The following is a 203,167-nucleotide window of genomic DNA, read 5'->3' as shown; positions in this document are numbered from 1 at the left end:
GTCGTAGCGTGAAACGAGATCAAGAGCCTGTCCAATATGCATAAAAAAATCCGGAAACGGGTGAGCATTTCCGGATTCTTACACAGCCACAGGATCGGTCAACCGATCCTTAACTGATCGGCATTACTCCCGCAGGAGCCATTTTTATATCGACAGCAATTATGCTACGTCTTCGTTGTACTGCGGCACCGGGTTACGGAAGCTACGAGTGACGCAGGCCAGGTAAATCAGGCCCACTGCACCCCACACCAGCCCAAGGATCATCGAGCTCTCTTCCAGGTTTATCCACAGCGCGCCAACGGTCAGAGCGCCGCACACCGGCAGAACCAGATAGTTGAAGTGGTCTTTCAGGGTCTTGTTGCGTTTTTCACGGATCCAGAACTGGGAGATAACTGACAGGTTCACAAAGGTGAATGCCACCAGGGCGCCAAAGTTAATCAGCGCAGTCGCAGTAACCAGGTCAAAGCGGATCGCCAGAAGCGCAATTGCCCCTACCAGCAGCACGTTCCATGCCGGAGTACGCCATTTCGGATGGATATAACCGAAGAAACGGGTCGGGAAGACGCCGTCACGGCCCATCACGTACATCAGACGAGAAACGCCCGCATGCGCCGCCATACCGGAAGCCAGAACGGTCACGCTGGAGAAAATCAGCACGCCCCACTGGAAGGTTTTGCCCGCTACATAGAGCATGATTTCCGGCTGGGATGCATCCGGCTCCTTAAAGCGAGAGATGTCCGGGAAGTACAGTTGCAGGAAATAAGATGCAACGATAAATACCATCCCGCCAATCAGCGCGGTCAGGAAGATGGCTTTTGGGATCACGCGCTCAGCGTCTTTGGTCTCTTCAGACAAGGAAGAGATACCGTCAAAACCGAGGAACGAGAAGCACAGGATTGTCGCGCCGGTAATCATCGGTACTACGTGCGCATCACCGGACCAGAATGGACGGCTGCTGGTCAGCGTACCTGCGCCTTCACCGTGGGAAACTCCATAAACAATCAGGCCAACAATTACCGCAACGATGCCCATCTGCAGCACCACAATCAGGGTGTTGAAGTTGGCCACGGTTTTAATGCTGCGCAGGTTAGAGATGGTCATAAAGGCCACCAGCGCAACAACGAACAGCCACGACGGCACGCCTGGCACCAGCGCTTCAAAGTAAATTTTTGCCAGCAGAATGTTGATCATCGGCATGAACAGGTAGTCCAGCAGCGATGACCAGCCAACCATAAACCCAACGGTAGGGTTGATTGCTTTCTGGGCGTAGGTATAGGCGGAACCCGCAGACGGGAAACGACGCACCAGCTTGCCATAGCTCAGCGCGGTGAACAGAATCGCCACCAGAGCAAAGGCATAAGCCGTCGGCACATGGCCATCGGTCATCCCGGAAACAATACCGAAAGTATCAAACAAGGTCATCGGCTGCATGTAGGCAAGGCCCATCATAACTACCGGAACCAGCGTCAGGGTCTTACGCAGACCTGGGCGGGTGTTTGCACCTGCGGTGACGTTAAGCGACATGGTCATTCCCCCAAACGGCGGATACATGCGCAAAAGCAAAAAACTGCCCCATCTTGTTTTCCTCGGCGACACGACTGTCGTTTTTTAAAAGCTAATATCTATCCGGTACGAAGCCCGGCCTCTTGGTTTTTTTGGCGGATGCCTGTTTAACTGCTTAGACTCAATGCAAAAAAATAACCGACGCGTTTAACGTCGGTTTTTTAATCTCATTTTGTGAGGCGCGTATTTTGCACCAATTCGAGGCAGGATGACAAGATGTTGAGGCCTTGATTAACAATTTCTTTTTCGGCGGTTAGCGGCACCAGGAATCTGATGACGTTTGCGCGTACTCCACAGGATAAAAGGACAAGCCCCTGACGGCCCGCCTCCTGCACCAGCGCGGCGGTAAGTTCCTTATCCGGGCGGTGGCTGTCGCGCCCTTCGACCAGTTCCATAGCAATCATCGCGCCGTATCCGCGCACATCGCCAATGCAGTCAAATCGCTCAGCCAGTTGATGCAATTTTGTGGTGATTTGCTCCCCTATCGCCTGAGCACGCAGGTTTAGCTGTTCTTTCTCAATGATATCGGTCACGGCCAGCGCCGCGGCGATGGCGACAGGCGACCCTGCGTAAGTGCCGCCAAGTCCGCCCGGCAGCGCTTTATCAAACAGTGATTTTTTTCCTACCAGCGCCGAAAGCGGGAAGCCGCCCGCCAGGCTTTTCGCCATGGTAATCAAATCCGGTTCGACTTCGCTGTGCTCAATAGCGAACGTTTTGCCCGTGCGGCAGAAGCCGCTCTGGATTTCATCAACTATCAGCACGATGCCGTGTTTGTCGCAAATGGAACGAAGCTGCTTCATAAACTGCGGCGAGGCGGCGTAAAAACCGCCTTCTCCCTGCACCGGCTCGATAATAATTGCGGCGACCTCGTCAGGCGAAACGTCGGCGGCGAAAATACCCGCCAGCGAGGCAAGCGCCTGGGTGTCCGTAACGCCAAGATAGGCGGCAGGATAAGGTGCGTGATAAATACCCGCCGGGAACGGGCCGTAACCTTTTTTATAAGGCTGCACTTTGCCGGTTAACGCCATGCCTAATAAAGTGCGCCCGTGAAATGCGCCGCGAAAAGCAATCACCGCCGAACGGCCGGTAGCTATTCGCGCGACTTTGATTGCGTTCTCAACCGCTTCTGCGCCGGTTGTAAGAAATAAAGTCTGGCAAGGTTCACTAATCGGGGCCAGTTTATTCAGGCGTTCAGCAAGCTCGATATAGTTGCCATAAGGCGTAACCTGGAAACAGGGATGGGTGAAATGGTCCAACTGTTGACGAACCGCTTCTATCACTGCCGGATGGTTATGTCCCGTATTCAGGACGGCGATACCTGACGCAAAATCAATGTAACGATTGCCTTCCACATCCCATAATTCAGCGTTCTTTGCTTTATCTATATAGACAGGCAGCAAATTACCCACTCCGTGAGGAACCGCCTGCTCACGCCGCGACTGCCATTGTTGATTGGTTTGCTTCATACGGACTCCTTGCGCACAAAAAACCTCTGCAAATTAAAGCAGGGGGGAAAATTTCAACGCGAAGACATATTCAGAAGAAATATCGATCCATTTTTAACAATAGATGTGGGGCCGGGGGTCTGCCACTCACCCGGAAGCATTATTTTTCGTCGTGCCGTAAACGGTGGCGATTTCTGGGCTGGCGACGATTTGTTCCCGCCACCACTCGCTGGCAAGCCCGGCGGTTTGCTCATTCCAGCCGATCCAGACAGGCACAAAAGGCACATGAGAAACGACCTGCTTCTCAACCAATACGCCGCTTTCGATGAAACGCTGGGCCATATAGCGCGGCATATAACCGCAGCCGATGCCGCTGATTTGCAGTTCAAGCTTGGTTTTGAAGTCAAATACGGTGATCGCTTCCTGATCTTCAAGAAGGTGCATCGCACGCGAGGGTTCAAGACGAGAGGTGTCACCGACAACGACCGCCCTGCTGCGTTTGATCATGCGTCGGGTTAGCGGTTCTTCCGCTTCTGCCAGCGGATGGTGAGGGGCGACAACAAAGACGATCTCCAGTTGCCCGAGCAACGTAAATCCAAATCCGCTCAGCGACGGGGGATCGCTCATCGCGCCGACAATAATATCCGCCCTCCCCTCGGTGAGCGCCTCCCACGATCCGCCCAGCACGCCGTTAATAAACTTCAGGCGCGTTACGCTGTAGCTTTTATAAAAGGCCTCGATAAGCGGCGTGAGCAATGAAAACGGGAAGGAATCATCCACGCCAATCACCAGCTCGTTTTCCCAGCCCTGATGAAGCTTAATCGCCTGCTGTTCCAGTTCGCGTACCGTATGCAGAACTTCGCGGCCTTTTTCCAGCAGAAGCTGGCCGGTTCGCGTAAAACGCGCCCGATGACCGGAGCGGTCGAGAATTTGGATATTGAGGTCGTTTTCGAGTTTTTGAACGGTGTAACTGAGCGCGGAGGGGGTTTTAAAGAGCTTTGTCGCTGCCGCAGCAAAGCTCCCTTCTTTATCGAGGGTATCAAGTATGATCAATACGTCCAGCAATGGTTTCAAACTCGCCCCCTGCGGTAACGAGCAATGCCACCCGCTGCGCTACTGCATGGGCATCACTAACGGATTTGGATACTGATATTCAAACCCCAGTTCATTGCAAATACGGCTGCCGTCCACAAGCTTGCCGTGCCCCGATTTTTCCTGCGCGCGAAACGTCGGCGCCGCCAGATTGAGCTGGCGCGCCATCTGGGAATAAAACTCTTCACGCGATGGATGAGCGGGCGCACATAAATTATAGATGTGTCCACCCTTAGGAGCCTGCAGCAGAAGCGTAATTGCGGAAATAACATCTTCAAGGTGAACCAGATTAACGCCATGACTGCCGTTGGCGACATCCGCTTTGCCGGCAAGAAAACGTCCCGGGTGGCGTTCCGGCCCCACCAGCCCCGCCAGACGCAGGATATCGACTGACGTGCCCGGCAAATCATGCAGCCACTGCTCCAGCTCTTTTAACACGCGTCCGCTGGCGGTAGCCGGGGCAAGCATTGAGCTCTCTTTCACCGTTCCCTCAACGTCCCCGTAAACGGAAGTCGAACTGGTAAAAATGATACGCGGAATTTGATGCGCCAGAGCGCTATCGACAATTTCCTGCACCGCCTGCAGATAAAAATCATCACCTTCGCCTGTCCGGCGAGCGGGAAGCGTAATGACAAGCGCGTCAACGTTTAATAGCGCATCCAGATCGTCGCTATCGCAAACCAGTTCCGGCGTCAGTTGCAGTTGATAACTATCGATACCGCACATGCGCGCCGCTTCAACGCCGTCGAGCGTAGTTTTGCTTCCTGTAACCTGCCAGCCTCGCGCTGATAATGACAGCGCAAGCGGCATGCCCAACCATCCTAACCCGACAATCGCAACCTTTTTCATGCCTTCTCTCCTGAGACGCAGCATTTTATGCTGCGCTGGTTTGACTCGCCTGTAATAAGGCTACGCCACGTTAAGCGAACTGACAATTAGCGTGCTCAAACAGAATATTAAACATGAGGGTAAAAAGCCCTTGCGCTCAACGCTGAATCTGGTTTACGTTAAAAGCACATCATGAATAAACATTCATACGAGAATTTTATGACACGCGTTCAAACTGCAAGCCACCATCATCACCATCATCCTGACTAGTCTTTCAGGCGATGTGTGCTGGAAGACGAAAAGATCTTCCAGAGGTGCATGAACGAGTGATGAAGCCCCCGGAAGATTTCTTTCGGGGGCTTTTTTTTGGACGACAGACAGGCATGACTAAGGGGCAACGACCAATGTTAGACAATAACCGTTTACGCATAGCTATTCAGAAATCCGGGCGACTTAGCGATGATTCACGCGAATTACTGGCCCGCTGCGGCATAAAAATCAATCTGCACACCCAGCGTTTAATTGCGCTGGCAGAAAATATGCCCATCGACATTCTGCGCGTGCGTGACGACGACATTCCCGGCCTGGTAATGGACGGCGTGGTAGATCTGGGCATCATTGGTGAAAACGTGCTGGAAGAAGAGTTGCTGACCCGCCGCGCGCAGGGCGAAGACCCGCGTTATTTCACCCTGCGTCGTCTGGATTTCGGCGGTTGTCGCTTCTCGCTGGCTGTTTCCGTAGACGATCCCTGGGATGGTCCTGCTTGCCTGAACAACAAGCGTATCGCAACGTCTTATCCTCACCTGCTAAAGCGCTATCTTGATGGTAAAGGCGTGCAGTTTAAATCCTGCCTGTTAAACGGTTCCGTTGAAGTTGCCCCACGCGCCGGTCTGGCTGACGCCATTTGCGACCTGGTTTCCACCGGCGCCACCCTTGAAGCAAACGGCCTGCGCGAAGTGGAAGTGATTTACCGCTCCAAAGCCTGCCTGATCCAGCGCGACGGCGAAATGCCGGAAGCCAAGCAGCAACTGATCGACAAATTAATGACCCGTATTCAGGGCGTGATTCAGGCGCGCGAATCTAAATACATTATGCTGCACGCGCCAAGCGAGCGCCTGGACGAGATAGTCGCTCTGCTGCCTGGCGCCGAACGCCCAACCATTCTGCCGCTGGCAGGCGATCAGCAGCGCGTGGCGATGCACATGGTGAGCAGCGAAACCCTGTTCTGGGAAACCATGGAAAAACTCAAAGCGCTGGGTGCAAGCTCCATTCTGGTGCTGCCAATTGAGAAGATGATGGAGTAAACCCATGTCGAACTTCAATACGCCAATTTTCTGGAATGACTGCGATAAAGCCGCGCAGGAACAGCTTCTGATGCGCCCGGCTATTTCCGCTTCAGAAAGCATCACGCGCACCGTGGCGGACATTCTGAATAACGTGAAAGCCAACGGCGATGCGGCTTTACGCGAGTACAGCGCCAAATTTGATAAAACTGAAGTGCAGCAGTTGAAGGTAACAGATCAAGAAATTGCCGCGGCGGTTGCCCGTCTTGGCACGGAAATTAAAGAGGCGATGGCGGTTGCCGTCGCCAATATCGAAAAATTCCATGTTGCGCAGCAGCTCGCACCGGTTGACGTAGAAACTATGCCGGGCGTGCGTTGCCAGCAGGTGACGCGTCCGGTTGCGTCAGTTGGTCTGTATATTCCCGGCGGCACTGCGCCGCTGTTTTCTACCGTGTTGATGCTTGCCACCCCGGCACGTATCGCTGGCTGTAAGAAAGTCGTGCTGTGCTCGCCGCCGCCGATTGCCGACGAAATCCTGTATGCAGCGCAGCTTTGTGGCGTGCAACAGGTGTTTCAGGTTGGCGGCGCGCAGGCCATTGCCGCGCTGGCGCTGGGCACCGAAAGCATTCCAAAAGTGGATAAAATTTTCGGTCCGGGCAACGCTTTTGTGACTGAAGCAAAACGGCAGGTCAGCCAGCGTCTTGACGGCGCGGCAATCGACATGCCGGCCGGCCCTTCCGAAGTGCTGGTGATTGCCGACAGCGGCGCTACGCCCGATTTCGTAGCATCCGATCTGCTTTCCCAGGCCGAACATGGCCCGGATTCGCAGGTGATCTTGCTCACGCCCGACGCCGAAATGGCACGGGCGGTAGCAGAAGCCGTCGAACGCCAGCTAGCCGCGCTGCCTCGCGCAGAAACAGCCCGCAAAGCGCTGGAAAGCAGCCGGCTGATTTTGGCGCGCGATCTGGCGCAATGCATTGAAATCTCCAACCAGTACGGCCCGGAGCACCTGATTATTCAGACCCGAAACGCCCGCGATCTGGTCGATAGCATTACCAGCGCTGGTTCAGTATTCCTCGGCGACTGGTCTCCGGAATCCGCTGGGGATTACGCATCCGGCACAAACCATGTCCTGCCGACTTACGGCTATACCTCAACGTGCTCAAGCCTTGGCCTGGCAGATTTCCAGAAGCGTATGACCGTGCAGGAGCTCTCACCGCAGGGCTTTGCAAGCCTTGCGAAAACCATTGAAACGCTGGCCGCCGCCGAGCTGCTGGATGCCCATAAAAACGCAGTTACCCTGCGCGTTGCGGCTCTCAACAGCAATAAAAAGGAGAAGATGCAATGAGCATTGAAGAGTTAGCCCGCGAAAACGTTCGCGCCCTGACCCCTTATCAGTCGGCCCGACGGCTGGGCGGCAGCGGCGATGTGTGGCTGAACGCCAACGAATATCCGACAGCCGTTGAGTATGAACTGACCCAGCAGTCGCTGAACCGTTATCCGGAATGCCAGCCTAAATTAGTTATCGAGCGCTACGCCGCCTATGCGGGTGTGAAACCGGAACAGGTGCTGGTGAGCCGCGGCGCCGACGAAGGCATCGAACTGCTCATTCGTGCCTTCTGCGAACCAGGCAAAGACGCCGTACTTTACTGCCCGCCAACCTATGGCATGTACACCGTCAGCGCGGAGTCTTTCGGCGTGGAATGCCGCACGGTGCAAACCCTGCAAAACTGGCAGCTCGATTTATCTGCTATCGCAGAAAAGCTTGACGGCGTAAAAGTGATTTACGTTTGCAGCCCGAACAATCCAACCGGGCAGATAATCAATCCTCAGGATTTCCGTGTTCTGCTGGAAATGGCGCGCGGCAAGGCTCTGGTTGTGGCAGACGAAGCTTATATCGAATTTTGTCCGCAGGCGACGCTTGTCGGCTGGCTTGAAGAGTATCCTCACCTTGTCGTGCTGCGTACGCTGTCTAAAGCGTTTGCCCTGGCTGGCCTGCGCTGTGGATTTACGCTGGCTAACGAAGAAGTTATCAACCTGCTGATGAAAGTGATCGCGCCTTATCCGCTGTCTACACCCGTCGCCGACATCGCCGCCCAGGCGTTAAGCACGCAGGGAATAAATGCAATGCGTGAGCGCGTGGCGGAAGTACTGGTTAACAGACAATATTTGATTAACGCCCTGAAAGATGTTGCCTGCGTTGAACAGGTTTTCGAATCGGAAACCAACTATGTGCTGGCAAGAATAACCGCCTCAAGCGCGGTGTTTAAATCTCTGTGGGATCAGGGCATTATCTTACGCGATCAGAATAAACAACCATCGTTAAGCGGCTGCCTGCGGATTACCGTTGGCACCCTTGAAGAATGCGAGCGCACCATTGCTGCGCTGCGCCAACAACCCGGCCTGACGGCCACGGAGGGCGTGTGAGCCAGAAAATCCTTTTTATCGACCGTGACGGCACCTTAATTTCCGAACCACCATCTGATTTTCAGGTGGATCGTATGGACAAACTCGCCTTTGAACCAGCGGTGATCCCCGCCCTGCTGCAATTACAAAAAGCAGGCTACAAATTAGTGATGATCACTAATCAGGATGGGCTGGGCACAGCAAGCTTCCCGCAGGCCGATTTTGACGGGCCGCACAACATGATGATGCAGATATTCACCTCACAGGGCGTGAATTTTGACGATGTGCTGATTTGCCCGCATTTACCGGCGGATGAATGCGACTGCCGCAAACCCAAACTTGCGATGGTAAAAGGCTATCTGGAAGAAGGCGTGCTGGATAAACCAAACAGCTACGTGATTGGCGACCGCGCCACCGATATCGAACTTGCGCAAAACATGGGTATTCAGGGGCTGCGCTACCACGGCGAATCCCTGAACTGGCCGATGATAAGCGACCGGCTCACCAAACGTGACCGTTATGCTCACGTTGAGCGCGCCACGAAAGAGACGCAGATTGACGTGCAGGTCTGGCTCGATCGCGAAGGCGGCAGCAAGATCAACACCGGCGTCGGTTTCTTTGACCACATGTTGGATCAGATAGCGACTCACGGCGGCTTCCGCATGGAAATCAGCGTGAAAGGCGATCTGTACATCGACGATCACCATACCGTTGAAGATACAGGCCTTGCGCTGGGCGAAGCGCTGAAAATCGCGCTGGGCGATAAACGCGGTATTACCCGCTTTGGTTTCACGCTGCCGATGGACGAATGTCTGGCGCGCTGCGCGCTGGATATCTCCGGCCGTCCGCATCTTGAATATAAAGCCGAATATAACTTCCAGCGCGTGGGCGATCTCAGCACTGAGATGGTTGAGCATTTCTTCCGTTCCCTGTCTTACACCATGGGCGTCACGCTGCACCTGAAAACCAAAGGCAAAAACGACCATCACCGCGTCGAGAGCCTTTTCAAGGTGTTTGGCCGCACGCTGCGCCAGGCGATTCGCGTTGAAGGCGACACGCTGCCCTCCTCAAAAGGAGTGTTGTGATGAACGTGGTGATTCTTGATACCGGCTGCGCCAATCTGCTATCGGTAAAATCATCGATTAAGCGCCTGGGTTATGACCCGGTAGTAAGTCGCGATGCGGATGTAGTGCTGCGCGCAGACAAACTCTTTTTGCCCGGCGTCGGCACAGCGCAGGCGGCGATGGACCAGATCCGCGAACGCAATTTGATCGAACTGATTCAGGCTTGTACGCAGCCGGTGCTGGGTATTTGTCTCGGCATGCAGATTCTTGGCAGCCACAGCGACGAAAACCAGGGCGTCAAAACGCTCGGCATTATTGACGAACCTGTCCTGAAAATGACCGACCATGGCCTGCCGTTGCCGCATATGGGCTGGAACCGCGTTTATCCAAAGGCGGGCGATCGCCTGTTCCGTGATATCGAAGACGGCTCATATTTCTACTTCGTGCATAGCTACGCAATGCCGGTATGCGCCAGCACAATCGCGCAGGCAAGTTACGGCGAACCGTTCACTGCGGCCGTGCAAAAAGACAACTTCTATGGCGTGCAATTTCACCCTGAACGTTCAGGTAGCGCCGGAGCAAAACTGCTTAAGAATTTCCTGGAGATGTAAGCACGATGATTATTCCCGCTCTCGATTTAATTGACGGCAAAGTGGTGCGTCTCCATCAGGGAGATTACAGCCAGCAGCGTGATTACGGTAGCGATCCGCTGCCTCGCCTGCAGGATTATCAGGCGCAAGGCGCAGAGGTGCTGCATCTGGTTGACCTAACCGGTGCAAAAGATCCGGCAAAACGTCAGATACCTCTGATCAAAGCATTGGTCGCTGGTGTGACGATACCGGTTCAGGTTGGCGGCGGGGTTCGCACTGAAGAGGACGTTGCGGCCTTGCTGGAAGCAGGCGTTGCACGCGTGGTGGTTGGCTCAACGGCGGTAAAATCTCCTGAAGTTGTGAAAGGCTGGTTTACCCGGTTCGGTGCGGACGCTTTGGTGCTGGCGCTGGACGTGCGAATTGATGAGCAAGGCAACAAACAGGTTGCTGTAAGCGGCTGGCAGGAGAATTCCGGCGTTTCACTCGAAGAACTGGTGGAAACTTATCTGCCGGTGGGGCTAAAACACGTGCTCTGCACGGATATTTCCCGGGATGGAACGCTCGCAGGCTCTAACGTATCTCTTTATGAAGAGGTCTGCGCGCGCTATCCGCAGATCGCGTTTCAGTCCTCCGGCGGAATTGGCGACATTAATGATATTGCAGCCCTGCGGGGCACGGGGGTGCGCGGCGTGATCGTCGGACGTGCTTTACTGGAAGGAAAATTCAACGTAGCGGAGGCGATCTCATGCTGGCAAAACGGATAATTCCCTGCCTGGACGTACGTGACGGACAGGTTGTAAAAGGCGTGCAGTTTCGCAACCACGAAATTATCGGCGACATCGTTCCTCTCGCCCAGCGCTACGCGCAGGAAGGCGCAGACGAGCTGGTATTTTACGATATCACCGCCTCGAGCGATGGCCGTGTTGTGGATAAAAGCTGGGTTTCACGCGTGGCGGAAGTTATCGACATTCCTTTCTGCGTTGCGGGTGGGATCAAATCTGCTGACGATGCGGCAAAAATTTTGTCGTTTGGCGCGGACAAAATTTCCATCAACTCCCCTGCTCTGGCCGATCCCGAACTCATTACCCGCCTGGCGGATCGCTTTGGCGTGCAGTGCATTGTGGTGGGGATTGATACCTGGTTTGACAGCGAAACAGGCAAATATCACGTTAATCAGTATACCGGCGATGAAAACCGTACGCGGGTAACACAATGGGAAACTCTGGACTGGGTGCAGGAAGTGCAAAAACGCGGCGCCGGGGAAATCGTACTTAATATGATGAACCAGGACGGCGTGCGTAACGGTTATGACCTGGAACAATTGCGCAAAGTGCGTGAGGTTTGTCATGTACCGCTGATTGCTTCTGGTGGCGCGGGGACTATGGAGCATTTCCTGGAGGCCTTCCGTGTCGCAGACGTTGATGGTGCGCTGGCAGCTTCCGTGTTCCATAAACAGATTATTAATATTGGTGAGCTGAAAAATTATCTGGCTCGGCAAGGTGTGGAGATAAGAGTGTGTTAACACAACAGCAACGAGCCCAACTGGACTGGGTAAAAACCAATGACCTGATACCGGTCATCGTACAACATGCCGTATCAGGCGAAGTGTTGATGCTGGGATATATGAATCCCGAAGCTTTGGCGCAGACAGAACAGAGCGGCAAGGTTACCTTCTACTCGCGTACCAAACAGCGCCTGTGGACGAAGGGCGAAACCTCCGGCAATTTCCTGAATGTAGTCAGCATCACGCCTGATTGCGACAACGACACCCTGCTGGTGCTGGCAAATCCGATTGGCCCGACCTGCCACCTCGGTAACTCAAGCTGCTTCGCTCCAGCCAAACATAGCTGGCATTTCTTATTTGAGCTGGAAGAGCTGCTGGCATCGCGCAAAACTGCCGATCCGGAAAGTTCGTACACCGCAAAATTGTACGCCAGCGGCACCAAGCGCATCGCGCAGAAAGTGGGTGAAGAAGGCGTTGAAACCGCGCTGGCAGCGACGGTAAACGATCGCCATGAGTTGACTAATGAGGCATCGGATTTGATGTATCACCTGCTGGTGCTACTGCAGGATCAGGATTTAGATTTGAGCGCAGTGATCGAGAATTTGCGTAAGCGGCATAAGTGATTTTGTCCGGATGTGAAAAAGGCCGCTGATGCGGCCTTTTTGTTTCATTTGAAAAACTAAGCAACGGTTTTGTAATTGCGAATCGCGTTACGTCCTAACACCACGCCAGCGCCAATCATTCCACCCAGCAACGTCGCCAGTATCAGGGTAATACCCTTTTTCGGGCTATCGCGGCGAAGAGGAAGGGTTGGCTTCATCACATAGCGATACGCATGGATAGTTTTAGGATCGATTTTCAGGTTCTGGATATCGAACAGGTTTTGTTTGGTCTGGTAATAAGCCGGAGAAAATACCAATGGACGAGTCGCCTCATTTTTAATCATTGAGGACAACGCTTCGCTGCCTAACAAAAACATCGTATCCTGAGTCACATCTGATGTCTGCTGTAACTGAGGTGAAGCAACTTTTGCTTCTGTAGCAAATTTCAGCGCCTCGCTGATCTGCTTAATACGCAGATCTTTTTGTTCCTGAGCCACTTTTTCCTGAGTTTTTAGAGAATCTTCAAGCGTGGTAATTTGCATTTTAATGCTGTCGTTAAGGTCAACCCCTAACTCTGCGCCAACTTGCTCATCAACCTGTTGAAGATACTGAGCAACCTTAGCCTGGGCATTCTCCGGAGTATCGCTAACATAGGAAATTTTCAGCGGTAACTGCTGGCCTTTCACTGAAGGTTCAATCGTCAATGTTTCAGGTGCCTCCAGATTCGCCAGAGTTTCGGACAAGGCCGACATTGAGGAACTTAAGCGCCCAACCACACGATTCTGTACATCCGTAATGTTGGGTGCCGAATTGCCGTAAATAGCGTTTAACGCGTTGTTGTATGTTGCAATTTGCGCAGCATCTGGCTGAGTGATAACCGCTGTGGAAGTCCATTTCTCTTTAGAAACAAGTAAATACGCGCCTGCAAGCACAATAGCAACAATGACAAACGCGATAATCGTCCACTTACCGCGCCAAAGCTGCATTATAAGATCAATGAAATCAATTTGCTCAGGGTCACTACTACGACTGACCACGTTATTGTCGTTCTGAGACATACAATCCTTTAGCGGTAAAAGCGTAAAAAAATATTATTCACTTAGTGTACCGCTTGTTGAATAATTTACTATAGGAATCAGATGAATTATATCGAAAAAAGGTTTAGTAAGCCGAGCATATCGCACTATCATGAACCCCATTTTGGTGCAGTTAAGCAGTCATGGCGTAGATGCTTGGTGAGGAACCATATGAAATTTCTGATTACATGTGTAGCGGGCCTTGTTGGTAAGCGCGTTTTTGAAAGTAGGACATCAAATTGTTGAACTTGAAAACGTGTATGATTAATACGACGTCAGTCGTATACAGCGCACTTAGATTTTTTTATCAGGAAATTTCACGCTTTTTAAACTGTATCTGGCCAACCGTGATAACATAAATGGCCAAAAAATTTTGAATCAGCCTAGGCGTACAGATTTTCGATCAAATAACACACACCGGTCTGAACTGCAAAGTGAATCACGCGATCAAACTTCTCATCGGCAAATAGTTTTGCCATGTGTGCTGAAGTCTGTTGTCATAACAAGGTTCCCCATCTCCTGTACGCTTCTTCCTGTTCCATACATGGTCTGAACTGCAAAATGCCGTTTTCTACCGATGACTCGGTTGACTACCCGGCATCACTCCAGCGTCCATCAAAAAAGTCAACGAACTGATGTCGCATACTTACTACTATCTTTATAACCTGCCAACCAACGGCCTGCATTTCATTACGGTGTATGCCCCAAGAGGCAGTCCGGACATAGTACTCTTTAAGCGCACTAAGATTATGACCGAAGGGAAAAGTATTGACATTTATAACAATTGTAAGATACAGCGTGACCTCACCTGTATCAATTATATTGCTGAAGCGATTGTCCGGATACCTCGGGTAGACATAAACGGGACTGTGGAAACTAACTCCCGGGCAATCAATTCCGCACCATATCCCCCGTTAACAATATGAACAATAGTTTACCTGTCAAGCTGAGGGATGTTGAAAAGGCATCAGAGGTTGAAGCAGAAAAAATATGATGCCGATGTTACCAGGCGATGTTATAGAAACCGGTGCCAACATTAAATCACTGTATCAGGTAATTGATTTCAAAACTCAAACCTCTCTAAAAAGGGAAGTGAGTAATTTTGTAATTTTGTAAAGTCATACTCTATCAATGAAAATCAATCACCTTAATATTAACTTGCAGTTAATAACCCTTAAAATAATCATTATGATTTTTTATTTAATGAGAGCAGACAGGAAAACTAAACGGTATCCTATTCCCACACAATATTAATATTAACTAAAAACATAAAACAACCAAACCCAATCCCATCACCACAATATGTTGTTCACATTCTAAAAAATGAAGGCAAGAGTTACTATCAACAAAGACTAAAAATCACAAGCTAAATATTTATTATTGACGCAACCAAGCGACTACTATTCATTGAAAACTTTGCACACTCCTAATTGGTTATATTAATTTTTTGTTTAACCTCCAGTAAAAATATGAATAAGAAAATGCAAACATTGCTCTCGCTAGCACCAACATAAATATGGCGCCATAGACATCAAAGAAATGAATAAGAGGATAGCCAATAAACGCAGGAATAACAGACGAAAAAATGGAAATCCTTTTAAAAATTTTATCATGCCTGTTAGGGAGAAAGAAACCATAAGCAAAAGAACATAGTATTGAATAAAGAATAATACTAGGAGTACATATCAACAAGTAAATATAAGACTGCTCATATCCATTACCCAACAATAATAATACCAAATCCCTACCAAAAAAAATAATTATAACAACTGGAACAATCGACATTATTAAATTAATACAAAATAATATTCTAAAAGTTGCAGTACCCTTTACAATAAGTGGGTACAATGCTCTTGCCGCAATTGATTGAAAGCTACCAGCAATATTAATCATTCTTATAGCTAAGGAGTAACATGCAAAAATTACCGGGTTAACTAAAGCTCCGATAATTAAAGGTGGAATATTACTATAAAGATTTGGGGAGAAATCGCCAAGAAAAGTATCCCATCCTTCTTTTAAATCTTTTAGGGGAAAGGAAATCTTATATGATTCCTTTATCCTCATCCTCTTCAATCGATATAAATACATAATAAAACCGGAAATTAAGAAAAAATAAGCATTGAGTCTCATAGCAATAAATGCAGAATTTTCGTCATGTACAAAATAAAAGATAGCAACCGTTTGCAGAAGACGGGTAAATATAGAAATTACAGAGAAAAAAGCAAGGGTTGAAGTACCCTGATGAAACCATGGAGCAGATAAATAATAACCAAGCACGCTTACTAAAATGACCTCAATGTACTGCCAAGTGTCGAATAGACTAAGGTAAAGCAAACAATATATTAACGATAAAGGAATAAATGCTAACGCAAAAAAAAGCCTAATCCCTTGATATTTATCATAAATATCTTGAAGAAGACTTTTGTCATTCATGTTAACAGCGGCATCTCTCACGCCATTAATATTAGTACTATAGTCAATAATAATGACCATGAATATTAAGAGACTTGAAAAAAGCAACACCACGCCATAGCTTTCTGAGCCAAGACTTCTTGACAGAAAAGGCATTGTTAATAATGGTAGCAGAATACCAAGCACATTTATAGATGACAAACCAGCAAAATTTGTCAAAAACTCTTTCGATACAAATTTCTTCATATAAATCTCTTCAAATAAAACACTTCCATATTTATAATATATAGCACCCCAAACACACTCCAAAAAAAATAGAGCAAATAAAAACACGATAAAAAAACCAATGTATTTCATCTAAAGGAAAAATTAATCTTTGAGAAAATAGAATTTAATTTTAGCAATCAAGTTTGATGTTAGAGGGCTATAGTAGAACTTATTACTTAGTATAGTTACAATAAATAGTGCTCATAGTAAACATTAGCACTATTTACATACGGCCATTAGACTTAGAGAAGAAATTTAATCGTTACCAAATAAATCACGAGTATAAACCTTTTCGGAAATATCAGCCAACTCTTCTGCCATTCGGTTCGTAATAATCACATCCGCCTCTTCCTTGAACGTACTCAATTCACGCACCACACGTGAATGAAAAAATTCATCCTCTTTCATCGCTGGCTCGTAAATAATAACCTGAACACCTTTCGCCTTGATACGCTTCATGATCCCCTGAATAGACGATGCGCGGAAATTATCCGAACCGCTCTTCATGATCAAACGGTACACGCCCACTACTTTCGGCTGACGCGCCAAAATAGAATCAGAAATAAAGTCCTTACGCGTACGGTTAGCATCCACAATCGCTGAGATCAGATTGTTGGGTACAGACTGATAGTTAGCTAACAGTTGCTTAGTATCTTTTGGCAGACAGTAGCCACCGTAGCCAAAGGATGGATTATTGTAGTGGTTACCGATGCGCGGGTCGAGGCAAACACCTTCAATGATCTGACGCGTGTTCAGCCCTAGACTTTCGGCGTAGCTGTCCAGCTCATTGAAATAGGCTACACGCATGGCCAGATAGGTATTGGCGAAAAGTTTAATTGCTTCTGCTTCCGTGGCATCGGTAAACAATACTGGGACATCTTTTTTGATAGCCCCCTCCTGTAACAATTCGGCAAAACGTTCTGCACGCTCAGAGCGCTCACCGATGACAATACGTGACGGATACAGGTTGTCATAAAGTGCCCTACCCTCACGCAGGAATTCTGGTGAGAAAATCACGTTGTCAATACCCAGCGCTTCTTTAATCGACTGAGTAAAACCGACTGGAATCGTGGATTTAATAATCATAACTGCATTTGGATTAATCGCGATAACATCCTTAATAACGGCTTCAACGCTTGAGGTATCGAAGTAATTGCTCTTCGGATCGTAGTCCGTCGGCGTGGCGATAATTACATAATCGGCGCCGCTATAGGCATCTTTTTTATCCGTGGTAGCACGAAAGTTAAGCGGCTTGCTTGTTAAATATTCCTGAATCTCTTTGTCAACAATAGGAGAAATATTTTGGTTAAGCATATCCACTTTGGCTTGCACGATATCCAGCGCGACTATTTCATGGTTTTGTGCTATCAGGATACCGTTTGAGAGACCAACATAGCCTGTTCCTGAAATTGTTATTTTCATTCGTTCTATTTTTTCACATTTGTATATAAGGAAGCATAAACAGCATCGCCACAATAAACAACCTTTGTGGTTTTTCACTGTTAAAGCGAGGACCATTCTGCAAAGAAGAACTAAAGCAGCAACTTATTCTGCAATATATTTTTGATATCAAGGAGAACTTGGTGACATGAGTGGCTAGGGATTTGTATCAATAAAAAAGCCCGGTCATTATCACCGGGCCTTGCTATCGAATTGAGTTAAACCAGATTAATCCAGCCATTCGGTGTGAAACACACCTTCTTTGTCAATACGCTTATAGGTATGCGCACCGAAGTAGTCACGCTGTGCCTGAATTAGGTTCGCAGGTAACACAGCGGCACGGTAGCTATCGTAGTAAGCAATAGCTGCAGAGAACGTCGGCACTGAAATACCGTTCTGAACAGCATAGGCCACCACATCACGCAGTGACTGCTGATAGTCATCAGCAATTTGCTTAAAGTATGGAGCCAGCAACAGATTTGCGATGCCAGCATTTTCAGCATAAGCGTCGGTAATTTTCTGCAGGAACTGGGCGCGGATAATGCAACCAGCACGAAAGATCTTCGCGATTTCACCGTAGTTCAGGTTCCAACTGTTCTCATCAGACGCAGCGCGTAACTGAGAGAAGCCCTGAGCGTAAGAAACGATTTTGCCCAAGTACAGCGCGCGACGGACTTTCTCGATGAATTCCGCTTTGTCACCGGCTGGCTCAGCCTGTGGGCCGGATAGCACTTTAGATGCAGCAACACGCTGCTCTTTTAGAGAAGAGATGTAACGTGCGAACACGGATTCGGTGATCAGTGACAATGGCTCACCCAGATCCAAGGAGCTCTGGCTGGTCCATTTACCGGTGCCTTTGTTTGCGGCTTCATCTAGAATCACATCAACAAGGTATTTACCCTCTTCGTCTTTCTTAGTGAAGATATCTTTAGTGATATCGATCAAATAGCTGCTCAGTTCACCTTCATTCCACTCGGTGAAAGTCTGCGCCAGCTCTTCGTTGGATAGATTCAGGCCACCTTTCAACAGTGCGTAGGCTTCTGCAATTAGTTGCATATCGCCGTATTCGATGCCGTTATGTACCATTTTAACGTAATGACCAGCGCCGTCTGGACCAATATAGGCCACGCAAGGCTCGCCGTCTTCTGCTACCGCAGCAATTTTAGTCAAAATCGGTGCAACCAATTCGTAAGCTTCTTTCTGGCCGCCTGGCATGATGGATGGGCCTTTCAGCGCCCCCTCTTCACCGCCGGAAACACCGGTCCCGATGAAGTTGAAGCCTTCTGCAGACAGTTCACGATTACGACGGATGGTGTCATGGAAGAATGTGTTACCGCCATCAATAATAATGTCGCCTTTATCAAGGTACGGTTTTAGAGAATCGATGGCTGCATCAGTGCCTGCGCCAGCCTTCACCATTAACAGGATACGACGAGGCTTTTCCAGCGATTCAACAAACTCCTGCACCGCATAAAAAGGAACCAGTTTCTTGCCTGGGTTCTCAGCAATTACTTCTTCGGTCTTTTCGCGGGAGCGGTTGAAAACGGAGACGGTGTAGCCACGGCTTTCGATGTTCAGCGCCAGGTTGCGCCCCATCACTGCCATACCGACAACGCCGATCTGTTGTTTGGACATCATATACTCCTGTCAGGTGTGGTCACTGCGCGTTATATGCGCAGCTTAGAATGTGGCTTAGATGTTAACTTAAGATTAGATGATAGCAATAGAAAAAAGTGCTGTGCTGAATAATAAATTGATGATTAATAGTATATGTAAAACTATTTTGCTTCGTGGACATCACGCAAATATTATATAAGAAAATTTAACTATACAGGGATTAAAGCATTAACAAAGGCATTATAACTGACAAAAATAAATCAAATAACTTTTGGCAAAGTTAATTTGCTTCCATATTTGAAGTCATAATAGTTGGGTGAAAAACGGCCAAAGCCTGAAGTTGGATGAAACGTAAGCTCCCCGAAATATATGTTTTCACCTACAAAATAGAAATCAACACGCACAAAAGGGAAAGGTTTAGCAAGTATTTCTGCTAGTTGCCTGGCTTCAGGGAAAACTTTGGACTTAGGAAAATAGACATTACGATCATACTCTGCTGGCCAGTTCATGGCGAGCGGTTCGAACTCACGAGTATAATTATTTCGTAAATGCTTAACTTCTTTATTTGAATCAACATGAACAATTTCAGCGCGGCCATTTATGCAACTAAATTTTATATCATTTGGTATATGACCATTCTCGTCCATTAGTAATTTTTCAATAATAATCTTAGGCTTAATATTTTTATATTGCCATTCTTTTGTTTTATAGAAATGATTATTTTTAATCCATCCGCTTGCATCAGTAACTAATTTATTTCGATCAACGTTATTATCTCTGATGATCTGATAACCGCCACTATCATGATTAGATTTTACAATACAAGGGTAATCAGGGAACTCAAAAGTAAGTAAATCATTTGGTTCATCAGTCACATGGATCAAAGGTATTAAATATTGTTCACCAATAACCGTTGCAATGTATTCTCGTACAGCATATTTATCAGCACACTGCGTTAATAGTGGCTTACGATAATTAATTTTCAACCATTGCAACTTCTCATTGAAGGTTTGGGGATTCTTTAGGTTCAGTTTGTAGCCTACTTGCTTTACGAAGACATGTTCTAAATATAAAGCATCGGGGAATAAACGGGCTCTTAGCTCTCTTAATATTTTTTTTACTTGTAACATAAATATCCCATGCCAAATTGAACTTTAACTGAAATAGTTGGAAAAAATATTGCCAATATGAATTTCTGTTAAACGTCGAGGATTTTATCATATTTGAATTTTAAACTCGGAGACCAAGTCTTTAATATTTGAGATTAAAATAAATCACTTTTCGGAATTTTACAGAAAGCTTATGATGCATCCTTGATACATGCCGTTTACTTGCAACCTCATTATGCATATGATACTTAAAGAAACCCTTACCAGCTCTAGATGACTCATCCATATAAAGAAATTGAGATTTATTTTTCCAAAGTATATATCCAAAGCTTAATTGATCTCGAGACGATTCCGTATTCATCTCACGCCACCACTCGCCCATAATTTTTTTAACTTTAATATCATTATGATTTCTGAAAATAATATTATTCTCACCCAGCCCAAAATTTTCTGGCATGCCTTCTGCTTTATATTTTTTCATTTGCTTTCGAATTCGGCTAGCTTTATCTTTACCAACTATAATGCACTCGGTAGCTTCGGAAAAAATACAGTTCCGGGAGAAATGTTTTGGTACAGCTATATCTGCATTCTTAAGATATTTATCAAATAGAAAAGATGGGTCTTTGATGATTTCGATATTTGCATCAACATAAAGGCTGCTATCATAATCACTAAAAAATAGATGTGGATTGATTTTATAATATCGGTTTAACATTGCCTTTGAAAAATTCGAGGCTTCTGAATCCACTTGAATTATGCGCCAACCCTTTGAGTCTTTTATTTTTTGATCAGTAAAACAAATATAACAAATTTCTTCTGAGCTAATCGGTGCAGATATCAATTGATCATAATTACCAAAAAGAGCAGTATAAACAACTTTCATATGATTCATAAAAAACCTCAAACTTGATATTCTTGCAAACGCGGTTTCAACTCAGGAAATAAGACTGACATATATCTTAATGACAACAGCTAAAACTCACAAACATACCGCTGGTCACTACTAATTAAATAAAAAAGTTTCATAGGGATTCATAATCTTTACGGTTGAAGTAAACAGAATTACTGCTAATATAACCACTAATAGTTTATATATCCAAACACTATTATTTTTGACATACAAGACAGGAAGTATAAACATAGCTAAGTCAAACATTCCCAATAATTCAACGATTCTTAATGATATTACACTACTCCATGAAAACGCCGCATTACTGAATAAACTGACAGCAGAAAAATAAACAATAGCTTTTTTTGAAGGTTCTAGATAATCATAAACCCTAATTAAAATAAAATAATAAACTGCAAATCGCACAATATAATAAAAAGATAATAATGAAACGCCTTGTAATTGGTCTGCATCCGCATAAATTAATAAACGGTGCATTTCAATATTTCTTAAAATTAATATAGATACACCAGCAGAACAAAATCCTAGCAAAGGTAGTAATAATAAAAAATATCTTTTCCGAACGAATGGGAAAATTTTATATGCCATCAATAACGCCGGTATTAAAATTGTCGAAAGATGCATTAAAATAGCCATCAAAAAATAAATATGACTATGTTTATTTTTATTGTTTAGGTTTATAACAACCGCATATGAACTTAAAGCTATTGCTAAACCAGCACGAATTTGAGTAAATTCATGTAGCAAATAAAATCTTGCAATTATAAGCAAGAATAGCATCCCGACAAAACGACCATTAAATATGGTCACCGCAAATTTTCTCTTAAACTGCAAAGCAAGCAAGCTTATTACAAAGAAGAAAAGCCAAGGTTCAGGAGTTAAAAAGGATATTATTTTGTACAAGTAAACAAAACCCAAATCTTTATTTTCTGCAATTGCGTCAGTAAAACTTGAGTTTATTAAACCAAACCAGCTTAAATAATTATAATAGTCACGATCCACACCTGGTGCCCTAATAGCTGCAATCACAGCTAAAGAGCAAAGAAGAAACAGCCAAGCGAGATCACTTAACGCTTTTGACTGTTTTTTCATCACACTACTTAGGGTAACCAAAAATAGGGTTAAAAAAAGGAAGGTGTAGTATGGTGTCATTTAAAATAACCTTTCCCCATTTTATTGCGAAGCCCATCCATAACTGCTCTAAGAAGTAACCTGAAAGAGTAAATTTTCTTTTTAGAAAGTAAAGAGAAAAGCGTGATGTAATAAGGTGTTTTTAGAAACATAGAACACCTCAATTTCCATCGAATCGATGGATCTTTTGACAGATAGACAGCATTTCGAACTATGAAATAATTTCTGAAATCAGAGTGCAAATATATTATTTTCCCTAAAATATTAATATGCTCATCTCCAATGCTATGCTGCATGATAACATTTCTGGATATAAATGAAAAATATCCCGCATTGTGGCATCGTTCCCCCCATTCAATATCTACCCAATCAATGAATAACTCTTCTCTCATACCCCCCAAGGTATCTAAAGTACTTATGCGGATCAATGAGCCAGAGGCAATTATATAATCACTTTTTACCGGGAGGGTATTTTCGCTGGAAACAGTTTTCTTTTTGGTTCTTAAAAATCCTGTTTCTACAGCGGATGTCGTTTCGTTAGTTTTCTGGTCAATGAAAGAAGGACCTATAGCAGCAACTTTGTAGCCAATCCTTACTAACTTATTCTCATCAGACAATAATTCAGAAACCATATTTGGAGGCAAAAGACTGTCTTGATCTAAAAGCAATACATGTGTAAATCCATTATCCTTCGCCCACTTAATTCCTTTATTCTGTGCAGTTGCGATGCCTAAGTTGTCATGAAAAGGGAGATAAATGCTTTTATGGATATGTTCCTTTAATAATTGGTTAACTGAATATTCAGCAGGGGATGGACTATTATCAACCACACAGAGATATTCAACTTGATCAATTATACTTTTGATTAAGGCATCGAGAATAATGATGTTAGGATTATACAGTACAATTACTGCCAGCACATTTGCATTCATATTTAATTAAATTCTTCAATGTATTGCGCCAATGTCATTCCTAAATTATCTTTATCAGATAACTTTATTTCTCCGATAACTGGCCAATTTATATTTAATTGTTTGTCATTCCATACAATGCAACCTTCACTTTCCGGATGATAATAATTTGTAGTTTTATATACAAATTCAGTATTATCCTCTAATGTCAAAAATCCATGAGCAAAACCCGCAGGTATCCACAATTGTTTCTTATTCTCTGCAGACAGAACTACGCTCACATACTTACCATAACTTGGCGAATCTATTCTAATATCCACTGCAACATCAAAAACCGATCCTGCAATGCATCGAACTAGTTTTCCTTGAGCATAGGGGTTTCGTTGAAAATGTAGGCCTCGTAAAACCCCTCGTGAAGATTTTGAATGGTTATCTTGACAGAAAATTATATTTTGTTTAGTTTCGTCTATAAACTTTTTTTCATTAAAACTTTCATAAAAAAAGCCTCTCGAATCACCGAACACTTTTGGTTCAATAATTTTCACATCTTTTATTTCTGTTTCGACAAAATTCATAAACACTCTCTACTAAAAAGGCACATTAATTGATTTTAATTGGGTTTTTATATCGCATCGCAAGAAATAATAAAGCACTCTTAAGATGCCAGAAGAAATGTTTTGATAAAAAGGATCTGTTAGCGTGTTTCGCATAGTGAACAGCCGTAACATCTGGATAATATATTGGCTTATGCTTTAATAAACTAGAACGATAACAAATATCTATGTCTTCACAATACATAAAATATTTCTCATCAAATCCACCAAGTTGCTGATAATGATCCGCTTGAAACATCAGGAAAGAACCTGCAGCCCAATCAACTTCCGTAGGTTTTTCAATCAGCGTCTTATTATATTTAGAACGATTTTTCTTTAATACTAATGATAGAAAAAAATCCCCCATTTTAGGGTACTTTCTTATTGCGTCATCTGAGACTGTTTTTTCCTCATTTTTATATAAATTTATAGTCGATAATTTTGATGCGTTTTCTAATACATAGCAATTTAATTTTTTAAGTTCATATGTATCTATTTCTAAGTCAGGGTTCATTACAATGAAATAGTCTTCAGCTTTCAATCCGAGATTTTTTCTACAATAGTTAAATACTAAGTTATTATTCGCACCGAAACCTAAGCCATAGTTATCAGTAATAAGATGAATATTATTTTTTTTACAATACCCTTCTAACGCAACGACATCGCTTTCTTTATTACATTTAATAATCACTGTGTTGCTTATGGCTAATTTAGACAATACATTTAGTTCTTTTATCAACGCAGCGTGACCATGTGATATTACGCTTATAAAATTTCCCATACCCATTATTTCTTCTGTATATAACATTAAATTATCTGATGATTACTTAATCATATTTAACAAATACTTCCCATAAGCATTTTTTGACAATGGCTGTGCTAATTTATTTACTTGCTCGGCATCAATAAACCCTTTTCGAAACGCTATCTCTTCAGGGCAAGCGACTTTTAGCCCCTGGCGCAGCTCAATGGTCTGAATGAAGTTGCTCGCTTCGATAAGGCTCTGATGCGTGCCGGTATCTAACCATGCATAACCGCGGCCCATCATGGCTACTGACATGCGGCCCTGTTCCATATAGATACGGTTAATATCTGTAATTTCCAATTCACCACGATCTGAAGGCTTCAGACCTTTAGCCATTTCTACAACGCTATTGTCATAGAAATAAAGTCCTGTAACCGCATAATTACTTTTTGGCTCAAGTGGTTTCTCTTCAAGGGAGATGGCCTTGCCATCTTTATCAAACTCAACAACGCCATAACGTTCAGGATCGTGAACATGATAAGCAAAGACCGTAGCTCCTGACTCTTTTGCCACGGCATTTTCAAGCTGCTTTTGCAAATCATGGCCGTAGAAAATATTGTCGCCAAGAACTAATGCACAATCATCGTTACCAATGAATTCTTCGCCAATGATAAACGCCTGTGCCAAACCATCCGGATTATCCTGCACTTTATACTGAAGATTTAAACCCCACTGGCTACCGTCTCCCAGCAATTGTTCGAAGCGCGGTGTATCTTGTGGAGTACTGATGATGAGGATGTCTCGAATGCCCGCCAGCATTAATGTGCTGAGTGGGTAATAGATCATCGGCTTGTCATAAATAGGCAAAAGTTGTTTGCTGACGGCCATTGTTACCGGGTACAGGCGAGTACCAGAACCACCAGCGAGGATAATTCCTTTACGTGAAGTCATTATTTGATATCCCAATGTATTGAAAGCGCTCTTTAGCTTGAGCACTGTTAATATTATTTATTATGCATTCGAAGCCGCAAAAAGCTCGGCCAGCATACGCTTCACGCCAACATCCCAACAAGGCAATGTTAAGTTAAATGTTTGCTGGAACTTCGAAGTATCTAGCCGGGAGTTATGAGGCCGTTTCGCTGGTGTAGGGTATGCAGATGTAGGTACTGGATTAGTTTTATTAACGGCAAGTACCAGACCAGCGTTTTTCGCTTCAGCGAATACCAGGTTAGCGTAATCAAACCAGGTTGTGGTACCAGAAGCAACAAGATGATAAAGCCCTGCTACCTCTGGTTTGCGCAATGCGGTGGAAATTGCATGCGCTGTGCAATCAGCTAATAGCTCTGCCCCGGTTGGTGCTCCAAACTGATCGTTAATAATAGCTAGCTCTGCACGATCTTTAGCCAGGCGCAGCATGGTTTTTGCAAAATTATTTCCTTTCCCGGCATATACCCAACTGGTACGAAAAATCAGATGCCTGGTACAGTATTGTTGCACAGCAATTTCACCAGCTAATTTTGTTTCGCCATACACATTAAGGGGCGCTGTAGCATCTGTCTCCTGCCATGGTTTTTCACCATCGCCAGGGAAAACATAATCCGTAGAATAATGAACCAGCCATGCGTTGATTTTTTCTGCTTCTTTAGCAATAGCTTCTACGCTCGTCGCATTAAGCAATTGCGCAAAATCACGCTCGCTTTCGGCTTTATCTACGGCAGTATGTGCTGCTGCATTTACAATTACATCAGGCTTCACTCGGCGTACGGTTTCCGCAACGCCTTCTGGATTACTGAAATCACCGCAATATTCAGTCGAATGCACATCAACTGCAATTATATTGCCTAACGGGGCCAGAGAGCGCTGTAGTTCCCAGCCGACCTGGCCTGTTTTGCCAAACAGAAGGATATTCATTACTTGCGATCCCCATAATTTTGCTCAATCCAATTTTTATAGGCCCCGCTCTTAATATTTTCGACCCATTGCTGGTTTGACAGATACCATTGTACGGTTTTACGAATACCGCTCTCGAAGGTTTCCTGTGGTTTCCAGTTCAGTTCATGGCTGATTTTACTGGCATCAATAGCATAGCGACGATCATGTCCCGGACGGTCTGCAACGTAGGTGATTTGTTCACGGTATGAAGTGGTTTTAGGGACCAGTTCATCCAATAAGCCACAAATCGTCATTACAACATCGAGATTCTTCTTCTCGTTATGGCCACCAATATTGTATGTCTCACCAATCTGGCCCTGAGTTACTACGGTATAAAGCGCACGTGCATGGTCTTCCACATAGAGCCAGTCGCGAATCTGATCGCCTTTGCCATATACCGGCAGGTTTTTGCCTTCAAGAGCATTGAGGATTACTAATGGGATCAGTTTTTCAGGGAAGTGGAACGGGCCGTAATTGTTTGAACAATTGGTCACGATACACGGCAAGCCATAGGTACGTTGCCACGCACGAACCAGGTGGTCACTGGATGCTTTAGAAGCAGAATATGGGCTGCTCGGCGCATAAGAAGTTGTTTCTGTAAACAGAGGTAATTCTTCACCTGCCGGACGTTCGTCCGGATGCGGTAAATCGCCGTAAACTTCATCCGTAGAGATATGGTGGAAACGAAAGCCTGCTTTACAGCTATCATTTAATTGAGACCAGTAGGCCCGAGCAGCTTCCAGAAGGGTATAAGTCCCGACAATATTGGTTTCGATAAATTCAGCAGGCCCGGTAATAGAACGATCAACATGGCTTTCCGCCGCCAGGTGCATTACCGCGTCTGGTTGATGTTCTGCAAAAATCTTATCTAAAGCATTTCTGTCGCAAATATCTGCCTGAACAAACGCATAGCGCTCACTATCGGAGACTTCTGCCAGGGATTCCAGGTTACCCGCATAGGTCAATTTATCGACGTTAACGACGCTGTCTTGAGTATTATTTATGATGTGACGAACGACCGCAGAACCGATAAAACCGGCACCACCAGTAACAAGAATTTTCACGAAAATATTCTCTCTCTAATATGTAATGATTATCTTCAAGACTTATACTGAAGATGATAATCCTGAGTAAGATGAAAACACGGGAATGAGTCTAACAAAGCCTTTAACCACGCTACCGCCCCTGGCTTAACAGCTACCAGAATACTGATATTTGCTACTCGCTTTATGTCTCGTACAAATATTGTCGAGGCGGAACACATTGGAATAAACAACAGCCAAATCTTATTTATGCCAATAGGCTCGCTAACCAGCAGATTCCCCTTCCTTTTGCCTTACATAAAAAAACGGCAGTCAGCCCCAACAAAGCTGCCCAATCGCAACCCCATTGCCACTTTAACTGCCGTTCTTCTCATAAGAGATTTTTTTTCATCGGCTTAAAATCAACGAGCCAGCATCTTCTGGATGCTATCCCGGAACTTCTGCCCTTCCTTATGGTTACGCAGGCCGTACTCCACAAACGCTTTCATGTAACCCATTTTCTTGCCGCAGTCGTAGCTCTCACCTGTCATCAGAGCAGCTTCTACCGGCTGTTTTTTGTTTAGCGCGGCGATGGCATCCGTTAACTGAATACGGCCCCATGCGCCCGGTTCGGTTTTTTCCAGTTCCGCCCAGATATCCGCAGACAACACATAGCGGCCAACGGCTGCCAGGTCTGAATCCAGGGTTTGCGGCTGGTCTGGTTTCTCGACGAAATCGACGATGCGGCTCACCTGCCCGTCGTTATCCAGCGATTCTTGTGTTGTGATAACGGAATAAGCGGAGAGGTCTTCATTCGGCATATGTTTCGCCAGAACCTGGCTGCGGCCAGTGTCATTGAAGCGCGCTACCATTGCAGCCAAATTATAGCGCAGTGGGTCAGCGCTTGCGTTGTCCAGCACCACATCCGGAAGCACAACGACAAATGGGTTATCGCCAACGACAGGGCGCGCGCACAAAATGGAATGGCCAAGCCCAAGTGGCTGTGCCTGACGGACGTTCATAATGGTCACGCCCGGCGGGCAAATTGACTGCACTTCAGCCAGCAACTGGCGCTTCACGCGCTGTTCCAGCAGTGCTTCAAGCTCATAAGACGTGTCGAAATGGTTTTCAACCGCGTTCTTGGAAGAGTGGGTTACCAGCACGATTTCTTTGATACCCGCGGCCACGATTTCATCGACGATGTATTGGATCATCGGCTTATCGACAATCGGCAGCATCTCTTTCGGGATGGCTTTTGTCGCAGGCAACATATGCATGCCAAGACCGGCTACCGGGATAACTGCTTTCAAATTAATCATATTCAGCCCACCTCTAAAATGGTTGAGGGATTATAGTCTTTTCGTGCTCTGATGCCAGCATGAATTGATCCCCAAAGTTTGTACTTCATCTTATCCCCCGGCTCGTGGGATACAAAACTAAAAAGCCCTTATTAAAGTCAATAAGGGCTCAGAAAAATCGTAAAGTCGCTTGATTGTTTATTTACGCAACGGTGGTAGAGCAAAATTAAGGTTACTGGTGTTCACATGCTTATGATCTACGCGGTCGATATCCACTGAACTCTGTCCTTTCTCATTGACCGCATGAATGTTGGTCAGCGAAAGCAGCGTGTCTTCTTTCGCCATAAAGCGGCCCCGCACGTCCTTGCGTAAATCAAAGCGCAGCTTCAGCGCAGGCCCTACGGCTGCACGCTGCATCACATTGACATTTCTCAGGAAAAGGTGCTGAGGCTTGTTGTTCAGCTCAAGCGTCGCCCCCTTCACTGTCATGTTAGTAATAGCGACAAACGAAGTGGCGTTACCGGAAGAGATTTGAATGCCCCGGGCCTTATACGACATGTTGCTGTTATCAAGCGTGATGTCGTTAAGCCGGAAGTTTTGCGGAATAGACAAATAGTTGCCTTTAATAACACCATAGCCAATAAGGAACCCTGCGCTATTCACCATATCTATATTATCAATCACGAAATTATCACAGCCATAAATGGCTACCGTGGCATTATCAATTCCGGCCTTCCTGCTGAAAGTATGATTAATATTGCGCGCCTTCACATTGCGAATAATGAAATGTTTACCGTTTTCAACGTGAACAAGCTGGCGACAATTGCTGCCGGTGATGTTAGCCACCACAAAATTCTTCACCGCCTGGTCTTCCGGATACTCATTATTGTAAGTGCTTCCCGCAAGGCCGATGCCAATCCCCCAGTTAATCTTGCCGTTGGTGCAATCAATGTTATCAATCACATGATCGGAGATAAGCAGATCGTGGTCGTTAATCGCCACGTTCCACTCGATGGCATCGCCCTGTAAATGACTGAAGTGACCGTTGGTTATCTTCACGTTCTCCATGCGGTTGTGAAAACCCTGGCGAAGTATGCCGTAGTTGGCGTCATGGATAGTGATGTCATCAATGACGAGGTTACGCATGGTGCGCTTATCCCTGCCGCCGATATAAATTTGCATCACCGGCACGAAGCCGCTCATATCAATGCCCTGAATGGTGCAGTCAGACCCGCGAACGTCCAGGATAATGTTATTAAAACGTCCGCCTTTCTCGCCGAGGATTTTACACCCATCCTGCAAGACAAAACGTCCTTTGCCGTTGCCCTTAAGGCCGCCAGCTACCCGCAGCGTCTTATTCTCCGGCATAAAAATCGCGGTGTTGATATTGTCGCAGACCAAATCATTGGGCACGACAACGGCATCGGCAGCGGCAAAGGCCTGTTTGAACGCTGCAGGCCAGTCGCCATTGTAGAATTTCTGAATGTTTACCTCGCTTTTGCCGCCGGCAGCCAGAACCGTGCGAGATAAAACTAAGGGCGCTGCGGCCAGTACTGAACTGGCCCATAACAGCCTGCGGCGGGAGGAGGAAAATGAAGGGACTGTGGATTCAAATCTTTTGCGCATACGTCCTCGTGAAGCTTCACTCGGTGGGTTTACAGCGTATGGAGCTGACGGGCTAGCTTTTGATATATAACTTTCTGATTAAATTCGGTTTCGACTTTCTTGCGGGCCTGGGTCAGCATCGGTTCCAGCTCGTTTTCTTCGACATCGGCAAAGGCCTGCAGCCTGTCGGCAAGCGCAACGGCGTCGTATTCCGGCACCAGCCAGCCTGAACGGCCGGCATCAATAAGCTCAGGGATGCCGCTGTGAACGGTCGATACCACAGGAATGCCTACCGCCATCGCTTCCATTAACGCGACAGGAATACCTTCCATATCCCCGTCCTCGCCGGTAACGGACGGCAATAAAAACAGGTCTGCTTCATCCAGCATCGCCTTTACTTCGTGGTTCGGTTTAAAGCCCGGCATAAACACCACGTCGTCCAGTTGATTCTGTTCGATAAGCGTGCGCAGACGGGTTTCCCACGGGCCGATGCCAAGTATGTTGTAACGAAAATCCACGCCGCGCTCTTTGAGCAGGCGGCAGGCTTCAATCGCCACGTGCAGCCCTTTTTTCTCGGTCAGACGCGCGACGGAAATTATCTCAAGCGTTTTGGCGGGAGCTTTAACCGGGCGCAGCGAGAAACGGTCCATGTCCACGCCCATGCGTGAAACGGCAATTTTCGCTGGCGGGCAGCCCATTTTCTCCAGCCGCCCGGCCCACAAATTGCTTATAGGCAGCATCAGATCGCCGCGCGCAAACAGCTTTTGATATTCGGGCGTGTAGTGCGCCAGCGCCTCACGCCCTGAGATATCAATGCCGTGGAAAACAGTCGCGATTTTTCCTTGCAGCAGCCCCAGCTCGCGCAGCTTGGCAGCGGTTACGCCAGCCGGGCCAAAGTGGGCGATAAAGACATCCGCCTGCAGCGTTTGCGGGTTACGCCCGCAAATTGAAGACAGAATTAAATTCCGGGCCTCTTCGCCGTAGCGCGAAGCGTTCAGCGCCCGCCATGTACGGGGGCGCAGCGAACCGCGCAGCGTATTCAACGCGCGGGACTGCAGTTTCGCCACCTTTCCTTCCGGCTCATCCATCAGCCACGTTGTTTTTTCAGCGAGGTTGTACTCTTTGAACGCCGCGTGAGTGTTGGTCAAATCTCCTTTCTGGATGGCGACGATTTCAACCTCATAGCCCATCTCGATAAACGCAACGATCTGATTGAGCACAAAGGTTTCGGAAGCTACGGGGAATTTAAGCAGGAAGAAGCCAACCTTCATTTGGCCTCCTTCACGCGGGCTAACACGGACTCAACCATACGCAGGCCAGTTTCACGTTCAGCACGCACCGCCTGAACAAGGCGCTCATTAATAGCTGGCAACTGGCCCAGCACATCTGCAACAACGCCCTGCAACGAACCGTCAAGAAGCTGACGGATATCAATGGCCATTTCCGGCATGCCCAGTTGCTGCATAATGCCCGCGGATTTGTGTTCGTAATTGATGGCAATGGCCGGGGTGCCAAAGTTCATCGAAATAATAGCGGAGTGCAGACGCGTGCCAACGGTCAGCTCGCACTCGCCAAGGATTTTGCCCATCTCAAGGTCGTTAAGCTCGTCCATCACCACGTGATACTGGTCAGGATCGTTCACATACTGACGCAGATTCAGCGCCACCATGCGGTCATCTTTGTTATAGCTGTCGATGCCCGTACAGGTTGAAAGCGCCAGCACCTGATAACCCTGTTCAATCACGCGGTTGACCACGGCGGCAAACGCCTGCTCGTAGGCTTTCTGCGTGGTGCCGAGGCGTTTATCAAACGGCGCCAGCTCTCGCAAAGTGATGGCGACGGTTTTCTTACGCCTGATGATTTCCAGCCAGTGCTGCACCGCGTAGCTCGGCACAAAACTTTCGCTGTGATGCTCAACAAGCCAGGCGGTATCCACGCCCTGCTCAACCTTGCGGGTATCGATGTTGCTCTGCTTCATCAAATCAAGGCTGACGGATTCACGCAGGATCAGCGCCTTCGCGTTGCCAAACGCGTAGCTCGCCAGTTGGTTGAACTGCGGGTCCTGGAACGGGCCTACGCTGTGGCCAATCATGTACACCGGCTTTTTCGCCATAAAACTGCACAGCGCGTGTTCGAACTGAGAAACGCCGTACAAATCGACGAAGAAAGATCCGCCAACCTGAATAATCGCGTCATATTTTTGCAGCGATTTCACAAAGTCGATAAAGCCCTGCGGAATAGAGATATTGCGCAGTCGTCCGCGGTCGGTGGCTTTCGCCATTAAAACCTGATGCTGATATTTACGGCGCAGCACTTTTTTAACGCGCCCCATCAGCCCTACGGCATTATTGTGCTGTTTCATCTGCTTATACAGACCGTCGCCCAGCACCGGGCGGCCCAGCAGCCAGGCAGAGCTCACCGGATAGCGGCTCATCACATCAACCTGCACGCTTTCATCAATGGTGGTAATGGCATCAATTAACCCGCGCAGAATAGCGCTGTCGCCGCGGTTACCGCAGGTGTGATTGCCAAGAATCAATAATTTCATAATGTCAGGACCTCTTTGGGGTTCTTAGCTCGCGCGAAGCAGCGCTTTTAAACGATCGTTGCGACAAAACTGGCGTTTCATTTCCACCACCAGAGCGTTACGGGAAAGCGCCAGCATGACGATAAAGGAAGCCGCACCGGCGGCAATCTGCACGCCAAGCAAAGCTGCAAGGGATAAATGTCCCGCAAGCAGCACGCCCAACGCATAACTCACCACAAGCGTTGGAATGGAAAGATAGAACGGCAGCCACAGACTTAAGATGTACTCCCGGTAGCTTGAGCCCAGCACCGGTTTAATCATGATGAAGTAGCTCAGCACCGTGTTCACCACCTGTACGAACAGGAAGCCAAGCGTCACGCCGAGCGCACCGCCGAGATGCCCGCCAACGATAATCGCCGGGATAAACAGGCAGGTTTTAAAGACGTTGAATTTGAAGCTGATGTCCACGCGCGCTTTCGCCATCAGCAGCGAACCAATCGGATTCCCGATGGAGCGCAGCAGGCCCACCACGCACAGCAGTTGCAGAATCGGCGTAATAAACTGCCACTTCTCGCCAAACACCAGCGGCACGAAGTTATTCGACACCACCAGCAGGCCGAGCAACGCCGGAAAGTTAATGATCCCGACAATCGACAGCAGCTTGTAGAAGTTAACGCGTAGCTTGTCGGTATCATCCTGGATTTTGGCAAAGGCCGGGAACAGCACGCGGGTAATAATCGGGTTGAGCTTCATCGGCGGCACCACCGCGACGTTATAAGCGAGGTTATAGCCCCCGGCTACGCTTGCGCCGAGGATGCGCGCCAGCACCAGCGTCGAAAGATTGGTATTCACATAGTTGATGATGCTGTCCGCAGTCAGCCAGGCGCCAAACTTCAGGTTGGAACCGACTGATTTAAGCGAAAAATGAAAGCCCGGGCGGTAAATTTTGCGGCCAAAAAAACCAAACAAAGCGGTACGCACCAGGGTATTGACCAGGTAGCCGACAATGGCGGTCATGGCGAACGGATAATACATCGCAGCGCTCACCGTCACGCTAAAGCCCGCCAGCACGGAAATCGTCTCAATCGAACCAATCTTTGAGAACTCCAGCTCCTTTTGCATCAAAGCACGGAACTGCTGGCCATGGGGAATAATGACAAACGCAAAAGACAGCGTTTTAATTAGCGGCGCAAGCGCCGGGGTGTTCAGCACGCTGGCGATAAAATCGCTCAGCAAAAACACCGCTGCGAAGACGACTAAGCCCAGGCCCACGTTCAGCCAGTAAAGCGTTGTCAGTTCAAGATGGCTTATCTCTTTACGCTGAATAATGGAGTTGGCGATACCAAAATCCGACAGCGTATCCGCCAGGGCGATAATCACCAGCGACACCGTCAGCAGGCCGAACTGGTGATTATCCACCACTCGCGCCAGCACGGTCATCTGCGCCAGCCCCAGGCCGATAATAATGACCGTCGCAAGGGCGGACCATTTGGCGCCGCTGATGGTTTTTTCTCTCAGGCTCATTGGTGGCTCACTTAATACGCGGCTTTGTTAACAAAGCCTTTGAAAATCGTCAGGAAGACGATTTTTATGTCGAACCACAGGCTCCATTCGCGGATATATTCCAGGTCAAACTCAACGCGTTTTTCCATTTTCTCCAGCGTATCCGTTTCGCCACGCCAGCCGTTAATCTGCGCCCAGCCCGTAATGCCAGGCTTCACCTTATGACGCAGCATGTAGCCTTCAATCAGCGAACGATACTGCTCGTTATGCGCCACGGCGTGAGGACGCGGGCCGACAATCGACATCCCGCCCAGCAGCACGTTGATGAACTGCGGCAGCTCGTCAAGAGAGGTGCGACGCAGGAAGTTACCGACCGGCGTAATACGCTTATCCCCTTTCGTAGCCTGTACCACCACCGCGTCGTTCTCCATCACCTTCATGGAGCGGAATTTCCACACCTTAATCGGCTTGCCGTCCATTCCGTAACGGGTCTGACGGAAAATAACCGGTCCCGGCGAAGTCACCTTCACCGCCACGCTGATGCACAGCAGCACCGGGGAAATCAGCAGCAGAATCATTAGAGCGAGCACAATATCTTCCAGGCGCTTGAGTATGCGGTTGATGCCGTTAAGCGGCGTATCAAACAGCGGCACAACCGGCACGCCATTCACCTCTTCGGTACGGGCGTTGAGAATATTGAAGGTGAAAACGTCAGGAATAAGCAGCACCGAACAGGTGGTGTCGGTCAGCTCGCGCACCAGCTTTTTAATGCGCGCTTCTTCGCTCATCGCCATAGCGATATAAACGTTATCGATTCGCCCGGAGCGCGCTTCTTCCAGCAGGTCCGCGAAGCTGCCGGCATAGTCGCCAAGATCGGTGGCAGGCTGCATATCGTCATAAACCCCGGTGACCTCAAAACCTAACCAGGGTTCATTGCGGAAACTGCTGGCGAGCGCGCGGCCCACCGGCAGGGAGCCGGCAATAGCGATACGGCGAGTGTTATAGCCCATGTTGCGCAGCCAGCCCGCGCCAAAGCGGATAAACGAGCGGCACACGACCATGCCGAAGCTGGTCAACACATACCAGGCAAAGTAGACCCAGAACGAGCCGTCAAAATCAGGATTAAAGGCCAGCAGACCGGCGCTAAAAATCAGGCTCAGGGTCCAGTTTTGCAACAGCAAAAGCAGTTCGCTGGAAATCTTCACGCCGCGCCAGGAGCGGTAAAAATCGGTAATGCCGCCAATCATCTGGAATACAACGAGGGTAAGCAGGGCCATCAGCAGATGCATGTACAAAAACGGCAACGCGTTGACCTTACACACCACCCATAACCCAACAAACATAATGGTTATGTCTGAGAAACGTTGCACCATAGAGATTAACGATGCGTTCGTTTTTGGCAGCTCGCGCTTTTTTAGATTTGTCATCGTTTTACCTTTATTAAAAGGGTGACGGATTCCCTCTTCCCTGAACGTGTAGGGCGGATAAGCCTGCGCCATCCGCCGTGCTTTTAAGCAGCCACGCGGTGGATGGCGCTGCGTTTATCCACCCTACAAATGTCCGGAGATCCATACCCACAAATTACTGATTCAGCAGCGCCATAATTTCCTGCGTTCGGGACTGCATCAGTTGTTCGTTACTGCGCGACTCCACGTTCAGACGCACCACCGGCTCGGTGTTTGAGGAGCGCAGGTTAAAGCGCCAGTCGCCGAACGCCATGCTCACCCCGTCGGTGTGGTCGATATCCGTGGCATGCGGCGCAAAGTGCTGATGCACGCGCTCAATCGCCACCTTCGGGTCCGCCAGCTTGCTGTTGATTTCGCCGCTTGCCGGCCACGCCGCCATGCGATCATGCACCAGCTCGCCAAGCGTTTTGCCCTTCAGGCACAGCAGCTCGGTCACCAGCAGCCACGGGATCATCCCGCTGTCGCAGTAGGCAAAATCACGGAAATAGTGGTGGGCGCTCATCTCGCCGCCGTAGATGGCGTCTTCCTGGCGCATACGCTCCTTGATAAACGCATGCCCGGTTTTCGACATCACCGGCGTGCCGCCCGCGCGCTCAACGATATCCACCGTGTTCCAGCTCAGACGCGGGTCGTGAATGATTTTCGCGCCGGGCTGTTTTTCGAGGAACGCCGCCGCCAGCAGGCCGACGATGTAATAACCCTCGATAAACTGCCCCTTCTCATCGAACAGGAAGCAGCGGTCGAAATCGCCGTCAAACGCGATACCCATGTCCGCACCGTGCTCAGTCACCGCATTGCGCGTATCGTCGCGGCACTCCGGCAGCAGCGGATTAGGAATGCCGTTCGGGAAGTTGCCGTCCGGGGTGTTGTGCACTTTCACAAAAGTCAGCGGCACGTTCAGGGCTGTAAAGCGCGCTTCGATGGCATCGATAACCGGGCCCGCAGCGCCGTTACCGGAGTTAATCACCAGCTTCAGCGGTTTGATGTTCTTCACGTTGATGTAGGAGAACAGGTGGTCGATGTACGCCTCAACCACGGAAATCTGTTTGTAGCTGCCGCGTTTCGCCTCATCGACCGGCGGAAAGTCGTTGGCTTCCGCCAGACGCTGCACGTCGCGCAGGCCGGTATCGCCGCTGATGGGACGCGCGCCCTCGCGCACCAGCTTCATGCCGTTGTAGTCCATCGGGTTGTGGCTGGCGGTGACTTCAATGCCGCCGTCCACCTTCAGATGCCAGGTGGCAAAGTAGATTTCTTCGGTGCCGGACAGGCCGATATCCAGCACATCCACGCCCGCATCCTGCAGACCGCGCGCCAGCGCAAGCTTCAGGGCTTCGCTTGTCAGACGCACGTCGCCGCCCAGCACGATAGTTTTCGGCTTCAGGTATTCGCCGTAGGCGCGGCCAATGCGCCACGCGATGTCTTCGTTCAGCTCTTCACCCAGCCTGCCGCGAATGTCATAGGCTTTAAAACAGGTCAATTTTTGCATCGTTTTCGCTCCTTCGGGCAACAGTTACCCAACCCGCAGAGTCAGGCTGCGGGGAATGATGAATGTTTACGCGTTAAATGCGCCCGTAACGGTCTTTAAAACGGACGATGTCGTCTTCTTCGAGGTAAGTGCCGGAACGCACTTCAATCAGGTCGAGCGGAATTTTGCCGGGGTTTTCCAGGCAGTGCGTCACGCCCAGCGGAATATAGATGGACTCGTTTTCGCCCAGCAGCTTCACGTCATCGCCAAGGGTGACTTTCGCCGTGCCCGCCACCACAATCCAGTGTTCAGCCCGATGATGGTGCATCTGCAAAGACAAACCTTCGCCCGGCTTCACGGTGATGCGCTTCACCTGATAACGGTCGCCGGAATCGATGGAGTCGTATTTACCCCACGGGCGGTAGACTTCGCGGTGATTGTGGTGTTCATGACGGCCGTCGTGCTTAATCTGCTCAACAACCTTCTTCACGCTCTGAACGTGATCGCGGTCGGCGATAAGCACGGCGTCTTTGGTCTGCACCACAACTAAATCTTTAACGCCAACCGTCGTCACGAGGCCGGATTCCGCATAGATATAGCTGTTTTCCGTTTCATGGCTTATCACGTCGCCGTGATGCACGTTCCCTTCCGGGCTTTTGGCGCTGATTTCCCACAGGGAAGACCAGGAGCCCACGTCGCTCCAGCCCGCGTCCATCGGCACCACTACCGCATCGGCGGTTTTTTCCATTACCGCGTAGTCGATTGACTCGTCCGGGCAGGCCAGGAAGGCCGCTTCATCCACGCGCACAAAATCCAGATCCGGGTCAACGTTCGCCATAGCGTTTTCGCACGCGGCCAGAATATCCGGACGGAATTTTTTCAACTCTTCGAGGTAACGCCCGGCGCGGAACAGGAACATGCCGCTGTTCCAGTAGTATTCGCCGCTGGAAACGTAGCCCTGCGCGGTTTCAGCATCCGGCTTCTCGACAAACTGCGCCACGCTAAACGCCACAGCGTCCACGCCGGCCGTTTCTGGCTGTCCACGGCGAATGTAGCCGTAGCCCGTTTCCGGCAAATTCGGCACGATGCCGAACGTCACCAGCTTGCCCGCTTCGGCATACGGCAGCGCGTTACGCACCGCTTCGCGGAAAGCATCTTCATTCTGAATCACGTGGTCGGCGGCAAGGATAAGCATCAGCGGATCGGACTGCGGCTGATTGCGAATGGCAGCCAAAGCCGCCAGCGCGATGGCCGGAGCGGTGTTGCGTCCGGCAGGCTCCAGCACGATATTTTCCGTCAGCTTGTTGAGCTGGCGAAGCTGCTCAGCGACGATAAAACGGTGTTCTTCGTTGCAGATAACCACCGGGCTTTCGCACTGTACGCCGTTTAAGCGGCAGATGGTGGTTTGCAACATAGTCAGTTCCCCTTTCAGGCACAGGAACTGTTTCGGGTAAAGCACGCGGGACAGAGGCCACAAACGGCTGCCGTTCCCGCCAGCCATAATGACCGGATAAAGCTGCGAATGACTCATGATTTAACCCCGACATCTTGTGGAGAGATAGCTGCAATAAATTGACTCAGCACGTTCTCTTTTTCGAGCGTGCGTTCGGCATACTCACGTGCCACCGTATTGTGCGCGGGTAATTGCAGGCAGCGTTCAATCCCGACGGCCAGCGCGTCGGCAGACTCTGGCTCCACGCACACGGCAATGCCGGGATACAGTTCGCAAAGCTGACCGAGCTCGGTTTCCGGCTCAGCGGTAATCACCGCATTGCCGCCAACGGCCAAAATGTTGGTCAGCTTGGACGGCAGCACGGCGTCTGCTGCGCCGCGGCGCTGAATAACCAGATGGCAATCGGCAACACGCAATAGCGCAGGCAAAGCGTCGTAAGGCTGCAACGGATGGAACGCCACGTTATGCAGGCCACGATCCGCTACCCCTTTTTCGAGGCGTTTTTTCCCGCCGCCCTGACCGACAATCACAAACAGATACGGCTGCTCCGCAAAGCGCTCAGCAACATCAATAACCGTTTCCAGGCCCTGTTTTTCCCCGATGTTGCCGGAGTACAGAATTATCTTTTTGTCTGCTGGCAGCCGCAGGCTTTCGCGCACAATTTGCACTTCCTGCGCCGAAACATCGCGAAAACGCTCTACTTCCGACCAGTTCGGGAAGAAGATCACGCGTTTCGGATCAACGCCCTTCTCGATGGCCTTGTTCATCATCGAGCGCGAAATCGTCGACACATTGTCGACGTTATGCAGGCAGCTCTGTTCGAAGCGCTGAGCAAGCTTCGCAACTTTGCCTTTGCCGCCGCCCGCCATGCCCAGACCGAGCATAGCGTCCACTTCGTAATCCTGAATATGCAGCAGCGTTTGCGCCCCGCTCAGTTTTGCAAGCCACCGCATGCCCGGTACGCAAAAGAGAGTCGGCACCACGCCGATAATGCGATCCGGCTTCCAGCGACGTTGCGCCAGCAGCGGGAAGAAAGAACTCACCGCAAAGCTGCCTAAATGAATCAGGCGCTTTAAGGTGGAAGGCTGTTTCGGCACGTACAACGGGCAGCGCCAGACGGTCGCAGCACCCTGCTCTTTTTTATACTTCCATGCCGAATAATCCGGATGAACTTCCCAGACCGGATAATAAGGAGGTGCGGTGATAACGCGCACCTCATGGCCCTGGCTGGTCATCCACTCCACCATTTCACCGGTGTATTTCCCGATACCGGTCAGCTCCGGTGAGTAGTTAATGCCGTAGACCAGAATTTTCATAAACCGGGTACCTTGCCTTTGCCTTGTCTGATGAAATAGGCGCGGCTATTGTCGTGCACATCATCGCGCTTCAGTAACGCTTCCGGCGTCAGCCAGCAGTAGTCCCTGTGCTGCTCGACAGGCAGCGTCAGCCTGCTGTCATCCACCCGCAGGCGGTAGCCGAGCACGATGTAGTGGGTGGAAAAATCCTGCCCTGAAAAATTGTCGTCGTAAAAGTGCTGCCACACGCCGTAAAACTCCCCGTCCTCAAGCGTGAAGCGCTGGCCCAGCTCCGCCTCGGTTAAACGGACGAAAGCGTCGGCCAGGGTTTCATCTTTCTGCACCCGTCCGCCCGGCACGAACCAAAAGCCCTGGGCAGGGCGATTGGTGCGCAACCCCAGCAGGTATTCACCCGCCAGGTTTTCCACAACGAGATCGATGGAGATTAGCGGCGTAGCACGGACTACGGTGGCGAAATCTTCCTGACTCAGAAACATGCTTACCCCCGGAACCGGGACTGGTTTTCGAGGAACCACTGGTAGGTGCTGGCAAGGCCAGGCTCCAGGGCGATCTCGTGATACCAGCCAAGACGGCGCAGACGGGTCACATCCAGCAGTTTGCGCGGCGTACCGTCCGGTTTTGACGCATCGAACACCACGCGGCCACGGTAGCCCGTCACCTTCGCGATGGTCTGCGCCAGCTCGCGGATGGTGCAGTCCACGCCGGTGCCGACGTTGATGTGCGACAGCATCGGTTCGGTGTTTTCCGCCCACACTTCCGGGTCCAGCTCCATCACATGAATGCTGGCGGCCGCCATGTCATCCACGTGCAGGAACTCGCGCATCGGCGTGCCGCTGCCCCACACCACCACATCCGGCGTGCTCTGCTCGGTCGCTTCATGGAAGCGGCGCAGCAGGGCCGGGATAACGTGAGAATTGCTCGGGTGGAAGTTATCGTTCGGCCCGTACAGATTCGTCGGCATCACCGAGCGGTAATCGCGGCCAAACTGGCGGTTATAGGATTCGCACAGCTTGATCCCGGCGATTTTGGCAATCGCATACGGCTCGTTGGTGGCTTCAAGCGTGCCCTGCAGCAGCTCGCTTTCCGCAATCGGCTGGCTGGCCATCTTCGGATAAATGCACGATGAGCCGAGGAACAGCAGCTTGTTCACGTTGTGCGTATGCGCGGCGTGAATGATGTTGCTCTCAATCATCATGTTTTCGTAGATGAAGTCCGCCGGGTAGGTATTGTTCGCCACAATCCCGCCCACTTTCGCGGCGGCCAGGTACACCTGGTCGATACGCGCCTCGGCAAAGAAGGCGTTCACCGCGGCGGCGTCCAGCAGATTCAGTTCATCACGGCCACGCAGCACGAGTTCGACGTCATCACGTTGCTCAAGCTGGCGGACGATGGCCGAACCGACCATCCCACGGTGGCCGGCAACAAAGATACGTTTTTTATTCATGCTCAGGACTCCAGCGCGATGGCAACCTCGTAACCGTGGGACTTCAGCAGGGAGTGTTTCTTCGCTGCTTCCAGGTCTTTCGCCACCATCTCACCGACCATCTCCTGCAGGGTGATTTCCGGTTTCCAGCCCAGTTTTTCGTGTGCCTTGGTCGGGTCGCCCAGCAGGGTTTCCACTTCAGCAGGACGGAAGTAACGCGGGTCGACGGAGACAATCACGTCGCCCGGCTTCACGCCCGGCGCGTCGTGTCCGGTTACGGAAACCACGATGCCCTTCTCTTCCACGCCGGTGCCTTCAAAGCGCAGTTTGATGCCCAGTTGCGCCGCGGCCATTTCCACGAACTGACGCACGGAATACTGCACGCCGGTGGCAATCACGAAGTCATCCGGGGTTTCCTGCTGCAGCATCATCCACTGCATTTTCACGTAGTCTTTGGCATGGCCCCAGTCACGCAGGGAATCCATGTTGCCGAGGTACAGGCACTTTTCCAGGCCCTGGGCGATGTTGGCGATCGCACGGGTGATTTTACGGGTCACGAAGGTTTCGCCGCGGCGCGGGGATTCGTGGTTGAACAGGATGCCGTTACAGGCATACATGCCGTAGGATTCGCGGTAGTTAACGGTTATCCAGTAAGCGTACAGTTTCGCCACCGCATACGGGGAACGCGGATAGAAAGGCGTGGTCTCTTTCTGCGGGATTTCCTGCACCAGGCCGTAGAGCTCAGAAGTAGAAGCCTGATAGAAACGGGTTTTCTTCTCAAGGCCCAGGAAGCGGATGGCCTCCAGCAGGCGCAGCGTGCCCATCGCATCCACATCGGCGGTGTATTCCGGGGATTCGAAAGAAACCGCCACGTGGCTCATCGCGCCCAGGTTATACACTTCGTCCGGCTGCACTTCGGAAAGAATACGGGTCAGGTTGGAGCTGTCTGTCAGATCGCCGTAGTGCAGATGGAATTTCGGGTTGCTGGCGTGCGGGTCCTGATAGATATGGTCCACGCGTTCGGTGTTGAAAGAGGAGGCGCGGCGTTTGATGCCATGCACTTCGTAACCTTTTTCCAGCAGCAGTTCCGCCAGATAGGAGCCGTCTTGTCCGGTTACACCCGTGATGAGAGCTACTTTAGTCATAATAATTCCTATGATTGAAGATAAAATTAAGCGCCTTATTGCTAAATAAAGGCCCTACGCTCGATCGCGTATTTTTACTGCTGGGTTACCCCGGCAAACGGCATTCGCCGGTAATGATTTATAAACGCTGCTGCGGGCGCCAACGACGGTGCCATCACCAATCGTGACGCTGGGTGAAACAAAAACGTCCGTTGCCAGCCAGCATTTTTCGCCAATCACAATGGGCGTGGCGGTAATATCAAAATGCTTGCTCATATAATCGTGACTGCCGGTACATAAATAACACTTTTGTGACACCACGGAATTTGCGCCGATGGAGATCTCGCCCAGGGTATATAAAACGGCGTCGTCGCCAACCCAGGCGTAATCACCGAGCGTTAATTTCCACGGGTAAGTAATTTTTACCGACGGGCGAATCACAACACCTTTACCAATTTTCGCGCCAAACAAACGTAATAAAAAGGCGCGCCAGCGGTATAACACCTGCGGAGACCAGGCAAATAATGTCGCCTGTACCGCCCACCACATCTGGACTTTAATGCCGTTGCTGCCCCGAAAACCTTTTGGTACCGAGAAGCCGCTTAATTCCTGCATAATATTTCCTTATTTTCGTCGGATGACGCTAACGCTTATCCGACCTACGAATTAAGTTGCAGTTGTCGTGGATAAGCGGCAGCGCCATCCACCTCAGGCTTTGTTATATAAAGCCTTAGCTTTACCGGTAGTTCGCATACGAAGCTTGAATGACAGCTCGGCGATAAATCCAGGCACGCCTAAAATTTTGCGCTGAACATTTTTCGCATCACGGCACAATTCAATATTATTGGACGTTGAAACGCCGCCCATTGAAAATTCAGAGACCATGCCCTTAACGCGTTTAAACGCATAGCCGCTTTTGTACATTTTGGCCGCAAGTGCATAATCAGAAGAGACTTTATATTGCAGATCGTAAGGATATTTTCTAAGGCCATCTAGCGGAAAAAATATTGCCTGATGGCTGGCGGGCAGGCTGTGGTAAATATACCAACCCTGCTTGGCGCGACGCTGGATTTTTGTTCCATCACCAAAATCCAGCAGGGCATCGCCGATAATCATGGCGTTATTTTGGGCGGGCATAGCAGCGAGCTGACGCACGACCTGTGCGATGTCCTGGTGAAAAATATCACCGGAATTGAGGAACAACGCATAACGGCCCTGCGCCATATCAATGCCTTTATTCATCGCATCGTAAATGCCGTTATCTTTCTCGCTAACGAAACGTAAGTTGTACTGTCCGTTGAGGTTTTCCAGAAAGTCCGCCGTGCCGTCCTGCGAGTTACCGTCAACCACAATCCATTCAAAGGTGATGTCGGATGCCTGCGCCAGGTGAGCCAGCGACTGCCAGGTTTTTTCCACCCCGGCTAAATTTTTCCAGGCAACGGTGATTACACTTAATAACATGATTGTGGGCCTCATCAGCAATTCGTTATCTTGAGTGCCTTACGTAAAATAAACGGACAAACAATCAAGAAAGCATATTCCGGGCTAAAAATTGAACCGGTAAAAAACAGTGATACGGGTGTAAAAAGCCAGAGCTGTACGCGGAAATTTTCATTATTCCCAAATGCCGTACGCATCATTTTAATGACTTTCCACATGTACCAGACAGTCAATAGCACTGCGAACCAGGAAAAATAAATAATTAGCAGATACAGACCATTGTCTACTGTTTTACCGACGTCCGCACCGTTAAAGATTCCGAATGATGCGACATATTCATATAAAGAACCAAACCGTACTACGCCATCAATATGCGTCAGGGAATATCCCACCATTGCCAGCGGGCCAATAATACGATAATACGATGATGACCCTTCGGTGCCTAAATCGCCCAGACGCGTGGCGATATAAGGGAAGGCGAATATTAACCCTACTAAAAATACTGCCAAAGAAATAATCGCTAACGGCAACTTCTTCTTTATGGCACTTTTATTAAGGTACTGGAATGCCCATTCAAGAAGGTAAAACAGGATGAAGGTCATCACCCCTGAGAACGATCCTGAAAGGATAATCCCTAAAAGAATCATACCATCAGTTTTCGGCGTTTTGATACCAAACTGTTTGATGCTGAGCCAAATTGAGATTAACGCCAGAGCGAAGAACGCTGGTTCAAAATAAAGCGCGGTAGTTCTTCGCCCGCCAAAGCTAATAAAGTTCAGTACATAGCTATTACTGTAAATAAGAAACTTCGAAATTTTCTCAATCAGGCTGCTGCCGCCGGTGAGTATAATTTGCGCCATTTCCGCAGCCGCCAGCGTCACAATAATTCCGACAACCGCGTAAAATAACCGCAATATTTTTCGGTGATTGCGTTGCGAAATAGTCTTAAAGCGGCAGCTCCAGGTCATGGCCAGAATCAGCACGATATACACAAATAATAATGTCGAGGTGACATATTTGCTGGCATCCAGCGACTGGCCAAAGATGTAGTTAAAAGCGGTTAACCCGGCGCCGATGCCCAGCGCAATCATCAATTTTTTAACGCTAATGCGTTCGATGTACAAAAAGAGGATGGCGGGTAAGAAGGTCACTATTGTTACCGGGAAGCTTTCACCCAGCGAGGCAAGCTTAACGTTGACCACCAGATAGATGAACGGTAACAGCAGGTAACTACAGATTCTGATAGAACGAGACATATTCCTCCAGCATCTGTTGTCCACTGTAAGATCTGCGGCTGGTGGTTTTGAACGCCTGCAAATCCATGCCGAAGACCTGCTGCGCGAGCTCGGCTTTCGGTAGTTTCACAAGCTCCAGCACCTGTGTTTCGCTGAACGTTTTGCCGCCAACTTTGCGCAGCACTTCATCTGCGGCTTCGCTTTGCGTGGCAATGACCGGCACGCCGATGGACAACGCTTCGCACAGAATCAGCGGGTAGTTATCCACTTTTGAGCTGAACACCAGCGAATCCATTTCGTTAAGCTCGCTCATCAGCGCTTTTTTATCGGTCATATAGCCGTGGTTCACCACGTTCGGCCCGTTGAAAGGCGAGAACTTGCCGAAGGTGTGCAGTTCGATATTGTCGCCCAGCGCCATCATGGCCTGAACTAGCTTCTGATTCGTTTTGCCGTCATAACGCAAATCGTGAGCAACAACGGCTACTTTTGGTTTTTCGCGGCTTGCTTCGGTTAACGGCAGCTCGGCGAGAATAGCTTCGGTTGCCACATCAATACCGTTATTGATGATTTTGCAGCGCCCTGCCCCGTAAATCTGATTAAACGCGTCGGCGACATGCTGGCTGGGTGAAATAAACCGGCAGCCGAGCGCGAGCATTTCGCGAAATAGCTGGCGCTTGGAGTCCACCAGCAGATGCGCCCGGTCAACCTTGACCGGCGGATAGTTATTCAGCGACGGGCATTTTTCGCAGCCGGTTTTCCAGCCTTCGCAGCCATCAAGAAATGCGCAACGTCCGGTAATGCTCCAGTGGTCGTGCAGCGTCCAGACAAAAGTGACGTCATCTTTATGCGCCTTAACGCGCTGGCAAAACGACACCATCTCTTCAAGGTTCAGCCAGTAGCTGTGCACCACGTGAAAATGCAGCACGACCGGCCCGCTTGTGCGGGTGACTTTGCGATAAAGTTTATTCAGGTTGCCGAACGGGTCGCGGTTGAAGAAGCGGAATAGAATGATGTTGGCAATCGACGTCAGGCGCGGCGTATGTTTTTCAACATCGGCGAACTTATCGTGGCTTGCGCTTTTCTTGCCGCCTTTTCCGTAACCGTAAATAAAGCGCGAAGATAAACCCGCTTCGCGCGCGCGCTGGTGCAGGTCGAGCGCCACACCCGCAGCGCCCCCTTCGGCCAGGCGCACATTAAATTGCATGATATTCATTTAATTACCTTTACTCGCGCTTTCTCACCTACCACCAGCGCGTTATCCGGCACGTTGTCCAGCACTACGCTGCCCGCGCCCACGGTGACATTATTGCCAAGCGTGATATCGCCAATGATGATGACATTCGCCCCCAGCTCAACGCCGTTACCGATTTTCGGGCACGCGAGACTTTGCCCGCGGTTACCGATGGTCACGCCGTGACGGATAGTGAAATCATCTCCGGCGACCACGAATTTATTGATAACAACGGCGTAACCGTGGTGAATGGTAAAACGTCTGCCAATGGTGGCCGCAGCCTGGATTTCATAGCCAAACAGGCACTCGGTCACAAAGCGGTAAAGCAGCAAAACAGGGGCAGCCCAAAGATTGTTGATGACGTTTTTTTTGCGCCACACCGAGCAAAAATGCGCAATGCGGTAGGCCATCACCATGCAGCACGGACGAAGGCTCCAGGAGTTTGCGCGGAGATCTTCAAGCACGATTATTTCCCCCGTAGCCCATCGGCCAGGCGCTTGGTATTGCGCACGGACAACAGCGCCATCAGCGTACGTAAAGACATGCGCTTATTGCGGATCTGGTAGAGCGTAAAGAGCTGATATTTCTTGCTGGCGCGGTCAAATTTATCTTTATGCTTCTGATAGAAGTGAAAATAGCCCGCAAACTTTTTGGTCGATTTCGTTATCTGCATTTCGCCATGGTTGATGTGCAGAATTTGCGTGGCCTCTTCCACTTTCCACGGCTGGCCGTACTCCACCACCATGCGCAGGAAAATATCGTAGTCCTGCGCCGCCGCCAGTTGCGTGTCGAACAGGCAGGTTTTAAAGCGATCGGCATAGGTGAAGACCTGGTTGCCGATGATATTGCGCTTAAAAAATAGCTTCAGGGAATACGGCGACTTTGGATAGAGCGGCAGGCTGGTCGGCTGCGAATAAACCTGACCTTCGCAAACGTAGTCGTTCGCATACAGGAAAGCGTGCGTCACCAGTTGGTGCTTGTGTTCAAGAAACACGGACAGGCGGTTCGGCGTCCATTCATCGTCGTCATCAATACCGGTAATAAATTCTCCCGTCGCCTGGCCAATGGCCTGATTGCGCACCGCGCAGGCGCCGGAGTTAAAGTCATTACGGGTGTAGCGCACGCGCTCATCGTTAAGCTCTTCGACAAAAAGCTGAAGCTGTTCAAAAGAGGATGAGCAGTCATCAACGATGATCATTTCCCAGTTTTCAAAATCCTGGCGCAGCACGGATTTGATGGCGCGAATGGCCAACTGCTGACGATTCCAGGTAGGCATATAAATAGAAATCAGCGGGCGCGATGCAGTGGTATTCATAACACTCCCCAAAAAAGTCTCGTTGATGAGAAAAGTGCAACTTTCGCGGTGGATGGCGCTATCGCTTACCCGCCCTGCGCATGCGAAACGCAGGAAGGATAAGCAATGCGCCACCCGCCATTTAGCGCAGGGTTATTTAGAATCAGATTTATATTCGTATTCGTAGTAACCGTAATCCTCATACCCCGCCGCACGGCGGAAGATGGAGTTCAGGATCACGCCACGCACCTGGATGCCGTTCTGTTCAAAGCGGCTGAGGCTGGTTTCCACCTCTTTGAGCGTGTTCACCGCATAACGCGCAACCATAAGCGTGGTGCCGGCGTGGCGGCCAACAACGGCGGCGTCGGTAACGGCAAGGATTGGCGGGGTATCGATAAGCACCAGGTCGTAATGCTCACTTGCCCATTTAACCAGTTCGCCAAAGCGGTCGCTCATCAGCAGTTCGGAAGGGTTCGGCGGCACCTGCCCACGCGGGACGAGGTCGAAATTAGGCACCGAGGTTTTCTGCGCGCAGCGCGCGATATCGCCCTGGCCTGCCAGCACATCGGAAAGCCCGTTCACGTTGGTGGTTCCCAGCAGTTCGTGGGTATAGCCTTTACGCATGTCACAGTCGATAAGCAGCACGCGCTTGTTAGTCTGGCTAATGACCGCAGCGAGGTTGGCGCAGACAAAGGTTTTACCGATTGACGGGCTCACGCCGGTCAACATCAGAACATTGTTGGTCGCCTGCATCATGGCAAAGTGCAGGCTGGTGCGCAGGCTGCGGATGGCTTCAATCGCCAGATCCGTAGGATTCCCCACCGCCAGAAGCTGGCTTTGTTTATTGCGCCTGGCCCCTTTGACGTTACGCACGGTGGCGTTGTCGCGGGATTTTTGCCATTCGGACAGCGGAATGCTGGCATAAACGCTAAGCCCCGCCTCTTCCAGAACCGCCGGGCTTTCGATGCCACGGTTAAACAGGGAACGCAGCAGCACGCCGACAATCGACAGCATCAGGCCAAGGATAATGGCACCCAGCACAATTAACGCTTTTTGCGGCTTAACGATACCTGGCTGGGTAATGGCCGAGTCAACGATGCGCACGTCGCCCACGGTGCTGGCCTCGGTGATTTTCAGCTCCTGCTGTTTATTCAACAATTGCATGTAAACCTGCTGACCGGATTCCACATCGCGGGTCAAACGCACGATTTCCTGCTGCGTTTTCGGCATTGCGGTCACGCGACCGTTCAGGCGAGCTTTTTCATCTTCCAGCGTCTGGCGTTTTTCCAGCAACGTGCGGTAAGCCGGGTGAGCTTTGGTGTAGAGCTTGGAGATTTCGGCTTCTTTGAAGGTCAGCTCGTTAAGCTGCGAATCAATGTTAACCATGGTGTCGAGGACCGATTTCGCTTCCAACGACAAATCTACCGAGTCCTGCTGCTGACGATAGGCGTTCAGTTTGTTTTCAGCCGCATCCAGACGGCTACGCACTTCCGGTAGCTGTTCGGCCAGGAATTTAAGGCTCTTCGCCGCTTCTTCCGATTTACGCTGAACGTTCTGCTCCAGGTAATTACGGGTGATGCTGTCAAGGATGGCGCGAATCTGATCTTTATCTTCGCCGGTATAAGACAGGCTCAGTACGCCGGTATCTTTACCGTTTTCAGCCACGGTCAGATTGCCCTGTAGCTGATTGATCATGCCGAGCGTGGAGTATTTGGTGACGGTAAAGGTGTCGCCGACCTGCGCTTTAATGCTGTCCACCTTCATGGTGACGCCGCCTTTGCTCAGCGTCTGTCCAACCTGTCCTTTAGCGCTAAAACCATTGTCGCTGGTTAACTGATACTGGGTTGGGCTCAGCACTTCAACGGTAAAAATATCTTTGCCCGCGCCCGCAGGCAGGTTGAAGTCGGTGACTTTTACCGTGTCGTTCTGGCGGCCATGAAGCCGGTCCCAGCCTGCGCCAAACAGCCAGAAGCTGTTTTTGACTACGGCAATATCGAGATTGAGATCGTCAACGGTTTTCCCCAGCACCAGACGGGACTGAATGAGCTGCATTTCAGCGGCGGAAGCCGGCGGCTTATTTGAAAGCGCGGAGCTGATGTCATTTACCAGTGAATTTCCGGCGTTTTGTTCGATTTGCACCAGCGCATCGGCTTTATAAATCGGCGTGGCAAACAGGACGTAAACCACGGCCAGCAGCGCGAATACCGCTGTGATGCCAAGCACCCACCAGCGGGCCTCAAGAACGGTGCCAAACAGACGGCCAATATCGATTTCGTCATTGCCCTCGGTCGAGGCGCTCGAACGATGTACTTTGTCAGTCATTGTTATCCCTGATGAGCGTTGAGTGCGTTAGCCCACTTTTGGGCGGAAAGGTCGAGAAGGTCATAGACCGCTTCGAAAGCGTCGCGGCTTTTGCGGTAGGGATCGGGAATTTCCCGCTCCGCATCCCAGTGACCAAAGAGCATCACTTTGCCGCGCATCTCTGGCGCCATTTCGCAGATAGCGGAGATATGGCGTTTTTCCATCGTGAGGATCAGATCGTAATCGCGGCACATTCGGCCTGAGACCTGCTGCGCGCAATGGCCGTCGAGAGAAAGGTTGTGCTCCTGCGCCACGCGAATGGCGCTGGCATCAGCCCCTTTTCCCACCAACGCCCCCAGTCCCGCGGAGTTAACGGTAAGCGCGGGGTGGTAAGACTTGAGCAGGCGTTCGCCGGTTGGCGACCGGCAAATATTCCCCACACACACCACAAGAATTTTGTTAAACATAGCGCGTTACCATGTATGGATATCTTTGGCTGTATCCGTCATATAACGAACACCGCTGATAGTTGGCAGCAACTGGTTGATCAGGCGGTTCCAACGGGTGACCGGTGCGGTTGTGACGTACACCACATCGTATGGCTGTAGCTGGAATTCGGTGCCCATCACCAGCGAGGTCGCGTCGGACATATCAAGCTGGTAAATGTTGGCAATCTTGCCGCCCTGCTGCCCTTTCAACGGACGAATCACGAAGATGCCGCTGGCGTTGGACGAGGTCATATCCAGACCTTCCGCCTGGCCAAGCGCTTCGGTCAGCGTCATGCCGCTGAAGTCCATTTTCAGGGTGGTTTGTTTTTTCACTTCGCCCATGACGAACACTTTCAGGTCGTCGTTGCGCGGAACGAACAGGATGTCGCCCGGATACAGCAGGTGGTTCTGGCTCAGATCGCCGTTCTGCATCAGCGCCTGCAATGAGATACGTTTTTCCTGGCCGTTGTGGGTCAGCACCACGTTGCGCCAGTCAGCGGCGTCGGTCAGCCCGCCTGCGGCGTTGATGGCATCAAGAATGGTCAGCGGAACGTTGGTGATCGGCTGCTGGCCGGATTTGTTCACCTGGCCGGAGACATAGGCTTTTTGCGAGCGGAAGGCGGCGATATTAACGTCCACCTGCGGGTCAGCAATGTACTGCGCAAGGCGGCCGGTAATATCACTACGGATCTCGGCCAGAGTTTTGCCGGTCACTTTTACTTTGCCCACATACGGATAGAACATGGTGCCGTCAGACTGCACCCAGTTACCGGCATCGCTTGAGCTACGATACTGGCCGGCAGGCGTGGTCAACTCAGGGTGATCCCAGACGGTGACGTTAAGCACGTCTCCCGGGCCTACGCGATATTGATAGGCTGAAATCTCCTGGTCCAGAGACATATTTGGCTGAGCCACTGCGGGACGCACGCGTAATTGTTCAACCAGCCGAGGCGTTAACGGATAAACGTTAACCATACGATCCAGATCGAAGTCTGCATCCTGCTGCTTGATAACATCTTTTCCCACCGTAGACATATTGCTACCAGGCAGTACTGTGCAACCGCTCATTAGGGTCACCGACACCAATAAAGGCATCAATTTAAGTTTGTATTTTATCATTGAGTATTTATCACTATGGCAGAGTAATTATCCTGAGCGAATAAAATAAGCGACCAATTAGTCAGATGGGCGCAGCAGAAAATTGAACATACTGTCGGTCATAAATAATTGGCATCAGTCCTAAAATTCGCTTATTTCCTGACGTCCTGTTGACAGAATAATTGAGGCGTAAACTCTTGCCTTCAGGCATGCTACCGCCCTTGGCTTACAGTCACCAACCTACTGAAACAAAAGCAGATAATAAGAGGACACTGTTCCTAAGATAAATCTGTATTTATTTATCTATAAGGCAGAGTTACGAGTAATGAAGCGCTAAGTGCCACACCAACTAATTATAAAAAAATACATCCATTGCCAGACACTGATATCGATTGTTACAGCTAACCCTAACGCAGGCAAGGTGCCCGGCAGGAATACAGATACTTTTAAGATTAGTATTAATGCGACAAAACTCAGGCTTTAGGAATTTCTTTATATTGACAAAAAATTAATTCAGAGTAATAGCGAGAATATATACGGATATATCTCATATATATTGTTTCATAATAAATACATATCACCGTCTTATTTTGTTCATTTTTTAATTATTTACCCTGGTTACTGGGTGGATATATAACGCAAAAAAACATGAATAGCGGATATTAGTTAAGATTAGTCTCAGGGAGTCATTGCAATTTAGCAGAGGATTACCCATCCTTTCATTGTGACATTTGTCATACTTTAATGCTTTTTAAATGAAAGAAGGTGCATAAAGCCATATGGAATGGATTGCCGATCCATCAATTTGGGCCGGGCTGGTCACGCTGGTCGTTATCGAGTTAGTGCTGGGCATCGATAACCTGGTGTTTATCGCCATCCTTGCCGAGAAACTTCCACCAGCGCACCGTGACCGCGCCCGTATCACCGGGCTTATCCTTGCCATGCTTATGCGCCTGCTTCTGCTGGCGTCTATCTCCTGGCTTGTGACGCTCACAAAACCCCTCTTTAATGTCGGAGAGTTTGGCTTTAGCGCCCGCGACTTGATCATGCTCTTCGGCGGGTTATTCCTGCTTTTCAAAGCGACGGTGGAGCTAAACGAGCGGCTGGAGGGAAAAGACAGCGAAACGCAAACGCAACGGCGCGGCGCGCGCTTCTGGCCCGTCGTCGCGCAAATAGTCATTCTTGATGCGGTATTTTCTCTCGACTCGGTGATCACCGCCGTTGGAATGGTGGACCATCTGGCCGTTATGATGGCCGCGGTCATTATCGCCATCAGCCTGATGCTGCTTGCCAGCAAAGCCCTGACGCGCTTTGTGAACAGCCATCCAACCATCGTTATTCTGTGCCTGAGCTTCCTGCTGATGATTGGGTTTAGCCTGGTGGCGGACGGGTTTGGTTACCACATTCCAAAAGGCTACCTTTATGCCGCGATTGGTTTCTCGGTATTGATAGAGGCGTTAAACCAGCTTGCGATTTTCAACCGCCGCCGCTTCTTGTCTGCAAACCAGTCTTTGCGCCAGCGTACCGCTGAAGCCGTCTTAAGATTGCTTAACGGTAAAAAAGAAGAAGCGGAGCTTGATGCCCAGACGGCATCGCTGATCGCCGATCATGACCAACAGAACGGAATATTTAATCCCCAGGAACGGCTGATGATCGAACGCGTGCTGAACCTCAATCAGCGTACCGTCAGCAGCATTATGACTTCACGCCACGACGTGGAGCATGTGAGGCTGAGCGAGCCAGACGAGCATATTCGCGAGATCCTCGATAAAAATCAGCACACCCGCATCGTGATAACCGATGACGGCGACGAAGTGCTTGGCGTGGTGCATATTATCGATTTGCTTGCGCAATCGCTGCGCGGCGAACCGCTCAATCTTGAAACGTTAATCCGCCAGCCGCTTGTCTTCCCTGAAACGCTGCCGCTCCTGCAGGCGCTGGAGCAGTTCCGCAACGCGCGTACGCACTTTGCATTTGTAGTGGATGAGTTTGGTTCGATTGAAGGGATTGTGACGTTAAGTGATGTGATGGAGACTATCGCCGGCAATCTGCCTAACGAGGTCGAAGAGATTGACGCCCGCCATGATATTCAGAAAAACCCGGACGGAACCTGGACGGCAAACGGCCACATGCCGCTGGAAGATTTAGTGCAGTACATACCGCTGCCGCTCGATGACAAACGCACCTACCACACTATTGCCGGTCTGCTGATGGAATACCTGCAACGCATACCTGCCGCCGGGGAAACCGTTAAGGTAGGTAACTATCAGTTGAAAACGCTGCAGGTTGAAAGCCACCGGGTGCAGAAGGTGCAGATTGTGCCGCTGGTGGAAGATGACGAGATGAATTATGAGGTGTAGTTGAGGCAGCGTCGGGGGCACAGGGCTTACCCGACCTACAATTTTATCTGACATTTGTACGGTGGATAAGCGCCAGCGCCCTCCACCGTATTACAGAACTAAAGCTTATCCAGCAGTTGCTTAATATCCTTCGAGCGGCTGCTGTCTTTATTGCGATCCGCCCACTCTTTCAGACGACGCTTCGCCTCATCCTGCAGTTGCTTACGCAGTACCTGATCAACCTGCAGGCTGTAATTCAGCTCCGCCCATGGGCCATAAACCCGCAGCGGGATCGGCGTGTCTTTTAACAACGCAACAAGCCGGCTGTCCCCTTCCCAGCCGCCGGTGACCGTTACATCAAAGCGGGTATCACACACCTCTTTCACGAGATCCATCGTCCCTTCGCCGGTCAGCGTTAACAGCGAAGAGCCGCCGCTCATTTTCTTCAGGTCAAGCTGCCCGTTATCGAGGGTGGCCGCCGCGCTAAAGCTGTCAAGCCTGGTCACGTTCTCGTAGTTCTGCTGCGCTTTGACATCGCTGTTGCTGCGCTCAACGGCCTGCTGAATCAACTGCTGGAAGTTCATGCCCTGCAGACGGGAATTGGCCATCGTAACGCTTGCCTCTCCCTGCCATGAGCGACGGAACGCCTCGGCGTTCAGCCTGTCTCCGCTGAACTCGCCCTGCATGGAAAACTCACCGGATAAGGCAATGGGATAATCGAACGCGGTTAAAATCGGGCCGATTTCGATGTCTTCAATTTTCGGATGGAACCGTAGCTGCGGTTCGCTATCGCGCGCATCAAGTTCACCCGGTAACGACATATTTCCTTTGCCAAATTTCCCGGCCAGTTCCGTAATTTTCAGCAGGCCAAAATCATTGCTAATGGCGGAATGAACGTCGGTAAACTCCAGCCCACGCCAGCGCACGCTTTTAGCAGCAACCGAAACCTGCGCGCTAAAACCGCGAAGATTGCGGTAGGTGGTCTCTTCAACGCCTGTGGCAATAACCGGGCGCGGCAATGTATTTTGCTGCTGGCCGCGCTGAGCCGCCGTGGTGTTTGTTGCCGGCGTTGCCAGCGCAAGCTTATCCAGATTCAAATTGTTCGCATTTAAATCCGCGGCCCACTGCGGCTTCTCATCCAGAACTACGCTCGCCGATCCCTGCAGATCGCTGTCATTCGCGGTAAGCTGCAGGTTATTCAGTTCGAGTTTTTTCTCCGCCTGCCCCCAACTCACCTGTAACGTGCCGCCGCCCATAATGCCCGGCTTGGGCAAATCGGCGCCCTTGAGCTGATAAGTAAGTTGGGAAATCTTAGCATCCAGCTTCTGCGGGAAATGGCTCGCATCCAGATCGGCGACCAGCGACAAATTCAAATCGCGCTGGTCGCGGTTGATACGGCTGCTCAATTCCACATGAGCCTGCTTTTTGTCATCCTGCTCCATTTGCAGGTTGATATTACGCACGGTTATCTGTTCGTCATCCGCATGCTGGAAGACCAGCACGCTGTCGGCAACTTTGAGTTTGGCGATATCAAAAGACCAGCCTGGGTCGTTTTCAGGAACGGGAGGATTATTACCCACCGGGCCTACCGGGGCATCTTTAGGTTTGCGCTCTTCGCTTTGCGGGGTGAGCTGAATGACCGCGCCCTTAAGCATGACCTGACGAACCTGAAGCTGGTGCGAAAGCAAAGGCAGAAGCGCCACATCAAGGCGCATATTGTCTGAACTGACAAGAGGTTGTGACGCGCCGGGAGCCGTAAGAGACATTCGCCCGGACAAAATGCTGAGCTGCGGCCAGACATGCCAGCGCAAAGGCCCATCTAACGTGAGCTGATAACCGCTGCGCTGCTCGACCTGGCGAACCATATAAGCGCGAAAATCGTTGGGATTGACCAACAGGACCAACGCAGAAAGGCCGGCCACCAGCACGGCCAGCAAAATCACCAGCGCGGTTAATAATCGTCTCATAGCATCCTCTTACGGGGCATTAACTCAGTCTTTATCAATACGACTGGCTACCGCGCCCTGCTGATCGCGGTACTTCGCATCCTGGCGGCGATTATAAGGACGCGCAGCGGGGCCAGACAGAGGCTCAAAGCTTAGCGCACCGATCATCATCCCCGGGCGTAAAGCCAACGGCAATTTACCGGAATTATAGAATTCCAGCACAATGCAGCCGTGCCAGCCGGGATCGATACGATGCGCGGTAACGTGAACCATCAGGCCTAAACGAGCCAGCGAGGAACGGCCGTCCAGCCAGCCCACCAGATCGGCGGGTATCGTAACCGACTCAAGCGTAACCGCCAGCGCCAGCTCGCCCGGATGCAGGAAGAAAGCGTCGCCCTCGGCAAGCACAATTTCGTCACTCATCACGCGTTCCAGCGCTTCGGTGACTTCATCTTTTGGACCGCTAAGATCGATAAACGGTGCGGTATGACCGCTAAAGGTGCGGAATTTATTTCCCAGGCGTACGTCAACGGTCGCGCCGTTAATACGCTCAACCGGTGGACGTGGAGTAATCGTTAAACGCCCGTCATCAAGCCAGGCTTCAATATCGCGGTCACACAAACGCATCGCAGATTCTCCTTATCAAGCACAGTTATGTTTACCCTGCCACACCGGGCTACAGATATCCACGGAACGACAGATAATTACAGGGAATTCATTGTATTTTGCGAGCATGTTCGGAACTCTCGTTCATAAAAAACACGCCCGCAACGGGCCTTCAGGCGGTGAGATTATTCAAAGAATTGGCTAATTTTAGCTTTGAGAATATCAATAGCAATTCGGTTTTTGCCCCCGCGCGGCACGATGATATCGGCGTACTGTTTAGAAGGTTCGATAAACTGCAGGAACATCGGGCGGACGGTTTTCTGATACTGGGCCATTACCGAATCCATTGAACGGCCGCGTTCGTTGACGTCGCGCTTCATGCGGCGCATCAGGCAGATATCTAACGGCGTATCGACAAAAATTGAGAAGTTCATCTCTTCACGCAGCCGGGCATCCGTCAGCAGCAAAATACCTTCCAGAATAATAACTTTTTTCGGCACCAGGTGAACGGTGTTCGCGGTGCGGGTATGTTCGACATAACTGTACACCGGCAGCTCAATGGCTTTGCCGGATTTCAGCATTTGCAGGTGCTGGAACAGCAGATTGTGATCCATCGCGCTGGGATGGTCATAGTTGGTTTTAACGCGTTCTTCCATCGACAGATGGCTTTGATCTTTGTAGTAGCTATCTTCTGGAATAACACCAATGTGTTCGTCACCGACCTGATCGCGCAATTCGCGATACAGTGTACTGGCAATGAGGCTTTTCCCTGAAGCCGATGCGCCGGCTATCCCGATGATGACGCATTGATGAGACTTGTCAGTCATGTTGTTAACGAGCCTTGTAGACTTAATGTTAGGAGGGGGGACGCAGGTTGCGTCAAACGCGGCAATTATAGGGATAACCGCTGAGTGATACCAGAGTAATGGTCATCGGCGGGAGATTTTGTGCGAACAACAGGCAAACGGGATTTAATAACGATAATTTGCGTCACGGTTTTCAGCGCGCAAAGAGCATAACAATGGCTGAAATGAAAATAAGCTTATGGCGGCTGCATTTTTTATAACACGTTGATGTTAAATTATGAGCGGACGCCATAGGAATTGTAAATTGTTTGTACTAGCATAATCCGAACTCTCCTATTTTTGCATCCGGGCATGCACCTGGCGGCAGTGCCTTAACGGATTTCGCGGGAATGACCAAAAATAATATACAAAAGCAGGATACGACGCCCCACAAGTTGCTCCTGCTGGGTCTGGGGCTGTTGAGCTTTGTTTTTACTTTTTATTCTCTCAAATTAAGCCTCGCTGGCACCATACTGGCGCCGTTATGGTTTCCAACCTCGGTAATGACGGTCGCGTTTTTTCGCAATCCGCCGCGCCTGTGGACTCTGATTGCCGCTATTTGTTCAGCAGGCAATGTGGGCGCCTCGGCAGTTTTACTTCCCTTAAGCGAAATTAATTTTGTTTTCACGACCGTTAATATTATTGAGGCGGTAATAGCAGCGCTGCTCCTGCGTCGTTTTTTACCGGCGCAAAATCCTTTACAGAATCTCAACTGTTGGGTTCGCCTTGCTGTCTGTAGCGCGGTAATCCCACCGGTTATTGGCGGTTTACTCGTCATCTGGCTGGCGGGCGCTGAAGGCGATAGCGCAATAAAAACGTTCTTCGTCTGGAGTCTTTCTGAATCTATCGGCGCTTTGGCGCTTCTCCCGACGGGTTTACTGATTAAACCGCACTATTTTTTGCGCCATCGCGACCCGAAACTGCTGCTCGAAACGGTAATGACCTTCGCGATTACCCTGGCGCTGAGTTATCTCGTACTACGTTTTATGCCGTGGCCCTTCACCTTTATTATCGTTTTCCTGATGTGGAGCGCGATTCGCCTGCCTCGCCTGGAAGCATTTATTATTTTCCTCGCCACGCTGATGGTGGTTTCTTTAATGATGGCAACCAACAGCGTTTCGATGGCGATGCCGCATTTAACGGTTATCGACAGCACCCAGTGGCTGCCGTTCCTGATGATTCTGCTACCGGCCAACGTTATGACGATGGTGATGCATTCGTTTCGCGAAGAGCGCAAGCACATCACCGAGAGCGAAGCGCGTTTTCGCAACGCGATGGAATATTCCGCAATCGGCATGGCGCTGGTGTCCATTGAAGGCCAGTGGATTCAGGTCAATAAATCCCTGAGCAATTTTCTGGGCTATACGGCCGACCAGTTACGCTCGCTCACCTTCCAGCAAATCACCTATCCCGAAGACCTGCACGCGGATCTTCGACAACTTGAGATGCTGATTGCAGGCGATATCAACAGCTATTCCATGGAAAAGCGCTATTACACAAGCCAGGGTGACGTAGTCTGGGCGCTGCTTGCAGTTTCCGTGGTACGCGACACCAACAGTTCCCCGCTTTATTTAATAGCCCAGGTTGAAGACATCAACGACCTTAAGCACACCGAGTGGGTGAATAAACGCCTGATGGAACGCATCACGCTTGCAAACGAAGCTGGCGGCATCGGCATCTGGGAATGGGATTTGGCAAGCGATGTGATTAGCTGGGACAAACGCATGTTTGATCTCTACGAAGTGCAGCCGCACGTGAAGCCAACCTACCGACTCTGGGCGGAGTGCATCATCGCCGAAGATCTACCGCAGACTGAAAAAATTGTGCGTGAATCATTGCAGGCCCGCATGCCTTTCAAGCTGGAATACCGCATTAAAGTTAAAGACGGCATTCGCCATATTCGCTCCCTCGCCAACCGGGTGCTGAATAAAAACGGCGACGTTGAGCGCCTGCTCGGCATCAATATGGATATGACAGAGGTTAAGCAGCTTAACGAAGCGCTGTATCAGGAAAAAGAGCGCCTGCATATTACGCTGGATTCCATCGGCGAAGCGGTAATTTGTACCGATATCGACATGAACATCACCTTTATGAACCCGGTGGCGGAAAAGCTCAGCGGCTGCCCGCAGGACGACGCCATTGGTCAGCATATCCTCGCGATTTTACGCATTACCTTCGGCGATACCGGGCCCGTGCTTGAAAACATCCACAGCGGTGATTTTTCGCGCATGAACAATGAACAGGATGTCGTGCTGCACTGCCGTAACGGCGGCAGCTACGACATCCATTACAGCATTACGCCGCTGACGACCTTAGACGGGAAAAGTATCGGCTCGGTACTCGTTATTCAGGACGTTACCGAGTCGCGTAAAATGCTCAAACAGCTAAGCTACAGCGCCTCGCACGACAGCCTGACCCATCTTGCCAACCGCGTGAGCTTTGAAAATCATCTCAAACGCCTTTTGCAAAGCGCAGGCGAAAACCGTCAGCGCCATGCGCTGATATTTATCGATCTCGACAGATTCAAGGCGGTTAACGATACCGCCGGGCATGCAGCCGGAGACGCGCTGCTGCGTGAACTCTCTTCCATGATGCTAAGCATGTTGCGCACCGGCGACTTCCTGGCAAGGCTCGGCGGCGATGAGTTCGGCCTGCTGCTGCCGGATTGCTCAATGGACAATGCTCGCCATATTTCCGAGCGCATAATTAACTGCATTAACGACTACCACTTCGTTTGGGACGGCCGTCTGCATCGCGTTGGCGCCAGCGCCGGCATTACGCAAATTGACGCCGATAACCGCGTGGCCTCGGAAGTGCTTTCCCAGGCGGACATCGCCTGTTATGCCTCGAAGAACAGCGGCCGTGGACGCGTTACCACTTTTGAAGCGCAGCAGCATTACATGCAGAAAAACCGCAGCGTACTGGCCTTAGATGAAAAGTGGCGCATCATCAATGAAAACCCGATTCTGATGCTTGCCCTGGCCGCCGCGCCGCCGCGAGTGCCTGAGTCCGCAAGCTTCTATCTGCTGTCGCTCAAGTTCTGGAACAGCGAAGGGGAAGTTGTGGATGAGCATAGCTTCCGCAACGGGCTTGTTGAAAATGAGTTGCAGCAGGCTCTTGACCGTCGTGTGTTCAACGAATTTTTCCGTGAATATGCGCAGCAGATCGCACAAAAAGGTTTCGGCATTGCCCTTCCGCTTTCTCCTGCCGGGCTGACGAGCGATGCCTTTGTTGATGAGCTGATTGTTATGCTGGAGAACAGCCCGCTTCCGGCTCGTCTGCTGCATCTGCAAATCAATAGTCAGCTACTGCTCACCGAAGACGAGCGCGCCCATAAAAACCTGCAACGCCTTCGCGACCGCGGCTGTCAGATGGTGCTGACCCACTTAGGTCGGGATCTGGACATTTTTGACGCTATCAGCCGCCAGGTCTTCAGCTATATCATTATCGATAACGAGCTTATCCAGAATGTGCACAGCAATTTAATGGACGAAATGATGGTGACCATTATTCATGGCCATGCGCAACGCCTGGCGTTACAAACCATCGCGGGCCCGGCGGATTTACCCCTGATAATGGATACCCTTTCCGGTATCGGCGTAGATTTGATTTATGGTGAAACCATCAGCGCGCCACAGCCGCTGAGCATACTGCTGAACACCAGCTATTTCGGCATTAACTGATTTATCCGGAACTTAACGGCAGCCAGCCGTCGCTGTACCAGATGTGGAGCAGCGCATAAGAACGCCAGGGCTGCCAGCGTTCCGCATAGCGACGAATTTGTGCGGGGGTCATGCCGGGGAAGCGCTGTTTAATCAGATAGTCGTCGGGCAAAAACACATCGCTTGCCTGCCAGCCGCGTAAAGCAAAATAGTTCGCCGTCCAGCGGCCGATGCCCGGCAGGGTAATCAGTTGTTTCACTCCCAGTTCAACATTCGCCGGAATCGTCAGCGGAAATTCCCCTGCCTCAACCAAGCGCGCCAGATGAATAATCGCTTCGCCTCGTTTCAGCGGCATCCCTAACGGCTTGAGCTGTTCAGGCGTCAGCGCAGCAAGGCGGCGGGCTTCGGGAAAAAGCCGCCATTCCGGGGATCCTGCAAGCGGCTCGCCAAAGTTCTGCGCGACTTTCCCGGCAAGTTTCGCCGCCATCGCAACGCTCACCAACTGGCCCAGAATGGCCCGAATGGCCTGTTCAAAAGCATCCACGCACCCTGGCAATCGCAGCCCCGGCCGCGCCTGAGCCAGTTCGCCAAGGCTTTCCAGCAGCGGCTGAGGCTGGCGGTCCAGATCCAGCAGCTTGCGCACTCTTACCAGAACTTCCCCCGCCACCGGCAGCAATCCTTCGGATAAAGTGACTTTCAGCACATGGCGAGTTTCATCAGGTTCGAGCGTGATTAGCCCGTGATGTTGGCCTAAAGCAAAGCTGCGGCAATAGCGCGCTGGCGTGACCGTTTCAATGCCAGAAACCGCACGTGCGCTCAGAAAACCGAACATCCATTGCCAGTCGTAAGGCGGGTGGTAAACAAGTTCAAACATAGTTGATTCCCATGGCTTTTTATGGACTTAGCATAATAGCAAAAGCCAATTCCTGCCTTGCTTTGATATTCAGTTGCCCACGGCGACGCATTCCGCTAAAGTCGCCCCCCTTCTCACCGGCATGGGGATGTTATGCAATTTATAGGCTTTGATTATGGTACGGCAAACTGTTCAGTTGCGGTGATGCGCGAGGGCGCCCCCCGGCTTCTGGAAATGGAAAACGGCTCTTCCCTGCTTCCCTCTATGCTGTGCGCCCCCACGCGCGAAGCGGTCAGCGAATGGCTTTATCGTCACCATCAGGTTCCGGCCAATGGCGACGAAACTCAGGCGCTGCTGCGTCGCGCCGTGTCGTTTAACCGTGAAGAAGATATCGAGGTGCTGCCGGGCAGCGTGCAGTTTGGCTTAAGTTCGCTGCGCCAGTACATGGAAGACCCGGAAGAGGTTTACTTCGTAAAATCGCCGAAATCATTCCTTGGCGCCAGCGGGCTGAAACCACAGCAGGTCGCGCTGTTCGAAGATTTGGTTTGCGCCATGATGGTACATATCCGCAACCAGGCGCAAACGCAGGTCGCAGAGCCTATTCACCAGGCCGTGATTGGCCGTCCGATTAACTTCCAGGGCTTAGGCGGCGAAGAAGCCAACCAGCAGGCGCAGGGCATTCTTGAACGTGCGGCGCATCGCGCCGGGTTCCAGGACGTGGTGTTCCAGTTTGAACCCGTTGCCGCAGGGCTTGATTTTGAAGCCTCGCTCAGCGCTGAAAAACAGGTGCTGGTGGTGGATATCGGCGGCGGTACGACGGACTGCTCTGTTCTGCTGATGGGTCCGCAATGGCACACGCGTCGCGACCGCGAGCACAGTTTACTCGGTCACAGCGGCTGCCGCGTCGGTGGAAACGATCTCGACATCATGCTGGCTTTCAAGCAGCTTTCACCGCTGCTGGGCATGGGGGGTCAAACGGAAAAAGGGATTGCCCTTCCTGTATTGCCATGGTGGAACGCCGTTGCCATCAACGATGTGCCGGCGCAGAACGATTTTTACAGCTCCGCCAATGGAAGAATGCTGGGCGAACTGGTGCGCGACGCGCGCGAATCGGACAAAGTGGCGTACCTGCAAAAAGTATGGCGTCAGCGTCTGAGCTACCGTCTGGTGCGCGCTGCGGAAGAGAGCAAAATTGCCCTTTCCGACAGCGAGCAGGTTGCCACAATGCTGCCATTTATCGCCAAAGAGCTGGGCTGCGAAATCACCCAGGCCGAGCTGGAAAGCGCTATCAGCCAGCCGCTCCAGCGCATTCTGGAACAGGTTACGCTTGCTCTTGAAACCAGCGATGTGAAGCCGGATGTGATTTATCTTACCGGCGGCAGCGCCCGTTCGCCGCTGATAAAACATGCGCTGGCGCAAAAGCTACCGGGTATTGAGCTTGCCGGAGGCGATGATTTCGGCTCGGTGACCGCCGGTCTTGCACGCTGGGCTGAAGTGGTGTTTCGCGGCTAAGTAAAAAGCCGTGAAGGGATTCACGGTTTAAATTACTTCTACGTGTTTTACACCTTCCGGAAACTCAATCTGTAACGAGAGCGTGCCGCCAAGCGCTTCAATGTAGCGTTTTAACGTGCCAAGTTTTATTTCATTGCCCCGCTGTTCAATAGCCGTAATTGCGGGTTGGCTGATGCCCATTGCTTCTGCCAACTGCTTCTGCGACCAGCCCATTTCTTCCCGTATCAGATGCAGACAAGTTTCCAGAATCAGTTCCTGGGTGCCTTGAGCAATACGCTTCTGGCTCTCAGGCGAGCGGCGAGCAATTAACTCTTCCAGACTTGTATAACCTTTCATCTTATTTCTCCTGTAAATTCAACCAGGCGATAAACTCTCTATCCGCAGCAGCGATCATCTTTTCGTAGTAACGCTTGCTCTTTGATTTGTCCCCCGCGCAAAGCACAATGGCATTGCGGCGGTAATCAAAAATATAAAAAGCCCTTATTGGCCGCCCGCGGTGCTGAATTCTTAATTCTTTCATATTGGCGAAGCGGGAGCCCTTAACCGTATCAGCATAAGGGCGGGATAAAGCAGGGCCCCAAAATTTCAGGTGCCCATAGCCTTAAGCATGTTTTCCTGAAGATCGTCGTTTTGTTCTTCAAACCACTCTTCAAAACATCGGGTCAATAAAACCGTCCATGTCATAACCACACCTTATAAACTATAGTTTATATTTATTGCCGAAGTCACAGTTTATTGGTGGTTTTTTAAACTGAATATAGCTATCCCAAAGGGATGCGAGGCGTCCCGAAGAAAAGCCCTCAATCAGATTTATCCATACAGTACTTCATATTTCCTTCATTTTTCAGCGCCTGCGGGTCTCTACACTAGTATCATTAAGCCTAATCGTTTCAGGAAGAGAAGACGTATATCTATGAAAGGTACGCATACCACTCGTTGGTTGTTTATTGCGGGGATCGTTATTGTTGCTATCGCAGCCGTTTATTTCTGGCGTAGCGGCGCCACAGGCGAACCTGAGGCGCAGAAATCCGCCCAACAGCAAGGCGGCGGACGCCACGGCATGCGTGGCGGCGCACTGGCTCCCGTTCAGGCAGCCACGGCAACCAGCGAATCCGTACCACGTTATCTCACCGGCCTTGGCACCATCACGGCGGCGAATACCGTTACCGTACGTAGCCGCGTGGATGGACAACTGCTGGCGATTCATTTCCAGGAAGGACAACAGGTAAAAGCCGGCGATTTGCTGGCTGAAATCGATCCAAGCCAGTTCAAAGTCGCGCTGGCTCAGGCACAGGGGCAGCTTGCAAAAGATCAGGCCACGCTTGCCAATGCCCGCCGCGATTTAGCTCGCTATCAGCAGTTGGTGAAAACTAACCTCGTTTCCCGTCAGGAACTGGATGCACAACAGGCGCTGGTGAGCGAATCCGCAGGCACGGTAAAAGCGGATGAAGCCTCAGTTGCCAGCGCTCAGTTACAGCTCGACTGGAGCCGCATTACCGCGCCCATTGACGGACGCGTCGGCTTAAAACAGGTTGATATCGGCAACCAGATTTCCAGCGGGGATACCACAGGTATCGTGGTGCTGACCCAAACGCATCCCATTGATTTAGTCTTCACGCTGCCGGAAAGCGACATCGCCACCGTGGTGAAGGCGCAAAAAGCGGGCAATGCGTTGAGCGTTGAAGCCTGGGATCGCACCAACAAGCAGAAGCTCAGCACCGGCAGCCTGCTGAGCCTGGATAACCAGATTGACGCCACCACCGGCACCATCAAACTCAAAGCGCGGTTTAATAACGAAGATGACGCGCTGTTCCCGAATCAGTTCGTCAACGCCCGTATGCTGGTCGATACCCAACAAAACGCCGTAGTTATCCCAACGAGCGCGCTGCAAATGGGTAACGAAGGCAACTTCGTCTGGGTATTGAACGTCGATAACAAAGTCAGTAAGCATCTGGTCACAACGGGTATCCAGGACAGCCAGAAAGTGGTGATAACCGCCGGGCTTTCCGCAGGCGATCGCGTGGTCACCGACGGCATAGACCGCCTCACCGAAGGGGCAAAAGTGGAAGTAGTGGAAGCCCATTCGGCCACCGACGACGCAACGCAAAGCAAGTCTGACGAGAAGTCCGCGCCTCTTCGTAAAGGAGCGAAATCCTGATGCAGATTTTACCTCCCAGCGCGACAGGCGGCCCATCCCGCCTGTTTATTCTGCGTCCGGTTGCCACCACGCTGCTTATGCTGGCTATCCTGCTGGCGGGGATTATCGGTTATCGCTTCCTGCCGGTTTCTGCGCTCCCTGAAGTAGATTATCCAACCATTCAGGTTGTAACGCTCTATCCGGGAGCCAGTCCGGATGTGGTTACCTCAGCTATTACCGCCCCGCTGGAGCGCCAGTTTGGGCAGATGTCCGGCTTAAAGCAGATGTCTTCGCAAAGCGCGGGCGGCGCATCGGTGGTAACGCTACAGTTCCAGCTTACTTTGCCGCTGGATGTCGCCGAACAGGAAGTGCAGGCCGCAATTAACGCCGCAACAAACCTTCTGCCCTCCGACCTGCCTAATCCACCGGTTTACAGCAAGGTCAACCCGGCGGACCCGCCGATTATGACGCTCGCCGTTACCTCCACCGCCATGCCGATGACGCAGGTTGAAGACATGGTGGAAACGCGCGTTGCGCAGAAAATTTCTCAGGTTTCCGGCGTCGGCCTGGTTACGCTTTCCGGCGGGCAGCGTCCTGCGGTACGCGTGAAGCTGAACGCCCCAGCCCTTGCGGCGCTGGGGTTAACCAGCGAGACGATTCGCACCGCGATTACCAGCGCAAACGTCAACTCCGCAAAAGGCAGCCTCGACGGCCCTGAGCGCGCGGTAACGCTTTCCGCCAACGATCAGATGCAGTCGGCGGAAGAGTATCGCAACCTGATAATTGCCTACCAGAACGGCGCCCCGATCCGCCTGGGGGATGTAGCCACCGTCGAACAAGGCGCAGAAAACACCTGGCTTGGCGCATGGGCCAATAAACAACAGGCGATTGTGATGAACGTGCAGCGCCAGCCCGGCGCGAACATTATCGACACCGCCGACAGCATTCGTCAGATGCTGCCAACGCTTACCCAGAGCCTGCCGAAATCGGTTGAAGTAAAACTGCTGAGCGACCGCACGACTAACATCCGCGCTTCCGTAACGGATACGCAGCATGAGCTGATGCTCGCCATTGCGCTGGTAGTTATGATCATCTACGTCTTCCTGCGGAACGTGCCCGCAACGATCATTCCCGCTGTGGCGGTGCCGCTATCGCTGGTGGGCACCTTCGCGGTGATGGTTTTTCTGGATTTTTCCATCAATAACCTGACGTTAATGGCGTTGACCATCGCCACCGGTTTTGTGGTGGACGACGCGATTGTGGTTATCGAGAACATCTCGCGCTACATCGAAAAAGGTGAAAAGCCGTTGGCCGCAGCGCTCAAGGGCGCAGGCGAGATCGGCTTTACGATTATCTCCCTCACCCTTTCGCTTATCGCCGTGCTGATCCCGCTGCTGTTTATGGGCGATATCGTCGGTCGCCTGTTCCGCGAGTTTGCGGTGACGCTCGCCGTCGCGATTTTAATCTCCGCCATTGTTTCGCTTACGCTCACGCCAATGATGTGCGCGCGCATGTTAAGCCATGAATCGCTGCGCAAACAGAATCGCTTCTCGCGCGCAAGCGAACGCTTTTTCGAAGGTGTTATTGCCGCTTACGGGCGCATGCTAACTAAAGTACTGAATCATCCATGGCTCACGCTTGGCGTGGCTTTTAGCACGCTTGCCCTTACCATAATGCTGTGGATATTCATTCCCAAAGGCTTCTTCCCGATTCAGGACAACGGCATTATTCAGGGCACGCTTCAGGCGCCGCAATCCGTCTCGTTTGCCAGCATGTCGCAGCGTCAGCAGCAGGTTGCGGACGTGATCATGAAAGATCCGGCGGTGGAAAGCCTGACGTCGTTTATTGGCGTCGACGGTACGAACCCGTCGCTGAACAGCGCGCGCTTACAGATCAATCTCAAACCGCTTGCCGATCGCGATGACCGTATCAAGGCCGTAATCAACCGCCTGCAAACTAATGTGGCAAACGTGCCTGGCGTACAGCTATATTTGCAGCCGATTCAGGATCTCACCATCGACACCACGGTCAGCCGCACGCAGTATCAGTTCACGCTGCAGGCCACCTCGCTGGACGCCCTGAGCACCTGGGTGCCGCAACTGATGAACAAACTGCAAACGCTGCCGCAGCTTTCCGACGTCAGCAGCGACTGGCAGGATCAAGGGCTGGCGGCGTATGTTAACGTTGACCGCGCCAGCGCCAGCCGGCTGGGCATTTCTATGTCGGATGTCGACAACGCGCTGTATAACGCCTTCGGCCAGCGCTTGATTTCCACCATTTATACCCAGGCAAACCAGTACCGCGTAGTCCTTGAGCACGACACCAGCACCACGCCGGGGCTGAGCGCGCTGGATAATATTCGCCTGACCAGCACAGAAGGCGGCACCGTGCCGCTCAGCGCTATCGCCAAAGTCGAACAGCGCTTTGCGCCGCTTTCGGTAAATCATCTCGATCAGTTCCCGTCGACGACCATTTCCTTTAACGTCACGGACGACTATTCATTAGGCGAAGCGGTACAGGCGATAACCGATGCGGAAAAAGATCTCTCGTTCCCTGCGGATATCACCACTCAGTTCCAGGGCAGCACCCTCGCCTTCCAGGCAGCGCTTGGCAGCACCATCTGGCTGATAGTTGCCTCCGTGGTGGCGATGTATATCGTGCTGGGCGTGCTGTATGAAAGCTTTATCCATCCGATTACTATCCTTTCCACGCTGCCCACCGCAGGCGTTGGCGCCCTGCTCGCCCTGATGCTGTCCGGCGCGGAGCTGGATGTGATTGCGATTATCGGCATCATCCTGCTTATCGGGATCGTGAAGAAAAACGCCATCATGATGATCGACTTCGCCCTGGCGGCGGAACGCGAACAGGGCATGTCGCCGTATGAAGCAATTTATCAGGCATGCCTGCTGCGTTTCCGTCCGATTCTGATGACCACGCTTGCGGCGTTGCTGGGCGCGCTGCCGCTGATGCTTTCTACCGGCGTTGGCGCAGAGCTGCGTCGTCCGTTAGGGATTGGCATGGTCGGCGGGCTGTTGGTCAGCCAGGTGTTAACGCTGTTTACCACGCCGGTTATCTACCTGCTGTTTGACCGCCTCTCGCACTACACTCGCAACCGATTTGGCAAGCGTGAGGAAGAAGCTCAGTGAAATTCTTTGCTCTCTTCATCTACCGGCCCGTCGCGACGATCCTGCTGACTCTCGCCATTACGCTGTGCGGCGTGCTGGGCTTCCGGTTGCTGCCGGTCGCCCCGCTGCCTGAGGTGGATTTCCCGGTTATCATGATCAGCGCTTCGCTGCCGGGCGCTTCGCCGGAAACCATGGCTTCGTCGGTCGCCACGCCCCTTGAGCGCGCGCTGGGGCGGATCGCAGGCGTTAACGAAATGACCTCGTCCAGCTCGCTGGGCAGCACGCGCATCATCCTGGAATTTAATTTCGACCGCGATATTAACGGCGCGGCGCGCGACGTGCAGGCTGCTATCAACGCTGCGCAAAGCCTGCTGCCAAGCGGAATGCCGAGCCGCCCCACCTATCGCAAAGCAAACCCGTCCGATGCGCCGATAATCATTCTGACGCTGACGTCGGATACGCTTTCGCAGGGACAACTTTACGATTTCGCTTCCACGCAGTTGGCGCAAACCGTCGCGCAAATTGACGGCGTAGGCGATGTCGACGTGGGCGGCAGCTCATTACCGGCAGTGCGTGTCGATCTCAACCCACAGGCGCTGTTTAACCAGGGCGTTTCGCTGGATGCCGTACGTACCGCCATCAATAACGCTAACGTTCGCCGTCCGCAAGGCGCGGTGGAAGAAGATACCCGCCGCTGGCAGCTACAAACCAATGACGAACTGAAAACCGCGGCGGAATATCAGCCGCTGATTATCCATTACAACAACGGCGGCGCGGTGCATCTGCGGGATGTGGCGAACGTCACCGACTCGGTGCAGGATGTGCGTAACGCCGGGATGACTAATGCCAAGCCTGCGATTTTGCTGATGATCCGCAAATCCCAGGAAGCGAACATCATCGAAACGGTAGACCGCATCCGGGCGAAAATTCCCGAGCTGCGCGAAACCATCCCCGCGTCGATTGATTTGCAGGTCGCCCAGGATCGCTCCCCGACCATTCGCGCCTCTCTTGCCGAAGTGGAGCAGTCACTGGTTATTTCCGTCGCGCTGGTGATTCTGGTGGTGTTCTTGTTCCTGCGTTCCGGGCGCGCAACGCTTATTCCAGCCGTCGCCGTGCCGGTTTCGTTAATCGGCACCTTTATCGCCATGTACCTGTGCGGCTTTAGCCTCAACAATCTGTCGCTGATGGCGCTCACCATCGCCACCGGCTTTGTGGTGGACGACGCAATTGTGGTGCTGGAGAATATTTCTCGCCACCTTGAGGCGGGCGTCAAACCGTTGCAGGCGGCGCTCCAGGGCGTGCGCGAAGTCGGGTTCACGGTGCTTTCCATGAGCCTTTCGCTTGTCGCCGTCTTCCTGCCGTTGCTACTGATGGGCGGTTTGCCCGGACGCTTATTTAAAGAGTTTGCCGTCACGCTCTCGGTGGCTATCGGCATTTCGCTGGTGGTTTCCCTGACCTTAACGCCGATGATGTGCGGCTGGCTCTTGAAGAACAAACCTCAGCATAACCCGAACCGCAAGCGTGGCTTCGGCCGCGTGCTGGTGGCGATGCAGACAGGCTACGGCCGTTCGCTGCGCTGGGTGCTGCGCCACGCGAAGCTGACGGGGCTGGTGCTGCTTGCCACCATCGCGCTTAACGTCTGGCTGTATATCGCCATTCCCAAAACCTTCTTCCCGGAACAGGATACCGGGCGGTTGATGGGCAATATTCAGGCCGACCAGAGCATCTCTTTCCAGGCCATGCGCGGCAAACTGCAGGACTTTATGAAGATCATTCGCGAAGATCCGGCGGTGGATAACGTTACCGGTTTTACCGGCGGATCGCGGGTGAACAGCGGGATGATGTTTATCTCTCTAAAACCGCTTGGTGAGCGCAAAGAGACGGCGCAACAGGTCATAGATCGCCTGCGCAAAGCGCTGGCAAAAGAGCCGGGAGCCAGCCTGTTCCTGATGGCCGTACAGGACATTCGTGTCGGCGGCCGGTCCGCCAACGCCAGCTATCAGTACACGCTGCTTTCCGATAATCTCGCCGACCTGCGCGAATGGGAGCCGAAAATTCGTCAGGCGTTCGCTAAACTGCCGCAGCTTGCCGATGTTAACTCGGACAGCCAGAACAACGGCGCGGAAATGAATTTGATCTACGACCGTGAAACCATGTCGCGGCTGGGCATCAGCGTGAGTGATGCCAACAATCTGCTCAATAACGCCTTCGGGCAGCGTCAGATTTCGACCATTTATCAGCCGCTCAATCAGTACAAAGTGGTGATGGAGGTCGATCCACGCTATACCCAGGACATCAGCGCGCTGGATCAGATGTTTGTGACTAACAACGAAGGCAAGCCGATTCCGCTTTCCTATTTTGCGAAGTGGCAGCCTGCGAACGCGCCGCTTTCGGTAAACCATCAGGGCCTGTCGGCGGCTTCGACCGTTTCCTTTAACCTGCCAACGGGCGTTTCACTAAGCGAGGCCAGCGATGCCATTGACCGCACTATGACATCTCTTGGCGTGCCGTCGACGGTGCGCGGCAGCTATGCGGGCACGGCGCAGGTGTTCCAGGACACGATGAAATCGCAGGTGATGTTAATTCTTGCGGCGATCGCCACCGTCTATATCGTGCTGGGCATTCTGTATGAAAGTTATGTTCACCCGCTGACCATTCTTTCCACGCTGCCTTCAGCAGGTGTCGGCGCCTTGCTTGCGCTTGAGCTGTTCGATGCGCAGTTCAGCCTGATCGCGCTGATAGGGATTATGCTATTGATTGGTATCGTGAAGAAAAACGCCATCATGATGGTGGACTTTGCGATAGACGCGCAGCGTAACGGCAACCTGTCGCCGGTTGATGCTATCTTCCAGGCCTGTCTGTTGCGCTTCCGTCCGATTATGATGACTACGCTTGCCGCCCTGTTCGGGGCACTGCCGCTGGTCTTGACCAGCGGCGATGGGGCCGAGCTGCGTCAGCCGCTTGGGATAACCATCGTGGGCGGTCTGGTCGTCAGCCAGTTGCTGACGCTTTATACCACGCCGGTTGTCTATCTGTTCTTTGAAAGTCTACGGTTAAGGTTTAGCCGTAAAAATCGTGAAGATGAGGTGCTGAGTTAAATGACCGACCTGCCCGCTGCCGTTCGCTGGCAACTGTGGATTGTCGCCTTCGGCTTCTTTATGCAGTCGCTGGATACCACTATTGTTAACACCGCCCTGCCCTCAATGGCGGCAAGCCTTGGAGAAAGTCCGCTGCATATGCATTCGGTCATCGTCTCCTACGTGCTGACCGTGGCGGTTATGTTACCTGCCAGCGGCTGGCTCGCAGACCGGGTCGGCGTGCGTAATATCTTTTTCACCGCCATCGTGCTGTTTACCCTCGGCTCCCTGCTTTGCGCCCACGCCTCCACGCTCAACGAGCTCATTATGGCTCGCGTAGTACAGGGGATTGGCGGAGCAATGATGGTGCCGGTGGGCAGGCTGACGGTGATGAAAATCGTCCCGCGCGAGCAGTACATGGCAGCAATGACCTTTGTCACCCTCCCCGGCCAGATTGGTCCGCTGCTGGGTCCGGCGCTGGGCGGCATACTGGTGGAATACGCTTCCTGGCACTGGATCTTCCTGATAAACCTGCCGGTGGGAATCATTGGCGCTATCGCCACGCTCTGGCTGATGCCGAATTACACCATGCAAACCCGCCGCTTTGATGTGCCGGGTTTTTTGCTGCTGGCGTTTGGCATGGCGGCGTTGACTATCGCGCTCGACGGGCAAAAAGGGCTGGGGATTTCCTCTCTTGCGCTTGGCCTGCTGGTGAGCGCCGGCGCGCTGGCAATCATGCTCTATCTTTGGTATGCCCGCAGGAACGACAACGCCTTATTCAAACTTGGCCTGTTTAAGACGCGCACCTTTTCGATAGGCCTGCTTGGCAGCTTCTGCGGTCGTGTCGGCAGCGGCATGCTGCCGTTTATGACGCCGGTCTTTCTGCAAATCGGCCTTGGTTTTTCACCCTTCCACGCCGGTTTAATGATGATCCCGATGGTGCTGGGCAGCATGGGCATGAAGCGCATTGTGGTGCAAGTGGTCAACCGCTTCGGCTACCGTTATGTACTGGTCGCCTCAACGCTTGGGCTGGCGCTGATTAGCCTGCTGTTTATGGCCACCGCCCTGCTCGGCTGGTATTACCTGCTGCCGGTGGTGCTGATTATTCAGGGGATGGTTAACTCGGTGCGCTTCTCTTCCATGAACACCTTAACGCTGAAAGATTTGCCGGACGATATGGCAAGCTCCGGCAACAGCCTGCTGTCGATGGTGATGCAGCTTTCCATGAGCATCGGCGTCACCGTCGCCGGAATGCTGCTTGGCATGTACGGACATCACCAGATTGCGCCGGACAGCCCGGTGGTGCACAGCGTCTTCCTTTATACCTATCTGAGCATGGCGGTGATTATCGCCCTCCCCGCGCTGGTCTTCACCCGCGTACCTAAGGACACCACAAAAAACGTCGTCATCGCGCGACGTAAAAGGAGCCAATAATGAAACTCTGGCGGCCAGGCATTACCGGCAAGCTGTTTCTCGCCATCTTCTCCACCTGCCTGCTGGTGCTGGCGATTATGCACTGGGGCGTGCGGCTGAGTTTCGAACGCGGGTTTATTGACTACATCAAACACGGCAACGAACAGCGTCTTGAATTGCTGGGAGATGCGCTGGGCGAACAATACGCGCTGCATGGAAACTGGCAGTTTTTACGCCATAACGACCGCTTTATGTTCCAGATCCTCAAATCGTTTGAACATGATGAGGACGGGCGAAACCCGAACATGCCGCCGCACGGCTGGCGCACGCAGTTCTGGGTTGTGGATCAGGATTACAAAGCGCTGGTTGGCCCACGCGGGCCGGTGCCGTCAGACGGGACCCGTCGCGCCATTAACGTAAACGGGCGCGATGTAGGCTGGGTTATCGCCTCCCCCGTTGAACGTCTGACGCGCAATACCGATATCAATTTTGACCGTCAACAGCGGCGCACCAGTTGGATTATCGTCGCGCTCTCAACCCTGCTGGCCGCAGCGGCGACTTTTTTACTGGCACGCGGTCTTCTTGCGCCGGTCAAACGGCTGGTTGAGGGGACGCACAGGCTGGCCGCGGGCGATTTCACCACGCGCGTCGATTCCACCAGCCAGGATGAACTGGGCAAACTGGCGCAAGATTTTAATCAGCTTGCGAGCACGCTCGAAAAAAACCACAACATGCGCCGCGCCTATATGGCCGATATCTCCCACGAACTGCGCACTCCGCTGGCGATTTTGCGTGGTGAACTGGAAGCGATTCAGGACGGCGTGCGTCAATTCACCCCGGAATCGGTGGCTTCATTGCAGATGGAAGTCGCCACGCTTACTAAGCTTGTGGACGATTTGCACCAGCTTTCGCTCTCCGATGAAGGCGCGCTGGCCTATCAGAAAAAATCTCTCGATATCATTACCCTGCTGGAAGTGGCGGCGGGCGCATTTCGTCAGCGCTTTGACTCCCGCGGGCTCTCGATTCGCCTCGCTTTGCCCGATCACGTCACCATCTTTGGCGACAGTGACCGGCTGATGCAGCTCTTTAATAACCTGCTGGAAAACAGCCTGCGCTATACCGATGAAGGTGGACAACTGCTGATTTCCGGTGAGGTGAACCAGCAGCGTTTCATCATGACCTTCGCCGACAGCGCGCCTGGCGTGAACGACGACCAGCTAAACCGGCTGTTCGAGCGCTTTTACCGCACGGAAGGATCGCGAAACCGCGCAAGCGGCGGCTCCGGGCTCGGGTTGTCAATCTGCAAGAATATTGTTGCCGCGCACGGCGGTACTCTGAAGGCGGGTCATTCGCCTTTCGGGGGCGTTAGCATTACAGTAGAGTTACCCTTGATCCAGAATCAATGAGAAACGTATGACCGATTTTCCGATTGATGAAAATGCTCCACGCATTTTGATTGTTGAAGATGAGCCGAAACTGGGGCAGTTGCTTATCGATTATATGCGAGCGGCGAGCTACGCCCCTACGCTGATTACCCATGGCGACCAGGTTCTGCCGTACGTCCGCCAGACCCCACCGAATTTAATCCTGCTGGATTTAATGCTGCCGGGCACCGACGGATTGACGCTGTGCCGTGAAATTCGTCGTTTCTCTGAAGTCCCCATCGTTATGGTGACTGCAAAAATAGAAGAGATTGACCGCCTGCTGGGGCTGGAAATCGGTGCCGATGACTATATCTGCAAGCCATACAGTCCAAGAGAAGTTGTCGCACGCGTAAAAACAATTTTGCGCCGCTGCAAGCGTCAACAAGAGCCTATTCCCGTGGGAGAAGAAAGCCCGCTTATCATCGACGAAGGCCGTTTCCAGGCAAGCTGGCGCGATAAGCTGCTGGATTTGACGCCTGCTGAATTTCGCCTGCTAAAAACGCTTTCACACGAGCCGGGAAAAGTATTCTCCCGAGAAATGCTGCTGAACCATCTTTACGACGATTATCGCGTCGTGACGGACAGAACCATCGACAGCCATATTAAAAACCTGCGCCGCAAGCTCGAAGCGCTTGATGAAGAACAGTCATTTATTCGCGCCGTTTATGGCGTGGGCTATCGCTGGGAGGCGGACGCCTGTCGCATGGCGTAACTTTTTTTATAAGAGTGCCTTACTCCGAGGCACTTTTCGACAACTCATTCCAGTAAACTCTCTGGCAACACCTTTCCTTTTCTTATTTCATTCATATTACATTGTAAATTCGACTAAATCACAAAATTTAACTTTATTTTCGCCTCCTCTTCCGTTTCCTATAATTTCCAGTAAATTCGACCTGTGTTTGATTTTTCATCAAATACGGCACTGTCAGGAAGTCCTACTTAAATTAAGGAGAGATGAATGAAAGAGATATCAACAAGTCAGTACCATACTATCGCTGGCGGTTTTGCAGATCAGTGTGGCCGCGGCCCGTCAAGCTCGTCAGGGAACTGTTCTTCAGGTGGTTCTGGTTCTGCGGGCGGAAACGCGGGAAACCGAGCTCCGCAGATTACTAACAGCAAAGGTAAACCAGGAAGTGGAGTGCTGGCTGGAGGTTACTTCTCAAATAACCCAGGCACATCAAGCGCTGGTTCTCGTGGCTGTACCGGCGGAAGAAGAGAAGTAGGTTCTAATCGTTAATTTTTTCTTTAGTCTCACCGGACAGGAATTATCCTGTTCGGTTTAACAATGAAAAGGAATCTATTATGAAAAATTATATCTTCTATTCAAACGATATCGCCGTTAACGTCTATGAAAAAAAAGATCTATCTGCTGCGCTTAAAGAGCAATTAAAATCTGAAGGTTTCCAAAAAATGCCTTTTGAAACAAAAGCACAGGACGAAGCAGCAGCAATAGATATTATGCTGGAACATTTTAAGGCCAATACCGCCGCGCTAGAAGAATATACCAAAGATTACTGTATACCAGCAGCCATTTTCAGCGCGATCTATTTTTCATGAAAAGTCCATTATCGCTTTTACGACATATGTTGAAAGAGGCCTGGCAAAACCAGGCAAAAGACAGTGATATAGAATCGTCTTATAATGGAGAACCAGAGGTTATTCAAACGCTGATGTCTTTAAAAAAGACTCTGCCAGACATTCTTCACTTTGTCTGGATTGGCGACTTACAAGCTTTGAATTTAGAATATATTAATATTTGGCAACAAGTAAACAATGACAAAATAATTAATCTTTGGCTCGATGAAGATTGCATGCTTTGTCATCGTTTTCATATATTACTTGCGCAACATGCAAAAGTAGTAGCACCGCAAGATTCGAACCAAAAACTCATTACTCTGCAAAACGAAGCATTTCACTATATTTATCCCAGACTAGATAAAAACCATACTTTTAATGTGCTGGCTATGCAATTTTTAGAAAGTATAAATGTTGAACTGCCGCAATATTCGCAGACTGCATCTACTATATTAGCTAAACTTACCGATCGGATAAATCTAAAAAGCATCTCACATGTATTTTCAGAAAAATTTGCCGAGCTAAAGAAGTACTATTACTATGAGATTATTATCCGAGGTAACTTTGCCTGTGCCAGCGATATTGCCAGACTGCTGATACTTTACCATTACGGCGGTATCTATATTGATGTTGACACATTGCCTGCAATAGATTCTTGCTTCGCAAAAACAAAAATGGTTCTTAGAAAATACATTACCAGCCATAATGAATATATTACGGCTGCAATGGCAGAAGCTACCCTGCAAAAATTAAGTCCAGGCCACGAATGTGAAATTAATATCAGCACCTATCTCAATAAGCCATCTGATATTCCTTTGCCTATAAGACACATAATTAATTGTAGCATCAGGGAAGATGTAAAAAAACTCAGCATTACAGATTTACCCGCGTTGGGAAAAGTACTCTGCTATAAAAATTTAATTTTGCAAAGCGCAGTCCCTTCGCTTTCTGGTGTTTATTTTAATAATGTCATCGGTGCATTTCCACACTCCAAAACCTTATCTATAGTGTTACGTACAATAAAAAAGCGCTACCGTTTTCTGGAAAAAAACAATGCCATTTTTACCTGTATCCGTGCACACACTACTCATCATTATCTGGCTCGTTTATTAACCTATCGTTATGAAGCCATTGCCAGCACTGGAGAAGTAACTTTGGCTTTAACCGGTCCAGGCGTCATTGTCGAAGTATTATTAGGATTGGGCTATCAACTTCTTAAACTTAACGAAGATATCCCACCCTACTTTCTGTCTATCTTTATGCAAAACGATCTCTACGGCATCGCTTTTTTCGGCCATACGCTCCATACACCAGAAGGTTTAGTGTCAACATGGATGAAATGACTTTCGAGAACAACAGAATCAGTGCAGTAATCATTTGTTTCAATGAGGAAAAAACTATTACATCTACTCTCGATTCCCTAAAGGATCTGGTTGATGAAATAATCATCGTTGATACCGGCTCTACTGATAATACAATTAAATTAATATCACAGCATCCGAGCAGGGCTAAACTTTATTCTCGTCCCTGGAATAACGATTTTTCAGAAATGCGCAACTATGCCATTTCTTTGGCCAGTTGCACATGGTGTCTGGTGATAGATGCGGATGAATACATCGCAGAGGAAACAAGAACCATTTTTCGCGATACAATACAAAAAATTATCCAGGAAGACAGAGACGCACTCTACGCACCACTAATTGATAATCTCAACGGTAGCCAACTTATCAATAATGCGAGAATATTCAGAAAACGTCCCTCACTGCGCTATCATGGCAAGGTGCATGAATATCTCGATGAAGAAGCCAGCAAAATTATTTTCCTACCAATTATTAAAATCCTTCATTATGGATACGTTAACAACGCTTATGAAGAAAAAAGTAAACATACGAGGAACAAAAAGTTACTCGACGAGCAAATCATATTAGAACCTGATGGTTTAAGGTGGAAATATTTTTCTTTACGTTACTTAAAGCCCGAAGATCCTGAACATGAGAAAATTCTACAGCATTTTGGGGCACTTCCTTTGCCTTATGATGATGACTGGGAAGTTTATGCATATAATATTAAATCAAAGTTAATTATTTCTTTGCTAGAGAAACGTAACTTCCAGCAGGCCTGGCAGCAGGCTAAAGCGCTTTATGAATACTATAAAGATAAAGACACCTGCCTGCTTTATCTGTTAACTAATTACCTGAGAGCTCAAAATCTGTTCCTGACAGCAGTTCAGGAAAGCGCCAATCTTTTACGGGGAATCGAATCCTTACATACAGATGAATATCTGACAGAGAAATTAAACATCGACAGTTTTCAGAATGTATTGGATGAATTGGCATTATATATGGAAAAAAATGAAACCAAGAGTGACCCCGCCCCATGATGACATTCAGAAAAGAAGCGTTAGAACATCGCATAACGTCATGGCACGGTAAAGCCGTTATGCGCAGCGGGTTTCCCGCTTGGCTGCTTGCCATTATTACTTTTACCTTTTTCGCCCTGCTGGTGGCGTTTCTTATTTTTGGCTCCTGGCATCGCCGGGTGGTGGTTAGCGGTGAACTGGTTTCAGCGCCACGCGCCGTCACGTTATATTCCAGCTGGCAGGGCATTATTGAACGCAGTTTTGTTCTACCCGGAGAGGTCGTCAAAAAGGGCACACCGCTTTATGAAATCAATATCGATCGCACTATCGCCACGGGTGCGTTTAGTACTATCCAAAAAGAAAATATTCAAAAACGGATTGCAGCACTAGACAGCATCATTTTACGCGTGAAACAAAATAAGGCGATCGCTCTCGCAACGTTGAGGAAACAAAAAGCGAGCTATGAATCCGCGCTGGAGCATTCGCAAAAAATATTAGCCAGCGCCCGCGCCGGACTCAAAAACACCCGGCAGAATATGGAAAGCTACCAAAGCCACCTGCGAAGAGGGTTGATAACCAAAGATCAGCTGACGAACCAGGTCTCACTTCATCATCAGCAGCAAATTAACCTGTTAAACATCAGCACTCAGCATGAGCAAAATACGCTGCAAAACATGCTGCTGACCAGCACGTTGCAAACGCAGGCAACAGACTTTGATAACCAGCTTTTTGAGCTTGAAATTCAAAGAGGCGAATTATTAAGCCAGCGGGCGAGTGCCGAAGCTGATGGCACAGTGGTTGTTACCTCGCCCGTGGAGGGCAAAATTGAAACAACGGGCGTTATTGTTGGCCAAACTATCAGGAACGGCGACTGCCTGGCGCAAATCATCCCGGGAAATGTCAGCCACTACACGTTAGTGCTCTGGGTTCCCGCCTATGCCGTTCCTTATATTGCGCCGGGGGATACCGTGAACGTTCGCTACGCGGCCTTTCCTGCTGAAAAGTTTGGCCAGTTTTTTAGCACCATCCAGTCAATCTCCGAACTTCCTGTGCCGGTACAGGAAATGGCGACCTGGCCTTCCGCCAAAGAAAAAATGGCCGATCCCTCTGAGACCTGGTTCAAGCTCATCGTAAAACCGCAAAACACGCTTTTTCATTATCGCGATAAGACTTTTCTGCCGCAAAACGGGATGCGCGCGAGCGGCGTTTTATTTCTGGAAAAGAGAAGCCTTATCGAATGGGTGCTTTCTCCGCTTTCGCGCATCAAAAACGATACTTCAGGGCCAGTAGATGGAAAATAAACCTCCTTTTTCAGGCATTCAGGGGCTGAATCTAAGGCTGCGCCGAAAAGTGCCGGTGATATTGCAAAGCGAGTCGAGCGAATGCGGGCTGGCCTGTCTGGCGATGGTAGCCTCATGGCATGGCAAACAGACAAATATCCTGTCCCTGCGCCAGGAACACGGTATTTCTCTACATGGCTGCACGCTTGATACGCTTGCGCAAATTTCCGGGGAGCTGGGAATGGCTTCCAGAGCGCTTTTTGTTGAACCCGACGAGCTGCATAAGCTTTCGCTGCCGTGCATCCTGCACTGGGAATTCAACCATTTTGTGGTACTCACCCGGGTTAAAGGCAATAAAATTACCCTGCACGATCCCGCCGCCGGGCTAAAGGTTATGAAGCCCGAGGCGTTTTCAAAATCTTTTACCGGCGTTGCCTTTGAGCTGTGGCCCGGCGTGGAATTTACCCGCAGGGTTGAGAAGCCAAAGATGAAAACGCTCGATCTGTTACGTAATATCAGCAGGTTAAAAAGCGTACTGAGCAAGCTTTTTCTCCTGTCTCTGATGATTGAGTTTATTAGTCTGCTGCTTCCCATTGGCACCCAGCTCATCATGGACCATGTGATACCTGAAAACGATCGCAGCCTGCTGACGGTTATCTGTCTTGGACTGATGCTGATGACCCTGCTGCAAACCGGCATCAGCTTATGGCGCCACTGGGCGATTATCACTATCAATGCCACAACGGATTTGCAGTGGAAAGACGGACTTTTTCGCCATCTGGTGGGCCTGCCGTTAGCCTGGTTTGAAAAACGCAAGCTTGGCGACATCCAGTCACGTTATTTTTCCATCGATACCATTCGCGACACCTTTATTACCGAAATTACCGGCGGGATAGTGAGTTTTCTTATCGTCAGCGGCTCGCTGGCGCTTTTATTTTTTTATGGCGGCACCTTAAGCTTCATCGCCGTAGCCTTTACGCTGATTTATATTCTTATCCGCTTAATGACGTGGCCGGTTTACCGGCAAATGTCGGAAGAGCTGTTAGTCAAAGATGCCAGCGCAAATTCGTATCTGACCGAGACGCTATTTAGTATTGCCACTGTTCGTTCTCAGGGGCTGGAAGAGAAACGATGCCGCAATATGATGAATTTGAACGTCAACACGACCAACTCCTCCATCATGCTGGCAAAGTTTGACATGACTTTTACCCTGCTGGGGACACTGATTGGCACCTGCGAGTACATTATAATCCTCTGGCTTGGCGTCACGCGCGTTTTAGACAATCAGATGACGCTGGGAGCCTGGATAGCCTTTGGAACTTTCCGCGCCCTGTTTTCCGATCGCGCTCTTGCCTTCACCGATACTTTGCTGAATCTGCGCATGCTTTCTTTACACAATGAACGGGTAGCGGACATCGCCTTGTCGTCCACAGAGCCTGCAACACCCGCCCGCAAGCTTTTCCCGGCGGGAAAGGCGCTGAGTCTTACAACGAGGAAGTTAACTTTTCGCTATGACAAATACGCCCCGTTGGTGATAAACGAGCTGGATTTATCTATTAACGCCGGTGAAAGCGTAGCGATTGTCGGCCCTTCCGGATGCGGAAAAAGCACGCTAATGAGGCTGCTTTGTGGCCTGACGGCACCTGAGAGCGGCAGGATTATCGTCGACGGTCGGGATGCTCATCAGGCAGGTATAAACAATTATCGCTGCGCCATTGCGAGCATTCTTCAGGATGACAAATTGTTGTCCGGCTCGCTGCGCAGCAATATCTCAGGCTTCCGTCAGGAGATTGACGAACACTGGCTCATCGAATGCGCAAAGCTCAGCAATATCCATGACGATATTTCAGCATTGCCAATGGGTTATGACACGCTGGTCGGTGAGTTAGGTGAGGGCCTGTCCGGCGGACAAAAACAGCGTTTGTTTATTGCTCGTGCGCTCTACAGCCGCCCCGGTATTCTGTTTATGGATGAGGCCACCAGCCATCTGGATGAAGAAAATGAACATCTAATCAATCAGGCCATTGCAAATCTCGGTATGACGCGAGTTCTTGTTGCCTATCGTCCTTCCACCATCGCCTCAGCCCATCGGGTGATTAGGCTATGAGTATAATCGCCCTGTACATGAGGTGGTTTCTGGCAACAATAAGCGCTACAATTCCCGCCCTAAAATTGGGGTAATCCCAAAACTTTGCTATCACCGCTTCATCAGGTGAAGCGGTTCTGACCTGACATCAGACCGGGAACATCATGTTTAAACCAGAGCTTTTATCGCCAGCGGGAACGCTGAAAAATATGCGTTACGCTTTTGCCTATGGCGCAGATGCCGTTTACGCAGGCCAGCCGCGGTACAGCCTGCGCGTGCGTAACAACGAGTTCAACCACGAAAATCTGCAGCTCGGCATCAACGAAGCCCACGAGCTGGGTAAAAAATTCTACGTCGTGGTTAACATCGCCCCGCACAACGCCAAGCTGAAAACTTTTATCCGCGATTTGAAACCCGTGGTCGAGATGGGTCCGGACGCGCTGATCATGTCCGATCCGGGTTTGATTATGCTGGTACGCGAAGCTTTCCCGCAGATGGATATCCATCTGTCCGTGCAGGCAAACGCCGTTAACTGGGCAACGGTGAAATTCTGGAAACAGATGGGCCTTACCCGCGTCATTCTCTCGCGCGAACTGTCCTTAGATGAAATAGCAGAAATTCGTGAACAGGTGCCAGAAATGGAGCTTGAAATCTTCGTTCACGGTGCGCTGTGCATGGCTTATTCCGGCCGCTGCCTGCTTTCAGGGTATATCAACAAGCGCGATCCTAATCAGGGAACCTGCACCAACGCCTGCCGTTGGGAATACAAAGTGGAAGAAGGCAAAGAAGATGAGGTGGGCAATATCGTCCATGTTCACGAGCCTATCCCGGTGCAAAATATCGAACCCACGCTGGGCATAGGCGCGCCAACCGATAAAGTCTTCATGATGGAAGAAGCAAAACGCCCAGGCGAGTATATGACCGCGTTTGAAGACGAGCACGGCACCTATATCATGAACTCTAAGGATCTGCGTGCTATCGAACACGTGGAACGCCTGACGAAAATGGGCGTGCACTCCTTAAAAATCGAAGGCCGCACCAAATCCTATTACTACTGCGCGCGTACCGCCCAGGTTTATCGCCGCGCAATTGATGACGCAGCGGCAGGTAAACCTTTCGACCCAACGCTTCTGCAAACTTTAGAAGGGCTGGCGCACCGCGGCTATACCGAAGGCTTCCTGCGTCGCCACACGCATGAAAGTCATCAGAATTACGAATACGGCCATTCCATTTCCGAGCGCCAGCAGTTTGTCGGCGAATTCACCGGCGAACGCCGGGGCGATCTGGCGGCGGTTGCGGTGAAAAACAAATTCCTGCTCGGCGACAGCCTTGAGTTAATGACCCCGCAGGGCAACGTGACTTTCACGCTGGAAGTATTAGAAAACGCAAAAGCCCAGCCGATTGACGTGGCGCCAGGGGACGGCCACACCGTATGGTTGCCTGTGCCGCAGGATGTATCGCTGGATTATGCGCTGTTAATGCGTAATCTGGCAGGTCAGACCACCCGCAATCCGCACGGTAACTAGTTCATTTGGATTATTTTTTCATAGTGGGATAATTCTTAGAAATCGATCACACACCGTTCGGCTTGAGTTGGTTATTATCGCCGGGCTGAAAAACATAACCCATAAATGCTAGTTGTACCAGGAACCACCTCCTTGGCCTGCTCGATCTCCCTCGCGCAGGCCTTCTTTTTTGTCGCTAATTCGGTGCGTTCTTACCCTCCCGCGCCTTTCATGCGATACACTTTCTTCATCTTTGATCTTCCTGAGGTAAACCATGGAGAAGTTTCCGATAACGCTTGTGATCCTCAACGGCAAGGGCGCCAATCTTCCAGAATTGCGTAGCGCGATCGGCGTAATGCGCGAAGAAGGCTACACGCTGCATATTCGCGTCACCTGGGAACAGGGCGATGCCGCACGTTATGTGGATGAAGCCATTGAGCTTGGCGTGGAAACGGTAGTTGCGGGCGGAGGAGACGGCACCATCAATGAAGTGGCGACTGCGCTTGCACAACGCGATCCGGCTCGCCGCCCGGTGCTGGGTATTTTACCGCTGGGAACAGCAAATGATTTTGCCACCAGCATCGGCATTCCCGTTGAGCTGGATAAAGCCCTGCAACTGGCAATGGTAGGTCGCGCTTTTGATATCGACCTGGTTGAGGTTAATAAAACGGCCTTCTTTATCAATATGGCGACGGGCGGATTTGGCACGCGTATCACCACCGAAACGCCGGAAAGACTGAAAGCCGCGCTTGGCGGCGTTTCTTATTTTATTCACGGCTTGCTGCGTATGGACACGCTAAAACCCGACCGCTGCGAAATCCGCGGAGAGAATTTTTCCTGGGAAGGCGATGCGCTGGCGATAGGGATCGGCAACGGACGCCAGGCCGGCGGCGGCCAACAGCTTTGCCCGCAGGCGCTTATTAATGATGGCCTGCTGGATCTGCGTATTTTTACCGGCGAAGAGCTGCTGCCGGCGTTATTAACGACGATTACCCGCCCGGAGGAAAGCCCGAATATTATCGACGGGCAATCCTCGTGGTTTGAAATCAGCGCGCCGCACGAAATCACATTTAATCTCGACGGCGAGCCGCTGAAGGGGCGAGAGTTTCGCATCGACGTTCACCCAAATGCTCTGAGCTGCCGTTTACCGCCAAACTGCCCGTTACTGGGTTAGCGGCAAACATCAGCCGAGAAAAAGCCATAGGGTGTACGTACTATTACGCGATGCTCACCTTAGTATCCAGGTAAACATCCTGCACGGCGTTAATCAGCTTCACGCCTTCGGACATGGACTTTTTGAATGCCTTGCGGCCCAGAATCAGCCCCATACCGCCCGCGCGTTTGTTGATGACGGCGGTACGCACGGCATCCGTAAGGTCGGTTTCTCCGCCCGCCGCGCCCCCGGAGTTGATCAATCCGGCGCGGCCCATATAGCAGTTGGCCAGTTGATAACGCACCAGATCGATTGGGTTATCGCTGGTCAGTTTGGTATACACACGGTCGTCAGTGTAGCCAAAGTTAACCGCTTTGTAGCCGCCGTTATTTTCGGCCATTTTCTGCTTAACGATATCCGCGCCAATAGTGGCAGCAAGATGGTTCGCCTGCCCGGTAAGGTCGGCGCTGACGTGGTAATCCACTCCATCTTTTTTGAAGTCCGGGTTACGTAAATACGCCCACAGCACGGTGACCATGCCAAGCTCATGGGCACGTTCAAACGCAATGGAGATTTCTTCAATTTGTCGCCGCGATTCAGGCGAGCCGAAGTAAATCGTTGCCCCCACCGCCACAGCGCCCATATTGAACGCCTGTTCAACGCTTGCGTACAGCGTTTGATCGAAAGTATTTGGATAGCTCAGCGTTTCGTTATGGTTAAGCTTAACGAGGAAGGGAATACGGTGAGCGTAACGGCGAGATACCGATGCAAGCATGCCATAGGTGGATGCCACGCAGTTACAGCCCGCTTCAATGGCCAGCTCAACAATGTTTTTTGGATCGAAATAGAGAGGATTCGCCGCAAAAGACGCACCCGCTGAGTGCTCGACGCCCTGGTCAACCGGCAAAATAGAAAGGTACCCCGTACCCGCCAGACGCCCTGTGTTGTAAAGCGTCTGCATATTTCGCAGCACCGCAGGCGGGCGGTTGTTGTCTATCATCACCCGATCCACATAATCCGAACCAGGCAGGTATAGCTGGTCCGCCGGAATAGTCATACAACGATGCTGTAATAAGCCGTCGGCGTCTTTGCCAAGCAACTGCGCAATATCAGTCATAATATGCTCCCGTAAGGTCCGCAGGCAGCCTGCCCGCAGAGGATGAAATTCCCGGCCCGTAGCACCTGGCGTGCCAGGGACCGAGATAATCCTGGTTCCTACTCGCAGCCTTCGCCACCCCGGGGAGCACTTTCAGCCTGTTCTGTTTTGTAACGCCGGGCGGCCACAACGTACAAAACCTGTGTTAACGGGTTGCTTGCCGTATCACCACCATTCATGAAAATGATGCACCGGACCAATCCCCCGCCCCACTTCCAGCGAATCAGCCTGTTCCAGCGCCTGAGACAGCCATTTTTTCGCCGCCAGGATAGTTTGCGGCCAGTCGCTGTAGCGTGGGCGAAGGGCGGCAAGCGCCGCAGAAAGTGTGCAACCCGTGCCGTGAGTATTCCGTGTTTGTACACGCGGCGCGGTAAAACGCTGCGCGCCCTGATGGGTAAATAGCCAGTCAGGACTTTCGGCATCATCAAGATGCCCGCCTTTCATCAGTACGGCCTGGCAACCCATGCCCAGTAGCGCATCGCCTTGCTCTTTCATTTCTCGTTCATTACGGGCGTGCGGCGCATCGAGCAGCGCAGCCGCTTCAGGCAGATTTGGCGTGATCAGCGCTACCTGCGGTAATAAACGACGGCGCAGGCTTTCCACCGCAGAAGGGGCAAGCAGCGGATCGCCGCTTTTCGCCAGCATCACCGTGTCCAGTACTACGTTTTGCGCTTTGTAATAAGCAAGGCGTTCGGCCACCGCCTCAACAATATCCGTTTCGGCCAGCATGCCGATTTTGGTGGTATCGATACGCACATCGCTCAGTACCGAGTCAAGCTGGGCTGCGACAAAACCTGGTTCGATGCGATAAACCGACTGCACGCCACGCGTGTTTTGCGCCACCAGCGCGGTGATCACGCTGGTGCCGTAAGCGCCTAACGCCGAAAAAGTTTTCAGATCGGCCTGGATACCCGCGCCCCCGCTTGGATCGGTGCCGGCAATGGTTAACGCATTAATTCGCTTCATGCCTTTCATGCCAGCGCCTCCTCGTTAAGAAGATAAAGCGCATCCAGAAACGCCGGGCTAAAACTGCCGGGGCCACGACCGGCGGCAATTGCTCGTCTGCCCGCAAACTTCATAAAACGACAGGCGGCGGCAACGTTATCCAGCCGGGAACCCGACAGCGAACAGCAAGCCGCGACGACGGCGGAAAGCGCGCATCCTGTGCCTACTACGCGAGTCATCAATATGTCTCCGCCCGCAACCGCCCATGAATTAACGCCATCTGTAACGTAATCAAGCTCGCCGGTAACCGCCACAATCGCGCCGGTTAGCTGTGCAAGATGCAGCGCTGCCGGTAATGCGCTGGAAGAATCGGAAGTGCTATCCACCCCTCGCCCTCCCGCAGCATCTCCGGCAAGCACGAGAATTTCAGACGCGTTGCCACGAATAGCGGCAGGACGTAAAGAGAGAATGTCACGGGCGAACTGCGTACGGAACGAAAGCCCGCCAACGGCCACGGGATCGAGCACCCACGGCGTGGAGGAATCATTGGCCGCATGGATAGCGGCAAGCATTGCGCGGCTGCGTTCTGCCGTGAGCGTACCGATATTAATAAGCAGTGAGTCGGCCACGGGGCTAAACTGCGCGGCCTCTTCAGCTTCAATCACCATAGCTGGCGACGCACCGATGGCGAGCAGAACGTTAGCGGTAAAATTTTGCACCACATCGTTCGTCATGCAGTGAACCAGAGGAGAAGAAAGGCGCAGATTGTGTAAAACAGACGCGGCGCGATGGCCGGGTAGCAGGTCAGGTTGCATAACAGGCTCCTGTCCGGCGTGAAGAAGGGATGCGGACAGGCATCTGACTTCCCTACGCTGGCATTATCCAGATCAGGTGGTACGGGTATTTCTCAGCCTTCACAAAGAAGGGCACCCCGAGTCATTTGAATCAAAAGTTGCGCTTAACGCCCCTTTAATCGTCGAGCAGGATAATACCCACGAGAAGTCTTGTAAATGCGCTTTTAGCGCGCTGTTTGTAACATGTATCGCTTGTCTAAAGCCGGAACTGCGTAAGTATCTGCGGAGAATAGCCCAACAGACTTGCTGATAAACCAGACCCAATCTCCTGCGGTAATGATTCAGGAGATCGGGCAACGGATTGAGTCAGACAAACAGAACTATTCTTCCTGTGAATAATAGGTATCCTTAGCCGGTTGCTTACAAATAGTTGTTTTTCGAATCCCCGGGTACATCCTTCTATGCAAAAAATGTTAAGAGTGCCGTTGTTACTGGCATTATTGTCCTGTTTGATGCTCACGCCGTTCCTTTCTCAGGCGGATGAAAGCACCGGGCAAACCGGCGTTGAACAGCCGGTAAAAGTCAATGCCAGCACCGAGTTGCCTGCGTTGCAAAAACGTCTGGATTCCTTAAAGCAGCGGGTTTCTACCGCGAAGGCCGATAAGCAGTTCACCGCCCTGAATGACGACGCGCAGAAGCTCGTTAGCGATGCCGATAAGCTGGCCGTGGCGCTTGCCCCGCAGTTGACTCAGGTTCAGGCCCAACTGGATGTTCTGGGCCCGGCGCCAGCGCCGGGTACGCTGACGGAAACCCCGCAGGTCATCAGCCAGCGTAAACAGCTAAACAACAGCAAAACGCTTCTCACCGCGCAAATTGAGCAAACCAAAGCCATCGCCGTGGGCGCGCAAAACCTGTCGTCACAAATCTCCGGCCTGCGTCGCGACGCGCTTAAAACGCAGATAGCCCTGAATACCGGCAGCATTTTAAGTGAGAAATTCTGGACGCCGCTGCTTGACCCAAGTGATAAAGACGCCAATCGTTTTAGCGAATTTGACTCGCAGGTCAGCGATGCCTGGCAGCAGGCATGGGAAGATGAGTGGCGTTTCGGCACCGGCTTCTATCTGCTGTTGGCGCTGGGCATTGGCCTGTTCGGACGCAGAGCGCTGGACGCGCCGATTAACTGGATCCTGCCGCGCTGGCTGCCGCAGGGACGTTTTCGTCGCAGCTTCCTTGCCTGTTTCACCACCCTGAGCACCATGCTGACGCTGGGCATCAGCATGCAGCTCCTTTGCTATATTTTTACACGCCTGCCGGACACCTCTGAACAGGTGCTTGAATTTGCCGGGCAGCTTGTTGAGCTTACCTATTTCTCGGCAATCATTGCCGGTCTGGGTATTGCCTTACTGTCCAATCGCCACCCGACCTGGCGTTTGCCGGGCATTGCCGATCCGCTGGCCAAAACGCTGGCCTCGTTCCCCATCCTGCTGGCGACGTTTATCTTTATTTTCGGCACCATCGAACAGTTGAACGCGCTGGTTGGGGCAAGCATTGACGCGACGCTGTTCGGCAATGGCTTATCGGCGCTGCTGGTCGCCATAAACTGCCTCGTCGCCCCCATTCGCGTTAACCGTATGCGCCGTAAAATGCGCGCGGAAGGCGAGCAAACCGAAGCTCGCTCCACGCTTGCAGGCATTATCCATCTGATTATTAGCCTGACGGCCTTCGTTATCCTTCTGGCGCTGTTGATCGGCTATATCCCGCTGGCGCGTTTTGTGACCTTCGAGCTGTTATGGATTGGTCTGGTGGTTAGCTGTTTGTATCTGCTTATTCACTTCGTGGTGGATTTGTGCGAGAGCGTGTTTTCGCCAACCACCCACAGCGGCAAAATCCTTAAAAGCACGCTGAGCGTTAACGATCGTCATCTGTCGCTCGCCGCCACCTTGTTTTCCGCAGTAGGCAAAACATCCCTGCTGTTGATGGCCGCCGTTGCGCTGCTTAACGGCACATTCGGGACCACCACGCCGCTGGAACTGCTTGGCAAAATCGTGGATATCTGGGGCGGTAAAGGCCTTGAAGGGATGAGCATTATCCCGGCGCACGCGGTAAATGCCCTGCTGTGCCTGGTGATTGGCTGGTATGTTCTGCGTTCCACGCGACGCTGGCTGGATAACGATTTCCTGCCGAAAACCATGATGGACAGAGGGCTTCGCGCTTCGCTGGTGACGCTGTTCACCAACGTAGGCTACGTGCTCATCATCATGCTGACGCTCTCGATGCTGGGCATCGAGTGGAACAAGCTGGCATGGATTGTCAGCGCCCTGTCGGTAGGTATTGGTTTTGGTTTGCAGGAGATAGTGAAGAACTTTATCTCCGGTCTTATTTTGCTCACCGAACGGCCGGTAAAAGTGGGCGATTTGGTCAGCATCAGCGGTGTGGAGGGTGATATTCGTCGCATCAACGTGCGCGCCACCGAAATCCAGCTTGGGGATAAATCCACGGTAATCGTGCCGAATTCGCAGCTCATCTCCCAGAACGTACGTAACGCCACGATGGGCAATGCGCAAGGCGTAGCCACTATTTCGCTCACTTTCCCGCTGGATATCGACCCGGAACAGGTGCGCAATTTACTGCTCGAAGCCTATACCCTGCATGAATCCATTCTGGAAAACCCGCCGCCGTCGGTGAGCTTTAAAGAACTGGGGCCTACCGGGATTGTACTGAGCGTGACCGGCTACGTGAACAGCCCGCGCATGGTCAGCTCAACGCGCAGCGATCTGCTGTATGAAATTCTCAAAATGCTGCGCGCTGCGAATATCAGCCTCAGCCAGACGCAAACCATGATTCTCGAACAGCCTGCAAACAAGCTGTCAACGGCGGAATAACAGTTCGGGTCACGGCGATATGGCGTACGTGACCCGCCTTTCCTTTCGAACGTAATCATAAAAAAATCAACTGAAAGCCGTTAATTTTTAGTCATAATTATTAAGAATCTTCCTCACCAGACACATTCACCAGTTTGATTTAAGTCAACATCGCATCGCCAGTTCGGCAACATTATCTCTCTCCGCAAATATTACATTGTGTATATTTCTGACATGTAATGATGAGAATATTTATTATTTAACAAGAGAAGTAATAATGAACAAATTGAAAATGATGGCGTTAGTACTGGGTTTTATCACTTTTTCTGCCAGCGCAGCGTTACCGCTGTTTAACGGTAAAGGACATCCCGGGGATGTGCATATTGATGAGGACGGCCCGGTTTACCTGAACGGCAAAGAGATGAATCTTAAGAAGGTGAGTGACAACTTCTATGAAGCACGCGGTCAGGGCGTTGTGTTGTCTATTTCTGTTAATCCGGACGGCAGCGCCTCAGTAAGCTGGAACGGTAAGAATCGTGCCCACGGTGAAATCCTGCCGGAAGATAAAAAAGCGATGCAGGGTCCTTCCGGCCGCGAACTGGATTGCTCGCGCGCTGACCTGACCTCTGCTGAAGCGAAAGCCTGCCAGTAAAAAACGGTCACGGAGGACCGATTTTAAGTATTTCATGAACAGAAAATAGTTAATTAAGCCAGCGAAACGGATATATTCTGAGGATTTTATTTGCTACTTAATGAAATTTTTCATCGAGTTAAAACTATTTTTTAAATACAGCGCATTGAAACTCAACAGTAAGATATACCGCTTCGCTCGCGGTAAACAGGGTAAATAACTATACTTCTAACGTAGCAAAATGCTACTTAACCTGGTGGAGTTAATGATGACAAACTTTATTTTGCAGGTCTCGAAAGATCAGCCGAAGAAGCCGGAAAAAACACCTAAAAACGACGATAAGAAACCTAAACAAAACCAGAAATGAGTTTTGCTTAGCTATATTAACGCAGGTTTTTGTTGGAGGTTTTTATGTCCGAACGCCCTGATTTCGTTGATCCGCTTCCTGATGATGAACCCGTTCCTCGTGTCCCTGACGAAGAACCGTTGCCGGATGATTTCGATCCTGAAGACCCAGACGAAATTATTGAGCCCGGCGATCCTGCAAGGCCGTTATAGTTAATTTGATAAGCCGCAAGGGAGAAATGCTCTTTTGAAAATTGAACAATTCTCCGGCGGCTTTCAGTATTAATTTGCTAAACCCGTCCTTCAAAGAATTTAAATTAAGGACTAGCGTTTAATATTACACCGTCTTTCCCATCCTCACTTTCAATGCTGAAAATAGGGAGATCTGTCATGATAGATCATCACAATCCTGATAACAGAGATTATGACCTTGCCTATGCCAGGCGTAATTATTTTCCGCTAAAACGTATTTCCTGGAGCGCTATTTTTGCCGGCGTGGTGGTTTCCATGGTGGTTTATTTGCTGCTCGCGATTCTGGGTACGGCAATTGGTACAACCACAATAGATCCGTTAAAAGAGCAAAACCCTCTCGACGGCATTGGTACAGGTGCTGCCATCTGGACCGGATTAAGTATGTTGATTGCTATTGCTGCCGGGGGATTTATCAGCGGGCGGCTGGCTCATCGTGAAGGTGCGTTGCATGGCGTTTTGATGTTTGGCGTTAATACCTTGATTTGTACATGGTTCCTGGTTTCGCTGGCTAACACCGCTATGAGTGGAGCGGCAAATATCGCTGGTGCGGGTCTGCAAACCCTGGGCAGCGGAATTTCTGCCGTCGCCCCCTCGGTGACAGAGATGGCAAAAGATAAGCTTGCAGAAAACAATATTAACCTTGATAGCCTGCAAAACGAGCTTGAAACAACGTTACGGCAAACGGGCAAGCCGGAGCTGCAGCCGGAAGCCTTACAAAACCAGGCGCAAAGCGAAGGAAATCAGGCGCAGAATCAGGTAAATCAGGGCGGCGATATCACAAGCTTTATTAAAGGTCTGGCTGACAGAAATGAAGCGACCTTCCAGGCAGCCGATCGCGAGGCGCTGAAAAACATTATTGTCGCCAGAACAGGTAAAACGGATGCCGAAGCCGAGCAGATAGTCAATCAGACTGAGAAAAATTATCAGGCTGCCCGGGCTAAATACGAGGAGCTGAAGAAAGAGGCCGAGCAAAAAGCTCGAGAAGCAGCAGATAAGGCCGCCGCTGCCACAGCGAAAGCAAGCTGGTTCACCTTCTTCATGCTTATTATTGAAGTTATTCTTGCCGGTGCGATGGGGATGCTTGGTCGCCGTTCACAGCCAGAGGTTGTGGTTGCTTCCGACCGTCCTTTATAGCAATAAATCTGAGGTAAGGCTGGTTTCTAAGGGCGGGTAGCGTTTTGCTTACCCGCCCTGCTATTTTCATTTCCAGGCGGGATAGCTGCCGGCAATAATTTACTTCTTCTGCACTCGCGCAGTTAAGCCACGCAGGAAATAACGCAGGAACTGATCGCCGCATTCGCGAAAATTCTTATGCTCCGGCGCACGCATCATGGCGGTAATTTCCGGCATGGAAATCCGGAACTCCTGCGAAGTCAGGATTTCCAGCACGTCATCGCTTTTGAGATCGAAGGCAATACGCAGCTTTTTCAGAATGATGTTATTGGTCATCTTGCGTTCGATTTTTGGCGCGGGTTTGCTTTCGTCTTTGCCACGACGGAAGTAAATCAGGCCGTTTAAGAAGTTTGCCATCAGGATATCCGGGCAGAGCTTAAAATTCTCTTCGTCTTCCTTTTTGGTCCAGGTGACGATTTGCTCGGCGGTAACCGCGGTATCTGTCAGGGCGAAAATTTTCACCATGTCATTATTGTTCAGGTTCAGCATGTAGCGCACGCTGCGTAATACGTCGTTATTCATCATGGTGAGTATCTCTCGTTCAAACTCTCGAAAAGCGGGCAGTATATAGAGAAGCAGGGATATTGTAATAAAAACTACACCGCTTTTAACCCCTGCGCCTCCTGCAATGTGTTTGTTTCAATAAAATCTGAAGGAATATGTCGTGTTGATTCGAGCCTGGACTGAAAGCGATCGTCCATTTTTGAGAACATTGTATCTGCATACCCGACGTGAAGCCTGGCCGTGGCTGGACGGTAGCGCCTGGCGCCTGGAGGACTTCGATGAAGCGACCAAAGATGAGCAAATCTGGGTAGCGGAAGAAGACGGACACCGGCTGGGTTTTGCTTCTGTATGGGTGAATGACAATTTTTTGCACAACCTGTTCGTAGCACCAGGGCAAAATGGACGCGGCGTAGGTCATGCCCTACTGGAAAAAGTGCAGTCGGAATTTAGCAGCACGGGCGCGTTGAAATGCCTGGTGAAGAATCTGCACGCGGTGGAGTTTTATCAACGACACGGCTGGCGAATTGAAGCCCGTGGTGAAGGGCCGGACGGGGAATATTTCTTAATGCACTTTGTGGTTTGAAGAGTGGATGGCGCTTTCCCACCCTGCACTACAATTTATAGGGCGGATAAGCGCAAGCGCCATCCGCCAAAGGAAGGTTAAACGGCTCTGAAAGCAATATCCGCCGGAATGACTTCGCCCTGCCAGTAAATCTGAGCCGCTACGCGTCCTGCAAGCTGGCGATAAATAGCGGTGAACTCGCTATCCGGCCGGCTGATTACCGTTGGTTTACCGGTATCCAGGTCTTCACGCAGCGTGATATGCAGCGGCATCTGCCCTAACAGAGCAACGTGATACTGATCCGCCAGCTTCTGCGCACCGCCGGTGCCGAAGATTGGCTCATGATGTCCGCAGTTGCTGCAGATATGCATGCTCATATTCTCAACGATACCCAGCACCGGCACATCGACTTTTTCGAACATCACAATGCCTTTGCGGGCGTCAATTAGCGCGATGTCCTGCGGCGTGGTAACGACCACCGCCCCCGTTACCGGGATGTTTTGCGCAAGGGTGAGCTGAATATCGCCGGTGCCCGGCGGCATATCCAGCACCAGATAATCCAGATCCGGCCACATCGTTTCTTGCAGCATCTGCATCAGTGCTTTGCTCGCCATTGGACCACGCCACACCATGGCGTTTTCATCCGTGACCAGATAACCGATGGAGTTGGTCGCAAGACCATGCGCTGAAATTGGCGTCATGTGCGTGCCATCCGGAGAGGTTGGACGTTCGTGCTCGGCGCCGAGCATGGCTGGAATCGACGGACCATAGATATCCGCATCCAGAATCCCGACTTTCGCCCCTTCGGCCGACAGCGCCAGCGCCAGGTTAACCGCGGTGCTCGACTTACCGACCCCGCCTTTGCCCGAGCTTACGGCGATAATATTTTTCACGCCGTTAATACCGGGATGGTTTTTCACGCGCTTCATAGTGGCGATGTTATGGCTGAGTTTCCAGTCCACGGCTTTCGCGCCGGTGATGCGCAGCAAATCTGAGCTGCACTGCTCCTGCAGCGCTTCAAAACCGCTTTTCCACACAAACGGCATTAACAGCTCAACGTGCAGCGTATCGTCAAGCATGGCGACATGATGCAGGGCTTTAAGCGCGGTGAGATTGTGCTTCAAGGTTGGGTGCTGAAAATTGGCCAGCGTCCCGGCGACCATTGCGCGCAATTGCTCGGGGGATTTACTTGCCTGGGATTGAGAGTTCATCCCGACTCCTTATGTTTTGGCGTACATTGCAGTTTGTTAAGCATACCAGATGCCGTAAGGGGCGATAAAATTTCCTTGTGCACCTTGTGTGGTTTACCGCAGGGCGGGCTTTCGGTTAACATCAAAGCCCTTTTCTCTTTAGAAGATGCAATTCCTACTATGGCTCATGTCGCGAAAAAATTATTGGTAACGTGCGCACTTCCGTACGCTAACGGCTCAATCCACCTCGGTCACATGCTGGAGCACATTCAGGCTGACGTCTGGGTCCGTTACCAACGAATGCGCGGCAACACGGTCAACTTCATCTGCGCGGACGACGCGCACGGCACGCCTATCATGCTGAAAGCTCAGCAGTTGGGCATCACCCCGGAACAGATGATTGGCGAAATGAGCCAGGAGCATCAGACTGATTTCGCTGGCTTTAATATCAGCTATGACAACTATCACTCCACGCACAGCGATGAAAACCGTGAGCTTGCGTCGGTGATTTATGGTCGTCTGAAAGAGAACGGTTTTATTAAAAACCGCACCATTTCCCAGCTTTACGATCCGGAAAAAGGCATGTTCCTGCCGGACCGTTTCGTAAAAGGCACCTGCCCGAAATGTAAGTCGCCGGATCAATACGGCGATAACTGCGAAGTATGCGGCGCAACCTACAGCCCAACCGAGCTTATCGACCCGAAATCCGTGGTTTCCGGCGCGACGCCTGAAATGCGCGATTCCGAACACTTCTTCTTCGACCTGCCGTCGTTTAGCGAAATGCTGCAGGCCTGGACCCGCAGCGGTGCGCTGCAGGAGCAGGTAGCGAATAAGATGCAGGAGTGGTTCGAATCAGGCCTGCAACAGTGGGATATCTCCCGCGACGCCCCCTACTTTGGCTTCGAAATTCCAGACGCGCCGGGCAAATACTTCTACGTCTGGCTGGATGCGCCAATCGGTTACATGGGTTCGTTCAAAAACCTGTGCGACAAACGCGGCGACGCGGAAAGCTTCGACGAATACTGGAAGAAAGATTCCACCGCCGAGCTGTACCACTTCATCGGCAAAGATATCGTTTACTTCCACAGCCTGTTCTGGCCGGCAATGCTGGAAGGCAGCGGTTTCCGCAAGCCAACCAACCTGTTCGTGCACGGCTATGTGACGGTAAACGGCGCGAAGATGTCCAAGTCTCGCGGCACTTTCATCAAGGCCAGCACCTGGCTGAACCATTTTGACGCCGACAGCCTGCGCTATTACTACACCGCGAAGCTGTCTTCGCGCATCGATGATATCGACCTGAACCTGGAAGACTTCGTGCAGCGTGTGAATAGCGATATCGTCAACAAAGTCGTCAACCTGGCCTCCCGCAACGCGGGCTTTATCGCCAAGCGCTTCGACGGCCAACTGTCTGCTGACATCGCCGACCCGACGCTGTACAAAACCTTCACCGATGCCGCAGCAAGCATTGGCGAAGCCTGGGAAAGCCGCGAGTTTGGCCGCGCGGTGCGCGAAATCATGGCGCTTGCCGACGTGGCGAACCGCTACGTTGACGAGCAGGCTCCATGGGTGGTGGCGAAACAGGAAGGCCGCGATGCGGACCTGCAATCCATCTGCACTATGGGCATCAACATGTTCCGCGTGCTGATGACCTGGCTCACGCCGGTTCTGCCAACGCTTGCCGAACGCGCCGAAGCCTTCCTGAACTGCGAACTGACCTGGGATGCCATTCAGCAACCGCTGCTGAACCACAAGGTGAACAACTTTAAAGCGCTGTATAACCGCATCGAGATGAAGCAGGTTGACGCGCTGGTTGAAGCATCAAAAGAAGAAGTGAAAGCCGCAGCCGCACCGGCAACCGGCCCGCTGGCGGACGACCCGATTGGCGAAACCATCGCCTTTGATGATTTTGCGAAAGTGGACCTGCGCATTGCGCTGATCGAAAAAGCGGAGTTTGTGGAAGGCTCGGACAAACTGCTGCGCCTGACGCTGGATCTCGGCGGCGAGAAACGCAACGTGTTCTCCGGCATCCGCTCCGCTTACCCGGAACCGCAGAAGCTGGAAGGCCGCCTGACGGTAATGGTGGCCAATCTGGCGCCGCGAAAAATGCGCTTCGGCATTTCTGAAGGCATGGTGATGGCGGCAGGTCCTGGCGGAAAAGATATTTTCCTGTTAAGCCCGGACAGCGGCGCGCAGCCTGGTATGGCTGTTAAGTAACAAAAAAGACCCCGGCAAGCCGGGGTCTTTTTTCAATGTCGGATGGCGCTAATGCTTATCCGACCTACGTGTTTTAAACATCGGATGACGCTGATGCTTATCCGACCTGCGTGGCTCCTGCGTGGCTTTAAATCGTAGGGGAGATAAGCGCCAGCGCCATCCACCGAGCGGCACTAAACGTCCGTCGCATTACCCACCGTCTTATCTTTCAAAAACACGAACATCAATCCCAGCCACAGCACGCCGCCCAGCAGGTTAAACAGACTGAACAGACCGCTGCCGCCGTGCAGATAAGCGTGTTTACTCACCTCAATCCCGACGGTGAAGATCAACATCTGCAACATACCCATCGCCGCGGAAACGGTTCCTTTACTCATTTCGCTCGCAAAGAGCGTCAGGCGCACAAGCCCTGCGTTCGCAAGACCGATGCCAAAGGCGTACAGGCTCAGACCGGCGGTCATCCACAGATAAGCGTGCGACGAGGCAACCGTTGCCACCGCTGCAACCAGCAGGCCTGGCACAATCCACCAGCCGCCAAGAATAATCAGCGAACGAATACTGCGACGCGACGTTAAGCGCGCCAGCACCAGGTTACCCAAAATCAGCGCGCCGAAAATAGGCACCTGTAGCAAACCGTATTCATACGTACTTAGCTTCTCGCCGCTGATAATGATCACCGGCGACTGCGCAATCCACGCCAGCAGCGGCAGGCTGACAAAGCCTATCGCCAGCGAGCCCGCCACAAAACGGACGTTTTTCAGCACCAATTTGTAGTCGTGGCCGAGATCTTTTAAGGACAGTTTCTCGCCCAGACGCGTCGCCGTTTCAGGCATTGCGCGATGCAGGCCAAAGAAGGAAAACGCCGCCAGCACCGCGAACAGAATAAACATGGTTTCCCACGGCGCGTAATGCACCCAGGCCGCGCCCACCAAAGGGCCGAGCAACGGCGCAATCAGCGCTACGTTCGCCATCAGCGCGGTGATTTTAATACACACCGCCTCCTCGAAGGATTCCTGAATCGCGGCGTACCCCACCGCGCCGATAAAGCACAGGCTTATGCCCTGCAAAAAGCGCAGGAAGGTGAACTGCTCAATGTTTTGCGCAAGCAAGGTGGCAAGGCAGGTGACGATAAACCACACCACGCCGGTAAGCATCACCGGGCGGCGGCCGATTCGGTCGGAGAGCGGCCCCAGCAGCCACTGCAAGAACATCCCGCCTGCCAGGTAGGCGGTCATCGACGTCGGCACCCATTCGATGCCCGCGTTGTACTGTTCGACAACCGCCAGCATGCCCGGCTGGATCATGTCGTTGCCGATATAGGTAGAGAATTCATAGAGCACCAGGCACAGCGGGAACAGCAGCGCCTGGCGACCAAGTCGCTTGTTATTTTGCATTAGTTACTCGAGAGGATAATGACTTGAAGAAACGAAAATCACGCGCAGTTTAATAAATTGCCCGCGCGGTAGATAGTGAATTATTAAGATTGCAGGCGGATACCGCACAACCTTCATTTTGTTTAAGGTTTTCTTAATATTGCCTGCGTATGCTGCGTTTTTTTACCCTTATATATGCTGCTATGACTGAGCAAGGCAACCTCTGCTTATGCGGTAAAGATTCGGTAATTAAGATAAACCCGCTTTACCGTCTGCCGGCACGCTTTTACTTTTACCCGTTATTCAGCCTCCCGGCACTTGCCGTGACGCCGCCACGCAGGTGGCATCTTCACCACCTGAACAGTTAAGGAACCAAAACCGTTATGATGGAACAACTCAATCAGACGCTCTTTTTGATAATCAACGCCACGCCAGCCTCGCCGGAATGGCTAATCAAGCTTGCCGTTTTTATTGCCAAAGATTTGATAAACATCGTCCCGCTGCTGATTGCCATTCTTTGGCTGTGGGGCCAGCGCAAACAGATTACCGCCCAGCGCGAAATGGTAATTAAAACCGCGCTGGCAATTATTATCAGCGTCTCCCTTTCCTGGGTTGTCGGCCATCTTTTCCCACACGACCGACCTTTTGTTGACGGCATTGGCTATAACTTCCTGCATCACGCCCCGGATGATTCTTATCCGAGCGATCACGGCACGGTCATCTTCACCTTTGCGCTGGCTTTCGCTTTCTGGCACCGCGTGTGGTCCGGCGTAGCGCTATTTACCCTTGCCTGTGTAATCGCCTGGTCACGGGTGTATCTGGGCGTGCACTGGCCGCTGGATATGCTGGGCGGGTTGCTGGTGGGCTTGTGCTCCTGCGGGCTTGCGCAAATGGTGTGGAATGTCTGGGGCATGCAAATTTATAAGCGATTGCATCAGGCGCACCGCTTCTGCTTCGCGCTGTTTATTCGTAAGGGCTGGGTGCGTGACTAAGCTGTAATGCACAGTTAAAATGCCCAACGGCGGGAATTTGCAGGGCGGATAAACAACGTGCCATCCAACAATCCCTCTCGTCGATACCAGCGGCGGACGGCGCAAGCTTATCCGCCCTACGATTTTAAGACCCGGCAACGCCGGGTTTTTACTGTTCAGAGGGCATTATGGAAACCCGGCGCGACGAACGCATTAATCGCCTGATTCAGGCGCTAAAACGCAGCGATAAGATTCATCTTAAGGACGCCGCCGCCCTGCTGGGCGTATCAGAAATGACCATCCGTCGCGATCTGAATAACGAATCCGGGCCCATTGTGCTGCTGGGTGGTTATGTGGTGCTCGAACCACGCAGCTCCACCGCCAGCCACTATTTGCTAAGCGATCAGAAGACTCGGCAGGTTGAAGAAAAACGCCAGGCTGCGCGCATAGCAGCGGCGATGATTCGTCCGCATCAGACGGTGTTTTTCGACTGCGGCACCACCACGCCGTACATCATTGAAGCGCTGGATGACGAACTGGCGTTCACCGGCGTTTGCTATTCCCTGAACACATTTCTCGCCCTACAGGACAAACCCAACTGCCGCGTTATTTTAAGCGGCGGTGAATTCCACGCCAGCAATGCGATTTTCAAACCGATTAACTTTCAGGAATGTTTGAGCAATCTCTGCCCGGATATCGCCTTTTTCTCGGCGGCGGGCCTGCACACGCGTCACGGTGCGACCTGTTTTAATCTTGACGAGCTGCCGGTTAAGCACTGGGCGCTTTCAATGTCGCAGCTTTGCGTGCTGGTGGTGGATGGCAGTAAATTCGGCAAGGTGCGTCCGGCCTGCATGGGGCCGCTGTCGTCGTTCCATAGCATTATCAGCAATGAAAAACCCGCCGTGGAGTTTGTGGATTACGCCACGGCGGAGAATATCAAACTGCTCTGGTAATCAGGAGAACCAGCTACCAAACCAGCTATGGAATTTCATCAATACAAAGTCCCACATCCGACTGAAGAAACCGCCCTCTTCCACGTTTTCCATCACCATCAACGGACGCTGCTCGATGGATTTACCGTTTAGCTGGAAGTCGATTGAGCCCACTACCTGGCCTTTTTTCAGCGGAGCGGTAAGCTGCGGCTCGGTCAGGGTGAAGCTTGCCTTCAGATTTTTTAGCTGACCACGCGGAATTGTGACCGAGCCACCTTCGCCCGCGCCAAGTTTCACTTCGCTGCTGTCCCCAAACCACACGCGCTGCGTCACAAAGGTGGCGTCCGGCTTGATTGGCGTAACGGTTTCATAGAAGCGGAAGCCCCACGTCAGCAGCTTTTCACTTTCGTTAAAGCGGATGCGGTCGGTTTTGGTGCCGAGAACCACAGAAATCAGGCGCATATCGCCCTGGGTCGCCGAGGCGACCAGGTTGTACCCCGCCCCCGCCGTGGTGCCGGTTTTCATACCGTCGACGTTAAGGTTTGAGCTCCACAACAGGCGGTTGCGGTTTGGCTGCTTGATGTTGTTGAAAGTAAACTCTTTTTCTTTATGGATAGCGTACTCTTCCGGCACATCGTGAATCAGAGCTTTGCCAAGCAGCGCCATATCGCGGGCGGTGCTGAACTGCCCCGGCGCGTCCAGGCCGTGTACCGTTTTAAAGGTGGTGCTGGTGAGATTGAGTTTTTGTGCGTAGTTGTTCATCAGGCTGACGAAAGAGTCCTGGCTGCCCGCCACAAAATCTGCGATAGCGATGCTTGCGTCGTTACCCGACTGGATGATCACGCCTTTGTTCAGGTCTTCAACCGAGACTAAATCCCCCGGCTTCAGGAACATCAAAGAAGAGCCGCGCAGCACCGGGTTACCAGTCGCCCATGCATCCTTGCCGATGGTGACCATGTCGGTAAGATGAATTTTTTCTGCTTTCAGCGCCTGCCCAACCACGTAGCTGGTCATTAATTTGGTCAGACTTGCCGGATCGAGCTTTTCGTCGGCATTGCCTTCCGCCAGCACTTTGCCGCTGGCGTAATCCATTAAAATCCAGGCTCTGGCGTCAATCTGTGGGGCATTTGCCGTTGTCTGTTCTGCCGCGACCGCCGGGGCCGCCAGCAACAAAAGGGTCGACCCTGCAAGCAGGGCGCGTAACGACGCAGGGTTTAGCAAACTCTTCATAAAACCACCCGAGTATCCATTCAAAAAAAGTCACGACGCGCGCCGTCACTTCACATTTCAAGCTGTAAGTAAGCTAGCGTGCGAATTCACTTAAAGAAATATGGTGTTGGTAAAGTTTGTTAAGTTTATTCGAAATTTACCGTACTTGCCGCCGTCCGGCTTATTTTTTTTATGGCCTAAAGGGAGGAAAAGGTGTTTGCTTAAACGGCACACATACTGAATATGAAATGCACTCATCCATCAGGAGCAAATATGATAACCGTTTGGGGCAGAGATAATTCGACCAATGTAAAGAAGGTTTTGTGGTGTCTGGAAGAGCTGAGCCTGGCGTATCGTTCCATTCCGGCCGGCGGAAAATTTGGTAAAACGCACGACGCAGAATATCTGGCGATGAACCCTAACGCGCTGGTGCCCTGTATTCATGATGACGCGACAAATCTGACGCTGTGGGAATCCAATACTATCGTGCGTTACCTGGCGGCGCAGTATGGCCAGGGTTCATTGTGGATAGGCGACCCCGCCACGCGCGCATACGGCGAGAAATGGATGGACTGGGCAGCATCAACCCTGGTTATTCCGTACCGCGGCGTCTTTATGGGCCTTGTGCGAACCGCCCCGGAACAGCGCGACCAGAAGCTCATTGATGAAAGTATTGTGCAGTGCGACGCGTTGTTCAGCATTCTGGATGCCGAGCTTGCGAAGCAGCCGTGGTTTAGCGGTGCAGAGTTTGGGTCAGCGGATATCGCGCTGGGGCCAACGCTTTACGCCCTGCTGAATCTTGACGTGAAATGGGGGGCGCACGTTAATCTGCGGCGCTGGTACCAACAGTTGACCCAGCGCCCGGCATTCCAGAAAGCGGTAATGATTCCATTAAGCTAAACGTCAGCCTTGCGGACTGAGCTTCAGCAATTGCCCGTCAGATTCGTCGGTCAGGACATAGACATAACCGTCCGGGCCGACGCGAACATCACGAATACGCTGTTTACGCGAGTCCAGTAAACGCTGCTGCCCGGTCACCTTATCGCCATCGACCGTCAGTTCAATCAGGTTTTTCTCTTTGAGCGCGCCGATAAACAGCTTCCCTTTCCACTGCGGGAATTTATCTGCGTTATAGAACGCCATACCGCTCACCGCCGGAGAAACCTTCCAGTAATAATTCGGCTGCTCGGTCCCGGCAACAATTTCACCTTTCGCTTCAGGAATGGGCAATCCGCTGTAATTTATGCCCCATGTCGCAAGCGGCCAGCCGTAGTTTTTCCCAGCCTGCACTATATTAATTTCGTCGCCGCCGCGCGGGCCATGCTCGTTCAGCCACAGCTCGCCGCTTGCGGGATTGATAGCCAGCCCCTGTGGATTACGGTGCCCGTAAGACCAAATCTCGGCACGTGCGCCCTGCCTTGCCGCAAATGGATTATCTTTGGGAACCGTGCCGTCTTCGTTAAGCCGCACCACTTTTCCTTGTAGTTTGTCGAGATCCTGCGCAGTTGGGCGCTGGTTGTTTTCCCCAAGCGCGATAAACAGGTGCCCTTTGCCATCAAATACCATCTTGCCGCCAAAATGGTTGCCGGTAGAGAGCTTTGGCTGCTGGCGGAACACAACTTTAAAATCTTCAAGACGGTTGAGATTGGCGCTCAGGATGCCGTAGCCGACGGCTGTCCCCGCTTTGTCATCACCGCCTGCCTCGGCAAAGCTAAGCCATACTTTTCGGCTGCGTTCAAAATCAGGCGCCAGCACCACATCGAACAGCCCGCCCTGACCGTGCGCCCAAACCTTTGGCACGCCGACAATGGGATCGCCAAGCCCGGCGCCCGGCTGCCAGTGGCGTAGCTGCCCGTCACGCAGCGTAATCAGCATGCCTTTATCGTCCGGCAAAAACGCCAGCGACCAGGGATGATCGAGCTTGCTTTGCAGCACGTCGACTTTCACCTCTGCGGCCTGAACAACCGCCGAGAAGCAGAGAAAAGAGGCAATAATAAGCGAGCGGGATGAAGGCCAGGACATACAGCATCTCCTTTTCCGTTAACAGAATAAGGGTAGCCGCCTGAGTTCATCGGGTGGGGAATTTTACACAACCTTAAAATGCGGTTGGGGGAGTCGCCTCCCCCGTGGTCAAGCCTCGATGGCCTGCTGGCTGACAAGCAAACCATTCAGGCTGTGCGAAAGCTGATCGAGACAGCTTTCAAGCTTATCAGCGTCGATGGCGATGTAGTGCGGGCAGTCGTGCCGTCCGGTCATCAGACAGACGGCGGCGGAAGAAATCGCCGCAATGCCTCTATCAAACGAAGCAATTTCCTGCGGCAAAAATACTTTTTTAACGTCGGGTAAATTTTCGCGATATTCAGTACACAGATCGAACAGATTATCGCGCAGATGTTCACTCTCGACGACCGACATATAACCTTTCGCCCGCCGCAACGAGAGATAAGCTGCGACGTCTATCTTCGCAATGATCATCTTTTTCAGGAGATCACGCTTGAGCGTAGTCCTGGACATGCATTTATCCTCCCTATGAAGTGAACCCATAACACTCACTTATAGTATGGTCACTTTTTAACCAGGAGAGGCTTTATTGCAGCAGTCTTTGATCCGCCGCAATAACCTTTACATAACGCAAAACGGAGGGAGGGATTTGGTTCAGACGGAAGAGATTTTGGTACAGGTCGCCGCCGTATTTTGCTCGCGCCATAGCTGACGCAGCACGCTGTGGCCCAGGTTGTTCTGCCAGGTAAAACTGTTTTGTAAAACCACTACGGCAAAGTGATGCTGCCTGTCGATACCGATATAGCTGGAGTAGCCGCCGATATACCCCACCTGATAGGTAATAGTTTGCTCGCCGTAAGTGTCGCTCACCCAGGCAATATTTGCGGCTTCTTTGTCGCGCGGATAATAAACCTTCATGGCATCGCCCATGGCGCGCTCCAGCAGGCTATTGCCGGTGCTGCCAAGATGCGCGGCGGCAAAAGTAAGCAAATCGGCCGTATTGGCATAGAGCCCGCCTGCGCCGAGCATATTGCCCGTGAACTGCCAGTCCGGCACAACCTGCCCACGCGGAACAAATTTCGGCTGGCTGCCTGCGTGCCCAATCGCTCGCAGCGGATAAGCTTTTAACTTCTGCGGCGTAAAGCTGGTGTTCTGGATACCTAAAGGCGCAAACAGCAAAGTTTCCACAAGCCGATCCGCACGCTGGCCGGTCTGGTAATTCAATACGTAGTCCAGCACCGCGTAGCCCAGATTCGAATAGCGAGGCTCATCGCTTGCAGGCTTCACGAAGTGCGCGAGATCGTCAACGACCCTGTCGCTGTCGAGATGCGCGTAAAAGTTTTCTCCGTTGCCCAGGTAACGGACGAACGCCGCCAGCATCGGTAAATCCATATTCTGGCGCGGCAGGCCGGAGGTGTGCGTAACTAGCTGCAACAGCGTGATTTTCTTCGCATCGGCACTTAAGGCAACCGTCGGCGGCAGCAGCTTCTCAAGCGTATCGGACCAGTGCAGACGTCCCTGCGCCACCAGCACCGCCGTGGCTTCTGCCGTCATGCCTTTGCTGAGCGAGCCCACGGCAAACAGCGTGTTTTCATTGACCGGATTGCGATGCTCGCGGTCCGTCACGCCGTAACGCCAGTAATGGCGCTGATTCTGAGCGTCAATAACGCCCACCACCATGCCAGGCGAGTGCTGCTCAACCATCAGCGGCAGCCATTCGTTAATATCGCGCGGCTGAGGATCGCCACAGGCGCGCTGCGCGCGCTGGGGCACTTCGGCCACGGGAGCAACGTTCGACAGCGTGCCGCATCCCGCCAGCAGGCAAGTTAATGTCAGAAGAAGCGACGGGGGAATGTTCACGCGCAGCGGCAACTCAGCAACAAGGCAGCGGCGTTAATTTGCGGCGACACAAGGTTTCGCGCTCAGTTCCACCATCAGCGTACGGTTGTTGCCTTCTTTTTTAACGGCAAACTGGCTGCTGTGATAGCGGTACAGCGCCTGGCCACCGCTCATATTCTGATAAGAATAACGCCGACCGTTATACCAGGCATAATCACCATCCAGAGCCAGTTTTTCGCCGCCGCAGACAAATTTCTGCGCGGTGGCTGGCGGAGTATTCAGCGGCGTAGGAATGACATTACAGGCAGACAGCAAAAGCGTGGCTGCAAAGGTGCCGGCCAGGGCCAGTATCTTGCGCATAAAAAGGTCCTTTTGGATGAGCGAATGAAGAGTGAGCAAAACGGCTGTGATAATAAAGCTAACTCTTCCGGCAAGCAAAATAAGAGATGTCGTAAAGCACCAGAAAAAGACGAAAAACGCCCGTTATGCCGAAACTTGCCTCAGCAACCGCGGCACGGGGCGTTCAGCCAGGCAACTGTGCCCGGCTAAGCCGCTACCAGATTCTGCTCGCTAACAAACCGCGTCCAGCGGCGTATTTGTCTTTCAGGATTAACGACCCATAAATTGCGCCATGAACAAATTTGCCATTAAAAAGCAAGAAAATATTATTTCCATCTGGTTTCACCCAGAAAAAATTAATTCACTCCCAAACAAATTTATATTTAAACAAATTAATAAAAATTTTCAAAATCGCTTATTTTCAGCGAGTTAATAAGGCCAGCGCCAACATTCATTTCTAATCTCCCGATAATTCACAAGTGAAGAATTGTTTTTTAATCTTAAGCGAGTTAACTTTTGCTGAGCCCAAGTCCTTATTAGCCTTATTATTTCGTCGAGAGCAATATCATCGTTATATTCTCTTGCCGGTTAAACAAAGCAACTACCCTGAACACAACAATTACTTCGTAACTTCAGGCAATATTTCGTTAAACGCCACCGGATATAAATAACTAAGTTCACCGAAAGCTATAAGGATGCCGCAGCACCTTCTTTTGGCGAACCGGGATTAACTCTATGAAATTCGACGTATTAAGCGACAACTATTATTACTGTGAAGGAATGAAATCGGCCCAGAATACCGTGCATTACATTTTAACCCCTGAGGATATCGACAAATTTTACATTTGCTTCGCTCATAACAACCCGCTAATAATCGCCGTGGAAAATATGTATTTGCGCGGGTATATCATTGAAATCTGCCGGCTAATGAAATCGCAGTATATAGTATTGCTTGAAGATATGGTCAAAAACGGCTGGTTTGAGATTGATAACGTTATTTACTCTGCGATGGATAGTTCACAGCACCATATCAGAAAAGTTATCACCTCTCCGGTTATGAACAAAAACGAGCGGCTAACGCCACGCGAAAGAGACATTCTGCCTCACGTACATTTAAGCAATACGACGATTGCAACAAAACTCAACCTGTCACAAAAAACAGCAAGCGGATACAAAATCGTTATTAAAAGAAAGCTAAAAATGAAGTTCTACAATTCATTAGCGCTGACACGCATGAAAAATGCCATTATGTGCTCTGACACAACGGCAAAAAACAATTCCTTAACCCGCAGACAAAAAGTAGAGCCCCGCCAAAAACACGTGTAAAATCGCTCGGTTTTTTTCTTTGTTTACTTTGTGAGCGTAACTGTATGCATCAACCCCGTATTGGCTTTGTCTCTCTCGGTTGCCCGAAAAATCTTGTCGATTCAGAACGAATTCTTACCGAGCTGCGCACCGAAGGCTACGACGTCGTGCCCAGCTATGACGATGCCGATATGGTTATCGTAAACACCTGCGGATTTATCGACAGCGCGGTACAAGAGTCGCTAGAGGCGATCGGCGAAGCGCTGAATGAAAATGGCAAAGTCATTGTGACCGGCTGCCTGGGCGCTAAAGAAGATCAGATTCGCGAAGTGCACCCAAAGGTGCTGGAAATCACCGGGCCGCACAGCTACGAGCAAGTTTTACAGCACGTTCACCACTACGTGCCAAAGCCTAAGCACAACCCGTTTCTGAGCCTGGTGCCGGAACAGGGCGTGAAGCTGACGCCGCGCCATTATGCTTATCTGAAAATTTCCGAAGGCTGTAACCACCGCTGCACCTTCTGCATCATTCCTTCTATGCGCGGCGATCTCGACAGCCGCCCTGTGGGCGACGTGCTGGCGGAAGCTAAACGTCTGGTGGACGCGGGCGTCAAAGAACTGCTGGTCATCTCGCAGGATACTTCCGCTTACGGCGTGGACGTTAAGCACCGCACCGGTTTCTACAACGGCGAGCCGGTTAAAACCAGCGTGGTCAGCCTGTGCGAGCAGCTTTCTAAGCTCGGCGTGTGGACACGTCTGCACTACGTTTACCCGTATCCGCACGTTGACGATGTGATCCCATTGATGGCCGAAGGCAAAATCCTGCCTTATCTGGATATTCCTTTGCAGCACGCAAGCCCGCGCATCCTCAAACTGATGAAGCGCCCGGGCAGCGTAGACAGGCAGCTCCAGCGCATTAAGCAGTGGCGTGAGATTTGCCCGGATCTGACCCTGCGCTCGACCTTTATCGTCGGCTTCCCTGGCGAAACCGAAGAAGATTTCCAGATGCTGCTCGACTTCCTTAAAGAAGCGCGTCTGGACAGGGTTGGCTGCTTCAAATACAGCCCGGTAGAAGGCGCTACCGCCAACGAGCTGGCAGATCAGGTGCCGGAAGAAGTAAAAGAAGAGCGCTGGAACCGCTTCATGCAACTGCAACAGCAAATTTCCGCCGAGCGCCTGCAGGAAAAAGTGGGCCGCGAGATCCTCGTCATCATTGATGAAGTGGACGAAGAAGGTGCGATTGGTCGCAGTATGGCCGATGCGCCGGAAATTGACGGCGCGGTTTATCTGAACGGCGAAACCAAACTGAAGCCAGGGGATGTGGTGCGCGTGAAGGTTGAAAACGCGGACGAATACGATCTGTGGGGTACGGTGGTTTAACTGACTTTGCGGCGGGCGGCGTTCACGCTTGCCCGCCCTACCGAAACGTATCCGTAGGGCGGATAAGCGCGAGCGCCATCCACCTTTTTTTCGCCATCACCCCTTTATCTTCGGATCTAACGCGTCCCGCAAACCATCCCCCAGCAGGTTAAACGCCAGCACCGTTAAGAAGATCGCAAGGCTTGGGAAGATAGCCACGTGCGGGGCCATCACCATATCCGCCCTTGCCTCATTGAGCATCGCGCCCCACTCCGGCGTGGGCGGCTGCGCGCCCAGCCCCAGAAACGACAGGCTCGCCGCCGAGATAATCGAGGTGCCGATACGCATGGTGAAATAAACCACGATGGACGACACCGTACCGGGCAAAATATGACGGAAGATAATCGTCCAGTCTGAGGCGCCAATACTGCGTGCCGATTCGATAAAGGTTTGATGTTTCAGCACCAGCGTATTGCCTCGTACCAGACGAGCAAACGCCGGGATACTGAAAATCGCCACCGCGATAATGACGTTTGCCATCCCGCTGCCCATTACCGCAACAACCGCAATAGCAAGCAGGATGCCGGGAAAAGCGAACAGTACGTCGCAGATGCGCATAATTACGCGGTCCCACCAGCCTTCGTAATAACCTGCAAGCAGGCCGAAGAACGTGCCGATGAGCGCGCCGATAAGCACCGAGAAAACGCCCGCCGCCAGCGAAATCTGTGCGCCAACCAGCACACGGCTGAAGATATCCCGCCCCAGCGAATCCACGCCAAACCAGTGCAGCACAGACGGACCGTCATTTAACCTGTCGTAATCAAAGTAGTTTTCCGCATCAAACGGGGCAATCCAGGGTGCGATAAGCGCCACCGCTATCAGCAGTAGCACAAACGCGCCCGCGACCAGCGCAACGGGCTGCTGGCGCAGCCGCCGCAGAAACTCTCGCCACGGCGTACGTACGGATTCAGGCCGCACAATCGGCATTGCATTAAGTACTGCCTGACGTCGCCAGTTAAAAAGTCGCATCCTTACTTGTACCTGATTGCCGGGTTAATGGCCGCATAAAGCAGATCCACCACCAGATTGATGACAATAAATTCCAGCGAGAAAAGCAGCACTTCCGCCTGAATCACCGGGTAATCACGCATTTCGACTGAATCCACCAGCAGACGCCCAAGCCCCGGCCAGTTAAAGACTTTTTCTACCACAATCGAGCCGCCGAGCAGGAAGCCAAACTGCAAACCCATCATGGTAACCACCGGGATCATGGCGTTGCGCAGCCCGTGCTTAACCACTACCAGCGTTTCGCTCACCCCTTTGGCGCGAGCGGTGCGCATATAATCTTCCTGCAGCACGTCAACAAACGAAGCGCGGGTAAAGCGGGCCATGACGGCCGCTACCGCAGCGCCCAGCGTAATGGACGGTAAAACATAGTGCTGCCAGCTATCAGCTCCGACTGTCGGCAACCAGCCCAGCTCGACGGAAAAGACCTGCATCAGCAGCATGCCCAGCGCGAACGCCGGGAATGAAATGCCCGAGACGGCAATCGTCATGCTGACCCTGTCCGGCCAGCGGTTGCGCCATACGGCGGAAACAATGCCGGTAAACAGCCCGAAAACCACGGCCCAGCCCATGCTGGTGACGGTCAGCCACAGCGTGGGCATAAAGCGGCTGGCAATCTCTTCAGAAACCGGCCGGCGCGACACCATCGAAATGCCAAAATCGCCGCGAATAATATCGGTGATGAAATGCCAGAACTGCTGCCAGAGCGGCAAATCCAGACCTAACTGTTGGCGAACCATCTCAATAACCTGAGCATCCGCTTCAGGCCCGGCAATCAAACGCGCGGGATCGCCCGGCAGCAAATGGACAAACAGAAACACCAGCACCGCCACGATGAGCAGCGTTGGGATAAGGCCCAGCAGACGCTTAAGAAAATAGTTAAACAAAGTTACCCCGTTAACGTAGGGCGGGTGGCGCTTGCGCTACCCGCCATTTTTTCGGTGGATGGCCCTTGCTTACCCACCCTACAACGAAAGGTCTAATTCTACTGCAAATCCGCATCATCAAAGCTAAAGCCTGTATCCGGCATCACATAGAACCCGGTCAGGTTTTTGCTGTGTGCCGAGACCAGTTTTTCCACCACCAGCGGCACCCACGGAGATTCTTTCCAGATGGCGTCCTGCGCGTCTTTATAAAGCTTCGCCTTTTCATCGCGATTGGTGGTTTTCAACGCTTCGCTCAGATCTTTATCCACCTGCGGATTGCTGTAAAACGCGGTATTAAACAGCGTAGGCGGCCAGTTCTGGGAAGCAAACAGCGGCGACAACGCCCAGTCGGCTTCGCCGGTCGAAGCCGACCAGCCGGTATAGAACATTCTCACCCCGCTTTCCGCCTGCCCTTTGCCTTCTACTTCGGCTGCGCGCTGTCCGGCATCCATCGCCGTGACCTTCACTTTAATGCCGACCTGGGCCAGTTGCTGCTGAGTAAACTGCAGAACTTTTTGCGCTGTGCTGTGGTTGTGCGAAGACCACAGCGTGGTCTCAAAACCGTTCGGGAAACCGGCTTCTTTTAGCAGTTCGCGCGCTTTGGCCGGATCGTACGGCCACGGCTTATATTTTTGCGCGAAGTCGATAGACGGCGGCACCACGCCTTCCGCCGGCGTCGCATAACCCGCGAACGCCACCTTCACCAGCGCCTGTCGGTTAATCGCGTAGTTAATCGCTTCGCGCACTTTTGGATTATCAAACGGCTTTTGCGTGACGTTCATGCTGATATAGCGCTGCATAATGGACGGCGAGGCCACCAGCTCCAGCTTGCCGTTTTTCTCAAGGCGGCCTGCCTGCTCGTAAGGAATAGGAAACGCAAACTGCGCTTCGCCGGTTTGCAGCATCGCCGCGCGGGTATTGTTGTCAACAACCGGGCGCCAGGTGATGGTATCCAGTTTTGGTAATCCCTGCTTCCAGTAGCCGGCGAATTTCTTCACCTTCACAAAATCCGTCTGGTTCCAGGTATCAAGCTGATAAGGCCCGGTGCCGACCGGATGGAAGCCAATATCTTTACCGTATTTTTTCAGCGCGGCCGGTGAAATCATCGCCGTAGCCGGGTGGGCAAGAATATTGATAAACGCCGAGAACGGCTGTTTGAGGGTGATTTTCACGGTCGTTGCGTCCAGCGCTTCGGTTTTCGCAATCGCCTTGTAAAGGTTATAGCGTTTGAGATGGTTATCCGCGTTGCTGGCCCGGTCAAGGTTGACCTTCACCGCCTCGGCGTTGAAATCCGTCCCGTCCTGGAATTTAACGTCCGGGTGCAGTTTGATGGTGTAAACCAGGCCGTCGTCAGAAACGGTATAGCTTTCCGCCAGCACGTTTTGCAGCTTCATGTCTTTATCAAGGCCAAACAGCCCCTGGTAAAACGATTTTGCCACCGCCTGCGAGAGCGTATCGTTGGCGTCGTACGGGTCGAGCGTGGTGAAGTTGGAAGCCACGGCCACGACGACATCTTTAGCGGCAAAGGCCGGTGCGGCGAGTACGGAAGTTGCGAGGCCTGCCGCAGCCAGCCATTTATTGGTGGTGTTTGATGTCATGTTGTTATTCTCCTGATTATCCCTGCCTAAATATGATTTTCATGGCTTCCGATCGGGTGGCGGGCAACGAAATGCCCGGGGCCAACGGCCACCAGCGGAGCAACGTGCGGTTCATCCCCAAGCCTGCGCGTGGCGCTTGGGATCTCATCAGAAAGCAAAACGGGGTTCGGGCGACGGTGCGCCGGGTCGGCAACCGGAACGGCGGCCATTAACTTACGGGTATAAGGATGCTGCGGGTTTTCAAACACCGCACGGCGCGGGCCGATTTCGACAATCTGTCCCAGATACATCACCGCCACGCGATGGCTGATTCTCTCCACAACCGCCATATCATGAGAAATAAACAAAAACGCGATGCCAAACTCGCGCTGTAAGTCGAGCAGCAGGTTGATGATTTGCGCGCGTATGGAAACATCCAGCGCGGAAACGGACTCGTCGGCAATCACCACCTTCGGATTTAGCGCCAGCGCTCGGGCGATGCAGATACGCTGGCGCTGACCGCCGGAAAACTCGTGCGGATAGCGCCAGGCATGTTCCGGTAACAGGCCAACACGCTCCAGCAGCCACGCGACGCGAAGCTGCGCCTGATCTTTTGGCATCAGGTTATGGACCAGAAGCGGCTCCATAATCGAATAACCGACCGTCAAACGCGGGTCGAGAGAAGCGTAAGGGTCCTGAAAGATAAACTGAATATCCCGGCGCACGTGCTGCATCTGCGCATTCGGCAGGTTGTCGATGCGCTGGCCGTTAAAGTTAATGCTGCCGCCCTGGGTTTCCACCAGCCGCAGCAGCGAGCGCCCGGTGGTTGATTTACCGCTGCCGGACTCGCCGACCAGGCCCAGGGTTTCACCCGGCCACAGGTCAAAGCTCACCTTTTCTACCGCGTGAACCTTTTTTGTGACGCGATTAAAAATGCCGCTGCGGATATCAAAGCGGGTCACTAAATCACGCACCTGTAGAACCGGCGCGGAGCCTGCCGGAATAGTGTCCTGCTCGGTTTCCGGTTCGGGTTTATCAGGGTGGTTTGGGTTCATCAGCGGGAATTTACGCGGCAAATCTGAACCACTCATCGACCCAAGACGCGGCACCGCAGCCAGCAGCGCTTTGGTATAAGGATGAGCGGGCGCACGAAAAATCTGTTCCACGCTGCCGGTTTCTACCGCTTCGCCGCGGTACATCACCAGCACCCGGTCGGCTATGTCCGCCACCACGCCCATATCGTGCGTGATGAAGATGACGCCCATTTCCATTTCGTCCTGCAGGACGCGAATAAGCTGAAGAATTTGCGCCTGAATAGTGACGTCCAGCGCGGTGGTTGGTTCGTCGGCAATCAGTACCGCAGGGCGGCAAGACAGCGCCATCGCAATCATCACGCGCTGGCGCATTCCGCCGGAAAGCTGATGCGGATAGCGGCCAAGGATCGCTTTCGCTTCGGGAATGCGCACGCGTTCGAGCATGCGCTGCGCCTCCAGCATCGCCGCCTTGCTGTCGAGTTTCTGATGTAAACGAATGGATTCTGCGATTTGCTCGCCCACCGGGAATACGGGGTTGAGCGAGGTCATTGGCTCCTGAAAAATCATCGCGATATCCGCGCCGCGCACGTTGCGCATCTGCGAGGAGCTTACTTTATAGGGTTCAATAACCTGTTTATTACGACGACGCAGAAGGATTTTTTCGCCTTCAACCAGACCACCGGACTGTTCCAGCAGGCGCATTAACGCCAGGGCGGTAACCGACTTACCGGAACCAGACTCGCCGACTATTGCCAGCGTTTCACCGCGTTTGAGATCGAACGAGAGGTGACGCACCGCTTCGCTGTACGTTTTTTCCTGACGAAACCGAATATTCAGATCGTTAACGCTGAGCACCCGGTCTTCTGGCAGTTCATCACTGTGCGGCATCAACGCTCCTGGTCGCGATAAATTCCCACGCTGGGCGCATCGCCGACATAGCCGTAGCCGCGATACATCCCTTCGCTGTTAAAGGGCAGCGCCACGTTGCCTTCGTTGTCGATGGCGATAACGCCGCCAACGCCGTCGAGCACGGGCAGTTTTTCCATTACCACGCGTTCGCTCGCCTGGTGGAGGCTCAGGCCGCGGTATTCCATTAACGCGGCGATGTCATAGGCCGCAAGCGTGCGAATAAAGACTTCGCCCGTGCCGGTGCAGGAAACGGCAACGTTTGCGTTATTGGCATAGCAACCTGCGCCGACGAGAGGGGAATCGCCCACCCGGCCGGGCATTTTATTTGTCATGCCGCCGGTTGAGGTCGCCGCCGCAAGGTTGCCGAATTTATCCAGCGCCACAGCGCCCACGGTGCCAAATTTAGTATCCGGATCTATTGGCTCTCCGCCATCAATATCCAGCACGGTTTGGTTATTAAGCTGCGCGCGCTGCAACTGTTCCCGGCGTTCCGCCGTCGAGAAGATATCTGGCGAAACGGGCTCAAGCCCCTGCGCCTGTGCAAATGCTTCGGCACCCTCGCCTGTCAGTAACACATGAGGGCTGTTTTCCAGCACCTTTCGCGCCGCAAGTATCGGATTGCGGATATGGCTCACGCCCGCAACCGCCCCGGCATCCAGCGTATTGCCATCCATAATGCAGGCATCAAGCTCGTGCGTGCCCTCCTGGGTGAAAACAGAGCCGATTCCGGCGTTAAACAGCGGGCATTCTTCAAGCATTCGCACGGCTTCGGTCACCGCATCCAGCGCGCTTGCGCCTGAGGCCAGCATAGCCTGGCCGGCTTCAACGATTTCCGATAATGCCTGGATATAAAGCTGCTCTTTTTCAACGCTTAACTGCGCGCGCGTGATTGCGCCTGCTCCACCGTGGATCGCGATTACCGCTTTGTTCATAACGACATGGCCCTGTCAGAGTTGTTAGAGACAACTTTTTCTATAAATATCAGAATCGTTATCAAATTCTCATACGATTTTTGAATATAGAAAGATGTAAAAGTGTTGTAAAGAAAATTGAGCCGCGCCTTACCCCCAATGGAACATTCAGTGACGGCGCTTTATCTGCCATAATATGCCCCTTACTTTGCCCCCGCCGCAGGAGTTTTTCATGGAATTTACCGCCGGGCTGATCCCCCTTGAAACCGCTTTAGAACAGATGCTTTCGCGCATTGTTCCTGTCACCGAATCGCAGACTCTTCCGCTACTGCAGGCCGCCGGGCGCGTTACCGCCAACCCTGTCACTTCTCCCATTGATGTGCCTGGCTTTGATAATTCAGCCATGGACGGTTACGCGGTGCGCATGGCTGATATTGCAGCAGGCGGCGCATTGCCCGTTGCGGGAAAAGCTTTTGCCGGGCAGCCGTTTAACGACGAATGGCCAGCAGGCGCCTGCGTAAGAATTATGACCGGCGCTCCTCTGCCCGCAGGCGCACAAGCCGTCGTCATGCAGGAAGAGACGGAAGTCACGGAAACCGGCGTGCGCTTTAATGCGCCGGTGAAAAACGGCCAGAACATCCGCCTGCGCGGGGAGGATATCCGCAGCGGCGCCAGCGTGTTGCCCGCAGGCAAAAAATTGACCGCCGCCGAGCTGCCGCTTATCGCCTCGCTGGGCGTTGCCGATGTCACGGTGCTGCGCAAAGTACGCGCCGCCGTATTCTCGACGGGGGATGAACTGCGGTTGCCGGGCCAGCCGCTTGGCGACGGACAAATCTATGATACCAACCGTCTTGCCGTTCACCTGATGCTCGACCAGCTTGGCTGTGAAGTTATCGACCTGGGCATCATTAAAGACGACCCGGAAGCGCTGCGCGCCGCCTTTATTGAGGCGGACAGCCAGGCTGATGTGGTTATCAGCAGCGGCGGCGTTTCCGTGGGCGAAGCAGACTACACCAAACAACTCCTTGAAGAGTTAGGCGAAGTGGGCTTCTGGAAGCTTGCCATTAAGCCCGGCAAACCTTTCGCTTTCGGCCGTCTGCAAAACAGTTGGTTTTGCGGCCTGCCGGGCAACCCGGTTTCTGCGGCGCTCACCTTCTATCAGCTCGTACAGCCGTTACTGGCAAAGCTGAGCGGCCAGCAGGGCAACGTTCTCCCGCCGCGCCTGCGCGCACGCACGCTCGGCAGGCTGAAAAAATCGCCGGGGCGTCTGGATTTCCAGCGCGGAATTATGCGCACCGCGCAGGACGGCCAGCTCGAAGTGCTTAGCACCGGCCATCAGGGTTCGCATATTTTCAGCTCTTTCAGCCAGGCCAACTGCTTTATCGTGCTGGAGCGTGAGCGCGGCAATGTAGAAGCGGGCGAATGGGTTGAGATCGAACCCTTTAACGCGCTGTTTGGAGGCTAAGATGGCAGCCGAACTCAGCGATGCAGAGATGCTGCGCTACAACCGCCAGATTATCCTGCGCGGTTTTGATTTTGACGGGCAGGAAGCGTTAAAAGCCGCGCGCGTGCTGGTGGTTGGGCTTGGAGGCCTTGGCTGCGCCGCTTCGCAGTATCTTGCCGCAGCAGGCGTGGGGCACCTCACGCTGCTGGATTTCGATACGGTGGCGTTGTCTAATCTGCAACGTCAGACGCTGCATCACGATGCGAGCATTGGCCAACCGAAAGTGGATTCCGCACGGGAAGCGCTTGCCGCCATTAATCCTCATATCTCGCTTGAAACAATCAATGCGCTGCTGGATGAACAGCAGGTGGCGGAAGCAGTGGCAAAGCACGATCTGGTGCTGGACTGCACGGATAACGTCGCTATCCGCAATCAGCTCAATCTGTGCTGCTTTAACGCGAAGAAACCGCTGGTCAGCGGCGCGGCCATCCGCATGGAAGGGCAAATCAGCGTATTCACTTATCAGCAAGGCGAGCCGTGTTATCGCTGCCTGAGCCGTCTGTTTGGCGAAAATGCGCTGACGTGCGTGGAAGCGGGCGTTATGGCCCCGTTGCCAGGCGTGATTGGTTCGTTGCAGGCGATGGAAGCCATTAAGCTACTGGCGAATTACGGAACGCCTGGCAGCGGAAAAATCGTCATGTACGATGCCCTGTCCTGCCAGTTCCGCGAGATGAAGCTGCAGCGTTTTGCGCAATGTGAAGTGTGCGGCGCTCATTCGTCATAAAGCCCGTCGCTCTTCACCGCCGTATGACTTTTATTAGAACGTATACGGCGTACTGATTCCCGCACCGCCAGCGTGCCGTTTAGCAGCAAATTGCCGACCGGCGCTTCAGGGCGAATAAGCCGTTGCTGAAGGATATGCACGGCTTCCTCGCCCAGCTCATCGCGTGGCACATGAAGCGAAGTGAGCGGGACGTCGTGAATCGCCGCAAGGTTAAAGCCGTCAATGCTCATTACCGAGATGTCGTGCGGCACCCTCAGCCCCGCTTTTTGCAGCGCGCTAACCGCCCCCGCAGCCATAAAATCGCCCCCCACCAGCAGCGCTGTCGGCAGCCTGTGCCGCGGCGTGGCGGCAAGAAAATCTTCGATTATCTGTTCGCTTTCTTTGGCGCTGAAACTTTGCGCCGTCATTAAATGCTGGCCGTCGTCGAACTGAAGGTTATGCGCATCCCACGCGTCGCGAATGCCCGCCAGGCGCAGCTCCATGGTGTAGCGGCGCAGGCAAAGTAAGTTAACGACGGATTTATGCCCCTGCTCAAACAGGTAGCTGGCGGCGAACTCACCGATGAGCTGATGGTCCGGTGCGACGCCCGGCAGGCGCATTTTACGATCGCGGCAGTTGATCAACACGCAGGGTTTAGCGAGATCCGCAGCCAGATCGTGAACATGCGGATCGTCAATGCCCAGCAGGATCGCCGCTTCCGTTTCCACTTCGTTCATTTTGCTCAGAAACAGGTTAGCGTCGCAGTCATGCTCTTCGAGGGCGCAGTAGCGCAGCCGGACTTCATGAAGCGCCAGCGCCTTGCTGATACCCTGAATCACGCGGTAATAAAATACATCCAGCCGCTCTTCAAACGCACGCTGCGGCGCGAAGACGACCAGGCTATTAAGCAGTAATCTCCCCGCCGCCATCCCTTTAAGCACGCCGTTTTGCTGGGCGCAGTTCAGTACCTGCTGTTTTGCCGCTTCGCTGGTATTGGCTTTGCCCGCCAGCACGCGAGAAACGGTGCTGATCGAAAGCCCGGTTTGCGCCGCAATTTCGGCGATTTTTAGCTTTTTGCTCATTCTGTGATCTGCGCCCATTTTGCAAATGAAAAAATTTTCATAAGCCGGAGTTTGGCTGATTTACTGGCAATTTTGCTACGCCTGAGCAACCGCCAGCATCTTCATGAAAATTATTGCACCAAATCTGCTATTGACCTTTTTATAACTGATTTAGGCTCAATTTGTCGAACAGCTTTCTCGATTCGGTTTCGGAAACACCAATTAAAAACAATATTAATCAAAGAGTTATTCATTAATTGCGGCTGAAAGGCTGTTATACCAATTCCGACAGACACTCTGCTACGTGGAGAACGACATGAGTCATGGCATACAACAGGATGTAACGGCGGTAAAAGCTAAGCGCACCATTCGCAATTTGCGCTGGTGGGTACTGGTTCTGTTTTTACTGGGCGTCACCGTCAACTACATCACCCGTAATTCGCTGGGCATTCTTGCCCCTGAGCTGAAAACTTCTCTTGGCATCACCACCGAACAATATTCCTGGATAGTCGGCGCTTTCCAGTTGGCCTATACCCTCTTCCAGCCTGTTTGCGGCTGGCTGATAGACGTGATTGGCCTGAAGCTCGGCTTTCTGATTTGCGCTGGCGTCTGGGCGATGGTTTGTATGCTACACGCCGGTGCCGGAAGCTGGCTGCAACTGGCGATTCTGCGCTTCTTTATGGGTGGCGCGGAAGCTGCCGCAACGCCAGCCAACGCCAAAACTATTGGTGAATGGTTCCCGAAAAAAGAACGTCCCATTGCCGCAGGCTGGGCCGGCGTCGGCTTCTCTATCGGCGCGATGCTTGCGCCGCCGATTATCTATTTCGCCCACGCCTCTTTTGGCTGGCAGGGCGCGTTTATGTTTACCGGCGTGCTGGCCATGCTTTGGGTCATTCTGTGGTGGCTCTTCTACCATAATCCGGAGCAACACCCGAACCTGAGCAAGGAAGAGCTTGAATTTATTAAGCAGGACAACGAGCCGCCCGCGATAAAGTTACCCTTCCTGACCGCACTGAAAAACGTTTCTAAAAATAAACGCTTTTACGGTATCGCCATCCCGGCGTTTATGGCGGAACCGGCCTGGGCGGTGCTGAGCTTTTGGGTGCCGCTGTATCTGGCAAGCGAGCGCGGTATGGATCTGAAACAGATCGCCATGTTCGCCTGGCTGCCGTTTCTTGCCGCCGACCTGGGTAGCGTGGCAAGCGGCTACCTGACAAAAATTTATACCCGCTGGTTTGGCTGCACGCGCACTAACTCTATTGTGGCCAGTTCCGTGACCGGCGCTTTCCTGATGATCTCCCTGGCGCTAGTCGCCATCACCAAAGATCCCTACGTCACCATCGCGCTGATTTCCGTGGGCGGTTTTGGGCACCAGATAATCTCCTGCATGCTAAGCGCCCTCGTAGTGGACTCTTTTGATAAAGGCCAGATGGCGACCGTCAACGGTATGCGCGGCTCTGCGGCCTGGATCGCAAGCTTCCTGTTTTCGCTGCTGATTGGCGTTACCGCCGACAAAATCGGCTACAACCCGCTGTTTATCGCCATGGGCTTCTTTGACCTGATCGGCGCCGTATTCCTTGTCTCTTTTATTGCTGAACGCCGCTCCAGGCGTGCCTGAAATGGATCGTAAATGATGAAAACCCTGAAGAACTGGACACTGTTGAAATCCGATGCGCATCACGTTGAATTAAGCGTGGACGGTAAGCATCGCCTCTGCCTGTACGTGCTGGAACAAGGGATGTTCCGCATTTTGATTAAGCGCGAGAACAAGCTGGCTTTAAACCGCACCTGGAGCATCGCGCCACAAAATGATGTGCCGTGGGAAGGACGCGCGCGTGAAAGTCTGGAGGGCTTCACGCTTCCGGCCTTTGCGGTTGAAGAAACCGATGACACGCTGCGCATCAGCACCGACAAACTGCGGGTGACCGTCCATCAGCCTCTGTGGCTGGAGTGGGAGTACAAAAAAGACGGCGCCGGATGGCAGTTGCTTGCAAGCGATCGCCCGACCAGCGCCTATCTGCTGAATGCCCACGGCGACGGGGTGGCGCACTACCAGCGTCGCTATAAAGAAGAAAGCTATTATGGGCTGGGCGAAAAAGCCGGGCCGTTAGCCCGCACCGGCAGACGCTACGAAATGCGTAATCTTGACGCAATGGGCTATAACGCGGAATCGACCGACCCGCTGTATAAGCATATTCCGTTTACCATCACTAAGCGCCCGGACGTCAGCTTCGGGATGTTTTACGACAACCTCAGCAGTTGCTGGCTGGATTTAGGCAACGAAATCGACAACTATCACCTGCCCTACCGCCGCTGGCAGGCGGAATCCGGCGACGTGGATTATTACCTGTTCCTCGGCCCCAAAGTGCTGGATGTCACCAAAGCATTTGTTCGCCTGACCGGTAAAACGCTGTTCGGGCCGAAATGGAGCCTCGGCTACAGCGGATCGACCATGCGCTACACCGACGCGCCGGACGCACAGCGGCAGTTGTTGAGCTTTATCCGTTTGTGCAACGAGCATGCGATTCCCTGCGATTCGTTCCAGTTGTCATCGGGATACACTTCCATTAACGACAAGCGCTACGTCTTTAACTGGAACTACGACAAAGTGCCGCAGCCGAAGGCGATGAGTCAGGCTTTCCACGAAGCCGGCATTAAGCTTGCGGCGAACATCAAGCCGTGCCTGTTGCAGGATCATCCGCGCTATTCAGAAGTGGCGGAACGCGGGCTGTTTATTAAGGATTCAGAGCAGGACGGGCCGGAGCGTTCGAGTTTCTGGGACGATGAAGGTTCGCACCTTGATTTCACCAACCCGGAAACGGTGAAATGGTGGCAGAACGGCGTTACCACGCAGCTTCTGGAAATGGGCATCGATTCAACGTGGAATGACAATAACGAATTTGAGGTCTGGGACGGCGAAGCGCGCTGCCACGGCTTTGGTGAAGAGATCGCCATTAAGCATATCCGCCCGGTGATGCCGCTGCTGATGATGCGCGCCTCGCTGGAAGCGCAACAAACTTTCGCGCCGGAAAAACGCCCTTACCTTATTTCACGCTCTGGCTGCGCCGGGATGCAACGTTACGTACAAACCTGGAGCGGCGATAATCGTACCAACTGGAATACTCTGCGCTACAACATCCGCATGGGCGTGGGCATGAGCCTTTCCGGGCTGTACAACGTCGGGCACGATGTGGGCGGTTTTTCCGGCGATAAACCGGATGCGGAACTGTTTGTGCGCTGGGTGCAAAACGGCGTGATGCACCCGCGCTTTACCATCCACTCGTGGAATGACGACCAGACGGTCAACGAACCCTGGATGTACCCGGCAATCACCCCGGCTATCCGCAGCGCTATCGAAACACGCTATCGTCTGCTGCCCTATTTCTACACGCTGCTGTGGCAGGCGCATGCGGACGACGAGCCGATGCTGCGCCCGACGTTCCTCGACCACGAGCACGACGCGAAAACCTTCGAAGAATGCGACGATTTCATGCTGGGCCGCGATTTACTGGTAGCGAGCGTGGTCGAGCCGGGAAGCCGCGAGCGTGAAGTGTGGTTGCCGGCAAACGGCGAAGGCTGGTACGACTATTACACCGGCCAGTGGTACAGCGGCGGCCAGAGTATTGTGCTGGACGCACCGCTGGAACGCCTGCCGCTGCTGGTACGGGCCGGTGCCGCTCTGCCGCATTCCGCACGCATTACGCATGTAGATGCCAAAGCCGATGATGTGCGTGAACTGAAAATATATCCGCTGCGCGGAACGGGCGTATCAACCGGCAGTTTGTTTGAAGATGACGGCGAATCCTGGGGCTATCGGCAAGGAAATGCGCTGTGGCTGGACTGGGAGATTTGCTGCAACGCACAGGAGATTCATATCAAATTTAATCGCACAGGAGATTATCTCTCGGCATGGAAGGAGCTGAAGCTGACGCTTCCTGCGCGTGAAACAAGGCGTTTGGTGGTGGAAGGGACCGCACAGGAGAGTTGGATGCTGTAATAAACATGCGGTGGATGGCGCATGCGCTTATCCACCCTACTAATCTGTACCGACAACGTCATCATCGGCAATCAGTTAAATCGGTTCCACGAGAAGAAACCGCAGCGTTTTTTCCAGTGCAAGCGTGTGGGACTCGCTCACAGGAAACGGTCAACATTCTGAATTTGGGCCGGGAGGCTGTACAATATTTCCACCGCAGCCCGGCTGCGACGTATTATACCGTTATCAGGATCATGAAGGTCGATAATACAAGGAATGTACTACGATAGCTGCACTGCAATTTCCCTGCGCTATATTCAAAACCAAGAACAGGATGGATGATTACAGCGCCAGTGATATGCGCTGCGGGGACTTAACCGAGGCGCAGTTAAAATCCCGTTTTCATCTGCTGGATATTTCCGCCAGAGTGGATCCGTATACGCTGACAAAAATCACTCCTGTCAGCCAGCCGCAGTCAATGTTTTATAACTACCGTGAAGAGGCCGAAAAGGTTACGCGCCAGGAATGCGCCCGAATCCTGTTTGATGAATTCCGTAAACTCTCGCGTACTTTCTCCCTGTATGGTCCTTACAAAGATGTGATTGAACAGATGATCAATCATATGCAGAATGGTGATGGTTCATCCTTCACCAGTATGCATCTCAATTCAGCGTTGAAAGAACATATTCTTAGAGATCAATCTAAGGAAAACAGCACCCATTTCTTATTACAAGAAGCGCTAAACAATCATATAGACTGGGATAAGAAAGTTTATCCAGCCGAGCAAAAAGATGAATTGTACAAAGCGATCCTGGAAGGTAGATTGCCAAAATTTGATAGATCTCAAGATAACTTTAACGGTATGGGCATTACCGTACATGACACTTGGGCCTCGACGATAACGACATTCTAAAAGCCAAATTTAATCAGCTCCGTTTATTCCGCATCTGGTTTGTGCTCCAGCGATACAATCAGTTTGGTTTTAAGCCTTTTATAACCAATATGGAAGCTACAGTTGAGATTATTGAGGGACGCGATGAAAGCCAAAAGTAAAAAAATACTCCTGATACTATTATTGTTTTGCTGCGCCCTGTCCGGTTACTTTCTGTGGTTGTCACTGCGCCCGGTAGAAATTGTGGCAGTGCATGAGGACGGTAACTACAGTTCTGTTTTAGTGAAAAACTTCCCCTTCACTGATAAAGGAAAAATAAACTGGTGGTTGCAAAATAAAGACATGCTAAAAATGCGTTACGGCATTCCAAAACCAGCTTCTTATGGCGGCTATGATATTACTTTTTGGAACTTCGGTAGTGGCTATAAAAAAGAAGACAAATATGACAGGATTTGTTTTCAGGATATGACTACTGACGAAAAATGTATTGAAAAGGACGCTATTTTTTCCGTAGATAAAAGCACTAATTCGGGAACGGTTTTCACAGTATACAATGGTGACAATTATCGTTTAGACAAGAATGACAAGGTCGTTAAAATTAATGAAGAATGACTTTCGTCCCGTATCATCCTTACCATTATACGGGGAAACTTTCGTCTATATGCAAATGGCAAGACATTCCTTTTATGACCAATATAGAAATTATCGGAGACCGCAGTGAAAGTAGTAAATAAAAAATACATCCTGGCTCTAATATTGCCTGGCTGTATCCTGTGCGGTTATTTTTTGTGGTTATTGCTACGTCCGATAGAAATTATCGCTGTACACAAAAATGGCAGCCACAGCTATGTTCTGGTGAAAAATTTCCCTTTTACGGATAACGGGAAAATAAGCTGGTGGCTGAAAAATAAAGATAGCCTAAAAAACCAGTATGATATCCCCAATCCCGCACCTTATGGGAGTTTCACCGTGGTTTTTTGGGATTTCGGTGGGGGCTATAAAGAACACGGAAAATATGACAGACTCTGTTTTGATGATATGAACCCCCCGATAAATTGTATAGAAAAGAATAAGATTTTTTCTGTCAGCAACAGCAAAAATATGGGACTAACTTTTATCACTAATAACAAAATATATCGCATGAAGAAAAATGGTGAAATGGTAAAAACAAAATATGAATAAAATTTCGCCGCATAACAGCCATAAGAAAATTATGCTTACGCCCGCTATAAAGTAATGGCTATGCAGCTATCCCGATGAGGATAAAGCAACAACGCCTTGCCGCCCGCCTGCACTGTTACTCAGGCAGGCGGCGCGTAAGGCGTTGTTGAGATCTGAACCGAAGCGTTGGATTTAACCTGGTGAACAGCCTTTACAGCGCTACGGCAGCTTTTTCTGTTAACCATCAATCCCTTTACTACGCAGGTAATCTTCATACCCGCCGGTAAAGTCGATAACGCGTTCCGGAGTAATTTCAATCACGCGCGTTGCCAGCGAGCTGACAAATTCACGGTCATGAGAAACGAAGATCAGCGTGCCCGGATACATTTCCAGCGCCATGTTCAGCGATTCGATGGATTCCATATCCAGGTGGTTAGTAGGTTCGTCCATGACCAGCACGTTAGGGCGCTCCATCATCAGCTTGCCAAACAGCATGCGGCCTTTTTCACCACCGGAAAGCACTTTAGCAGGCTTTTTGATGTCGTCCTGGCTGAAAAGTAAACGGCCAAGGATGCTGCGTACCGCCTGCTCGTCGTCGCCTTCTTGCTTCCACTGGCTCATCCAGTCGAACACGGTAAGATCGTTTTCGAATTCGTATTCGTGATCCTGCGCGTAGTAGCCGATCTGCGCATTCTCGGACCATTTCACGGTGCCTGCGTCCGCTTCGAGTTCGCCTACCAGGGTTTTCAGCAGGGTTGATTTACCCACGCCGTTGGTACCCAGCACCGCGAGCTTCTCACCCACTTCCAGCAGCAGGTTTACGCCTTTGAACAGCGGGCCTTCCTCAAAGCCTTTGGTCAGCGCTTCTACTTCCAGCGCGTTACGGAACAGCTTCTTGTCCTGCTCGAAACGGATGAATGGGTTCTGACGGCTGGACGCTTTCACTTCGTCGAGTTTGATTTTATCAATCTGACGGGCGCGAGAAGTTGCCTGGCGTGATTTAGAAGCGTTGGCGCTAAAGCGGCTCACGAAGGATTGCAGATCAGCAATCTGCGCTTTTTTCTTGGCGTTGTCCGCCAGCAGGCGTTCACGGGCCTGCGTTGCCGCCGTCATGTATTCGTCATAGTTGCCCGGATAAACGCGCAGTTCGCCGTAATCCAGATCCGCCATGTGGGTGCAGACCATGTTCAGGAAGTGACGGTCGTGCGAAATAATGATCATGGTGCTGTTGCGCTCGTTGAGCACGGTTTCCAGCCAGCGAATAGTGTCGATGTCCAGGTTGTTCGTCGGTTCATCGAGCAGCAGGATGTCCGGATTAGAGAACAGCGCCTGCGCCAACAGCACACGCAGTTTCCAGCCTGGCGCGACTTCGCTCATCGGGCCGTAATGCTGTTCTACAGGAATGCCGACGCCCAGCAGCAGTTCGCCCGCGCGCGCTTCCGCCGTGTAGCCGTCCATCTCGCCGTATTTGGTTTCGAGATCGGCAACTTTATAACCGTCTTCTTCGCTCATCTCCGGCTGCGCGTAAATGCGGTCGCGCTCTTCTTTTACTTCCCAGAGTTCAGCGTGGCCCATGATCACCGTGTCGAGAACGGTGAATTTTTCAAAGGCGAACTGATCCTGACGCAGCTTACCGATGCGCTCGTTCGGATCGAGAGATACGTTGCCCAGGGTTGGGTCTAAATCACCGCCCAGGATCTTCATAAAGGTGGACTTACCGCTACCGTTAGCGCCAATCAGGCCGTAGCGATTGCCGCCGCCAAATTTGACGGAGATGTTTTCAAACAGCGGCTTACTGCCGAACTGCATAGTGACGTTACTGGAAACTAGCACAGAGATGTCCTGATAAAAGAGGTGGTGTAATTTGTGATATCGGACACAGTATGCCATAAGTGCGTTTACGGATCGCGCTGCTTGTGCGCTGTCTATAATTCAATCGATGTGAAAAAAGTGTGATTTAATCCACATCTGATTTCCCAGACTGCGGGAATGCACATATAATGCGCGGCTAAACCCCATCTGATTCTCAACTAACTAGCCTGTGTGGCCATAAATATTTCGCACAACATGAATATAAAATTACGCTCGATTTTACTGGCATTTGTGGCTGTTGCGTCTTTTTGCAAAACAGCTTCCGCCGTGACTTACCCCCTGCCAACCGATGGCAGCCGTCTGATTGGCCAAAACCAGGTCATCACCATTCCTGAAGGTAGCACCGCGCCGCTGGAAGAGTTTGCAGCGCGTTACCAGATGGGGCTTTCCAATATGCTGGAAGCCAACCCTGGCGTTGATCCGTATTTGCCAAAACCCGGCACCATCCTGAATATTCCTCAGCAGCTCATCCTGCCGGATACCGTTCATGAAGGCATCGTTATCAACAGCGCTGAGATGCGCCTCTACTATTACCCGAAAGACACCAACACCGTTATCGTGTTGCCAATCGGTATCGGCCAGTTAGGTAAAGACACCCCAATTAACTGGACCACAAAAGTAGAACGCAAGAAAGCGGGCCCAACCTGGACGCCAACCGCTAAAATGCACGCGGAATACGCGGCGGCCGGTACGCCGCTGCCAGCCGTTGTGCCAGCAGGGCCGGACAACCCTATGGGTCTGTACGCGCTCTATATTGGTCGTCTGTATGCCATTCACGGCACCAACGCTAACTTCGGTATCGGTCTGCGCGTAAGCCACGGCTGCGTGCGTTTGCGTAACGAAGACATCAAGTTCCTGTTCGAAAATGTACCGGTCGGTACTCGCGTACAGTTCATTGATGAGCCGGTAAAAGCCACGGTCGAGCCAGACGGCACGCGCTACATTGAAGTACATAACCCGCTGTCTACTACCGAAGCGCAGTTCAACTCGGGTGAAATCGTTCCTATCACGCTGAAAAACAACGTGACGGCGATTACCGCTCAGCCAGATGTTGATACTAACGTTGTGGATCAGGCAATTCAGAACCGTTCCGGTATGCCGGTTCGTCTGAACTAAACTTTCCGCCAGGCTACTGAGGCGACCTTCGGGTCGCCTTTTTTATGCCCGTCTGGCCGTAGCCCTGGCGATTGTGAAACCTTCATATCAGGAATATTTGGTATGCTCATAATTCATGTTGCTCGCGGTAGCACAATATCAGGTTTAATTGTATGATGAATGCGTTTCCTAAAGGACCCTTTCCATGCGCAACTCGCTCATCGTTCTCTGGCAGTATCTGCGATCTTTTATTTTAATTTACTTATGTTTATATGCTGGCATCGCCATTGCTTCGCTGCTCCCGATAACCATCCCGGGCAGTATTATCGGCATGCTGATTTTGTTCGTGCTGCTTTCGCTGCAAATCCTGCCGGCGAAATGGGTTAAGCCAGGCTGTCATCTGTTGATTCGTTATATGGCCCTGCTTTTTGTCCCGATTGGCGTGGGTGTAATGCAGTATTACGAGGTGCTGAAAGCGCAGTTCGGCCCGCTGGTGGTGTCCTGTTTTATCAGCACCCTGGTGGTGTTGATTATTGTGAGCTGGAGCTCTCATCTGGTGCACGGCGAACGCAAAATTATCGGTGAAAACGAGGCGGACATAAAATGATGCAATATATGTGGTGGTCTTTACCGCTGTCGCTGTTGGTCTTTTTTGGCGCACGCAAGCTTGGCGCGCGCTTCCAGACACCGCTGTTAAATCCGCTGCTGGTTTCAATGGTGGTGATTATTCCGTTACTGGTTTTCACCGGCACGCCCTACGAGCATTATTTTAAAGGCAGCGAGGTGCTTAACGATTTGCTGCAGCCTGCGGTTGTCGCCCTCGCCTTCCCGCTTTATGAACAGCTACACCAGATTCGCGCGCGCTGGAAATCTATCATTAGCATCTGCTTTATCGGCAGCATGGTGGCGATGATAAGCGGCACCGCCATTGCGCTGTATATGGGCGCAACGCCGGAAATTGCCGCATCCGTACTGCCGAAATCAGTCACCACGCCGATTGCGATGGCGGTAGGCGGCAGCATCGGCGGCATCCCCGCTATCAGCGCGGTCTGCGTGATTTTTGTAGGGATCCTGGGGGCCGTTTTTGGCCACACGCTGTTAAACATTATGCGCATTACCACTAAAGCTTCACGAGGCCTGGCGATGGGCACCGCCGCCCACGCTCTCGGCACGGCGCGCTGCGCTGAGCTGGATTTCCAGGAAGGGGCTTTTAGTTCGCTGGCGCTGGTGATTTGCGGGATTATCACTTCGCTTATCGCCCCGTTCCTTTTCCCGGTTATTGTCGCGCTGTTTGGTTAAAACTTGCGATAGATCGCGCATTTTCGTTTTTTATTTCATCTGTTGCATTTGCAATTAGAGACGGATCACATATAAAGCCTCTGTAGCGCCGTACACTATGGTTCCATTACCTATTATGAGGCTAAGACACATGCGTTCTCGTTTTCATGCTGCTTTCGCACAGCTCCCGGCTTCACTGCAGGCCGCCCTGCAACCTCTGCTTGCCGATGACCGTTTCCCGGCCATGTTCAGCGCACAGGAAGTGGAAGCGCTGAAACGCCAGACGGGCCTGGATGATGATGCGCTTGCCTTTGCCCTGCTGCCGCTTGCCGCCGCCTGCGCCCGTACAGATTTATCGAATTTCAACGTTGGCGCCGTAGCTCGCGGCGTCAGCGGTAATCTCTATTTTGGCGCCAATATGGAATTTGCCGGCACCACTATGCAGCAAACCGTTCATGCGGAACAAAGCGCTATTACTCATGCATGGATGCGCGGCGAAAAAGCTTTGGTTTCCATTACGGTGAACTACACGCCGTGCGGCCATTGCCGCCAGTTTATGAACGAGCTAAACAGCGGCGTGAAACTGCAGATTAACCTGCCAGGCCGCAAGCCCTCCACGCTCGGTGACTATCTGCCGGATTCTTTCGGCCCTCGTGATTTAGAGATCGCTACGCTGCTGCTTGACGATACCGATCACGGTTATGCCCCGCAGGGCGATGAGCTAAGCCAGGCGGCAATCGTTGCGGCAAACCGCAGCCATGCGCCATACAGCAAAGCGCCAGCGGGCGTTGCGCTAGCGTTGCGCGACGGCACAATTATCGTCGGAAGCTACGCGGAGAACGCCGCTTTCAATCCGTCGCTGCCGCCGTTGCAGGCCGCGCTCAATGTGTTGAGCCTGTCGGGTTATGATTACAGCGAAATTCAGCGAGCCGTGCTGGCCGAACGCGCCGATGCCCTGCTGACACAATGGGATGCGACGGCCGCCACGCTTAAAGCGCTGGGCTGCCAGAACATCGATCGTACCCTGCTGGGTTAAGCTTTCTGCTGCGGGTGTGCACGCACCCGCCTGATTTCCACAAATATATTGTTGAAATTTAGCTCAACCAAATCCGCATACCTTGCTCTTACTCCCCAGGTAAAGTAGCCTTGGATAAAATTTCATCCTACTCATGAGTCCGCAAGTCAATGTTGAAGCGCTTGTTTTACAGCCTGTTAGTCATCATCGGCTTGACTCTTTTGGCAGCGCTTAGCCTTGACCGCTGGATGAGCTGGAAAACCGCCCCCTACGTTTACGACGAATTGCAGGACCTGCCCTATCGCCAGGTGGGTGTCGTGCTCGGCACTGCCAAGTATTACCGCACCGGCGTCATTAATCAGTACTACCTTTATCGTATTCAGGGCGCGTTAAACGCCTACAACAGCGGCAAGGTTAACTATCTTTTATTAAGCGGCGATAACGCCCAGACCAGCTATAACGAACCGATGACCATGCGCAGAGATTTAATTGCCGCAGGTGTCGATCCTGCCGATATCGTGCTGGATTACGCCGGTTTTCGTACCCTGGATTCCATCGTTCGTACCCGTAAAGTTTTCGATACCAACGACTTCATCATCATTACGCAGCGCTTCCACTGCGAACGCGCGCTGTTTATCGCTCTGCATATGGGCATTCAGGCGCAGTGCTACGCCGTGCCTTCGCCTAAAAATATGATGACGGTGAGAATACGTGAATTTGGCGCGCGTCTGGGGGCGCTGGCGGATGTGTATATTTTCAAACGTGAGCCACGTTTCCTCGGCCCGCTAGTGCCGATTCCCGCCTTACATGAAGTTCCGGAAGATGCGCAGGCTTACCCGGCGGTAACACCGGAGCAACTGCTGGAAATACAGAAGAAAGAGAAGAAATAACCCGACATATCGCCGGAGGATATAAGGTGGATGGCGCGTACGCCTGTCCACCCTACAAGTTTTCGCAGGTCGGGTAAGTGCTGCGCCACCCGACCATGGTGAAGATTACTTCTTACGCGCGTATTTCAGGGAATCCAGCGCTACTGCGAAGATAATAATCCCGCCCTTGATGATGTACTGCCAGTAAGGGTTCACGCCGATATAGGTCAGACCGTAGTTGATAACGGTGAAGATGATAACACCGGTTACCACGCCGATGACCGTACCCACGCCGCCGCTGAACGACACGCCGCCAACCACGCACGCCGCAATCGCATCCAGTTCGTACATAAAGCCGAGGTTGTTGGTCGCCGAGCCGATACGGCCAGCTTCAAGCATCCCGCCGAAGGCGTAGAACACCCCGGACAGCGCGTAAATCATAATCAGGTTCAGCGCTACGTTTACGCCGGACACTTTCGCCGCTTCCGGGTTACCGCCGATGGCGAAGATGTTTTTACCGAAGCGAGTTTTGTTCCACAGGATCCATACAAAGCCAATCGCAATCAACGCATAGAAGGTGATGTACGAAAGCTTAAAGTCACCCATTCTGATAAAGCCCTGGGCAAAGGTCGAGAAGCCGCTGTCGAACCCCGCAATCGGCGATGCGCCCACGAAGTCGTAGTACAGGGAGTTGATGCCATAAACGATGATCATGGTACCCAAAGTGGTGATAAACGGCGTCACGTTCAGATAAGCGATGATAATACCGTTCACAAGGCCGATAACCGCGCCGATGACACAAACAATCAGAATAACCACCGGAATAGGCATGGTCTGCATGTCAGGGAAGACTTTGTTGACGTTTTCCATAGACTGCAAAAGCGTTGCCGCAACCACCGCCGCAAGGCCAACCTGACGACCAGCGGAAAGGTCGGTACCCTGAGTCACAATCAGCCCTGCCACGCCCAGCGCGATAATAATGCGCACGGAAGACTGGGTCAGAATATTACTTAAGTTCATCAGGCTTAAAAACGTCGGGTCCTGGAAAATAATAATCGCCAGCAACACCAGCAAAACGACATAAATGCCGCCTTCTTTCAGATAAGTTAGAAAACTTTTCTTATTTAACGCACTCATTTTTCAATAGCCCCTAAATTATCAAAGGTGCACAGACGCAAGACGTAATATTTCGTTCTGCGTGGTTGTTTTAGTGTCTACAATTCCCGCAACGAGGCCATTGCTCATTACAAGAATACGATCTGTAATCCCTAACAACTCCGGCATTTCGGACGAAATAATAATGATCCCTTTCCCTTTTTTGGCAAGTTCAGCAATAAGCTGATAAATTTCAAATTTTGCGCCTACGTCGATACCACGAGTAGGTTCATCGAGCATTAAAATTTCCGGCTGCGTTAACAACCAGCGGCCAATAATAACTTTCTGTTGGTTACCACCGGACAGAGAACCCATCGCCGTGCGGTGCCCTGGCGTTTTAACGCGCATGGAATCGATAACCCACTGGGTATCGCTTTTCATCCGGGTATTATCAAGCAGGCCAACTTTATTTTTATATTTACGAATGTTCGAAATCAGCGAGTTAAAGCCAATATCCAGATAAGCGTAAATTCCGGTTGAACGACGCTCTTCGGTCACTAAGGCAAAGCCATGATTAATCGCTTCGTTCGCGGTGTGGTTATTAATCTTTTTGCCATGCAGCAAAATGGTGCCGGAAGATTTTTCACGAATTCCAAATAACGTTTCCACAATGTCAGTACGCTTTGCGCCTACCAGGCCGGCAATCCCGAGAATTTCCCCTTTGTGTAAGTCAAAGGAAACGTCGCGAATGGACGGCTGACGCAATGAGGTCAGGTTGCGCACTTCCATAATCACTTCCCCCGGCACGTTGGATTTGTTCGGGAAGCGCTGGTTCAGGGAGCGGCCTACCATCATGGAAATAATCTTATCCATGTCCAGCCCTTCAAGCGGCTGGGTGGCAATCCACTGTCCGTCACGCAAAATAGTAATTTCATCGCAAAGCTGGAATATCTCTTCCATTTTATGGGAGATATAAACGATACCGCAGCCGCGCTCTTTTAATTTACGAATAATTTTAAAGAGATGGTTAACTTCTTTTTCCGTCAAAGATGAGGTGGGCTCATCCATAATGACGATTTTGGCATTGTAGGAAAATGCCTTGGCAATTTCGATCATCTGCATTTGCGATACGGACAGCGTGCCAACACGGGCGCGCGGATCGATATCAATATCCAGCTCGTCGAAAATAGCTTTGGTGTCGCGGTACATTTTATCCTGATCGACAAACATACCTTTGGTTGGGTAACGTCCCAGCCACATGTTATCCATCACGGTACGCTGTAATACCAGGTTAAGTTCCTGGTGCACCATGGAAATACCGTTTTCCAGCGCCTCTTTGGTGCTGGTAAAATTCACTTCTTTTCCCTGAAAAAGGATGCTGCCGGAATCTTTACTGTAGATCCCAAAAAGGCATTTTAATAACGTGGACTTACCCGCGCCGTTCTCTCCCATTAATGCATGAATGGAATGAGGACGAACTTTTAAATTCACATTATCCAGTGCCTTAACGCCGGGGAATGACTTGTTGACGTTGGTCATTTCCAACAAGTATTCAGGCGAAGATGTCTGATTGCTGACCATAGTTATACCTGGCTGCGATAGTGTCACTGAGCGTAAGATCTGAATCGGGCGTACTTGCGTACGCCCGTTGCAATCTGTCTGACTTATTTACCGACGAACTCCGCCAGGTTGTCTTTATCAACGCCGACGTATGGAACACGTACGATTTTTTGTTCAATTTTCCAGTTAGTACCTTCCGCCGCAGGCTTGCCGTCGGCCAGGTTTTTCGCCAGATCGAAGGTGGCTTTCGCCTGGTTGTTGGCATCGTTCAGCACGGTACCGGCCATTGCGCCAGATTTAACCATCGCCAGCGCTTCCGGCAGAGCATCCACGCCGAAGACCGGAATAGAAGATTTGTTGTGCGCTTTCAGCGCTTCTACCGCGCCCATTGCCATCGCATCGTTGTTGGCGATAACCACTTCGATTTTGTTAGCGTTCGGGCCAGACAGCCAGGCGTCCATCTTATCTTTCGCCTGAGCGGTGTCCCACATCGCGGTATCTAACTGTAGCTGCTGGGTTTTCAGGCCTTTGGTGTTCAGCTCTTTGATAACGTAAGTGGTACGCGCTTCAGCGTCCGGGTGGCCTGGTTCACCTTTAAGCAGTACGAACTGCACCTGACCATCTTTGTTCAGATCCCACGCCGGGTTTGCCGCCCAGTGTTTAGCAATCAGGTCGCCCTGAATGATGCCGGATTCTTTGGAGTCGGTGCCCACGTAGTAAGCTTTATCGTAGCTATCCAGCGCTTTACGAGAAGGTTCTTTGTTATAGAAGACAATAGGAATGTCCTGGCCACGGGCTTTTTCGATAACCGTGCCTGCTGCTGCCGGGTCAACCAGGTTGATGGCCAGGGCTTTCACGCCTTTAGCCAACAGCACGTCAATCTGATCGTTTTGTTTGGACTGGTCGTTCTGGGAGTCGTTCATCAGCAGCTCAACGTCCGGGCTAGCCTTGGCGTCTTTCTCAATCGCTTTGCGCACGACGGACATGAAGTTATCGTCGTATTTATAGATGGTCACGCCGATACGGGTATCAGCAGCGTGAGCAGCCGCGCCAAACAGCATGCAAGACATAACGGCGGACAGGGTCAAAACCTTCTTATTCATGGTATCTCCGGTTTTTTTGCAGGGTAGTTCTGGTTAAATTAATGGCAGGGCAGCAATGTTATGAAAACGTTACTGAATGCCGAAAATTATCCTAAAATAATTACTCTTCCATGTTCGTAACGATCCTGAACTGCATTTTATGGGCTGTTTTTCGCTGAATACCCGTAGTGAAACTGATTAATCACCGTTACATATAGTTTCAACGTATAAAACGCTGACATCATAGACAGCACAATGTTAATTAACTGTGAATTTACTCACAGATTGAAACCGGTTACATCAAAGTCTTTAATCAGAGAGTGATCGGCCCCACAATTTGCTTTGGCGCCACCGAATGACGACGAACTAAAGTCGGCATAAAACAGTGCGTTGCATCACTGTCCAGCGTCCCTGCCGCGCCCTGTAACGCCAGTTCGGTGGCCAGACGAGCCATTGAAACAACCGGGTAGCGCACGGTGGTTAATTGCGGATCGGTGTAACGGGCGATGGGAATATCGTCAAAGCCGATAACAGAAACGTGATGAGGAACCACAATCCCATTATCTTTCAACGCGGTAAGCGCGCCTGCGGCCATGCTGTCATTGTAAGAAAACACCGCACTAAGCTGCAGGTTGCGGCCCAACAGCTCAACCATTGCCGCTTCCCCGCCCTGCATGTCCGGCGAGCCCACGCCAATCCAGCTTTCTGGCGGCGTAATGCCCTGTTCTGTTAAGGCTCGCAGCCAACCTTCCCGCCGCTGATCGTTATCTTCAATGCTGTGGCTGGAAGCAAGATAGCCGATGCGCTGATGCCCTTGATTAAGCAGCATGCGCGTTGCCATCACCGCCCCGCTAACGTTATCGAGACCAACGCAGCGATGGGCGTAACCGGGCACAATGCGGTTTATCAGCACCATACCGGGGATACTTTCGAGGAACTCGCTCAGCTCCGCATCGCTTAGCGCTTTTGCGTGAACAATAAGCGCATTGCAGCGCTGGCGAATCAGCACTTCGATGGCGTGACGTTCTTTTTCTTCCTGATGGTAGCTGTTGCCGATGAGCACGTATTTATTGTGCTGCTGCGCCACGACATCCACCGCTTTTACCAGCGCGCCAAAGAAAGGATCGGATACGTCCATGACCACCACGCCAATGGTATCGCTGACCTGGGTGGCAAGCGCCTGCGCATTTGCGTTAGGGCGATATCCTGTCTGGGAGACGGCTCGCATCACACTTTCACGGGTTTCAGCGCTGACCAGCGCACTGTTGTTGAGCACGCGGGATACCGTCGCCACGGAAACGCCGGCGATACGGGCAACGTCACGAATGGTGATCATAGTTGACACCACGCCGTTGGAAGAGTCGGTCTCATAGCTGCACCCTGTTTTTGGCAAGGTGCCTATTCTGGCAGCGAGTCGGGGCGGGTTTACGTGAAGACGATCACAGCCATGTAAACGGTTACATACAATTTGTTAACGTTTGTGATGTATATCATTATCTTGCTGAATGTCTTAACGATACCCCCGCAGCACGCGCGGTTAATTGTCGCCATAGCCATTCAAGCGGCCCCTGGCGGAAGTAGCGCAGCCAGAGTACGGAGAAAAGGAGGTTAACGGCCCATACCGCCGGGACAAAGGCCAGCAGTTGCAGACGGTCAAATTTCATGAACAGATTGAAGCGGAAGAATAACGTAGTGCAAATCAGCGTTTGCAGCAGATAGTTCGAAAGGGCCATGCGCCCAACGCAGGTAATGGCGCTTACCAGACGCAGTTTTGAGAGCCACGGCCAGTAGCCAAATGCCAGCGCGGCATAGCCAATTGTCTGAAACGGCGCGCTCAGTTCACGCGGGGCCTGCAGTAAAAATGCGCACCACTGGTAGTTCCAGTTGACGTGCCACTGAGCGTAAATACCCGGCAGGTTTATCAGCATCCCCACCGCAATCAGCCAGGCGCCGATGCGGCGATAGTGATGCAGACTGTACTGGCCTTTCAGCCAGCCGCTGCGCATGAGCGCGCCGCCCAGCAGCATCATCCCGGCCAGTTGCCAGCCATACTGCGCGCCCAGCGCGAGCAGGTTTGATGAGAGCAAATCAGCCCGGTTGCTGATGGCTTCCGTGCCGCCATTAACTTTCCATAGCTGCTCATACTGAATATTGGCCGCGTCCGGGACCCAGGAGCGGTTTGGCGCATCGCCGGAAATAAAACCCAGCAGCAAGAGCACGCCTACGCCCGTGAGATACAGCAGCGCGCCGGTATTGAAAAGCTGGCGTGTACCCGGCGCATCGCGAATCATGCGCCAGCAAACCAGTCCTACCAGGCCGTACGCCAGCAGAATATCGCCGTCCCACAGCAGTAAAGTATGCATAAACCCGAGCAGAACAAGCAGCGTAAGGCGAGACTGAATCCAGCGTTTGCCGCGATGTAACAACATCTGCAGGCCCGCGCCGAACAGCAAAGCGAATAAGGTAAGGAATTTGACCTGAGCAAATAAATCGAGCGCCGCCCAGGTCCAGGCATCGCTCAGAGAAACGGAACCCGCCCAGGCGGGATTGATATACGCAGCCTTAGGTAAACCAAAGGCCACGATATTCAGCAGCAGGATGCCGAGAATAGCGACGCCACGGATAAAATCCAGCGTGACATTTCTCTCCATGTTTCCTGCCTGTTTAAGGTTTAGTTATGACGAACAGCGCGCAGGAATTCCTGGCGTGTATTCTGGCTGGATTTGAACAAGCCGCCAAGCGACGTGGTAGTGGTGGCGCTGGTCGCGTCCTGAACCCCACGAGCTTTCACACAATAATGGACCGCATCAATAGAAACCGCCACATTATTGGTGCCGAGCAAGGTTTGCAGCGCAATCAGAATCTGCTGCGTTAAACGCTCCTGAACCTGCGGGCGCTGGGCAAAAAACTGCACGATGCGGTTAATTTTAGACAGGCCAATCACGGTATCTTTTGGGATGTAGGCAACCGTCGCTTTGCCGTCAATGGTCACAAAATGGTGCTCGCAGGTGCTGGTCAGCGTGATGTCGCGCACCGTCACCATTTCATCCACCTTCATTTTATTTTCGATGACGGTGATTTTCGGGAAGTTTGCGTAATCCAGGCCGGAGAAAATCTCATCGACATACATTTTGGCGATGCGATGCGGCGTTTCCATCAGGCTGTCGTCGCTCAGATCGAGGTTCAGCAACTGCATGATTTCCGACATATGTTCGGCAATCTCGCGTTTGCGGGTTTCATTATCCAGTTCACGCAACGGCGGACGCAGGGGCGTTTCCAGGCCGCGCGCAACCAAAGCCTCGTGAACCAAAGCGGCTTCTTTACTGAGTGTAGACATGCTGTTTTCTCCTGCAGGTGTGGCTGACCTCTGCCCTACGTGGGACAAAGTGTGCGCTCATTGTGCGGGAGCGCGCCCGCATAATCCAGTAGTGCAAAGGATAATTATTGAAATCGTTAATACCTTTTCCAGACCAGGCCGCCGCCAACGATTAAGGCAACACCGGCGACATATAGCGCGGGTTCCAGTTGATGGGTTAATGCGGTGGACAACGCTGATAGCGCAGGTCCGATTAACTGTCCGACGGCGTAGCCCGTGGTTAACAATCCGGCCAGATAGCGCGTGTGTTGCGGAGCCATTTCACGGCCGTACTGCAAGGAAAGCTGCACGGCGCATAAAAATCCTCCGCCCACCAACAGCGCGCCCAATACCAGGCCCGCCATGCCGGGGACCCATTCCGAAGCGAAAACCCCCAGCGCCTGTAACCACAGCACCAGAGCCAGCCGCTGATTGCTGTGCAGCATCTGTCGCGTGGCGATGCCGAGCAATATGCCCACCACCGCCGCGCCGCCGAATACCGGCCAGATAAACTGGGCAAATAAGCTGCCGGGGAAACGAGCGTTCGCCATTTGCGATAAGAAGGTGGCGGGCAGGATATAGCCGAAGCCCGCAAGGCTGTAACTCCATACCAGCCGCTTAAGAGGCGCGTTCAGCACCAGCGGCTCCGGAGCCGTTTCAGGACGATGTAACTCCCCCTTTCGCGGTAAATTACGCGCAATCAGCAGCACAAAAAAGAGAGCCAGAACGCCATAAACCAGCCAGGCTTCACTCGCCTCAAGCCCGAGGCTGTGAATAGCGACCGCCAGCAAGCCGCTGAGAAATATCCCGGCTCCCGGCCCCGCGAACACGGCGGCGCTCAGGCCCGGCTTACCAAGCTGCGCCAGCTTTTCATTGCTCCAGGCCGCAATCAGCACCATCGCCCAACCGCTCGCCCAGCCAAGAAGAAAACGGATCAACGCATGCCAGAGCGCCGCATCAACCGTTGCCGAAAGCAGCGTAAGAATAACCGCTCCCCAGACGCCGCACAGTAAACGCAGCTCTACCCGCAGGCGGGCGCGCATGGCGTCCCACGCGCCGACCAGATAACCCAGATAGTTTATGGCGGCCACCAGTCCCGCACTCGTCAACGTGAGCTGGCCTTCGCTTATCATCAGCGGCACCTGCGGCGTGAACGCGAAGCGGCCAATGCCCATCGCCACCACCAGCACCAGAAAACCCGTTAACGCGATACGTACCGCCACGTCGACCTCAATTGTTACAATATCGTTGTCAGCATGATGCAGCATGACTAGACTGGGGTGAAGTGAAAGTTGTTCATTGATCCTGAAGATAATTAAGGAACTGTCCTGATGGAACTCCTCGAAGAACACCGATGTTTTGAAGGCTGGCAACAGCGCTGGCGCCATGATTCCTCGGTACTTAACTGCGCGATGACATTCAGTATTTTTTTGCCTCCACCGCGCACTAATCCCCCACCCGTTCTGTACTGGCTATCTGGATTAACCTGCAACGATGAGAACTTCACCACCAAAGCTTGCGCGCAGCGCATAGCGGCGGAGCTGGGCATTGTTCTGGTGATGCCGGATACCAGCCCGCGCGGTGAGCACGTGCCGAATAGCGAAAGCTATGATTTGGGCCAGGGCGCAGGCTTCTATCTCAACGCGACCCAACAGCCCTGGGCCGGGCATTTCCGCATGTATGATTATATTTGCGACGAACTGCCGGCTTTAATTGCCGATAACTTCAGCATTAGCGAAAAAGCCTCGATCTTCGGGCATTCTATGGGCGGGCACGGCGCATTAAGCATCGCGCTGAAAAACCCGGGTCGTTTCTGCTCCGTTTCCGCGTTTGCGCCGATTGTGAACCCAACGCGCGTGCCGTGGGGCCAAAAAGCGTTTACCGCCTATCTTGGGGCGGATGAAAGCCAGTGGCGCGCGTGGGACAGTTGCTGCCTGCTGATGGACGCCGATTCGGCAAACGCATTGCCGACGCTTATCGATCAGGGCGATGCCGATCAGTTCCTGGCCGACCAGCTACAACCTGCGCAGTTTGCGGAAGTGGCAAGGCAAAAAAATTGGCCGTTAACCCTGCGCGTGCAGCCGGGCTACGATCATAGCTATTACTTTATCGCCACCTTCGTAGAGGATCACCTGCGTTTCCACGCGGAGCATCTGTTGAAATAGCATCAGGCGGGACGTTTCCCGCCTTTTATTTCCCCTTCTCACTCCCTGTCGAATCCCTCCACAATTAAACAAAATGATAATTAATATCATTCGTGTTTACAAAATTTGATTTTTTTGTACAATCCCCCACGGTTCTCCATCGGCAAAGAGGCTTAGAAGTCAAAGATATACACAATTATTACCGGGTTATTTCTGATGGAGCCTTTCCTTAACACATGGAGTGGAAAATATGGCTATACCTCGCATTAAACTCATATCCGCATTTATTTGCGCAGCTTCAACACCCTCTCTTGTCCTGGCGGAAACACAAGACACGCTTGTTGTGACGGCTACGGGCTTTGAACAGAAAATACAGAACGCGCCGGCTTCAATCTCTGTCATTACCAAACAGCAAATTGAAGATAAAGCCTATCGTGACATTACCGATGCGCTAAGAGACGTGCCCGGCGTTGTGGTCACTGGCGGTGGCAGCAGCAGCGATATCAGTATTCGCGGCATGTCTTCCCAGTACACATTGTTTTTAATCGATGGCAAACGTATCAGTACCCGAGGTACGCGGCCTAACAGCGATAATGCCGGCATTGAACAGGGGTGGATGCCTCCTCTGGAGTCCATCGAACGTATTGAGGTTATCCGTGGGCCTATGTCCTCTCTGTACGGTTCCGATGCGATGGGCGGCGTGATTAACGTCATCACCAAAAAAACGTCGAATACACGCGGCTGGACCGGCTCATTGCATGGCGACGCCACGTTCCAGGAAAATAACGATTCCGGCGACTTATTCCAGACGGACTTCTATGCCTCCGGTCCCCTTATTGAGGGATTGCTGGGCGCCAAAGTCACCGGGTTACTCTCACGCCGGGCCGAAGATAAAATCCTTAATGGCTATAACGAACAGAAAATGCGTAATGGTTCGGTCGCTTTGAATCTCACGCCGGATGAAAAAAACGATTTTGACCTTGATATTTCAAGAGAATTACAGGATAGAAACAGTACGCCGGGCGAATCAGCGGCGATAGACAGCTCCAAAAGCGAAAGCCGCTATGAGCATACGACTTATGCCCTGACCCACCACGGTTATTACGATGATTTTAATACCACGACCTATGTCCAACAGGAGAAAACCAACAACCCCGGGCGTGACATGGAGTCTTACAACACCATTCTCAATAACCAAAACCAGCTCTTCTTAGGCGACCATACGTTAACGCTCGGCGGACAGTATCGTTATGAAAAACTCAAGGACGACGGCAACCAGCTTGAAGCAGCCCAGGGCCTCAACAAGCTGACGCGCTGGAGCTGGGCGCTGTTTAGCGAAGACGAGTGGGCAATGACGGACAGCTTCACGTTGACGGGCGGCCTGCGTATGGATAAAGACGAAAACTACGGAACTCACTGGACACCGCGTGGCTACGGGGTCTGGCACCTGACTGAACAATGGACGCTTAAAGGCGGCGTTTCCGCAGGTTACCGCTCTCCGGATTTACGTCAATCCTCCGCCAGTTGGGGGCAGGTGACCGGGGGAGGACGACTGGATGGAATTATCGTGGGTAACCCCGACCTCAAGCCTGAAAAAAGCCTGAGCGAAGAAATTGCCCTGCTCTGGGACAACAACGATAACCTTAATGCCGGTATCACTCTGTTTAATACTGATTTTAAGGATAAAATCACTGAAGTTCGCCGCTGTAACAGCAGCGCCGATCCTGCGTGCCGTATCGGCAACCACAGCTATGACTTCGTTAGCGACAGGGTAAACGTGGACAAAGCCAACATGCGCGGCGTGGAATCCACCTTTGGGTGGAAGATAACGAAAACGCTGAACCTGAGCAGCAACTATACCTACACAGAATCAGAGCAAAAGAGCGGGCAATTCTCTGGCAAGCCGTTGAATAAAATGCCTAAGCATATGTTTAACTCAACGCTTGACTGGCAGGCCACCCCGGACGTCGGCTTCTGGAGCCGTTTGAATCTGCGCGGGAAAACTTCAGAATACCTGAGCAGAACCTCCATGGCTGAAAGCACGCCTTCCTACACGCTGGTGGATGTTGGTCTGCGTTATAACGCAAACAAAGATATGACGGTTTCGGCCGGGGTCTATAACGTCTTCGATAAAACTATTGATTACAATAATTACGGCACCATTCTCGACGGGCGCCGTTATACCCTGGGCTTAACCTATAACTTCTAATCACTGAACGTACGGTTAATAACAGGCAAAATAAAAGGGCGCGATAATCGCGCCCTCAGTTTTTTATTTCTTAATGCTGGCCGGGAAGGTCATTTCGCTGTATTTCACGAAACGGCTGCCTTTGGTCAGCTTGTAGCCGAACCAGATAACCAGGAACAGCGGGATACCGATATAGGTCGCCATCACGCCGCCCCAGTCGATGGTATCACTCAGGAACGCTTCGTAGTTCTGCCCAAGCGTGATGATTAAACACAGCACGAAGGCAAAGATCGGCCCCAGCGGGAAGAAGCCTGAAACGTACGGCAAATCCTTAATATCGTAACCCTGTTTCACATAGCCGCGACGGAAACGGTAATGGCTGATGGCAATCCCCAGCCAGGCGATAAAGCCGGTCATCCCCGAGGTATTAAGCAGCCACAGGTAAACGGTCTGGTTGCCAAACATCGACGTCAGGAAGCACAGCGCCGCAATCACGGTCGTCGCATACAGCGCGTTACGCGGCACGCCGCCTTTAGAAAGCTTCGAGAAAATACGCGGCGCTTTACCATCGCAGGCCAGGGTGTACAGCATACGGGTTGACGCATACATGCCGGAGTTACCCGCAGACAGCACCGCCGTCAGAATAACCGCGTTCATGACCGCCGCCGCAGACAACAGCCCCGCGTGCTGGAACACCAGCGTGAACGGGCTAACGCCGATATCCTTCACGTCGTTGCGCAGCAGGCTCGGATCGGTATAAGGAATGATCAGGCTAATGATCAGAATCGCGAACACATAGAACAGCAGGATACGCCAGAAAACCTGACGCACGGCGCGTGGAATGTTTTTGCCCGGATCTTCAGATTCGCCCGCCGCAACGCCGATAAGCTCGGTGCCCTGGAAAGAGAAGCCGACGATCATCGCCACGCCAATCATCGCCGAGAAGCCGCCGGCAAACGGCGCATCGCCAATTGTCCAGTTGCTCCAGCCCGCCGGCTGCGCCCCTTTAAAGATGCCGACGATCATCATCACGCCAACGATGATAAAGATAATGACGGTGGTCACTTTAATCAGCGAGAACCAGTATTCCGCTTCGCCAAAACCTTTCACGGAGATGTAGTTGAGCAGGAACATGATACCGAGGAACAGCGCGCTCCAGATCCAGCCCGGGGTGTCCGGGAACCAGTAGTTCATCACCAGTTGGGAGGCGACGAGGTCGACGGCGATGGTCACCGCCCAGTTGTACCAGTAGTTCCAGCCCAGCGCGAAGCCAAAGCCTTCTTCGACATATTGCTGACCGTAGGTCGCAAAAGAGCCGGAAACGGGCATGTAAGCGGCGAGTTCGCCCAGGCTTGTCATCAGGAAATAAACCATCAGACCAATCAGCATGTAGGACAACAGCGCGCCGCCAGGGCCCGCCTGAGAAATGGTCGCACCGGATGCGACAAAAAGCCCCGTACCGATGGAACCGCCGATGGCGATCATCGTCAGGTGGCGCGCTTTAAGCTCACGACGCAGGCCAGGCGCTTGTGTGGTTTTATCTTGAGAAACCATAGAAAATTGCGGTCCTTCGAAAAAATGAGGCGCGATTGTAGCAAAACAACCCGATACATATAGTACAAATGCCGGGTTATAAGAGACCTTCATGATCTGAGTTGAATTATAAGTAAAGGACTTATCAGACGGGGGGCGCGGGTGTGATAAAAACCGCCTGCCCGGCTAAACCGGCAGGCGGTGAGGGATTAACCGAGTCCGCGAACGGACGAGATGAACTGCTGAAGCTCCTGCGTACGCGGGCTGGCGAAGAATGTTTTGCTCTCGCCCTGCTCCCACACTTTCCCCTGATGCATAAACACTACGCGATCGCCCACTTCCCTTGCGAAGTTCATTTCATGAGTCACAAGAATCAGCGTCATCCCTTCCGCCGCAAGCTGTTCCAGCACTTTGAGGACCTCGCCCACCAGCTCCGGGTCCAGCGCTGAAGTGATTTCATCGCACAGCAGGACTTTCGGATTCATCGCCAGCGCCCGGGCGATAGCAACGCGCTGCTGCTGGCCGCCCGAAAGGTTGGCCGGGTAGTAATCGACGCGCTCGCCCAGACCAACTTTATTCAACATCTCCAGCGCCAGCTCGCGGCATTCGGCGGCGCTTTTCTTTAATACCCGGCGCGGCGCAAGCATCACGTTTTCCAATGCCGTCATATGCGGAAACAGGTTAAAGCTCTGGAATACCATCCCTATCGAACGGCTAATATCCCGCGCCTGGGATTCCCGGTCGGTAATAGTCATACCGCCAAGTTTGATACTGCCGTCCTGATACCCTTCCAGCCCGTTCATGCAGCGTAAAAGCGTGCTTTTCCCGGAGCCGCTGCGGCCAATGATGGACACCACCTCGCCCATTTCAATATCAAGGCTCACGCCTTTCAGGACGTGGTTTTCGCCGTAGAACTTCTGAACATCGTTAATGGTGATGAGCGGCATGGAACTTTTTCTCCAGATAGCGGCTGTAGCGCGACAGCGGATAACACAGCAGGAAGTAGCCAAGCGCCACCAGGCCGAACACTTTAAACGGTTCGAAGGTGACGTTGTTGAGCATGGTGCCGGCTTTGGTCAGCTCGACGAAGCCGATAATGGAAGCCAGCGCGGTGCCTTTAATCACCTGTACTGAAAACCCCACCGTCGGCGCGATGGCGATGCGCAGCGCCTGGGGAGCAATCACCCGGCACAGCGTCTGGCCGAAACTCAGCCCGAGACAGCGACACGCTTCCCATTGCCCTTTCGGCAATGCGCGGAGGCTGCCGTACCAGATATCCAGCAAAAATGCGCTGGTAAACAGAGTCAGGGCCAGCGTCGCCGCCGTCCAGGGGCTGACGTCTATGCCAAACAGCGCGATGCCGAAGAAAGCGAGGAAAAGCTGCATCAACAAAGGCGTTCCCTGAAACAGCGCCACATAGCCGCTAATCAGGCGCTTTGGCCATGCCCAGCGGCTGATGCGCAGCAGCAGAAGCGGAAGGGTGACCAGCGTGCCGCAGAAGAAGGCGATTAGCGACAGCAGCACGGTCCAGCGCGCCGCAAGCAGAAGGTTACGTACGATATCCCAGTCGGTAAAACTCATCATCAGACATCACTCCCTAACCATTTTCGCCCGGCGGCAAGGAGCGCCTGACGCATCAGCAGCGACAGGGCGAGATACATCAGCGTGGTAACCAGATAGACCTCAAAGCTCAGGAAGGTGCGCGACTGAATTAGATTTGCCATAAACGTCAGCTCCTCATAGGAAACCTGAGACACCACTGACGATCCAAGCATCACAATGATGCACTGGCTGACCAGCGCCGGATAAATACGTTTCAGCGCAGGAGGGAGCACCACGCGCACGAATGTCTGGCTGCGGGTAAGCCCCAGCACTCGCGCGGCTTCCCACTGCCCTTTCGGCGTGACCTGGATACCGGCGCGAACGATCTCGGTGCTGTACGCGCCAAGGTTCACCAGCATGGCAATCAGGGCCGCCTGTCCGGCGGTAAGCTTCAGCCCCAGCCCCGGCAGGCCGAAGACGATAAAGAAGAGCTGCACCACAAACGGCGTATTGCGGATAAGCTCAACATAACCGCCCCATATCAGGCTCAGCAGCCCCGGCTTACCGCTGCGAATCGCCGCACCGGTAATGCCGATGGCGATGCCGCCCACGGTCGCCAGCGCGGTTAACGTTAGCGTGGTCCACAGGCCGGAGAGCAACTCCGGCCAGAATGGCAGCAGCGCAGCAAAATCAAGTTGCGTGGTCATCTTCCCCGCACCTCAAAGCGCGATGCTGGCAGGCAGCGGCGCGTGCATCCATTTCTGCGACATCGTATTGAGGGTATCGTCTTTAAGCGCTGCAGCGATAAGCTCGTCCACTTTCGCCTTCAGCGCCGGCTCGCCTTTCTTCAGCCCGATAAAGCACGGCGAATCTTTAAGCATAAACATGCTGACCGGCGCTTTTGCCGGATTCTGACGGGCGATAGCCGCCACGACGAGGTTGCCGGTGGCAAGGTACTGCACCTGGCCGGAAAGATAAGCGGAAATCGTGGTGTTGTTATCTTCATAGCGTTTTACCTCAGCGTCTTTCGGGGCAAGGTCGCTTAGCACCATATCCTCCACCGCGCCGCGCGTTACGCCCACGGATTTGCCGCTCAATGCTTTAACATCGCTCAGAGTACTGTCCTGCGGGCCAAAGACGCCGAGGAAGAACGGCGCATAGGCGCGACTGAAGTCGATAACCTTTTCGCGCTCGGCGTTTTTACCGAGGCTGGAGATAACCAAATCCACCTTATTCGTTTGCAGATAAGGTACGCGGTTGGCGCTGGTCACCGGCACCAGCTCCAGTTTTACCTTCATGCCTTTGGCAAGCAAGGCCGCCATATCGATATCGTAGCCCTGGGGCTGCAGGTCGGTACTCACCGAACCAAACGGAGGGAAATCCTGCGGCACCGCCACGCGCAGCACGCCGCGTTTTTCTATATCCTGCAGCCGATCCGCCATCGCCGCAGTGGCCTGAGCCAGCAGAACCGTTGCGCCAACTAAAGTGAATAACCATTTCTTCATCGTCATATGCAGCCTCTTCGCCTGATTGAAACAAAAGATTCTTTATATTCAAATCTGCAACTAATGTGCCAACGAAGCACGGGAGGATATTTTCTTGCGAAATGGGGAGTTCTGGACTAATCGTGACGCGAGGCTGCTTCGCAGCGGCACCCCAACGGAGTGCCTCTGCCATTTTTTGGTGCGTCAGGCTTCGCAGTAGCGCAGGAAACGCTGCAGGGCGTTAGAGATATGCTTTTGTCGGTGATGGATACGATACAGCGTGCGTACCAGGCGCGGCAGCGGCACCGCCACTTCGACCAGCGAGCCGGTCTCGAGCTGTTCTTCAATGACCCTGCGCGAAAGGCAGCTAATTCCCAGCCCGTGACGAACGGCATGCTTAATCGCTTCTGAATTGCCAAGCTCCATTCCCAGATGAAACTGCGGCAGATGCGAAAGCAAAAGATAATCGACAATTTCACGCGTGCCCGATCCTTTTTCACGCAGGATCCACTGCTGGGCTGCGAGCGACTCAAGAGTGACGGGTTTTGACAGCAGCGGCGCCGACGGCGCGGCAAACACCACCAGCTCGTCCTCCAGCCACGGCTCGGTCACCAGCTCCGTCATATGGCTCGGGCCTTCGATAAGGCCGATATCCACCCGAAAGTCCGCCACGGCGTTAATCACGTCCTGGCTGTTGCCCACGCTCATTTCCAGCGGCAATGACGGAAAGTCACGGCGGTAGCGGGCGATCATCGCCGGCAAAATATAGTTGCCGATGGTGCTGCTGGCGTAAACGCGGATAGCGCCATTATCTTCCCGGAAAAGCTGCTCTATTTCACCCGCCTGCTCAAGCAATCCAACTACGCGCGGATAAAGCAAACGCCCGTGTTCGTTGATGACCAGCCTCTTGCCCACGCGGTCAAAAAGCTGAACGCCAAGCTGTCCTTCAAGATCGGCAAGGGCTGCGCTCACCGCCGACTGAGAAAGCGCCAGCATCTGCGAGGCTTGGGTGGTTGAACCGCTTTTTAAGACTTCGGCGAACACTTCAAGCTGCCGTAAGGTGATGTGCATAAAAACCTGTCTTATCACTTATTCAGATTGATTATAAATATATAATCAATTTTATTTTTAAGCCAGTCCACCTTAACCTTTAGCCATCACAAAGGAGAAGGTTATGACTGAACTTACTGTTCCCGCTCATCGTCACACCCTGTGGCATTTTCTGCCAGGGCTGGCGCTTTCAGGCGCCATCACCGCGTTTGCGCTGTGGATGGGAAATATTCCTGCCGTCGCCGGACTCGGCCTGGGCGCGCTGACGCTCGCCATCCTCTGCGGCATGGTTATCGGCAATACCCTGTATCCTAAAATATGGCAGCAGTGCGACGGCGGCGTGCTGTTCGCAAAACAACATTTATTACGACTGGGGATTATTCTTTATGGCTTTCGCCTGACGTTTTCGCAAATTGCCGACGTGGGCGCAAGCGGTCTGATTATCGATATTCTGACCTTAACCAGCACTTTCGCCCTCGCCTGCTGGCTGGGCCAGAAAGTGTTTGGTCTGGATAAACAAACAAGCTGGCTGATTGGCGCAGGCAGCAGCATTTGCGGCGCGGCGGCGATTCTGGCGACCGAACCGGTGGTAAAAGCCGAAGCCAGTAAAGTCACCGTGGCGGTCGCGACCGTGGTTATCTTCGGCACGCTGGCAATTTTTATCTATCCGATGATTTACCCGTTTGTGACCCACTGGTTCACGCCCGAAGCATTCGGCATCTACACTGGCTCAACCATGCACGAAGTCGCTCAGGTTGTGGCGGCCGGCCATGCCATCAGCCCGGAAACGGAAAACGCCGCGGTGATTGCCAAAATGCTGCGCGTGATGATGCTGGCGCCGTTTCTTATTTTCCTTGCTGCCAGAGTCAAACAGCTTGCTCCGGCAGGAGCAGCCCAGGCGAGCAAAATCACAATTCCATGGTTTGCGCTGCTGTTTATCGTGGTGGCGGTCTTTAACTCGTTCCACCTGCTGCCGAACTGGCTGGTGAACACGCTGGTGACGCTGGATACCTTCCTGCTGGCGATGGCGATGGCGGCGCTTGGTTTAACCACCCATATCAGCGCGCTGAGAAAAGCCGGGATACGTCCTCTGTTAATGGCGCTGGCGCTATTTGTCTGGCTGATTGCGGGCGGGGCTGTCATTAACCTGGGTATTCACCACCTGATCGCATAATTTGGAACGGAAATATCCTCGCTAACCCGCTATCATTGTTCGTTTCCCGGTAGCGGGTTTTGACAGGAGACAAAAATGAAGTTTATTGGAGCGCACGTTAGCGCCTCGGGCGGGTTAGAGAACGCCGCTATTCGCGCCCACGAACTGGAAGCCACCGCGTTTGCCCTGTTCACCAAAAACCAGCGTCAATGGCGGGCTGCCCCGCTCACCGACGAAGTCATCAGCAATTTCAAACGCGCCTGCGAAAAGTACAACTACGCTCCAGGCCAAATCCTGCCCCACGACAGCTATCTGATTAACCTCGGCCACCCGGTTGAAGACGCGCTGGAAAAATCCCGCGAAGCTTTTATTGACGAGATGCAGCGCTGCGAGCAGCTTGGGCTGACGCTGCTGAATTTCCATCCCGGCAGCCACCTGAAGCAAATTTCGGAAGAAGAGTGCCTGGCTAAGATCGCGCAATCCATCAACGTTGCGCTTGATAAAACCCAGGGGGTAACGGCGGTCATTGAAAATACCGCCGGTCAGGGCAGCAACCTGGGCTTCCGCTTTGAGCATCTGGCGGCGATTATCGATGGGGTGGAAGACAAATCCCGCGTTGGCGTTTGTATCGATACCTGCCACGCCTTTGCGGCAGGATACGACTTACGCACCGAAGAAGAATGCGAAAAAACCTTCAACGAATTCGAAAGGATTGTCGGTTTCAGGTATCTGCGCGGCATGCACCTTAACGATGCCAAAAGCGCGTTCGCCAGCCGCGTTGACCGCCATAACAGCCTTGGCGAAGGCAATATCGGCCACACGCCGTTTAGCTGGATTATGCGCGACAGCCGCTTTGACGGCATTCCGCTGATTCTGGAAACCACCAACCCGGATATCTGGGCGGAAGAGATCGCCTGGCTGAAAGCCCAGCAGCATCAGGAAACTACGGCGTAAATGATTGCGGCGGATGGCGCTATCGCTTATCCGCCCTACGTTTTGAAGATTTTACAGCCTGGGCAGACGCAAGCGTCATCCGGCCGCTATTCCCGAACAAACTTCACCACCTGCTCCTCCAGCCTGCGTAAAGACTCAAACCCGGCCTTAGCAATATTTTCCGGCGGCGCGGCCTGATATTCATCGTTGAAGATCTCAAGCGACCACGGCCCGCGATAGCCTTTATCGAGCAATACGCTGGCAAAGGCGAGCACCGGCAGGTCGCCCATGCCGGGGAAGCAACGGAAATGCCGGCTCCACTCCTGCACGTCGAGGTTTTTACGCGGCGCATCTGCCAGTTGCACAAAAAAGATTTTCTCCAGCGGTATTTCGGAGAGCTGCAGCTCGTCGCCAAGCGACAATATGTGGAAACTGTCCAGCACCAGACCTAACGCCGGATTATCAACGGCTTTGACGCGATCCCAGGCCACAGAATAACGATGAATGTGCCTGCCCCACGCCAGCGCTTCAAAACCTATTTTTACGCCGTGCTGCTGCGCTAGAGCGGCCATTTTCGCCAGATCCTCAACCTGCCTGTCGGGGTCGACGGAACTGCGCTCATCGACATTGCTACACAGCAGAAGCTGTTCACAGCCAAGCTGCTGCATGGCGTCAAACGTTCTGCGAGCGTGTTCCAGGTTCGCCGCGACATTTTCTGCGGGCATCCCTTCAAAGTTGCGAAACGGCTGATAGAGCAGAATTTGCAAATCAAGGCTGGCAGCCAGCCGCGCGATATCGCGGGTGTCGCCTTCATACGCCTCAAGGTCGGGCTCAAAGATTTCCACCCCCCGAAACCCCGCACCGGCTATGGCATGAAGTTTTTCAGGTAACGTGCCGGCAACAGAAACGGTGGCTATTGAACGCTGCATGTTTTCCTCGATGGCAGTCTGACGATACCCTAAGTTTTGAACCACATGGTTCATCTGGCAACCTTCGGGGTGCGATTGAGGATGTAAGCGAGGCTTTCCGGAACTGGAAAGTAAAACGCCCCCGGCATCTGCCGGAGGCGTTGAGGCATTTATATATCAGCGATCAAGCGACTTTAGCAGCAAGCTCGGCTTCCGGACGTTTCAGGAAGGCGTAAGACAAACCTGCCAGCAGCGTACCCGCCACAATCGCAATCAGATACCCCAGAACCGGAGTGATTGCGCCCGGGATCAGCAGAACGAATAAACCGCCGTGCGGCGCCATCAGTTTCGCGCCGACCGCCATCGAGATTGCGCCAGTTACCGCGCCGCCAACGATACAGCAAGGCAGAACGCGCATTGGGTCACGGGCCGCGAACGGAATCGCCCCTTCGGTGATAAAGCACAGGCCGAGAACCAGCGCCGCCTTGCCCCCTTCCTGCTGGGCTTTGTCGAATTTACGACGCGCGATAAGCGTTGCCAGGCCCAGCGCCAGAGGAGGCACCATCCCTGCCGCCATAATGGCCGCCATTGGCGCGTAAGTCTGGGTGCTAAGCAGGCCAACGCCAAAGGCATAGGCCGCTTTGTTCACCGGACCGCCCATGTCGGTACACATCATGCCGCCGAGGATTGCGCCAAGCAGTACCGCGTTCGCGGTGCCCATGGTTTGCAGCCAGTGGGTCAGACCTTCGAGGATTTTCGCAACCGGCGTACCGATGAGATAGATCATCGCAAGGCCGACGATCAGGCTTGAAATCAGCGGGATGATAAGAATCGGTTTCAGCGCTTCCATGCTTGGCGGCAGTTTCAGCTTAGTGCTGATCATTTTGGCCACGTAACCGGCAAGGAAACCGGCAATGATACCGCCGATGAAGCCAGAACCCGTGCTGACGGCTAGCATACCGCCAATCAGACCCGGGGTCAGGCCCGGACGGTCAGCAATGGAGAACGCAATGTAACCTGCCAGAACCGGCACCATCAGCGCAAAGGCAGAACCTCCGCCGATTTGCATCAGCGCAGCCGCAAGCGTACCCGGCTCTTTAAAAGCTTCAATACCAAAAGCGAAGGACAGCGCGATACATAAACCGCCCGCCACCACCATCGGCAGCATGTAAGACACGCCGGTCAACAGGTGACGATAGGCGCCAGCGCCCTCTTTTTTGCCTTCTTGCGCAGAAGCCGCTCGCCCTGTTACTTCATAAGGTTTGGCTTCTGCTACGGCTTTATCCAGTTCCTGAGCGGTTTTCTTCAGCGCAAGGCCGGTAGAAGTACGGTACATCGGCTTACCGGCAAACTTCGCCAGATCCACTTCAATATCCGCTGCAACCAGCACCAGATCAGCTTCAGCAACTTCTTCAGGCGTAATGGCATTGCCCGCGCCCACGGAGCCGCGCGTTTCAACTTTTACCCACCAGCCGCGTTTTTTAGCTTCGGTTTCAATGGCTTCAGCAGCCATAAAGGTGTGCGCTACGCCAGTCGGGCAAGCGGTGACCGCAACAATGCGTTTCGGGCCTTTGGCCACGGTAGCCGATGCCGCTTCAGCAACGGGCGCGGTATAAGGTTTGGCTTTGCCTTTCGCTTCGCTTAAAAACAGTTCCGGGTGCTGCACCGCGCGGTCAATATCACCGAGAAAGACATTCTTGCCGTTCAGCGCGGTATCAGCCGGGACGGCGTTGCCCACAACGATCGCCAGTTCAGCTTCGTTTGGGTTGTCGATAATGGTCAGATGCGCTTTGTGAGCGGCAGAACCCAACAGGGTTTTCGCGAGATATGCGCGCGCCTGTCCGAGTGTTGGATCGATAATCAGCAGCGTTTTCATTGTTCCTCTCCTGAATCAGTTAAACGGTTTCAGGTCAACACGGGCCATCATGGCGGCTAGCTGCGTGCGATCTGTAATACCAACATTGCTCTGGCTAACCGCCAGTGCGGCTACAGCCGTCGCCAGCCGCAGGGTATGCTCGCTGGATTCACGCATCAAAAGGCCGTAAATCAAGCCGCCAACCATGGAATCCCCCGCACCGACGGTGCTGACAACTTCACAGGCTGGCGGTTTAGCAATCCATTCGCCCGAAGCGTTCACCCACAGCGCGCCTTCGGCGCCCAATGAGATAACAACGTGGGCGATGCCCTGCTCGCGTAATGCGTGCGCAGCTTCAATCACATCTTTCATTTCTGGCAGTTTGCGGCCGGCCCAAATTTCCAGCTCGCGGCGGTTAGGTTTCACCAGCCACGGCGCGGCTTTCAGACCCGCCACCAGCGCCTCGCGGCTGCTGTCGAAAATAATGCATGGGCACTGGCTGCGCAGACGCGTCATCCAGTCGGTGAACGCGTCCGGCGTCACGCCCGCAGGCAGGCTGCCGCTGACGCAAACCATATCGAACTGGCCGAGCCAGCTCAGGGAATCAGCAACGAAGCGCTCCCAGTCTGACGGCGTTACTTCAAAGCCGGAGAAATTAAAGTCGGTTACTTCGCCGTCTTTCTCGGTCAGCTTGACGTTAATGCGGGTACGGCCCTGCACGACCTGAAAGCGGTTAGCAATGCCCAACTCGCTGAACAGGTGCTGAAAACCGTCCTGATTGTCTTTACCAAGGAAACCGCCGACGGTGACGTCGATGCCCAAATCTTTGAGCACTTTGGCAACGTTGATGCCCTTCCCGGCGGCATGCAGGCCGGTGGTGCGAACCAGATTGACTTCACCACGTTCAATTTCCGGAGTGTAACCTACGAGATCGTACGCCGGGTTGAGGGTGATGGTTGCGACACGTCTGCTCATGCTGCCCCCTCGCCAAGACCGGCGGCGATAGCTTCACCGATAGCCTGCAACGCATGCTGCGCGTCATCGCCCTGAGCGGTAAAACGCAGGCGATGGCCTTTTTTCACGCCGAGCGCGACCACTTTCATCAGGCTGCGTCCGTTGGCCGGCTTGCCGGAACCGTCGAGGTTTGTCACGGTAATCTCACTGGTAAATTGTTTGATGGTGTTCACCAGAACGGTTCCCGGACGCGCGTGCAGGCCATGCTCGTTACGGATGGTGAACTCTTCTGTCAGCAGATTTTCAGCCGGAGCCTCGTCGCTGGTCAGCAGCGTCAGCAAAGTCGGCGCATCGGCGTTCAGCAGATGTTCGGCTTTATTGTTGATCAGCATATCGCTCAGGCGGTTAAGCACCTGCAGCGGCTGCTCGTCGGCAACGGCCACGGTCATCAGCATGGAAACCTGCTCACCTTCGGCTTCAAAGGCCTGAGCCGGACGGCTGATAGCCACGGCGCTTGCAAGATTGCCTTCGGTGCTGTCGTTCAGCCAGATCCCCTGACCAAGGTATAACGGCTTGTTGGAAACGACCTGGCTGACGAAAGAAGCATCGGCGGCGCCGGCCTGCTTGATGCGCCCTGCGTTTAGCGCCTGCAGGGTCATCAGATCGCTTGCGGTGACGTCCAGCGCCAGAAGCGAGTTATCAAACAGCAGCGCTGAGCTTTGCTTTTCGCCCATCAGCAGCGCGCGCAGCTCTTCGGCGGTGGTGGCGGTTTTCAACTGTTCAGCCACCGCGTCGTCGCTCAACACGTGAGTCAACTGACGCAGCAGGCCAAGGTGCTCATCTGAGCTTGCGGCAATACCAATGGCGACATAGGCTTTCTGACCTTCGGCCCATTCAACGCCCTGCGGGAATTGATACACCTGAACGCCGGTTTTCAATACCAGATCGCGGGTATCGGTGGTGCCGTGAGGAATGGCGATGCCATTGCCAAGATAGGTGGCGGTCTGCTGTTCGCGAGCGAGCATACCTTCTACATAGCCTTCGCTTACGTTACCCGCCTTTGTCAGCGCAGCGGCAACCTGGCGGATGGCGTCTTCTTTGTTCCCGGCGCTTTGGCCCGGGTGAATATCCTGCACAGATAACTGAAACATGGTTCCTCTCCTGCTGAATTGAAACGATTCAGCTTGCGTGAGAAAAAAAGCGCCACCCTACTCCGTTTTTAAACTAAGACGACGCTGAAACGTTTCAAGGAGTGTGGATTTTTCCTACAGTCCAGGCAAGCATTGTTGTGATTTCGTTGCCAATTTTTTGAGGTTACGCACATTTCCAGCTTAACCGAAGCGGCAAAGCTGAACGCGTTAAGGCAACATCGCAAGCGGGGAGGTTTTAAATCAGAACGTCGTTTTGACTTTTTGTGTCGCTTTTGATTTGAACAACTGTTTATTTTGTGACAAGGCGCGTAAACTCCGCGCGTCCCCTGTTAACTGACTCTGACCACATGCAAAATTCCCCCGTTGCCGCAGCCCGTAAACCTCTCGATCTGACCTCTTCCGCTTTCTTGATTGTAGCTTTTTTAACCGGCATTGCTGGCGCCTTACAAACGCCGACGCTGAGCCTGTTTTTAACCGAGGAAGTAAAGGTTCGGCCGGCGATGGTTGGCTTCTTTTTTACCGGCAGCGCCGTGATTGGCATCCTGGTCAGCCAGTTCCTGGCCGGACGTTCGGATCGCAAAGGCGATCGCAAATCGCTTATTTTCGTCTGTTGCCTGCTCGGCGCGTTAGCCTGCGTGCTGTTTGCCTGGAACCGTAGCTATTTTATTTTGTTGTTTGTTGGGGTGTTTCTGAGCAGCTTCGGCTCTACCGCCAACCCGCAGATGTTCGCCCTTGCCCGTGAACATGCGGACCGCACCGGGCGCGAAGCCGTCATGTTCAGCTCTATTTTGCGTGCTCAGGTGTCGCTCGCCTGGGTTATCGGCCCGCCAATAGCCTACGCGCTGGCGTTGGGTTTCGGATTTACCACTATGTATCTCTGCGCAGCCTTCGCGTTTGTCGTTTGCAGCCTGATGGTGTGGCTGTTCCTGCCGTCGATGCGCAAAGAGCCGGTTGTCGTCGCCGGCAAGCTTGAAGCGCCTCGCCGTAACCGCCGCGACGCGCTGCTGCTGTTTGTCGCCTGCACCATGATGTGGGGCTGCAATAGCCTGTACATCATCAATATGCCGCTTTACATCATTAATGAACTGCATCTACCGGAGAAGCTGGCGGGCGTGATGATGGGAACCGCCGCCGGTCTGGAAATTCCCACCATGTTGATTGCCGGCTATTACGCCAGACGTTTTGGCAAGCGTTTCCTGATGCGTATCGCACTGGTCGCCGGCCTGCTGTTTTACGTCGGCATGCTGACGCTGCACAATGAAAGCATGCTGCTTGCTTTACAGTTGCTGAACGCTATTTTCATCGGGATTCTGGCCGGAATCGGCATGCTTTATTTCCAGGATTTGATGCCGGGCCAGGCGGGAGCCGCGACCACGCTTTACACCAATACCACGCGCGTGGGCTGGATTATCGCCGGCTCTCTGGCGGGCGTGGTTGCGGAAATCTGGAACTATCACACCGTGTTCTTTATCGCGCTGGGCATGGTAGCTATAACAGCCTACTGCATGGCGCGTATTAAGGATGTTTAGGGCGCGGTGGCCGCTTCGAGGGAGATAAGGTCGTCCATTACCTCGCCACGCCAAGTGAAGCTGAATATATCCGGCAGTTGAATGGGTAGCTAATCAAGAGGGACATCCACGATATCACCTGTACTGAGGAATTCTTTGCATGCCGCAATGATGGGGGAAAAATCAGCACCAATGGCATGAGCCGGATAAGGTTCACCATGCATAATGACCATGCCGCCCTCGTTTGGATAATACAAAGTTTTTACTTCATATTCTCCATCTTCGTCTATCACGCCAAACAATAGCATGTATCGGCCACCCTCCGAATAAACCTCTAATTGCTGAGGCCCGAGGTTATTTTTATTTCCTTTGTCCATTGATAAAAAACCATATCCTTCACGCAGTAATTCCAGGATATCCAGCAACCGTTTTTCTGACGGATTATGCATATCATGAATTGGTTTTAGCCCGCCAGACTCACTGGTATAACCACCGCTAAGCGTTATATTTAACATTATTTAGTCCTCTCAAGCGAAACCATGCCTGCTTCCCATCTATACAATCGTTGTTTACCAAACTCGTCAGTTGCATCAATCGTCATTGATCTGATTTCTGCGGCGTTTCCCATAGCTGGAATATCTCCTTTGCAGTAACCACAAACATTTCTTCCAGCGACAGTAATATGCATGTCTGCACCTTTAACAACTCCAGCTTCATGTGCTTGCTGAATGGCTCCTATCTCAGCATGGGCATCAGCCATATTCCCATTGGGAATAGGGTTTGGTTCAGGGAGGCCTTTCGTAAAAATCTTTTTTACAGCCTTTGCATGCTTACGTGCAATACGTTCCGAAATTAAAGTGGGTTTATTTGCATCAGCCAATTCAGACGCTCTTGCTGTTTGGTTGGTATCAAAAAATGTCCTCCCATTAACTTTCAATTCTGCTGTAACGGTTGGCGCAGCCTTTTCAACCTTAACCAGCTTCTCAAGCTGTTCCATCTCACGAGCAGCACCAACACGACCAACTCCCAAAGCCGCTCCAGCAGAAACCGCAGCAATCGCTACGCCTTTGGTTTTCTCGTTCAGCATCTGCTCAAAACCTGCCGGAGCATCGCCCCCGAGCAGATCCGCAGTCCGTTTAAACCCTTCAATATTGCCGTTATAGAAGCCACCAGCGGCGAGCAAACGTCCCACGCCTTTACTATTCAGCATCTTGCCCGCTGGCAGAGATGCGACTTCACTATTTGCACCCTTAAAATGAAACATCGGCGTCGGACGTGGCCTGCCGCCGGAGTGCCTGTAATCCCGTTGCCTCACGGAGGCGTTATACGCTTTGATGATGCACTGTGCACCGTCAAAGCGGAATGCACTGGTACTACGGCAAATTAGTGCACCTTTATCATTGATATAAAACAGGTCGCCTGGCAGAATTGATATATCTGTCAGGCATACCACTTCACCCCGCTCAAGCATAGCGCGAAATTTTTCAGCCGCTTGCCTGCCGTTAGGCCTGAGATACACTGAAGACGGCTCGTTCCATATTGGCATCATATTGACAATATAACGCCAGTCGTCACCCTGGTCGTTAAACTGATATTCACTTTCAACATATCGCCACGCGTGCGACGGATGAATTATCCTTTCGTACTTCTCCGGCGCAAGATTATCCCTCGCAAGACAGATTAGCCGGTTGCCTGGCAAACTTAATCCCATGGTGTTTTTCCTCCCTGGCTTATAGCCGCTTGGTTAAAATATCACCACGCATGGACGAATTTTCAGCGGTGAGGAAAATCAGAATTTGTATCGGGGGATAATCTTTAAATGGTTTACCGGCATCATTAGCTGATGCTGTTTCCTGGACAAGGGTGAAGAGATAGACCGCTGTACCCCAACGGTGGATTAAGGCGCCGTATCCGCTTCGAGTTTAATCAGATATAACATCGCCTCATCCCGGTTTGTGAAGCACATCTCGCGGCTGGCCTGCAGGCTGGCGCAGACCCTGGGTCTGAGCGGTGAGAAAAATATTTTGCAGCGCATGTCTGCGCCAAGCTGAACGCAAGGGGTGTTTGCTGGTTTGCCGTTGGGCATACCCGGTATCGGACTTGAGACAGAAGGCGCGGTGCAGCAGGCTCCGCAATCAGGACGACAGTCCATAAGCCAATACTCCGGTGGGCTGGCAAGTAGGCGGACTGTATCAGTCCCACACAGGCTTTACTACGTTCATTTATACTTTGTCACCCAGGTGATGAAATCCGCTTGCCTGAAATGCACCTCGCGAGTAATTTGTCGCAATATTTTCGCCCCTCAATTTTTTACAGGAAACATCGATGGCAAGAGCTAACGAAGTCAAAAAAGGTATGGTATTGAACTACAACGGCAAGCTGCTGATTGTTAAAGATATCGATATTCAGTCTCCCAGCGCGCGCGGCGCGGCAACCCTTTATAAAATGCGTTTTTCCGACGTCCGTACCGGGCAGAAGGTAGAAGAGCGTTTTAAAGGTGACGATATCGTCGATACCATTACCCTGACCCGTCGTTTCGTTGATTTCTCGTATATCGATGGCAACGAATACGTATTTATGGATAAAGAAGATTACACCCCGTATATCTTCACCAAAGATCAGATTGAAGAAGAGCTGCAGTTCATTCCTGAAGGCGGCATGCCGGACATGCAGGTGCTGACCTGGGACGGCCAACTGCTGGCGCTGGAACTGCCGCAAACCGTCGATCTGGAAATCGTTGAAACGGCACCGGGCATTAAAGGCGCTTCTGCAAGCTCGCGCACCAAACCTGCCACCTTGTCCACCGGTCTGGTGATTCAGGTGCCGGAATATATGGTGACGGGCGAGAAAATCCGCATTCATATCGCTGAGAAGCGCTCTATGGGCCGCGCTGACTAAGAAAATAAAAAACCCGCCGAGGCGGGTTTTTTATGGTGGCTGAAAACTACTTCAGCAGGTCCGGGAACAGCGTTTGCTTTAACGCCAGTTCCACGCCGCGCACTTCCGCCAGCCCTTTCAGGCGGCCAATCGCTGAATAGCCCGGATTGGTTTTCTTATGCAGATCGTCAAGCATCTGATGGCCGTGATCCGGACGCATCGGAATCGGACGTAAATCCCCTTTCGCCTTGCGACGCTGCTCTTCAGTCAGAATCGCCTTCACTACCGACACCATATCCACATCGCCCTGCAAATGCGCGCCTTCATGGAAGGTTTTCGGGTTATCTTCACGGCAGGTTGCGCGCAGATGGGTAAAGTGAATGCGATCGCCGAAGGTTTCAATCATGCGCACCAGATCGTTGTCCGCGCGCACGCCGTAAGAGCCGGTACACATAGTGAAGCCGTTGTTGATGCTGTCGACGGTTTCTTTCAGCCACTGCATGTCTTCAATTGTGGAAACAATACGCGGCAGGCCGAGGATCGGACGCGGTGGATCGTCCGGGTGAACGGCCAGGCGCACGCCGACTTCTTCTGCCACGGCAACGATCGCACGCAGGAAGTAAGCCATATTTTCACGCAACTGGTCTTTGTTGATACCGTCGTATTCCGCAAGGCGAGCGCGGAACCGATCCAGCGTATAGCCCTCTTCCGCCCCCGGCAGGCCCGCGATAATATTGCGCGTCAGCTTCTCTTTTTCGGCGTCGGACATGTTATGGAAGTAGTCCAGCGCCTGGCGCTGCTCTTCTTCGCTGTAATCCGCCTGCGCGCCTGGACGTTTAAGAATATGCAGCTCGAATGCGGCAAAGGCTATCTGGTCAAAACGCAGAGCCTTAGAGCCATCCGGCAGTTCGTATTCCAGGTCGGTGCGCGTCCAGTCGAGGATGGGCATAAAGTTGTAGCACACGGTGTCAATGCCGCATTCCGCCAGGTTGCGGATGCTCTGCTGGTAGTTCGCAATATGCCTGTCGTAATCGCCCGTGTGGGTTTTGATCTCTTCATGCACCGGAATGCTTTCCACAACTGACCAGGTCAGCCCTTTGGCAGCAAGTTCAGCCTGGCGCTGTTTAATTTCAGCAACCGGCCAGACTTCGCCGTTCGGAATGTGATGTAAGGCGGTCACTACGCCGGTTGCGCCAGCCTGACGCACATCGTCCAGTGATACCGGGTCTTTCGGGCCATACCAGCGCCAGGTTTGTTCCATTACCAGTTCCTCAATAAATAAGTTGTTATACCAATCTTAAAATACTGCCCTGGCGACTACCATACCGCAAGACCCTTAACGGTCAACTTTATCCCTGATATTGGTTGATCCAGCTCACATTAAAAGGATAAAGCCAGCACACCAATTCAATTTGCTGTCATATAACTTTAGACTTAAGATGTTACTAATTCGTTAATCAGGATTTGCATTCTATGAACACAATTGCTTCAGCCAGCCTGCCGGACAGTATTCAGCAGCCTCGTTACGACCGGAGCGCGTTAAAGACACGCATCGTGCACTTTGGCTTTGGCGCGTTTCATCGTGCGCACCAGGCGCTGCTGACCGACCGGGTGCTTAACGCGCTTGGTGGCGACTGGGGAATCTGTGAGATTAGCCTGTTTAGCGGCGATAAATTAATGAGCGCCCTGCGCGCCCAGGATCATCTGTATACCGTGCTGGAAAAAGGCCGGGAGGGAAACCAGGCCATTATTGTCGGCGCGGTGAATGAATGCCTGAATGCAAAACTCGACGGGATGGAAGCCATTATCGAAAAGTTTTGCGAGCCGCAGGTGGCGATTGTTTCGCTTACCGTGACCGAAAAAGGCTATTGCATCGATCCGGCGACAGGCAGGCTGGACGCCGCTAACGAGCGCATCATTCACGATCTGCAAAATCCTGCCGTTCCTCATTCCGCTCCAGGAATTTTGGTTGAAGCGTTAAACCGCCGTCGCGAGCGCGGTCTGCGTCCTTTCACCGTGCTTTCCTGCGATAACATTCCTGATAACGGGCACGTTGTGCGCAATGCGGTTATTGGCATGGCGGAAAAACGCAGCCAGGAGCTAGCCGACTGGGTGCGTGAGAACGTCACATTTCCGAGCACGATGGTCGATCGCATCGTGCCCGCCGCCACGCCGGAATCCTTACAGGAAATTACCGATACTTTAGGCGTTGAAGATCCATGCGCTATTTCTGGCGAGCCTTTTATTCAGTGGGTTATTGAAGACAATTTCGTAGCTGGCCGTCCGCAGTGGGAAGAAGCCGGCGTTGAAATGGTGATTGATGTGATGCCGTGGGAGCAAATGAAGCTGCGCATGCTCAACGGCAGCCACTCTTTCCTTGCTTATCTCGGCTACCTCGCGGGTTACCAGCATATTAATGACTGTATGGCCGACGAGCATTTCAAGCGCGCCGCACACCAGCTAATGATGAACGAACAGGCGCCGACCCTGCGCGTGACAGGCGTCGATCTGCGCCTGTATGCGCACAATCTTTTAGAGCGTTTCAGCAATCCCGCGTTGCGGCACCGTACCTGGCAAATCGCGATGGACGGTAGCCAGAAATTGCCACAGCGTATGCTGGAAAGCGTGCGCTGGCACCTTCAGCAGGGCGATGAGTGGCCATGCCTGGCACTGGGTATTGCGGCCTGGATGCGCTATGTGAGCGGCGTCGACGATGCCGGAAATGCTATTGACGTTCGCGATCCGCTGGCGCAAAAAATTAAGGCGCTGGTAGAGAAATCCTCGCAAAAAGAGCGGGTTGCCGCCCTGCTCAGCCTCACTGAAATCTTCGGCAGCGACCTGCCGGGCGAGGAAAAATTTGTCAGCCGCGTTAGCGCCGCCTGGGACGCATTGTGTAGCAAAGGCGCTCGCCAGGCCGTGGTTAATCTCGTCAGTTAATTGACAATCTATGCCCTTTACACGTCGCGGGTGAAGAACACGCCGTGTGAGGGCTTCATTTTTTCCTCAATGTTGTTCAGGATAGCGATAATTATTATATAAGCACGACTGATATTATCCGGAGCGACAGTGACTAAAACCAACCTGATTACCGGCTTCCTCGGCAGCGGGAAAACCACCACTATCCTGCATCTTCTGGCGAACAAACCCAGTAATGAAAAGTGGGCGGTGCTGGTGAATGAATTCGGCGAAGTCGGCATTGACGGTGCTTTGCTGGCTGACAGCGGCGCGCTGCTTAAAGAGATCGCCGGCGGTTGTATGTGTTGCGTGAATGGGTTGCCGATGCAAGTTGGGTTAAATACCCTGCTGCGCCAGGCGAAACCTGACCGCCTGCTCATCGAACCCACAGGTCTTGGTCACCCTAAACAAATCCTCGATATGCTAACCGCGGAGGTTTATCAGCCGTGGATCGATCTTAAGGCGACGCTCTGCCTGCTTGATGCTCGTCAGTTGCTTGATGAACGCGCCGTTAATAATGACAATTTCCGCGACCAGCTCGCCGCAGCCGATATCATCGTCGCCAATAAAAACGACCGCGCGACCGATGAAAGCCGCCGGGCGCTGGCTGACTGGCAGCAGCAGCACGCAGCCGGACGAGAAATCATTCAGGCGGAAAAAGGAAAAATCGATGTCGCTCTGTTGGACAACCTCCGCCAGAATCTTCGCGAACTACCGGGCAGCGCCGAACATAGCCACAGCCATGCCGCCAGGCGTGGGCTCGCGGCTTTAAGTTTGCCGGCCCATCAACGCTGGAGACGCAGCATTAATAGCGGACAGGGCTACGTTGCCTGCGGCTGGATTTTCGATGCGGATACCGTTTTTGATACGGTGGGCATTCTGGAATGGGCCCGTCTTGCGCCGGTTGGCCGGGTAAAAGGCGTGTTACGGATTGCTGAAGGACTGGTGCGCATTAATCGGCAGGGAGACGATCTGCATATCGAGACGCAAAGCGTCGCGCCGCCGGACAGCCGTATCGAATTGATAAATAGTGAAGAAACTGACTGGAACAGTTTGCAAAGCACTCTGTTGAAGCTACGTTTAAGTTTGTAAGTCTACCCTCCTCGACTTGTTAGAAGACAACGAAGCTTGCATGATGAAAATTCGCTTACCGCTGATTCTGTTGCTTAACGCCCTGGGTCTGGCGCTATTTTTTAGCTGGTATCTGCCTGAAAACCATGGTTTCTGGTTCGCGCTGGACGCCGGCATTTTTCATTTCTTTAATGAAGAACTGGTAAAAAGCCATACTTTCCTGGTGCTGGTTGCCATCACCAATAATCGTGTATTTGACGGCATTTCTTTGCTGGCTATGGGGACGCTTTTTGCCGGATTCTGGTGGCGTGAACCCCCAGCCGGACGTCGCCGCCTGATTATTATGGGCATCGTGATGCTGTTGAGCGCCGTGGTGATTAATCAACTGGGCCATCTGATTCCGGTATCTCACGTCAGCCCAACGCTCTATTTCACCGACATTCATCGGGTCAGCGAGCTGCTGCATTTCCCAACTAAAGATGCTTCGAAAGACAGTTTCCCAGGCGACCATGGTTTAATGCTGCTTATTTTCACCGGTTTTATGCTGCGTTATTTTGGTCAAAAAGCGTTCTTTATCGCCGTGCTTATTTTCCTGATATTTGCCCTGCCACGCATAATGATTGGCGCGCACTGGTTTACCGATGTATTTGTCGGGTCGCTTTCTATAGCGCTGGTTGGCTTGCCGTGGGTGCTATTAACCCCACTCAGCGATGGGTTAATTAATGTGCTTAATCGCACGCTGCCCGGCAAAAATAAAACAAGTTCATAACATAAAATAAACATCACTTAACGCAAATTAGCAGAGATCCGAAAAGGATCTCTGCTAATTTTTAAACACCCGCTCAATTGTTCATTAATTAACCTTTCTGATTCCCCAGATATTTGAAGAACCTGCGCGTTTAGCCGCCCATTTGGCTACCCTTTGAGCAAATTTACTTTTGTTCTTTTAACATCACAATTTCTTATAAAAAAGCGCAGAAAACTCCTAGCCACACCAGAGGTGATAGGGTAACCTCAGATGCGTTTTGTGCTGCTAACTCAATTCATTCACGATGCGAATAAAATTGTGCGTCAAACCACATTTCCGTTCAGTGGTAATTGTTTCAAAGCGCTCAGATAATTAGTCTCGTCACGTTGGTATTTTGTATAACGATTAGCATCGTTAAGGACATCAAGGGAAAATAAACAAAATGGTCAAATCTCAGCCTATTTTGAGATATATCTTGCGGGCGATTCCCGCGGTTGCTGTAGCAGTAATGCTCTCAGCATGTAGTTCGACAAACACAGCAAATATGCATTCTGAGACGCATGCAGTCGGCAATAAAGACAGTTTTTTACTGCAAGCCTCTCAGGATGAATTCGAAGAAATGGTCCGTAATGTAGACGTGAAGTCACGTCTTATGGATCAATATGCTAGCTGGAAAGGCGTGCGTTACCGCCTTGGCGGTAGCAGCAAAAAAGGCATCGATTGTTCTGCTTTCGTGCAGCAAACTTTCCGTGACCAGTTTGGCTTAGAGTTGCCTCGTTCAACTTACGAACAACAAGAAATGGGAAAATCCGTTTCACGCAGCAAGCTGCGCACCGGTGATTTAGTTCTGTTCCGTGCGGGTTCTACAGGTCGCCACGTTGGCATCTACATTGGCAATAACCAGTTCGTACATGCTTCCACCAGCAGTGGAGTGGTTATCTCTAATATGGACGAACCGTACTGGAACAAGCGCTACAACGAAGCGCGACGCGTGTTAAGCCGTAGTTGATTCGCTTTTACTGGCAGTTAATTCCCTTGGCTGCCAGACGAGACAAAAAAGACGTTGCCACGGCAGCGTCTTTTGTTTTTAGCAATGTCTTTAAAATCACCTGGTTATCTTCTCCTCATCCATTCCTGTCAGCGATAATTTCTGTGCGAAACCGTATGACGGCGCAAAGGTTTTTACGTTATAGTCGAAAAAATCTTATACAAACCATGCGTCTCTTGCGTCAGCAGGAATAATTCATCCATGTCTCCAGATAAAATATTTGCGCGCTACTTTTCCACGCCAAAACAAATGGCTTATTTCAGCGTTGTGGTGGGTCTGGTAAGCGCTTTGTTGTTTGGGGGATTAACCAGCCTGATGCTGCATAACAAGCGCGAAGCGGGTTATGACGTGCTGACGAAAGATATCCGCCATTATCTGGACACCTTCTTTCACGATCTCCATGTCACCGCAGACAGCATTCAGCCGCTAACGGCTGCCGATTGCCCGCTCGTAAGTCCGGAGCTCACCTCCAGGGCCGCGTTTAACGTTAACGTGCGTGTTTTTGTTTTAATCCGACAGGGCGTTGCCTATTGCTCATCCGCCACCGGGGCGATGAGTATGCCGATGAACGATTTAATTCCCGATATTGATTTAAATAAAAATATCGATCTCTTTATTATGACCGGCACGCCGATGATGCCCGGTAAGCCAACAATAGTGGCCTGGTTTAAAAATCCGGCAACGGATGGGCGAGGCGTTTTCACCACGCTCAATGCAAATCTCATTCCCTACTTATTGTTTACCGCCCGCCAAAGCGAAGTGCTGTCGATGGCGATTGTGGTGGGAGACCGTGCGTTAACGACGCTCTCCCCGGAGGTTGTTAACGTCGGTTCATTGCCAGCGCATCCCACCCGCATCGCTGCTCTGAACGATTACCCGATAAAAATTCATCTCTACGGAACAAGCTGGCCTCTGGAAGATATTCAGCTTTCGTTGCTGACGGGTCTGATCTTCGGCTTATTCAGCGGCGTGATATGCAGTTATTTTCTCTGTGTCCGTATGCGGCCGGGAAAAGAGATCCTTATTGGCATGAAACGTGGGCAGTTTTATGTGGTGTATCAACCCGTTGTAGATGCGCAAAAATTAGAGATGCAGGGCATTGAAGCGTTAATGCGTTGGGAGCATCCCACCGCAGGCATGATCCCCCCTGATGCGTTTATCGCTTTTGCCGAAGCGCAGCAGCTTATCGTGCCGCTAACGCGTCATTTATTCGCCCTGGTCGCCCGGGATGCGCAAGAGCTACAAACTGTGCTGCCGCCGGGGGCGAAGCTTGGCATCAACCTGGCCCCGAGCCATCTGCATGCCCCAACGTTTAAAGACGATATCATTGCCTTTGCCGCATCCCTGCCCCCGCATCATTTCAAGATCGTGTTTGAAATTACCGAGCGCGATATGCTCAAAGAAAAGGAAGCGATGAGCCTGTTTTCCTGGCTGCATGCCCAGGGATTCGAAATCGCGATAGACGACTTTGGCACCGGGCACAGCGCGCTGATTTATCTGGAACGCTTCACGCTGGATTATCTGAAGATTGACCAGGGCTTCGTGAACACCATCGGGATGGAAACCGTCACGGCGCCGGTACTCGACGCGGTTCTGACGCTGGCCAGGCGCCTGAATATGACGACCGTGGCAGAAGGCGTTGAAACACGGGAGCAGGCGAAATGGCTGATTGAGCGCGGCGTGAATTTCTTACAGGGTTACTATTTCAGCCGCCCGTTGACACTTACGCAGCTATTAAGCTGGAGCCAGTCGCAAAACAGCCATAATTTTCTAAAAGACGTCCATTAATTTCACAATCGCCGTTGCCTAACTTATGATTTACCATCATGGTGTTATAAAGCGGCGGGTTGTTAACCTGTTTATCGTTTCGGGAGTGAAACGATCGAGGTTGCCCCCTTCAACAAGGACCGATCTGATTAATGCTTGCGCGCGCTATTATTCTACTTTGCCTTAGCCTGTTCGCTGTCGGAAGCCAGGCGGAAAACATCAAAGAAAGCTACTCCTTCGCCGTATTAGGAGAGCCTAAATACGCCATCAACTTCACCCGGTTCGACTACGTTAATCCTGCGGCACCAAAGGGCGGCAACATCACGCTTTCGGCTATCGGCACCTTCGATAACTTCAATCGCTATGCGCTGCGCGGCAATCCTGGCGTGCGTACGGAAACGCTCTACGACTCGCTGTTTACCACCTCAGATGACGAACCGGGAAGCTATTACCCGCTGATAGGGGAAATGGCGCGCTATCCTGAAAATTTCGCCTGGGCGGAAATAGAACTTAATCCCCGCGCTCGTTTTCACGACGGTTCGCGCATTACTGCCGAAGACGTGGCTTTCACCTTTAATAAGTTTATGACCGAAGGCGTGCCGCAGTTCCGGCTGATTTATAAAGGCGCCAAAGTCAAAGCCATCGCCCCGCTAACGGTGCGCATCGAACTGGCTCAGCCAAGTAAAGAGCGCATGCTGGGTCTGTTTTCTCTGCCGGTATTTCCGCAAAAATTCTGGAAGAAGCATAAGCTGAGCGATCCTCTTTCCGCGCCGCCGCTGGCGAGCGGCCCTTACAAAATCACCGCCTGGCGCATGGGGCAGTACATCACCTATTCCCGGGTTCGGGATTACTGGGCTGCAAATCTGCCGGTGAACCGCGGACGCTGGAATTTCGATTCTATTCGTTACGACTATTATCTGGACGACAACGTAGCCTTTGAAGCCTTCAAAGCGGGAGCTTTTGATTTCCGTGCCGAAAGCTCGGCTAAGAACTGGGCGACGCGCTATATCGGTAAGAACTTCGCCAGTCACTTCATCATCAAAGAAGAGCAGGAAAACGATGCCGCGCAGGACGCGCGCTGGCTGGCTTTTAATATCCAGCGCCCGATATTTGCCGACCGTAAAGTTCGCCAGGCCGTTGGGCTGGCGTTTGATTTTGAGTGGATGAACAAGGCCCTGTTTTACGGCGCTTACAGTCGCGCAAACAGCTACTTCCAGAACACCGAATATGCCGCGCGATCGTATCCGGATGCCGATGAACTTACGCTGCTTGCGCCGCTGAAAAAAGATCTCCCGCCGGAGGTGTTTACCACAATCTATAATCCACCTGAATCCAGCGGCAACGGCTTCGATCGCGATAACCTGTTAAAAGCCCTGGCTTTGCTCAAAGAAGCCGGCTGGGAGCTAAAAAACCAGAAGCTGGTTAACGTTAAAACCGGTAAGCCCTTCACTTTTGAGCTGTTAATCGGCACGACCGGAAATACCCAATGGGTGCTGCCGTTCCAGCATAACCTTGAGCGGCTGGGCATCACGATGGAAATCCGCCAGGTTGATAATTCTCAGCTCACCAACCGCCTGCGCAATCGTGATTACGACATGATGCCAACGCTTTACAGCGCCATGCCTTATCCGAGCGCCGACGTCCAGATTGCCTGGGCCTCCGAATACGTTGATTCCACCTATAACGCGCCCGGCGTCAAAAGCCCGGTGGTGGATAATCTCGTCAATCAGATAATCGCAAATCAGGGTGATAAGAAAAAACTGCTGCCGCTGGGCCGGGCGCTTGACCGCGTTCTTACCTGGAATTACTACATGATTCCAATGTGGTACATGACGGCAGACCGCTTCGCCTGGTGGAACAAATTCTCCAAACCTGCGATTCACCCGTTATACACTTCCGGTTTTGATACCTGGTGGTATGACGTTAACAAAGCCGCGCAGCTACCCGCGCAGCGCCGCTAAGGGGAAACCGTGGGAAGCTATCTGCTCAGGCGCTTATTGCTGATCGTTCCGACCTTGTGGGCGATTATCACCATCAACTTTTTTATCGTGCAAATCGCGCCCGGCGGCCCGGTGGATCAGGCTATTGCCAACATTCAGTTTGGGCACGGCTCCGGAATACCCGGCGTCAGCGCCGAAACTATGGGCAGCGGCCACGCCCGAGTCGGCGTGGGCAACGGCACGGATAACCAGTATCGCGGTTCGCGTGGGCTGGACCCGGAAGTGATCGCTGAAATCACGCACCGTTACGGTTTCGATAAACCTATTCACGAGCGCTATTTCAAAATGCTGTGGGATTATGTGCGTTTTGATTTTGGCGACAGCCTGTTTCGCAGCGCGTCCGTGCTGCACCTGATCAAAGAAAGCCTGCCGGTGTCGATTTCGCTTGGCCTGTGGAGCACGCTGATTATTTATCTGGTCTCGATTCCGCTGGGGATCCGCAAAGCGGTCAGCAACGGCAGCGGCTTTGATATCTGGAGCAGCACGTTCATTATTATCGGCTACGCCATCCCGGCATTTTTGTTCGCGATCTTATTGATTGTGCTGTTTGCAGGGGGCAGCTATCTGGACTGGTTCCCGCTGCGTGGGCTGGTTTCCACCAACTTTGACTCGCTACCCTGGTATGGAAAAGTGACCGATTATCTTTGGCATATCACGCTGCCGGTACTCGCTACGGTCGTTGGCGGGTTCGCCACGCTAACGATGCTGACTAAAAACTCCTTCCTGGATGAAATTCGCAAACAGTACGTGGTAACGGCCCGCGCCAAGGGGCTTGATGAAAAGAAAATTCTTTACCGCCACGTGTTCCGCAACGCTATGTTGCTGGTTATTGCCGGCTTCCCGGCCACGTTTATCAGCATGTTTTTTACCGGTTCGGTGCTGATAGAGGTCATCTTCTCGCTCAACGGCCTTGGCCTGCTGGGCTACGATTCAACCCTGTCACGTGATTACCCGGTTATGTTCGGCACGCTTTATATTTTCACTTTAATTGGTCTGCTGCTGAATATTCTCAGCGATATTACCTATACCTTTGTCGATCCACGTATCGACTTTGAGGGGCGCGGATGAGCCGTTTGAGCCCGATGAATCAAGCCCGCTGGGCACGCTTTCGCCAGAACCGGCGCGGTTACTGGTCCCTGTGGATCTTTGCCGTTTTATTTGCCCTGAGCATGGGCTCGGAATTGATCGCCAACGATCGTCCGTTGGTTGTGCACTATCAGGATCGTTTTTACTTTCCGGCGCTCGTTAATTACAGCGAAAGCGATTTCGGCGGCCCGCTGGCTACGGCTGCGGATTATCAGGATCCGTGGCTTGCCGATCATTTAAGCCGCGATGGCTGGACGCTATGGGCGCCGATTCGCTTTGGGGATAACGCTATCAACTATGCGACCAAAGTTCCCTTTCCCTCGCCGCCGAGCAGCCAGAACTGGCTGGGGACGGATGCCAACGGCGGCGACGTGCTGGCGCGCTTACTTTACGGCACGCGTATCTCGATTCTTTTTGGCCTGATGCTGACGCTGTTTTCAAGCGTTATCGGCATCCTGGCTGGCGCCGCACAGGGATATTACGGCGGCAAGACCGATCTGTGGGGACAACGCTTTATTGAAGTGTGGTCCGGCATGCCAACGCTTTTCCTGATCATCCTGCTTTCAAGCGTGGTACAGCCTAATTTCTGGTGGCTGCTGGGAATAACGGTGCTGTTTGGCTGGATGAGCCTGGTGAGCGTGGTGCGAGCGGAGTTTTTACGCACGCGTAATTTCGATTACATCCGTGCAGCCCAGGCCATGGGCGTTGGCGACTGGTCGATAATGACCCGCCACATGCTGCCAAACGCCATGGTCGCTACGCTGACGTTTTTACCCTTCATTCTTTGCGGGTCGATAACGACATTAACTTCTCTGGATTTCCTGGGCTTCGGCTTACCGCTTGGCTCCCCTTCCCTGGGCGAACTGCTGCTGCAGGGCAAAAACAATTTGCAGGCACCCTGGCTGGGCATTACCGCCTTTGTCTACCTGGCTATTGTGCTGACGTTATTAATCTTTATTGGCGAAGCGGTGCGTGACGCCTTTGATCCTTCTAAGGCGCGCTGATATGACGACCCCCCTGCTTTCCATTAATAATCTCTCCATCGCGTTTCGTCAGGGCGAGATCGCCCATCAGGTGGTGAACGACTTCTCGTTGCAGATTGAAGCAGGGGAAACGCTGGCGCTGGTTGGCGAGTCCGGTTCAGGCAAAAGCGTAACCGCGCTTTCGGTGCTGCGTCTGCTGCCTTCGCCGCCGGTTGTTTATCCAGCCGGGGAGATTTACTTCAAAGGCCAGGAGCTGCTGCGCGCGCCGGAGCGCATGCTACGCGGCATTCGCGGCAATAAAATCGCCATGATTTTCCAGGAACCGATGGTGTCGCTAAATCCGCTGCACAACATCGAAAAACAGCTTTATGAAGTGCTGTCTCTGCACCGCGGTATGCGCCGTGACGCCGCGCGCGCCGAAATGCTCACCTGTCTGGATCGCGTTGGCATTCGTAATGCGGCAGCGCGTCTCACAGATTTTCCCCATCAGCTTTCCGGCGGGGAACGCCAGCGCGTAATGATAGCCATGGCGTTGCTGACCCGCCCTGAACTGCTGATTGCCGATGAGCCAACAACGGCGCTCGATGTCACCGTGCAGGCGCAAATTCTGCAACTGTTAAAAGAGCTAAAGCAGGAGCTGAATATGGGTCTGCTGTTTATCACCCATAATCTCGGGATTGTGCGGCAGCTTGCAGATAACATCGCGGTGATGCACAACGGTAAATGCGTCGAGCAAAACAAGGCATTCACGCTGCTGAACACGCCGCAGCATCCTTATACGCAAAAACTTTTGGCCGCAGAACCAGGCGGCAGCCCCTGGCCGCTGGATGAAAGCCTGCCGCCGCTGTTAAAAGTAGAAGCGCTGGAGGTGGCCTTTCCTGTTCGCCGCGGCCTGCTTAAAAAAACGGTCGGCTATCATTACGGCATTAAAGGATTACATTTCTCGCTGCGGCCTGGGGAGTGCGTTGGGCTGGTTGGCGAATCCGGTTCCGGAAAAAGCACTACCGGCATGGCCCTGCTGCGCTTGATACAGTCCAGCGGCAGCATCTGGTTCGACGGGCATCCGCTGCACGAGTTAAACCGCAAAAAGCTTCTTCCGCTGCGCCATCGTATTCAGGTTGTGTTTCAGGATCCCAACTCGGCTCTTAATCCACGGCTGGACGTTTTACAGATCGTTGAAGAGGGTTTACGGGTGCATCATCCGGAACTGAGCGCCGCTGAACGAGAAAAACGCGTCATCGTGGCGTTAAATGAGGTCGGGCTTGATCCCGAAACCCGTCATCGTTATCCGGCGGAGTTTTCTGGGGGGCAACGTCAGCGTATTGCTATCGCGCGCGCGCTTATCTTACAACCGCAGCTCATCATTCTGGATGAACCAACCTCGTCGTTAGACAGATCCGTACAGGCGCAAATTCTGGCGCTGCTGAAGTCGCTACAGGAAAAGCATCGGCTGGCGTACATTTTCATCAGCCACGATTTAAAAATCGTGAAGTCGCTGTGTCACCAGATAATCGTGTTACGACAGGGGGAAGTTGTCGAGCAGGGTGAATGTCAGAAAGTCTTCGCGGCGCCGCAGACAGAGTACACTCGCCAGCTTCTGGCGCTGGCCTGAGACTCACAGCAATCAGAACGGATTGGTACTTGAGAATGACTCAGCGATCGCCACGCCAAAATTCTTCAGGCGGCAGGTTGCGGCCGGTTCGTCCTGACGATTCACAAACAGGCACGGCTCGCCTTCGCATTCCACCACCGAGCAATCTACTTCAATATCGCTAAGCGCCTGGCTGAGCTTATGCATGATTGGCCACGCTTTCTCGCCATCTTCACTGAGTAGTTTCAGGCCGATAAGGCAGTTTTCAGCGTTCTGCGCGTGTTGCGGAATCGGTTCAACCTTCAAACCTGCAAAACCCGCCGACCAGCGGTAGCTTTGCGGTAAGCGATGAACGATGGAAAGTTGTAACGTATTCAAAATCGAGTCCCCGAAGAAATTCATACAAAAGTATTACATAAAAGAGTTTACACAAAGGTTAACACAATGTTGATAAATTGCGCGTAAACACCCTGTAAACCGCTTACATCCGCTGTAGTAATTAATTTATTTTTTCATGGTTAACGCTTTTTTGTGCGCTGGCGCACGCGTTTCGGCGCTATATGTAACGCTTTCTGCGATCTAACTCAACCTTTTTAACTACAAAGCTGTGACTTTTTGTTTTTGTGACGTTTACATTTAAGAAACAAATTGTAGGGGCTGGGGCGGGAATTTCGTTGATTTGAATTAACAAACGGGCACCTAACGTACCCGTTTCGGATTAAGCTGTGGTCTTGCGGGGACGACTTGCGTAGAAATAAAAGAGTATTGAGCAGGTCGCGCACACGGCGATGGACCAGATCATCGGCCAGGCCGTGTTAAAAGTTGCGATAGAAAGCAAAGCTCCGGTCAGGGCGCCGATACCAAAACGGAAAGTGCCCGCAAGGGATGACGCCGTACCTGCCATATGCGGAAATTCGTCAAGAATGACGGCCATGCCGTTGGACGACACCATCGAAACACAGCCCACGAAGGCCGCGACCCCAAGCACCAGCGCCCAGAAGCCAAAATCAAACTGCGTGCTGACAACCAGCCAGATAGCCATCGCAAACTGCACATACAGACCGAAGCGGAACATATTCAACGCCCCAACCCGACGCACAAAGCGGCTGTTGATAATCGTCATAATGAACAAAAATACGATATTGATCGCGAAGTAATAGCCGAAATGCTGCGGCGCGACATGGTTGAGCTCGATGTAAACAAAAGGCCCCGCGCTCAGGAACGAGAACATTCCCGCAAAGCTGAAGCCGCTCGCCAGCATATAGCTAAGCACGCGTTTATGGCGGAATAAGGTAGCAAAGTTGCCGATTGTGGTACGTAGATGGAATTTCTGACGACGCTCCACCGGGAGCGTTTCATGGATCAGAAAGAAGATCATCGCTGATGCCAGCAGCGCGGCCAGAGCGAGGATCCAGAAAATCGCATGCCAGCTAAACCATACCAGCACCGCCCCTCCCACCATTGGCGCAACCAGCGGCGCGATGGTGGTTATCAGCATGACAAACGACATCATGCGCGAGAACTCTTCCTTCGGGTAGATATCGCGCATTAAAGCGTTAATCACCACGCTTGCAGCCGCAGCGGACAAGCCGTGCAGGAATCGCATCCAGATCAAATGATCTATCGTCTGAGACAAGGCGCAGGCGATGGCTGCAACGGCAAAGACCAGCGTACCGCCAAGCACCACGGGTTTGCGTCCGATGCTGTCCGCCATCGGGCCATAGAATAGCTGGCCGATAGCAAAGCCAAGAATATAAGTGCTCAACGTCATCTGAGCGCTGCCGGCAGGCACGCCGAATTCGGAGGCGATTACCGGCAAAGCCGGCAGGTACATATCAATCGATAACGGCATCAACATGGCCAACAGGCCAAGAATCACAACAATCCCGATAGACGAGTTCTGCTTGGTACTCAACGGTAACTCCTGAAGTTAGCTCTTTGGCATGCCAACGCTGGCAATTTCCTGTTCAGTTAACGGGCGGTATTCACCCGGCTCCAGATCCTGGTCCAGTTCGATTTCACCGATACGCTCGCGATGCAGGCCGATAACGCGGTTGCCCACGGCGGCGAACATGCGTTTGACCTGGTGGTAACGTCCTTCGCTGATGGTCAGACGAACTTCCGTCGGGGTGATGACCTCAAGCGTGGCTGGTTTAGTGAGATCTTTTTCATTATGCAACTGTACGCCGTGAGCAAACTGTTCGGCAGTATCATCGGCAACCGGCGATTCCAGCGTTACCAGGTAAGTTTTCTCACAGTGGTGGCGCGGCGAAGTGATGCGGTGAGACCATTGGCCGTCGTCCGTCATCAGTACCAGCCCGGTAGTGTCAATATCCAGACGTCCTGCGGCGTGCAGCTTGTGCGCCACAGGTACGTCCAGGAAATAGAGCACGGTTGGGTGATCCGGGTCTTCGGTTGAACACACATAGCCCTGAGGTTTGTTGAGCATAAAATAGCGCGGGCCATTTTGCTGACTCAGAGGGTTGCCGTCGAATTCAACCTGGTGGTCCGGATTGAGCTTGAAGGAGGCGTCACGCACCACTTCTCCGTCGATGGTGATACGTTGAGCACGAATTTCACGGCCAGCAATAGCGCGGCTCACGCCAAGTTGCTGAGAGATAAATTTATCGAGTCGCATTAAAATATTGCCTGTTTCTAAGAGGTGCCAGCATAAGGCTAGCCGGGCATTCGCCCATTTTCTAAGGGAAAAATCGTTTGCCTGTTAATTAGTTTGCCAGTATAGCGGGATAGAAAACTCTCTCAAGCTAAAACCCCGATTCATGCCATAATCGACGCTTTCGTATCACTTATGACGAGTTTGATACCCTTTAGATTTCGAGTTACAGGTAGGCGGCAAGGGAGCTTATCCCCAGGAGCTTACTTGAGTAAGTGACTGGGGTAAGTGAGTGCAGCCAACACCCCTGTAGCTTGAAAGATGAAGGGTAGGAGTACCGATGTCCTTTACCCTGCGCCCTTATCAACAAGAAGCGGTGGACGCCACCCTCGCCCATTTCCGCAAGCAGCTTGAACCCGCGGTGATTGTGCTGCCGACCGGCGCCGGAAAAAGCCTGGTGATTGCCGAGCTGGCGCGCATAGCCCGCGGGCGTGTGCTGGTGCTCGCTCACGTTAAAGAGCTGGTTGCTCAGAACCATGCAAAATATTGCGCGCTGGGGCTTGAGGCCGATATTTTTGCCGCCGGACTGCAACGTAAAGAGAGCCATGGCAAGGTCGTCTTCGGCAGCGTTCAGTCGGTCGCCCGTAATCTTGAGCAGTTTCACGGCGAGTTTTCGCTGCTGATTGTCGATGAATGTCACCGCATCGGCGAAGCGGATGACAGCCAGTATCAGCAAATCCTCACTCACCTGCGCTCCGCGAACCCCAGGTTACGCCTGTTGGGACTTACCGCCACACCCTATCGACTCGGCAAAGGCTGGATTTATCATTATCACTATCACGGCATGGTGCGCGGCGATGAAAAAGCGCTGTTCCGCGATTGCATTTATGAGCTACCGCTGCGCTATATGATTAAGCACGGTTATCTTACCCCGCCGGAACGGCTGGATATGCCGGTTGTGCAATATGATTTCAGCCGTTTGCAGGCCCAGTCTAACGGGCTGTTTAGCGAAGCCGACCTTAACCGCGAACTGAAACAGCAAAAGCGCATCACACCGCACATCATCAGTCAGATAGTGGAGTTCGCAGCCGAACGACGCGGCGTGATGATTTTTGCCGCAACCGTAGAGCACGCAAAAGAAGTGACCGCCCTTTTACCTGCGGACGATGCCGCGTTGATTACGGCGGATACGCCAGGCCCGGCTCGTGACACCTTAATTGATGCCTTTAAAAATCAACAGTTCCGTTTCCTTGTTAATGTTTCGGTGCTTACGACGGGCTTTGACGCGCCGCATGTGGATTTAATTGCCATTCTGCGCCCGACAGAATCAGTAAGCCTTTACCAACAAATCGTTGGCCGCGGGCTGCGTCTCTCGCCCGGTAAGACCGATTGCTTAATTCTTGATTACGCAGGCAACCCGCACGATCTTTTCACGCCGGAAGTGGGCAACGCAAAAGGCAAAAGCGACAATGTTCCGGTGCAGGTTTTCTGTCCGTCTTGCGGGTTCGCCAATACGTTCTGGGGAAAAACCACCGCCGATGGCACTCTCATCGAACACTTCGGTCGCCGCTGTCAGGGCTGGTTTGAAGACGATGATGGGCATCGGGAACAGTGTGATTATCGCTTCCGCTTCAAAAATTGCCCGCAGTGCAACGCCGAGAACGATATTGCCGCCCGCCGCTGCTGCCAGTGCGCGAGTGTGCTGGTCGATCCGGATGATATGCTGAAGGCGGCGTTGAAGCTTAAAGACGCGCTTGTGCTGCGTTGCAGCGGCATGACGTTACAGCAAGGCTGCGATGCCAAAGGCGACTGGCTGAAAATCACCTATTACGACGAAGACGGCGCCGATGTGAGTGAGCGCTTCCGCCTGCACACGCCAGCCCAGCGAATGGCTTTTGAACAGTCGTTTATCCGTCCGCATAGCCGAGCGCCCGGCGTGCCCCTGCGCTGGATAACCGCCGCGGACGTTGTCGCGCAACAGCCTCTGCTCCGCCATCCGGATTTCGTGGTGGCGCGCAAAAACGGTCAGTTCTGGAACGTACGCGAGAAAGTGTTCGATTATGAAGGCCGCTTCCGCAGGGCAAATGAATTACGCGGCTGACTAACAATAAATGAGTCATTATCGTTGCCGCAAGCCTGGTATATGGCTATAATGCCGCCCGCTTTTGCATCCGCAAAGCAGAAATCTTTCCTGTTGCTGGGTCGCCTGTAACAGGAGTATTTAAGAGAGAAACAGTTAATGTTTACTATCAATGTAGAAAAACGCAAAGAGCAGGGCAAGGGTGCGAGCCGCCGCCTGCGTGCAGCTAACAAATTCCCGGCAATCATCTATGGTGGTTCCGAAGCTGCAATCTCTATCGAACTGGACCATGACTCCGTAATGAACCTGCAAGCAAAGCCTGGTTTCTACGAAGAAGTTCTGACTCTGGTTGTTGACGGTACAGAAGTAAAAGTGAAGGTTCAGGCTGTTCAGCGTCACCCGTTCAAGCCAAAACTGTCTCACATCGACTTCGTTCGCGCTTAATCGCGAATCAAGCTCGAAAAAAACCCGCTTCGGCGGGTTTTTTGTTTTCTGTCTGGCGAGAAATGTCGGATGGGGAACGTCGGATGGCGCTACGCTTACCCGACCTACGAGGTCAGGTTAACGCCCTACCGCATACCCTGTTACTTGCCCGAAGTACGGCGCTGTAGCTGGTCGCGCAGGTTCGGCGGAGTGCCTTTAATTGTCAGGGTGTCCGTTGCCGGATCCCAGAAGATACGTTCGCCCAGCAGCATGGCATCGAAGTTAATCGTCAGGCCGCCGCCGCTGCCGGCGTATTTGGTTAGCTGACGCAGCGTGCTGCGGTCCGCCGGGAAGCTCTCTTCAAGCTCGTAACCTTTCTCAGCGGTAAACTGCTGGAAATTCTTATCATCAACGGCCCATGGCAGTTCGTCGGCTAATGAAGAAAGTTCGATCTCTTCTCCGGCCTGCAACTGCTCATTGCAGTAGGCGTAGACCTGCTGGCGCGCATTCTGACGTTCGTTTTTATCCAACTGCGCTTCGCCTACGAAATCATCCAGCGCCTGTAACAAACTCTTGTTTTGCACTTTGGCGTTCAGACCTTCGCTGGCGCCAAGGAAATCCATGAAGAAATCAGAAACCTTGCGCCCCACTCGTCCTCTGAGGAATGTCAGATAGCGGGTCGACTCCGGATTGGTTTCCCATTCTGTCAGGTCAATACGCGCTACGATATCCGCATGATTGATATCCAGATGGTGAGTCGAGCTGATATCCAGCTCTTCGTTGACGCGCATGCTGCTCAGGTTGTTCAGCACCGCTACCATCAGGTACTCAACGGCCAGATAGCGATAGTGGCAGAAAAGCACAATGCCGCCGTCGGCGAAGGGATATTTCCCCAGCTCATCACGAAGACGACCGGTTGCCGCACGGCTGAAGGCGAGGAAATCCTCATCGCCTTTGCGCTGTGAACGCAGCGCCTGCGCTAATTCACTCTCTTCACTGAACAACCCGTATGCTTTATTTTTTGCGCTATAAACACGGTGAAGCTCAGCCATCATCTCTTCTACGGCGCCGTTAGTTGCCAGCAGGGAATCGCGCAGCACCACTTCAAGCGTGTCTTCGCCGCGCTTGATAAGCTGATGCAGGGCAATCTGGTTGATATCCAGACTCATGATAAACTCTCCTTTTAGACCGGGCGGTATTCAACCACTGCCGGGAGCCTTGTGCAATAGAAGATAAAAAAGCAGAAAAAAAGGTCTTCCTACGGTAAGATAACGCCCTTTCCTGAACCTGACTGATTGTTAATTTATGCCACAAACATCCCGCTATAGTGACGAACAAGTAGAAGAACTGTTGACCGAACTGGCAAGCGTGCTGGAAAAACGCCAGACGCCGACCGATCTTTCCCTGATGGTGCTGGGAAATATGGTGACTAACCTGATCAATACCAGCGTGGCTTCGGCTCAACGCCACTCGCTGGCTCGCTCCTTCGCGCAGGCGCTGCAAGCCTCCGTGAGCGAAGATCAAGCTCATTAAGGGATTGTAGCTACGAGTTATGGTGACTAACCGTCAGCGCTACCGCGAAAAAGTTTCCCAGATGGTCAGTTGGGGACATTGGTTCGCCCTGTTTAATATCCTGCTGGCCACGCTGCTGGGTAGCCGCTATCTGTTTGTCGCCGACTGGCCGACAACGCTCACCGGACGCATCTATTCGTACCTGAGCGTAATCGGTCATTTCAGCTTTTTGGTGTTTGCCGCCTACCTGCTGATTCTTTTCCCGCTTACCTTTGTCGTGATGTCCCAGCGCCTGATGCGCTTTTTGTCGGCGGCCTTCGCCACGGCGGGCATGACGCTGCTGCTTATCGACAGCGAAGTCTTTACCCGTTTCCACCTCCATCTCAACCCTATCGTCTGGGAACTGGTGATTAACCCGGACCAGAGCGAAATGGCGCGCGACTGGCAGCTCATGTTTATCAGCGTGCCGGTCATCCTGCTTATTGAGATGTTATTTGCCACCTGGAGCTGGCAGAAACTGCGCAGCCTCGGACGGCGCAGGCACTTTGCTAAACCCGTCGTCGCGCTGTTTTTCGTGGCCTTTTTCAGCAGCCATATTATGTATATCTGGGCGGATGCGAATTTCTATCGCCCAATAACTATGCAGCGCGCCAACCTGCCGTTGTCCTATCCGATGACGGCGCGTCGATTCCTTGAAAAACACGGCCTGCTGGATGCGAAGGAGTACCAGCGCCGCCTCGTTGAGCAGGGTAATCCGGAAGCGGTGTCGGTACAGTATCCGCTAAGCAATCTGCAATTTAGCGATATGGGCACAGGCCATAACGTTCTGCTGATCACAGTAGACGGTCTGAACGCCTCCCGCTTTGCTAAAGACCTCCCTGCTCTCAATGAGTTTGCGCAGAATAATATTAATTTCACGCAGCACATGAGCGCGGGCAATGGCACCGATAACGGCATCTTCGGGCTGTTTTATGGGATTTCTCCGGCTTACATGGACGGCGTCCTCTCCGCTCGTATTCCGGCAGCGTTGATTACCGCGTTGAACCAGCAGGGTTACCAGTTGGGCCTGTTTGCTTCCGACGGTTTTAACTCATCCATGTATCGCCAGGCCCTGCTTTCAGACTTCTCTTTGCCGTCGGCTAAAAGCCAGTCGGATAGCCAGACCGCCTCGCAATGGGTGAACTGGCTAACGCAATACGCGTCCGAAGATAACCGCTGGTTCTCCTGGATTGCCTTTAACGGCACCACGGTTAATGGCGACAGCAACAAACAAGACTTCACGCGTCGCTACGCTCGCGCCGCGCGCAACGTTGACGATCGGATTCAGGAAGTGCTGAACGCTCTGAAAGCCTCCGGCAAGCTGGATAATACCGTTGTTATCGTTACCGCAGGTCACGGCGTTCCGCTGGGCGATGAACGGGATTCGTTCGCCTGGTCACGTTCGCGCATCCAGGTGCCATTGGTTATCCACTGGCCGGGCACGCCTGCGCAAACCATCAGTAAACTGACCGATCATCAGGACGTGATGACCACCCTGATGCAGCGCCTGCTGCATGTTAAAACCGCGGCGAATGAGTATTCGCAGGGTGAAGATCTGTTTGCCGCTACGCGCCGTAACAACTGGGTTGTGGGGGCGGATAACAACAGCCTGGCAATCACCATGCCGCATATGACGCTGGTGCTTGATAATAACGGCAACTATCGCATCTACGATCTACAGGGCGAACGCGTGGAAGAAACAAAACCACAGCTCGGCTTGCTGCTGCAGGTATTGACCGACGAGAAGCGATTTATCGCCAACTGATTGTTTATTTATAAATCACTTAGCGCGCGGCAGCCTTGCAAAGGCCGATAAAAAAGGTAATATTTTTACCCAGTTGTCGGCACGTAGCGCAGCCTGGTAGCGCACCGTCATGGGGTGTCGGGGGTCGGAGGTTCAAATCCTCTCGTGCCGACCAAAATAATAGCCAAACTAAACAGCGGGTTATGAAAATAATCTCGCTTTTTAGTTTAGGCATTTTTGCATTCGTTCACAACTGCTCGTTCACAGTGGTGTGAATGCAAAGTTGACACGCTCTGACGGTGCTAAAAAACCTACTGCGCTACTTACCCCACAACTCCCTTTTCAATGCCGAACGCAAACCCCTTCGTTATACGACAGACACAAAAAAACCGGGTTGCCCCGGCTTTACATATTTTGCTTTCGTTTTCGCTTCTCGTTGAGGTAGAACCGGATCGCGGCCTCCCAGCCGTGATTATTGGCCTTATCTAGCAAACTGCTACGTGAACAGTTGAGCCTACGGGCCAACGCTGAAAGATTCAAAATCCCGTCATCCTTCGCACCATCAAGAATGAATGTCAGTAAGGGAAGGTTGCCCTTCCCGATTAGCTGTAGTTTCATATTTATATCTCCTCTACTTTGCCGCGCCCTGCTGGGCTTTTCTTTACGGTGGGGACAAATAGCCCCCAAATGTACCCGCCAGCGGGTTAACGGTAATTACCGTTAATCGCCCTGCGATACTAATTCCGTTAGTCGAATTGCTTACGCTGCGTCATTCGTCAACTTGGTTACGAAGTCTGGACGGTACACCACAGGCAAGATTGAGCTTTCCGCGAAAATCTCCACATTTTTCAACTTGTCTTGTGTTGAATAGATGCGGAAATCAACCGGTTCAGCAAATGCCAGTTCCAGATTACGGCTGGTTGCCGTAGCTACATAACCAAATGGTAATGCGATATCTGAGGACAGCGGTTTGCTGAAGCGCGGCACTAAAAATGACTCATCCGGGCCAATGCCGTAGAGATTCTGGTCTGTAACTTCCACCACTCGAATATTTTCGATAATGAAGGTCGAGAAGGCCGGGAGCACTTCTTTGTTAAACAGCACGTCACGATCAAGGACACCATACTGAATATTCTGACGAATATCCGGATGGTACTTGATGCCGCGATAGACATTGCTACCTGCAAACAGGATAAAGCCATCAAGCTGACCAGCCAGACCACCCATACGAACTTTAGCAGCGGTAACGGCGTCATCCAGACTACGAAGCGGATCGGCAGTAATACCTGTGGCGATAGTTCCGACCTCCTGCTGATAACCAAACTCCTCCTGCCAGTCGATGACAGGTTGCTGGGTATAAGTCGCCTCGACGGTATTACGGAAGAGAGCGTCGGCGAAAATCCGCTCACGGGTGCGCATGTATTTATCATGCATAGCCAGGGCAAAAGACGTCACGGCGTCCATGATAGTGGCTTGCAGGTCAGAGCCGGGTTTTCGATATGGCTGGACATCAGCGGCGGTAATACGGTCCTGATATGCGGACTTTAATCACATCGAAGGGAACGTGTTAAACCTGAAGGAACAGAAGACGAGGAAGACTCGCTCTATCTTGCTGACACCGAAAGCCCTGGAACTGGTGGCACAGCGACGTGCTGATAATCCGGGCCATGTGTACCTTTTCGAAGTCGAGAGTAACCGTGCCAAGGCAAACCGATCAGCCGGGTGACGGTCTCAGCCAAATTCAAAGAAGCCGGGGAAAGACTGAATCTACGCATTGCGGCGCACAGTCCACGCAAGAATCTTGGTTATCACGCTCTGAAACGTGGGGTAAGTCTGCCAACGCTCACGAAGCTGTATGGACACAGCTCACAGGCGGTCACGCTGGCGTACTGTGGGATAATGGAAAAGGACGTCGAAGACGTATTCCAGACTATCGACTACTAACAAAACACTAGTACACAACTAACAGACAACTAAAGGGAGATAACAATGAAGAAACTTTTACTTTGTGTGATGGCCTTGCTGCCCCTGTCGGCTCATGCAGGGAAGATTACGCTTCAACTGACCGAGACAGCCAACGGAAAAACGCTCTGCCGTTACGAGAATTCCATATATAGCTTCACAATCACCCAGAATGGCAAACATTGTGCCAGCGTGAAGACGTTCGACAACGAAAAGTAAAGGGGCATTACGCCCCTCTGGTGTTATGCGGTTGGGCGCTCGTTCCATGCGTCTGTAAACTGAATATTCCCATCGTGAATCTTCCAGGTGATTTTCTCATATTGCAAGCTGACACTTTCAACGTGGTTCATTTTGTCGTTGGCGGCAAGTTTGCAGTTAGGAACACCACAATTAACACCTGTGATTTTCACGTTATCCATAAGCACAGAGTAATAGGCGACCTCTTGCCCTGCGTCGTTGATATGATAGAACTTAATTTCAGCACTCTTGAGCGTCTGGCCCGTTGCGGCTGCTTTGTAAAGGTAAGGAGTAGAACTATCCACCTCTTTTTCAATCATCATTGATGAATGCTGACGTGTGCCAGTGATCTTGCCGTTGGCATTATCTACAGGAAGGTTAATACCGTGGCTCAGTCCAATAATCTCAATACTGCCGTCACGATCTTGAACATCTACAGACCCTTTAATATCTGCGCCGCCATCGTCTTTAAGCCACATATACGGGGGGATTGGCATTTTACTTGCTCCTTATTTTTTGAATTAACTTCATTGTTATAATGTAAAAAGGGATGATAATTAATAGTATTATAAACCAGTCTATGTAGGAATAAGCATCATACATAGATTCTGCATTTTCATTTTCGTTAATAAATATCGCTAATTTTCTTGCAAAATCGTAATTAATGTATGATTCAGGCATCGGTAATATATGGCCTGTAAAAACTAATAAGATAATGAAGTAAATAAATTTACTTATTCTACGGGCAAGTGTTGTTATAGCCACCGGCTACCACCTCCATCCAACCCCGCGCCATTAGTGATCGCCTACAGGGAACCTGAATAAGTGACGTATTCATAAGCGCATTTCGGATCATTGCAAAATCAGAATCATGGGCGATTGTTATACAACCTTTTGAAACAGTACCAGGGTGCAATCGGAAGTTACCGCGTTTAACACCTTCTATCCAAGCGTAATCGTCGATTCCCCAATCCTCACGCCATAATGCAAACCAATCAGATTTACCAAATGCATGTCGCCCAATAAGTCTATTGGCCGCATCGTGAATTTCTTCCTTCTTCTGAGAGAACCAATTGCCTTCCTTACGATCAACAATCCAGTATTTACCGGGTGGTGTGGGGCCTTCGTTTGCAATAGCACCACAATTTGCATTATTCCGGTAAGCTCCCAGCCCTGAATGCGCCATAAACACACCGACGCCGTACAGGTTGAAAGGTGCATAATCTGCCCCGTTCAGTAGCAACTTTCCTTGTAGAGCCATAGAAACCCTTTTGTTTACATAGGTATTGATTGACAATCGTACTCCTACGCAATCGGATACGGGAAAGATTTCTTCCGGGAAGTTTCTGATTTTCAAATGAAAGAAACAGCCCCCATGATAAGGGGGCATCTTGCTATCCCATAAGATCAGCAATGCGGCTTGCTTTCAGGTGAGTATATCGCCCAAGCATCGCCAATGTTTTGTGACCACTTACAACTGCAAGTTGAAACGGAGTAAACCCCATATCAGCGTACCTGGTGATCACGGTGTGCCTGATGGAATGGAAACAAACATCTGTTACCCCGGCAAGCCTTGCCGCCCTTCTGAATGCTTGCGTCACTGCATACGGCGTAAGCGTAAAAAGAGGTTGATCCTTATCTCTGCCGTCACATAATGTTTGCAAGAGTTCAAGTGCGGCAGTTGAAAGCGGAACATCACGCGCCTCGCCATTTTTCGTCATATCGTATTGAAGGGAAATTGTCTTCTTCCTGAAATCAATCATGTTCGGCTTGATAGCTAAGATTTCATTACGGCGCATAGCGGTTTCCCAAGCAATCATGATGATCGGCTTTGCTTTTTCGCTGGCTCGGTCAAGTATCATTTCATACTCGTTAGGTTCAATGATCTTGTCTCTCGGCTTGCCAGGCTCAGGCAGTTTGACACCTGCAACCACATCCACGCACTCGATCCCCTTTTCGCTGGCACACCAGCGCAGAAAGCGGGAAAGTAATTGCAGTTCAAGCCGTACAGTTGAACCTGAAACCTCTTTTACTCGTTTGTTTCTATACTCAATGATGTGATCGCGTTTGAATCCTTCCAGAAGCAGATCCGGGAAATGACGCTCAAGGACAACAAGACGGAAGAAAGTTGCTTCATAGCCACCCCGGCGTTTTCCGTTCCTCTCCATCACATCACTCATATAATCCAAAGCAAACCTGTGAATAGTGTTGCGTCTTGGCCTCCCCTTTTTTGGGGTTGGAGAGTGTGCGCTTGGATGGCCCTGCTCTTGTGCTTTCGCCCAGATTGCAGCTTTTTCTTTCGTGGGATGGGTTGATGAAATCGGTTTACGCCCAGCGATCCTTACTTGGGCGTTCCACTTACCGGAAGGGAGTTTTCTGATAGCAGCCATTCACTTTTACCTCGTTTGTGAATGCTGTAGAGTCACGGCTTACCATAACTTTTTCTTTATAAATCAAAGTTATGGGGTGTCGGGGGTCGGAGGTTCAAATCCTCTCGAGCCGACCAAAAACACCTTAGAAAGCAGCCTGTTATGGCTGCTTTTTTTATGTCTGAATGCTGAAACGGCTCAGAGCAGGAAAATGGTGGCCAGTCCCAGAAAGATAAAGAATCCGCCGGTGTCGGTTAACGCCGTGATCATTACGCTTGAACCCACCGCCGGATCTTTGCCCAACCGCGTCATGATCATCGGGATCAGCACGCCCATTAACGCTGCAACCAGCAGGTTGAGCACCATCGCAAGCGTCATGACGCCGCCAAGCGCCGGATCGTCGTACAACAGCCAGGTTACCGCGCCCATCACCCCGCCCCACACGATACCGTTGATCAAAGCCACGCCCAGTTCACGCAGCACTAAAAACGAGTAGTTTCCGGCCTGGATATGCTGTAGCGCCAGCGCGCGAACGATCATGGTAATAGTTTGATTGCCGGTATTACCGCCAATGCCCGCAACAATCGGCATTAAAGAAGCCAGGGCTACCAACTGTGAAATAGTATGTTCGAACATGCCAATGACACGCGAGGCAACAAAAGCGGTACACAGATTGATGGCAAGCCATGCCCAACGCGCTCTCACCGCCTTCGTTACCGGAGCGAAAACGTCTTCTTCCGCGCTCAGGCCCCCCATGCGACGCAGATCGTTATCCGTTTCTTCGTACACGACGTCAACGATCTCATCAACGGTGAGGCGGCCCATCAGCTTTCCGCTGCTGTCGATGACGGCGGCGCTGACCAGGTTATCCCTTTCAAACGTCCTCGCTGCGATTTCGTCGTCATCTTCCGGCGCAAAACAGGTCGGGTTATCGTCCATAACTTTCAGGACCGGGGTTTCGGGCGGATGGAGCAGAATAGTGGTCAGCCCCAGCTCTCCCAGCAGGGTTTTATTCCGGGTGGTGACAAAGAGTTTGTCGGTGTTTTGCGGGACTTTGCCGCGAAGACGCAGAAAGCGTTGTACGACAGCAAGGGTAACGTCCGCACGAACGGTGATCACCTCAAAGTCCATAATGGCGCCGACGCTGTGCTTATCGTAATGCAGCACCTTACGAACCTGAGCGCGCTCCTCCTGTGGGAGCGTGGCCAGCAGTCGGCCCATCAAATCACGCGGTAAATATTGTGCGAGGTAAATCTGGTCGTCTATATCGAGCGGGCGCAGCGCTTTAAGCAAATCCTTGTCGCTCATATCTTCGATAAGGTCGTCCCAGACGGTTTCCGCAGCCTCGATCAATACGTGCCCGCGCTTATCCTCTTTCACCAGGCTCCACAGCGCATGACGTTCTTCCGTGGGCAGCGCTTCCAGTACGTCCGCAAGATCCGGAGCCGGCAGCCTTTCAACCAGCGTGACGATTTCCGCAATATCCTGCTCTGGCGTGCGCACGTCAGGCGCAGGCAAACGCCCAAGTATGCCGCTGGCAACGGCTTTATTGGTGAGCAGAATTTGCAGGATTCGTGCGCGGTCCTGGGCACGCTGCTTAGTGTTGTATTTCAAAGTGGCTGGCATCTGGCGTTTTTCCCTGATAACGACGAGCTTATTTATAGCCTGAAGCCGTCCGGAAAACAAAAAACCAGCCTTAAACGGCTGGTTTAGTTGTTTATTAGCTGCCCGTTCTCGCCACGGCATCACGCGATGCGCTTTCGCGTTCATGGCCCGTCAGCTCGGCCAGTTGTCCCTGACGCATTTCGAGCAGCCTGTCAGCATGAATAAAGTAGTGGTCATCATGGCTGATGGCGAAAATCGTTTTGCCCATCTGCTGCATCAGCGGCAGCAACTCCTGGTAGAACTCACGGCGGAAATGAGGATCCTGATCCGCGGCCCATTCATCCAGCAGGATAATTTCTCTTTCTTCCGCAAGGGCAAGCAGCAGCGCCACGCGTTTACGCTGCCCTTTGGAGAGCTTCAGGTTCAGAATGGTACCGTTGTCCAGCTCCAGTTTTTCGCTCATTTTCAGCCTTTCAAGCCAGGCCGCTACCAGTTCCGGGTCAGCCTGCTCGCCCTGCCGGCCCAGCAGACGATCGAACAGCCAGACGTCGGTGAAGACCGCAGAGAACAGCTTGCGATAATCATCCAGATTGCCGGCGTCAATTTGCTTGCCGTCCAGATAAATTGCCCCGGAAATCGGGTGATACAGGCCGGTGAGCAGCATTGCCATGGTGGATTTACCGCTGCCATTGCCGCCAATCAGGAATATCAGTTCGCCACGTTCAATTTTCAGGTTTAACGGCCCAACGGCGAAAGCGTTATCGCCATATTTGAAGACCACATCGCGCATCTCAAGGGTTTGCCATTTGCCCGCTTCTTTAGAGCGCGGAAAGGCAGCCTCGAAGGGCGCCAGCTCGAACTTTCTCAGCTTGTTGAAAGCAACCTGGGCGCTGAGCAGCGTTGGCAAAGCCCCAACGGCGGAAAGCAAAGGCGTGCGCAGGAAAAGCAGCGTCAGGGAATAGGTTGCCGCAACGTTGGTATCAGACCAGCCAAGGCTGTTTGCCATCCAGAATACCAGGCCAATTACGCCGAGCATCATAATGTTCGACCAGTTCACCGCGCTCAGGTGGAAAGTATCAGCGCGGATAATGTGGCGGCGATAATCGTTAGCATGAGGAATATAGGTATCTTCATATACGCGCTCTGCACGTTCGCGGTTAAGCGCCAGCTCTTTGCGCCCTTCAATAACCGTCTGGTAATCGTTATACAATTGATCTTCTATTTCGCGTAGCTGCGCCATATGTTTGTAAACACGGGCCACCAGCAAATAACCGCCCAGAATAGTTATCGCCACCCAGATTGCGGTTACGCCAAGCATTTTAGGGGAAAGCCATGCGAGATAAGCCGCAGAGCCAAAGGTCAGGATAATTCCCTGCACCAGCTCCGGCAGGCGAACAAACGCGATGGTAATGTTACGCACATCGCTGGTTAGCCCTGCAAGCAACGCAGCGCTGCCAAGCTGTTCAACCCGTTCGACGTGGGTATCCAGTAAGCGTTTGATGAATTCGCTGCGCAGGCGGAACACGAAATGGTGGCCAAGCGTGGTGAGCGCAAGCTGCGAGCCGAGCGTAACAGCCATCAGCAGAAGAAGCAGGCCAAGGAATTCAGGCAGCACTTTTAGAGAGATATCCGGCGTTTCAATTAACCGCTGATTGATAAAGGCGATAAGGCCAATGCCCAGTGCCGCACTGACGAGGCTTAAAGCCATCACCATTAAAAAAGGCCAGCGATACTGCCGGTAAACTACTCGTAAAAGTTCCATCGCTCATTACCCGCTAACAAAAACAGCGAGCAGTTTAAACGGCAATCCTTTAACAGCAAGAATAATTCTTATTTTTATTCGCCTTTTCCCGTACTGCGAAAGGTAAGGTTATAGCGCGCTTCGCCGGTTGCGGGATGATGCCCTGGCTTCAACGGCAAAATGCCGTGATAGAACAGACGAGATGCCCCGCCCCACACCACAACATCGCCATGTTCCAGCATAATTCGCACCAATGGATCGTTACGCTTCAGGCCGCCAAACTGGAAAACAGCCGGTAATCCGAGCGAAACGGAGACTATCGGCTGCTGCAGATCAGGCTCATCTTTGTCCTGATGAAGAGAGAGCTTCGCGCCCGCGACGTAGCGGTTGATAAGACACGCATCCGGGCAAAAATCGTGATAACCCGCCGCGGCTGAAGCAGCATCGGATAAGTTTCGAAAAGCCTGCGGCATCGCGGGCCAGCGCTGGCCCGTCAGCGGATCGTCCGGCGAGTAAAGATAGCCGTGCTGCCTGCTCGTCCAGCCTCGTTCACCGCAGTTGGTCATCGCCACCGACATGGTGTAGCCGCCCGGCGTAACCATCTGACGAAACGGCGAGAGCAACGCCACTTTCCCGATCTGCTTAATTAGCTCGTCGGCGTCGGCGCGGGCAAAGCGCCGCAGGATAACTGCGCCTTCTGCCAGCGGTTCTTGCCAGGGTTTTTCATCAGCAAAGAGATCGAGCATTATTCTTTCCTCTGTCCTGCCTCAATATTCAGCAGTTGCTGTTTACGTTCTACGCCCCAGCGGTAGCCTGAAAGCGTGCCGTCATTACGTACAACCCGATGGCATGGGATAACGACCGCAAGCCGGTTGGCCGCACAGGCTCCGGCCACTGCCCTCACCGCCCCAGGCTTGCCGATACGTTCGGCTATTTTCTGATAGCTGACGGTCTCCCCCGGCGGGATTGCCCTCAGCGCCTGCCAGACCTGCTGCTGAAAAGCGGTGCCCTGAATATCAAGCGGCAAGTCAAAATGCCCGGAGGGACGTTCCAGAAAACTGACAACCTGCGCCACACGCCCGGCAAATCCATCATCGTCAGATATTAATTTAGCCTTCGGGAACAGTGTCTCCAGTTCGGCAATTAACGCTTCCGCCGTGTTCCCCAGCAGAATGGCACAAATTCCGCGTTCACTTTGGGCAACCAGAAACTCACCAAGCTGACAGGCGCCGACCACAAATCTGATCGCAACCCGTTCGCCGCCCTGACGATACTGACGCGCAGTCATGCCAAGCGCAGCATCTGCCTGATGATAAAACTGGCTGCCCGACTGATAACCGGCATCATACGCGGCGCGGGTAACCGATTCGCCTTGCGCCAGTTGGTCGCGCAATTTTTGCGTCCGCAACGCTTTCTGCCATGCATTGGGCGTCAGGCCGATCACGCTTTTAAACAGGCGATGAAAATGAAACGGGCTCATTGCGACACGAGCGGCAAGAGCTTCAAGCGTGAGAGGATCGGGACTTGACTCAATGATGCGGCAAGCCTGGATAATACGCTCAGCGCGCTGTTGTTCGGGGGCAAGCTTATCCGGCTGGCAGCGTTTGCAGGGACGGAATCCCGCCTCTTTAGCGCCGTGCGGATCGGCAAAGAAAAGAACGTTTTTACGCAGCGGATGCCGTGCGGTGCAGGAAGGGCGACAAAAAATGCCCGTGGTCTTCACGGCGAATACAAACTCCCCGTCTGCACGGCTATCCCGGGTTTCTACGGCCAGCCAGCGGCTGTCGTCAGCGGTAATGTCATTGGTCTTTTTCATGACTGGCTCCTGGTCTTGTGTCATAGAATCACTTTGACAGCATCGCCGTTTCAGGAAACCCACATTCTTGCTTTCTAATTTTACTCGCTCAGGAGGAAAGTTTTAAACTGCGGCGACATCCAGGTGGTAAATCCCTCGCCTTCTTTGGTAATGAGGTACACCGCCAGCCCTTCTTTCTGAGCAACCTGTTTTGCTTTTTCCGTGCCGAGAACCATCAAGCCGGTATCCCAGCCGTCTGCTTCCATCGCCGTGGGGGCAATTACCGTTGCAGAAACCAGCTTATGCTGGACAGGCGCGCCCGTTGTGGGGTCGATGACGTGAGAAAGCCGCTTGCCTTCAAGCTCGTAATAATTGCGATAGCTGCCGGAGGTGCTGATGCCGTGGCCGTTTAAATCGACAATAGCCTGCACCGCATTTTCCCGGTCGGTCGGTTTCTGAATGGCCACGCGCCAGGCTTTATCTTCCGCGTTTGTTCCGCGCGTGACGACAGCGCCGCCCACAGAAACCAGATACCGGCTGACGCCGTTTTGCTCCATGAGTCTTGCCAGATGATCCGCAGCATAACCTTCGCCAATAGTAGAAAGATCGACATACAGCCCGGGAAGATCTTTTTGTAGCCATTGTTGCCCGGCTTTATTAATGACGGTCAGATGCTGCAAGCCCGTCAGCGCTTTTGCCGCCTCGATTTGCGCCTGATTCGGGATTTTAACCGGCTGTTTGTCCGGGCCGAATCCCCAGAGATTAACCAGCGGGCCAACGGTAATATCCATAGCGCCATCGGTTTTGGCGCCGATACGTAAGGATGTTGTAACTATATCACTCATCGCTTCTGCTACCGGATACGGTTCGGTGCTGCGGGACTGGTTAAAGCGCGACAGCGCAGAATCTGATTTATAGGTTGAGAGCAGGCGATCGTCGCCATCAAGCTGCGCCTGGATTTTAGCGCGTAATTCGTCCTGTCGGGCCTTGTCCACACCGGCAAGGCTTACTCGCCAGAAGGTGCCCATGGTTTTGCCTTCCAGCACCAGCCCTGTCTCATTTTTCACCGCCTTATTGTCACAGCCAGCAAGCAACAGCAGCGCCACGGCAAACAGGCCACGGCGTAAAAGATGTCGTTCCATTGGTTTCTTTCTCCAGTTCTGAGGCGCAAGAGTATATCAAAAGGCAAAAGAGATGAGGAAAAGCGAGGCGTTGTTGAGATAACAGATAGAAAAAAGGCGCCTGTCGGCGCCTTTTGCAACGAATGTCGGAATTAGAACTGGTAAACCAGACCAACACCAACGATGTCGTCGGTACCGATGCCTGCGGCACGGGTGAAGTCGTTCTCGTCAACCAGGTTGATTTTGTAATCAACATAGGTGGACATGTTTTTGTTGAAGTAGTAAGTCGCGCCAACATCAACGTATTTCAGCAGATCCTGGTCGCCGTAACCTTCGATGTCTTTACCTTTGGACTGCAGGTAAGCCACGGATGGACGCAGACCGAAATCGAACTGGTACTGTGCAACGACTTCGAAGTTCTGTGCTTTGTCAGCAAAGCCGTAAGCAGCAGAAGAAGAATCACCGCCAAAACGAGTGGCGTTATAGGACTGAGTGTACTGCGCAGCCAGGTATACGTTGTTGGCGTCATATTTCAGACCACCGGTGTACGCTTCAGCACGGTCACCGTCGCCCAGGGCAGCAGTGTTGTTCTGATCCCAGGTGCGTTTGGAAGAAGCCATCGCACCACCTACGCTGAAGCCTTCGCCCAGATCGTAAGTCAGAGACAGACCGTAGCCGTCGCCATTTTGTTGCAGAACGCTACGGCCACCAAAGTCTTCACCGCTGGTGCTGCCGTTTTTGCCCTGGTACTGAGCAGCAAAGTTCAGGCCATCAACCAGACCGAAGAAGTCGGTGTTGCGGTAAGTTGCAACGCCGTTTGCACGGCTGAACAGGAAGTTGTCAGCGCCGTAAGTGTCGCCGCCGAACTCAGGCAGAACGTCGGTCCATGCTGCGACGTCGTAAATTACGCCGTAGTTACGACCGTAGTCGAAGGAACCAGCATCACCAACACGCAGACCAGCGAACGCCACACGAGTCCATGCGTTGTTTTCGCTTTCAGAGGTGTTACCGTTGATCTGGTATTCCCACTGGCCGTAGCCGGTGATTTGGTCATTTACCTGAGTTTCACCTTTGAAGCCCAGACGCATGTAGGTCTGATCGCCATCGGCGCTCTTGTCGTCAGAGAAGTAGTGCAGACCATCAACTTTGCCGTACAGATCTAATTTATTGCCGTCTTTGTTATAAATTTCGGCCGCATGCGCGGTGCCTGCTACCAGCAGAGCTGGGACCAGGAGGGACAGTACTTTAACTTTCATGTTATTAACCCTCTGTTATATGCCTTTTTATATGCCACTGCTTACTGATTACCCTCTAATCAGTCGGCAACTCATTGTCCAAAACAAATACAGAATAATCCAATGCGAATATGATACTAAAACTATATAGATGTTTCATTCGTCCTGATAGATGTATCAAAATGTATATTTCAGGGAACTTTTTTTCGCACGAATAGCTAAAAATATAAGCACTTATAATCAAAAATAATGCCACTACCATTAAAATCAATGACTTACACAAACAAAAACATGTAGCACTGAATGATAAAATATTTTCCTTATTTCGCTATAAAATACACCTCGCTATCATCATTAACTTTATTTATTACCGTCATTCAGTTCTGAATGTCTGTTTACCCCTTTTAGTACCGGATGCCTGGCATCCGGTTTTTTTTACCCTTCTTTACGTTGCGTTGATATTTTTGTGCTATAGAGCACAAAAAGATAACGATTATTAATTAAACACTTCTCCCCGCTACCGCTACGTTATCGATCGCTAAGATTGTTCTTAAGAATATTTATTTCCCTAACCAACTGTTTTAAAAATAATAGTTGCACATGCGTGACTCAATTACCGATAAATAACGCTGCGCAGAATTCACGCTATCCGCTTCGCGCATCCTCATTTAGGCTAATTATCAACAACCTGGAAAAGCCACGATTTATCCTTATACTCCTTGTGAATATAAGAGAGTCGATGACGGCAGCGCCTGATGCAGGTATTCTTAGGCCGGGTGCGTTTAACGCATCGCTTACAGCCACAACGCCTGCGTAGTCACGCCTTGTGGTAATTTTTCCTGAGTGGCGAATGTTCGCCAGGTTACGCGCTTATAATGAGTCAGTCAGACGGCATGATCCCTAACAAATTTTCCCTTATTCCCAGCAATATCACGCGCTTTTTTCTGCTGCTGATCGTCGTGCTGTTGGTTGCCATGGGTGTGATGGTACAGAGCGCCGTTAACGCCTGGCTGAAAGATAAGAGCTATCAGATAGTCGATATTACGCACGCGCTGCATAAGCGTGTCGACACCTACCGCTACGCTACATGGCAAATCTACGACAACGTTGCCGCAGCGCCTGCTTCTGCAAGCGATGGTTTACAGGAAACCCGCCTGCGCCAGGACGTTTATTATCTCGAAAAGCCGCGCCGCAAAACCGAAGCGCTGATTTTTGGCTCTCACGATAGTTCCACCCTTGAGATGACACAGCGCATTTCAACCTGGCTTGATACGCTCTGGGGAGCGGAAAACAGCCCCTGGTCGATGTATTATCTGAATGGCCAGGACAACAGCATGATCCTGGTGTCAACTCTGCCCTTAAAAGATCTCTCCTCCGGGTTCAAAGAGACTGGCGTGGGAACGATTGTCGATTCCCGCCGTGCTGAGATGCTGCAGCAGGCGAACGCGCTTGATGAACGAGAAAGCTTCTCTCCTCTGCGACGTCTGGCGTGGCAAAACGGCCATTATTTTACACTGCGTACCACGTTCAATCAGCCAGGGCATCTGGCCACGGTTGTGGCGTTTGATTTACCTATTAACGATCTCATTCCGCCGACTATGTCCCTGGATAGCTTCCAGCTAGAGCCAGATGACAGCCTTAGCGCTGCGCAAGCAGGCGATAAAGAAGATCCGGACAGCGTTACCATCAATTTTAATAGCGCACGCATTGAGATCGCATCGCCGTTAGCCAGTACGCATTTGCGCCTGGTGTGGCAGGTGCCTTTCGGCACGCTGCTGATGGATACAGTGCAAAATATACTGCTGCCGCTGCTGCTTAATATCGGCCTGCTGGCGCTCGCGCTGTTCGGTTACACCACCTTCCGGCAACAGACCCCGCGCTCATCTGAAGTGCCGAACGGCAACGGCGAGTTGCAGGTACTGCGCGCGCTGAACGAAGAAATCGTCGCCCTGCTGCCGCTGGGCCTGTTGGTGCACGACCTGGATGCCAACAGGACGGTTATTAGCAATAAAATTGCCGACCATCTGCTCCCCCACCTGAATTTGCAGAATATTATCGCGATGGCCGATCAGCACCAGGGCGTGATTCAGGCCACCATTAATAATGAGCTTTACGAAATACGTCAGTTCCGCAGCCAGATTGCTCCACGCACGCAAATTTTTGTTATCCGCGATCAGGACCGCGAAATTCTGGTAAACAAAAAGCTGAAGCAAGCACAGCGCTTGTATGAGAAAAACCAGCAGGGCCGTGTGGCGTTTATGCAGCATATTGGCGAAGCTTTGCAGCAGCCGGTAAGGAATATCGCTGAACACGCGGCGGGTTTTACTACGCCTGAGCACAAGCAACTGGCAAACGAGGCTCAGACCATCGTCCGGCTCGTCGATGAAATTCAGCTATTGAATATGCTGGAAGCCGATAACTGGAAAACGACCACCACCCCATTTACGATTCAGGCGCTAATAGATGAAGTGGCGCTGGAAATGCTGCCGATAATCAAGCGTAAAGGGTTGCAGTTGCTGATCAACAACCAGTTACCGGTGGACGAAGAGCGTCATGGCGATCGCGAAGCGCTGCGTAAAATACTGCAGTTGCTGCTGCACTATTCCGTCACCACAACGCAAATCGGCAAAATCACCCTTGAGATAAGCGAAGAAGAATCCGCGCCAGACCGACTCTTATTCCGCGTGCTGGATACGGGCGAAGGGATAGGCAACGATGAAATCGACAATCTCCATTTCCCGTTCCTCAACGAAACCAGCGAAGACCGTTACGGTAAAGCCTACGGCCTGACGTTCTATCTTTGCGATCGGCTTTCACGCAAGCTGGGCGGACATTTGAATATCAAATCCCGCGCCGATATAGGTACACGCTATAATCTGCACATTAAAATGGCCGCTGAACCGCAGCCGGAAGCGCAGGATGAAAAACTGCTGGATGAAGTAGTGGCGATGCTGGATATCACCTCTAACGAAGTTCGTAACATCGTGACTCGCCAGCTTGAGAACTGGGGAGCGAACTGCATCACGCCTGATGAAAGATTAGCCAGTCAAGAGTTTGATATCTTCCTGACTGATAATCCGTCTAATCTTACATCTTCGGGATTGCTTTTAAGCGATGATGAAAACGGAATGCGGAAATTAGGCCCAGGCCAGTTCCGCGTTAACTTTAATATCAGCAACGCGATGCAGGATGCCGTCCTTCAGCTGATAGAAGAGCAACTGGCGCAAGAGGAGATGCCCGAGTCACCGCTTGGCGGCGATGAAAATGCGCAGCTTCATGCCAGTGGCTATTACTCACTCTTTGTCGACACAGTACCGGAAGATGTAAGGAGATTGTATACTGAGTCAGCGACCAGCGATTTTGCTGCGCTGGCACAGACGGCACACCGTTTAAAAGGGGTGTTTGCCATGCTCAATCTGGTACCCGGCAAGCAGTTATGTGAAACGTTAGAGCATCACATTCGTGAAAGTGATGCTGCCAACATACAAAAATACACCAGCGATATTGACGTTTACGTCAAGAGTTTGCTGTAGCAAGGTAGCCTATTACATGAACAGTATGAACGTAATTATTGCCGACGACCATCCGATTGTTCTGTTCGGCATTCGTAAATCCCTCGAGCAGATCGAGTGGGTGAATGTTGTCGGTGAGTTTGAAGATTCCACAGCCCTGATTAATAATCTTCCAAAATTAGACGCGCACGTGCTGATCACCGATCTCTCCATGCCTGGAGATAAATACGGTGACGGTATTACATTGATTAAATACATCAAACGTCACTTCCCGAATATCTCTATCATCGTGCTGACGATGAACAACAACCCAGCTATTCTGAGCGCCGTGTTGGATCTGGATATCGAAGGAATCGTGCTTAAACAAGGCGCACCGACAGACTTGCCTAAAGCGCTTGCCGCGCTGCAAAAAGGTAAGAAATTCACACCCGAAAGCGTCTCTCGCCTGCTGGAGAAAATCAGTGCTGGCGGTTACGGCGACAAACGTCTGTCACCAAAAGAAAGCGAAGTGCTGCGCCTGTTTGCAGAAGGTTTTCTGGTCACGGAAATTGCCCGTAAGCTGAACCGCAGTATCAAAACCATCAGTAGCCAGAAGAAATCAGCCATGATGAAACTGGGTGTTGAGAATGATATCGCGCTATTGAATTACCTTTCTTCCGTGAGCCTGTCGCCGGCGGATAAAGAGTAATGGTTCATGGTCGGGTGGCGCTGGCGCTTACCCGACCTACATAAGCCTGACGCCATACCAAAGATATAGCAAAAACTTGTAGGGTAGATAAACGCCAGCGCCATCCAACATGTATGCCGGGGCGGCTCGCCTCCCCCAACCTGCATTAACCTCTTCCGCTTCTCACACGCGCCGCATATACCACCAGCGTTTGCTTAATCACATCAAGCGTAACCGGTTTCGACAGGCAGCTATCCATGCCGGATTCAATACAGCGCTGTTTCTCCTCGGCAAGCGCGTTGGCCGTTACCCCAATAACCGGCAGCGTCAGCCCCAACTGACGAATGCGCTGCGTCAGACGATAACCGTCCATATTCGGCATATTCACGTCGCTGAGCACAATATCGATATGGTTTTTGCTTAATACGTTCAGCGCATCAACGCCGTCATTCGCCGTTTTGCACTGATAGCCCAGCGAGCCAAGCTGATCGGCCAACAGGCGCCGGTTAATAGGATGATCGTCAACCACCAGAATCATCATATCGTCATTCTGCTCGCAGGCCTCGTTCGGCGCAGGCAACGTCGCCGTACTGCCCGGCACATCAACATCAATACTGTAAATACGGCCCAGCAGAGTCAGTAAATCATGGGGCGCCGCCACGCTGTGCATCCAGCAGCCGGGTGACGTCTCCTGCGGAATACCGATATGGCGACGACAGAAGATAATTGCCGCCCGTCCTTTCCACGGCGTTTCCAGCGCATCGTCCGTAATTAGCACATCGTCGCTGTCCGGCACTTCGCCATAATAAGGCTGGGTGCGGATATTATTTTGTTCAAGCAGGGATTCCAGATAGCCGCTTAACGAAGCATTGCGCACCGCCAGCCAGCAGCGCTTGTTGGCCAGGCCGTCGACCTGGGCAAGCGGTGCGGGCTGTGCCGAATACAGCGGGATACGAATGGTAAACTGGCTGCCCATTCCGCTTTCCGTGTCGACCGAAATGTCCCCGTCCATCATGCTGATAAGCTTCTCGCAAATCGCAAGGCCAAGACCGGTGCCCTGGAAATTGCGCTGCACGCCGGTTCCGACCTGGAAGAACGGATCGAATAAGCGCGTCACTTCTTTGGCCGGTATACCTACGCCGGTATCACGCACCCGGAAGCGAAGATAATCCCCGTTAACCGACACGTGCAGAATAATGCAGCCCACATCGGTAAATTTGATGGCATTGCTCAGCAGGTTGGAAATCACCTGCTGCAAACGCATCGGGTCCCCCTGCAACGTAAGCGGAACGTCCGGTTCGATAAAGCAGTAAAGGCCAAGCTGTTTACGTACCACCAGCGGCAAATAGTTCGCCGTTATATGGCTCATCACCTCTCGCGGCGAAAATTCGCGCGGCTCGATTTTTAGCTGTTCAGATTCTATTTTCGAAAAATCGAGAATATCGCTGATGATTTTCAGCAGCAGGCTTGATGAGTTGTTCATCGCCGTCACCAGCCTGTCGACGCCTTTTGGCAGCGCTTTGGTCTGCAACAAATCGAGGTTGCCGATTATCCCGTACAGCGGAGTACGAAGCTCGTGGCTGACGGTGGCAAGGAACATTGATTTCGACTGGCTGGCCTGTTCGGAGGCCTGGGCCATTTCCTGCAGCGACTCTTCCATCTTCACGCGCGCGCTGACATCCACCAGCACGCAAATCGCCACGTTTTCATTGCGATAGCGCGAGTGAACAAAGCTAATCTGCAGATTGGTATGATTACTGGTCACCACGTCGACAAAGTTTACCTGCTGCCCGCAAATGATTTGTGTAAGCCGCTGCCTGTCCTCGTGGGTGAGCATATTCAGGTAATTATGCGCAAGCTCGTTACTCAGTATATTGGTGCCGTCCTGGGTTCGCAGAATGCAGATGCCCACCGGGGCCGATGCAACGATTTTTCGGTTGAACTGCTCATGCTCTTCAAGGCGCTGCGCGTCGTTTTCCGCCGGAATAAAGATTCTTCGCTCGTACATGCGCGCAAGCGTAAACAGCACTCCCCCCGCCAGCACATTCAGCAGCACCGCGTTCAGAATCAACATGCGAATGCGTTCCAGCACCATATCGACCGGTACCGAGTAAATAACGCTTAACGATGACGGCGGTAGATTTTTCTTCAGCACCAACTGCCTGAAACCGGACGTATAGCCAAACCATGAACGTTCCTGTACCCAGCGCGCGTCAGGTTCTAATTCCGTTTCAGGGCCGGTAAGCGTAATCAGCGGATGGCTGTTTTCGTCCAGAATAGTCACGCCGACCGGCAGCGTGCCGGGCGTCAAAAAATTTTCCATACGCACGGTTTGCTCTACGCCAAGCAGCGCCTGCAGGCGATTAGCCAGATAAACAGGGGTCAGCGTATAGAAATAACCGATGCCGGGGCGCGGCCCCTGGCCAATCCAGTAAATGCTGTTGCTGCGTTCGTCCTGCGGCGCATTGCGATATTTAAGGATGCGTTCATGCAATGTTTTTAGCGCCTTCTCCCGCTCCAGCGGCATTTCACGCAGGCCGAAATCCGCCATGCAGAGGTTGTCGCCGCCGATCAGGAAGACGCGGTTAAGATCGTAGGCCGCAGAAAAATTGTCGCGCCAGTAACGCAGGAACCAGGAAAGCGACTGCAGCGAGCTGCGCCAGGAGGCGCTTACGGCGGAGCAGTCAGAGTCCGGGAAAAGGGGCATGAAATTAGGGGTTTCAACTTTACTGTCGTCTCGTTCAATGGCAGGCAGCACGCCGTTGGTGGCGCTGAGCCGATTTTCCGCAATGTACTTCAGCTCTTTAACAACGTCCGAGGTACGCTGAATGTAGCGCTGCGCCTGCTCAAAGCTGATATTAAATTCCTGGCGGATATCCGACTCTTTTTCATGCAGCGCATTAACGATGTAAAACACCGAAAAGAGGGCGACCAGTAACCATAGCAGCAGCGCCAGCGCCCGGAAAAGATAGCGGGAAATTTTTAGCGTAGTGCGAAAAGAGACGAGATATTTCAAATTAAACCTGGTCGCGGAAAAACAATACGTTGGATGCCGATAAGGTAGCCGCAAAAGCCGCAGCCCGCAACGGCAATGGAATAAGGTTCATCGCTATCAATATTTATTGATTATCAGGATGGCGGTGGCCGAACGTGGAGGGCACCGGCTATGAGAGCCTGCAATCAGAATTTTTCGATAACCTTGAAGTGCATCAGCACCAGCGTCATATCCGGTGAGAAGAGGTCGTATTCTTCAAAAAAGCGTTTATGTTCGGCGCGCCAATAAGCGAGCGTTTTATCCCCCTCGCCTTCTGCCCGGGCATGAGCTTCATCCACCCGATCAAAAGTGCTCATCTCTACTGCGGTCAGCTCTATCGCGCAAACGGGTTCATTCTTGCCATCTACAACCACAAAGACATCGCCGGGCTGCGCAATCCCCTCTCCGTCCAGATTGGAGCAGGTGGCCGTTTTCACGCCATCAAGCACCAGTTTAACCAGTTCATCCGCCTGTCGTTCAGTATCACCGAATGCCCAGCGTTCTACATCTTTATACTTTTCAGGGATAGCCATAGCCTTACCTTTTTCATTGAGCGGTGAATACAAAACGCCCGATGCAGCGCATCAGGCGTTTTAAGGGTTGAAAAGCCTCAACCTGCACCTTGCAGAGTCGTTTCAGACAACAGAATGCGGATTATTCGTCCGCGTCGTCCGCTACATCGTCGTCACCTTCCGCTTCTGGCGCGATTTCATCATCACCCTCCGCTACGGTGCCATCGATAGCATCCAGCTCTTCTTCGTCTACCGGCTCGGCAACTCGTTGCAGGCCGACGACGTTTTCATCTTCCGCCGTGCGAATGAGGATAACGCCCTGGGTGTTACGACCCACCACGCTCACCTCGGACACACGGGTACGCACCAGCGTGCCAGCATCGGTGATCATCATGATCTGATCGGTATCTTCCACCTGTACCGCGCCAACGACGCTGCCGTTACGCTCGGTAACCTTGATGGAGATAACGCCCTGCGTCGCACGAGACTTGGTCGGGTACTCATCGGCAGCCGTACGTTTACCGTAGCCATTCTGGGTGACGGTCAGAATAGAACCTTCTCCGCGAGGAATGATCAGGGAAACAACTTTGTCTTCACCCGCAAGCTTGATACCGCGAACGCCCGTGGCGGTACGGCCCATGGTACGAACGGCGTCTTCTTTAAAGCGCACCACTTTACCTGCGGCCGAGAACAGCATCGCTTCGTCCTGGCCATCGGTCAGGTCAACGCCAATCAGCTCGTCGCCTTCGTTGAGGTTAACGGCGATGATGCCTGCAGAACGCGGACGGCTAAAGTCTGTTAACGCGGTTTTCTTCACGGTACCGCTCGCGGTTGCCATGAACACGTTAATGCCTTCAGCGTATTCGCGTACCGGCAAGATTGCGGTGATACGTTCGTTAGCTTCCAGCGGCAGAAGGTTAACGATCGGACGGCCACGCGCGCCACGGCTCGCTTCAGGTAGCTGATAAACCTTCATCCAGTAGAGGCGACCGCGGCTTGAGAACAGCAGGATCGTATCGTGGGTGTTGGCGACCAGCAGACGGTCGATAAAGTCTTCTTCTTTAATACGTGCGGCGGACTTACCTTTACCGCCGCGACGTTGCGCTTCGTAATCGGTCAGCGGCTGATACTTCACATAGCCCTGGTGAGACAGGGTGACCACCACATCTTCCTGGTTGATCAGATCTTCAATGTTGATATCGGCAGTGTTTGCTGTGATTTCGGTGCGGCGGTTATCACCGAACTGGTCGCGCATGGCTTCCAGCTCTTCGCGGATAACTTCCATCAGGCGCTCTGCGCTGCCCAGAATGTGCAGCAGCTCGGCAATTTGCTCCAGCAGCTCTTTGTATTCGTCGAGCAGTTTTTCATGCTCAAGGCCGGTCAGCTTCTGCAGGCGCAGATCCAGAATAGCCTGGGCCTGCTGTTCGGTCAGGAAGTACTGGCCGTCGCGAATACCGAACTCCGGCTCCAGCCACTCAGGGCGGGCAGCGTCATCACCGGCGCGTTCCAGCATGGCGGAAACGTTGCCCAGATCCCATGAACGGGCAATCAGGCCAGCTTTCGCTTCGGCGGCGTTTGGCGAGTGGCGGATCAGTTCGATAATCGGATCGATGTTAGCCAGCGCAATCGCCAGGCCTTCAAGGATATGCGCACGGTCGCGAGCTTTACGCAGTTCGAAAATAGTACGGCGAGTCACCACTTCGCGGCGGTGACGCACAAACGCGGAAAGGATCTCTTTCAGGTTCATGATCTTCGGCTGGCCATGGTGCAGAGCAACCATGTTGATACCGAAAGAGGTCTGAAGCTGAGTCTGGGAATAGAGGTTGTTCAGCACAACTTCGCCCACCGCATCGCGTTTGATTTCGATAACGATGCGCATCCCGTCTTTATCTGACTCATCGCGCAGGGCGCTGATGCCTTCAACGCGTTTATCTTTCACCAGTTCGGCGATTTTTTCGATAAGACGCGCTTTGTTAACCTGATACGGAATTTCGTGAACAATGATGGTTTCACGCCCCGTTTTAGCATCGGCTTCCACTTCCGCGCGCGCGCGAATGTAGATTTTGCCGCGCCCGGTACGGTACGCCTCTTCAATGCCGCGACGGCCATTGATGATTGCAGCCGTTGGGAAGTCAGGCCCCGGGATGTGTTCCATCAGCCCTTCTACGCTGATGTTTTCATCTTCAATGTAGGCCAGACAGCCGTTAATCACTTCGGTGATGTTATGTGGCGGGATGTTCGTCGCCATCCCCACCGCGATACCGGACGAACCGTTAACCAGCAGATTCGGGATCTTGGTTGGCATAACATCCGGAATTTTTTCGGTGCCGTCGTAGTTATCGACGAAATCCACCGTGTCTTTTTCCAGGTCGGCCATCAGCTCGTGGGCGATTTTCGACATACGGATTTCCGTATAACGCATCGCTGCGGCGGAGTCGCCGTCTACCGAACCGAAGTTACCCTGGCCGTCGACCAGCATATAACGTAAGGAGAATGGCTGCGCCATACGGACGATCGTGTCATAAACGGCGGTATCACCATGAGGGTGGTATTTACCGATTACGTCACCAACGACACGGGCGGATTTTTTGTATGCTTTGTTCCAGTCATTGCCCAATACGTTCATGGCGTATAATACGCGACGGTGTACCGGCTTGAGTCCATCGCGGACATCTGGCAGTGCGCGGCCGACAATAACCGACATCGCATAATCCAGATACGAGCTCTTGAGCTCTTCCTCAATGTTGACCGGTGTAATTTCTCTGGCAAGGTCGCTCATGTAACCGCTATCCCTCTACTGTGTCCCGGATTCAAAGGTCGCAAATTATAACACAAC

Annotated in this window: 169 protein-coding genes, 1 tRNA gene, 3 pseudogenes, 1 riboswitch and 1 other annotated feature; of the genes and pseudogenes, 72 read left to right on the top strand and 101 right to left on the bottom strand. The window is 52.0% G+C overall.

What is annotated here, in order from left to right; translation table 11 throughout:
• Positions 1–159 precede the first annotated feature (159 nt).
• From MUA00_RS12510 to MUA00_RS12495, 5 genes are all read right to left on the bottom strand, one after another.
• On the bottom strand, positions 160–1,524 hold the full coding sequence (locus MUA00_RS12510) for an APC family permease (protein ID WP_271123365.1): 1,365 nt from the start codon (positions 1,522–1,524) through the stop codon (positions 160–162).
• Positions 1,514–1,576 (bottom strand): membrane protein YoeI, encoded by a 63-nt coding sequence (gene yoeI / locus MUA00_RS21325; protein WP_367597394.1) that lies wholly within the window; start codon positions 1,574–1,576, stop codon positions 1,514–1,516. The genes MUA00_RS12510 and yoeI overlap by 11 nt, the downstream gene beginning before the upstream one ends.
• A gap of 154 nt (positions 1,577–1,730) precedes the next feature.
• Positions 1,731–3,029, bottom strand: coding sequence for a 4-aminobutyrate--2-oxoglutarate transaminase (gene gabT, locus MUA00_RS12505; protein ID WP_271123364.1), 1,299 nt, complete (start codon positions 3,027–3,029; stop codon positions 1,731–1,733).
• Positions 3,030–3,155: 126 nt separating this feature from the next.
• Positions 3,156–4,082, bottom strand: coding sequence for a LysR substrate-binding domain-containing protein (locus tag MUA00_RS12500; protein ID WP_271123363.1), 927 nt, complete (start codon positions 4,080–4,082; stop codon positions 3,156–3,158).
• 39 nt (positions 4,083–4,121) lie between these two features.
• Positions 4,122–4,949, bottom strand: a complete 828-nt coding sequence (locus tag MUA00_RS12495) for an SDR family oxidoreductase (RefSeq protein ID WP_271123362.1) — start codon at positions 4,947–4,949, stop codon at positions 4,122–4,124.
• A gap of 198 nt (positions 4,950–5,147) precedes the next feature.
• Between MUA00_RS12495 and hisL the strand changes: the two genes are divergently transcribed.
• The 9 genes from hisL (at position 5,148) to hisIE (ending at position 12,398) form a co-directional block, all read left to right on the top strand.
• Positions 5,148–5,198 (top strand): his operon leader peptide, encoded by a 51-nt coding sequence (hisL, locus tag MUA00_RS12490; protein ID WP_202304721.1) that lies wholly within the window; start codon positions 5,148–5,150, stop codon positions 5,196–5,198.
• Positions 5,174–5,296: a sequence feature (His leader region), on the top strand. Its footprint overlaps the gene before it by 25 nt.
• 36 nt (positions 5,297–5,332) lie before the next feature.
• On the top strand, positions 5,333–6,232 hold the full coding sequence (hisG, locus tag MUA00_RS12485) for an ATP phosphoribosyltransferase (protein WP_271123361.1): 900 nt from the start codon (positions 5,333–5,335) through the stop codon (positions 6,230–6,232).
• A 4-nt stretch (positions 6,233–6,236) separates the two neighbouring features.
• Positions 6,237–7,559, top strand: coding sequence for a histidinol dehydrogenase (gene hisD, locus MUA00_RS12480; protein WP_271123360.1), 1,323 nt, complete (start codon positions 6,237–6,239; stop codon positions 7,557–7,559).
• The gene (gene hisC, locus MUA00_RS12475) at positions 7,556–8,638 is read left to right on the top strand and encodes a histidinol-phosphate transaminase (RefSeq protein ID WP_271123359.1); all 1,083 of its coding nucleotides are present in this window, start codon (positions 7,556–7,558) and stop codon (positions 8,636–8,638) included. Before hisD ends, hisC begins: the two co-directional genes overlap by 4 nt.
• Positions 8,635–9,702 (top strand): bifunctional histidinol-phosphatase/imidazoleglycerol-phosphate dehydratase HisB, encoded by a 1,068-nt coding sequence (gene hisB / locus MUA00_RS12470; protein ID WP_271123358.1) that lies wholly within the window; start codon positions 8,635–8,637, stop codon positions 9,700–9,702. Before hisC ends, hisB begins: the two co-directional genes overlap by 4 nt.
• Positions 9,702–10,292: an imidazole glycerol phosphate synthase subunit HisH gene (gene hisH, locus MUA00_RS12465; protein ID WP_271123357.1), complete on the top strand. Its 591-nt coding sequence runs from the start codon at positions 9,702–9,704 to the stop codon at positions 10,290–10,292. The genes hisB and hisH overlap by 1 nt, the downstream gene beginning before the upstream one ends.
• Positions 10,293–10,297: 5 nt before the next feature.
• Positions 10,298–11,035 carry a 1-(5-phosphoribosyl)-5-[(5-phosphoribosylamino)methylideneamino]imidazole-4-carboxamide isomerase gene (gene hisA, locus MUA00_RS12460; protein ID WP_271123356.1) on the top strand — a complete coding sequence of 246 codons (738 nt, stop codon included), beginning with the start codon at positions 10,298–10,300 and terminating at the stop codon, positions 11,033–11,035.
• Positions 11,017–11,793, top strand: coding sequence for an imidazole glycerol phosphate synthase subunit HisF (gene hisF, locus MUA00_RS12455; RefSeq protein WP_271123355.1), 777 nt, complete (start codon positions 11,017–11,019; stop codon positions 11,791–11,793). Before hisA ends, hisF begins: the two co-directional genes overlap by 19 nt.
• Positions 11,787–12,398, top strand: a complete 612-nt coding sequence (gene hisIE / locus MUA00_RS12450; RefSeq protein ID WP_271123354.1) for a bifunctional phosphoribosyl-AMP cyclohydrolase/phosphoribosyl-ATP diphosphatase HisIE — start codon at positions 11,787–11,789, stop codon at positions 12,396–12,398. Before hisF ends, hisIE begins: the two co-directional genes overlap by 7 nt.
• 56 nt (positions 12,399–12,454) lie before the next feature.
• Here hisIE and wzzB read toward each other — a convergent pair whose 3' ends face one another.
• The 34 genes from wzzB to MUA00_RS12270 form a co-directional block, all read right to left on the bottom strand.
• Entirely contained in the window at positions 12,455–13,435 is a 981-nt protein-coding gene (gene wzzB / locus MUA00_RS12445) for an LPS O-antigen chain length determinant protein WzzB (protein ID WP_271123353.1), read from the bottom strand.
• A 1,452-nt stretch (positions 13,436–14,887) separates the two neighbouring features.
• On the bottom strand, positions 14,888–16,111 hold the full coding sequence (locus MUA00_RS12430; RefSeq protein WP_271123352.1) for an oligosaccharide flippase family protein: 1,224 nt from the start codon (positions 16,109–16,111) through the stop codon (positions 14,888–14,890).
• A gap of 276 nt (positions 16,112–16,387) precedes the next feature.
• Positions 16,388–17,554, bottom strand: a complete 1,167-nt coding sequence (gene ugd, locus MUA00_RS12425; protein WP_271123351.1) for a UDP-glucose 6-dehydrogenase — start codon at positions 17,552–17,554, stop codon at positions 16,388–16,390.
• Between the two features lie 246 nt (positions 17,555–17,800).
• Positions 17,801–19,207, bottom strand: a complete 1,407-nt coding sequence (gene gndA, locus MUA00_RS12420) for an NADP-dependent phosphogluconate dehydrogenase (protein WP_271123350.1) — start codon at positions 19,205–19,207, stop codon at positions 17,801–17,803.
• A 242-nt stretch (positions 19,208–19,449) separates the two neighbouring features.
• Positions 19,450–20,319 carry an ATP-grasp fold amidoligase family protein gene (locus MUA00_RS12415; RefSeq protein WP_271123349.1) on the bottom strand — a complete coding sequence of 290 codons (870 nt, stop codon included), beginning with the start codon at positions 20,317–20,319 and terminating at the stop codon, positions 19,450–19,452.
• Positions 20,320–20,440: 121 nt separating this feature from the next.
• Positions 20,441–21,190 (bottom strand): glycosyltransferase domain-containing protein, encoded by a 750-nt coding sequence (locus MUA00_RS12410; RefSeq protein WP_271123348.1) that lies wholly within the window; start codon positions 21,188–21,190, stop codon positions 20,441–20,443.
• A gap of 111 nt (positions 21,191–21,301) precedes the next feature.
• Entirely contained in the window at positions 21,302–22,360 is a 1,059-nt protein-coding gene (locus MUA00_RS12405) for an EpsG family protein (RefSeq protein ID WP_271123347.1), read from the bottom strand.
• Positions 22,357–23,271 (bottom strand): glycosyltransferase family 2 protein, encoded by a 915-nt coding sequence (locus tag MUA00_RS12400; RefSeq protein ID WP_271123346.1) that lies wholly within the window; start codon positions 23,269–23,271, stop codon positions 22,357–22,359. The genes MUA00_RS12405 and MUA00_RS12400 overlap by 4 nt, the downstream gene beginning before the upstream one ends.
• A gap of 2 nt (positions 23,272–23,273) precedes the next feature.
• Positions 23,274–23,825: a dTDP-4-dehydrorhamnose 3,5-epimerase gene (gene rfbC, locus MUA00_RS12395; RefSeq protein WP_271123345.1), complete on the bottom strand. Its 552-nt coding sequence runs from the start codon at positions 23,823–23,825 to the stop codon at positions 23,274–23,276.
• 25 nt (positions 23,826–23,850) lie between these two features.
• Positions 23,851–24,630 (bottom strand): glycosyltransferase family protein, encoded by a 780-nt coding sequence (locus MUA00_RS12390; RefSeq protein ID WP_271123344.1) that lies wholly within the window; start codon positions 24,628–24,630, stop codon positions 23,851–23,853.
• 36 nt (positions 24,631–24,666) lie between these two features.
• Positions 24,667–25,539, bottom strand: a complete 873-nt coding sequence (gene rfbA / locus MUA00_RS12385) for a glucose-1-phosphate thymidylyltransferase RfbA (RefSeq protein WP_271123343.1) — start codon at positions 25,537–25,539, stop codon at positions 24,667–24,669.
• 60 nt (positions 25,540–25,599) lie between these two features.
• Positions 25,600–26,499, bottom strand: coding sequence for a dTDP-4-dehydrorhamnose reductase (rfbD, locus tag MUA00_RS12380; RefSeq protein WP_271123342.1), 900 nt, complete (start codon positions 26,497–26,499; stop codon positions 25,600–25,602).
• A complete protein-coding gene (gene rfbB, locus MUA00_RS12375) occupies positions 26,499–27,584 on the bottom strand; it encodes a dTDP-glucose 4,6-dehydratase (protein ID WP_271123341.1) in 1,086 nt (361 codons plus the stop codon). Before rfbB ends, rfbD begins: the two co-directional genes overlap by 1 nt.
• Before the next feature lie 380 nt (positions 27,585–27,964).
• Entirely contained in the window at positions 27,965–28,861 is an 897-nt protein-coding gene (galF, locus tag MUA00_RS12370) for a UTP--glucose-1-phosphate uridylyltransferase GalF (protein ID WP_271123340.1), read from the bottom strand.
• Between the two features lie 177 nt (positions 28,862–29,038).
• The gene (wcaM, locus tag MUA00_RS12365) at positions 29,039–30,466 is read right to left on the bottom strand and encodes a colanic acid biosynthesis protein WcaM (protein WP_271123339.1); all 1,428 of its coding nucleotides are present in this window, start codon (positions 30,464–30,466) and stop codon (positions 29,039–29,041) included.
• Between the two features lie 29 nt (positions 30,467–30,495).
• On the bottom strand, positions 30,496–31,716 hold the full coding sequence (gene wcaL, locus MUA00_RS12360) for a colanic acid biosynthesis glycosyltransferase WcaL (protein ID WP_271123338.1): 1,221 nt from the start codon (positions 31,714–31,716) through the stop codon (positions 30,496–30,498).
• Positions 31,713–32,993, bottom strand: coding sequence for a colanic acid biosynthesis pyruvyl transferase WcaK (wcaK, locus tag MUA00_RS12355; RefSeq protein WP_271123337.1), 1,281 nt, complete (start codon positions 32,991–32,993; stop codon positions 31,713–31,715). Before wcaK ends, wcaL begins: the two co-directional genes overlap by 4 nt.
• Positions 32,994–33,017: 24 nt before the next feature.
• A complete protein-coding gene (locus MUA00_RS12350) occupies positions 33,018–34,496 on the bottom strand; it encodes an MOP flippase family protein (protein ID WP_271123336.1) in 1,479 nt (492 codons plus the stop codon).
• Positions 34,497–34,507: 11 nt separating this feature from the next.
• A complete protein-coding gene (wcaJ, locus tag MUA00_RS12345; protein WP_271123335.1) occupies positions 34,508–35,902 on the bottom strand; it encodes an undecaprenyl-phosphate glucose phosphotransferase in 1,395 nt (464 codons plus the stop codon).
• 154 nt (positions 35,903–36,056) lie between these two features.
• Entirely contained in the window at positions 36,057–37,427 is a 1,371-nt protein-coding gene (cpsG, locus tag MUA00_RS12340) for a colanic acid biosynthesis phosphomannomutase CpsG (RefSeq protein WP_271123334.1), read from the bottom strand.
• Between the two features lie 73 nt (positions 37,428–37,500).
• The gene (gene cpsB / locus MUA00_RS12335) at positions 37,501–38,937 is read right to left on the bottom strand and encodes a mannose-1-phosphate guanyltransferase (protein WP_271123333.1); all 1,437 of its coding nucleotides are present in this window, start codon (positions 38,935–38,937) and stop codon (positions 37,501–37,503) included.
• The gene (wcaI, locus tag MUA00_RS12330) at positions 38,934–40,175 is read right to left on the bottom strand and encodes a colanic acid biosynthesis fucosyltransferase WcaI (RefSeq protein WP_271123332.1); all 1,242 of its coding nucleotides are present in this window, start codon (positions 40,173–40,175) and stop codon (positions 38,934–38,936) included. Before wcaI ends, cpsB begins: the two co-directional genes overlap by 4 nt.
• The gene (locus tag MUA00_RS12325) at positions 40,172–40,651 is read right to left on the bottom strand and encodes a GDP-mannose mannosyl hydrolase (RefSeq protein ID WP_271123331.1); all 480 of its coding nucleotides are present in this window, start codon (positions 40,649–40,651) and stop codon (positions 40,172–40,174) included. The genes wcaI and MUA00_RS12325 overlap by 4 nt, the downstream gene beginning before the upstream one ends.
• 2 nt (positions 40,652–40,653) lie before the next feature.
• Positions 40,654–41,619 (bottom strand): GDP-L-fucose synthase, encoded by a 966-nt coding sequence (fcl, locus tag MUA00_RS12320; protein WP_271123330.1) that lies wholly within the window; start codon positions 41,617–41,619, stop codon positions 40,654–40,656.
• A gap of 2 nt (positions 41,620–41,621) precedes the next feature.
• The gene (gene gmd / locus MUA00_RS12315; RefSeq protein WP_271123329.1) at positions 41,622–42,743 is read right to left on the bottom strand and encodes a GDP-mannose 4,6-dehydratase; all 1,122 of its coding nucleotides are present in this window, start codon (positions 42,741–42,743) and stop codon (positions 41,622–41,624) included.
• A gap of 54 nt (positions 42,744–42,797) precedes the next feature.
• The gene (gene wcaF / locus MUA00_RS12310; protein ID WP_271123328.1) at positions 42,798–43,337 is read right to left on the bottom strand and encodes a colanic acid biosynthesis acetyltransferase WcaF; all 540 of its coding nucleotides are present in this window, start codon (positions 43,335–43,337) and stop codon (positions 42,798–42,800) included.
• A gap of 93 nt (positions 43,338–43,430) precedes the next feature.
• Positions 43,431–44,183 carry a colanic acid biosynthesis glycosyltransferase WcaE gene (gene wcaE, locus MUA00_RS12305; protein ID WP_271123327.1) on the bottom strand — a complete coding sequence of 251 codons (753 nt, stop codon included), beginning with the start codon at positions 44,181–44,183 and terminating at the stop codon, positions 43,431–43,433.
• A 14-nt stretch (positions 44,184–44,197) separates the two neighbouring features.
• Positions 44,198–45,418: a colanic acid polymerase WcaD gene (wcaD, locus tag MUA00_RS12300; protein WP_271123326.1), complete on the bottom strand. Its 1,221-nt coding sequence runs from the start codon at positions 45,416–45,418 to the stop codon at positions 44,198–44,200.
• Positions 45,393–46,610 carry a colanic acid biosynthesis glycosyltransferase WcaC gene (gene wcaC, locus MUA00_RS12295; RefSeq protein ID WP_271123325.1) on the bottom strand — a complete coding sequence of 406 codons (1,218 nt, stop codon included), beginning with the start codon at positions 46,608–46,610 and terminating at the stop codon, positions 45,393–45,395. The genes wcaD and wcaC overlap by 26 nt, the downstream gene beginning before the upstream one ends.
• The gene (gene wcaB / locus MUA00_RS12290) at positions 46,607–47,092 is read right to left on the bottom strand and encodes a colanic acid biosynthesis acetyltransferase WcaB (protein WP_271123324.1); all 486 of its coding nucleotides are present in this window, start codon (positions 47,090–47,092) and stop codon (positions 46,607–46,609) included. The genes wcaC and wcaB overlap by 4 nt, the downstream gene beginning before the upstream one ends.
• A gap of 2 nt (positions 47,093–47,094) precedes the next feature.
• Entirely contained in the window at positions 47,095–47,943 is an 849-nt protein-coding gene (gene wcaA, locus MUA00_RS12285; protein WP_271123323.1) for a colanic acid biosynthesis glycosyltransferase WcaA, read from the bottom strand.
• A 132-nt stretch (positions 47,944–48,075) separates the two neighbouring features.
• On the bottom strand, positions 48,076–50,244 hold the full coding sequence (gene wzc, locus MUA00_RS12280; RefSeq protein WP_271123322.1) for a tyrosine-protein kinase Wzc: 2,169 nt from the start codon (positions 50,242–50,244) through the stop codon (positions 48,076–48,078).
• Positions 50,245–50,246: 2 nt separating this feature from the next.
• A complete protein-coding gene (gene wzb / locus MUA00_RS12275; protein WP_271123321.1) occupies positions 50,247–50,690 on the bottom strand; it encodes a low molecular weight protein-tyrosine-phosphatase Wzb in 444 nt (147 codons plus the stop codon).
• A gap of 6 nt (positions 50,691–50,696) precedes the next feature.
• Positions 50,697–51,830 carry a polysaccharide export protein gene (locus MUA00_RS12270; RefSeq protein ID WP_271123320.1) on the bottom strand — a complete coding sequence of 378 codons (1,134 nt, stop codon included), beginning with the start codon at positions 51,828–51,830 and terminating at the stop codon, positions 50,697–50,699.
• 758 nt (positions 51,831–52,588) lie between these two features.
• On the opposite strand from MUA00_RS12270, the gene MUA00_RS12265 reads away from it, so the two are divergent.
• The gene (locus MUA00_RS12265) at positions 52,589–54,169 is read left to right on the top strand and encodes a TerC family protein (protein ID WP_271123319.1); all 1,581 of its coding nucleotides are present in this window, start codon (positions 52,589–52,591) and stop codon (positions 54,167–54,169) included.
• Positions 54,170–54,267: 98 nt separating this feature from the next.
• Here the strand turns inward: MUA00_RS12265 and asmA are convergent, their stop codons facing one another.
• The 3 genes from asmA to udk all read right to left on the bottom strand — a co-directional run bounded on the left by asmA (position 54,268) and on the right by udk (position 57,527).
• Positions 54,268–56,115, bottom strand: a complete 1,848-nt coding sequence (asmA, locus tag MUA00_RS12260) for an outer membrane assembly protein AsmA (protein ID WP_271123318.1) — start codon at positions 56,113–56,115, stop codon at positions 54,268–54,270.
• A 24-nt stretch (positions 56,116–56,139) separates the two neighbouring features.
• Positions 56,140–56,721 (bottom strand): dCTP deaminase, encoded by a 582-nt coding sequence (dcd, locus tag MUA00_RS12255; RefSeq protein WP_271123317.1) that lies wholly within the window; start codon positions 56,719–56,721, stop codon positions 56,140–56,142.
• A gap of 164 nt (positions 56,722–56,885) precedes the next feature.
• The gene (gene udk, locus MUA00_RS12250) at positions 56,886–57,527 is read right to left on the bottom strand and encodes a uridine kinase (protein WP_271123316.1); all 642 of its coding nucleotides are present in this window, start codon (positions 57,525–57,527) and stop codon (positions 56,886–56,888) included.
• Positions 57,528–57,895: 368 nt separating this feature from the next.
• Between udk and MUA00_RS12245 the strand changes: the two genes are divergently transcribed.
• Positions 57,896–61,228, top strand: coding sequence for a diguanylate cyclase (locus tag MUA00_RS12245; protein WP_271123315.1), 3,333 nt, complete (start codon positions 57,896–57,898; stop codon positions 61,226–61,228).
• A gap of 1 nt (position 61,229) precedes the next feature.
• On the opposite strand, the gene alkA is transcribed toward MUA00_RS12245, so the two are convergent.
• Positions 61,230–62,081: a DNA-3-methyladenine glycosylase 2 gene (gene alkA, locus MUA00_RS12240; RefSeq protein WP_271123314.1), complete on the bottom strand. Its 852-nt coding sequence runs from the start codon at positions 62,079–62,081 to the stop codon at positions 61,230–61,232.
• Between the two features lie 132 nt (positions 62,082–62,213).
• On the opposite strand from alkA, the gene yegD reads away from it, so the two are divergent.
• Positions 62,214–63,572: a molecular chaperone gene (gene yegD / locus MUA00_RS12235; protein ID WP_271123313.1), complete on the top strand. Its 1,359-nt coding sequence runs from the start codon at positions 62,214–62,216 to the stop codon at positions 63,570–63,572.
• 27 nt (positions 63,573–63,599) lie between these two features.
• On the opposite strand, the gene MUA00_RS12230 is transcribed toward yegD, so the two are convergent.
• Positions 63,600–63,908, bottom strand: a complete 309-nt coding sequence (locus MUA00_RS12230) for a helix-turn-helix domain-containing protein (protein ID WP_271123312.1) — start codon at positions 63,906–63,908, stop codon at positions 63,600–63,602.
• Position 63,909: 1 nt separating this feature from the next.
• A pseudogene (locus MUA00_RS12225) lies at positions 63,910–64,256 on the bottom strand (type II toxin-antitoxin system RelE/ParE family toxin).
• Between the two features lie 229 nt (positions 64,257–64,485).
• Between MUA00_RS12225 and MUA00_RS12220 the strand changes: the two are divergent.
• From MUA00_RS12220 to yegS, 13 genes are all read left to right on the top strand, one after another.
• Positions 64,486–65,730, top strand: coding sequence for an MdtA/MuxA family multidrug efflux RND transporter periplasmic adaptor subunit (locus tag MUA00_RS12220; RefSeq protein ID WP_271123311.1), 1,245 nt, complete (start codon positions 64,486–64,488; stop codon positions 65,728–65,730).
• On the top strand, positions 65,730–68,855 hold the full coding sequence (locus MUA00_RS12215; RefSeq protein WP_271123310.1) for an MdtB/MuxB family multidrug efflux RND transporter permease subunit: 3,126 nt from the start codon (positions 65,730–65,732) through the stop codon (positions 68,853–68,855). Before MUA00_RS12220 ends, MUA00_RS12215 begins: the two co-directional genes overlap by 1 nt.
• Entirely contained in the window at positions 68,852–71,932 is a 3,081-nt protein-coding gene (mdtC, locus tag MUA00_RS12210) for a multidrug efflux RND transporter permease subunit MdtC (protein ID WP_271123309.1), read from the top strand. Before MUA00_RS12215 ends, mdtC begins: the two co-directional genes overlap by 4 nt.
• Complete coding sequence (mdtD, locus tag MUA00_RS12205) at positions 71,933–73,345, top strand: MFS transporter (RefSeq protein ID WP_271123308.1); 1,413 nt, start codon at positions 71,933–71,935, stop codon at positions 73,343–73,345. It begins immediately after the preceding gene.
• A complete protein-coding gene (gene baeS / locus MUA00_RS12200; RefSeq protein ID WP_271123307.1) occupies positions 73,345–74,730 on the top strand; it encodes an envelope stress sensor histidine kinase BaeS in 1,386 nt (461 codons plus the stop codon). Before mdtD ends, baeS begins: the two co-directional genes overlap by 1 nt.
• Positions 74,731–74,737: 7 nt before the next feature.
• Complete coding sequence (baeR, locus tag MUA00_RS12195; RefSeq protein WP_271123306.1) at positions 74,738–75,460, top strand: envelope stress response regulator BaeR; 723 nt, start codon at positions 74,738–74,740, stop codon at positions 75,458–75,460.
• 590 nt (positions 75,461–76,050) lie between these two features.
• Positions 76,051–76,305, top strand: a complete 255-nt coding sequence (locus MUA00_RS12190) for a hypothetical protein (protein WP_271123304.1) — start codon at positions 76,051–76,053, stop codon at positions 76,303–76,305.
• On the top strand, positions 76,302–77,666 hold the full coding sequence (locus MUA00_RS12185) for a TcdA/TcdB catalytic glycosyltransferase domain-containing protein (protein WP_271123303.1): 1,365 nt from the start codon (positions 76,302–76,304) through the stop codon (positions 77,664–77,666). Before MUA00_RS12190 ends, MUA00_RS12185 begins: the two co-directional genes overlap by 4 nt.
• Positions 77,654–78,703, top strand: a complete 1,050-nt coding sequence (locus MUA00_RS12180; protein ID WP_271123302.1) for a glycosyltransferase family 2 protein — start codon at positions 77,654–77,656, stop codon at positions 78,701–78,703. Before MUA00_RS12185 ends, MUA00_RS12180 begins: the two co-directional genes overlap by 13 nt.
• 59 nt (positions 78,704–78,762) lie before the next feature.
• Positions 78,763–79,983, top strand: coding sequence for an HlyD family secretion protein (locus MUA00_RS12175; protein ID WP_271123301.1), 1,221 nt, complete (start codon positions 78,763–78,765; stop codon positions 79,981–79,983).
• Positions 79,973–82,069 carry a peptidase domain-containing ABC transporter gene (locus MUA00_RS12170; RefSeq protein ID WP_271123300.1) on the top strand — a complete coding sequence of 699 codons (2,097 nt, stop codon included), beginning with the start codon at positions 79,973–79,975 and terminating at the stop codon, positions 82,067–82,069. The genes MUA00_RS12175 and MUA00_RS12170 overlap by 11 nt, the downstream gene beginning before the upstream one ends.
• A gap of 143 nt (positions 82,070–82,212) precedes the next feature.
• Complete coding sequence (trhP, locus tag MUA00_RS12165) at positions 82,213–83,574, top strand: prephenate-dependent tRNA uridine(34) hydroxylase TrhP (protein WP_271123299.1); 1,362 nt, start codon at positions 82,213–82,215, stop codon at positions 83,572–83,574.
• A 253-nt stretch (positions 83,575–83,827) separates the two neighbouring features.
• Entirely contained in the window at positions 83,828–84,727 is a 900-nt protein-coding gene (gene yegS, locus MUA00_RS12160) for a lipid kinase YegS (RefSeq protein WP_271123298.1), read from the top strand.
• 43 nt (positions 84,728–84,770) lie between these two features.
• On the opposite strand, the gene fbaB is transcribed toward yegS, so the two are convergent.
• The 3 genes from fbaB to thiM form a co-directional block, all read right to left on the bottom strand.
• The gene (gene fbaB / locus MUA00_RS12155; RefSeq protein WP_271123297.1) at positions 84,771–85,823 is read right to left on the bottom strand and encodes a class I fructose-bisphosphate aldolase; all 1,053 of its coding nucleotides are present in this window, start codon (positions 85,821–85,823) and stop codon (positions 84,771–84,773) included.
• A 204-nt stretch (positions 85,824–86,027) separates the two neighbouring features.
• A complete protein-coding gene (gene thiD / locus MUA00_RS12150; RefSeq protein WP_271123377.1) occupies positions 86,028–86,828 on the bottom strand; it encodes a bifunctional hydroxymethylpyrimidine kinase/phosphomethylpyrimidine kinase in 801 nt (266 codons plus the stop codon).
• Positions 86,829–86,833: 5 nt separating this feature from the next.
• Positions 86,834–87,622, bottom strand: a complete 789-nt coding sequence (thiM, locus tag MUA00_RS12145; RefSeq protein ID WP_271123296.1) for a hydroxyethylthiazole kinase — start codon at positions 87,620–87,622, stop codon at positions 86,834–86,836.
• A gap of 32 nt (positions 87,623–87,654) precedes the next feature.
• A riboswitch (TPP riboswitch) is annotated at positions 87,655–87,751 on the bottom strand.
• Positions 87,752–88,062: 311 nt separating this feature from the next.
• Here thiM and MUA00_RS12140 point away from each other — a divergent pair.
• The 4 genes from MUA00_RS12140 (at position 88,063) to MUA00_RS12125 (ending at position 92,824) form a co-directional block, all read left to right on the top strand.
• On the top strand, positions 88,063–90,483 hold the full coding sequence (locus MUA00_RS12140) for a DUF3772 domain-containing protein (protein ID WP_271123295.1): 2,421 nt from the start codon (positions 88,063–88,065) through the stop codon (positions 90,481–90,483).
• 256 nt (positions 90,484–90,739) lie between these two features.
• Positions 90,740–91,114 carry a hypothetical protein gene (locus MUA00_RS12135; protein ID WP_271123294.1) on the top strand — a complete coding sequence of 125 codons (375 nt, stop codon included), beginning with the start codon at positions 90,740–90,742 and terminating at the stop codon, positions 91,112–91,114.
• A gap of 390 nt (positions 91,115–91,504) precedes the next feature.
• The gene (locus tag MUA00_RS12130) at positions 91,505–91,651 is read left to right on the top strand and encodes a hypothetical protein (RefSeq protein ID WP_271123293.1); all 147 of its coding nucleotides are present in this window, start codon (positions 91,505–91,507) and stop codon (positions 91,649–91,651) included.
• A 177-nt stretch (positions 91,652–91,828) separates the two neighbouring features.
• Positions 91,829–92,824 carry a TIGR04086 family membrane protein gene (locus MUA00_RS12125; protein ID WP_271123292.1) on the top strand — a complete coding sequence of 332 codons (996 nt, stop codon included), beginning with the start codon at positions 91,829–91,831 and terminating at the stop codon, positions 92,822–92,824.
• A gap of 99 nt (positions 92,825–92,923) precedes the next feature.
• On the opposite strand, the gene MUA00_RS12120 is transcribed toward MUA00_RS12125, so the two are convergent.
• A complete protein-coding gene (locus MUA00_RS12120; RefSeq protein ID WP_271123291.1) occupies positions 92,924–93,388 on the bottom strand; it encodes a YehS family protein in 465 nt (154 codons plus the stop codon).
• 139 nt (positions 93,389–93,527) lie between these two features.
• On the opposite strand from MUA00_RS12120, the gene MUA00_RS12115 reads away from it, so the two are divergent.
• Entirely contained in the window at positions 93,528–93,950 is a 423-nt protein-coding gene (locus tag MUA00_RS12115) for a GNAT family N-acetyltransferase (protein ID WP_271123290.1), read from the top strand.
• Positions 93,951–94,027: 77 nt separating this feature from the next.
• Here the strand turns inward: MUA00_RS12115 and apbC are convergent, their stop codons facing one another.
• Positions 94,028–95,140, bottom strand: coding sequence for an iron-sulfur cluster carrier protein ApbC (apbC, locus tag MUA00_RS12110; RefSeq protein ID WP_271123289.1), 1,113 nt, complete (start codon positions 95,138–95,140; stop codon positions 94,028–94,030).
• A gap of 159 nt (positions 95,141–95,299) precedes the next feature.
• Between apbC and metG the strand changes: the two genes are divergently transcribed.
• Positions 95,300–97,333: a methionine--tRNA ligase gene (metG, locus tag MUA00_RS12105; RefSeq protein WP_271123288.1), complete on the top strand. Its 2,034-nt coding sequence runs from the start codon at positions 95,300–95,302 to the stop codon at positions 97,331–97,333.
• A gap of 173 nt (positions 97,334–97,506) precedes the next feature.
• On the opposite strand, the gene MUA00_RS12100 is transcribed toward metG, so the two are convergent.
• The gene (locus MUA00_RS12100) at positions 97,507–98,727 is read right to left on the bottom strand and encodes an MFS transporter (RefSeq protein ID WP_271123287.1); all 1,221 of its coding nucleotides are present in this window, start codon (positions 98,725–98,727) and stop codon (positions 97,507–97,509) included.
• A 362-nt stretch (positions 98,728–99,089) separates the two neighbouring features.
• On the opposite strand from MUA00_RS12100, the gene ybjG reads away from it, so the two are divergent.
• Positions 99,090–99,698 carry an undecaprenyl-diphosphate phosphatase gene (gene ybjG, locus MUA00_RS12095; protein ID WP_271123286.1) on the top strand — a complete coding sequence of 203 codons (609 nt, stop codon included), beginning with the start codon at positions 99,090–99,092 and terminating at the stop codon, positions 99,696–99,698.
• Between the two features lie 167 nt (positions 99,699–99,865).
• Complete coding sequence (deoR, locus tag MUA00_RS12090; RefSeq protein WP_271123285.1) at positions 99,866–100,630, top strand: DNA-binding transcriptional repressor DeoR; 765 nt, start codon at positions 99,866–99,868, stop codon at positions 100,628–100,630.
• Here deoR and dacC read toward each other — a convergent pair whose 3' ends face one another.
• Positions 100,631–101,839, bottom strand: coding sequence for a serine-type D-Ala-D-Ala carboxypeptidase (gene dacC / locus MUA00_RS12085; RefSeq protein WP_271123284.1), 1,209 nt, complete (start codon positions 101,837–101,839; stop codon positions 100,631–100,633).
• Between the two features lie 252 nt (positions 101,840–102,091).
• Between dacC and MUA00_RS12080 the strand changes: the two genes are divergently transcribed.
• Positions 102,092–102,718, top strand: coding sequence for a glutathione S-transferase family protein (locus tag MUA00_RS12080; protein ID WP_271123283.1), 627 nt, complete (start codon positions 102,092–102,094; stop codon positions 102,716–102,718).
• 3 nt (positions 102,719–102,721) lie between these two features.
• On the opposite strand, the gene MUA00_RS12075 is transcribed toward MUA00_RS12080, so the two are convergent.
• The 4 genes from MUA00_RS12075 to MUA00_RS12060 all read right to left on the bottom strand — a co-directional run bounded on the left by MUA00_RS12075 (position 102,722) and on the right by MUA00_RS12060 (position 106,018).
• Positions 102,722–103,840: a PQQ-dependent sugar dehydrogenase gene (locus MUA00_RS12075; RefSeq protein WP_271123282.1), complete on the bottom strand. Its 1,119-nt coding sequence runs from the start codon at positions 103,838–103,840 to the stop codon at positions 102,722–102,724.
• A gap of 108 nt (positions 103,841–103,948) precedes the next feature.
• Positions 103,949–104,332, bottom strand: coding sequence for a biofilm formation regulator BssR (locus MUA00_RS12070; RefSeq protein ID WP_271123281.1), 384 nt, complete (start codon positions 104,330–104,332; stop codon positions 103,949–103,951).
• 141 nt (positions 104,333–104,473) lie between these two features.
• Positions 104,474–105,679 carry a serine hydrolase domain-containing protein gene (locus MUA00_RS12065; RefSeq protein WP_271123280.1) on the bottom strand — a complete coding sequence of 402 codons (1,206 nt, stop codon included), beginning with the start codon at positions 105,677–105,679 and terminating at the stop codon, positions 104,474–104,476.
• A 33-nt stretch (positions 105,680–105,712) separates the two neighbouring features.
• Positions 105,713–106,018, bottom strand: coding sequence for a hypothetical protein (locus tag MUA00_RS12060; RefSeq protein WP_271123279.1), 306 nt, complete (start codon positions 106,016–106,018; stop codon positions 105,713–105,715).
• Positions 106,019–106,732: 714 nt separating this feature from the next.
• Here MUA00_RS12060 and MUA00_RS12055 point away from each other — a divergent pair.
• Together MUA00_RS12055 and rimO are read left to right on the top strand one after the other, a co-directional pair.
• Positions 106,733–107,323, top strand: coding sequence for a LuxR C-terminal-related transcriptional regulator (locus tag MUA00_RS12055; protein ID WP_271123278.1), 591 nt, complete (start codon positions 106,733–106,735; stop codon positions 107,321–107,323).
• A 44-nt stretch (positions 107,324–107,367) separates the two neighbouring features.
• On the top strand, positions 107,368–108,681 hold the full coding sequence (gene rimO, locus MUA00_RS12050) for a 30S ribosomal protein S12 methylthiotransferase RimO (RefSeq protein WP_271123277.1): 1,314 nt from the start codon (positions 107,368–107,370) through the stop codon (positions 108,679–108,681).
• A gap of 96 nt (positions 108,682–108,777) precedes the next feature.
• On the opposite strand, the gene gsiD is transcribed toward rimO, so the two are convergent.
• The 5 genes from gsiD to MUA00_RS12025 form a co-directional block, all read right to left on the bottom strand.
• Complete coding sequence (gene gsiD, locus MUA00_RS12045) at positions 108,778–109,689, bottom strand: glutathione ABC transporter permease GsiD (RefSeq protein ID WP_271123276.1); 912 nt, start codon at positions 109,687–109,689, stop codon at positions 108,778–108,780.
• Between the two features lie 2 nt (positions 109,690–109,691).
• Positions 109,692–110,612, bottom strand: coding sequence for a glutathione ABC transporter permease GsiC (gsiC, locus tag MUA00_RS12040; RefSeq protein ID WP_271123275.1), 921 nt, complete (start codon positions 110,610–110,612; stop codon positions 109,692–109,694).
• A 98-nt stretch (positions 110,613–110,710) separates the two neighbouring features.
• A complete protein-coding gene (gsiB, locus tag MUA00_RS12035; protein ID WP_271123274.1) occupies positions 110,711–112,249 on the bottom strand; it encodes a glutathione ABC transporter substrate-binding protein GsiB in 1,539 nt (512 codons plus the stop codon).
• A gap of 26 nt (positions 112,250–112,275) precedes the next feature.
• On the bottom strand, positions 112,276–114,150 hold the full coding sequence (gene gsiA, locus MUA00_RS12030) for a glutathione ABC transporter ATP-binding protein GsiA (RefSeq protein ID WP_271123273.1): 1,875 nt from the start codon (positions 114,148–114,150) through the stop codon (positions 112,276–112,278).
• Positions 114,150–115,103: an isoaspartyl peptidase/L-asparaginase gene (locus MUA00_RS12025; RefSeq protein ID WP_271123272.1), complete on the bottom strand. Its 954-nt coding sequence runs from the start codon at positions 115,101–115,103 to the stop codon at positions 114,150–114,152. Before MUA00_RS12025 ends, gsiA begins: the two co-directional genes overlap by 1 nt.
• Positions 115,104–115,314: 211 nt before the next feature.
• Between MUA00_RS12025 and moeA the strand changes: the two genes are divergently transcribed.
• Both moeA and moeB read left to right on the top strand, forming a co-directional pair.
• Positions 115,315–116,547 (top strand): molybdopterin molybdotransferase MoeA, encoded by a 1,233-nt coding sequence (gene moeA / locus MUA00_RS12020; RefSeq protein ID WP_271123271.1) that lies wholly within the window; start codon positions 115,315–115,317, stop codon positions 116,545–116,547.
• A 1-nt stretch (position 116,548) separates the two neighbouring features.
• Complete coding sequence (gene moeB / locus MUA00_RS12015; RefSeq protein ID WP_271123270.1) at positions 116,549–117,310, top strand: molybdopterin-synthase adenylyltransferase MoeB; 762 nt, start codon at positions 116,549–116,551, stop codon at positions 117,308–117,310.
• Here the strand turns inward: moeB and MUA00_RS12010 are convergent.
• Positions 117,298–118,371, bottom strand: coding sequence for a LacI family DNA-binding transcriptional regulator (locus tag MUA00_RS12010; protein WP_271123269.1), 1,074 nt, complete (start codon positions 118,369–118,371; stop codon positions 117,298–117,300). The genes moeB and MUA00_RS12010 overlap by 13 nt on opposite strands.
• A 295-nt stretch (positions 118,372–118,666) precedes the next feature.
• Here MUA00_RS12010 and MUA00_RS12005 point away from each other — a divergent pair, with 295 nt between their 5' ends.
• The 5 genes and pseudogenes from MUA00_RS12005 (at position 118,667) to MUA00_RS11985 (ending at position 124,400) form a co-directional block, all read left to right on the top strand.
• Positions 118,667–119,968 (top strand): MFS transporter, encoded by a 1,302-nt coding sequence (locus tag MUA00_RS12005; protein ID WP_271123268.1) that lies wholly within the window; start codon positions 118,667–118,669, stop codon positions 119,966–119,968.
• A 15-nt stretch (positions 119,969–119,983) separates the two neighbouring features.
• Entirely contained in the window at positions 119,984–122,347 is a 2,364-nt protein-coding gene (locus MUA00_RS12000) for a glycoside hydrolase family 31 protein (RefSeq protein ID WP_271123376.1), read from the top strand.
• Between the two features lie 313 nt (positions 122,348–122,660).
• Positions 122,661–123,379: pseudogene (locus MUA00_RS11995) on the top strand (YPO3983 family protein).
• Positions 123,363–123,830 (top strand): DUF943 family protein, encoded by a 468-nt coding sequence (locus tag MUA00_RS11990; RefSeq protein ID WP_271123267.1) that lies wholly within the window; start codon positions 123,363–123,365, stop codon positions 123,828–123,830. Before MUA00_RS11995 ends, MUA00_RS11990 begins: the two are co-directional and overlap by 17 nt.
• Before the next feature lie 105 nt (positions 123,831–123,935).
• The gene (locus MUA00_RS11985; protein ID WP_271123266.1) at positions 123,936–124,400 is read left to right on the top strand and encodes a DUF943 family protein; all 465 of its coding nucleotides are present in this window, start codon (positions 123,936–123,938) and stop codon (positions 124,398–124,400) included.
• 216 nt (positions 124,401–124,616) lie between these two features.
• Here the strand turns inward: MUA00_RS11985 and MUA00_RS11980 are convergent, their stop codons facing one another.
• A complete protein-coding gene (locus MUA00_RS11980; RefSeq protein ID WP_271123265.1) occupies positions 124,617–126,212 on the bottom strand; it encodes an ABC-F family ATPase in 1,596 nt (531 codons plus the stop codon).
• Between the two features lie 234 nt (positions 126,213–126,446).
• Here MUA00_RS11980 and ldtB point away from each other — a divergent pair, with 234 nt between their 5' ends.
• The 5 genes from ldtB (at position 126,447) to sanA (ending at position 130,529) form a co-directional block, all read left to right on the top strand.
• Entirely contained in the window at positions 126,447–127,367 is a 921-nt protein-coding gene (gene ldtB, locus MUA00_RS11975; protein WP_271123264.1) for a L,D-transpeptidase, read from the top strand.
• 184 nt (positions 127,368–127,551) lie between these two features.
• A complete protein-coding gene (locus MUA00_RS11970) occupies positions 127,552–127,953 on the top strand; it encodes a CidA/LrgA family protein (protein ID WP_271123263.1) in 402 nt (133 codons plus the stop codon).
• A complete protein-coding gene (locus MUA00_RS11965) occupies positions 127,950–128,645 on the top strand; it encodes a CidB/LrgB family autolysis modulator (RefSeq protein WP_271123262.1) in 696 nt (231 codons plus the stop codon). Before MUA00_RS11970 ends, MUA00_RS11965 begins: the two co-directional genes overlap by 4 nt.
• A 130-nt stretch (positions 128,646–128,775) precedes the next feature.
• Complete coding sequence (gene cdd, locus MUA00_RS11960; protein WP_271123261.1) at positions 128,776–129,660, top strand: cytidine deaminase; 885 nt, start codon at positions 128,776–128,778, stop codon at positions 129,658–129,660.
• Between the two features lie 149 nt (positions 129,661–129,809).
• Positions 129,810–130,529: an outer membrane permeability protein SanA gene (sanA, locus tag MUA00_RS11955; protein ID WP_271123260.1), complete on the top strand. Its 720-nt coding sequence runs from the start codon at positions 129,810–129,812 to the stop codon at positions 130,527–130,529.
• A 105-nt stretch (positions 130,530–130,634) separates the two neighbouring features.
• Here sanA and mglC read toward each other — a convergent pair whose 3' ends face one another.
• The 7 genes from mglC to MUA00_RS11920 all read right to left on the bottom strand — a co-directional run bounded on the left by mglC (position 130,635) and on the right by MUA00_RS11920 (position 138,823).
• Entirely contained in the window at positions 130,635–131,645 is a 1,011-nt protein-coding gene (gene mglC / locus MUA00_RS11950) for a galactose/methyl galactoside ABC transporter permease MglC (protein ID WP_271123259.1), read from the bottom strand.
• Positions 131,646–131,666: 21 nt separating this feature from the next.
• Positions 131,667–133,184 (bottom strand): galactose/methyl galactoside ABC transporter ATP-binding protein MglA, encoded by a 1,518-nt coding sequence (gene mglA / locus MUA00_RS11945; protein WP_271123258.1) that lies wholly within the window; start codon positions 133,182–133,184, stop codon positions 131,667–131,669.
• 83 nt (positions 133,185–133,267) lie between these two features.
• Complete coding sequence (mglB, locus tag MUA00_RS11940; RefSeq protein WP_271123257.1) at positions 133,268–134,266, bottom strand: galactose/glucose ABC transporter substrate-binding protein MglB; 999 nt, start codon at positions 134,264–134,266, stop codon at positions 133,268–133,270.
• Positions 134,267–134,558: 292 nt separating this feature from the next.
• Positions 134,559–135,581, bottom strand: coding sequence for an HTH-type transcriptional regulator GalS (galS, locus tag MUA00_RS11935; protein ID WP_271123256.1), 1,023 nt, complete (start codon positions 135,579–135,581; stop codon positions 134,559–134,561).
• A 157-nt stretch (positions 135,582–135,738) separates the two neighbouring features.
• Positions 135,739–136,896: a DUF418 domain-containing protein YeiB gene (yeiB, locus tag MUA00_RS11930; RefSeq protein ID WP_271123255.1), complete on the bottom strand. Its 1,158-nt coding sequence runs from the start codon at positions 136,894–136,896 to the stop codon at positions 135,739–135,741.
• Positions 136,897–136,916: 20 nt separating this feature from the next.
• Complete coding sequence (gene folE, locus MUA00_RS11925; protein ID WP_271123254.1) at positions 136,917–137,582, bottom strand: GTP cyclohydrolase I FolE; 666 nt, start codon at positions 137,580–137,582, stop codon at positions 136,917–136,919.
• A 116-nt stretch (positions 137,583–137,698) separates the two neighbouring features.
• Positions 137,699–138,823, bottom strand: coding sequence for a YbfB/YjiJ family MFS transporter (locus MUA00_RS11920; protein WP_271123375.1), 1,125 nt, complete (start codon positions 138,821–138,823; stop codon positions 137,699–137,701).
• 108 nt (positions 138,824–138,931) lie between these two features.
• On the opposite strand from MUA00_RS11920, the gene fghA reads away from it, so the two are divergent.
• The gene (gene fghA, locus MUA00_RS11915) at positions 138,932–139,765 is read left to right on the top strand and encodes an S-formylglutathione hydrolase (protein ID WP_271123253.1); all 834 of its coding nucleotides are present in this window, start codon (positions 138,932–138,934) and stop codon (positions 139,763–139,765) included.
• Positions 139,766–139,994: 229 nt separating this feature from the next.
• Complete coding sequence (locus MUA00_RS11910; protein WP_271123252.1) at positions 139,995–141,953, top strand: ligand-gated channel protein; 1,959 nt, start codon at positions 139,995–139,997, stop codon at positions 141,951–141,953.
• A gap of 63 nt (positions 141,954–142,016) precedes the next feature.
• Here MUA00_RS11910 and MUA00_RS11905 read toward each other — a convergent pair whose 3' ends face one another.
• From MUA00_RS11905 to yieE, 6 genes are all read right to left on the bottom strand, one after another.
• On the bottom strand, positions 142,017–143,486 hold the full coding sequence (locus MUA00_RS11905) for an amino acid permease (protein ID WP_271123251.1): 1,470 nt from the start codon (positions 143,484–143,486) through the stop codon (positions 142,017–142,019).
• Positions 143,487–143,674: 188 nt separating this feature from the next.
• The gene (locus tag MUA00_RS11900) at positions 143,675–144,412 is read right to left on the bottom strand and encodes an amino acid ABC transporter ATP-binding protein (RefSeq protein ID WP_271123250.1); all 738 of its coding nucleotides are present in this window, start codon (positions 144,410–144,412) and stop codon (positions 143,675–143,677) included.
• Positions 144,393–145,049, bottom strand: a complete 657-nt coding sequence (locus MUA00_RS11895; protein ID WP_271123249.1) for an amino acid ABC transporter permease — start codon at positions 145,047–145,049, stop codon at positions 144,393–144,395. Before MUA00_RS11895 ends, MUA00_RS11900 begins: the two co-directional genes overlap by 20 nt.
• Positions 145,049–145,714 (bottom strand): amino acid ABC transporter permease, encoded by a 666-nt coding sequence (locus tag MUA00_RS11890; protein ID WP_271123248.1) that lies wholly within the window; start codon positions 145,712–145,714, stop codon positions 145,049–145,051. The genes MUA00_RS11895 and MUA00_RS11890 overlap by 1 nt, the downstream gene beginning before the upstream one ends.
• A gap of 12 nt (positions 145,715–145,726) precedes the next feature.
• A complete protein-coding gene (locus MUA00_RS11885; RefSeq protein ID WP_271123374.1) occupies positions 145,727–146,512 on the bottom strand; it encodes a transporter substrate-binding domain-containing protein in 786 nt (261 codons plus the stop codon).
• Positions 146,513–146,695: 183 nt separating this feature from the next.
• A complete protein-coding gene (yieE, locus tag MUA00_RS11880) occupies positions 146,696–147,562 on the bottom strand; it encodes a DNA-binding transcriptional regulator YeiE (RefSeq protein ID WP_271123247.1) in 867 nt (288 codons plus the stop codon).
• 103 nt (positions 147,563–147,665) lie between these two features.
• Between yieE and MUA00_RS11875 the strand changes: the two genes are divergently transcribed.
• Positions 147,666–148,715 carry a YeiH family protein gene (locus MUA00_RS11875; protein WP_271123246.1) on the top strand — a complete coding sequence of 350 codons (1,050 nt, stop codon included), beginning with the start codon at positions 147,666–147,668 and terminating at the stop codon, positions 148,713–148,715.
• Positions 148,716–148,790: 75 nt separating this feature from the next.
• Positions 148,791–149,648 carry a deoxyribonuclease IV gene (gene nfo, locus MUA00_RS11870; protein WP_271123245.1) on the top strand — a complete coding sequence of 286 codons (858 nt, stop codon included), beginning with the start codon at positions 148,791–148,793 and terminating at the stop codon, positions 149,646–149,648.
• A 107-nt stretch (positions 149,649–149,755) separates the two neighbouring features.
• Here nfo and MUA00_RS11865 read toward each other — a convergent pair.
• From MUA00_RS11865 to fruB, 4 genes and pseudogenes are all read right to left on the bottom strand, one after another.
• Positions 149,756–150,556 (bottom strand): annotated as a pseudogene (locus MUA00_RS11865) (sugar phosphate isomerase/epimerase family protein); the annotation flags it as partial.
• Between the two features lie 163 nt (positions 150,557–150,719).
• Positions 150,720–152,411, bottom strand: coding sequence for a PTS fructose transporter subunit IIBC (gene fruA, locus MUA00_RS11860; RefSeq protein WP_271123244.1), 1,692 nt, complete (start codon positions 152,409–152,411; stop codon positions 150,720–150,722).
• Between the two features lie 15 nt (positions 152,412–152,426).
• Positions 152,427–153,365: a 1-phosphofructokinase gene (gene fruK / locus MUA00_RS11855; RefSeq protein ID WP_271123243.1), complete on the bottom strand. Its 939-nt coding sequence runs from the start codon at positions 153,363–153,365 to the stop codon at positions 152,427–152,429.
• Entirely contained in the window at positions 153,362–154,495 is a 1,134-nt protein-coding gene (gene fruB / locus MUA00_RS11850; RefSeq protein WP_271123242.1) for a fused PTS fructose transporter subunit IIA/HPr protein, read from the bottom strand. Before fruB ends, fruK begins: the two co-directional genes overlap by 4 nt.
• Before the next feature lie 347 nt (positions 154,496–154,842).
• Between fruB and setB the strand changes: the two genes are divergently transcribed.
• Positions 154,843–156,024, top strand: a complete 1,182-nt coding sequence (setB, locus tag MUA00_RS11845; protein WP_271123241.1) for a sugar efflux transporter SetB — start codon at positions 154,843–154,845, stop codon at positions 156,022–156,024.
• A gap of 89 nt (positions 156,025–156,113) precedes the next feature.
• On the opposite strand, the gene MUA00_RS11840 is transcribed toward setB, so the two are convergent.
• The 3 genes from MUA00_RS11840 to MUA00_RS11830 form a co-directional block, all read right to left on the bottom strand.
• A complete protein-coding gene (locus MUA00_RS11840) occupies positions 156,114–156,518 on the bottom strand; it encodes a DUF6911 family protein (RefSeq protein ID WP_271123240.1) in 405 nt (134 codons plus the stop codon).
• Complete coding sequence (locus MUA00_RS11835) at positions 156,518–157,714, bottom strand: cytidine deaminase-like fold-containing protein (RefSeq protein ID WP_271123239.1); 1,197 nt, start codon at positions 157,712–157,714, stop codon at positions 156,518–156,520. Before MUA00_RS11835 ends, MUA00_RS11840 begins: the two co-directional genes overlap by 1 nt.
• A 186-nt stretch (positions 157,715–157,900) precedes the next feature.
• Positions 157,901–158,155 carry a YkgJ family cysteine cluster protein gene (locus MUA00_RS11830; protein ID WP_271123238.1) on the bottom strand — a complete coding sequence of 85 codons (255 nt, stop codon included), beginning with the start codon at positions 158,153–158,155 and terminating at the stop codon, positions 157,901–157,903.
• A 173-nt stretch (positions 158,156–158,328) separates the two neighbouring features.
• Here MUA00_RS11830 and yeiP point away from each other — a divergent pair, with 173 nt between their 5' ends.
• Positions 158,329–158,901: an elongation factor P-like protein YeiP gene (yeiP, locus tag MUA00_RS11825; RefSeq protein WP_121268645.1), complete on the top strand. Its 573-nt coding sequence runs from the start codon at positions 158,329–158,331 to the stop codon at positions 158,899–158,901.
• Between the two features lie 46 nt (positions 158,902–158,947).
• Here the strand turns inward: yeiP and uxuA are convergent, their stop codons facing one another.
• Entirely contained in the window at positions 158,948–160,141 is a 1,194-nt protein-coding gene (gene uxuA, locus MUA00_RS11820) for a mannonate dehydratase (RefSeq protein ID WP_271123237.1), read from the bottom strand.
• 212 nt (positions 160,142–160,353) lie between these two features.
• Between uxuA and MUA00_RS11815 the strand changes: the two genes are divergently transcribed.
• From MUA00_RS11815 to yejF, 9 genes are all read left to right on the top strand, one after another.
• Entirely contained in the window at positions 160,354–161,817 is a 1,464-nt protein-coding gene (locus MUA00_RS11815) for a mannitol dehydrogenase family protein (RefSeq protein WP_271123236.1), read from the top strand.
• A gap of 129 nt (positions 161,818–161,946) precedes the next feature.
• Entirely contained in the window at positions 161,947–162,927 is a 981-nt protein-coding gene (locus MUA00_RS11810; RefSeq protein ID WP_271123235.1) for a CobW family GTP-binding protein, read from the top strand.
• Between the two features lie 43 nt (positions 162,928–162,970).
• On the top strand, positions 162,971–163,675 hold the full coding sequence (locus MUA00_RS11805) for a phosphatase PAP2 family protein (RefSeq protein ID WP_271123373.1): 705 nt from the start codon (positions 162,971–162,973) through the stop codon (positions 163,673–163,675).
• 421 nt (positions 163,676–164,096) lie between these two features.
• On the top strand, positions 164,097–164,663 hold the full coding sequence (gene mepS / locus MUA00_RS11800) for a bifunctional murein DD-endopeptidase/murein LD-carboxypeptidase (RefSeq protein ID WP_271123234.1): 567 nt from the start codon (positions 164,097–164,099) through the stop codon (positions 164,661–164,663).
• Between the two features lie 240 nt (positions 164,664–164,903).
• Entirely contained in the window at positions 164,904–166,490 is a 1,587-nt protein-coding gene (locus MUA00_RS11795; protein WP_271123233.1) for a cyclic di-GMP phosphodiesterase, read from the top strand.
• Positions 166,491–166,621: 131 nt separating this feature from the next.
• Positions 166,622–168,430: an extracellular solute-binding protein gene (locus MUA00_RS11790; protein WP_271123232.1), complete on the top strand. Its 1,809-nt coding sequence runs from the start codon at positions 166,622–166,624 to the stop codon at positions 168,428–168,430.
• A gap of 9 nt (positions 168,431–168,439) precedes the next feature.
• On the top strand, positions 168,440–169,537 hold the full coding sequence (locus tag MUA00_RS11785) for a microcin C ABC transporter permease YejB (protein WP_271123231.1): 1,098 nt from the start codon (positions 168,440–168,442) through the stop codon (positions 169,535–169,537).
• The gene (locus MUA00_RS11780) at positions 169,534–170,559 is read left to right on the top strand and encodes a microcin C ABC transporter permease (protein WP_271123230.1); all 1,026 of its coding nucleotides are present in this window, start codon (positions 169,534–169,536) and stop codon (positions 170,557–170,559) included. The genes MUA00_RS11785 and MUA00_RS11780 overlap by 4 nt, the downstream gene beginning before the upstream one ends.
• Before the next feature lies 1 nt (position 170,560).
• Positions 170,561–172,150, top strand: coding sequence for a microcin C ABC transporter ATP-binding protein YejF (gene yejF / locus MUA00_RS11775; protein ID WP_271123229.1), 1,590 nt, complete (start codon positions 170,561–170,563; stop codon positions 172,148–172,150).
• A gap of 12 nt (positions 172,151–172,162) precedes the next feature.
• Here the strand turns inward: yejF and MUA00_RS11770 are convergent, their stop codons facing one another.
• From MUA00_RS11770 to rsuA, 3 genes are all read right to left on the bottom strand, one after another.
• The gene (locus MUA00_RS11770; protein ID WP_271123228.1) at positions 172,163–172,507 is read right to left on the bottom strand and encodes a YejG family protein; all 345 of its coding nucleotides are present in this window, start codon (positions 172,505–172,507) and stop codon (positions 172,163–172,165) included.
• Between the two features lie 340 nt (positions 172,508–172,847).
• Entirely contained in the window at positions 172,848–174,044 is a 1,197-nt protein-coding gene (locus MUA00_RS11765) for a Bcr/CflA family multidrug efflux MFS transporter (protein ID WP_271123227.1), read from the bottom strand.
• A gap of 15 nt (positions 174,045–174,059) precedes the next feature.
• On the bottom strand, positions 174,060–174,767 hold the full coding sequence (gene rsuA / locus MUA00_RS11760) for a 16S rRNA pseudouridine(516) synthase RsuA (protein WP_271123226.1): 708 nt from the start codon (positions 174,765–174,767) through the stop codon (positions 174,060–174,062).
• Between the two features lie 316 nt (positions 174,768–175,083).
• Between rsuA and MUA00_RS11755 the strand changes: the two genes are divergently transcribed.
• Positions 175,084–176,844 (top strand): DEAD/DEAH box helicase, encoded by a 1,761-nt coding sequence (locus tag MUA00_RS11755; RefSeq protein WP_271123225.1) that lies wholly within the window; start codon positions 175,084–175,086, stop codon positions 176,842–176,844.
• A gap of 138 nt (positions 176,845–176,982) precedes the next feature.
• The gene (gene rplY, locus MUA00_RS11750; protein ID WP_139880295.1) at positions 176,983–177,267 is read left to right on the top strand and encodes a 50S ribosomal protein L25; all 285 of its coding nucleotides are present in this window, start codon (positions 176,983–176,985) and stop codon (positions 177,265–177,267) included.
• 140 nt (positions 177,268–177,407) lie between these two features.
• On the opposite strand, the gene yejK is transcribed toward rplY, so the two are convergent.
• The gene (yejK, locus tag MUA00_RS11745) at positions 177,408–178,415 is read right to left on the bottom strand and encodes a nucleoid-associated protein YejK (protein ID WP_271123224.1); all 1,008 of its coding nucleotides are present in this window, start codon (positions 178,413–178,415) and stop codon (positions 177,408–177,410) included.
• A 136-nt stretch (positions 178,416–178,551) separates the two neighbouring features.
• On the opposite strand from yejK, the gene MUA00_RS11740 reads away from it, so the two are divergent.
• The 3 genes from MUA00_RS11740 (at position 178,552) to MUA00_RS11730 (ending at position 180,716) form a co-directional block, all read left to right on the top strand.
• On the top strand, positions 178,552–178,779 hold the full coding sequence (locus MUA00_RS11740; protein ID WP_271123223.1) for a YejL family protein: 228 nt from the start codon (positions 178,552–178,554) through the stop codon (positions 178,777–178,779).
• A gap of 19 nt (positions 178,780–178,798) precedes the next feature.
• Positions 178,799–180,562 carry an LPS biosynthesis-modulating metalloenzyme YejM gene (yejM, locus tag MUA00_RS11735; RefSeq protein ID WP_271123222.1) on the top strand — a complete coding sequence of 588 codons (1,764 nt, stop codon included), beginning with the start codon at positions 178,799–178,801 and terminating at the stop codon, positions 180,560–180,562.
• A 77-nt stretch (positions 180,563–180,639) separates the two neighbouring features.
• Positions 180,640–180,716, top strand: a tRNA-Pro gene (locus MUA00_RS11730).
• Between the two features lie 584 nt (positions 180,717–181,300).
• Here MUA00_RS11730 and MUA00_RS11725 read toward each other — a convergent pair.
• Positions 181,301–182,065, bottom strand: a complete 765-nt coding sequence (locus MUA00_RS11725) for a major capsid protein (protein ID WP_408639708.1) — start codon at positions 182,063–182,065, stop codon at positions 181,301–181,303.
• A gap of 198 nt (positions 182,066–182,263) precedes the next feature.
• Here MUA00_RS11725 and MUA00_RS11720 point away from each other — a divergent pair, with 198 nt between their 5' ends.
• Positions 182,264–182,485 carry a tyrosine-type recombinase/integrase gene (locus MUA00_RS11720; protein WP_271123221.1) on the top strand — a complete coding sequence of 74 codons (222 nt, stop codon included), beginning with the start codon at positions 182,264–182,266 and terminating at the stop codon, positions 182,483–182,485.
• 45 nt (positions 182,486–182,530) lie between these two features.
• A complete protein-coding gene (locus tag MUA00_RS11715; protein WP_271123220.1) occupies positions 182,531–182,722 on the top strand; it encodes a hypothetical protein in 192 nt (63 codons plus the stop codon).
• A gap of 23 nt (positions 182,723–182,745) precedes the next feature.
• Here MUA00_RS11715 and MUA00_RS11710 read toward each other — a convergent pair whose 3' ends face one another.
• The 9 genes from MUA00_RS11710 to MUA00_RS11670 form a co-directional block, all read right to left on the bottom strand.
• The gene (locus MUA00_RS11710) at positions 182,746–183,237 is read right to left on the bottom strand and encodes an Hcp family type VI secretion system effector (RefSeq protein WP_271123219.1); all 492 of its coding nucleotides are present in this window, start codon (positions 183,235–183,237) and stop codon (positions 182,746–182,748) included.
• A gap of 242 nt (positions 183,238–183,479) precedes the next feature.
• A complete protein-coding gene (locus MUA00_RS11705; protein ID WP_271123371.1) occupies positions 183,480–184,001 on the bottom strand; it encodes a DUF2778 domain-containing protein in 522 nt (173 codons plus the stop codon).
• 133 nt (positions 184,002–184,134) lie between these two features.
• The gene (locus MUA00_RS11700; protein WP_271123218.1) at positions 184,135–185,130 is read right to left on the bottom strand and encodes a tyrosine-type recombinase/integrase; all 996 of its coding nucleotides are present in this window, start codon (positions 185,128–185,130) and stop codon (positions 184,135–184,137) included.
• A gap of 177 nt (positions 185,131–185,307) precedes the next feature.
• Positions 185,308–186,735 (bottom strand): magnesium transporter, encoded by a 1,428-nt coding sequence (gene mgtE, locus MUA00_RS11695; protein WP_271123217.1) that lies wholly within the window; start codon positions 186,733–186,735, stop codon positions 185,308–185,310.
• 94 nt (positions 186,736–186,829) lie between these two features.
• Entirely contained in the window at positions 186,830–188,476 is a 1,647-nt protein-coding gene (locus MUA00_RS11690; RefSeq protein WP_271123216.1) for a multidrug ABC transporter permease/ATP-binding protein, read from the bottom strand.
• A gap of 74 nt (positions 188,477–188,550) precedes the next feature.
• A complete protein-coding gene (alkB, locus tag MUA00_RS11685; protein ID WP_408639705.1) occupies positions 188,551–189,201 on the bottom strand; it encodes a DNA oxidative demethylase AlkB in 651 nt (216 codons plus the stop codon).
• Positions 189,201–190,271 (bottom strand): bifunctional DNA-binding transcriptional regulator/O6-methylguanine-DNA methyltransferase Ada, encoded by a 1,071-nt coding sequence (gene ada / locus MUA00_RS11680; RefSeq protein WP_271123215.1) that lies wholly within the window; start codon positions 190,269–190,271, stop codon positions 189,201–189,203. The genes alkB and ada overlap by 1 nt, the downstream gene beginning before the upstream one ends.
• Before the next feature lie 80 nt (positions 190,272–190,351).
• Positions 190,352–191,392 (bottom strand): FAD:protein FMN transferase ApbE, encoded by a 1,041-nt coding sequence (gene apbE, locus MUA00_RS11675; RefSeq protein ID WP_271123214.1) that lies wholly within the window; start codon positions 191,390–191,392, stop codon positions 190,352–190,354.
• A 131-nt stretch (positions 191,393–191,523) separates the two neighbouring features.
• Positions 191,524–192,627, bottom strand: a complete 1,104-nt coding sequence (locus MUA00_RS11670) for a porin OmpC (RefSeq protein WP_271123213.1) — start codon at positions 192,625–192,627, stop codon at positions 191,524–191,526.
• 872 nt (positions 192,628–193,499) lie between these two features.
• On the opposite strand from MUA00_RS11670, the gene rcsD reads away from it, so the two are divergent.
• Positions 193,500–196,139, top strand: a complete 2,640-nt coding sequence (gene rcsD, locus MUA00_RS11665) for a phosphotransferase RcsD (RefSeq protein WP_408639707.1) — start codon at positions 193,500–193,502, stop codon at positions 196,137–196,139.
• 16 nt (positions 196,140–196,155) lie between these two features.
• Positions 196,156–196,806 carry a response regulator transcription factor RcsB gene (rcsB, locus tag MUA00_RS11660; protein WP_121268599.1) on the top strand — a complete coding sequence of 217 codons (651 nt, stop codon included), beginning with the start codon at positions 196,156–196,158 and terminating at the stop codon, positions 196,804–196,806.
• 145 nt (positions 196,807–196,951) lie between these two features.
• Here the strand turns inward: rcsB and rcsC are convergent, their stop codons facing one another.
• The 3 genes from rcsC to gyrA all read right to left on the bottom strand — a co-directional run bounded on the left by rcsC (position 196,952) and on the right by gyrA (position 203,110).
• The gene (gene rcsC / locus MUA00_RS11655; protein ID WP_271123211.1) at positions 196,952–199,801 is read right to left on the bottom strand and encodes a two-component system sensor histidine kinase RcsC; all 2,850 of its coding nucleotides are present in this window, start codon (positions 199,799–199,801) and stop codon (positions 196,952–196,954) included.
• A 164-nt stretch (positions 199,802–199,965) separates the two neighbouring features.
• Entirely contained in the window at positions 199,966–200,352 is a 387-nt protein-coding gene (locus MUA00_RS11650) for an ASCH domain-containing protein (protein WP_271123210.1), read from the bottom strand.
• 121 nt (positions 200,353–200,473) lie between these two features.
• The gene (gyrA, locus tag MUA00_RS11645; protein ID WP_271123209.1) at positions 200,474–203,110 is read right to left on the bottom strand and encodes a DNA topoisomerase (ATP-hydrolyzing) subunit A; all 2,637 of its coding nucleotides are present in this window, start codon (positions 203,108–203,110) and stop codon (positions 200,474–200,476) included.
• Between the last annotated feature and the right edge of the window lie 57 nt (positions 203,111–203,167).

The organism is Dryocola boscaweniae (assembly GCF_025215095.1).
Classification (GTDB): Bacteria; Pseudomonadota; Gammaproteobacteria; order Enterobacterales; family Enterobacteriaceae; genus Dryocola; species Dryocola boscaweniae.
This window is presented reverse-complemented; position numbering and strand designations above follow the sequence as displayed.

Excerpts from the sequence above, each read along its gene's own strand:
- MUA00_RS12125 (WP_271123292.1), top strand. The coding sequence starts at position 91,829 with ATGATAGATCATCACAATCCTGATAACAGAGATTATGACCTTGCCTAT.
- folE (WP_271123254.1), bottom strand. The coding sequence starts at position 137,582 with ATGTCTACACTCAGTAAAGAAGCCGCTTTGGTTCACGAGGCTTTGGTT.
- wcaI (WP_271123332.1), bottom strand. The coding sequence starts at position 40,175 with ATGAAAATTCTGGTCTACGGCATTAACTACTCACCGGAGCTGACCGGT.
- MUA00_RS11835 (WP_271123239.1), bottom strand. The coding sequence starts at position 157,714 with ATGGGATTAAGTTTGCCAGGCAACCGGCTAATCTGTCTTGCGAGGGAT.
- ldtB (WP_271123264.1), top strand. The coding sequence starts at position 126,447 with ATGAATATAAAATTACGCTCGATTTTACTGGCATTTGTGGCTGTTGCG.
- MUA00_RS12400 (WP_271123346.1), bottom strand. The coding sequence starts at position 23,271 with ATGAATGCAAATGTGCTGGCAGTAATTGTACTGTATAATCCTAACATC.
- MUA00_RS12180 (WP_271123302.1), top strand. The coding sequence starts at position 77,654 with ATGGATGAAATGACTTTCGAGAACAACAGAATCAGTGCAGTAATCATT.
- MUA00_RS11875 (WP_271123246.1), top strand. The coding sequence starts at position 147,666 with ATGACTGAACTTACTGTTCCCGCTCATCGTCACACCCTGTGGCATTTT.
- moeB (WP_271123270.1), top strand. The coding sequence starts at position 116,549 with ATGGCAGCCGAACTCAGCGATGCAGAGATGCTGCGCTACAACCGCCAG.
- MUA00_RS12000 (WP_271123376.1), top strand. The coding sequence starts at position 119,984 with ATGAAAACCCTGAAGAACTGGACACTGTTGAAATCCGATGCGCATCAC.
- MUA00_RS12415 (WP_271123349.1), bottom strand. The coding sequence starts at position 20,319 with ATGTTACAAGTAAAAAAAATATTAAGAGAGCTAAGAGCCCGTTTATTC.
- rplY (WP_139880295.1), top strand. The coding sequence starts at position 176,983 with ATGTTTACTATCAATGTAGAAAAACGCAAAGAGCAGGGCAAGGGTGCG.
- thiM (WP_271123296.1), bottom strand. The coding sequence starts at position 87,622 with ATGCAACCTGACCTGCTACCCGGCCATCGCGCCGCGTCTGTTTTACAC.
- sanA (WP_271123260.1), top strand. The coding sequence starts at position 129,810 with ATGTTGAAGCGCTTGTTTTACAGCCTGTTAGTCATCATCGGCTTGACT.
- MUA00_RS11740 (WP_271123223.1), top strand. The coding sequence starts at position 178,552 with ATGCCACAAACATCCCGCTATAGTGACGAACAAGTAGAAGAACTGTTG.
- deoR (WP_271123285.1), top strand. The coding sequence starts at position 99,866 with ATGGAAACCCGGCGCGACGAACGCATTAATCGCCTGATTCAGGCGCTA.
- hisA (WP_271123356.1), top strand. The coding sequence starts at position 10,298 with ATGATTATTCCCGCTCTCGATTTAATTGACGGCAAAGTGGTGCGTCTC.
- MUA00_RS12060 (WP_271123279.1), bottom strand. The coding sequence starts at position 106,018 with ATGCGCAAGATACTGGCCCTGGCCGGCACCTTTGCAGCCACGCTTTTG.
- rimO (WP_271123277.1), top strand. The coding sequence starts at position 107,368 with ATGCATCAACCCCGTATTGGCTTTGTCTCTCTCGGTTGCCCGAAAAAT.
- wcaF (WP_271123328.1), bottom strand. The coding sequence starts at position 43,337 with ATGCAGGAATTAAGCGGCTTCTCGGTACCAAAAGGTTTTCGGGGCAGC.
- apbE (WP_271123214.1), bottom strand. The coding sequence starts at position 191,392 with ATGGAACGACATCTTTTACGCCGTGGCCTGTTTGCCGTGGCGCTGCTG.
- dcd (WP_271123317.1), bottom strand. The coding sequence starts at position 56,721 with ATGCGTTTGTGTGACCGCGATATTGAAGCCTGGCTTGATGACGGGCGT.
- MUA00_RS12430 (WP_271123352.1), bottom strand. The coding sequence starts at position 16,111 with ATGAAGAAATTTGTATCGAAAGAGTTTTTGACAAATTTTGCTGGTTTG.
- MUA00_RS12120 (WP_271123291.1), bottom strand. The coding sequence starts at position 93,388 with ATGATGAATAACGACGTATTACGCAGCGTGCGCTACATGCTGAACCTG.
- cdd (WP_271123261.1), top strand. The coding sequence starts at position 128,776 with ATGCGTTCTCGTTTTCATGCTGCTTTCGCACAGCTCCCGGCTTCACTG.
- MUA00_RS11890 (WP_271123248.1), bottom strand. The coding sequence starts at position 145,714 with ATGACCACGCAACTTGATTTTGCTGCGCTGCTGCCATTCTGGCCGGAG.
- nfo (WP_271123245.1), top strand. The coding sequence starts at position 148,791 with ATGAAGTTTATTGGAGCGCACGTTAGCGCCTCGGGCGGGTTAGAGAAC.
- mgtE (WP_271123217.1), bottom strand. The coding sequence starts at position 186,735 with ATGCCAGCCACTTTGAAATACAACACTAAGCAGCGTGCCCAGGACCGC.
- udk (WP_271123316.1), bottom strand. The coding sequence starts at position 57,527 with ATGACTGACAAGTCTCATCAATGCGTCATCATCGGGATAGCCGGCGCA.
- MUA00_RS11815 (WP_271123236.1), top strand. The coding sequence starts at position 160,354 with ATGAACACAATTGCTTCAGCCAGCCTGCCGGACAGTATTCAGCAGCCT.
- MUA00_RS11700 (WP_271123218.1), bottom strand. The coding sequence starts at position 185,130 with ATGGCTGCTATCAGAAAACTCCCTTCCGGTAAGTGGAACGCCCAAGTA.
- MUA00_RS11795 (WP_271123233.1), top strand. The coding sequence starts at position 164,904 with ATGTCTCCAGATAAAATATTTGCGCGCTACTTTTCCACGCCAAAACAA.
- MUA00_RS11895 (WP_271123249.1), bottom strand. The coding sequence starts at position 145,049 with ATGATGAGTTTTACCGACTGGGATATCGTACGTAACCTTCTGCTTGCG.
- MUA00_RS11690 (WP_271123216.1), bottom strand. The coding sequence starts at position 188,476 with ATGGAACTTTTACGAGTAGTTTACCGGCAGTATCGCTGGCCTTTTTTA.
- rfbD (WP_271123342.1), bottom strand. The coding sequence starts at position 26,499 with ATGAATATCCTTCTGTTTGGCAAAACAGGCCAGGTCGGCTGGGAACTA.
- MUA00_RS12135 (WP_271123294.1), top strand. The coding sequence starts at position 90,740 with ATGAACAAATTGAAAATGATGGCGTTAGTACTGGGTTTTATCACTTTT.
- MUA00_RS11885 (WP_271123374.1), bottom strand. The coding sequence starts at position 146,512 with ATGAAGAAATGGTTATTCACTTTAGTTGGCGCAACGGTTCTGCTGGCT.
- wcaD (WP_271123326.1), bottom strand. The coding sequence starts at position 45,418 with ATGTCTCGTTCTATCAGAATCTGTAGTTACCTGCTGTTACCGTTCATC.
- mglC (WP_271123259.1), bottom strand. The coding sequence starts at position 131,645 with ATGAGTGCGTTAAATAAGAAAAGTTTTCTAACTTATCTGAAAGAAGGC.
- baeR (WP_271123306.1), top strand. The coding sequence starts at position 74,738 with ATGACCGATTTTCCGATTGATGAAAATGCTCCACGCATTTTGATTGTT.
- yieE (WP_271123247.1), bottom strand. The coding sequence starts at position 147,562 with ATGCACATCACCTTACGGCAGCTTGAAGTGTTCGCCGAAGTCTTAAAA.
- MUA00_RS12325 (WP_271123331.1), bottom strand. The coding sequence starts at position 40,651 with ATGTTTCTGAGTCAGGAAGATTTCGCCACCGTAGTCCGTGCTACGCCG.
- MUA00_RS12025 (WP_271123272.1), bottom strand. The coding sequence starts at position 115,103 with ATGAACAAAGCGGTAATCGCGATCCACGGTGGAGCAGGCGCAATCACG.
- MUA00_RS12005 (WP_271123268.1), top strand. The coding sequence starts at position 118,667 with ATGAGTCATGGCATACAACAGGATGTAACGGCGGTAAAAGCTAAGCGC.
- rfbA (WP_271123343.1), bottom strand. The coding sequence starts at position 25,539 with ATGACTTCACGTAAAGGAATTATCCTCGCTGGTGGTTCTGGTACTCGC.
- MUA00_RS12055 (WP_271123278.1), top strand. The coding sequence starts at position 106,733 with ATGAAATTCGACGTATTAAGCGACAACTATTATTACTGTGAAGGAATG.
- rcsD (WP_408639707.1), top strand. The coding sequence starts at position 193,500 with ATGATCCCTAACAAATTTTCCCTTATTCCCAGCAATATCACGCGCTTT.
- yeiP (WP_121268645.1), top strand. The coding sequence starts at position 158,329 with ATGGCAAGAGCTAACGAAGTCAAAAAAGGTATGGTATTGAACTACAAC.
- mdtD (WP_271123308.1), top strand. The coding sequence starts at position 71,933 with ATGACCGACCTGCCCGCTGCCGTTCGCTGGCAACTGTGGATTGTCGCC.
- MUA00_RS11900 (WP_271123250.1), bottom strand. The coding sequence starts at position 144,412 with ATGCCGCTCATCACCATTAACGATGTTCAGAAGTTCTACGGCGAAAAC.
- hisC (WP_271123359.1), top strand. The coding sequence starts at position 7,556 with ATGAGCATTGAAGAGTTAGCCCGCGAAAACGTTCGCGCCCTGACCCCT.
- gsiB (WP_271123274.1), bottom strand. The coding sequence starts at position 112,249 with ATGACATCAAACACCACCAATAAATGGCTGGCTGCGGCAGGCCTCGCA.
- MUA00_RS11805 (WP_271123373.1), top strand. The coding sequence starts at position 162,971 with ATGAAAATTCGCTTACCGCTGATTCTGTTGCTTAACGCCCTGGGTCTG.
- MUA00_RS11830 (WP_271123238.1), bottom strand. The coding sequence starts at position 158,155 with ATGGACTGTCGTCCTGATTGCGGAGCCTGCTGCACCGCGCCTTCTGTC.
- fruK (WP_271123243.1), bottom strand. The coding sequence starts at position 153,365 with ATGAGCAGACGTGTCGCAACCATCACCCTCAACCCGGCGTACGATCTC.
- cpsB (WP_271123333.1), bottom strand. The coding sequence starts at position 38,937 with ATGAGTCATTCGCAGCTTTATCCGGTCATTATGGCTGGCGGGAACGGC.
- MUA00_RS11905 (WP_271123251.1), bottom strand. The coding sequence starts at position 143,486 with ATGGTTTCTCAAGATAAAACCACACAAGCGCCTGGCCTGCGTCGTGAG.
- yegS (WP_271123298.1), top strand. The coding sequence starts at position 83,828 with ATGGAGAAGTTTCCGATAACGCTTGTGATCCTCAACGGCAAGGGCGCC.
- MUA00_RS12185 (WP_271123303.1), top strand. The coding sequence starts at position 76,302 with ATGAAAAGTCCATTATCGCTTTTACGACATATGTTGAAAGAGGCCTGG.
- MUA00_RS12175 (WP_271123301.1), top strand. The coding sequence starts at position 78,763 with ATGCGCAGCGGGTTTCCCGCTTGGCTGCTTGCCATTATTACTTTTACC.
- hisG (WP_271123361.1), top strand. The coding sequence starts at position 5,333 with ATGTTAGACAATAACCGTTTACGCATAGCTATTCAGAAATCCGGGCGA.
- gyrA (WP_271123209.1), bottom strand. The coding sequence starts at position 203,110 with ATGAGCGACCTTGCCAGAGAAATTACACCGGTCAACATTGAGGAAGAG.
- gabT (WP_271123364.1), bottom strand. The coding sequence starts at position 3,029 with ATGAAGCAAACCAATCAACAATGGCAGTCGCGGCGTGAGCAGGCGGTT.
- MUA00_RS12220 (WP_271123311.1), top strand. The coding sequence starts at position 64,486 with ATGAAAGGTACGCATACCACTCGTTGGTTGTTTATTGCGGGGATCGTT.
- MUA00_RS12170 (WP_271123300.1), top strand. The coding sequence starts at position 79,973 with ATGGAAAATAAACCTCCTTTTTCAGGCATTCAGGGGCTGAATCTAAGG.
- rcsB (WP_121268599.1), top strand. The coding sequence starts at position 196,156 with ATGAACAGTATGAACGTAATTATTGCCGACGACCATCCGATTGTTCTG.
- asmA (WP_271123318.1), bottom strand. The coding sequence starts at position 56,115 with ATGAGACGATTATTAACCGCGCTGGTGATTTTGCTGGCCGTGCTGGTG.
- alkB (WP_408639705.1), bottom strand. The coding sequence starts at position 189,201 with ATGCTCGATCTCTTTGCTGATGAAAAACCCTGGCAAGAACCGCTGGCA.
- dacC (WP_271123284.1), bottom strand. The coding sequence starts at position 101,839 with ATGAAGAGTTTGCTAAACCCTGCGTCGTTACGCGCCCTGCTTGCAGGG.
- MUA00_RS12405 (WP_271123347.1), bottom strand. The coding sequence starts at position 22,360 with ATGACACCATACTACACCTTCCTTTTTTTAACCCTATTTTTGGTTACC.
- hisD (WP_271123360.1), top strand. The coding sequence starts at position 6,237 with ATGTCGAACTTCAATACGCCAATTTTCTGGAATGACTGCGATAAAGCC.
- MUA00_RS11910 (WP_271123252.1), top strand. The coding sequence starts at position 139,995 with ATGGCTATACCTCGCATTAAACTCATATCCGCATTTATTTGCGCAGCT.
- MUA00_RS11755 (WP_271123225.1), top strand. The coding sequence starts at position 175,084 with ATGTCCTTTACCCTGCGCCCTTATCAACAAGAAGCGGTGGACGCCACC.
- fruB (WP_271123242.1), bottom strand. The coding sequence starts at position 154,495 with ATGTTTCAGTTATCTGTGCAGGATATTCACCCGGGCCAAAGCGCCGGG.
- MUA00_RS12265 (WP_271123319.1), top strand. The coding sequence starts at position 52,589 with ATGGAATGGATTGCCGATCCATCAATTTGGGCCGGGCTGGTCACGCTG.
- MUA00_RS12495 (WP_271123362.1), bottom strand. The coding sequence starts at position 4,949 with ATGAAAAAGGTTGCGATTGTCGGGTTAGGATGGTTGGGCATGCCGCTT.
- MUA00_RS12070 (WP_271123281.1), bottom strand. The coding sequence starts at position 104,332 with ATGTCCAGGACTACGCTCAAGCGTGATCTCCTGAAAAAGATGATCATT.
- wcaK (WP_271123337.1), bottom strand. The coding sequence starts at position 32,993 with ATGAAATTATTGATTCTTGGCAATCACACCTGCGGTAACCGCGGCGAC.
- MUA00_RS11990 (WP_271123267.1), top strand. The coding sequence starts at position 123,363 with ATGAAAGCCAAAAGTAAAAAAATACTCCTGATACTATTATTGTTTTGC.
- metG (WP_271123288.1), top strand. The coding sequence starts at position 95,300 with ATGGCTCATGTCGCGAAAAAATTATTGGTAACGTGCGCACTTCCGTAC.
- wcaA (WP_271123323.1), bottom strand. The coding sequence starts at position 47,943 with ATGAATACCACTGCATCGCGCCCGCTGATTTCTATTTATATGCCTACC.
- MUA00_RS12190 (WP_271123304.1), top strand. The coding sequence starts at position 76,051 with ATGAAAAATTATATCTTCTATTCAAACGATATCGCCGTTAACGTCTAT.
- MUA00_RS12350 (WP_271123336.1), bottom strand. The coding sequence starts at position 34,496 with ATGAGCCTGAGAGAAAAAACCATCAGCGGCGCCAAATGGTCCGCCCTT.
- MUA00_RS12245 (WP_271123315.1), top strand. The coding sequence starts at position 57,896 with ATGACCAAAAATAATATACAAAAGCAGGATACGACGCCCCACAAGTTG.
- setB (WP_271123241.1), top strand. The coding sequence starts at position 154,843 with ATGCAAAATTCCCCCGTTGCCGCAGCCCGTAAACCTCTCGATCTGACC.
- MUA00_RS12390 (WP_271123344.1), bottom strand. The coding sequence starts at position 24,630 with ATGGGTATGGGAAATTTTATAAGCGTAATATCACATGGTCACGCTGCG.
- fruA (WP_271123244.1), bottom strand. The coding sequence starts at position 152,411 with ATGAAAACGCTGCTGATTATCGATCCAACACTCGGACAGGCGCGCGCA.
- hisF (WP_271123355.1), top strand. The coding sequence starts at position 11,017 with ATGCTGGCAAAACGGATAATTCCCTGCCTGGACGTACGTGACGGACAG.
- MUA00_RS11965 (WP_271123262.1), top strand. The coding sequence starts at position 127,950 with ATGATGCAATATATGTGGTGGTCTTTACCGCTGTCGCTGTTGGTCTTT.
- gsiD (WP_271123276.1), bottom strand. The coding sequence starts at position 109,689 with ATGCGACTTTTTAACTGGCGACGTCAGGCAGTACTTAATGCAATGCCG.
- MUA00_RS11670 (WP_271123213.1), bottom strand. The coding sequence starts at position 192,627 with ATGAAAGTTAAAGTACTGTCCCTCCTGGTCCCAGCTCTGCTGGTAGCA.
- ybjG (WP_271123286.1), top strand. The coding sequence starts at position 99,090 with ATGATGGAACAACTCAATCAGACGCTCTTTTTGATAATCAACGCCACG.
- wcaM (WP_271123339.1), bottom strand. The coding sequence starts at position 30,466 with ATGCGCAAAAGATTTGAATCCACAGTCCCTTCATTTTCCTCCTCCCGC.
- wzb (WP_271123321.1), bottom strand. The coding sequence starts at position 50,690 with ATGTTTAACAAAATTCTTGTGGTGTGTGTGGGGAATATTTGCCGGTCG.
- baeS (WP_271123307.1), top strand. The coding sequence starts at position 73,345 with ATGAAACTCTGGCGGCCAGGCATTACCGGCAAGCTGTTTCTCGCCATC.
- apbC (WP_271123289.1), bottom strand. The coding sequence starts at position 95,140 with ATGAACTCTCAATCCCAGGCAAGTAAATCCCCCGAGCAATTGCGCGCA.
- wcaL (WP_271123338.1), bottom strand. The coding sequence starts at position 31,716 with ATGAAGGTTGGCTTCTTCCTGCTTAAATTCCCCGTAGCTTCCGAAACC.
- MUA00_RS11710 (WP_271123219.1), bottom strand. The coding sequence starts at position 183,237 with ATGCCAATCCCCCCGTATATGTGGCTTAAAGACGATGGCGGCGCAGAT.
- fbaB (WP_271123297.1), bottom strand. The coding sequence starts at position 85,823 with ATGACTGATATTGCGCAGTTGCTTGGCAAAGACGCCGACGGCTTATTA.
- ugd (WP_271123351.1), bottom strand. The coding sequence starts at position 17,554 with ATGAAAATAACAATTTCAGGAACAGGCTATGTTGGTCTCTCAAACGGT.
- mglB (WP_271123257.1), bottom strand. The coding sequence starts at position 134,266 with ATGAATAAGAAGGTTTTGACCCTGTCCGCCGTTATGTCTTGCATGCTG.
- mepS (WP_271123234.1), top strand. The coding sequence starts at position 164,097 with ATGGTCAAATCTCAGCCTATTTTGAGATATATCTTGCGGGCGATTCCC.
- ada (WP_271123215.1), bottom strand. The coding sequence starts at position 190,271 with ATGAAAAAGACCAATGACATTACCGCTGACGACAGCCGCTGGCTGGCC.
- wcaC (WP_271123325.1), bottom strand. The coding sequence starts at position 46,610 with ATGAATATCATGCAATTTAATGTGCGCCTGGCCGAAGGGGGCGCTGCG.
- MUA00_RS11790 (WP_271123232.1), top strand. The coding sequence starts at position 166,622 with ATGCTTGCGCGCGCTATTATTCTACTTTGCCTTAGCCTGTTCGCTGTC.
- uxuA (WP_271123237.1), bottom strand. The coding sequence starts at position 160,141 with ATGGAACAAACCTGGCGCTGGTATGGCCCGAAAGACCCGGTATCACTG.
- yejF (WP_271123229.1), top strand. The coding sequence starts at position 170,561 with ATGACGACCCCCCTGCTTTCCATTAATAATCTCTCCATCGCGTTTCGT.
- wzzB (WP_271123353.1), bottom strand. The coding sequence starts at position 13,435 with ATGTCTCAGAACGACAATAACGTGGTCAGTCGTAGTAGTGACCCTGAG.
- trhP (WP_271123299.1), top strand. The coding sequence starts at position 82,213 with ATGTTTAAACCAGAGCTTTTATCGCCAGCGGGAACGCTGAAAAATATG.
- gmd (WP_271123329.1), bottom strand. The coding sequence starts at position 42,743 with ATGACTAAAGTAGCTCTCATCACGGGTGTAACCGGACAAGACGGCTCC.
- MUA00_RS12100 (WP_271123287.1), bottom strand. The coding sequence starts at position 98,727 with ATGCAAAATAACAAGCGACTTGGTCGCCAGGCGCTGCTGTTCCCGCTG.
- MUA00_RS11650 (WP_271123210.1), bottom strand. The coding sequence starts at position 200,352 with ATGGCTATCCCTGAAAAGTATAAAGATGTAGAACGCTGGGCATTCGGT.
- galF (WP_271123340.1), bottom strand. The coding sequence starts at position 28,861 with ATGATTAATTTGAAAGCAGTTATCCCGGTAGCCGGTCTTGGCATGCAT.
- MUA00_RS12410 (WP_271123348.1), bottom strand. The coding sequence starts at position 21,190 with ATGAATCATATGAAAGTTGTTTATACTGCTCTTTTTGGTAATTATGAT.
- MUA00_RS12230 (WP_271123312.1), bottom strand. The coding sequence starts at position 63,908 with ATGAAAGGTTATACAAGTCTGGAAGAGTTAATTGCTCGCCGCTCGCCT.
- wcaE (WP_271123327.1), bottom strand. The coding sequence starts at position 44,183 with ATGTTATTAAGTGTAATCACCGTTGCCTGGAAAAATTTAGCCGGGGTG.
- MUA00_RS12075 (WP_271123282.1), bottom strand. The coding sequence starts at position 103,840 with ATGTCCTGGCCTTCATCCCGCTCGCTTATTATTGCCTCTTTTCTCTGC.
- alkA (WP_271123314.1), bottom strand. The coding sequence starts at position 62,081 with ATGTTTGAACTTGTTTACCACCCGCCTTACGACTGGCAATGGATGTTC.
- MUA00_RS12010 (WP_271123269.1), bottom strand. The coding sequence starts at position 118,371 with ATGAGCAAAAAGCTAAAAATCGCCGAAATTGCGGCGCAAACCGGGCTT.
- fghA (WP_271123253.1), top strand. The coding sequence starts at position 138,932 with ATGGAACTCCTCGAAGAACACCGATGTTTTGAAGGCTGGCAACAGCGC.
- rfbC (WP_271123345.1), bottom strand. The coding sequence starts at position 23,825 with ATGAATTTTGTCGAAACAGAAATAAAAGATGTGAAAATTATTGAACCA.
- wzc (WP_271123322.1), bottom strand. The coding sequence starts at position 50,244 with ATGACTGACAAAGTACATCGTTCGAGCGCCTCGACCGAGGGCAATGAC.
- gsiA (WP_271123273.1), bottom strand. The coding sequence starts at position 114,150 with ATGCCGCACAGTGATGAACTGCCAGAAGACCGGGTGCTCAGCGTTAAC.
- MUA00_RS11840 (WP_271123240.1), bottom strand. The coding sequence starts at position 156,518 with ATGTTAAATATAACGCTTAGCGGTGGTTATACCAGTGAGTCTGGCGGG.
- MUA00_RS12510 (WP_271123365.1), bottom strand. The coding sequence starts at position 1,524 with ATGTCGCTTAACGTCACCGCAGGTGCAAACACCCGCCCAGGTCTGCGT.
- yeiB (WP_271123255.1), bottom strand. The coding sequence starts at position 136,896 with ATGGAGAGAAATGTCACGCTGGATTTTATCCGTGGCGTCGCTATTCTC.
- MUA00_RS11715 (WP_271123220.1), top strand. The coding sequence starts at position 182,531 with ATGAAGAAACTTTTACTTTGTGTGATGGCCTTGCTGCCCCTGTCGGCT.
- gndA (WP_271123350.1), bottom strand. The coding sequence starts at position 19,207 with ATGTCCAAACAACAGATCGGCGTTGTCGGTATGGCAGTGATGGGGCGC.
- wcaJ (WP_271123335.1), bottom strand. The coding sequence starts at position 35,902 with ATGACAAATCTAAAAAAGCGCGAGCTGCCAAAAACGAACGCATCGTTA.
- MUA00_RS12215 (WP_271123310.1), top strand. The coding sequence starts at position 65,730 with ATGCAGATTTTACCTCCCAGCGCGACAGGCGGCCCATCCCGCCTGTTT.
- thiD (WP_271123377.1), bottom strand. The coding sequence starts at position 86,828 with ATGAAGCGAATTAATGCGTTAACCATTGCCGGCACCGATCCAAGCGGG.
- MUA00_RS11970 (WP_271123263.1), top strand. The coding sequence starts at position 127,552 with ATGCGCAACTCGCTCATCGTTCTCTGGCAGTATCTGCGATCTTTTATT.
- MUA00_RS12080 (WP_271123283.1), top strand. The coding sequence starts at position 102,092 with ATGATAACCGTTTGGGGCAGAGATAATTCGACCAATGTAAAGAAGGTT.
- galS (WP_271123256.1), bottom strand. The coding sequence starts at position 135,581 with ATGATCACCATTCGTGACGTTGCCCGTATCGCCGGCGTTTCCGTGGCG.
- MUA00_RS12270 (WP_271123320.1), bottom strand. The coding sequence starts at position 51,830 with ATGATAAAATACAAACTTAAATTGATGCCTTTATTGGTGTCGGTGACC.
- MUA00_RS12130 (WP_271123293.1), top strand. The coding sequence starts at position 91,505 with ATGTCCGAACGCCCTGATTTCGTTGATCCGCTTCCTGATGATGAACCC.
- yegD (WP_271123313.1), top strand. The coding sequence starts at position 62,214 with ATGCAATTTATAGGCTTTGATTATGGTACGGCAAACTGTTCAGTTGCG.
- yejK (WP_271123224.1), bottom strand. The coding sequence starts at position 178,415 with ATGAGTCTGGATATCAACCAGATTGCCCTGCATCAGCTTATCAAGCGC.
- MUA00_RS11705 (WP_271123371.1), bottom strand. The coding sequence starts at position 184,001 with ATGGCTCTACAAGGAAAGTTGCTACTGAACGGGGCAGATTATGCACCT.
- moeA (WP_271123271.1), top strand. The coding sequence starts at position 115,315 with ATGGAATTTACCGCCGGGCTGATCCCCCTTGAAACCGCTTTAGAACAG.
- MUA00_RS11780 (WP_271123230.1), top strand. The coding sequence starts at position 169,534 with ATGAGCCGTTTGAGCCCGATGAATCAAGCCCGCTGGGCACGCTTTCGC.
- fcl (WP_271123330.1), bottom strand. The coding sequence starts at position 41,619 with ATGAATAAAAAACGTATCTTTGTTGCCGGCCACCGTGGGATGGTCGGT.
- hisH (WP_271123357.1), top strand. The coding sequence starts at position 9,702 with ATGAACGTGGTGATTCTTGATACCGGCTGCGCCAATCTGCTATCGGTA.
- cpsG (WP_271123334.1), bottom strand. The coding sequence starts at position 37,427 with ATGCAAAAATTGACCTGTTTTAAAGCCTATGACATTCGCGGCAGGCTG.
- rsuA (WP_271123226.1), bottom strand. The coding sequence starts at position 174,767 with ATGCGACTCGATAAATTTATCTCTCAGCAACTTGGCGTGAGCCGCGCT.
- mglA (WP_271123258.1), bottom strand. The coding sequence starts at position 133,184 with ATGGTCAGCAATCAGACATCTTCGCCTGAATACTTGTTGGAAATGACC.
- yejM (WP_271123222.1), top strand. The coding sequence starts at position 178,799 with ATGGTGACTAACCGTCAGCGCTACCGCGAAAAAGTTTCCCAGATGGTC.
- MUA00_RS12140 (WP_271123295.1), top strand. The coding sequence starts at position 88,063 with ATGCAAAAAATGTTAAGAGTGCCGTTGTTACTGGCATTATTGTCCTGT.